Origin of the sequence: Ulvibacter antarcticus (assembly GCF_003688405.1) — a bacterium.
Taxonomy (GTDB): Bacteria; Bacteroidota; Bacteroidia; order Flavobacteriales; family Flavobacteriaceae; genus Ulvibacter; species Ulvibacter antarcticus.
Genome location: NZ_REFC01000013.1, coordinates 1 through 230,686 on the forward strand (window position 1 = coordinate 1; position 230,686 = coordinate 230,686).

Below are 230,686 nucleotides of genomic sequence, written 5' to 3' on the forward strand. Positions count from 1 at the left end.
GGAACCGATCAGTTTGTATATGAAGTATGTGATGATGGTGTGCCTCAGGCATGTGATCAGGCTACAGTATACATCAGTATCGATCCAAACGGTGGTGGAAACGAGATTCTAGCAATCGACGATATCAATGATACGTTTGTAAACTTAGCAGTAAGTGGTGATGTAGGTACCAACGATTTAAACCCTGACGGTCCAGCTGGAACGGAAGTGTTTACTTTAGTGACAGGACCTACCAATGGTACCCTGACATTAAACGCTGATGGTACGTATACCTATACTCCGAACCTTGATTATGTTGGTGAAGATCAGTTTGTATATCAAATATGTGATGCGGGGAACCCGATTGCATGTGATACGGCAACAGTGACTATCGAAATTATTGGAGATCCTGTTATAGGAAATGACCCTCCAATTGCTAATAACGATACGAACGTGACAGAGGTAGGTGTACCAATTGATGGGAACATACTTTCAAATGATTTTGATCCAGATGGAGATCCGATTACAGTAACGGCCAATACCCAACCTACTAATGGTACGGTGGTTATTGATCCTATAACTGGAGCATATACATATACTCCGAATCCAGGATATTCTGGTGAAGATACTTTCGAGTATACGATCTGTGATGATGGAACACCTCAGTTATGTGATACTGCAACGGTTTATATTCAAATTATTCCAGATCTAAGTAATATCACCGTCGCTAATGATGATGCATATTATGGTGAAGTGAATACAGATATTACTGGTAATCTATTGGAGAATGATTCAGATCCGGAAGGACAGTCTCAAACATTGGATGTAACAATTAGTCCAATAAGTGGTCCGACTAGTGGATCGGTAGTACTTCAACCAAATGGTGACTTTATTTACACACCAGGTTTAGACTTTACTGGAACAGATCAATTTGTATATGAAATCTTTGATGCTGGTTCTCCAGTAGCAACAGATCAGGCTACAGTTTATATAGTGATCAATCAAACACCTGCTCCTGCTATTGCCATTATTAAGGAAGGAACTTTCAACGATGAAGATGGCGATGGTTGTGCAGATGTTGATGAAACTATTACATATAACTTTACTGTTGTCAATACTGGAAATGTAACTCTAAACAATGTTAACGTTACAGATCCTCTAGTTGGACTTGTATTAGTAGGAGGCCCAATAATATTGGCTGCTGGTGATACCGATACTACTACATTTGTAGGTACGTATCCAATTACACAGGTAGACATTGATAATGGAAATGTAACGAATCAAGCAACTGCTGAAGGAACTGATGATGCTGGTACTATAGTAAATGACCTTTCCGATGATAATAGTTTGACGGAAGATGATCCAACTATAACTGTGCTTTGTCAGAATGCAAGTATCGCAGTGATTAAAGAAGGAACATTCAACGATGAGGATGGTGACGGTTGTGCAGATATTGACGAAACCATTACGTATAACTTTACAGTTGTAAATACTGGAAACGTTACTTTGACAAACGTGAACATTACTGATCCTTTAGTAGGTTTAGTTCTTGTGGGTGGTCCAATAACATTGGCTGCTGGTGATACGGATACTGCTACGTTCGTAGGAACATATCCAATTACTCAGGTAGATATTGATAACGGAAATGTAACGAATCAAGCAACTGCTGAAGGAACTGATCCAAATGCAGTAGTAGTAAGTGATCTTTCTGATGACAATAGTTTAACTGAAGATGATCCAACAGTTACTGAACTTTGTCAGAACGCGAGTATCGCAATTATAAAAGAAGGTACTTTCAACGATGAAGATGGTGACGGTTGTGCAGATGTAGATGAAACCATTACCTATAACTTCACAGTTGTAAATACTGGGAATGTCACGCTGACTAATGTGAATATTACTGATCCATTACCAGGAATGGTATTGGTAGGTGGTCCAATTACATTAGCTGCAGGTTCAACTGATACTGCTACGTTTGTTGGAACATATCCAATCACTCAAATAAATATTGATGAAGGAAATGTAACGAATCAGGCAACTGTTTTTGGAACTGATCCAAGTGCAATAGTAGTAAGTGATCTTTCAGATGATAATAGTTTAACTGAAGATGACCCAACAGTTACTGTACTTTGTCAGAATGCTAGTATTGCATTAATCAAAATGGGTGAACTACCTCCGAATCCTATTAAAGGAACAGGATGTCCAACACCAGGAGATATAATACAATACACATTTACAGTTGTGAATACTGGAAACGTTACATTGACAAATGTTAATATAACTGACCCACTACCTGGTATCGTTCTAGTTGGTGGTCCAATTTCACTGGATGCTGGAGAAACTGACACTACCACATTTACAGCATCTTATGCTGTAACTCAAGCTGATATAGATGCTGGACAGGTGGTAAATCAGGCAACTGGTCATGGTACACCGCTTACTGGTGGAGAAGTGACAGATCTTTCAGATGATGATGTATTAACTGAAGATGATCCAACAGTAGTTGTATTATGTCAAGCTCCGTTTATTGCACTTGTGAAAGAAGGAACTTTCAATGATACGAATGGTGACGGTTGTGCTAATGTAAATGAGACCATTACGTATACATTTACTGTATACAATCAAGGTAACGTTACCTTAGAGAACATTACAATCTCAGATCCAGGAGTTAATGTAGTGGGTGGTCCAATCACATTGGCGCCATTAACTACAGACGCAACTTCATTTACTGCGATTTATCCAATAACTCAAATCGACATTGATGCTGGGTTCAAGGAGAACCAAGCGATCGTATCTGGATTTACGTTGCTAGGTCAGCAAGTACTTGATCTATCTGATGACAATAGTCCGTTTGAAGACGATCCAACAATCACTGTCCTTTGTCAAGGAGCTGCAATTGCAGTAATTAAAACTGCGACTCCAACAGATGAGAATGGTGATGGTTGTATAGATGTTAATGAAACTATAGTATATAACTTCGTTGTGAAGAATGTTGGTAACGTTGAATTGACCAATATATATATCACAGATCCATTAGTAGCTGTAACAGGTGGTCCAATTATTTTGGCAGCTGGAGATTCTGATGCTAGTAGCTTCATGGCTATTTACACAGTTACTCAGGCAGATATTGATGCAGGTAATGTTACGAATCAGGCAACTGTGTTCGGAACACCACCGGTTGGTACTGAAGTTTCAGACTTGTCTGATGATAATAGCTTCTTCGAAGACGATCCTACTGTAGTTATTGCATGTAGTGGTGTTATGATGTCTGTAACGAAATCTGGAGTTATTGATCTAGGAGCAGATAATTTACCGCAAATTGGTGAACTAATATCGTACATATTTACAGTTACAAACACAGGTTCAGTAACACTTCACAATGTTATATTGGAAGATCCACTTCCTGGTTTGGTAATCGTAGGTGGACCAATTCCTGTATTATTACCTGGAGAAACAGATACTACTACATTTACGGCTACATATCCAATTACACAAGCGGATATTGATGCAGGACTTGTAATTAACCAAGCGCGAGGTACTGGTTTCGATATAAACGGAAATGTAATAGCGATGGATGACTCTGATGATCCTAATGATAATACTAACTTTGATAATAACGGAGATGGAGAACCAGATGATCCAACAATCACGATCATACCAAATGTTTTGGTTGGACAGTTCGAAATCTTCAATGGTATCACACCTGATGGAGATGGTCTAAATGACTACTTTGAAATTAGAGGTATCGAAGCGTTTGGACCTAATAACGTTCAAATCTTCAACAGATGGGGAGTATTAGTTTTTGAAACTGATAATTATGGTGGATCTAATGGAGAGGAAAATGTCTTTAGAGGAATTTCCGAAGGACGTGTAACTATACTTGAAAATAATGAGTTGCCAACAGGTACATATTACTATGTACTGCGATTCTCAGGCGATAATCCTGGAAAAGAGAGTTACGCAGGATACTTATATATTAATAGATAGAAAATCAAAAATTTCCGGGAGGATAACCTCCTCCCGGCTTTAAAATATGTAACTATGAAACACAGTTATTTCGCAATCATACTTTTGATTTTGCTAGGGACATTTTCAACTAATGCGCAGCAAGATCCCCAATATACTCAGTATATGTATAATACCGAAGTGGTCAATCCTGCTTATGCAGGCTCCAGAGATGCCTTGAGCATAGGTTTCTTGGGAAGAACACAATGGGTAAGTTTTGATGGAGCACCTAAGACAGGTACTATCACTCTTAACACACCTATTGGATCCATGGATAATATGGGGTTAGGTCTTGCAATAGTGCACGATCGAATAGGACCAGGAGATGAGTCTAATATTAACGTGGATTATTCATATTCTATCAATACGTCGGATGATTCTGAGCTTTCCTTCGGAATAAAGGCAGGGCTTGATATATTAAATGTGGATTATACACGCCTGAATATTGCAGATCAAAATGACCCTCGTTTTCAGAATTCAATAGATAATAAGTTACAACCACAAATAGGAGCTGGTATCTATTATAATACTCAAAAGTTTTATGCGGGATTGTCTGTGCCTAACTTTTTAACAACACAACATTTTGACGAAAGTAGTTTAACTAATACACAGAGTTCTGCAGTTGCAGCAGAGAGGTTACATTATTTTTTAATTGCAGGTTATGTGTTTGAAATTAGTGATAATCTAAAATTTAAGCCAGCAACTCTTGTAAAAGCAGTAAGCGGTTCTCCACTACAGTGGGATGCATCTGCCAACTTTTTGATAAATGATAAATTTACAGTAGGTGCTGCCTATAGATGGAGTGCGGCAATAAGCGCAATGTTAGGTTTTCAAGCATCTGATGAGTTTTTTATAGGATTTGGGTATGATTATCAATCTACTGATATTGAAAAGTACAGTGATGGTTCATACGAGCTTATGCTTCGTTACGAAGTATTCAAAAAACCAGAACGTGTCTTAACTCCAAGATTCTTTTAAAATTTGTACACTATGAATACATTACTCCGAAAAATATTATTAGTAACGCTGGTGTGCTTTATTACTGGCGTTTCATTTTCTCAAAAAAATCAGATTGCCAAAGCTAATAAGGAATTTGACAGGTTTTCATACATAGATGCCAGAGAGATTTATCTCAAGGTGGTAGAAGATGGTTATAAATCGGCCGAGATCTATCAAAAACTAGGCGATACTTACTATTGGAATAGTGATTATGATAATGCTGCGAAATGGTATTCAAAATTAATTACAGAGTTTCCTAATGAAGCGGAAGCGGAGTATTACTATAGAGCATCTCAATCTCTTAAGAGTCTGAAAAAATATGACGAAGCGGATAAGATGATGCTGGGATTTGCTGCGAAAGGTGGTAATGGTTTATTACTCAAGAATTTTGAAAAAGATCCAAATTATTTGAAGAGTATAGGATTGGTATCCAAAGCGTATATTCTTGAGAAAGTTTCAGTTAATACAGATTATTCAGATTTTGGTCCTTCGTTTTATGGCGATAATAAACTAGTTTACGCTACATCTTCAAATAAATCGGAAGGTTTCAGAATCTATGAATGGAATCAACAACCATTTTTAGATCTGTTTATGGCAGATATTGATGAAGAAGGAAAATTGTCTAATCCGCGTTCATTAAGTAAAGAAATTAATACAACGTATCATGAATCTTCAACGTCGTTTTCAAAAGATGGAAAGACAGTTTATTTCACACGAAATAATTTCATCAACGGAAAAAGCGGAAAAGATAAAGACAAAACGATACGTTTAAAATTATATAAAGCTACTAATAATGGTGATGGGAAATGGGGAGATATTGTTGAACTACCTTTTAATAGTAAAGAATATTCTGTAGCTCATCCAGCGTTAAGCCCCGATGAAAAGAGATTGTACTTTTCATCAGATATGCCCGGAACTATTGGTATGTCTGACCTTTGGTTTGTAGATATCATTGGAGATAATACTTATGGCGTGCCTGTTAATTTAGGAGATCAGATAAATACAGAGGCAAGGGAATCATTTCCTTATATTAGTAAGGAAGGAAACTTATATTATGCAACCGATGGATTAGCTGGTTTAGGTGGCTATGATATTTATGTTACAAAATTAAATGAAGACGGTACTACTGGTGATATTACCAATTTAGGCGAACCTATTAATAGTAATCAAGATGATTTCGGTTTTGTTTTAAATGAATCGAAGGGATTAGGATATCTATCTTCGAACAGAGATGGTGAAAAAGGTAGTATTGATGATGATATTTATAGAATTCAGGAAAAATGTGTTATTGAGTTAATTGGGACAGTTTTTGATGAAAATTCAAAAGAACTAATCCCTGGAGCGGAGGTGACATTATTGGATGAAAATAACAAAGTTATAAATACTATTATTGTGGGTGAAGATGCTGCTTACAATTTTACAGTAGAATGTTCTACCACCTATTCGGTTAGGGGTACTCATGAAGATTATAAACCAAATGAGAAAATTGTAACCACTCCGGACAAGACTGGACAAATCGTTGTTCCAATTCCTCTTCAACGTAAAGGCTGTCCTCCAAATGATCTGGGATGTATTTTATGTTTGCAGCCTATTTTCTTTGATTTTGATAGATATAATATTCGTCCGGATGCCGAAATAGAACTGGCCAAAATACTTGCCGCAATGGTTAAGTACCCGCAATTAATTATTGACATTGAGTCACATACGGATTCACGAGGTAGTTTCTCGTATAACGATGGCTTATCTGAAAAAAGAGCACAAGCATCTAGAAGCTGGCTTATTAGTAAGGGTATTGCTTCATCGCGCTTAACCGCTAAAGGTTATGGTGAAAGACAATTGTTAAATCGTTGTGTTATGTTTGGGGAGTGTGGTAATGAAATTGGTACTTACGACTGTACTCAAGAACAACTCAATAATATAAAATGTAGTGATGGAATAAAATGTTCGGAAGCAGAACATCAATTAAATCGAAGATCTATGTTTCTTATTCAAAACTAACTCAGTTAGATAGTTTTAAAAACGCCCAATGTTAGTTGGGCGTTTTTTTTTTGCATCAAAAATCGAACCATCCTACAAAGATTAACCCAATATTTACAGTTGTAGTCAATATATACGTAGTCCTACGTATATTGCTTCCTACAAGAGTTTGTGCATAAATCAATAAAAAATGCACTTAGCCGTTTAATACAAACCGTTAAACTAAAATTGATCTAATTGTAATAATTTTACGCATTTTCCTACGTATCTTTATCATAGATTGATGAAGTGTTAATTTTATCCAAAAGGAATTCTGAATATTTTAGAAACAAATTCTTTTCAGTTATCATAGAACACTATACTTACCTAAACCATCATTTACCTATCCCCGATTTTATTGAATAGTTTTCAGAATTGATACAAATTCATTTCTGTGAATAAAGTTAAATAATATTTGAAAAAATATTTTAATCGAATGCATATGTATCTCTTTACTAAATTCATTTCTTCTGAAAAGATTCAAATATTTATTTGCGTTTTTTTACTTGCGATATTCGGATCTTCTTATGCACAAACAATAAACACCACAACTCCTGCAGGTGGTTTTGAAATTGACGGCAATTTAGGTTCAAATACTCCAACAAATGGAGTTGGTGATTGGGTTGAAGGAGTAGCCGGAACCGGTGGTTTTGTACTTACTAGTACAGGCGATGGAGTGAACGTGAGTACATCTGCCTTAAAAAGAGATCAATTTAATTCACCTGGCGATAACATTTTTGCTGCTGGATTAACAAGTAATGATAACCCTGGAACATGGATATGGACAACTGGATCTATCCCTGGAAAATTAGATATCGGGAACACTATGTACCATATCACAAAAGATGGAAGCAATAATGAATGGATTTTCGTTTCCGGTGACAGACGGCTAGCTAATGGGGTGAGTTATCTGGATTTTGAATTTTTACAGAATACATTAACGTTGACGCCTACCTTTGGATTTACTTCTGCAGGTCCTGATAATGGAAGAACAGTAAATGATATATTAATGACTGTTGAATACGGAACTGGTGGCAATGTTGCTACTATTGACGTTTACCAATGGGAAGATATAGGTGGAGGGAATTTTGAGTATGTGTTACAAGCGGTAGCCCCGGCGAACGCAGTAGCAAAAACTAATGATGTTAATGTTGCCGTCCCATTTGGGGCATTTGGTGTTTTTAATTATACACCTGAAAGGTTTGTTGAAGCTGGCTTAAATATTACCAGCATCTTAGGGACTTTACCAGATCCTTGTGTAGGTGTGAGCTTTAAAACTCTATTTGTTCGTTCTAAGGAGGCATCATTACCTACTACTTCCCTTAAAGACTTTAGAGTGCCTATACAATTAGGACCAATTTTAGCTACGGCAAAAATTAGTTATGTGCCAAATGTAGTGTGTAATGATTCTGCTCCTATTCAAGTTACTCAAACCGGAGTAAGTGGAGGTGTTTATTCTGCAGTTCCTGCTGGACTTGACATAGATCCAGCAACTGGTGAAATAAATGTTCAGAATAGCGTCCCTGGAGTATTCACGATTACCTATACATATGGCAATATAGCTTGTCTACAAACTACGACAACCACGTTTACAATTTTAGCAAATCCAGATGCCCCTATAAGTGGTGGGGATCAATCAGAATGTGCAGAAGATCCTATTCAAACACTTACAGCAACTGCAACTGTGCCCGCTGGGCAAACCATTGTTTGGTACGATGCACCTGCTGGCGGAAATGTGGTAGCCAATCCTACACTAAATACAGTTGGCACAATTACATACTATGCAGAGGCCGTTATAAATTCTAGTAATTGCAAAAGTACATCACGAACTTCTGTAACACTAACGATTATAGCTTCTCCTAATGCTCCAATTAGTGGAGGGAATCAAACTGAATGTGAAGAGAATCCAATTCAAACACTAACTGCAACGGCTACAGTACCTGCTGGACAAACAATTACTTGGTATGATGCTCCAACTGGAGGAAATGTTGTAGCAAATCCTATTTTAAATACAGTTGGCACAATTACTTATTATGCCGAAGCGACACTAATTGCTGGAGGTTGTCAGAGTACGACAAGGACAGCGGTTATTTTAACTATCACGGCTGCTCCTAACGCTCCATTGAGTGGAGGAGATCAAACAGAATGTGCGCAGGATCCTATTCAAACATTAACTGCAACTGCTACGGTTCCGGGAGGACAAACCATTGTTTGGTACGATGCTGCAACTGGTGGCAATGTAGTTGCCAATCCAATTTTAAATACTATAGGAACTGTTACATATTATGCTGAAGCTGTTATCACCGTTGGTGGTTGTACTAGTTCAACAAGGACAGCTGTAACATTGACGATCACGGCTTCACCTGCAGCTCCAATTTCAGGAGGTGACCAAACAGAATGTGCAGAAAATCCTATTCAAACACTTACAGCAACTGCTACGGTCCCTGGCGGACAAACCATCGTTTGGTATGATGCTGCAATTGGTGGCAATGTAGTTGCCAATCCTATATTGAACGCAGTTGGTACTGTTACTTATTATGCTGAAGCATCTATTACAGCAACAGCTTGTTTAAGTTTAACTAGAACTGCCGTTATACTTACAATTTTAAATACTCCTGCTGCGCCTATTTCAGGAGGAGATCAAACAGAATGTGCGCAGGATCCTATTCAAACATTGACTGCAACTGCTACGGTTCCGGGAGGACAGACCATCGTTTGGTACGATGCTGCAACTGGTGGAAATGTAGTAGCGAATCCAATTTTGAATACAATTGGTACGATAACTTATTATGCTGAAGCTGTTATCACCGTTGGTGGTTGTACTAGTTCAACAAGGACAGCTGTAACATTGACGATCACGGCTTCACCTGCAGCTCCAATTTCAGGAGGTGACCAAACAGAATGTGCAGAAAATCCTATTCAAACTCTTACAGCAACGGCTACAGTACCTGCTGGACAAACCATCGTTTGGTATGATGCTGCAATTGGTGGCAATGTAGTTGCCAATCCTATATTGAACGCAGTTGGTACTGTTACTTATTATGCTGAAGCATCTATTACAGCAACAGCTTGTTTAAGTTTAACTAGAACTGCCGTTACACTTACAATTTTAAATACTCCTGCTGCGCCTATTTCAGGAGGAGATCAAACAGAATGTGAGGAAGATCCAATTCAGACACTAACTGCAACTGCTACGGTTCCGGGAGGACAAACCATCGTTTGGTACGATGCTGCAACTGGTGGAAATGTAGTAGCGAATCCAATTTTGAATACAATCGGTACGATAACTTATTATGCTGAAGCTGTTATCACAGTTGGTGGTTGTACTAGTCTAACAAGGACAGCTGTAACATTGACGATCACTGCTTCTCCTGCAGCTCCTATTTCAGGAGGTGACCAAACAGAATGTGCAGAAAATCCTATTCAAACTTTGACCGCAACGGCTACGGTACCTGCTGGACAAACCATCGTTTGGTATGATGCTGCAACTGGTGGCAATGTAGTTGCCAATCCTATATTAAACGCAGTTGGTACTGTTACTTATTATGCTGAAGCAACTATTACAGCAACAGCTTGTTTAAGTTTAACTAGAACTGCTGTTACACTTACAATTTTAAATACTCCTGCTGCTCCTATTTCAGGAGGAGATCAAACAGAATGTGCGCAGGATCCAATTCAGACATTAACTGCAACTGCTACGGTTCCGGGAGGACAAACCATCGTATGGTACGATGCTGCAACTGGAGGCAATGTAGTAGCCAATCCAATCTTGAATACTATAGGAACTGTTACATATTATGCTGAAGCTGTTATCACAGTTGGTGGTTGTACTAGTTTAACAAGAACAGCTGTAACATTGACGATCACCGCTTCTCCTGCAGCTCCTATTTCAGGAGGTGACCAAACAGAATGTACAGAAGATCCTATCCAAACACTTACAGCAACTGCTACAGTACCTGCTGGACAAACCATCGTTTGGTATGATGCCGCAACTGGTGGCAATGTAGTTGCCAATCCTATTTTAAATACAGTTGGTACTGTTACTTATTATGCTGAAGCATCTATTACAGCAACAGCTTGTTTAAGTTTAACTAGAACTGCTGTAACACTTACAATTTTAAATACTCCCGCTGCGCCTATTTCAGGAGGTGACCAAACAGAATGTGAGGAAGATCCAATTCAGACACTAACTGCAACTGCTACGGTCCCTGGAGGACAAACCATTGTTTGGTACGATGCTGCAACTGGTGGAAATGTAGTAGCGAATCCAATTTTGAATACAATCGGTACGATAACTTATTATGCTGAAGCTGTTATCACAGTTGGTGGTTGTACTAGTTTAACAAGGACAGCTGTAACATTGACAATCACGGCTTCTCCTAATGCTCCAATTAGTGGAGGTGACCAAACAGAATGTACAGAAGATCCTATCCAAACACTTACAGCAACTGCTACGGTCCCTGCTGGACAAACCATCGTTTGGTATGATGCTGCAACTGGTGGCAATGTAGTTGCCAATCCTATATTGAACGCAGTTGGTACTGTTACTTATTATGCTGAAGCATCTATTACAGCAACAGCTTGTTTAAGTTTAACTAGAACTGCCGTTACACTTACAATTTTAAATACTCCTGCTGCGCCTATTTCAGGAGGTGACCAAACAGAATGTGAGGAAGATCCAATTCAGACACTAACTGCAACTGCTACGGTACCTGGAGGACAAACCATTGTTTGGTACGATGCTGCAACTGGTGGAAATGTTGTTGCCAACCCAATTTTGAATACAATTGGTACGATAACTTATTATGCTGAAGCAGTGGTAACTATAGGAGGTTGTATCAGTTCAACAAGGACAGCCGTAACTTTGACAATCACAGCTGCAGCAAATGCTCCTATCTCGGGTGGAGATCAAACAGAATGTGCAGAAGATCCTATTCAAACGTTAACAGCAACGGCTACGGTCCCTGGTGGACAAACCATTGTTTGGTATGATGCTGCAACTGGGGGCAATGTTGTTGCGAATCCAGTTTTAAATGCTATAGGTACAGTAACATATTATGCGGAAGCAATTATCACAGCTAGTGGGTGTATTAGTCTAAGTAGAACAGCAGTGACTCTTACCATTACAGTGGCACCTGATGCTCCTATTTCGGGAGGTGATCAAATAGAATGTGAAGAAAATCCAATTCAAACGTTAACAGCAACGGCTACGGTACCTGGAGGACAAACCATTGTTTGGTACGATGCTCCAACCGGTGGAAATGTTGTTGCCAACCCAATTTTAAATACAGTTGGTACGATTACATATTATGCCGAAGCTGTAATTACAGCCGGAGGTTGTGTTAGTTTGACAAGAGTGGCTGTTACACTGACCATAACGGCAGCGCCAATTGCTCCAATAACTGGAGGAGATCAAACAGAATGTGCGCAGGATCCAATTCAGACACTAACTGCAACGGCTACGGTACCTGGAGGACAAACCATAGTGTGGTACGATGCTCCAACCGGTGGCAATGTAGTTGCCAATCCTATTTTAAATACAGTTGGTACGATTACATATTATGCTGAAGCAATTATAACAGCTGGCGGTTGTTCTAGTTTAACAAGGACAGCAGTAACATTGACAATAACTGCCGCACCAGATGCTCCTATATCGGGAGGTGATCAAACAGAATGTGAAGAAGATCCTATTCAAACTCTAACAGCAACGGCTACGGTTCCTGGCGGGCAAACCATTGTTTGGTATGATGCTGCAACTGGTGGAAACATTGTTGCTAATCCAACGTTAAATACAGTTGGTACAATTACATATTATGCGGAAGCTGTAATTACAGCCGGTGGTTGTATTAGTTTGACAAGAACTTCTGTAACCTTGACTATTACAGCCGCACCAGATGCTCCTATAACTGGAGGTGATCAATCTGAATGTGTAGAAAATCCAATACAAACCTTAACTGCTACTGCGACCGTTCCCGGGGGTCAAACCATTGTTTGGTACGACGCTCCAACTGGTGGAAACATTGTTGCCAATCCTATTTTAAATACAGTTGGTACAATAACATATTACGCTGAAGCAAATGTAACAGCTAGTGGTTGTGTTAGTTTGTCCAGAATTTCAGTAACATTAACATTATCAGCTGCTCCGGACGCTCCTATTTCTGGTGGCGATCAGACTGAATGTGCTGAAACTCCAATTCAAACATTGACCGCAACAGCAACTGTTCCTGGAGGACAGACAATTATATGGTATGATGCGCTTACCGGTGGAAATGTAGTCGCGAATCCAACATTAAACTCTATAGGTAGTATCACTTATTATGCTGAAGCATTAGATGGTTCTTCGAGTTGTATCAGTGGAGGAAGAACGGCTGTGACACTTACTCTAACAGATGCGCCTACGCTTCCTATAAGTGGTGGTAATCAAACTGAATGTGAGTTAGATCCAATCCAGACGCTCACAGCTATAGCTACAGTTCCTGGTGGACAGAGCGTGGTTTGGTACGACTCGGCTATTGGAGGTAGTATAGTTGCAAATCCAACCTTGAACGTGGTGGGGTCAGTGACTTATTATGCTGAAGCAGTTGTTACCATTGGTGGATGTACAAGTTCATCAAGAACTGCTGTTGTACTTACAATTAATAGTTGTTCTGTAAGCCTAAGTAAGTCTGGTGTGTTTGATGATAATAATGGTGATACAAGTTCTCAGGCTGGCGAAACCATTTCTTATATATTTTCACTTGACAATACAAGCACTTCGATTTTCTATAATGTTGTAATAAGCGATCCATTAATTGTTGGAGCTATTACCGGACCAGTTTCAGGTGATGATAATAATGACAACAATCTTGATCCTAATGAAATTTGGGTCTTTACAGCGACTTATGTCGTTACTCAGGCAGATGTTGATGACGGACAAGTAATAAATCAAGCTACTGTAAATGTGGAAGACATCGTTGGAAATGTTATATCCGACTTATCTGATGACCCTAATAATGATGATGATTTTGATGCAAATGGTGACCTCGAACCCGATGATCCAACGATTACTCTTTTACCTGGAGTAGCCGGTGTAACCTTCGTAATCTATAATGGAGTTACCCCTAACGGAGATAACGCACATGATTATTTCCAAATTTTAGGTATTGAAGATTTTCAGAATAATTCAATGCAAATTTTTAATAGATGGGGAGTTATAGTTTTTGAAACAGTGGGCTATGGTGGTTCTTCAGGAGATCAAAATGTTTTCCGAGGAATTTCTGAAGGAAGAGCTACTGTAAGTGGTGATAAAGAACTTCCAACAGGAACTTATTTTTATGTGTTAAAGTTTCCGGGTGAAAATCCTGGTAAAAATACTTATTCAGGTTATTTGTATCTGAATAGATAAAATTAAAAAGCTTCTTACGGTCTGATTCCGTTCAAGTTTAAATTATATAACTATGAAAAGCAGTTATTTTACAATTATAATTTTGGTTCTCTTCGGAATTTTTACCGGGAGTGCGCAACAGGATTCGCAATACACTCAATATATGTATAATACGCAAATCGTGAATCCGGCATACGCAGGTACTGGCGATGTATTGAGTTTTGGTTTGTTGTTGCGAACACAATGGGTAAGTCTTGAAGGTGCTCCAAAAACCGGGTCTTTTTCAATTAATTCACCATTGGGTTTAATGGATAATATGGGTATCGGATTATCCGTAGTTCATGATGAGTTGGGCCCATCGGTTGAATCGAATATAAACGTAGATTTTGCTTATGCTATAAGTACTTCCGATACAGGAGAAATTTCATTTGGTTTAAAGGCGGGACTCGATATACTGGATGTTGATTTTAGTAAGTTAAATCTTAATCCAAATACACCCGATTCACGTTTTGAGAACAACATTGATAATAAATTGCAACCTCAAATAGGTGCCGGAGTTTATTTTAACACCGAAAAATTCTACTTAGGTGCTTCTGTTCCTAATTTTTTAACGACCAAGCATTTCGATACAAATAGTCTAACAAATACACAGTCGAGTGCTATCGCGGCAGAGAGATTACATTACTTTTTAATTGCCGGCTATGTGTTCGATTTAAGTGACAATCTTAAATTTAAACCAGCGACTTTAGTGAAAGCTGTAAGTGGCGCACCGCTTCAATGGGACGCCTCAGCAAACTTCCTTATTAATGAAAAATTTACAGTAGGAGCTTCTTACAGATGGAGTGCAGCCGTAAGTGCTATGCTTGGATTTCAGGCTTCTAAAGGTATATTTATTGGTTTTGGATATGATTACCAAACAACCGACCTTGAGGAATTTAGCGATGGCTCCTATGAATTAATTTTACGTTATGATCTCTTTAACAAGGCCGAACGATTTGTAACTCCTAGATTCTTTTAAAAATACCTGCTATGAAAACTTTTATTCGCATTATTTTCTTGTCTTTAGTAATTGTGTTTAGCTCTGGGAATTTATTCGCACAAAAGAAACAACTCGAAAAAGCGAATCAGGAATTTGATAGGTTTTCATATATAGATGCTCGAGCTATTTATCTCAAAGTTATTGAAGACGGTTACACTTCCGCAGAAATATATCAAAAGCTTGGAGACACCTATTATTGGAATAGTGATTACGATAATGCAGCAAAATGGTATTCTAAACTCGCAAATGAATTTCCGAAGCAAACAACAGCACAATATTACTTTAGAGCTGCTCAATCGTTAAAAAGTATAAATATGCTTGATGAAGCCAATCATATGATGGCCCAATTTGAAGCTAATGGAGGAAATGGATTACTTCTGAAGGAATTTGACAATGATCCAAATTATTTACAGAGTATTGGATTAGTTACTAAGAATTTTGATCTGGAAAAAGTATCAATCAATTCTGAATCATCAGATTTCGGACCGTCATTTTACGGTGCCAATAAAGTGGTTTATGCTACTTCTTCGAACAAAAATGAAGGCTTTAAAATAGATGAGTGGAATCAACAACCATTTCTAGATCTTTTTGTAGCCGATATGGACGAGGAAGGAAACCTTTCAAATCCTAGATCCTTTAGTAGTAAAATAAATACCCCGTATCATGAATCCTCTGCGGTATTCACTAAGGATTTAAAAACAGTTTACTTCACAAGAAACAACTTTATCAACGGCAAAAAAGGAAAGGATAAGGAAAAAACAATACGGTTAAAACTTTATAAAGCAACCAGTTCGGGAGATGGCGATTGGGATAACATTGTGGAGCTTCCGTTTAATTCTAAAGAGTATTCTGTCGCCCATCCGGCTTTAAGTGTCAATGAACAACGACTTTATTTCTCTTCCGATATGCCCGGTACTCTTGGGATGTCCGATTTATGGTATGTTGATATAATTGGTGATAACAGTTATGGTACGCCTGTAAATCTGGGTGAAGCTATTAATACTGAAGCAAGGGAATCTTTCCCCTTTATTAGTGATGAAGGAAAACTTTACTATTCGAGTGATGGCCTTGACGGATTTGGAGGATTTGATGTTTATGTTACTACTCTTAATTCAAGTGGACTTACTGGTTCCATTACTGGTTTAGGTAAACCTGTAAATAGTAGCCAGGATGATTTCGGCTTTATAATTAATGAGGAAAAAGGACTTGGATACATATCATCTAATCGAGGAAGTGCCGTAGGTGGTAGTATTAATGATGAAATTTACCTCATAAAAGGTAAGTGCGAAATTTCAATAAAAGGTACTGTAATAGATGTAGATGATTTGTCTTTAATTGAAGGAGCTGAGGTAACACTTTTGGATGGTGATAACAATATAGTAGATACGTTTGTTGTGAAATCTGATGCGGCATTTAGTTTTATGGCAGATTGCGATTCAGATTATGCCTTACGTGCATCGAAAAATGGGTACCAGCCCAATGAAAAACTCATCTCAACGCCAGATAAATCCGGTGAAATTGTGGTGCCTATTGCACTGAAAAGTATGAGCCCTTGCCCGCCTAATGATTTGGGCTGTATATTGAGCTTACAACCTATTTATTTTGATTACGATAGGTTCAATATTAGACCTGACGCAGAAATAGAAATCGCAAAGGTTTTAGCCGCTATGAGGGAATATCCTGAATTGGTTATACACATAGAATCACATACAGATTCCCGCGCACCAAATAAGTACAATGAAAGACTTTCTGAAAATCGTGCACAGGCAACCTTAAGTTGGTTGGTTAAGAAAGGGATCAGTAAGAGCAGATTAACCGCCAAGGGTTATGGTGAAACTCAACTTACGAATAGATGTTCAGATGGAGTCGCGTGTTCTGAAGCGGAACATCAGTTGAATAGACGTTCGATGTTTATTATTCAGAATTAAAACCAATACTTCAGCCAAAGATTTCCGACATTTCACCTTGAATTAGGTGGGTAAGTATCCATAAACGACATATTTTGAGTATGTTATCGTGTATATCGGTATTTAGTCTAATTCCTACATTATTTTATTCCTACAAAAGAAATCTTTATTATCTTTACTGAAGTTAAGACTTATCTCCGAATTTGGTTATAAGTTATAATACTCTTCCCCACAGGTATTTTACATACTGGAATAAATTAGATAGTTAAATCAAAGGTTAATTGGTCATTATATATGGCAATTCGCCACAGGACTTTTATGCTTAAAAATCAAGTTCTGGAAAAGAAAAAGTTTAAGAATTTAAAGTGTATAGCTATGAAGAGGTATATAAAAAGTATTGCTTTAATTGTAATTACAATCCTTTGTAATCAGAATATTATTGCTCAAAATCAGAAGCTTAATAAGGCAGATCTGGAATATGATCAATACGACTTTATAGATGCACGAGACATTTATTTAAAAGTGGTTGAAAAGGGATATCATTCCGCAGAAATTTATAAAAAATTAGGAGATACTTACTACTATAATAGTGATTATAAAACTGCTTCGGATTGGTATGGTAAACTATTTGAAACTTATCCGGGTGATGTTGATATTGAATATTTTTACCGTGCTGCCCAGTCATACAAGAGCATAGATAGATATGAAGAATCCAATGAATTAATGGATACATATATCGCTATGGGAGGAGAAGAAAAAGTAATTCAAGCGTTTGAAAATGATCCCGAATACTTAAAAAGCCTTGGTATCGAAACATTCAAATATGTATTGAATAAAATCTCTGTCAACAGTAAATTTTCTGATTTTGGACCTTCTTATTATAAGAATAAAATTGTCTTTGCTTCTTCGACTAAAGATTTAGAAAACTTCAAAACGCATAACTGGAATAATTTACCTTATTTGGACCTTTATTCGGCCGATATAGACAAAGACGGTAACTATTCAAATCCGGAACCCTTATCCGGAGAAGTTAACACAGTTTATCACGAATCATCGACTGCATTTACGAAGGATGGAAAAACCATGTACTTTACCAGAAATAACTATACAAATGGTAAAAAGGGAAGTGATGACAGACGTACTATGCGTTTAAAACTATACAAGGCTACTAAGAATTTAATTGGAGAATGGGTAAATGTGGAGGAATTGCCTTTCAATTCTCCTCAATACAGTGTAGCGCATCCTGCCTTAAGCAAGGACGAAAAACGACTTTATTTTGCATCCGACATGCTCGGGACATATGGGAGATCTGATTTGTGGTATACTGAAATTTTGGAGAATAATATGTATGGTGAACCGGTAAACCTCGGTCCAAATATCAATACCAGATCACGTGAAACATTTCCTTATATCAGTGAATATAATAACCTTTATTTTTCCAGCGATGGATATGGAGGGTATGGAGGTCTTGATATTTTCATAACACCATTAGACGAGGAAGGAAACTATGGGAAAATTTCAAATTTTGGTGAACCAATTAATAGTAATCAGGATGATTTTGGTTTTATAACTAAAGAAAGTGAAGGAACAGGATATTTCTCTTCAAATATTGATGGAGGTCGAGGAAGTATAGACGATGAAATATTTAGGTTTGTAGAGGAATGTGTAATGACGATTACCACTACTGTTACTGATATCGACACCGGTGAATTAATACCGGGCGCCGAAGTCTCTCTTCTGGATTCCAACAATAAATTGATTGAAAAGGTAACAGTAGGAGATGATGCCAAATATACTTTTACCGGTCATTGCGAAACACAATATTCTGTGTTGGCAACAAAGAAAAAATTCTTCCCTAACGAAAAAATAATAGTAACGCCAAACGAAGGAGGTGTGATCGACTTAATTTTAGAGCTAAAACGAAAAGAAGATTGTTTGCCAAATGATCTCGGTTGTCGTCTTAATTTGCAGCCCATATACTTCGATTATGACAGAGCAGAAATACGAGATGATGCGGCAATCGAACTGGCAAAAATTCTGTCAGCCTTGCAATTATATCCGGAACTTGTAATACATATTGAGTCACATACAGATTCAAGAGGTCGAGATAGTTATAATGAAAAATTATCCGATCGTAGAGCAAAATCGACCATGAATTGGATAGCTGAAAGAGGAGTAGACCCTTTTAGATTAACGGCCAAAGGTTATGGCGAATCTCAGCTGGTAAATTATTGCTCAAACGATGTTGAATGCACAGAAGAAGAGCATCAATTAAACAGACGTTCCATGTTCTTAATACAAGATCACAATTCGACCGTGACTTCAAAATAGTCGTTACTAAGCATAATTGTTTTTAATTACCGTCTCCTATTTCGTACTTTTGAGGAAATAAAATTGTCCATGAAAGAAGAGCAAGTTATTCTTGTAAACGAGAAAGATGAGCAAGTTGGGCTAATGCCTAAACAGGAAGCGCATGAAAAGGCTTTGTTGCATCGTGCATTTTCAGTGTTTATTTTCAATGATAAAAATGAATTGATGCTGCAACAAAGAGCCGTGCATAAGTATCATTCGCCCGGTTTATGGACAAATACTTGTTGTAGCCATCAGCGGGATGGAGAAAGTTCCCTAAATGCCGGCAAACGCAGACTTATGGAGGAGATGGGATTTACCACCAAACTAAAAGAAACCACCTCATTTATTTATAAAGCCCCTTTTGATAATGGCCTTACAGAACATGAATTTGACCATATTCTGGTGGGAAAATACAATGCAATTCCATCAATAAATCCCGATGAGGTAGCATCCTGGAAATGGATAAGCATAGAGGCATTAGAAAAAGACTTAGTAGAAAATTCTGAAAGCTACACAGTCTGGTTTAAGATCATTTTCGATAAATTTCAAAAACATCTTGCGGTATGAGCCTCACAATCTTTCGTAAAGCGCATTTTAACGCAGCACATCGACTCTATAAAGCGAGTTGGGATGATGCTAAGAACCTCGAAGTTTTTGGAAAATGTAGTAATCCTAATTATCACGGTCATAATTATGAGCTTGAAGTAGGCTTAACCGGAAATATTGATCCGGAAACTGGTTATTTAATCGATCTTAAAGTATTAAAAGATATTATTAAATCTGAAGTTGAAGATGCTTTCGACCATAAAAATTTGAACCTCGAAGTAGAAGATTTTAAAGAGCTAAACCCCACGGTTGAGAATATAGCCATTGTTATATGGAAGCGATTGAGAAATCAACTGGATTCTAAGTATCGTATTACGGTGAAGCTATACGAAACACCTAGAAACTTTGTAATTTATACAGGAGAAGAATGAGTTTGAAAAAAGGACAAATGCTCCCGAAATTTTCACTGAAGGATCAAAATGGGAATTTATTTTCTTCGGAATCTATACGCACTAAGCAACCAATCGTGATTTTTTTCTATCCAAAAAACTTTACCCCCGGTTGTGTAAAAGAAGTTTGCAGCTTTCGCGATAATTATCAGGATTTTACAGATGCTGGCGCTGTAGTTATTGGTATTAGTGGTGATTCGGAAGGATCGCATAAAAAATTCGAAACTCGGTTTGATCTACCTTTTACGCTTTTAGCAGATACAGAAGCTAAGGTTCGTAAATTATTTGGTGTAAAAAGCAGCTTTTTAGGATTACTCCCCGGACGAGAAACATTTGTTTTCGATAGATCGGGAAAACTATTTTTCAGATTTCAATCTTTAAATGCTCAGCCTCATATCGATATGGCTTTAGAACAATTACAATTACAAATTGAAAAGTAAAACATCCTTATATCCGTTGCGATTTAGACCCATCTTAAAAGAAAAGGTCTGGGGCGGCACAAAATTGTCCGAGCTCTTCGGAAAAGATAAGGGTGATAAAATAGGTGAAAGCTGGGAATTATCGGGAGTTGAAAATAATATTTCAATAGTGCTCAATGGTTCTCTTTCGGGCAATTCGTTAGTTTCACTTATTGATGAGTATAAGGAGCAGTTGGTAGGAACGAAGGTTTACAAGCGCTTCGGAAGTAAGTTTCCTTTATTATTTAAGTTTATTGATGCTTCTGAAGATCTTTCGGTACAATTGCACCCGAACGATTCTCTTGCAAAATCCCGTCATAATTCCTTCGGAAAGACCGAAATGTGGTACATTTTACATACCGAAAAAGATGCTCGTCTTATTCTCGGTTTTAAGAATGACATAACGGAAGCAGAGTACTTAGAAAAGCTTTCAGAAAAAAAAATAACAGATATTTTACATCCTGAACCTGTTAAAGTAGGAGATGCATTCTTTATTGAACCCGGAACCGTTCATGCGATAGGCGCAGGAATTGTATTGGCAGAAATTCAGCAAACTTCAGATGTGACCTATCGAATTTACGATTGGGACAGACCTGATATCGACGGTGAACTAAGAGAATTGCATACCGATCTTGCCCGTGAAGCTATCGATTATAAGACAGCAGATGCTAAATTGAAGTATACTAATAAGTCAAATTCGGCTATACAGCTTTGCAGCACTGCTTATTTTGAAACGAATAAATTAGTTGTGACTCGCACTGTTGAACGCGATTACTCAAACCTAGATTCTTTTGTGGTATATATGTGTGTGGATGGAAAAGCGAATGTTGAAATTATGAACACTTCAGAAGAAATAAAAAAAGGAGAAACTATCTTAATCCCTGCCTGTGAAGACATGGTTAGGCTTACTTCCAGTAATGCAACTATTTTAGAAATTTATATCCCTTAATACACTCTAAAGTAGTATTTTTGCACAAAATTTAAAATTATGGCAAACGTACGCGACCTTAAAAAAGATATTAATTATGTGTTGGGAGATATCATTGAAGCGGTGTATATCTGGGAACTAACGAACCCTTCAAAGGACAATAAAAAGGCAGAATCGATCATCGATGAGGCTATTGTTACTTTCGATGAACTTATCGTAAAAGTGAACGATAAGAAGGTTGAAAATAAGAAAAAACATTTCAAAACGATTAATACCGAATTGGAAGAAAAAGGAAGAAAATTAATCGAAAAAATTAACGGATTAGGTTAATTTTCAGATTTTTTTCTATCACCAATAAAAGACTCTAATGCTTTACCGTATTTAGAGTCTTTTATTTTTGGAGTAAGTTTTTGATAAACGGTATCCAAATATTTAATGTTGGCATTAGGGATTTCCGAAAGAACTAAATAGGGGGAAAGTTCGCTTTCGAAATTATTCAAGGCATAATTTACGGTCATTAAATACTTGCTACTTTCCAAATTCTTACTTTTCTTCTCTAGCGATTTAAACAATGAATCGTTGCCTTCCTGATATGCGGCAAACTTTTCTTCTATATACTCCAGGTTTTTAGTGGTATAGCGTTGTTTTATCTTCTTGTAATCGTCGAATAATTTTTCGTTATTAGAGCCTGTAATCACTGCATCAATTGCAAAACTTTTAAGGGAGGTGTTGATTGTTATTTCTCCGGCTTCAGCAAAAAATGGTATTCTGTCATCAAGTAAAGTACCGTCCTTTAAGCGTAGATAGAGGTAATATACTTCCGGACTTTCAATTTCTTCGGAAAACTTAAAATTAGAGTCTCCGTTAATTTGAACTGAATCTACTGAAACCAATAAAGTGTCTTCGATCTTCTGAAGGAGAATAGTTCCTTTTTTAAGTCCTTTCACATATCCTGAAAGTTGCATTTCCTTATCACTTTTAGAACAACTAACAACTAAAACAAGTACTGCGAAAAGAGAAAAAACGTATTTCATGACACCATTATTTTAAGCGGGCAAAGATGTTACTTTTTTCAGAAACTCCAACCGAAATATTTTATTTTTGCTCCCAGCTCCCAGCTCCCAGCTCCCAGCTCCCAGCTCCCAGCTCCCAGCTCCCAGCTCCCAGCATTAACTTACCGATGCCAATTGCATTAATACTGTACAAGCCACAGCGCCAAGAGTTCCAATAGCATATCCAAAAACTGCCAATAACACTCCTACTGTAGCCAACGATGGATGGAAGGCCGATGCAACAATGGGAGCAGAGGCAGCCCCGCCCACGTTCGCCTGACTTCCAACAGCTAAAAAGAAATACGGAGCTTTAATAAGTTTGGCAACGAGAATTAATAGTCCGGCGTGAATCACCATCCAGACTAGCCCAATTACAATAAGCCATCCGTTCTCAAAAATTTGAGTGAGGTCCATTTTCATTCCAATACTGGCGACCAGAATATAGATAAATACACTTCCAAATTTACTAGCACCGGCACCTTCATAACTTCTTGCTTTTGTATAAGAAAGCAATATCCCAATAATGGTGGTTATGGTGATCATCCAAAAGAAACTCGAATCGAGAAATGTAAATATATTTCTGGTAAGTCCTTTAGGAAGTGTAGCTACAAACGATTCGAAAAAACTACTTAGATGACCAGCTCCAAAATGGGCAAAACTCACGGTACCAAAGGCGATTGCTGCAAGTATCATTAAATCGGTTAAGGATGGATTCCTGTCCACGGATGCTGAATACGCTGACATCTTATTTTTTAAACTTTCAATCGCTGAAGTATCTGCCCCCAACCATTTATCAATTTTTGCCGATTTTCCAATTCCGATAAGGATAATTGCCATCCAGATATTTGCGACAACTATATCTACGAATACCATTCCGCCGTATAATTTTTGGTTGTATCCGTAAATTTCCAACATCGCAGTTTGATTGGCTCCACCACCAATCCAGCTTCCTGCAAGAGTAGAAAGGCCTCTCCAAACTGCATCTGCACCTTCTCCGCCAACAGCTTCAGGGTGAATACTTCCAATCAATAAAACGGCGACAGGACCACCAATGATGATTCCTGCGGTACCTGCTAGAAACATGATCAATGCCTTCGGACCTAAATTAAAAACAGCTTTTAAGTCTATGCTTAAGGTCATTAGAACGAGTGCTGCAGGAAGTAAATATCTACTCGACATATAGTAAAGACTTGAACTATGTTGACTTACATCGCCACTTTCAGAAACTGTGGTCCAATCTGGTGCAATTAGGCCAAAGGTGGTAAACAATGCCGGAATGAAATACGCGACAAAAAGTGCAGGAACGATTTTGTAAAAGGAACTCCAAAATCCTGATTCTTTAGAGGAAGTAAAAAATATGAATCCTAAAGACAGCATAAGTACGCCAAAAACGATGGTGTCACTGGTAAAAAAGGGAGTGGTGTCTTTTATAACTTCTGAAACTATATCCTGCATAACGATGGTTTTGCTGCAAAATACTTTTTTTAATTCAGAAAGAAGAATTCTAAATTCAGAATTATGTACTCAACTTTTAATTTACGTGTAAAAGCTCAGAATTTATAAATTATTAAGTCAGTTTTACCCAACAATCCAACAATCCAACAATCCAACAATCCAAGAATCTATTTCCTTTTCGGATGTCTGCCTTCTTTTTTTAAAACTTCGTTAAGCATCCACTCGATTTGGCCATTGGTGCTGCGAAACTCGTCCGAAGCCCATTTTTCTATGGCTTTCATCATATCTTCATTAACCCGAAGTGCGAATGCTTTCTTTTTCGTCATAAATATTATTTCTTTATAAACGTGCTAATATTCTCGATGAGCTCGGGCATCACCGGAATCTTATACTCGTTGTACGATTTACTATTTTCAATATCATTGCCGTTTATCTCTTTCATAATATGATTCATTTGTGGAAAGATCTTATAATCGGCATCAGGTGCTGCATTATGTAGAATCTCAGCTTCACTAAGCTGTACTTGCAGATCTTTTTCACCGTTGATAATTAGAATCGGCGTATTTAATTTTCTGATTTCCACAGATGGATCGTATGCCATCCAGCTTCGTATAAACGGCTGAATGTCCTTTCTGAAAATTGACGCAAGGCCTGGGCTGTAATTTATTGCAACTCCATTTACTCTAAGGTCATCGAACGCAAGACGAGCGTTTTCTTCTAGTCCGGGAGCTTGATTGGCAAGTTGATCTACGATAACGTCATCAATCTGTTGTCCTGCACCTGCGATTGAAACAAATCCGTCTGCACGGTTTTGAGCTGCGACCATGCCAACTAAAGAACCCTGACCATGTCCGATGACATAAATTTTTGAGAATTCACCGCTTCGTTTAAAATAGTCAATAACTTTGACGGCGTCTTCTATAAAGTCATCAAAACGAATGTCTTTTTCTGAAATAGTACGATCCTTCATCTGCTTTACAATTCGCTTATCGTAACGAAAGCTTGCGATACCATTATTGTAAAGCCCTTCTGCCAAATATCGCAGGGAATTGTTTTCCATCATTTGCTGATTTCCGTTTCTGTCTGTTGGTCCGGAATCTGCGATAATTATTGCTAGTAGAGGTTTTTCAGGAGTATCCGGTAATAATAAGGTGCCGTCGATTAAGGAAGATACACTTAAATTTTTTGAGTTAAAATTCGAATTTTGAGCAGAGATAATTCCGAAGCAAAATAAAAAAAGAATAATGAGTTTAGTTTTCATGAGTGTTCTATTTTGTGACTGTAGGTTTTGAGCACCTTTTCGACCGTATCTTTTTGTTGGGTTCCAATAAGGAGCTTCTTACCGTCCTTTAACACAATTTGAATGCCAATATTGCCTTTTACATTCATCGCCCTGGGATTTTGACTAAATAACTTCGACCGATATCCCCAGCCACCGTATTCGGTAATCGGACTATACTTCCGAACATAGCACTGAGAAATATCACGCCATGGTATAAGTTTGAGATTGAGTTGAAAAGGCCAAAATCCGTATTGAATACCCTGTTCATCAATTCTTGTTTCTAGTTTCAAATAAAATAATACTAGCATAATTATTAAAACTCCTATTAAACTGAAACCAAGAGAGGAGATCATTGCCGTCATGTTGTCTTTGAAAGTAGGGAAGGTGTTCACCAATCCAACAATTATAACAACCAATACAACTAGCATAAGAGCGCGGAACCACCATTGATCGAAACCTTGAGTTTCAGAAAAGGATTTCATAATACTAAGTGTTTAATGTTCCTGCATTTACAATTGGCGTAGCATCTTTATCACTACAAAGGATAACCATTAAGTTGCTAACCATAGCCGCTTTCTTATCCTCATCCAGATCTACAATCTGTTTTCTACTTAATTCATGTAAGGCCATTTCTACCATACTGACAGCTCCTTCTACAATTTTATGACGAGCAGCGACAATTGCGGTGGCTTGCTGTCTTTTCAACATAGCGCTAGCGATTTCATTAGAATATGCTAAATACCCAATTCTCGATTCCAAAACTTCAATACCTGCGATAGCGAGGCGCTCTTCCAATTCTTTTTCGAGTGCTTCATTAACTTCGGTCATGCTCGATCTCAAGGTAATTTCTTCGTCCAAACCTTCGTCGGCAAAATTATCATAAGGATATTTACTCGCCAATTGTCTTACAGCTGCATCGGTCTGAATTCGCACAAAGTTTTCATAATTATCGACATCAAAGGCTGCCTTATGTGTGTCTCGAACTCGCCAAACCAAAATGGTGCTAATGATTATAGGGTTTCCTAATTTATCATTCACTTTTAAGCGTTCACTATCAAAGTTTCGTGCTCTCAATGAGATCTTCTTTTTTACGTACAATGGATTTACCCAAAAAAGACCATTGTTTCTTATGGTTCCAATGTACTTTCCGAATAATAACAATACTCTGGATCCATTAGGGTTAACCAGCACAAAACCCGGAATAAGCATGAAGGAAATAAAGAATAAGCCAACAAACCAAGGGTTTTTAGTAAGAAATAGGCCGGCAATACTCGTTGCGACCAATAAAAAGAATACAAAGAGCATTAAGTAGCCATTTGCCGGATGAAGTGTTTTTTCGTTAGTCATAGTGTTTGATTTATAATGATATCAAAATGATATTAAACAAATATAGCTTATTTATTTCCAATTTTCCTAATAAATTTCTCGATTACTCTATATCAAGATTGTTATCTTTGTGAAAATTGATCTCTTATGAAGAATTATATCAGCCTTTTATTCTTAATTGTATTTTCAGCACAAACCCTTACTGCTACTAATGATTGGGGGAAAACAGGACATAGAGTGACGGGTGAAATTGCTCAGAATTACCTGTCAAAAAAAGCACAAAAAAAGATCAGTAAATTATTAAATGGGGCCTCGCTTGCCTTTGTTTCAAATTATGGAGATGACATTAAAAGTGATGATGCCTATCGAAGTTATAGTCCATGGCATTATGTGAACTTTCCATTCGACTCCACATACGAAGCACATCCTAAAAGTGAAAAAGGAGATCTAATAGCTGGTATAAATACCTGTATTGAAGTTTTAAAAAACGAGACATCTTCAAATCAAGAGAAGGTTTTCCATTTAAAAATGCTGGTTCATTTTATTGGTGATCTACATCAGCCACTGCATATAGGTTTGGCAGAAGACAAAGGTGGTAATGATTTTCAGGTGCGATGGTTTAACGACGGTACAAATCTACATACCGTTTGGGACACAAAAATGATTGAAGATTTTAGTATGTCTTATACCGAATTGGCGAAAAACACGGATGTTCTTACAAAAAATGAACTGGAAAATATCCAATCGGGGAAGGTAATAGATTGGATGAATGAAAGTAGAGCTCTCTGCAAAGAGATTTATGCTTCGACGGAAATAGGTGATAAACTAAGCTACCGCTACATCTATGATCACATGAATACCGTACGATCTCAACTACAAAAAGGAGGTATTCGCCTTGCCGTCCTTCTCAACAATATTTTCGGATAGTACTCTTAATCGAATGGAAATCAAGCTTATTTAAGTTCTTTAAGAGTTTTATTCGGTCAATTTTAAGTCAATTGTCTATTCTAGCGGGTACTTGAACGAAAACCCTTTTTTTCTTCCTAAATTTTAGTATTCTGTTAAGTAAAAGCTGACTAAAGACCGTACTTTTGCCGCCTATTTAAAATCGCTTAAAAAATGCGTAAGGTGTTAAAAATGAATACGATAAAATCTAATTTAAGAAGTATTTCGGGAATTATTATTGGCGTTCACGGCTTGTTGCGGATTGTATTTTATTCTAGTTATATCGAATTTGTTCTAAATAACTTTTCAAATTTTATTTTTTCAGAAACAATTTTAGTGATAGGCGCAGCTCTTTTTCCATTTATTGAGTTCTTTACCGGTTTTCTGCTTTTCTTCAATGTAATAACAAAAAAGGCAATAATTTCAGGGATACTTATATCGGTTATAATGAGTGCTTTTATTATTGTGGGACATCTTTATTTGCGACTGATCTATCACGGGATCGTACTGGGGCTCTTAATAGCTGTCTATCTTAAAACGAAGTCTGAAAAGGAAACCGAATCATTTATTTAATACTTCTAAAGGTGAGGTTTATTCGAGGTTTTATAACTTTTTTAGACTTCGGAAGTTGATGTTGCCAGGTATGCTGAGTGGCTCCTTTCATTAACAACAAACTACCATTTTCCAAAATGAGCTTGTGTTTAACACTTTTGTCTTTTTTATTTCTAAAATGAAATATTCTATCGGCTCCCAGGCTCACAGAAGCAATCACAGGGTTTCTTCCTAATTCCTTTTCATCATCACTATGCCATCCATTACTGTCGTTGCCATCGCGATACAAATTGAGGAGTACGGTGGTGAAATTTTCTTCGGAAACAGTTTGTATTTTTCTCTGAATCTCTTTCAAAATATCAGTGTATGGCTTCGGAAACATGGTAATGCCCGAATAGGAGTAAGGTTTAGAATTTGTGGCGTATAATGAGGTTAATCGAGGCTGCGGATAGGTTTTTCCGAAGAGTGTAATATCATCTTGTTGCCAATTGGTCTGATGCGTAAGGGTTTCAAAGTAAGTAGTGGCCTCTTCCGAAGTAAAAAAAGAAGGACAATATACCACATCTGCATCAACTAAGGGTAGTTTGATGAAATTTCCATTTTTTTCCGAAGAAAATAAATCCATGTTATACGTACAAATATGCCCAGTACATTAATGCAAATTGCAGTGGAAGCCTGAGTATAAGCAACCATTTTGGCATTTTCATAGCCGCTTTTTCATTCTGAAGCATGTAAATATGCACCGGAATAAATATAATTAACATGGCGATAATTCCCCAACCAGCAGCCGATTGAGTATCAGGATTCATGATCATAAAACCAAGAATCATTTCGGCAAGACCGCTCAACATCACCATCGTTCCTTTTGCAGGAATGTAGGGAGGCATAATGCGTTCGTATATTTTAGGAACTCTAAAATGATTCGCTCCTGCGAGCACGAAGACGAGTCCGAATATGTATTGGTGCCATGGTAAATTCATATGATTAGTTTTGTTTAGGGGCCTCTACTTTTTTTGAATCTGAAGGAACCTTAAAATCTGCTTCGTCCATAAACATGAAGTTAGTTAAGCTTGCGTCTCCAATGCTGTCACCATAAAGTTCTTTTTCTTCACTCCAATTGTAAAATTCCCAGGAATCAGCAATCGCAACACCATCTAGAACTTTATAATTTGTGTAAACTATTGCGTGTGGTGCGGCCTCAGCTTTTTCTAATGTTTTACCATAGGTTACAATATAAGCGGCATAGCTAAGTAAGTTGGTGTCGGTATCGGCATACGTCATATACCAGTCATCTGCGGTGTCGCCCACATCATTTTTAAAAGAAAGTTTGGCTCTGGCAAACGCTTTACTGTTAATTGTTTTTTCCTCAAAACCATTCCATTGAGTTCCAGAGTCTGTTAATTTAAATGGCATTGCAGTGAAGTATGTCCACGTAAAAATATCGAAACGAGCTGAAGGATTTTCGGTATTGGTTGGAGTAAGGTAAACTTCATTTCCGTCGTAAATTATACTACTCCCATCTTTAAAATCCATTCTTAACTTTGATGAGTTGGTTAGCATCGTCACTTTGACATCCAATCTTTGTTTCCCATTAAAATTTAATAATAAGTCGTAAGAGATCGCTTTTTTTGAAGTATAAGCGTCTTTGTTATGTGATTCTTCCAGACGTTGCGCAAAAGAATCGGAAAGTGATGTTGCACCATCACCAATTCCTCCATCGGCTTCAACAGGCGTTAAATGTTGGTCTTTCTTATTTTCTTTACAAGCTGAAATGGCTACCAAGAGAACCATAATAAAGATAATTTTCTTCATCAATTGAGCATTATTTTTTAGCAATATGTAAGAGGTCAAAAGTAAATCTTTTAAATGAAAAACCCCTTCAATTCTGAGATTTCAGAAGAAGGGGTTTTAAGGGTTTTAAAGATTAATGTTTATTCTTTAAGCAATCGTAAATTCGCAACGGCATTGTCCGTAATAATTTGGACATTGTAAGTTGCGCTTGCCAGATTTGAAATATCTATGGATTTTTCAACTCCCATATTTCTAAGATCTATTGTGTCAATCTTTCTTCCACGCATATCATAGATGATGGCTTGATTAAGTTCGATCCCTTGAGGATTCGATAAGTAAACCACATCATTTGCAGGATTCGGATAAATTGAAACAGTATTAAGACTTAGTGCAACTTCATTCACTCCAAGAATACTTTCAATTGTTAATTGAAAGTCGCAAGTGCTAGTATTTCCATACTCATCTTCAGCTGTAAATGTTACAGTATAGATTCCGTCAGGCAATAATGTTCCTGCTGCAGGATCTTGTGTAAGAATAGTTACAGGATCTGTACAATTATCGATAGCAGTCGCTTCTCCGGTTGCAAAATAATCTGGTACTTCGTAGAATAAGTTTCCTACTCCAGGATCTTGTGATTGGTCTGCAGGACATGTTAATTCAGGAGCTAAAAGATCAATCACGGTTACTGTTGCAAAACAAGTTGCTAAGTTACCATTGTTATCTTGACTGAATACCTGAACAGTTACAGGAGTTCCAATATCACTACAATCGAAATTGGTGATATCTACCGCTGTGGTTAAAATTCCACAAGCATCATCGTTATTGGCGATCACATCAGCTGGCGTTATAGTAGCAGTACCATCAGCATTTAATTCTAAAGTGATGTCCATACATACTAAAACCGGTGAAGTATTGTCTTCAACAGTTACAACTGCATTACAAGTCGCTACGTTTCCATTAACATCCGTTACCGTTAAGATAACATCGTTAGTTCCTACGTTGCTACAATCGAATGTACTCATATCCAGTTCGTAACTTGCGATTCCACAAGCATCTGTTGAACCACCATCGACATCGGTACCAGTAATTGTTACCGTTCCTGAGGCATCTAGTTCCACAGTTATGTCTTGACAAACTACAACTGGTGCCGTTACTTCTTCAACTGTTACAACTGCGATACATGTTGCAGTATTTCCGTTTACATCTGTTACTGAAAGTGTAACGTCATTAGGACCTACATTGCTACAATCGAAAGTGTCAATATCGATACTGATCGAATCAATTCCGCAGTTATCGGTAGAACCACCATCTACATCTGCAGCAACAATCATTGCATTTCCATTAGCGTCAAGCTGAATAGTAATGTCCTGACAAACTGTTACAGGTGCTTCATTGTCTGTCACTGTAATTGTAAAGTCACAAATTGTCATGTTTCCATTTACATCGGTTGCTGTATATTCTACAACGCTAACACCTACAGGGAATAAACTTCCTGAAGGAAGACCTGCAGTTTGTATAACACTTGCCACACCACAATTATCTAACGCGATTGCATCCGGGAAGAAAACAACAGCACCACAGATCGTAGGATCTGTATTTGCTGCAAGATCTGCTGGACATGCAATGATTGGAGCTTCGTTGTCTTCAACAGTTATAACTGTTGTACAAGTAGCAGATTGACCATTTCCGTCATCCACTGTCCATACTACTATAGTATCTCCAGTTGGTAGAATTTCACCATCAATGGTTGCAGTTCCGTTTAAATCATTTGTTATGCTTCCATCAGCGCAATTATCTGTGAAAGTTGCATCGAATTCAGTTCCAACCACCGTGTATTCACATATACCCGGATCTGTATCTCGTGTATCATTAGCAATACAAGAAATAATAGGATCTTCGTTGTCTTCTACAGTGATTACAGTTGTACATGAAGCCATTTGACCGTTACCATCATCTACCGTCCAAACAACAGTTGTTACTCCTTTTGGAAGTACTTCACCATCGATTGTTGCGGTTCCATTTAAGTCATTAGTAATTGATCCGTCCGTACAGTTATCTGTGAAGGTTGCATCAAATTCAGTTCCAACTACAGTGTATTCACATACTCCAGGATTTGTATCACGAGTGTCATTTGCTGCACAAGTAATTACTGGATCTATGTTGTCTTCAACATTAACGATAACATCAATTATTCTTTCATTTCCTACAACATCGCTAGCTGTTAATTGAATCGTATTACTTCCAATATTTGAACAGTCGAAATCAGTTATACTTAATGTCTGCGTTACTGTGCTACAATTATCTACAGCCGTTAGTCCAAAATCTGCAGCTGTTATTGTCACGTTTCCTGATGCGTCAAGTTGCACTGTGATTGTGGTACTTCCAACGATGGAAGAAGGTGAAAGATCTCCTCTTACCCAAACACGATGAATTGTGCTAAAATTATTCAGACTAAAATCATCAACTTCCCAACGATTTCCTAAACCTCTAATTCCCCAGTGAGCCTGTCCAGCTCTCCAAAATGGAAAATTGGTCAAGGCAAAATCTCCTTCATTTGAAAAGAAGTCTGGAGCATTTTGTGGAATGGAAGAATTATGACTAGTTCCCAATGTATAGTTTGCAGGATTATTTATTCCGGCAAAACTTCCATTTCCTGTTTTTACATAGTTTGAAACTGCGGAATAGTCTGTAGTGAAATCAATTATATTATTTGGATCTCTTGAGGTTTGTGCATAGAAACGTACTTCTTCAAAATCGATATCGGCAGCCAATGCATTTCCAAAGTGTCCCCAAGAAGGTGAAGCCGCTTCACTGGTCCCTATTGTGGATGCACCTAATAGAGGAAGATCTGTATTTCTTACCTGAAGGTTTGAGTTATCTCCTGCTTGATGCACATAATTTAAGATCATTAACCATCCTCCGCCATCGGTATCGTTGTCCAATACTCCCTGGAAAGTACTTCCGTTAAAACTAAAGTAATAAGTCCCGGTCGCAACACTTCCAACTATTTCTGGCTGAATGGAAGTAAAAGGATTAGATAAAGTTCCATCTCCGTAAATGTCTGCAAAAACAGGAGCTTCCGTATCATTTATGGTCACGTCAAAACTACAAGTAGCTGTATTTCCTGAGGCATCTGTCACAACAAAAGTATTGGTTGTAGTTCCTACTGGGAACGTGCTTCCACTTGGTAAGCCTGCAGTTTGTACTGGACCTACTGGAAGTTGCAGTACATATTGTTTTGAAACGAAATTAGGATAGTCATTCCACCTTCCGTTATTTAGATCTATCTCCGTGTAATCTTCATTTCCTGAATTATTCGGTTCTCCCGGAGTCCAATTGGTATAACTAACAGGAGATCCATCCTGCCATTCAAATGATCCTTCCAAAGCAACATCGTTAAGCCCTAACATTGGGCTTATTCCAGAAGTTATTGCAGCAATCGCAGCACGTATAAATTCATTTTGTGCAGCATTGGCAATTGATGCTACAAAACCTCCTTTTGCAATAGCATCAGCGAAGGCATTTGGAGGTGTAAAAGGAGTGTCGGAAAGATAATAGTCATTTCCATTGTCTTGTCCTAAATATGTAAATCCGGCTGGTGTGGGATTCATTAAAGTACAATTATCTGTGGCAGTAACGCTATACGTCACAACGGCTCCACATTCACCAAGATCATTTTCTTGAGTTATATCACCAGGACATGAAATCACAGGATCTTCGTTGTCTTCTACAGTTATTGTGTCGGAAGCACTATTCGTACAGCTATTTCCATCCGTAAAAGTATATGTTAACGTATGTGTTCCATTGCCAGAAGCTCCTGAATCAAAAGTAAATGTCGTACCATTTCCATCATCAGTAACTCCAGCACCACTATAAACTCCTCCGACAGGTGATCCACCTCCAAGATTTGTTGTAGTCGAATTAGGACAAAAAGGACTCGCTGGTGCAGTGAAGGTTACGGTAGGTAATGCATTGACAGTTACACTCACATTTGAACTATTTGGACAAGTTCCAACAGTTGTATAAGTCACTGTATATGTTCCCGGTGTACTTGCTGAAACATCAACTGTTCCATTTGCTGCATTCATTGATAATCCCGCAGTTGAAGAGAATGTTCCGCCTGCTAATCCTGTAATTGTCGGAGTAGGGTCGGTGTCATCAGCGCAATAAGCTGCCGCGTCGTAATTAAATGAAGCGTCATCTAAAGCATTTACTGTTACACTCACATTTGAGCTATTTGGACAAGTTCCAGCGGTTGTATAAGTCACTGTATATGTTCCCGGTGTACTTGCAGAAACATCCACTGTTCCATTTGCAGCATTAATTGATAGTCCCGCAGTAGAAGAAAACGTTCCTCCAGCTAATCCTGTAATTGTCGGAGTAGGGTCGGTATCATAAGCGCAATAAGCTGCCGCGTCATAATTAAATGAAGCATCATCCAAGGCGTTTACTGTCACACTCACATTTGAGCTATTTGGACAAGTTCCAGCGGTTGTATAAGTAACTGTATACGTTCCCGGTGTACTTGCAGAAACATCCACTGTTCCATTTGCAGCATTGATTGATAATCCCGCAGTAGAAGAAAACGTTCCTCCAGCTAATCCTGTAATTGTCGGAGTAGGGTCGGTATCATCAACGCAATAAGCTGCCGCGTCATAATTAAATGAAGCGTCATCTAAAGCATTTACTGTTACACTCACATTTGAGCTATTTGGACAAGTTCCAGCGGTCGTGTAAGTCACTGTATATGTTCCTGGTGTACTCGCTGAAACATCAACTGTTCCATTTGCAGCATTAAGCGATAATCCGGCAGTTGAAGAAAACGTTCCTCCGGCTAATCCTGTAATTGTAGGAGTAGGGTCGGTATCATCAGCACAATAAGCTGCCGCAGCATAATTAAATGAAGCGTCATCTAAAGCATTTACTGTCACACTCACATTTGAGCTATTTGGACAAGTTCCAGCGGTCGTGTAAGTCACTGTATATGTTCCCGGTGTACTTGCTGAAACATCAACAGTTCCATTTGCAGCATTAATTGATAATCCCGCAGTTGAAGAGAATGTTCCGCCTGCTAATCCTGTAATTGTAGGAGTAGGGTCGGTATCATCAGCACAATAAGCTGCCGCAGCATAATTAAATGAAGCGTCATCTAAAGCGTTTACTGTCACACTCACATTTGAGCTATTTGGACAAGCTCCAGCGGTCGTGTAAGTAACTGTATATGTTCCTGGTGTACTTGCTGAAACATCCACTGTTCCATTTGCAGCATTAAGTGATAATCCCGCAGTTGAAGAGAATGTTCCACCAGCTAATCCTGTGATTGTTGGAGTAGGGTCGGTGTCATCAGCACAATAAGCTGCCGCATCGTAATTAAATGAAGCATCGTCTATTGCAGTTGTGTTAACAGTAACAGATCCACATGAACCTGGAGTTACACAGCCACCTTCACCTCTTACAAAATAAGTTGTAGACGCACCTGCAGGTGTTACTACAAAAGTTGATGTAGTCGTCGTTCCAACCAATGTTCCTCCGCAAGAACCTGTGTAAACAGACCATGCTGTGGCATCATTAAGTGTTCCTGAAATGTTTAATGTCGATGTACTTCCCGTACATACAGTTGAAGGAGTCGCTGTAATTGTTGGAACCGTAGGGCTTGTACAAGAACTGGTAACATTAATGGTTAAATTCCAATTAGTTCCTGTTGAAAAACCGGTACTAATAATATTATTGTAGGTTCCAGGCATTGTGAAGGATGGGTCTGAATTGATAGTTCCACCTGGAAAAGCGACACCAGCTCCAAATCCTCCAAAGGAATAGCTTCCGGTACCACCTCCACCAGTGGCAGAAAACACTATGCTTGTTATAGTTTGTCCTACGCCCAAAGTAGTCGAAAACGCATCTTGGCTGTCACTCGGAGTAGATACATTTCCACTATAAGTATTTGCACCGTTAGTCAAACTATAATTAGGTATAGGGCCGGGTGAAAGATTTGGAAAATCCGGCGGTTCGTTTTGTGCTGTTAGTAATAGTGACGTCATAAAAAATGACATCAACATCATTAGTAAAGTACTTTTTTTCATAATTAGGAATTTGATGTGTAAATAGATAGGGGTTAATTGATTATTAGGTATTAATTGTGTGCAAATTATTAAGCACGTATTAAATCTGAATTAGAGATCATGAATACGTATTATATAAAAAGTCGTTAAAGTGTAGTATTTTTAGGTGAATAGATCATTTTGGGGGCTTTGACCACAAATCTATGTTAAAATTTATTAATTTACCTACGTACTTATACGTATTTTATTACAAATCGATGTTTTTCAGCGTATTTATATGTTTATTAACGATATTAATAAGGGAATTCCTACAATATTGATCTCTATAAACAAAAAAACACCCTACATATTTCCGATTTCTCGAAATATATAGGGTGTCTAAAAATTTTATAGCTTGAAGAAGCTATTTCTCAATTCACTATTTTATCATCTCATAGCTACGCTTTATAAACGCAGTTAATTCTTCTCCCTTTAAAAGGTTTTTACTCAAGCGAGCAAGATCCAGTGCTTGACTAACCAACCGCTCTTTCTTCTTTTGAGTTTTGGTATTTAAAATCTCACCTACCAATTCGTGATTCGTATTTACAATTAGATTGTACATTTCCGGCATTTGTCCCATTCCGAACATACCACCGCCACCACCAGACTGCTGCATTTCCTTCATACGTCGCATGAATTCTGGCTCAGTAATGATAAACGGACTTGCATTGCTGTCCATTGCTTCCAACTGAACCGCGAACTTTTCCGAAGGTATTACTTCAGTCAAGAATGTTTTTAGCGTTTCTTTTTCTTCATCGGAAAGTTTTGAAATAGCAGTATCCTCTTTTTTAATAAGGTTATCGATATGATCTCCATCCACTCTCGCGAAAGAAACATTTTCTTCAGTTGATTCTAATTTCTGAATCAAATGCGACACAATTGGAGAGTCTAATAACAACACTTCATATCCTTTTTCTTTGGCAGATTCAATATACGAATGCTGCTCTTCCTTATTTGAAGCGTATAATATCACCAATTTATCATCCTTATCGGTCTGTGTGACTTTTATCTTTTCCTTCAATTCAGAAAAAGTGTAGAATTTTCCATCTACCGTAGGATACAATACGAAATCCTGTGCTTTTTCAAAGAATTTTTCTTCGGAAAGCATACCATATTCTATTACAATCTTTATATCGTTCCACTTCGATTCGAAGTCCTCACGGTTGCTATTAAACAAACTTTTCAATTTGTCTGCAACTTTACGCGTTATATAACTTGCGATTTTCTTTACAGCACCATCTGCCTGTAAATAACTTCTTGAAACATTTAATGGGATATCCGGCGAATCAATCACTCCTCTTAACATTGTTAAGAATTCGGGAACTATACCTTCCACGTTATCTGTTACAAACACCTGATTTTGATACAATTGTATCTTATCCTTTTGCATGTTCATATCATTGGTCATCTTCGGGAAATAAAGAATTCCTGTAAGATTAAACGGGTAATCTACATTCAAGTGGATATTAAATAAAGGTTCATCAAATTGCATTGGATACAACTCTCTGTAAAAGCTCTTGTAATCTTTATCTTCTAACTCTGTAGGTTGTTTTGTCCACGCCGGATTTGGATTGTTGATGATATTATCAACTTCCTTTGTAGGTGCTTTATCTTCTTCTTTAGCTCCTTCAGGTTTTGGTAATGTTTCTGTGATGGTTCCAAATTTAATTGGAATAGGCATAAACTTATTATACTTCACCAACAGTTCAGTGATTTTGCTCTTCTCCAAAAACTCGGTAGAATCTTCTGCGATATGCAAAATAATCTCTGTTCCTCTTTTGGTTTTCTTAGCTTTTGTGATCTTGTATTCAGGTGAACCGTCACACTCCCAGTGTACTGCCGGCTCATCTTTATAGCTCTTGGTGATGATCTCTACTTTTTCCGCCACCATAAAGGCAGAGTAAAAACCGAGACCGAAGTGTCCAATAATCCCGGCATCTTCACCTTTTTTGTCTTTGTATTTTTCAAGAAACTCTTCAGCTCCCGAAAATGCAATTTCATTAATATATTTTTCAACTTCATCTTGAGTCATCCCGATTCCCTGATCGATGATACGAAGCTGCTTTTTTTCCTTATCGATTTTCACCTCGATCATCGGATTACCGTACTCGACTTTCGCTTCTCCAATACTAGTTAAATGCTTTAGTTTTAAAGTTGCATCTGTTGCATTAGAAATTAATTCACGTAAAAAGATTTCGTGATCGCTGTATAAAAACTTTTTAATCAGCGGAAATATATTCTCTACCGCTACATTAATAGTGCCCTTGCTCATTATATTATTGTTTTGATTAATTTATTATTCTGAAGAGCTAATAGTCAAATAGAATACCATTTCAGTTATGGCTGACACCTTGTCACTAATTATAATAGTATGTGTGGTGATTTCCGAAGAAAATAGACGTTATAGAAAAAGCAGTATAAACTTTAACAAAATTTTGTTTAAAGGTTGCAGAAAGGGTTTAAACAATTTTCGTAATTTTATACCGAGATAATAAATAATAAAACTTGCTATGAAAAAGGTAAAATTATTCTATTATCTTATTGGTTAAGGTTGTTTAAAAGGGTGCATAAACTGCACCCTTTTTCCATTTAAAAACTTAAGAAGCTTGTTAGTTTTTTAATTCTGTAGTAGGCATAATGCTGTTCTCTTCCCTGTTCTTAACGTATGTATCTAACCATGTATCCTGTTCCCAAAGTAAGTGAAGGATACTCTCTTTAGCGCGATACCCGTGACTTTCTTTTGGAAGCATAACGAGTCTGGCAGGAGCTCCAAGACCTTTTAAAGCATTAAAATAACGCTCACTTTGCAGCGGATATGTCCCCGAATTGTTATCTGCTTCCCCATGAACTAGCAATAAAGGGGTTTTCATTTTATCGGCATGCATAAACGGTGACATAGTATAATAAGTTTCCGGCGAATCCCAATAACTACGTTCCTCACTTTGAAATCCGAAAGGTGTAAGGGTTCTGTTATAGGCGCCTGATCTAGCTATACCCGCGGCAAACAGATTACTATGACTCAATAAATTTGCGACCATAAATGCACCATAAGAATGACCGCCAACGCCTACACGATTACGATCTATGTATCCTAATTTATCAACGGCATCGATAGCGGCTTTGGCATTTCCCACCAATTGTTCTCTAAACGTATCGTTAGGTTGTTCGTCACCTTCACCAACGATTGGAAAAGCAGCGTCATCCAGAACCACATATCCCTGAGTCACCCAGTAGATAGGCGAACCATAATAAGGATAGATAAATTCATTGGGATTTGTGGTGTTTTGTGACGCACTGTTTTTATCCTTGAATTCTCGTGGGTATGCCCATAATATCAAAGGTTTTTTCTCTTTCTTATCCATATCATAGCCCACCGGTAAATATAGTGTGCCTTGCAGTTCCAGTCCGTCGTCACGCTTATATGAAATTACTTCTTTGTGAACATTAGCGAGGCTTTTATAAGGATTGTCGAATGACGTGACTGGAGTAAGGTCATTTTCTTTGTAGATATTTCTGAAAAAATAATTAGGGTATTCATTTTGCGATTCGATTCGCACTAGAATTTTACCTTTTTTCATGTCAATAGCGGTTCGAAGGTCTTCCAGTTTATCGGTAAATTTCGATTCGTAAATACGCTTTGTTTTATGAGTTTTAAGATTAAATTCATCTACAAAAGGAAACTGTCCTTTTTCAGAAAAACCATCTCCCATGGCGAATAATTTTCCATCTATAATTTCGAGGACCGATCGGTTAAATTTATTTTTCTTCTTTACGAAGCTTCCAGGATGACTATAACGATCCTGATAATTACGATCATGAATAATTTTGGGTGTTTCCGAAGCATTAGAAGGATTAAAAAGGTAGGTTTTGGTATTTCTGTCGTTCCACCAATAATCATAAGCCGTGGCTATATTATCATTACCCCAGCTAATAACTGAAAATCGATTTTTCGTTTTCAAAAGCATTGAAGGTTTACCATTAAACGGCGCGTTTAGTTGATATACAGCATCCCGGAATTCAACTTCTATTTCCGGATCTCCTCCATCGAGCGCCTCGGCCCAATAGAGAGTCGCAGGAGTATCGCTGCGCCAAGCCATATCGCGTTTCCCTTTTCGGGTTGCCATAAAACCTTTGGGTTGTACTTCATTTAGTGGTACGTCGTTTACAGTTGCCACAGCTTTTCCACTTGTATTGTAAACCACACTTGTGAAAGGAAACCTGTAATAAGGCACCAGATATGAAAACGGTCTTTTTAAATGACTGATCATTATATATGCCCCATCTGGCGAAAAATCTATATCGTCGTACATAGCAACCGGAAGAAAATCACTGATCTCACCCTTAAGGTTTACTTTTTTGATTTCTGAAAAGGCTAGTTGCTCAAAATTTAATTCGTCGTTAGGATTTTTCAGTAAATCCTGATAGGTTCTGTTTTGTGCCTTCTCTCCATCACTTACTGAAACAGTTGGGCCTTCAGGAACTGCTTCGGAAGTGTTGATTAATTCTTTTCTGTTCTTCGGAAGCATTTTTACAAGCAAGGCCGAATTATCACCAAACCAGCTAATCGGATTTCTCATATTAGCGTTTATAGTTCCTTCTGTTAATCGTTTGGCCGAAGCATTTTCAATATCCAGAATCCAAACTTCCGTTCCAGTAGCTGTAGTATTTAAAAATGCGATATACTTTTCATTAGGAGAGTAATTAAAATAGGAAAACCTTGCGTTTTCAGGCAATCCCGACACGGCTGAAGCATCTTTGATAAGGGCTTTTTTTACTTTAATATCATTGTAGAAATTGGTCCGACTCCCAATATTAGTTTTTGGGTTGATTCTCAAGCCTGCAAGTCTCATCTCAGTTTCGGATAATTCGGAAATAGACTTATAGGCATCACGATAAAGAAGGACGACATTTTCACCTTTATTGTCAATTAGTACAGATGGAGCTAATGGTGCATCGACCAGTTCAAGGATTTCGGCCGGGGGCTTTTGATATGTAAGTTTTTCTTGCGCTAATAAAGGAAGACAAACTAATAGAAACGAAATGAGTAAGCAAAGGTTTTTCATTGATCGAAATTTTCGAAAAAGATAGGCATTAAATAGGTATCTTACAATCTAATAACTATGCTCGCATAATATATAATTCTAAAAAGTTTCTCCCAATAAAGGGTAATACTTATCTTGCACTACCGATTTAACAAAGCACTTAATGTATACATCAAAAATCACCGGATTGGGCAGCTATGTGCCCGAAAATATAGTTACGAACGACGATCTGTCTAAATTAATGGATACGAACGATGCCTGGATACAGGAGCGCACAGGTATTGAGGAGCGCCATCACATTAAGAAAGGTGATGGTAATTCGACTTCAGTAATGGGTGTAAAAGCTTCAAAGATTGCCTTAGAAAGGGCCGGATTAAAACCCAAGGACATAGATATGATCGTATTTGCGACCTTAAGTCCGAATATGTATTTCCCAGGCGGTGGAGTAGAGGTGCAGGAAATGATGGGGATGCGAACGATTCCGGCATTGGATGTAAGGAATCAATGTAGTGGGTTTGTATATGCGATATCGGTTGCCGATCAGTTTATCAAGACTGGAATGTATAAAAACATATTGGTTATTGGAAGTGAGAATCACAGTGGCGGTCTTGATTTTTCAGATCGCAGCAGAAGTATATCCGTTATTTTCGGAGACGGAGCCGGTGCTGCAGTTTTATCTCGAAACGAAAGTGGGAAAGGTGGAATATTGTCTACACATCTTCACAGTGAAGGGAAACATAAAAATGAATTATCACTTCAAGGACCAAGTACTGAGTATTGGGTCCCTGAAATTATAGAAAAGAATCCTCAGGAAAATATTCCTTATTACCCGTATATGAATGGACAATTTGTGTTTAAACATGCCATTGTTCGGTTTTCAGAAGTAATAAACGAAGGGCTTAAAGCAAACAATTTGAAGGTAGAAGATATCGATATGTTGATTCCGCATCAAGCCAATTTGAGAATCTCTCAGTTTATACAAAAGAAAATGAAATTGCCGGATTCGAAAGTTTTTAATAACATTCAGAAGTATGGGAATACCACAGCTGCTTCAATCCCAATTGCATTAACAGAAGCATGGGAAGCCGGAAAAATTAAGGAAGACGATTTGGTTGTACTTGCGGCTTTCGGAAGTGGATTCACTTGGGGAAGCACGATTATTCGATGGTAGCTTCAGAAAAAACGAGAAAAGATATATTCAAAATTTGACAAAAAAATACCTTCCGAAGAAAACTTCAGAAGGTATGCAAATACCTAGAGTCAACAATTTTTTAAAGGCTAATTCAAATAAATTATAAACGTATAGGATACTAAATAGACTACGATTAATTTAAAATGTTACATTAATTTTCAAAATTATTCTTGAAATAACCGATTTTAACACATAAAATTGTGTTCCAAACAGTATCAAAAAAAAACAAACCCGAGATTAAAACCTCGGGTTTGCAACTTTACTGCTATTATTAACACTAACCATCAACGTAAAAATTTTCACAGTAAAGCAGAAATATTTCTATACTATAGACGTGACAAAACTTAATATGTTACATCCAAAAGTTAGATTTAACTTAGTTTTATGAATTTCGGCTGAACGGCGGAATAAAACATTTATACATTAAAATACTATGAAAAAAACACTTGTAATTGGAGCCAGTTTAAACCCGGGACGATACTCGAACTTGGCAATTGTAAATTTAGTTAACAATAAACAGGATGTAGTGGCTATTGGCTTAAAGAAAGGCATTGTGGCTGGAGTAGAAATAGAAACGGAAAATGTTCATTTTACAGATATAGATACAGTGACTTTGTATTTAAACCCTTCCCGTCAACAAGCTTTTTATGATTATATCATTTCTCTGAAACCCAAGCGTGTGATTTTTAATCCGGGTACCGAAAACCCTGAATTATTCACGCTACTCACAAAAAATAATATTGCATTCGAAAGCGCTTGTACCCTTGTTTTACTTAGTACGAATCAGTACTAGTCCGAGATATGTAAGGAATCCATTAAGAATCAAAATAAAGAATTGAAAATCGAACGCGAAATATTTCAAACAAAGAAAACTAATACTATAGCCTATAAATGGTGTCGCAATAGCGATATAGGGTACTAATTTATCTTTTACTTTCCATTTGGAAAACAACCCAAAAGCATAAAGCCCGAGCAAGGGACCATAGGTATAACCAGCAAAAGTAAACAGCTTAGCTATTACAGATGCATCTCCTATTATATAATTAAAAGATATAATGACCACGATTAACACTATTGACATAATAATGTGAATCTGCTTACGAACACGTTTTTGCTTTTGTTCATCGTATTTCTTTTCAATATCAAGAATATCTATACTAAATGAGGTTGTCAATGCAGTTAGAGCGCTATCTGCACTTGAGTAGGCTGCAGCAATCAACCCTAATAGGAAGAATATAGCAATTCCGGTGCCCATATTAGATTGTACCGCTATCGTTGAAAATAGTTGGTCTTTATGTGCATCGATTCCATTTTGCTCGGCATAAACAGTAAGTAATACTCCAAGTCCTAAGAAGATAAAATTCACTATTGTTAGTACAATGGTAAACCAAAACATATTTTTTTGTGCGTCTTTTAGATTGCGACACGTAAGATTTTTTTGCATCATATCCTGATCGAGTCCTGTCATTACTATCGCAATAAAAGCTCCGCTAATAAATTGTTTTACAAAATGATCTCCCGATTTCCAATCTTCGAAATAGAATATTTGAGACATATCACTCTCTGCAATAAAATTGAAGATTTGGTTCCCGGAGAGTCCAAGACCTGAAGCTACATAATAAACTGCAACACCAACCGCAATTAGCATAAACAGGGTTTGAAGAGTATCTGTCCAAACAATGGTTTTAATACCGCTTTTAAACGTGTATAACCAGATTAGTAGGATAGTGATGGTGACGGTGACCCAAAATGGTATTCCCATCGCATTGAACACTAATTCCTGAAGCACAATTGCTACAAGATATAATCTAAAACTCGCGCCTACGATTCTCGATAGTAAGAAAAAAGAGGCTCCTGTTTTATAAGAAGCAGTTCCAAAACGACCTTCAAGATATGAATAAATGGAAGTAAGGTTTAATCGATAATATAAAGGGAGTAACACAGTTCCTATCACAGCATAACCAACAGTGTAGCCTAATACCACTTGAAAATAGCTAAAATTTGAAGCTTCTACCCATCCCGGAACGGAAATAAAAGTGACACCACTTAGGGAGGCGCCTATCATTCCAAATGCAACCAAATACCAAGGTGATTGTTTTCCCGCCTTAAAGAAATCGTAATTACTTCCGCCTTTGTTTGTTAAGTAAGAGATAAAGAGTAAAATTCCGAAATAACCGGCAATTAATAACACAATATGTAATGGCTGCATAAATTTGTAGACTTAATGACAAGATTTCGATAAAAATACAAAGTTTATAAAAGCGAACACCTTATTTTTTTATTACTTTTGGATGCATTTGAAAATTAACTAATTACAAAAAAATTATGCGTTACTATTTATTATTATTTGTTGCAATTCTTGGGGGAATGGCAACAGTACAATCTCAAGAGTATTTAGGAATGATCGAACAAGGAACCTATTCGGTTCAGGAAATAGTCGATAATGCCGAGATTTATTTTGAAAACAAAGATAAAGGAAGAGGATCAGGTTATAAACAATTTAAACGTTGGGAATACAATGCCAAAAGATTGCAGAACGAAGATGGTTATCTTAGAAGTGTTTCTGAAGACCTTGCAGAATTAGAGCGATATAACGCTTATTTAAATAATACCGCCCATAATAGGGTTACGCTTACTGATAATTGGCAGGAACTCGGACCTCAAAATTGGAATGCAACGAGTAGTTGGAATCCAGGTGTTGGTAGAATAACCGGGATTGCAGTAGATAAAACCAATAGTGATCATATTATTGTTGGGGCAAATACAGGAGGGGTATGGAAGACTACTGATGCCGGACAGACCTGGACGCCACTCAACGATTATTTTACAAATTTGAAAGTATATTCGGTTGCCATTGACCCATCCAATTCAGACACTTATTATTTTGGTTCTACAGATGGTTTTTTGTTTCGTTCTACTGATGCCGGAGCAACTTGGACTCAAATTGCGGATCTAGGTTCTGCCGATGTAAATAAGATATTAATTCACCCTACCGATAGCGATATAATTTTTGCCTCAGGAGGTGGTGTATGGAGAACTGTGGATGGTGGAGCTAATTGGACACAACCTTTGTTTGGCGGTTACGATATAGAATTTAAGCCAGGAGATCCTTCTACAGTGTATGCGACAGGAAATAATTTCTTTAAATCTACCGATGGTGGTGCTAATTTCTCTGCCGGTTCTGGTTTTGGTACTGGTCCAAAAATGATGGGTGTTTCTCCAGCTGATCCAACTGTGGTTTATGTATTAGAAGCAAGTAGTGGTTCTTTTGGAGGTTTTTATAAATCTACAAATAGTGGTGATAGTTTTACAGAGTTAGACCATACGGGTAGAAATTACTTCGGTTATGATACTGCAGGTTTTTCATCTGGAGGACAAGCGCCACGCGATATGGATGTCGCAGTGAACCCTACAAACATTGACGAAGTTCACATTGCTGGTGTTTTAACCTGGAGATCATTAGATGGTGGTGTATCATTTACATGTACTGCAGATTGGATTCCGGGAAATGCTGCTTCAGCTGGAATTGGATACTGTCATGCCGATGTTGATATTTTAGAATTCGATGGTACCACTTTATTTGCAGGAACAGATGGAGGAATATTTAAGGCAGAAAACACCTTAACATTGGATGAGAATTATTATGAAGATATAACAACAGGAATGGGAATTCGCCAGTTTTATAAAATTGGGGTGTCTCAAACACCTAGTGTAGTGATCACAGGTGGTTCGCAGGATAACGGTTCATCATTTTACAATGAAACCAGTGGATGGAGAGATTGGATAGGAGCAGATGGTATGGAAGGAATGGTCGATAAAGATGCAGCGACTACCATGTACGGGATGATTCAGTTTGGAGGTTTATACAGATCTATGAATGGTGGGATTAGTGTTACTGGTCTTTCGGGACCGGGAGGTTCTGGAGATTGGGTTTCTCCTATGGAGCAAGATCCTTCAGTAACCAATACAATTTATGTGGGATATGATGCCGTACACAAATCGACCGATAGAGGAAATACATGGGCACAGATTTCGCAAATTTTTACAGGTGATCTTTCAAATTTGAAGATTGCTCCAAATAACAATCAGATCATGTATGCATCTCGAAGCGCCTTCATTTATAAAACAGAAGATGGCGGTGCAACGAACTGGACTCAGCTCGCAACTCCTGGTGGACTTATTAATTCGATAGCGATACATCCTACAAACCCAAATAAGATAGCGGTAGCGACTTCAGGAACTTTTAAAGTATACGTATCTAACGATGGTGGTGCTACTTGGGATAGTTATTTGCATAATTTACCTGCATTTAGTGCTCTTTCCGTAATATGGGATGATAACGGAGCTGATGCTTTATATCTCGGAATGGATTATGGTATCTATTATATCGACAATACATTCTCTGAATGGCAACCTTATAATAACAATATTCCTAATGTAATTATTAATGAGTTTGATATCAATCATACAACTGGAATGATCTATGCCGGGACTTACGGAAGAGGTCTTTGGGTTTCACCAGTTGGAAGACCAGGCCTGGGAATTTCAGATTTATTTTCTGAAAATGATTTAAAACTATATCCTAATCCTGCAGGAGATCAAATTTCAATTTCGCTTCCAAGAACAGTTGAAGCAGATATTCGTGTATTCTCGGTTTTGGGAAAATTAATGATTTATGAGGCGAATCAGACTGTATCAAATAATTATACACTTTCGCTTTCGTCATTAGCTTCCGGAATGTATTTTATTAGAATTAATTCTGAAAATGGAACGGTAACAAAACAGTTTATTAAAGAATAAAATATCATTTTACTCTTTGTACAATGCTTCAGAAAGGCTTACTTTTCTGAAGCATTTTTTTTATCTTGCGAGCTACAAGTATACTATGGAATTCTCTTCAAAATTATTGGAAAATGCAGTAAACGAAATGTCGCAATTACCCGGCATTGGGAAACGTACAGCTTTGAGATTGGTTTTGCATCTACTCAAACAGCCAAAAGAGCAAACCCATAGTCTATCTCGTCATCTGTTGCAGATGAGGGATAACATCAATTTTTGTGAAAATTGCCACAATATTAGTGATACTAAACGCTGTGAGATATGTGCTAACCCAAACCGTTTGGAACGCATAGTTTGTGTGGTAGAGGACATAAGAGATGTAATGGCAATAGAGAATACGAGTCAATACAGAGGACATTATCACGTATTGGGAGGAAAAATTTCACCAATGGATGGTATTGGCCCCGGCGAATTAACGATCAATTCCCTGGTGGAAAAAGTAAAATCCGGAGCTATAGACGAAATTATTTTTGCATTAAGCTCAACAATGGAGGGAGACACTACGAATTTTTATATTTTTAAACAGCTAGAAGGCTTGAATGTGATAACTACAACAATTGCCAGAGGGATTTCTGTGGGTGATGAATTGGAGTATGCAGATGAAGTAACTTTAGGCCGTAGTATACTAAACCGAATTCCGTTCGAAAATTCCTTAAAAAACTCCTGATTTGAAATTAACGGTTGTTATTCTAAATTACAATGTACGTTACTTTCTGGAACAGTGCATACAAAGTGTGCAATCTGCAATTAAAAATATTGACGCAGAAATTATTGTCATTGACAACGATTCTAAGGACGATAGTTGTGAGATGATGAAATCTAAATTTCCTCAAATACAATTAATCGAAAATAGAGAGAATGTTGGTTTTAGCAAGGCAAATAATCAGGCTGTAAAAGTAGCTAAAGGAGAGTATGTGTGTATTTTAAATCCGGATACTGCCGTTGCCGAGGATGCCTTTTTAAATAGTTTGAAATATGCCGAATCACTCGAAAAAATGGGTGCTTTAGGAGTTTATTTAATGGACGGGACTGGAAATTATCTTCCGGAAAGTAAACGGAATATACCTACACCAGCTATTTCTCTTCTGAAGTTATTAGGACGCGTGAAGTCTTACTACGCGAACCATCTCGGAGATAAAGAGAAGGGAGAGGTAGAAGTACTGGTTGGAGCATATATGCTTCTGAAACGATCCGTGTATAACGAAGTATCTGGATTTGATGAGGATTACTTTATGTATGGTGAGGATATAGATCTTTCCTATAAAATATTAAATGCAGGTTATAAAAACCATTACCTCGGAAGCCTAAATGTTTTACATTATAAAGGAGAAAGTACTCAAAAAAATGCGAAGTATTACGAACGCTTTTATGGGGCAATGCAGATTTTCTACAAAAAGCATTTCAAACCAAATCCTATTCTGAATTTTGCAGTAAACGCAGGAGTTTTTATTATGAAAAAGCTTCGGCATACTTCAGAAGGGAAAAATCAAGCCATGATATCTACAGAGCAGGCTTATGTTTTTACCGAGAATTTCTCTCTCTTTAAAAAGATTTCAGAAAAAATAGAAATTCCTGTAAAAAATGTTTCAAAATCAATGCTTGAAGATCAAATTATAAAAAACGCTATGCTAATTTTTGATGTGGATTATATGCCTTATTCCCAGATATTTTCAGTTATGGATCAACTCAAGAATAAAAACAACCAGTTTCGGATACGTCCTAAAAATTGTAATTTTATACTGGGCAGCGACACAAGTGATGAAAAAGGGCATGTGATGGTTTTTTAACAAAAATGAAACATAATCGGGCATTTTTTGACTAATTTTGCACCGTTAAAAAATGGTAAAGTTTCTAAATATGAGTCTATACCATTTCAAAAATACCTAACGAATTAATATCGAATAGCTTAAACCAGCGTTTATATTTAAAAAAGACGCTAACTTTAAAGGAGATTATGGCAAAATTTGAATTGAAACTTCCAAAAATGGGTGAAAGTGTTGCTGAAGCTACGCTGACAAATTGGCTCAAAGAAATTGGGGATACTATCGAAGCTGATGAAGCGGTACTAGAAATAGCAACCGATAAGGTGGACAGTGAAGTTCCTAGTGAAGTGGATGGCGTGTTAGTAGAGCGTTTGTTTGAGATTGACGATGTAATTCAAGTAGGACAAACCATTGCTATAATTGAAACAGAAGGAGGCGCTCCTGAAGCTCCTAAAGTTGAAGCAGTAAAAACAGCTACACCAACTAAAGATGCTATTGCTGCTGTGGAGGCACCTATAGTTGCAGCTTCGGAAACTACTACAATTGAGAGTAGCGGTGATCGTTTCTATTCGCCTTTAGTAAAAAATATAGCTGCTGCCGAAGGAATTTCTCAAAGCGAACTAGACAGTATTTCCGGAACTGGAAAAGACGGTCGCGTTACAAAGAACGATATTCTAAATTATGTAGAAAACAGATCGGCTCAGCCGGCAATAGCTGCAGCACCTGCTAAAGTTGAAACTGCACTTGCCGCTGTTAAAACGGAAAAAACAAAAGCACCAGTCTCTGTGAATGGTGGGGATGAGATTATTGAAATGACCAGAATGGGCAAGCTTATTGCGCACCATATGGTCGAGAGTGTACAGACTTCTGCTCACGTACAATCGTTTATAGAAGCCGATGTTACTAAAATTTGGAACTGGCGTAAAAAAGTGAAAGATGCTTTCGCAAAACGTGAAGGAGAAAATCTTACATTCACACCTATATTTATGGAAGCCGTGGCTAAAGCCTTGAAGGATTTTCCTATGATGAACATTGCCTTGGATGGCGATAGAATCATAAAACGAAAAAACATCAATTTGGGTATGGCAGCCGCATTAGGAGACGGTAATCTAATCGTTCCTGTTATCAAAAATGCCGACCAGTTAAACCTTGTCGGGATGAGTAAGGCCGTGAATGATTTGGCTGGAAGAGCGCGTGAAAACAAGTTGAAGCCGGACGAAATACAAGGTGGAACTTATACGGTGACCAATGTGGGTACTTTTGGAAGTATCATGGGAACACCAATTATAAATCAGCCGCAGGTGGGAATATTAGCACTTGGAGCTATTAGAAAGGTCCCTGCAGTTATTGAAACTCCGGAAGGTGATTTTATCGGTATTCGTTACAAAATGTTTTTGTCTCACAGCTATGACCATCGCGTTGTAAATGGAGCTTTGGGAGGACAGTTTGTAAAACAAGTGGCCGATTATCTGGAAGCTTGGGATTCTAATCGAGAGATTTAATAGTTTACAGTTTACAGTTCATAGTAATCAGTTAGCTTTTTGTTTATTAAACTTAATGCTTCAATTTTGAACACTGAACACTGAACATTGAACACTGAATTCTCATTTCTCAATTTCAATTAAGATCTCATCCAGTTTTTTATACCCAAAGATCGTGTGGTCTTTATTCCATATCACGGGAAACATGATGCGCATAACTTCCGAGTGATCCTTTTTTATGAAAGCCATAAATTGCCTATACAGTTCTTCATCCTTATGAATATTGAAGGTTCTGTGTGCAATATTCCGATCGTTAAGCGTATTTGAAAGTTGTTCGCATTTGTCGCAGTCATCTATGGTAAAGAGAACCAATTTGCCTTCAATCAATTTTTCAATATCCTTCACATCTTTTTTGATGGAGACATCCAAATTGTATTCCTTATCATTAACGACAAGTTCGTAACTATATGAAGACGGGATATCTGCCAATTCTATCAAGGTAATCATCGGAATTTTACTAAGCGGAGGTATGTTCTTTATTACCGGCCTGTCTGCACTTCTTCGATATCCTTCAGAAAGAACCATAAAAAATACATTCAGGCTGTCTTTGGTGGTATTCTCGGCAAAGAGAACTACTCGTTTTCCCGATTTTTTTTCAGAAATAACCACACCATCTTCCTGCGCGATTAAAACAGATGTAGCGAATAAAATAATAATAGTAAGTATAATTTTCCGAAGCATAACTTATAGCAAAAGTATTAAATAGTACCTTTGCAGCAATAATTAATCCAAATGGAATTAAAACTAAATAAACCCATCTGTTTTTTCGATCTTGAAACCACAGGAATCAACATTGCAAAAGATAGAATCGTAGAGATTTCAATACTCAAAGTGTTTCCTAATGGTAATAAGGAAAGTCATACATGGAGGGTAAATCCGCAGATGCCTATTCCGGCCGTAACTTCGGCTATACATGGAATTACAGACGAAATGGTTGCGAATGAGCCCACGTTTAATGAACTGTCAACTAAGGTATATGCCTTGATAAAGGATTGTGATCTTGGTGGCTTTAATTCAAATCGGTTTGATATTCCATTACTTGCTGAAGAACTGCTTCGCTCGGATATTGATTTCGACATGAAGAAAGCACTTTCGGTTGATGTTCAGACTATTTTTCATAAAAAAGAGAAACGTACTCTGGAGGCTGCTTATAAATTCTATTGTGATAGGACTTTAGAGAATGCACATAGTGCTGCTGCCGATACTGAAGCTACTTATGAAGTACTAAAAGCTCAATTATCGAGATACGAAGACCTTGAAAACGATATTTCTTTTCTAGCCACTTTTAGCTCGCATAAGAACTTCGCTGATTTTGCCGGATATATTGGTTACAATAAGAAAGGGGAAGAAATTTTTAGCTTCGGAAAGCACAAAGGTGCATTGGTAGACGATATTTTGGAGAAAGAACCAGGTTATTTTGGATGGCTGTTAAATGCCGATTTTCCGTTGTATACAAAAAAAGTGCTTACCGGAATTAAACTTCGGAAGCTGAATAATAAGTTTTAACCTCATTCCAATTTCCAAATTTCTAAAAATTAAATAAAGATGAAAATAATATGTGTAGGGCGTAATTACACAGACCATATCGCAGAATTAGATAACGTAAGACCAGAACATCCTATTCTGTTTTTAAAACCGGATACTGCCATCTTATTAAAAAAACAACCCTTTTTTATTCCTGAATTCTCCAATGATGTTCATCATGAAGTAGAGATTTTAGTGAAGATAAATAAGATTGGAAAGCATATCGACCGTAAGTTTGCACATAAGTATTACGATGAAATAGGCTTGGGGATCGATTTCACTGCTAGGGATCTTCAAATGGAGCTAAAATCCAAGGGGCTACCATGGGAAAAGGCTAAAAGTTTTGACGGAGCGGCTGTAGTCGGCAATTTCCTACCAAAAAGTGCGTTTGAAAATATTGATGCCATTGATTTCAGCTTGAAAAAGAACGATGAGATCGTACAAAAAGGCAATACTGGGTTGATGTTATGGAAAATCGATGCGTTAATCGAATATATTTCAAAATATTTTACATTAAAGATAGGAGACATTATCTTTACCGGGACACCTTCGGGCGTTGCCAAAGTTAATCCCAATGATGTCCTAAAAGGATATATTGAAGAGAAGGAAATGTTTTCAGTAAAAATAAAATAAATGAGCAAAAATTATTCTATTGATAGTCTAAAAGAAATAGCCGGAGGAGATACCGAATTTATGACGGTTGTTGCCCAAACTTTTTTAGACGAAATACCTCCGGATTTAGCATCTATGGAGGAGGCTGTAGCCAACGATAACAGAGAGCTAGCCTATCAATTTGCTCATAAAATGAAACCTAATCTGGAAATGTTTGGGATTGAATTACAAAAGGAAATTTCGTCCATAGAATCCTGGTCCAAAAGCTCAAAATCTAAGGAGGTTGTTTTGGAACAGCTCGAAAAAATAGTTGCTATATTGAAGCTTGTTTTTGCAGAGCTCAAATCAGATTTTAAATTATAAATGCTTGCTGAAATAATTACCATCGGTGACGAAATACTCATCGGGCAAATAGTCGATACAAATTCCGCTTATATTTCAAAGGAACTGAATAAAATTGGTGTTCAGGTCTATCAGATAACTTCCATTCAGGACGATAAAGAGCATATTTTAAAGGCTTTAGAGCTAGCAGAAAACAATGCCGATCTTATTATAATTACCGGTGGTCTGGGACCAACAAAAGATGATATTACCAAATCAACTATATGTGAGTTTTTCAATGATACTTTAGTAGAAAATAAAAAAGTTCTTGCTCATATATATCGTATTTTCTCTCAGTATATAGACAGTGATCCGCTCCCTTCCAATCTGCTGCAAGCAATGGTGCCATCTAAAGCTACAGTGCTTCAGAATAAGCATGGAACCGCTCCGGGAATGTGGCTGGAAAAGAATAAGACTGTGTTTGTATCCATGCCGGGTGTGCCTTACGAGATGAAGTATTTGATGCAGGATGAAGTACTTCCTCGGGTAATCAAAAAATTTAACCGACCCCATATTTACCACAAAACATTACTGACTTATGGGATGGGAGAAAGTGAAGTAGCAAATCGTTTAGAGGATTGGGAAAACGCTTTGCCAAAAGATATAAAACTTGCGTATTTGCCTTCATTGGGAAAAGTAAGACTTCGTTTGTCTTCAAAGGGAGTAAATGAAAAATTGCTTAAGGAAGCCGTAGATGATGAAATGAATACTTTGGAGGAGCTTCTAAAGGATATTGCGATTGGATATGAAGACGAAACCAGCATTGAACAGCGTATTGGGGAAATCTTAGTAAAAAAAGGACAAAGCATGAGCCTTGCGGAGAGTTGTACCGGCGGAGGAATTGCACAGAAAATAACTGAAAATGCAGGTGCTTCAGCCTATTTTAAAGGAGGGATCGTGCCTTACGAAACAGCACTAAAAACGGCTATTCTTGGAGTCGACGATCAACTTATAGCTGTAAATAATGTCGTGAGCATCCCTGTTTCCGAAGCTATGGCACTCCAGGCTAAAAAACTTTTTAAAAGTGATTATGCGATTGCGACTACCGGAATTGCAGGACCAACAATAGGGGATGGAGATGATGAGGTAGGAACAGTATGTATTGCAATTGCTACCCCAACAGGGGTTGTGTCGCAAAAATTTAGCTTTGGAAAAGCAAGGGAAAGAGTTATAGCAAAGGCAATTAACAAGGCTTTGGAAATGCTGCTAAAAGAAATTTTAAAAAACTAGATTCCTTTTGTTGTGCAAATAGATAAAATTAACTAAATTTGCACCCTGTTTTAAAATAACCAAAAATATTTTAACGAAATGTCGAGAGTTTGTGAGCTTACGGGCAAAAGAGCAATGGTAGGGAATAATGTTTCCCACGCCATGAATAAAACGAAACGCAAGTTCAATGTGAACCTTGCAAAGAAACGTTTTTACATTCCTGAAGAGGATAAGTGGATCACCTTAAGAGTGTCTACTTCAGTATTAAAAACAATCAATAAAAAAGGTATTTCTGCCGTTATCAAGGAAGCTCGTTCAAAAGGCTTTCTTACAAAATAACAGCAATAATTCATAAAGTCTATTATAATGGCTAAAAGAGGAAACAGAGTACAGGTAATTTTAGAATGTACAGAGCACAAGGATTCTGGGAAACCGGGAACTTCTCGTTACATCACAACCAAAAACAAAAAGAACACGCCAGATAGAGTGGAGTTGAAGAAATTCAACCCAATCTTGAAAAAAATGACGGTTCATAAAGAGATTAAATAACTAGGATTTTATAAGCTCGTATATTTCGGGTCAATAAATTTCCACTAAAGTACAGCGCCATGGCAAAGAAATCGGTAGCATCATTACAAACAGGATCTAAGCGTTTAACCAAAGCAATCAAGATGGTTAAGTCGCCAAAGACAGGAGCATACACTTTTACGGAGTCAATTATGGCGCCCGAATTAGTAAATGACTGGTTAAACAAAAGATAACCACAACGATATTTATAGTACAAAAGCCACTTTTTTAGTAAAGTGGCTTTTTCTATTTGTATCTTTGCCGTCGAAGAATTGTTGGGCGTTCCTAAAGTGAGCTTGGCTCTACTTTAGGGCGGGCTATCCGCTGTATCCCTGTAGTCACAATGAGGTAGAGCGAAGCTCACTACATGACTACTTCAGGGGATGCCGCTACTATCCCTAACGCACTATCAAAAAGTCACATCAACGAATAATCAAACTTAATGAGCTTCTTTAAAAAGATATTCACCAAAGAAAAAAAAGAGACCCTTGATAAAGGCCTTGAAAAAACTTCTACTTCTTTTTTAGACAAACTTGGAAAGGCCGTTGCCGGGAAAAGTAAGGTCGATGAAGATGTACTCGATAATCTCGAGGAGGTACTCGTATCGAGCGATGTGGGAGTAACTACAACCTTAAAAGTTATAGATCGCATAGAAGCCAGAGTAGCTAAGGATAAATACCTTGGCACAGATGAGCTCAATAAAATTCTTAGAGAAGAAATCGCAGGACTTTTAAGTGAAACCAATAGCGGTAATGCAACCGAATTCGAAATACCAAAACAAGATGCTCCTTATGTAATCATGGTTGTAGGCGTTAATGGTGTAGGGAAAACAACAACTATAGGAAAACTAGCACATCAGTTCAAAAGTGCCGGTAAAACCGTAGTTCTTGGTGCTGCAGATACGTTTCGTGCAGCGGCTATCGATCAACTACAAATCTGGGCAGATCGCACAGGTGTTCCCTTAGTACGTCAGGAAATGGGAAGTGATCCCGCAAGTGTTGCTTTCGATACCTTAGAAAGTGCAGTAACCAAAAATGCCGATGTAGTAATTATCGATACAGCCGGACGTTTACACAATAAAGTGAATTTAATGAATGAGCTTACAAAAGTAAAGCGCGTCATGCAAAAGGTAATCCCTGATGCACCTCACGAAGTGCTTTTAGTATTAGACGGTTCTACCGGACAAAACGCTTTTGAACAAGCAAAACAATTTACTGCTGCCACCGAAGTTACTTCACTAGCAGTTACCAAACTTGACGGTACCGCAAAGGGAGGCGTCGTGATTGGTATTTCAGATCAGTTTCAAATTCCCGTGAAATACATCGGAGTAGGAGAAGGCATCGAAGATCTTCAGGTGTTTAATAAAATTGAATTTGTAGATAGCTTTTTTAAATAAATTTAGGGTAGTATTATTCCTTTGGTTATATGAAATTTTTTAGTCGGCCGAGTATCTTGTATATTCAACGGCTAACCAATTAAATATAATCATGAAAAAACAACTTCTATTAGTAATAATTCTCATTATTTCAGTATCAGCTTGCAAAGAACAAACGAACAAAGATGTCGCCAGTGACCAAAATGAGAATTTTGACTCCTTTAAAGAAGAATTCTTACAAAATCTTTGGAAACAAAGTCCAGGTTGGGCATCTTGGGCTGGATTGCACGAGTACGATTCTATTTTGAATATCGATTCAGAAGAAAATAAACAAAAATATCTCAATTCGCTTAAGGAAATGGACGCTAAGCTCCAGCAGTTTGAGCTCGCCAATTTAGATGATAAAAATAAAATAGACTATCATCTTATAGAAAATTCACTGGAATCTAGCGTATGGTGGGTTAACGAATTTAAAGGTCATGAATGGGATGCATCTGGTTACAATATTGCAGGTCGCGTATGGACAATAGTAAATGGCGATTATGCAGATCTTGATACACGTTTAGAAATTCTGTCTGCATTGTTGAAAAACGTTCCCGCTTATTATGAAAGCGGAATAGAAAACCTTACAAGACCAACGATGGAGCATCTTGATCTTGGCTACAATCAAAACCAAGGAGCTTTGCATATTTTAGGAGAGCAACTTTTAGATTCTATATCAAGTTCAACGCTGAGCGATGCTACAAAAGAAACGTTGTTAGCAAGAGTACAATCATCAAAAGAAGCTGTTAGCAACTATATTGCTACACTTGAAAAACTTAAAGTTGAGCTTGCAGATGGCAAAGCTGAAAGCCCGAGAATTGGGAAAAAGCTTTATGATAAAAATTATGCTTTACAAGTTAACTCAGGGTATACAGCCGATGAGATTTATAACAAAGCACTAAAAGAAAAGAAGAAGATTCACGCAAAAATGATTGAAATTTCAGATTCAATTTGGGATAATCATCTAGCCGGTTTAAAAAAGCCTACAGATGAAATTGTGATGATTAAAATGCTCATCGATAAAATTGCCGAAAAGCATGTAGCCCGTGAAGATTTTGTTGACGAGATTAAACGACAGATGCCCATCCTCGCTTCATTTGTAACAGAGCACGACCTTTTAACACAAGATCCGTCTAAACCTTTAGTTGTGCGCGAAATGCCAGTACATATGCGTGGCGTTAGTGGTGCTTCTGTAAGCAGCCCTGGTCCCTACGAAAAAGGGAAGGACACCTATTATAATGTGACTCCTCTTGACGGTTATAGCGATGAAGAAGCCGAAAGTAATTTGAGAGAATACAATCACTATATCCTTCAAATCTTAAATATACACGAAGGAATCCCTGGACATTATACGCAACTCGTTTATGGTAATGAATCTCCAAGTATTATTAAGACTATCCTAGCGAATGGCGCAATGGTTGAAGGATGGGCAAATTATGCCGAAATTATGATGCTGGAGGAGGGTTATAACGAATCTCCAGAAATGTGGTTAATGTGGTACAAATGGCAGTTGAGATCTGTGACAAATACAATTCTGGATTACAGCTATCACGTGCTTGATCTCCAAAAAGAAGATGCGATGAAATTGATGATTGCAGAGGCCTTCCAGGAAAAAACGGAGGCGGAAGAAAAGTGGGTGAGAGTGACCTTAACTTCTGTGCAACTCACTTCCTATTTTACTGGCTTTTCTGAAATTTATGAATTGAGAGATGAGATGAAAACATTAAAAGGAGACGATTTCGATTTAAAAGAATTTCATGAGCAGTTTTTAAGCTATGGAAATGCTCCTGTTAAATATATTCGCGAGTTGATGATAAAATAAGTGCATGAAACTTCATAATACAAAGCATACAAAAAATAGGCGAATAAGTACTAAATTCAAGGTTTTGTGCTCGTATCAAACTTTGTGCTAAACCGAGTTCTGTGCTTCTAAATTGCCTACTTTCATATACTAAACGTTAGCCAAGAGCTGAAAAAAGCGAAATAACGATGACATTAGATAGAAAAGAACATTGGGAAAAGGTTTATAAGACTAAAAATCCAGACCAAGTAAGTTGGACGCAAGAAATACCAAAAACTTCGGTTGAATTTATAAATTCATTCGGATTAAAGAAAACTGCGAAAATAATAGATATTGGTGGCGGCGACAGTACCCTTGTGGATTTCTTACTAGAAGAAGGTTTTGAAAATGTTACTGTACTTGACATTTCCTCTAAATCACTTGAAAAAGCAAAAAATCGACTTGGAGAAAAAGCAACTAAGGTAAATTGGATTGTAAGCGACATTACAGAATTTGAACCAAATACAACTTATGATGTTTGGCACGACAGAGCTACCTTTCATTTTCTCACAACGACTGAACAAATAGAAAAATACCTAAAAATTGCTAGAAAGTCTGTGAGCGGTTTCTTAATAATTGGAACTTTTTCACAAAACGGACCTAAAAAATGTAGCGGGCTTGAAATAAAGCAATACAATGAAAAGGAATTAACTTCGGAATTGAACGATGGATTTCAGAAAATTAAGTGCGTAACAGAAGACCACTTAACACCATTTGATACAAAGCAGAATTTCTTGTTTTGTAGTTTTAAAAGACAATTGAACTTAATAACCATTAGTTAACCACGAATTCTCAATCTAGGCTTATTTAGAAATCGCATTTAAGTTCTTAATTTTTTAACGGAAGTAAATCCGATTGCTACTTAACAAATTAAAAAAAAACGCAAAATGTAAAAGTCCAAAGTATAGTACACTTTGGACTTTTACATTTTACATTTAAGATTTTACATTAACCTTTTAGGGCTGATTATCTCTAGGTAATCAATTCTAAAGCGTTTCCTTCAACCAATCAAAAAACTGTCGCTGCCACACCAAGGCATTCTGAGGTTGTAACACCCAATGATTCTCTCCCGGTAAGTACAACAGTTTACTTTTTATACCTTGTAATTGCGCTGCTTGAAATGCTTCCAATCCTTGTTCAATCGGGACTCTGTAATCTTTTCCGCCCTGTACAATTAAAATTGGTGTATCCCATTTATCCACAAAATTTATCGGATTAAATTCATTGAATGCCTTTTGCGCTTTTGCATTGTCCTTTTCCCAATAAGCTCCGCCCATGTCGTAGTTCACAAAAAATAACTCTTCGGTAGTGCCATACATACTTCTCATATCGAAAACACCATCGTGTGATATAAAACTTTTAAAACGCCCATTGTGATGTCCTGCTAAATAGAACACAGAATATCCTCCAAAGCTCGCGCCAACAGCGCCCAAACGGTCATTATCTACATAAGGTTCTTTAGCTATATCGTCAATAGCATCCAGGTAATCCTGCATAGCTTTTCCACCCCAATCTCCGCTAATCGCCTCATTCCATTCAACACCATGTCCCGGCATACCTCTTCGATTAGGAGCTACCACTATATATCCTTGTGATGCCATTAGCTGAAAATTCCAACGAAAAGAGTAAAATTGCGACAGCGCAGATTGCGGCCCACCTTGTGCATACATTAAGGTTGGATACTTTTTTGAAGCGTCAAAATTTGGAGGTAAGATCACCCACACAAGCATTTTCTTATTGTCTTTTGTGGTAACATATCTTTTCTCCACCTTCGGAAGTGTTAGCCCTTTATACAAATCATCATTTACATGAGTAAGCTGTTTAAAAGCCTTCGTTTTCAAATCAAACGAATATATTTCCGAAGCATGATTCATATCGGTTCGGGTTACAATGAGACTATTTTTCGTCTGACCAACAATACCGGTAATATTGAATTGTCCTTCGGAAAGCTGATCAACCACAGGTAATTTACGAGTCAGGCCTGGATAATCAACCTTAAAAATTTGAATCGTGCCATCAACAGGTGCTGTGAAATAAATATCCTTGTTATTATCGGCCCAAGTAAATCCATTTACGGTACCGTCCCACCGTGCCGTTAGATTCTGCTTAATACCATCCCTAAGTACTACTATGTCATTTTTATCGGCTTCATATCCGTCTGTTTGCATTTGCGTCCAAGCAAGCGAACCATCCTTCGAAAATGCCGGCTGAGTATCGTATCCCTTATTATCGGCTGTAACATTTACCGTCGTTTTATCCTTCAAATTGTATTTGTAAATATCTGTATTCGTACTTATAGCATAAGCCGTTCCTGCGACTTTTTTACTCACATAATAAATGTCATTGCTATCTGGCGACCAGATATAGTCTTCATCCCCGCCAAATGGAGCTTGAGGTGTATAAAATGGCTCTCCCGGCATTATATCTGTGTCTTCACCTGTTTTCATGTTCTTATAAAAAACATGGTTGTATGAACCATCGTTCCAAGAGTCCCAATGACGGTAATCTAGAGCTGTATATACATAAGCATCTGATTGTGGCAAATCACTGTATAAATCTTTTCCGGTAATTTTCTCGATTGCTACTGCTTTATGAAGTAACTGCCATCCATAATTTGGGGAAACATTCTTATCGGCAACCAATCCTGCCGCACTTTCGAGTGCTATGGCAGCACCTCCATCTAAAGGCATTTTATAAAACTTGGAATCGAATTTATTCTCAGCCATATTCGGACTCGAAACTTTGTAGACAAGACTTTGTCCGTCGGTCGAGATTCCCATCGGACTCACCTTCTTTACCTGCCAAAGCAGTTCGGGAGTCATTACGTTTTGGGCTTGTAGTAAGCCGCATCCAATAAAGGCCAGCAATAGTGTGAAGTATATTTTCATAGTTGAATTGTTTAAAAGAAAGTAAAGTTATGCAAATGATGATTATTTTAAAAGGGAATAGGTTCTACATTTAAAGAAGGCACGATTATTTATTGGCATTAAACTCCTACTTTAATCAGCTTGTAGTCTTAGTAATAAGCAGTATCTTTGCAGGCTTTTAAAATGTAAGTTATGCGTACCAAAACTCTGAAAAAGAATAAGATCAATGTAGTAACCCTTGGATGTTCCAAGAATGTATACGACAGTGAAGTATTGATGGGACAGTTACGCGCTAATAACAAAGAGGTAGTTCATGAAGAAGAGGGGAATATTGTTGTAATCAATACCTGCGGTTTTATTGCGAACGCGAAAGAAGAAAGTATCAACACCATTTTAGAGTACGTTAAGAAAAAAGAAGAGGGTAGTGTAGACAAGGTTTTCGTAACCGGATGTTTATCGGAACGCTATAAGCCGGATCTACAAAAAGAAATTCCATCTGTTGATCAATATTTTGGAACTACAGAACTTCCGGGACTGTTGAAAGCATTAGGTGCAGATTACAGACACGAATTAATTGGTGAGCGTTTAACAACAACTCCTAAGAATTACGCTTATCTTAAAATTGCAGAAGGCTGCGATCGCCCTTGTTCTTTCTGTGCCATCCCAATAATGCGCGGAAAACATAAAAGTACACCTATTGAAGAATTAGTAATCGAATCCGAAAAACTGGCTGCAAATGGTGTAAAAGAGCTAATCCTTATTGCCCAGGATCTTACGTATTACGGTTTAGATATCTACAAAAAAAGAAATCTAGGCGAGCTGCTTCAAGCACTTGTAAAAGTTGAAGGTATCGATTGGATTCGTCTGCATTATGCTTTTCCAACCGGTTTCCCAATGGATGTGCTGGAAATAATGCGCAATGAGCCTAAGATCTGTAATTATATCGATATTCCTTTGCAACACATTGCAGACCCTATTTTAAAGTCAATGCGTCGCGGAACTACAAAAGCTAAGACAACAAAATTATTGGAAGAGTTTAGAGCTGCAGTTCCCGAAATGGCAATTCGCACGACCCTTATTGTTGGTTATCCCGGAGAAACAGAAGAAGACTTCCAGACGCTTAAAAATTGGGTTGAGGAAATGCGTTTTGAACGTTTAGGTTGTTTTACCTATTCACACGAAGAAAACACCCACGCCTACAATCTGGAAGATGATGTGCCGGAAGATGTAAAAATGGATCGTGCCAACCAAATCATGGAAATACAATCTCAGATCTCCTGGGAGCTTAATCAGCAGAAAATTGGTAAGGAATTCAAAGTAGTGATCGACCGTAAGGAAGGTAGTTATTATGTGGGTCGTACCGAATTTGATAGCCCGGATGTCGACAATGAAGTCTTGATCAATGCCGTGGAAGGTTATTTAAGAACAGGAGAGTTTTTTACAGTTAAAATTACGGCTGCAGAAGACTTTGATCTCTATGCTGAGGTAGTTATGGATTAAATTAATATCTTCATACTATGAAGATCTCCTCACCATTTTCATTTGTTTGCTTCGGAATACTTTTCGTCTTTATATCATGTAAGAATGATGTGAAAAAGGAGGAAAATATCACTTCAGAAGAAAAAAAAATAGCACTACAATATTTTGCAAACCCGGTGACGGGAATTAGCGAGCTTCCTAATTTATTTTCAAACGGCAATGAACTATTTCTTTCATGGACCGAAGAAAAAGATTCACTTTCCATACTATACTTTTCTAAGTTTAAAAATGAAAAATGGAGCCCTTCCGAAGAAATCACTTCTGGTAAAGATTGGTTTGTAAATTGGGCCGATTTCCCTGCTATTGTTGAAAATAACGGAAATATTTTAACGAATATCCTTCAGAAATCATCACCAGATACATATTCATACGATGTTAAACTAAACCTATTTAATTCCGAAGAAAAAAAATGGAACAGCAATTTTATGCTTCATAATGACGGAACTAAGTCGGAACATGGATTCGTTTCTATGGTTCCTTACAACGATTCATTTTTTGTTACGTGGTTGGATGGGAGAAATACTGGTGGGGGACATGAGGGTCATGATCATAACGAATCTGCAGGGGCTATGACTTTAAGAGGTGCTGTAGTAGGGGTAGATGGGAGCATTACTTCCGAAAACGAATTAGATGCGAAAGTTTGTGATTGTTGTCAGACTTCAACTGCTCTTTCTTCTCAAGGTCCCGTAGTAGTTTACAGAGATAGGAGTGACAAAGAGATTCGTGATATTTCTATTGTGCGTTGGGCAGATAGTACTTGGTCCCAACCGAAAACCGTTGTTGCGGATAATTGGGACATTGAAGGTTGTCCGGTCAATGGTCCGGCAGTGGCGGCATTTGAGGATAATCTTGCTGTAGCTTGGTTTACCGGTAAAGATGAAAAACCTAAAGTTCAAATTACATTTTCGAATGATGGAGGCAAATCATTCGATACACCAATACGAGTAGATAGTAACACTACACTTGGTCGAGTGGATGTTGCGATGCTATCTCAAGAATCGGCAGTGATTAGTTGGATGGAAGTTGTTGATCAAGAAACCTTTATTCGATTAAAGAAAATATATGCCAACGGCTCAAAGGGTGAAGTAATCACCATATCCGGGACTAGTTCTGCGCGAGCGAGTGGTTTCCCAAAGATCGCAATCGTCAAAGATTTTGTATATATCGCCTGGACGCAAATAAATGGAAAGCAGTCTTCTATACAAACTGCACGCATATCGCTTGATAACTTATAAGTGGTTCAATCTTTTTTTTATCTTTATAGGCTAACAGCAACTCAAATTGAATTCAAAACAAGTAGATTTAGTAAATATCGGACTCATAGTGGTGTCTCTATGGATCGCCATTAAACTCCCTTTTGAACTTTTTTTATTTTCATATGCTGTCTTAGGGCCGCTTCATTATCTCACCGAAATCAATTGGTTGAAAGAGAAGAATTATTTTGTTAAACCTAATTCCCTTTGGATAACCATCTTCTTTATTTTCGCGGGCTTGCTTGCACTGTATCCTGTTGTGAAACTACTCGATGTAGGTATCAATGTTTCAGAAGAAAGTACCATTGGTTTTATTTCAACAAAGGGGAAAATGCTTTTACTCACCGGTTTCTTATTTGCCATTAGCTTAATTTTCTTTAAAAAAGCGAAGCATATGTTGCTTTCATTATTGGCGAGTTTCTTTATTTCGGTAAGCATGTATTTATATGTCCCAAGTTCGGTATATATCTTCGGACTTTTTCTGCCTACAATTTTGCATGTTTATTTATTCACTTTGCTATTTATGATATATGGAACCACGCGTTCCAAAAGTCGAAATGGGGTGTATGCTGCTGTATTATTGTTTTTGGTGCCAATAGCGATTATTTTCTTAAACGTTGATGAAACGGTCTATTCAGTTTCTACTCAGACAGCCGGAATCATGGATGAGAGCAATATGTTGGAAGTAAATTATATGATTGCTAAAATTTTTGGTGGAGTGGTGGAAGAAGGCAAATTTTACCACCTGTCCGCCTTAGGGATTAAAATACAAATTTTTATTGCCTTTGCGTATACCTACCATTATCTTAATTGGTTTTCGAAAACTACAGTTATCGGTTGGAAAAATTCGTTGACGAAAAAGAAGTCTGCCCTTATTTTATTTATCTGGATAAGCTCAATAGCGATTTATTATTACGATTATGCCACAGGTTTAGTAGCACTTTTCTTTCTAAGTTTCTTACATGTTTTTCTGGAGTTTCCGTTAAATGTTATTACGATCAAGGGGCTTTTTGATCTTCGTAAATCTAAGAAAGTCAGTAAGCCAGCTAAAGTAACAACCTGATTATCTAAATTTATTTTGAAGAAGTTACTCGTCATCGGTCATACGTTTCCCGAGCCATCAACTACGGCTGCCGGCGGACGAATGATGCAAATTTTATCGCTTTTTTCTGAAGATAAATTTAAAATCACTTTTGTTAGTACGGCAAGGGCTTCGGAAAGAACCGTGGATTTGAGTATGTTAGGAATACAAACTGAAAAGGTAGTACTAAATAGTGACAGCTTCGATGTGTTCGTTTCACAACTGAAGCCGACGGTAGTGCTATTCGACCGTTATATCACCGAGGAACAATTTGGTTGGCGGGTCGCTGAACACTGTCCAGATGCTTTGCGAATACTAGATACAGAAGACCTTCATTTTCTTCGGAAGGCAAGACAAGAAGCAATCAAGAATAACAAAGATGTTGCTGAGGCAAATTTGTTTTCAGAAACTGCCAAAAGAGAGCTCGCAAGTATTTTAAGGTCGGATTTATCTCTAATTATTTCAGAAGTTGAAATGGAACTGCTTCAAGATACCTTTAGAGTTCCTAAAGAAATTTTACACTATCTGCCGTTATGGGTCGAGACCTCTTCCGAAGAGAAAACACATAGAGAATTACCCTTCGAAGAACGACGCGACTTCTATACGATTGGTAATTTATTTCATGCCCCAAATGTAGATGCCGTGCTCTTTTTAAAAAAGGAAATCTGGCCACTTATAAGAAAACAACTTCCCGATGCTCAAATACATATTTATGGTGAATATGCGCCTCAGCGAATAAAAGAGCTGCATGCAGAGAAAGAGGGGTTTTTAATTAAAGGCTGGGTCGAAGATGCGTCGCAAGTAGTAAGCAATGCAAAAGTTTGCTTAGCACCACTGAGATTTGGAGCAGGTTTAAAAGGTAAATTACTACAGGCAATGACATACGGTACGCCTTCCGTTACGACTCCTATTGGTGCGGAAGGAATAAACGGACAATATCCTTATGGTGGCAGTATAGCAGAGAGTGTTCCCGACTTTGTGGAGGCTTCAGTTAGCTTATACATGCAGAAGGAAAATTGGTTAAAAGCGCAGCAAAATGGTTATGAAATTGTGCGACAAAGGTTTCAGAAAGAAAGTTTTTCCGAAGCATTTAAAGAAAAAATAAAATCACTTTTACTCACTATAAATCAGCACAGAAAAGCACATTTTTTAGGGCAAATATTAGTACATCAATCGTTGCAAAGCACTAAATACATGAGTAAATGGATTAGTTTAAAAGAGCAAATTAATACAGAGAAGCGAGGTTAATTGACAGTAATTCAGTAAGTTAATGCCTTTTGCAACAACTAAACAGCTGGACAAATACAAAGTTTCTTTCATTTTTTTTCATAAATTTATTACAAACCCATATTTAAAACTGACATACTATCAAAACAGTACAATCGGATATTGAATTAATTGAAATGATGAACGGGCCGGAGCGTGATCGTAACAAGGCATTAGGCATCGTTTACCGAACACACAAACAAATGGTGTGCAGTTATATTATGAAAAATAGTGGCTCCCCCGAAGAAGCAAAAGATGTCTATCAAGAAGCGATGATAGCGATGTACGAGAATGTTGGACAGGGAAAATTTAAAGGGGATAGCGCGATTGGGACTTACTTATATTCGATAGCTCGTTTTAAATGGCTCAATCAGATTAAGAAGAATAGTGTTCGAAGTTCCCATCACGAAAAGCTGGAAACACCCGAATTTCAAGAGAGTCCGATGACGGTTATCATTGAAAAGGAACATAAAAATGCCGTTTTGGAAGTTTTAACGGAGTTGGGAGATAGTTGCAAACGGCTCTTAGTAGATACCATGTACAACAATGCTTCGATGAAAGAAATTGTTTTAAAAGGGGAATTTAGCAGCGAACAGATTGCAAGGAATAAAAAATATAAATGCCTTCAGAAATTGAAGGAGCTCATTCAGAATAAACCTGGATTACTACAAAAATTAAAAGGAAATGAATAATTCATACGACATAGAAATAGAGCGTTTTATCTCGGGAGAGATGACTTCTGAAGAAAGCCGTGAATTCGAAACAAAGATGAAGGGCGATAAGGAACTTTCGGAAAACTATAAACTCACCTTGGCAGCACATCAACTTATTCAAGATGCCGGCCGACTCGAATTAAAAGCGAAGCTCGAACATTTTGAAAACGAAGATTCTACTCAAACATTTGATTCAGAAAACAGCAATTTAAAAGTTGTTACGCAAAAAGGAGTCTTGCCTTTATGGATAAAACGTGCGATTCCAATTGCCGCCATACTAGTATTATTTATTGCAATTTATCAATTTGGAATTTTTAATAGTAGCAGCACAGTTTCGGATGTGTATAGCGAACATTTTGAAGTGTATTCTCCTCCTGGAGTTACAAGGCATAACAATGAGACCGCACAGGTGAATTGGGAGGCGGCAACGGTGTTATATCGCAACAATGAATATGAGGAAGCAATAGAGCGTTTTTCGAATGCCGAAAATGGCGTTCCCGATTTTCAGGTTTTCTTTTATAAAGGGGTGAGTTATATGGCACAGAATCAACCTGATTATAATATGGCGATTCAGAACTTTGATTCGGTTTTAGCAACAGACAATGATTATCATCAACAAGCCCGATGGTATAAATCTTTAGCGCTTCTGAAATCCGGTAAGCAAAGTGAAGCTTATGCATTACTGGAAACCATCGTGGCGGGCAAATTCTACAAAAATGAGGAAGCTGAAAATATTCTAAATACGAAGATCAAAGAATAAACTTTAGTAGTTAATAGAAATAAATTATTTTCATCTAACATCTAACATCTAACATCTAACATCTAACATCTAACAATGTCTACATTTCTTCCCATTGAATACATCGTATTCCTGCAAAATTAGAAGGAAACGGAACAATAGCCGTAATATATAGCAAGTAGATTTTATCGTTATGGAGTTCAATTCCCCAAGCCCCTTGATTGTTATGTCGATCACCATAGGTTGAAACCAAGAAGGCATTAGCCGGATTTGCAACGTCCATAACCACCATTTCACTACCTCCCGACGATAAAAATATTAGTTGAGAAGCGGCATCATAAGCTATTTGATTTGTATGTCCGTCACTATTGAACCATGTATTGGCATTGGTCTCACATGCCCAAGGATTCACCCAGTCAAGTTGTATAGGATGGGTAGGATCTGAAATATCTACTATTTCCACCCCACAAAAATCGGTCGTAATATAAGCAACCGAACAGTTTATAATAATGTTGTTAAAGGCCTGCTGTTTATTAATACCTTCGTTAATATACCGACCAATTTCAATTGGATTTACTTTGTCGCTAACATCGATGATACGTAATCCACCAGCATCGTAGCACAAGTATAGAAGTTCATTTACGATTGCCATACCTCTGGCATTTGGCTCCTGAATACTTGTTGGATTAGGCATGGGAAAATCAACATCTGGGATATATTGTGAAATTTCCGTTATAGCGGACTTATTGGATACATCCAATATAAAAACACCTTGATTCATTGCGCCTAGATAAGCGAAATCACCTTCCACTTTGACAACTGCACTTCCTTTGACCTCTGTTGAAGTTGACCAATAATCGGTTATTTGAGGTGTTTCCGGATTGGAAACGTCAATGATAGCCATTCCTGCCTTTGCATTGCCACCAAAAAAATCACCGAGTGATACAAATAGATAATTGCCCTGTTGGGTGATATTCATTGCATGAAGATTATCAAAATTGGCAGTTGAGACCGATGTTATTGGGACTGGATTGTCAGCGCTATATATAGCGACTCCGCCCGATTTCATGACGACATAAAAATAGGGTCTATTCGCAACATCATAAATCATTGCCTGAGGTAATTGAGGCGTGGTGGCATTTTCCCAAAGAGTTGTAAATTCTATGTTTTCAGGATCCGGATTATCGTCTGCTGAACCATTGTCGTTATTACTGCAACTTTGTAGAAGTAAAAAGAAGCACAGAATATATAGTGAAGAGCTTTTCATAAAGCGAGGTTTAGTAACTTCTCTTTAAAACGCAATACACTGTGAATTAGTGTTTAGACTATGTTTTGATTTGTGGGATAGTTAGTAACGAAGAAGACCGTCAACTAATTGACGATCTTCTATTAATACTAAACGCAATATTTAAAGTTCTTGGTAATCATTCCACTAATAGCTGTTTTATCAAGCTCGAACTTTCGCTTGTAATCTGAACTATATAAAGTCCCGAGCTTAATCGTGATACATCGATGATCTGGTCCGTATCCATGTTAATGAGACTTGTTTCTGAAACCAATTTACCCAACATATCATAAATACGAATTTGATCTAATAGTAGTTGGCCTCTGTTCGTGATAGTCAACATACTATTAACTGGATTCGGATGAATGAGAATCGAATTCTCTAACGTATTCTGTCCAACTCCTAAGAAATGGGTCACGGTTAATTCAAATGTACATAATGAATCATTTCCATAATCATCTTCTGCTGTAACAGTTACAGTATAAGTGCCAATATCCAGCATTGTTCCAGCTGAAGGTGATTGCGAGGTAACTGTGATTGTAGTAGTACAATTATCAACGGCAACCGCTTCCCCTGTTAAAAAATAATCGGGTACTTCGTACAAATCACCTATATCTATTTCATGTTCCTGATCTAAGGGACAAGTAATATCCGGCCCTGTACTATCCTCTATTGTTACAGTGGCTGTACACGTATCTGAATTTCCACTTGAGTCTGCAACAGTTAAAGTAACGACAATCGGACTTCCAATATCGGTGCAACTAAAAGTATCCGGACTAACCGTCATACTATCAATTGCACAATTATCGGATGACCCAGAATCTACATCAGTAGGACTAATTGTAATACTTCCTGACGCATCTAGTGAAATCGTTGTGTCAGTACAACTTGCAACAGGTGGAATGTCGTCTTCTACTGTGACCAATGCTGTACACGTGGATGAATTTCCACTAGCATCTGTAGCAGTTAGCGTCACGGTTACTGGTGTGCCAATAGCACTACAATCGAAAGTGTCTGGGGAAGCATTCATAACATCAATTCCACAATTGTCTGTAGATCCTGCATCTATATCTGTTTCATCTATCGTTACCATTCCTGATGGTCCAAGCAAAACAGTTATGTCCATACAACTTACAGTTGGGGGAGTGGTGTCGGCGCCGGAAGGTATTACCACGAGATTCTCTGTCCAAGAAGTAATACATGCGGTAGAAGAGCTGTTTTCAGCAGTCACTTCGTATGAGTTCGATGCTAAGCCTACAAAAATGCCGTCATCGATTTGAGTTATCGAAGGCCCAGTCGGATCTGTCGGTGTTATTGTATATTTTATTGACGAACATAGATCACAACTCGCAGTTACCGTTAAAGTTGCATCGAGAGCACCCGGACATGTTGGAGCTGTAAAAACGACATCCGTAATTCGGACTGCTCCGTAAAGTGTTGTTTCCCATAGACCTCGACCTTTAGTTCCAGCTCGAAGCTTACAAGTAGCATAATTAATTTCCAAATCATAGATAGGGACATTTGGTAGACCCGAATTATACAAGGTCCATGCGGTTGAATCCGATTTATAATATACCCCGACTGCCATCCCTACGTAAAGAGCATCCGATGGACTGCCACCTGTATCTTGATATACAAGGCTTACAACAGGTGTGTTGGGTAAACTGCCTGATACATTAGTCCAAGTTGCCCCTGCGTCTGTAGATTCATAGACTTTTTCACCTGCCTCGTATTCGTTTAATCCAACCCAAACATTAGTTGCATCATCTGGATCAAGGACAATCTCGTTAATATGTTTACTTGTAGGCCACGGACCTGTAACTGTCGTCCAGGTAGCGCCTGTATCGGAGGAAGTAGTTATTACATTATCCTTAGCCGCATAAATTCTTGCCGGATCATCGACTCCTATCGCGATCGCATTTCTACCATCCGATTCTAAATTGGTCCAGCTCGAACCTTTGTCGGTACTTCGATAAACATCATCATATCCACCATAGATTATACTTGGGTCCGTAGCGTCCATTGCATAAGGAGTGACGAACTTTCCTGTGGCACCACCGGGTTTTATCATAGTAAATGAATCTCCTCCATTGGTAGATTTAAGCAAGTTTCCAAATTGAGTGCCATAATAGAGTGTTTCCTTATCGGTATAGTCTATCATACAGTCACCTCCATCTGCACCATAAATATGTTCCACACTCGTAGTCCCTGTATAGATGTTTGTGCCATTATCCTGAGTTCCGCCAATTATGAAATCAGGATCAGATTCTATCCCTGCAATTTTATAGAACTGCATGATTTCGAGTCCGTCCCAGATGTTTGTCCAAGTAACTCCATCGTCCGTACTTTTTGAAATTCCACCATCTGTACCACAATACAAAACATTGTTTAATGGGTTGTAAACCAATTCGTGGATATCTGCATGTACGTACTCAAAAGTCGTCGGTGTACTCCAATTTGTGATCGCAGTATGAGAAGCTCCTCCATCTGTTGATCGCCAAATATTTATTCCGCCTGTAATTATATTATCTTTATCTAAAGGGTTTACTGCCATCGCAAGATCATAACCTGATTGATCCACTACCCCAGTACCGTCTGTTTCATAGCTTAATATATTAGGAGTTGTTGACTTACTACTAAAGGAGTCTCCAGAATCGACTGAGAGATACAGCCCTTTGAAAGTTCCTGCCCCATCCGAACCTCCTGCTAAGTAATATACATGACTGCTGTCATGAGGACTTACAGCTATTGCAATTCTTTTTTCGCCGGCGGGGAGAACCGATGTAATTTCAGTCCAAGTTGCTCCAGTGTCTGTTGACTTGTAAAATTTTTCCTTCTCTACGGCATAAACAATAGAAGGGTCCCCTGGTTTGAATTCAATATCCCTGAAACTTCCTGGTTTCACTATTGCATGACTCGCCCAACCGTCGGTTGTTTTGAGTAAACCAGCATTGGTCACGACAAACATTATATCGCTGTCTGTTGGATGCATTAAGAGTTTGAAACCTCTAATTTTAGTAGTAACCGAAGCCGAAAGTCCTGTTGATGCCCAACTGGCACCGCTATCTGTGGATTTCATGACTCCAACAGAAAAAGTATCTCCTCCATCACCATCACCCGTAAGTACATAAATAGTTGAAGGTGTTGCATGATCAACGGCGATACCAGAAATACCTATACTCGCCAGGGCATCGGCTATGGGAGTCCAAGTTGCACCTCCATCGGTTGTTTTCCATAAACCTCCAGCTGGGGTTCCAATATAGATCGTGGAAGCATCTGTAGGATGAAATCCAATAACGTTAACCCTTCCAAGACCTCCATTATAGCCAAGAGCGCCATTAGTATAGGTTATAGGGCCTAAATTATCCCAATCGCTTGAAGCAACTTTACTTTGTGGGCTAGAAGCAATGACATCCTGATAAACGTCCCAATTCATTTTACTTAAATTTCGAATTTTTCGCTCGGAACTGGTATTTCGTTCCATGATATATTCCCAGCGTTTATATTGTTTATAACCACTGCCTTTACCTTTATCTCTATTGGCAAAGTAAAGTTCAGCACTATCCTGAATGTCTTGGAGTGTCGTATTTTCTACCGGATTGCTAATTAATTCCTGATATTCCTGCGCCTTTAGTTGGACGCTTCCAATTCCGAAGAGAAATAGAGCAATTAATAGCATTCTTTTTCCGAAGTAAAAATTGTTACTGCTCACAAAACTCAAATTTGTATTTCCTCTCGCCTGAATTCTTTCTTTGGCTTTCTGCTTAGTCTTGCGCTCTATTCGCGGGTTGCCGGTACTGTCGTCTACATGTCTCATAATAATCAAATTTTAAATTAACTAATAAATAAGGGGAGGAGTCACAACTATGTCAGTTGTCATATTTAAATTGTAACCTAGATTTGAATACTTTTTATAGCTTCGGAAGAATTTGTCTGGAAATATTAACTTTAATTTTCACGATACTCACTTCGGAAAATAACGTTGTTCATCCAGAATAATGCTAGTTCTGAAGCTTGAAAAAGCTAGTTTGATGGGTGTTTTCGGTTTCTGAAAGAGTATTAATACAATGACAATTTTAAGTTGATCGATATATTTAATGCTTTGAAGATGCATCAATCAGTTTGTGAGATCTTTTTTTTCTTCGGAAGAAAATAACACCTAGAATTATAGTAATCGCAGCAATTCCTGTAGCTACTATACCTGTATTCGACTTATGAGCAAGCGGCTCGGTATTTCCGGTGAGTTTGAAGCTACTCCAATAAAAAGGATGCAGATTTTCGGGTGTTGCAGTCTTGAGGTATTGTAATTTGGCGTTTTGTAAGGCAACATCTTTTGAATTTCCCTCCCGAATATTGGTTAAAAAATTCTTTGTGAGTTGCAAAGAAGCTTCATCATCTACAGTCCAAAGTGTGGATAAGAGTGCTTTGCTTCCGGCATATTGAAAAGCCCGCTCCAAACTAGCAATTCCCTCTCCCCGAATTAATTTCCCTGATGCAGAATTACAAGCGCTTAGAATGACCAATTGCGCTTTGATATTGAGGTTGTAAATTTCGTAAATATGAAGCATGCCATCATTTCCTTCGGAAGAATTGAAATATAATTTAGACAAAAGGGGATGCTCGTCTTCAATGGCACCGTGCATGGCGAGGTGCAAAATTCCAGCTTCCGAAGAAACATCCTTCAGAAGATCTTCAGTAACTAATTTCCCAATCTCACTTCTTCCTTTAAATAAGGAAGCTCCAGATTCTATTTCTTTCTTATTAAAATGAAGCAAGGATAAGGTTTTACTTGTTTGCTCGGCATCCATATATAACTGTCCCTCGTAATTTGGAGCGAAACCGAAATAAGCATCATTACTGTTTCTATCATTTTCAACCAATAGTTTAATGGAGGCAGATGGGCTATAGGAAATAGCATATTCTTTGAGCAAATACGATAATTCCCTATATCCTCTTGGTTTGTTTATAGGTGTTTCTTTTAATAGAATTTCAAAAGGAAGGTAGTAAAGTTTACCATCGGGAATTATGATTAGTTTCGAAAAATTGTGATTCGATAACTCAGGCTTCAGAAGTTTGTTGTAAAGTAAACTGGATGTTTCAGTGAAGCTTAAATATGTCTTCTGAGCCTCTGTTTGCACTAAATTTTGTGAACTTAGATTTGTAAATAATTCACTAACCTCTTTAAATAATTGTGGAGTATCTTCCAGCTTACGAATTGCAATTTCTTCCGAAGTGATTAAAAAAACGTAGCTATTCTCACTACCTGCAAAATAGCTAATCATGGCAGTATTTACATCCAGAATTTGATCCTGAATCACGGCTACGGTGGCGATAGGACTCTCGTATTTTAAATTATAATATTCAGGATGCTTTTCCTGGATGGTTTTTATTAAAATATCATATTCATTTTGTAAAGCATCCAGTTTTGTTACCCAAAGACTCAACATTTTTCCTCTGGTTTCGGCACATCTGCTTTCTTCCGACTGGATCTTTCCGGCGTAATCGTTGATTTCTGATTTTAATTTAATTTCTTCGGAAATAATAGCTTCGGAAACATTTGTAAAAGATCGAATTTCCTGATCGTAGAGTGAGGCTAATAATAATAAAGCTTTGCTTCTTTCAGAATAACTAAACGCCTTCGAAAGATAATCTTTGTTATTCGTTATTTGAAACAATTCCAAGGCTGTAGTAATGCTGCTTTCGATTATAATTAGCGTTCGTTGTGTCCAAAATTCTCTTGAAGCTTCAGAGAGCTGATTGCTTTTTTGGTTTTCTAGTAGCGTAATTGTTGCTTCATAGGTCTGTAGTGCCGCTTCCAGATCGCTTATCTCATTTGTTTTTAAGTAATATTCTTTAAGTAGATCGCCTTTTGCGATTAAAGATTCAAAGAGGTACTGCGATGATTGTACCTTCATTTGAGGACTCGGATTTTCATACCAGGATGTTTGAGAGATTTCCTCCAAACCTCGCATATCTGGAACTAGAATTTGAATCGCTTCCTGATAGGCGATTAATGCAGCTTCAGTATCTCCCGAAAACCGAAGCGCCCTTGCTACAAAATTTTTGCAAGCGCCAGTCTGAACATTATTTTTACCTAGTTCTTTTTCCCTCCACTTATACGCTTCATTGTAATAGTCGATTGCTGTAGCATAGTTTCCGGAATTAATAAGGCTATCTGCAATGCCAATTGTTTTGGTACTAAGGTCATTATTCACTTTTTTTTCGTCTTCGATCGAATAATTAAAATAAAGTAGCGCATTTTCAGGGTCTTCGAGTTCCCAATACATATCACCAATGGCCTCGTTGAGGTAGCGCATATATTTGTCCTGAGGCTTCATAGTATGTATCCAAACTTCCCTTGCCTGCAGGTAATAAGTGAGGGCTGATTCATATTCCATTTTCTCGTAGTACACACTTGCAATACGGTAGTTAAAGTAAGCGATTTCATAGTGATTGGAAGGATAATGTTTCAGAAGAAAGTCTCTTCCCTGAAAGTAATAATAATTTGATTTGTCAAAATCACCTGCATTTCGATACCTATTCCCTAAGTTTCCGAGGGTTTCATAATAATAATATACAGGAGGGTTCTCGAGTTTATCAAAAGCCTCAAGTGCGGCGAGTAAATGATTTATCGCCTCTGTGCGTAGCGAGGCTTCATTTATTTGTTGAAATATAGTCCGTTCAAGTCTTCCTTGGAGCTCGTAATTTGGTCCAAATGGTGAAGCAATGCTGTCAGTTACTTTTTTAATATGTTTTTTATATAATATCGGGTCGTTTGTTGCTGCGTAGTTTTCTGCTAATAATAAGTGAAGGTCAAAATCTGGAGTTAGATTATTTTTTATAAGTGTTTCTTTCGCGAAAAGAATAGCATTATTCGCTTCTTTAAATTCCCGATTGTTCCTGTAAGCTTGATATTCTCTTTTTAGTAGTGTAATAAGCTCCTTGGTGGAAAGGTCATTGCAGTCTTTAGCCGAGCTAGTTTTAATCAAAGCATTTTTAAAATCTCCATGTTTTATAAGTGCATCTATTTCTCGAATTTGTGTATTAAAATCGCAAAGTTGTGGCGTGACAAAAAGGGAACTAAAAATAAAGCTAAGAAGTAGTAACGATTTCACCCTAAATCATTGAATTTACACATATTACAAGATACGAATATTTATTTTTCCTTTTGAAAATGGGTCTTGTGCTATTTTCGTAAGATTCTTTAATCCGAAGTGGTAATTTATCGTGGAAAGAGATGTTTTTAACTGATTTACAGTTAATTAACTGTTAAGATTATGATTTTTTCCTTATTCCTGTTTAACTTTTACAAAGAATTAGGGATTGACAACGCAAGTTGTCGTCCAAACTATTTTCTTGTTTTCCTATATTGCTACTGTAGGAAATAAGGTTTAAAAAGCTCATTGCATGCAAATGGGCTTTTTTTTATGCTGTTTATCAGGATATTATATGAAATATACGTGTTTTTACGTATTGTTTTTACTGCGAATCATAATTACATTTACCTTGAGGTTACCCCAGTAATGCTACTTACTGGTTGAATATTAAATTCTTTGTTGCCATATTGCTACTTTGGTTAACAAGGACAATCATAAAGCTCGTTATTATAACGGGCTTTATTTGTTTTAAAAATTTCCAGATTTCATCAACATAAGAAAGTAGGCTTCTCTAATTATCGGCAATTTTCTTAATTTTAATGTTCAGAAGATAGCTTGTTGTTATTTTCTGAATTAATTTAAAATCGATTAATCATGAACCTTTGTACACAAATTGCGAGTCACTTAAATAATATCTATTTCGGCGGCAACTGGTCTGTGGCTAATTACAAAGAAGTACTTGAAGACATACCTTTGAAGCAGGCAAATAAGAAGCTTCCAACTTTCAATAGTATTACTGCGCTGGTTTATCACAGCAATTACTATATAAATGCTTTGTTAAAAGTACTTGAAGGGGGTTCGTTAGAAGCCAAAGATGCCCTGAGCTTCGATCACCTGGAAGTGAAGTCGGATAAAGACTGGCAGTCAATGAAAACGAAATCGCTTTCCGAAGCAAAAAAAGTTTCAGAATTAATTGCACAACTAGAAGAATCAAAACTTTGGGAGCCTTTTACTGATGAGAAATACGGGAATTATTACAGCAATATTCACGGTATTATTGAACATTGTCATTATCATTTGGGACAAATTGTTATTTTGAAAAAGATGCATTCACAGAAATAAAAAGGATTGCTTCAAAAACACTTAAACTTACAACCATTTGTAATTCGTATGTTTGTATGAACAACAACTAAACTAAATATCTCGACAATTATCGACTTCCAAAATGACCCGGAAAAAACACAGTAAAAAAAAGACCTCCCGGAAAGTTGGTAATTCCAGCAAAACTATAACCGAGGAAATCACCAAGACAAAGAAAACTGTCACTAAAAAAAACCTCCATTTAGAAGCAATGCGAGGTATATTGGCACTAATGGTATTGGTGAGTCATGTGGAATTAATCCGGTTGTATTTTGGACATTCAGATGACTATCTAAACCCAATTATTTACCATCTGGGAAGAGTTGCGGTCACAGGGTTTTTCGTACTAAGTGGCTATCTAATTACTATGAGTATTCTCAGGCGCATCGAGACAAACAGATGGAGTGTGGGTGATTTTTATATTGGAAGAATATTTCGAATTTGGCCACTTTATTTCTTCGTTATTATCCTGGCAATTTGGGTATTACCCCATGTCTCAATCTTAGAATTCAATGTTCCGGACTTTCTTATAGATGCACGTGAGAATTCCGATAATTACTGGTATTTCCTTTTCTTTCTTCCACAGATTCCTTTAATCCACAACAATATTCTTCCCTTCGCCGAACCTACCTGGTCCATTGGTGTTGAGGAGATTTTTTATATAATTATTCCGTGGGTTTTTGTGTTTCTTAAGAAACGATTTATCAAAGGTGTTTTTATCTTTTTTATTATCTTCTTGATTGCAAAGTATATTGCCATTTATGGTTACGAACTTCCTGTTGGTAATCGTTGGGCCTTGTATATTAATTTTTATAGATACGATTGCATTGCACTTGGTTGTCTCATGGGAGCCATGCATTTTAAGAAAAGCACATTATTCGAAAAGGTGAATCGTTGGCATCTTCTGCTAGCATTAGCCTCGTTCGCGTTATTATTTTTAATTATCGACGTGGAATCCTATGATTATTTTCCTTTTGCATTATGTTTTGGAGTTATGATCGCCTATTTGGTGAACAAAAATAGTACGCTAAGAAGCCCGAAATGGTTGGTGTATGTAGGTACTATTTCCTATAGTTTGTATCTAACTCACGAGATTGCCATTGTATTTTTTATTAATTTGGGGATCGATGGTAAATCGATGGTTGCCATGTATGCTCTTAGTATTTTAGGGGCGATTTTATTGGCCTCCGGAATCTATTATTTAATCGAAAAACCTTTTATGGACTTCGGAAACAATAAATTGAGGAATCATAAGGTGGTGGCCGTTCCAAAAGAGCAATCCGTTCAATAATCCAATTATTTTAATCATTATTCATGTCATTTAACATCGTATTAATAGAACCCGAAATTCCTAATAACACAGGTAATATTGGAAGGCTGTCGCTGGCGACCGGAAGTAAATTACATCTTGTAAAACCCTTCGGATTTGAGTTAAGCGATAAACGTGTTAAACGGGCAGGACTCGACTACTGGAAGCATCTGGATTTAGCGATCTATGAAAATCAGGAAGAATTCTTTGCGGTGCATGCCGATAAAAAAATGGCGTTTTTATCCAGTCATGGAACACAGAATTATTGGGATATCAATTTTGAAGATAACCTGTTTTTTATCTTCGGAAAGGAATCCGTTGGCCTTGATACGGGTCTAACCGATGCGAATCAGGATCGTTTGTTCAAGATCCCAATACACAGCGAACACATCCGAAGCATAAATCTTGCAAATGCTGTTAGCGTTGTGGTTTATGAAGGACTTCGGAATTTGAGATAGGCTTCATCTCGATACAATCCGCCTGTGGCGGACCGCTCGATGTGACAGTGCTATAAAATTTGATTCTTAGCGACAATTCCTATTAAAGAGTTCATCTGTCACTTCGAGTGATTTTAGGATGCGTAGCAATCTTAAAATAGTATCGAGAAGTTCTCGATATTATCAATAGAGTTATTATAATCACTTGAAGTAACATATTTTCACTAACAACTAACAACTAACAACTAACAACTAACAACTAACAACTAACCACTAAATCCCACATCTAAAATCTCATAACTGAAGCCCCACCCAACTTTTACACTATCTTTGCACAAATATCTTGTAAAAACCTATGCACTTTACCGAACTCGCTTTAAACAAACCAATCTTAAAAGCAATTTTTGAGAAGAACTACGATAGCCCAACTGAAGTTCAGAAACAGGCTATTCCTTTGGTTTTGGATAAAAAAGATTTAATTGCCTCAGCCCAAACAGGAACTGGAAAGACGGCTGCCTTTGCCTTACCAATATTGCAACTATTATTTCATCAACAAGATGCGACAAAGAAAAACAAAAGGATAAGGGCTTTAATTGTAAGTCCTACCCGGGAATTAGCAGTACAAATTGAAGCAGAATTTAAAGCCTACGGAAAGTATACAAATCTTAAAACAGCGGTAGTTTTTGGTGGTACGTCCATTGAGCCACAGAAAGACATCCTCAAAAAAGGAGTGGACATTTTAATTGCTACCCCAGGTCGATTGCTTGATCTTCGAAAGCAAGAATTTATTAATTTGGACAAGGTAGAAATACTGGTTTTAGACGAGGCCGATTTAATGTTGGACATGGGTTTTATTGATGATGTCTTAAAGATTGATCGTATGTGTCCGGAAGACAAGCAGACCCTTTTATTTTCGGCTACTATGCCAATAAAGGTGATTCAATTGGCAAAATCCATCTTGACCGATCCGGAAAGAATAGAAATTTCACCTACAGCGGCAGCGGCTGGCGGAGTGCTTCAGTTGTTGTACTACGTGCCAAAACCTTCCAAAATCGAGTTGTGTTTGCATTTACTTCGGAATGAAATAAAAGGCAACATCTTAGTTTTCCGAAGAACAAAAAATGGTGTAGACAAACTTGAACAAACATTGATTAAGAATGACTTTAAAGTAGATAGTCTCCATGGAGATAAGTCTCAGAGTGCGCGTCAATCTGCTTTGAACAAGTTTAAAAACGGTGAAGTAAATATTCTTATCGCCACCGATGTAGCATCTCGTGGTATTGATATTGAAGATCTTGATGCGGTAATTAATTTCGACTTGCCTAATATTCCGGAAACTTACATCCATCGAATTGGAAGAACTGGGCGTGCAGGAAAATCGGGGACATCGTACTCCTTGTGTGCTGCCGATGAAAAAAAGTATGTGAAGGAGATTCAGAAACTACTTCAGAAGCCCATCAAGGTTGTTGAAGATCACCTTTTTCCACTTGATCCTGAGGCAAAACCTCCTATTCATAAAAAGAAGAAAACAGGAAGCAAACATAAGTCAGGTAGAAAATCGGCTGCTTCAAAAAAGAATAAAAAGCGCTGGTATTAAGCTAAATAAAGTAGCTAGAACTTCCGTTTAACCATAATTCTTTTCATTTCCTCTAAAAAGTACGAAAAAGATTACGTAAGATTATCTCAAGTGTAAATGATTTCCTACATTTATCTTGCCCGTCAATCTACAATAGTCTTTTCTCTTTGCTATTTAAATGTAAAGAAGATGGAAAAAGAATTAAATTATCCGTTCAATAGGCGTTCAGAAAATTATTTTGATTGGCTATATCATGTTATCCGGTCTGAAAAATATTATCAAGCCGATGCAGTAATTGTTATGAATGATATAAATTCGATATATCTACCGAAGGATGATCGAGACTAAAGGAAGTTTACATATCCGACTTAATATCGTTCACAAAGAAAATCGCGTTGGCGATAAACAACTTTCCGTTCTCCCAAAAAGATCGGAACAGTACGTCGTCAACTAGATAAACAACACTTCCTTTTCCGATTCTATCTTCCCCAAAAACAAGTGAATTTTTAAGCCCGGCTTTGGCATCAATACCTGAAAAACCAGAGACACTCACGGCATCCTCATTGATATATCCCACATTATAACCATCCTCTAAAAAGGCATAAGAGCTCCCACCTTGTTTTAAGCTGAAGTAGCTACTGCCGTAGCCAAAAGCCAAAGGGTGTGAGGCATCGAGCGTTACCTTATAAATACTACCTGTAATAAAATCTTTTACACTTTCTCTTTCACGTTGATCGTAAGGAGTGAGTTTTCCTTTTTTAATAGCAACTGAATCTTTAGCTTTATCTTCGTTCTTTTTCAATCCGAAGCCATCTTTGTCTTTAAATGCACTCACAGCTCTTCCAATTGTAATGAGTTTTCCACCCTCCTTTATCCAATCTTTAACAATGCTTAAAGTAGAATCGTTTAGTACATCAGAATACCATCCTTCTGGCAGTATAAGTGTATTGAATTCTGAAAGGTCAATCTGCTTAAAATCGTCGGTATCTATATTCGTGACCGGATACTGTAATTGTGTTTCGAAAAAGTGCCATGCCGCACCGAAACTCAGGGATGAGACACCTTTGCCTTTTAACATTGCGATTTTTGGAGCGTTTATAATCTTTATATTAGCCGATCCAAAATCGATTCTGTTATCACTAAAACTACTTTTAGCAGCGTATAATTCCTTCTGATTCTCGTTCGCAATTTTTACAACTGTTTTATGAAAATCCTTGTTTGTCCTATTATCACTTTTGGTGATTACCAAACTACCTCTTCCGAAGCTTTGACCACCAAATTGCAGTTCCTTTTCGGAAAAACGGACTCTAATACCTTTTTGCAGCAGGGCAGCTAAGAAAGTTGCGTCACTAATATCATCCCAACCGGCAATATATCCGGCACCCGAAGGCAATTCAGTATTTAGTACCTGCCGTTTTATGATTTTATTGTCGGCTTTCACCAATGATGTACTCGCTACAGCGTCCAAACCATAAGCATATGGAATACTCCAGGCCGTAATATCGTAGGTTAACGGATCATCCAGTTTGGCTTCCGGCTCGAAAAGTACCTTTATCATTTTGCCTTTTGGCTGATTGGTACTTACTACTAAAGCGCCTTGGCTATTCATACTTCCGTTTTTGGCTTCGATAAAATTGAAGCCACTAACTGTTCCTCCACTTGAAAAACCATAAGTGATATCGTGTTTATCCAATAATTTGGTAAGCGAAAGGATTTTGTCCGGATTGCCATTCAGCACATAACTTTTGTACTTTAATCCATCATTTTTAAAGAACTTCTGAAATTCAGAATTTAAGCGTTTGGCATTTTTTGAAGCCATTTCGACCGTAGATAAACCGGTAGTGGTATGATGTGCAATTCGGTCTTCTAATGTAAGTACAAATCCTTCATCGGTGTTGATTCCTAATCCGGCACGCCCATGACCTGCTTGTTCGTAAGTCATTCCGATGGCACCCATAAACATCGGGTAGGTATCACCATAGCTTGGATATAATAGATCAAACAATTCGCCAGTGAAGAATAACCAGCCTTTATCATCGAAATAACGCGCGTGGTTTTTACCGATCTCAATTTGAAATTCTCGTTGAAATGGTGTTATAATTTCATGATAAGGTTCTGCAGCCGGCGCAAAATAATAAGGATCATTTATTCCTTGTTCGTGAAAATCTACGTGAATCTGTGGCATCCACTGATTGTATATTTTTAGCCGTTGTTGACTTTCAACCTGTGTTGCCCATGCCCAGTCACGATTAAGGTCGAACAAATAATGATTAGGACGTCCTCCCGGCCAAGGTTCACTGTGTTCTGTTGCAGATTGAAGGACATTATAAGGCGTAGATTTTACCTGATTGTACCAATTCGCATATCGATCGCGTCCGTCGGGATTAATACACGGGTCTATAATAACGACAGTATTTTTTAACCATTGTTGATTTTCAGTAATGAGCTTGTACAAGGTGATCATAGCCGCTTCGGTGCTGGAAGCTTCATTTCCATGTACATTATAACTAAGCCAAACGATGGCGGTTTCGGGATTAGCGGTCCCGGATTCAATACCCGTTTGCTTCAGATTGTCGGTACGAATTTTTTCGATGTTTTTTATGTTTTCTTCGGAAGAAATTATGGCATAACTCAAGGGGCGGCGTTCGTTCGTCTTTCCGTAGAAATCGTAATTCACCATATTGCTTTCAGAAGCTACATGCTCAAAATATCGTACCACGTCTGCATGTCGCGAAAATTCACTGCCAAGTTCGTACCCTAGAAATTCTGAAGGTGATTGTAGTTGAGCATTCGTAAGCGTAGTTATAAGTAAAAGTAGGAGGGTGATACCGCGAGTCATAGATTGTATTTTAATTCGTTAAATCTACTAAAGAATACGGGAATAGCCATAAAGAATTTTATAATCCGAAGCATCTTGTTTTTACTATTTTTTAGAGATCGCATTTTTGTTCTGTGTAAAATCTGAAATGGTTACTTTTTGGGTGAATTAACGTAACTTTAAAATTTTTACAATTTAAAGTAGCTATTTTTACAGCATTATTTCTGAATTACCCTATGACCAAACAATCCATTGCTTATAAAGATACCGGCTACTTCTCGAAACTAATGTGTGATTATTTAGATGAGGCGTCGTCGCTTCAGGAGTTCTACGGAAACTTCCCGAAATTGGCCAACTTTCAAAAGCAAATTGCATTAAAAAAGGAAAGCTTCTCTGCGGAATCTCGCGCTGTTTTGGTCGACTCACTTCAGAAGCAATACAAAAACATAACACTTTCCGAAGCCACTCAAAAGAATATTACTTCCCTTTCCGAAGAAAACACCTTTACCATTACAACCGGACATCAACTAAATCTGTTTACGGGTCCTCTTTATTTTTTGTACAAGATTTTTTCAGTTATTAATCTTAGCGAGCAATTAAAGAAGGCATATCCTGATTCGAATTTTGTGCCGGTTTACTGGATGGCAACCGAAGATCATGATTTTGAAGAAATTAATTATTTTAATCTCTTCGGAAAAAAGGTGCAGTGGAAACGGAAAGATGGCGGTGCTGTAGGAGAATTGTCAACCGAAGGACTAGCTGATGTCGCCGCTATTTTACTGAAGCAGTTTGGAGATTCTGAAAATGGCAAGGCGTTAAGTTCGCTATTTTCTGAAGCTTATCTAAAACATGATAATCTTGCTGAGGCAACTCGCGATTTAGGAAATGCCTTGTTCGCTAAATATGGACTTGTCATTGTTGACGGGAATGATACCGATTTAAAAAAAGCCTTCGTTCCATACGCTCATAAAGAAATTGAATCACAGCTTTCTTTTAATAAAATCACGAAAACTACTCAAAAATTAACGGCTTTGGGGTATCCGGAACAGGTGCATCCAAGGGAGATTAATTTATTCTATTTGGACAAGGGGATTCGGGAAAGAATCATCGAAAAAGACGGGCGGTTTTATATTAATGAAACCACCTTAGAATTTTCGAAGGATGAGTTGTTGGAATTAATAGAGGCTGCTCCTGAAAAGTTTTCACCGAATGCGCTACTTCGTCCTCTGTATCAGGAGGTGATCTTGCCTAATTTGTGTTATATAGGTGGTGGTGGAGAAGTGGCGTATTGGTTGCAGTTAAAAGATTATTTTGAAAGTGTGTCTGTTCCCTTTCCGGTATTGTTACTTCGGAATTCGGTGCTATTAATGCCAACCTATCTTTCAGAAAAGCTTAAAAAAATGGAAGTGCCTTTAGAGTCGCTTTTTCTGAAACAATCGGATCTTAGAACGAAACATACACATCAGATTTCGGAGGTAGCTATCGATTTTTCAACTCAGCGCACACATTTAGAACAACAATTTAAAGACCTGTACAACTTGGCTGAAAAAACAGATGCTTCCTTCAAAGGTGCTGTTGGAGCGCAGGAAAAGAAGCAGTTGAACGGTCTGGATCATCTCGAGAAGCGACTTTTAAAAGCACAGAAACGAAAATTGAAAGATGAGTTGGAACGCTTAACCGAGCTTCAGAACGAACTATTTCCAAATCAAGGTTTGCAGGAACGTACTTTAAATTTCTCTGAATTCTATTTGGAGTACGGAGACATACTGCTTTCAGAATTAAAAGAAAATCTGGACCCACTTCATCACGAATTCACGATATTAGAATTATAATACTACAGTGTCGCTAACCGGCTATTAAACAAGTAGTCTTCATAAACGTTATTATAATGCACCTTCTTCTCGATAGATTTGATCACTTCTGTGGCGAAGTCGGCATCGTACATTTGACCCATCACATTTAACCCTCCAGGACTAAAGACATTAATCTCCATTAATTTATCACCTACAATATCGATCCCAACCAGGAACATTCCATCCTGAACTAGTTTAGGACGAACAATCTCCGCCAAAGCTAAAATAGTATCGTTCATTTTTACTTTTTGAGGGCGGCCACCAGCATGAATGTTACTGCGAATATCGCCACTTGCATTTACGCGTTGCATTATTGCATATTTTCCATCTGGCGTTTTAAGTGGTTCACCATTCATTAAAAAGAGTCGTGTGTCACCATTTTTAGCTTCCGGAAGATATTCCTGTGCGATTACAAATCCGTCACGACAAATTGCATCGATGGTTTGAGTGAGATTATGTTCATTTTTTTTATCCATCATAAACACATTTGTTCCTCCTGAACCTTGTAAAGGTTTTAAAATCATCTTATTCTTTTGAGCCGCGAAAAATTCTTTAATCTCTGCATGGTCTCTTGAAATAATGGTTTTTGGCCTGAGAATTTCCGGGAAATGTTGGAAATACATCTTATTTACGGCACCGGCTAAACTACTTGGGTGATTTAAAACGATTACATTATCTCTTGTGGCGATTTCTCCAAAAATGAATGCGGCATTTTGAGCCCATTCTCTTTCGTTGATTTCATCGGAAGGATCATTTCGAAGAAATAAAACATCTAATTCTTTTGATGTGATTCGCGTAAATTCTTCTTTTTGAACTGCCTTGAAATAAGTTTCCTGTGTTTTAAAATTTTTACCACTTATAGTTTTGCATCTCGCTGAAAGATGACCATCACTAGCGTACGCCAGTTCGCCAACTCCAATGAAATAAACTTCATGTTCTCTTTTGTAGGCTGAAAATCCTAGTGCTGGTGTTGTAAAGTTTGGCTTTTCAGTTGCGTGGTCGTTTATTATAAATGCTATTTTCATTGTTTTTTAGTTTATAAGATCAATTAAGTTAATTCCATTCTTCAATTTTTCAATTCGCTTTTTTACATCATCCCGTTCCAAAAAGCGAGGTAATATTGGAGGCTTAAGCACACCTCTTTGTAATAATTCTTCTATCAGGATCACGTGATTTGTATTAAATTTCCCAGTGTAAAGTGTTTCAAGATTTCCACCTTCTTTAATATATTGTATCACATGAACCAATCCGGCTAAATAAACTGCATCCTTAGTTAACCCTCCACCTCGGTAAATACGCATCGTAATATAATAGGCAGTTCTATCGGAAAAATTATGTGAGCGATATAATAATTGAAATGTCTCGAGAAAGGTAGCCCCTGACGTCAAGCTATCGGCAGCTATCACTCTCCCGGCTAACAATCGAAGCCGATTCACGGTAAGTCCGCCAACCAGATATTCTGCGAGGACAGCCAATCCTTCCTGTAGCTGATCGTAACCGGCAAAACCGGCGTACATTTGTTTTATGGGTTGATTTTTACCATTGCAATACGTCAAGATATGGGTGGCTACCTCATGTTGGATGAGCGCATCGCACCTTCTGGCGTCCATAGAAAGTTGATCGCTAATAAATAGGTTTGTTTCCGAAACCATAATACCGGCGACATCCTTTCTTATTTCCAAACACAATTTCAAACGCGGAAATTTCTCTTGATAGTAGTCTAGTTCCTTCTGTGCATGGAAAGCAAATTCATGACAATCAAATTTTTGAGTATTTCCAACTGTGTCGGTCTCAGGATACGCTTTCAATATAGCGTATGCACTTTCTAATACTGATGGTTCTACCGCTCCATATAGACTTTCACCAATAAACCTAAAATTGTCGGTTCCTCTTTCCTCCAACATGGTGAGTTGTTTTTCGATTTCCAATCTTTTATCTCTCAATATAAATGCAAGTGTTGGATCGTCGACTTTGTCCAACGCAATATCATACAGTTTTCGTTTTTCCAGCTCAGGGTCGAGTGCTATTAAGCGATAATTAAAGGAAGGAATTTTGCTAAAATTATTTTCTTTGAATTTCTTCCATTGCTGTGTACTATTTACCGGTGTTGTTCGCAGAAGAAATGACATTCCTTCACTAATATCGGCCAATTGATCATCTGATTGGAGAGTTATTTTATCGATATTCGTTTTCCCCAACATTAAGTAATTACGGTACGGATTTGATGTCTGGACTCGAATAAACTCAAAAACTGTTCTTTTGATTATTTCGGAGAGACGGGAAGCAAACTTTCTGTAAAAGATGGAAAAAATTTCATTTTCTTCCGGTCTCTCATAGATTGTTGGAACTTGCAAACCAATAATCAGTGTTCCGGATTCTTTTGTTTCATCGATATCCAATAAGGGTTTCAGATGTTTTGGATAGCGATACTTTGTATCAGAAACAACGGCAGAAATTTCGGGATAAATTATTCGCATCTCATCAATTCCTTCCTTCAGAGCGTTTATGGTCGCGGGTGCTTTTCCTTCAGGGCAAGAAATATCAAATTCTGCCTGATGATCTTTTCTTACCGGCCACATTTCAATTATTAAAAAGGCATTTAATTTTTTTGAAATGGTTGTTGAAAGGCAATCGACTAAATTCGAAATATCCACAGCTTCTGGAACAATCAAATAGGATCCCTGTGTTTTTAAAAGTCCGGAAAACAATAGGTCTGTATTTTTATAGCGATAGATACAGATATAGGGAAGTAGTTTATCTATATGTAGAATGCCATTTTCTGGTAGTGATTCATTAATTGGAAGATTATCTTCCAAATCTTTACAAATTTGTGTTATTAAAACCTCATCGATCATAGATTTCTAAAGTTACTATAAATCGATTCTTCTTAACAGTGGCGAGGCCTACATTTAGGATAGATTTAACGGAAAAATCAGGTTTTATAACGTTTCATTTTGTTTTAATACTTCGTTGAAAAATATCTTAAATTTTTTGAAATTGGTTTTAGGCAACTTACTTTTTTAATTTACTTTTGCCTATGCAAAATAATGTCCTCATTTTAGATTTCGGATCGCAGTACACACAACTTATTGCAAGACGTGTTCGAGAACTCAATATTTACTGTGAAATCCACCCTTATAGTAAAATTCCGGAAAATTTAGAACCTTTTAAAGCCGTAATACTTTCAGGTAGTCCTTTATCGGTACGGGGCGATAATGCTGCTCATCCGGATTTATCAAATATTAAAGGGAAAATACCACTTTTAGGAGTGTGTTATGGAGCACAATATCTCGCACATTTTAACGGTGGATTGGTAGCGCCATCTGATATTAGGGAGTATGGACGTGCTAAATTGGAGACGATCTATGATCATCATGGTTTGTTTTCAGGAATCGATGAGGGAACTCATGTATGGATGAGTCATAGTGATACGATCGCAGAATTACCTAAAGATGGCGTACGATTAGCAAGTACCAATGATGTGATGAATGCGGCCTATCGCATTGAAGGGGAAGAAACCTTTGCAATCCAATTTCATCCTGAAGTATACCATACAACAGATGGGAAACAACTTCTTGAAAATTTCTTAGTACATATTGCCGGCGTGAAGCAATCATGGACTCCTGCAGCTTTTGTAGATACTACAGTTCAGGAACTAAAGAATAAGTTGGGTGATGACAAAGTGGTGCTCGGATTGAGTGGAGGAGTAGATTCGACTGTTGCTGCAATACTACTGAACAAAGCGATTGGAGAGAATCTGTATTGTATTTTTGTCAATAACGGTTTACTTCGGAAGAATGAATTCGATAGCGTTTTAGATCAGTATAAAGGCATGGGGCTTAACGTGAAAGGAGTCGATGCTTCGGCACACTTCTTGAAAGCTTTGAGTGGAAAAAGTGATCCTGAAGAAAAACGAAAAGCGATTGGAAATGCCTTTATTGAGATTTTCGACCAGGAAGCACATTTGGTTGAAGGTGTCCATTGGCTGGCTCAGGGAACCATTTATCCCGATGTTATTGAAAGCGTCTCAGTAAACGGACCTTCGGTAACGATTAAATCGCACCATAATGTAGGTGGATTACCGGATTTTATGAAGTTAAAAGTGGTAGAACCATTGCGAATGTTGTTTAAAGATGAGGTAAGACGTATTGGAAAAGAGATGGGTATAGCTTCGGAATTATTGGGAAGACATCCTTTTCCGGGTCCCGGACTGGCAATTAGAATCCTTGGAGATATAACAGCAGAAAAAGTTCGTATATTACAGGAGGTAGATGCAATCTTTATCAACGGACTAAGAAAATGGGATCTTTACGATAAAGTTTGGCAAGCGGGAGCAATTTTACTACCCGTGAATAGTGTTGGAGTTATGGGAGACGAGCGAACCTACGAAAAAGTAGTGGCCTTGCGAGCAGTAGAATCAACTGATGGAATGACCGCCGATTGGGTGAATCTACCATATGAGTTTTTACAGGAGACTTCAAATCATATAATAAACAGGGTAAAAGGCGTTAATAGAGTAGTGTATGACATAAGTTCTAAACCACCGGCTACCATAGAATGGGAATAACCATTTAAAGAAATTTAAACCTCATATTAGATGAAATTAGTAGTATATATCAGTTTTCTCTTCGTTTTTAGCGTAGGATGTGGATCTATCGCGCAGCAACAACAAGAGCAGTATAAAAGTCATTATGTAAAGAAAGGCGAGACAATTTTTAGCATCGCCAAACAATACGGAGTGACCACTGCCGATATTTATAAGTTGAACCCAGACGTGAAAGAAAGTGTAAAAACAAACGCACTATTGATCATTCCTAATGCTTCATCAGTAAGTCAGACTTCTGAAGATGTAAAATTTAAAAAGCATAAGGTTAGAAGAAAAGAAACTTTGTTCAGCATTTCGCAGTTGTACAATATCTCTGTGGATGATCTGAAGAAATACAATAAGGAGTTGTATTCACGACAGCTAAAAAAAGGGGAGAAGATTGAAATCCCAATTCGGGTGAAAAGTATAATTGGGACCGATCCTTCTAATGGAAACATAACGCCGGTTTCAGCTATCCATAAAGTGGAAGCAAAAGAAACCAAATATGGGATTGCAAGAAAGTACGGTATTACTATAGCCGAGCTTGAAGAATTAAATCCAACTATGGGTGAAAACCTTCAGATGGGTACCATTTTAAATGTGCCTGAAAAAGCAGTAATAGGCTCGGCAACCATAGATGACGACTATGATTTTTACGAGGTGCAACCTAAAGAAGGATTTTTCAGATTAAAAATAAAACTAGGTCTTTCCGAAGAAGAAATTGTAGCGCTAAACCCTTACACCAAAGATGGTTTGAAAGAAGGGATGATACTTAAAATTCCGAAGAAAAACATAGAGATGTTAACTTCAGAAAAAGCCGTTGTTGTAAATCTTGAGAATCGAATCACTAATTTGAAGAAGAAGAATCTGGCAATTTTGCTTCCTTTCGAATTGCAAAAAGTAGATGGTGATTCAGTTAGCTCTAATACCGAATTACTTAAAAAAGGCGGTTTACTCCGTGTAGCGCTGGATTTTTATAGTGGAGTGTTAATGGCCGCCGAATTTGCTAAAGACAAAGGGATATCTGTAAATCTCAATATTTATGATACTCAAGGTAGTGAAAGTAAAACTGCATCTATCTTATCAGGTAGCGGTTTTGGCAATGTTGATGCAGTAATAGGACCGCTACGCCAAAAAAATGTTGAAAAGGCAGCTGCTTTGTTGAGATCATCAAATACGCCTATTTTTTCCCCTCTTAGTAATCGTGAAATGCAAATGTCATCTAATTTCTTTCAGACATTGCCATCCGATGATATGTTAAGACGTTCGATGCTAAAATTTCTGAAAGAAAAAGGAACCGATAAAAATATATTGCTCATTTCGGATGTCAAAAGAAGTGCTCAAAAGGCTGCTATTGTAAAGGAATTACCGAATGCAAAAACGATGTCACCTAGAGATAAGGGTTTCTTGTATGCAGTAGATATTAACGCCAAACTAGTAAAAGGAGTTGAGAATTGGGTGATACTTGAATCCGGAGATCCGGTGATTATTAGTAATGTAGTAGGACTTCTAAATGGGATACCATCAGATTTTAAGCTGAGGTTGTTTACTTTGGACAAGAATGATGCCTACGATTATCACGATATATCGAATATGCATTTGGCGAAGTTGAACTTTACGTTTCCTTCGGTAAATAAGAGCTACGATTATAAAGATAAAGCTCCCTTTTTAGTGAGTTATAAGAACAAATATGGCGTATACCCTAATCGTTATGCAGTAAGGGGATTTGATATTACTTATGACGTCTTATTACGTTTGGCATCGGATGATGATATTTATATGGCATCGGAAGGAGATTATGAAACAGAATATGTTGAAAATAAATTCAGATACACGAAAAATAATAGCAATGGTTACCAAAACCTGGCTACATATATCATCAAGTATAAGAACAATCTGGATTTTGAAATCGTAGAATGAGCACTTCTAAAGTAACCTATCTCGGCGGACTTCGTACAGAGAACGAACACCTTAAATCGGGAAGCACTTTTATTACCGATGCACCAATAGACAACAATGGTAAAGGGGAAGCATTTTCACCAACCGATACTGTTGCCACTGGTCTAGCCAATTGCATGCTAACAATGATGGGGATTAAGGCAAGAGATTTAAAGGTCGATCTTCAGGGGAGTACGGCTATAGTGACAAAAACGATGGCAGCAAACCCAAGAAGGATCTCTCGTATTGAAGTAGTGATGCAGCTTCCGGAAAATATAGATGCTAAATCTAGAAAAATTCTTCAAAATACAGCGAATACTTGTCCTGTACACTACAGTTTACATCCAGATATAGAAAAGGAAGTGGTTTTTAATTGGGGAAACTAGGATTGAAGATTGCCTGCCAATAAATCACTAATTTCCTCGTTTATTTTAAATGAAAATACTCTCAATAATATTACTTATTCTTTTTTCTTATCCTTCGGAAAGCGATCCGGAAAAGATTAACTGGAGTAATTCACGAAAGTTAAGTTGGGCCGATTTTAAAGGCGTTCCCAATAAAGGAGCCGATTTTGTAGCAAGTACAAATTCGGGTATTTCTTTTTCGTATTCCTTCAAATATAAGAATGATGATATTACATATGATTTCTCGGTTGAAAGTTTTTTTTATCCGAAGGAATCCTGGTACAAACGTGGTTTGGTTTCACCATATATTCTGAAACACGAGCAGGCACATTTTGATATTTCAGAATTGCATGCTCGTAAATTACGTCGCCTTATTTCCGAAGCGACCTTTACTAAAAACATAAAGAAAGAAATAGAACCACTTTATAGAAAGGTTGAAGAAGATCGCAGAGAGATGCAAAATAAGTTCGATGCAGAATCGGAACATTCAAAGAACGAGGAAATGGAATATCAATGGGAGGCGTATATTGCAAAACAACTGAAGGCTTATGAGCACTGGAGATAACACATCGAATGCTTTTGGGCCTGATCCTAAACATCTGGCAGAATTAGCAAATTACCGAATGCCCTTTGGAAAGTACAAAGGAGAATTACTCCTAAAAATCCCCGAACCTTATTTTACATGGTTTAAACAAAAAGGATTCCCGCCCGGGAAATTGGGTGCCATGATGCAGGAAATGGACGAGATTAAAGTTAATGGTTTAGAGCATCTGCTCAAACCTTTAGTGGAGAAGAAACCACGCTACCTTGGAGACGATTAGAATTATTATTAAAAATAGTGATAATTAGTTTTTTCCGGAACTAGTCGATTATTGATAAATCTTTGTTTCCTTCTGCAATAATACTGTACCTTTGCATCCCGTATAGTTATTATAGTATTTGCATTCATGAACACTACAAAATACATCTTCGTTACGGGCGGAGTATCATCTTCATTAGGAAAAGGGATTATCGCGGCTTCATTGGCTAAATTGCTACAAGCCAGAGGGTATCGTGTGACAATCCAGAAATTGGACCCTTATATTAACGTAGATCCCGGAACTTTAAATCCATACGAGCATGGAGAGTGTTATGTTACCGACGATGGTGCAGAAACAGATCTCGATCTTGGTCATTATGAACGCTTTTTAAATGTCAAGACTTCACAGGCAAACAATGTCACTACCGGTAGAATTTACCAAAGTGTAATTGAGAAGGAACGCCGTGGAGAATTTCTAGGAAAGACTGTTCAGGTAATTCCGCATATCACAAACGAGATTAAAGAACGAATTCAGTTGCTCGGGAAAACCGGTGATTACGATATTATTATCACGGAAATTGGTGGAACAGTAGGTGATATTGAATCATTGCCTTACATAGAATCTGTGCGCCAGTTAAAATGGGAGATGGGAGATGAAAATGCCTTGGTAATTCATTTAACCTTAATACCTTATCTATCTGCTGCTGGAGAATTGAAGACCAAGCCTACACAGCACTCTGTAAAGACATTGATGGAAAGTGGAATACGGGCGGATATCTTGGTATGCCGCACCGAACATGAATTGTCTGATGAACTGAGAAGAAAATTAGCCTTATTTTGCAATGTGAAACTAGACGCAGTAATTCAGTCTATAGATGCTTCTACAATCTACGATGTTCCTAACATGATGCTCGAGGAAGGTCTGGATACGGTTACGCTTAAGAAACTAAAACTTGAAAAGGCGAATGAGCCTAATTTAGAGCGATGGAATCAGTTTTTACAGCGGCATAAAAATCCTAAAAGTGAAGTTACTATTGGGTTAATCGGTAAATATGTGGAGCTTCAGGACAGTTATAAATCTATTCTGGAATCTTTTATTCACGCCGGAGCAGCGAATGAGGTAAAAGTGAATGTAGAGTCTATTCATTCAGAATTTATCAATGACAAGAATATCCCTGAAAAATTTAAAAATCTGGATGCTGTATTAGTCGCGCCAGGATTTGGGGAACGCGGTATTGAAGGTAAAGTTGCTGCGGTTCGATACGCCAGGGAAAATAATATACCATTCTTAGGAATTTGCTTGGGAATGCAAATGGCAGTTATTGAATACGCAAGAAATGTGCTTCACATAAAGAATGCTAATTCTCTTGAGATGGATGAGAACACTAGTGATCCGGTGATCAACCTTATGGAAGAGCAAAAAACCATTACTAAAAAAGGTGGGACTATGCGATTAGGTTCTTGGAAATGTGAGTTAAAAGAAGGTAGTCTGGTAGCATCGATTTACAATAGTATGTTGATCAATGAAAGGCACAGACATCGTTATGAGTACAATAACACCTATAAGTCAAAACTGGAAGCAGCCGGCATGATGGCCACAGGTTTGAATCCTGAGACAGGCTTGGTGGAAATCATAGAAATTCCTGCGCATCCATGGTTCGTGGGAGTGCAATATCACCCGGAGTATAAGAGTACTGTTGCCAACCCGCATCCATTATTTGTAGCTTTTGTAAAAGCCGCGAGTGAATATGCTGCGAAAAAGTAACACGACAATTTGGCGTAATCTTGAAAGAGGCGTTATTGTTGCTAACAATTGATTGAATAATTTAAATAATGTCTTCTGAAATTTCTTCGGAAGAAAAAGTACTTACCAATACGGTAGTAAGATATGGAAGAAAAGAAATTTGACGTAAACTCACTGATAGGGTTTGTATTAATTGGAGCAATTTTAGTTTGGATGTTATATCTAAACAAACCTTCAGAAGAAGAAGTTCTAGCCGAAAAAGCACGTACTGAAGCAGCAGCTGCAGAAAAGGAAGCTTCCGAAGCAAATAAAACTACCGATATTTCAATCGATAAAGCTGTTGAGGAAATGGCAATCGCTACTCCAGGCGATTCTTTAGCCTTCGATAAACTTAAAAACAGATTAGGATCTTTTGCTTATTCTGGAACTTTGCCATCTGCTTCAGATGCCGTTACGGTGCTTGAAAATGATGTGCTATATCTTGAAGTAAGTAATAAAGGGGGCTACATTACAGAAGCGCGATTAAAGAATTTTGTGAAGTACGATTCTGTACCAATTTATATGATTCAGGACGGAAATGCTTCTTTAAATCTTCAGTTTTCGGCAGAGAACCGTTTACTAAATTCTGAAGAATTATTTTTCGAACCTTCACTTACTAAAAATGGTGAAAATAGTGTGTTGACCATGCGCCTTAAAACCGCTGCCAACTCCTATATCGAGTATCGTTATGAGTTAACGCCAGGGGAGTATATGCTTAATTTCGATGTAAAAACTGAAGGTCTTGATGGCGTGATCAATACTTCTCAACCTATATCATTAGATTGGAGATTAAAGGGGTATCGACATGCGAAAAGTATAAGCTATGAAAACAGATATTCTCGTCTAACATACGAGTATGAGGATGATAAACATTCGAAATTGGCGCCAAATGGGGAAGATGATGAGATAGAAAAAGATGTGACATGGATGAATTTTCGTCAGCATTTCTTTAGTTCGATGTTGTTAACTAATACACCGTTTAAAGAGGTATCACTTAGTTCAGTTGATCTTGTTGAGGATGAAGAGGTTGACACATTGTATACTAAGCAGTACGGTGCTAAGATGTTACTGGAGCCTAAAGGTGGCGGTATTTCCTATAATATGAATATGTATTATGGGCCTACAGACTATAAAATATTCAAAAAATACGATCGTAATTTGGATGAAGCAATGCCAATGGGTTGGGGAATATTTGGAATGATTAATAAGTATATTATCATCCCTTTATTCGGATTTTTAAGTGCATTCTTTCCTGCAGGTATTGCGATTATTGTACTTACTATTTTAATTAAATTGGCATTATCGCCGGTACAATACAAACAGTACTTATCTCAAGCAAAATTGAAGGTGTTAAAGCCAGAATTAGACGAAATTCGTGAGAAGTACAAGGATAATAAGATGAAGATTCAACAAGAAACGATGAAGCTTCAAAATGTCGCAGGCGCCAGTCCGTTAAAGGGATGCTTGCCGGCCTTGCTTCAAATTCCGGTATTCTACGCCTTGTTTACATTTTTCCCATCGGCCTTTGATCTTCGACAAAAGAGTTTCTTATGGGCAGAAGATCTTTCCAGTTACGATAAGATTGCCGAATTGCCGTTTCATATTCCATTTTATGGTGATCATGTGAGTTTATTCCCAATCCTTGCATCTATTGCCATTTTTATATACATGATGATGACTACAGGGCAAACAATGCAGGCACAGCAGCAACCTGGGATGCCAAATATGAAATTCATTATGTATTTGTCTCCACTCTTCATGTTGGTATTCTTTAACAACTACGCTAGTGGATTATCACTTTATTATTTTGTTTCCAACCTTATTACTATCGGAATTATGTTAGTGATTAAGAATTTTATTATTGATGATGAAAAAATTCATGCGAAGATTCAGGTAAAAAAGAAGTCACCTAAAAAGCAGAATAAGTTTCAGAAGAAAATGGCAGATATGATGGAGCAGGCAGAGCAGCAGAAAAACGCATCTAAGAAGAAGTAATTCAGATTACATAGCTGTTTGAGTAGAAAGGCATCTTTTTTGAGATAGTGTTCAATACTTTCTAAAATATTACGTTTAGAGAATACAATTAATAGTATATCTATGAGGCTTTTATTTATTTTTTTCTTCGGAATTATTTTTAGTTCCGCTCCACTAATTGCTCAGGCCGATATTAATCAGCTGGATGCCCAAGGCAATCGTCATGGTTTATGGAAGAAAATGCACCCCGGCAACAAGCAAATCCGATATGAAGGTACTTTCGATCATGGAAAAGAAGTAGGAACCTTTAAATTCTATTGTGAAGATTGCAAGAATCAGCCTATGGTGATTAAAGAGTTCAATACTCGTGATGCCGTGGCAGATGTTCAATATTTTACTGTAAAAGGAAAGCTGGTAAGCGAGGGTAAAATGGATGGAAAGAATCGTGTTGGTGAGTGGTTATATTATCAAAAGAAATCTAAAACGGTAATGACGCGGGAAAATTATAATAATGGAAATCTTGACGGTCAAAAAATCACCTATTATCCCGACGGAAAGATAACTGAAGAAATAACCTATGTAAATGGTTCTAAGGAAGGTCCCAATAATTATTATTCTCCAATAGGTGTTTTGCTGAAAAAACTTAATTACAAAAATGATGCGTTGCAAGGTGAAGCCATGTATTACGACTCAAGCGGAAATGTGACGATTGAAGGGCAGTACAAGAAAGGAAAGAAAGATGGGCTTTGGAAATATTATAAAAATGGAAAGGTAGAATTGGAAGAAACTTACCCAAAACCTCTAAATATCGTAGAGAATTAAGCAGCCGAAATACCAAAACATAAATCCCAAATTCCAAGGCAATTGTTTCGGAATTTGGGATTTGTTTTTTGCATGAGAATTAGCTTAGATATTTTGTAATTTTGCAGTATTAAGATGAAAAAGCAAAGAGTAGTAGTCGGATTGAGCGGTGGAGTAGATTCCAGTGTAGCAGCCTACCTTTTAAAGGAGCAAGGCTATGAAGTGATTGGCCTTTTTATGAAAAATTGGCATGATGACTCAGTAACTATATCTGACGAATGCCCATGGCTGGAAGACAGCAATGATGCAATGTTAGTGGCCGATAAACTTGGAATTCCCTTTCAAACGGTAGATCTTTCTGAACAGTACAAGGAGCGTATCGTGGATTATATGTTTCATGAATACAAAATGGGACGAACTCCAAACCCGGATGTACTTTGTAATAGAGAAATTAAGTTTGATGTCTTTATGAAAATCGCCCTTCAATTGGGAGCAGATTTTGTGGCTACGGGACATTATTGTAGAAAAGGAACGCTTCAGAAGGGTGGAAAAGAGATATATCAATTACTCTCCGGAAAAGATCCCAATAAGGATCAGTCGTATTTTTTATGTCAGTTATCACAACAGCAATTAGAGAAAACATTATTTCCAGTTGGAGAACTTCTGAAACCTGAGGTACGTAAAATAGCTTCAGAACAAGGATTGATCACTGCCGAGAAAAGAGATTCGCAAGGTCTTTGCTTTATTGGAAAAGTGAGACTTCCCGATTTCCTTCAGCAACAACTGGCACCTAAAGAAGGCGTTATCGTTGAAGTGCCTTCAGATTTTTCAGAATACAAAAAAGAAACACCCGATTTCACTTCCGAAGAAGATGAACTAAAATATTTGTCGGCCAAACCACATTACTCCTTGGACGATGGAAAAACAGTAGGAAAACATCAGGGAGCACATTATTTTACGAAAGGACAACGAAAAGGACTTGCAGTTGGCGGGACTCAGGAGCCTTTGTTTGTAATCGACACCGATGTAAAAGAAAATGTGATTTATACAGGACAGGGAAAGAATCACCCCGGATTGTATCGTCGTGGACTTTTTGTGAAACAAGATGAAGTACATTGGATTCGCGAAGATTTAAGGCTGGAAGAAAATGAAACCTTGGAGGTCTTGGCTCGAATACGTTATCGCCAGCCTTTGGAAAAAGCGACACTACACCAAACTTTCTCCGGACTTTATGTTATCTTTAATAATCCGCAATCGGCAATTACTGAAGGTCAGTTTGTTGCTTGGTATGTTAACGAAGAGTTGTTAGGTAGCGGTGTTATTGCTTAAAAAGTATAACATATGAAAAAAATACTACTACTAGTTGCATTGCTTATTAGTTCTTTAGTTTATTCGCAACCTTCAATTGCACTTATCAAAGTTGGTACTTTTAACGACGAAAATGGAAATGATGAAGCCGATGAAGGAGAAACCATCTCTTTTGCATTTTCTGTATTAAATAATGGGGATGAACCTTTAACAGAAGTAGGAGTTTTTGATCCTTTAATTACTGTCTTGGGTGGTCCAATAAATTTGGATCCAGGAGAAACAGATACAACTACCTTTACCGCAGCATTCGAACTCAGTCAGGCAGATATCGATCATGGTGAAGTTTTGAATCAGGCGGTTGCTTATGGAACACCTACTTCGGGCGATATTGTTATGGATTTATCTGATGGCGATAGTTATTTTGAGGATGATCCAACGGTCATAGTCCTTCGTGAACTGGGAATTGAAGATCAACTAAAGACGGTTCTAGTTAAAATGTACCCTAATCCTGTTCAAAATGAGATTCAATTTGAATTAGCTGCTGAGGTAGCAAACGCAACGGTAAATCTTTATAATATGGTTGGTGTGGAAATTATGAAACATGAAATTTCTTCAGAAAAAAATAGTGTTGACCTATCACATCTCGCATCTGGCACTTACATTGTGACAGTTCGTGGCGCACATAAATTATCAAGTTTTACCTTGATAAAGAACTAGATTCCAATCGAAATTGCTCATTTCTAGACTAGCCTTTAATAGACTTTATGTTATATTTGATTGGTCGCGATTCGCAAATACTGAGAATCAGTTTGTTGCGTATTCGCTATAATATCGTTGTTAGATATTGTTCTAATTGCTTAAATAAAATAGAATGAAAAAATTATTATTTTGCTTAACCTTATGTTCGTGCACTTTTGCATTTTCACAAGCTCAAATGGGGCTAGTTAAACAAGCTCAATTCAACGACGAGAATGATGATGGTTGTGCAAGTATTGGTGAGACTATTTCCTACTTTTTTCAAGTTTCTAATTATGGTACCGAACTAATTGAAAATATCATGGTGTCCGACATTCTTATTGATGTTACTGGAAGTCCAATTTCATTAAATCCGGGTGAGGTCGATACCACAACTTTCACTGGAGTATATGCACTTACTCAGGACGACTTAAATGAGGAGCATGTTATAAACCAAGCGGTTGCTGAAGGAATGACCACAGGTGGGGACACTATTTCAGATCTTTCTGATGATAGTAGTTTTGCAGAAGATGATCCAACAATTACAAATTTGTGTGTTCTTGGAGTTGAAGATCAATTAAAACCGGTGCTTGTTAAAATGTACCCTAATCCTGTTCAAGATGAGATTCAATTTGAATTAGCTGCTGAGGTTGGCAGTGCAACTGTAAATCTTTATAGTGTGATTGGTGTCGAAATCTTGAATCAAGAAATTTCTTCAGAAAATAAAAGAATCGACGTATCACATCTTGCATCTGGTACGTATTTTGTTACTGTCCTTGTAGCACATAAAGTATCGAGTTTTACCCTACTGAAAGACTAGATATTAGACTAGAATTTTCACCATTTAATATAAGACTTTGTGTTATATTTGGAATCCTATAAAAAAGTGCGATTATTTGTCGATACCATCTGCTTTTTGAATCAATCTTATTTAAAAAATATTATGAAAAAATTACTATTACTCTTAGCCGTTTTATCGGCTCCATTAATGAATGCGCAGGAAGACGCTCTGGTTTATTTTGCGGATAAAGAAAATGTAGCGGTTTCGATTGCAAATCCTATTTCGATTATGACGCAGGCTGCTATCGACCGTAAAACTTTACACGGTACGCCAATAGACGAGCGCGATGTACCTGTAAATGAAGATTATGTTACTCAGGTAAAAAATGCTTCTGGTGTTACTGTTTTGGCAAAATCAAAATGGTTAAATACAGTTTATGTACGTGGGTCTCAAACAAATATTCAAAACTTAGCAAATTTGTCTTTTGTAACTGAAATTGAGTTTATGGACGACAGTTTAAATTTTACTCCTATAGCAGGTAACCCGGAAGATAAATTTGGGATGGAAACACCTGTGAGTAATATTGTTTACAATTATGGTGCTGCATTAAATCAAACAACTATGCTGGCAGTCGATTATTTGCATGAAGAAGATTATACAGGTGAAGGAATCTTAGTTGCTGTTTTGGATAATGGATTTCCAGGTGTCATGACCAATCCTGCGTTTTCACATGTAATTAACGAAAACAGACTTTTAGGTACTTACGATTTTGTAGAGCGCGAGGTCAATGCAGATGGGACAGGATCTCATGGTTTGAATACTTCAAGTGACATTGCCGGACTTTTGGTAGGAGGTCCTTCGTTTGCTGGAACAGCGCCAAATGCTTCATTTTATTTATTCGTAACTGAAGATGGAAATAGCGAAACCCCTGCTGAAGAAGCGTACTGGGTTGAAGCTTTAGAACGTTCAGATAGCTTAGGTGTTCGTGTAGTAAATACTTCTTTAAGTTACAGAGATTTTGATAATTCAAGCTACGATTACACCTATGCAGATATGGATGGGCAAACAGCTTTAGGTTCTAGGGGTGGAAATCATGCATTCGATAAAGGAATGATTATGGTGAACTCGGCTGGAAATAATGGAAATAGCGGATCTTTTCCATGGATGGGAAGCCCTGCAGATTCTCCTGGAGTATTGACTATAGGAGCGGTAGATTCGAATGGTGATTACGTTGGATTTAGTGCGAAAGGACCAACAGCCGATGGAAGAGTTAAACCAGACGTTATGGCTCAAGGGTTGAGTGCTGCTGTGATTGAAACCAACGGTAGTGTAGGAAGCAGTAGTGGAACATCTTTTAGTTCTCCTATTATGGCAGGTGCTGTTGCAAGTCTTTGGCAATTACGTCCTGAGGTTCCTAATCATATGATTATGCAAGTGGTTAGAGAATCGGCACACCTTTATAATACTCCAAACAATAATATGGGGTATGGAATACCAAACTTTTTTGATGCATTCCAATTACTTCAGGTATTGGGAACTGAAGAGCAATTACTTAAAGAGCAGTTTGCAGTTTATCCGAATCCCGTTGTAGATAAGGTCAATATTTCTTTTCCGAAGAATGTAACAACAGCAAATTTTAGATTGTACAATGTTATAGGAAAGGAATTAATAAATACAACCGTTTCTTCGGAAAACAATTCGGTAGATGTTTCTCAGTTAACGAGTGGAATGTACATCGCATCAATTTCTTCAGAAGGGAAAACTAATAGCTTTAAATTGATTAAGCAGTAGTAGTGGAAAACAAAATTACCGAGCTTTTTGGAATAAAATATCCTCTTATACAAGCCGGCATGATCTGGAACAGTGGATGGCGTCTTGCCAGTGCTGTGAGTAATGCCGGTGGTTTAGGATTGTTAGGTGCTGGATCTATGTATCCGGAAATACTTCGTGAGCATATTGTGAAGTGTAAAAAAGCAACCGACAGACCTTTTGGGGTGAATGTTCCTATGTTGTACCCCAATATAGAGGAGATTATAAATATTATTATTTCTGAAGGAGTAAAAATTGTATTTACCTCTGCCGGAAACCCTAAAACACATACAGCAAGACTTAAGGAAAACGGGATTACCGTAGTTCATGTAGTTAGCAGTGTAAAATTTGCATTAAAAGCTGAAGCCGCCGGAGTAGATGCTGTTGTAGCTGAAGGTTTTGAAGCGGGAGGGCATAACGGACGTGAAGAGACTACAACATTCACGTTGATACCAATGGTGAAGGAACAATTAAAAGTTCCGCTAATAGCCGCTGGTGGTATTGCAACCGGTCGTGGAATGTTAGCAGCAATGGTATTAGGAGCAGATGCTGTACAGGTAGGTAGTCGTTTTGTAGCTTCGGAAGAATCTTCTTCTCATCGGGCGTTTAAAAAGTTGGTGGTAGATGCTAAAGAAGGCGCAACCTTACTAACCTTAAAAGAGCTGGCTCCCGTTCGAATGATGAAAAACAAATTCTTCGAAGAGGTGATGCAACTATATACTACAAACCCTTCCAAAGAACAATTAATAGAACTTTTAGGAAGAGCAAGAGCCAAAAAAGGAATGTTTGAAGGTGATCTCGAAAACGGAGAATTAGAAATTGGCCAAATCGCCGGACTTATCCATGATATTAGGCCTGCAGCACAAATTGTAGAAGATATGATTGCTGAATTTGAAATTGCTAAAAAAGAAGTCGCAAAATTATAGAAGTTTTAAAATTTGTTTTAAAAGTCTTATATTTAAGGAACTAACTGTGTTTCTGTACTCAGAAAACTAACCAAATATTTATGGCTACTGCAATTGAAAGTTATCAAATCACCTATTTGGGTGGGGGTAAAAGGAGCTCAAGCAGAGAAGAACGTCGCGCGATCATTCATTTATACGATAGTAAGAAAAACCGCATTGGGATTGCCCTTTTTTATATAGATAGCAGTACGATGCCTGACACTGATGAGTCTACAGCAGGTTTAACAAAAATTCACTATCCGAATGATAGTTATCATGCGATAGTCGATTTACTTCGTAATGAAGATCCAATTTTCCTTAATTACTATGAAGATATCCAATCTGGATCAATAGAGACTGTCCGAGAAGGTGTCGGAGAGCACGAATTACCTTAGTTGATTTTTGTGTTCATTTGGCCATTTCGTAAATTGATTCCGGTGTACAAATAAGCTTTTAAAGAACATATGAAATCGGTCCAGCCTTGCGTTTGTTGTAAGGCTTTTTTTATTTCCTCTTCCTTTGTTTGATACGGTTTCTCAGTGATATCGATTGTGGTAACATTTGCCGTATCAGAGCTTAGTCGTATTTCGACCAAAGCGATTTCTCCTGTGGCAGACCATTCAAAAGAAATGAATTCATTAATTATGACCTTCTTTACCTTTACTTGCAATGAAACATTATATTCTTTGAATTCCCATTTGATATCTTTCCCTTCAGAAATAGAATCACTTGCCGATGAAACGAAGTAACCGATGATTTTATCACGGTTCACAATGGCTTCAAACACTTCAGATGAAGATTTAAAAATGGTATCCTTTACATTAATCGGTATGTTCATCTATTATTTAGTCTTTTGACCTAAAATATACAAATAATCTCCAACATCACTTTCGTAGCTTTCCATGATTTTTTGAATCACACCATTATCAATATCTTTCCTTAATTTTTCTAAACCTGAAGTAACTTCGTCTCTGTTGGCAACTGCAGCAAATGAGGATATTCCACTTCTAATTTCAGGTCTAAAATAGATTTCGGGATCATATTTTCCGCATTGAAGAAACAAATCTTCAAGCTCGGAACTTACGCTATAATTTTCAATTCCTGCAAATTCAATCCCAGCCTTTTGCATCGCCGTTTTTATCACTTCGGAAGTGTGCATCAATTTCATTGAGTCTTTAAGCATCTTCGGAAAGTACTCGTTTAACCAATAGCCTTTCATCTGCTCCGGAGTGGAGTGGAAGATCACGAATTTACCGCCAGGCTTAAGGATACGCCCAATTTCCTGAAAACCTTTTTCTAGATCCGTCCAATGATGAATGGTAAGAAATGCCGTAACACCATCCATACAATCATCTGGCAAATTAATTTTTTCGGCTACTCCTAATTTGTAATCTATTATAGGGTTTTTAGATCTTGCCTTCTGAAGCATTTCAACAGAAGGGTCAATACCAATGATATTCGCACCTCGTTCATAAAGTGCGTTTGTATAGTTGCCACTTCCACATCCAATATCTAAATAATTACCATTACCAATTACATTTAAATGGCGGTACAATCTTTCGACTAAAAAAGGATCTGCCTTACGTGTTTGATTGTAGGTTTTACCAATAGTGTCGTATTTGGCCATAAAATATAATTTAAAGTGGCGCAGAAAGTCAGTAGAATTATTTTCTCTTCAACTCAAATAAGTCCAACCTTCTATCTCTTAAGTTTTTTACAGCACCAAACTGATTTAATTGTCTTAGTAGATCAATATCGACGTCGGCAATAAGTATCATTTCAGTATTTGGAGTTGCTTCTGCCTTTATTCCGGTGGCAGGAAAAGCAAAGTCACATGGAGTAAAAACCATCGATTGCGCATACTGCATATCCATATTTTCCACTTTAGGTAAATTCCCAACGCTTCCCGCGATTGCGACATAACATTCGTTCTCAATAGCACGCGCCTGAGAACAAAGGCGTACCCGCGAATAACCGTTTTGTGTATCGGTTAAGAAAGGGACAAATAAAATGTCCATACCTTCATCGGCGAGCAATCGACTTAGTTCCGGGAATTCGGAATCATAACAAATTAAAACACCAATTTTACCACAATCGGTATCAAAAACTTTGAGTGCACTTCCACCTTGTAATCCCCATACTTTAGCTTCATCTGGTGTAACGTGTAATTTTTCGTATCGTTCGGTTGAACCGTCTCTTCTACATAAATAACCTACATTGTATAGTTTCCCTTCTCTTACTTCAGGCATACTCCCGCAAATGATATTTATATTGTAAGACATTGCCAACTCTACAAATTTCTGAACTATGGCTTCTGAATGCTTTGCGAGTTCTCTAATCGCATCCGGTACCGCTAAATGATTATTTTCTGCCATTAAAGGCGCCATAAAAAATTCAGGAAATAAAGCGAAATCTGATCTGTATCCGGAAACAGCATCTACAAAAAATTCAACTTGCTGCATTAGCTCATCAAAATCTTTATATGGACGCATTTGCCATTGAATTAAACCAAGTCTCACCACCTTCTTAACAGTCGCTGCTTTTTTAGGTTTCTTTTCATAGTAGATATTGTCCCATTCTAATAGAACCGCATAATCATTAGAATCATGATCACCTTCCAAGTAATTTTTTAGAATTTTTGAAGGATGGAAGTCGTTTGAAATCTGAAAATTAAAAACAGGATCGTGAATTTCTTTACGCTTTACCTTATCGATATACTCCTTTGGTGATAATTTGTCTGAATATTTATGATAATTTGGAATTCTACCTCCAAAAGCAACACCTCTTAAATTTAGGCGTTCACAAAGTTCTTTACGATAATCATAAAGACGACGCCCTAATCTCAGTCCGCGAAACTCCGGTTTTATGAATACATCTATCCCGTAGAGCACATCCCCGTCATTAGTATGTGTACTAAAGGTATACTTTCCTGTAATTTCTTCATAGCTGTGATGCTCATCAAACTTATCATAATCCAAAATTATTGATAAGGCGCATCCTGCTAATTCGCCATTGATTTTTATTGTCACCTGGCCCTCTGGAAACTGGTCGATGAGCCGCTGAATTTGAAGCTCTGTCCAATGGGTGTTTTCCATATTAGAATAGGAAGCAATCATTGCCGTTTTTAATTCCTGGTAGTCATCTGTTGTTAAGAACTTTAGTTCTATATTTTCAATATCGTTCATCATAGTATATTGGTTCCAAGCTTATTAGTTGGATATGTAAAGTTAACATTTATCAACTAATTAGTTGTTTTATGGTATTTTTTAATTGTTTTTTTAAGTTTTCTGAGAATTTCAAGTCTTCTAGAAGGGATTGGTTTATTTCAAGTTCAATTCCAATATAGTTTTGTTTAAATTTTTTCCGAAGAAAGGTCGTAAAGCCGTCTGCATTACCACGGTATGGGTAATTATAACGAATTTTTAGTTGATCGTTTTCGGACAAAAGTCCCGATTTTAATTTACTTGAAAAATCTTTCTCAGCTTTGATTTTGGGATCATACAGTAGGCCAATATCATTGATTCGAACTTCCTTTTCTAATCGAGGTGTAAAGGAATGAAGTGAAATATGTAAAACTTGATCTCCATTCTTTAAAAGCAATTCAATTTCCTTTTCAATTGCCGTTCGATAAGGTAAATAGTAACTTTTTATCAATTGTTTTTTGGTTTCTGAAGTACAGCTTTTACTGATTTCTGAAAACAGATTAGGGTGATGTAAAGATCGATTACATTCAATAAGTAGTCTACTTATAGTATTGCTTTTTGAAAATACTGCGAGCTTCTGAAGGTATTTGAACAAATCTAAGGTGCCTGGATCATAACCACGATGTGAATTCAACAAACTTTGTTTTCCTTTAAATAAGCTATTATATTGCTCAGGAATTTCATTGCCTCCATGTTCACAACTTAAAATTAGTTGCATCCTATAAATAGTTTGTTTTGTTGCAGACAGTCACCTAACTGCTGATAAACCTTCAAAATAGCCTCAGGACTTTCGTCTCCGTTTGTGGCTTTCATTATTCTGGTAGATAGACTTCCTTGCTTCAAAATGATTTCAAGAGTAGATTGGTATTCCAACGATATATGATGCTTTATTTGATCATATAGTGAACGCCAAATTTGTGCTACCGTTGCTTCGTCTTCAATTTTAAAAAGGCTGAGATACGCTATGTTTTTAATCAATGTAGTCTCTCCGTCCTTTATAACATCGTTCAGGATGGCAAACAAGTCATTTTCATGCCATGACTTTTGATCATTTAAAGAGGTGTATTTGCCATATACAAGATATTTTAATGTTTCGATGATAAGTACTGCAATTGCAATATCTGCCTTTGGACATTCCTGAATATCCACGACCCTAATTTCTATAGCGTTTCTATCGAAACGGGCAATTGCTCCTCTGGAATTAAGGAAATGATGATCCAAAATATTCTCTGTATCGTATGGTTTTATTGCCTTATTGATAGGCTGGAAAATTTGATCAAAGTATTCTTGTTTGCTGAAAACTTGTTCTGGAATAACTTTCCCAGTCATTTCTGGAATCTCTTTCTGGTTTGTTTTATAAACCTCCATTCTAGCATCCTTAAATCCTGTATATTTTCCTTCGAAAATGGGAGAACTAGCACTTAAACCTGGTACTATAGGAAGTAAAACTCGAATGGCAGCATGTAGTTTTTCAAATTCTTCATCATTTGCAAATGGAAGATTTATATGCATGCTTTGCACATTCGACCATCCATGTCCGTTACAATCAAAGATTCGATTGTATAGCGCATATATTTCACTGTAACTATGTTTCCATAATTGCATTTCGGTTTTGGGGTCCATTAAGGGATGTGAAGCGGTAGGTAACAATTTTGCGTTAAATGAAGCTAAAAGAGAGTTCATTTCTACTACATTTTTATGAAATTCATCCGACAGGCCATTTAAATTGGACGTTGGACCATTGGTCTTCATTTCTACAACATGAGCAACAAGCTCATTACTCCATTCAACATCACCGTTGCTTACATCCGAAGTCAATGAGCCATGTTTTGCAGTTAAAAGTTGGTCAACAATAGGAAGTATCTTTAGTTTATCCAAACTCACAACCATATATTCGAGCTCAATACCAAAAACTTCAAAAAGATGATATTTCATATTATTTGTCGTCTAAACGTTTTAGTAATGCTTCGATTATTTTTGTGTACACCAGATCCCCATAAAAAGCGTCTTCAACGCCAGCATCAATATTTGGGTTGTCATTTATTTCAATAACCAATGGTTTCCCATTCACCACTTTAATATCAATTCCGTAGAGACCCAATCCCATAATTTTAGCGGTATTAAGCGCTGTTTCCAGGATTTCTTTCGGAACGTCCTCAATCGCTAAACAATCGGCATTTCCGTCCTGATCATCTTTCTTTTTTGCATCCCAATTATAGATTTGCCAATGACCTTTCGCCATATAATACCGACATGCATAAATTGCTTCGCCGTCTAAAATTCCAATTCGCCAATCATATTCTGAAGGGCAAAATTCTTGAGCAATTATAAGCTCAGATTCCTGAAGCATATTTTTTACAAGAGAGTAGAATTCTTCTTCAGTTTTTGCTTTTTTTACGCCAAAGGAGAAAGTCGAATCCGGCGCTTTCAATACACATGGAAGCTTTATTTTCTCCAATGTTTCCTTTACATTGTCCTGATGAACAATAATCGTTTTTGGTGCCAGAATACCCGCGTTCTCAAGGGCTTCTGCCATAAATACCTTGTTGCAGCATTTTAAAATAGCGTCAGGATAATCTACAATCGCAATATTTTCTTGTTGCGCCTTTCTTGCAAAAGCGTAAGCTTCATTATGCACTTCGGTACTTTGTCTAATGAGAAGAGCGTCGAAAGATGAAAGTCGCGATAATTCTTTTGGGCTTATTACTTCCACGTAGAAATTAAGCTTTTCAGCAATCTCAATAAATTTTTTAATTCCTTTCGGATTACTTGGCGGTGCCGGATCATTTTGTTGGACCAGAATTGCCAGATCGTAAATGGCCTTTGAAGGTTTAGGCGTATCGTATCTTTTCTTAGAAAAATACTGAAGAGCAAAGTCATTAGCACTTTCTTGATGTTCATCCGGAATTTCAGCCAGAGATATCGCCTTGATACTCTGAATCTTCCATCTCTTATTATGGATAAATTTTATACGTAAAAATGGGATCTGAAAGTGTTTGTGAAACATCGCACTAAGGTCTTTATATTTGAGTGCCACGTTCTGACCAAAATAGACGCTTAATACAAATTCTTTCGATTTTATACTTTTGAAGCTTTGCTGAATAAGATCGTCGAACTCTTCAGAAACTATCCGAACCAACTTCGGTGCTTTAAGATCCACAAGGTTTTTGATCGTGGGAATTGGTAAGTGACCTCGAGCTTCTGCCAAAAGTGAAACATAATACCCCTTAGATTGATAGGAATAATTTCGGCAAAGATTAAAAACTCTTGCGCTCTTAATTTTTGCAAAAATAGGATTTGTAAGATACTCTTGAGAAGAGATTACAGGAATATTTTTACCTAAAAAGTCCCAATTTTTAGGATTGTCTACGACAATAAATTTGTTCATTTAATGATTTAAGTATCATATCAAATGTATGCTATTTCTCGATTTCTTAAACAATATTAACAATTTATTAATTGCTAAGAGAACAAGGTGTAAAATTGAGAAAAATGGGCTTGTTAAAACTAATTATTTCAATTTGGCGCAAAAAAAAACATCCGCGAATAGCGGATGTTTTTACTTTTAAAAAAGTTAAAGCGTATTTTATAAAACTTTTACGTTTACTGCGTTCAATCCTTTTTTACCTTCTGTTAGATCAAATTCTACTTCATCACCTTCACGAATTTCATCGATTAATCCAGAGATGTGTACAAAATGTTCTTTGTTTGATCCTTCTTCTGTGATAAAACCAAATCCTTTGGTATCGTTGAAGAATTTTACTGTTCCTTTACTCATTACTAAAATTTAAATAATTATTATAAGATGCGAAGATAATACTATAATGTTATAATTCTTTACTTATTAGGGTTTTATTTTAAAATATTCAATATTCTGACATTATAAAGGAACGATAGTTTTTGTGAAGCAAGTTAAATTTTTGCCGAAAATAAAGACTTTGCTGTTTTTAGAATGTACCTTTGTAAGTAACTATGGGACTATCAAATAATGACGTGTTTAAGAAATTAAGAGTTGCTCACAAATTTCGGGATGAAGACATTGTGAAAATTTGCGAACTAGCAGATTTTAAGGTGTCTAAAAGCGAATTAGGTGCGTTTTTCAGAAACGAAAATCATCCCAAATATATGGAGTGTGGAGATCAGATACTTCGTAATTTTTTGAACGGTTTAGTCATTCATCTTAGAGGTCCCATGCCGGAGAAGAAACCTGGAGCTGGGCAAAATTCTAATGCTCCTAAGAGAAAAGAAAGTTTTAAAAAGGCACCACCTAAAAAGAGCTAGTAAGTTACTTTGTTCTATTTAAAAGATTCTTTTTTACGTCTTTTTGCCATTCATTTTTAAGTATACTCAATACTATACTGTCTCTTCTTCCAGTGAGAGCGGCGCAATTTTGCCTTAAAATACCCTCAACTTTACATCCTATGCTTTTCATGGCTGCGATACTACGTTCATTGGAAGCATCGGCACGGAATTCAACTCTTTCCACACCTAATTCATCAAACGCAAACTGAAGCATTAGTAACTTGCAATTTTTGTTAAGACCGGTTCCCTGAAATTTTTTACCATACCACGTATATCCTAATTGAACAGAATTATGTTGAAGTTGGTAATCATAAAATCGTGTGCTTCCGGCATATTCCTTCGTGCGTTTATCGAAAACTATAAACGGGTAAGAGTCATGCTCTTTTCGTTTTTGAAGCGCCAGGTTAAGATAGGATTTTAAGTTTTTCAATCCGTTAGCGGGCACTAACGAATAGTTCCAAAGCTCCGGTTCTGCTAATGAAAATTCACTTAAGTGTTTTAAATCATCCTCTATTAAAGGTCTTAGGATGACCATTTCATTTTCAAGAATGTATTCTTTGGAAAAATCCAGCTTCATAAGATTTTAGTTATTAGATATCGCTAGGTTAATGCAAAACTAAAGGTATAAAAAAACCGCCTTTGAAGGCGGAGTTTTTTATAGTTCTATAGAAATCTGATTTCTTGCAATATCCTCGAAATTTTCTCTTTTTCTAATAAGATGTGCTTTGTTTTTATACCAAAGAACTTCGGCAGGGCGGTAGCGGGAATTATAATTGCTCGCCATCGAAAAACAATAAGCTCCGGCATTGCTAAATGAAAGAATATCCCCTTCACTAATTTCAGCAATTCTTCTGTTATTTGCAAAGGTATCGGTCTCACAGATATAGCCTACCACACTGTAGAAACGTTCTCTGCCCTTCGGCTGTGAAATATTTTCAATTTCATGCTGTGAGCCATAAAGCATCGGACGAATAAGGTGATTAAAACCGCTGTCAACCTGAGCAAAAACCGTAGAAGTAGTTTGTTTAACCACATTCACTTTTACTAGAAACTTTCCAGATTCACTAACCAAGAATTTCCCCGGTTCGAAGGCCAAGGTAAGTTCCTTGCCATATTCTTTACAAAAAGAGTTGAATCGCGTGCTTAGTTTTTCCCCTAGTTCCTCAATGTTAGTTTCAATGTCTCCCTCTTTATAAGGCACCTTAAAGCCACTTCCGAAGTCAATAAACTCAAGGTTGTGGAAATTCTTAGCTGCTTCAAAAAGAATTTCGGAAGCATATAGAAATACATCAATGTCGAGAATATCACTACCAGTATGCATGTGAATACCGTTAATATTCATCTTGGTGTTTTCAACAATTCGTTTAAGATGTGGCATCTGGTGAATTGAAATTCCGAATTTACTATCGATATGACCCACCGATATATTGGTGTTACCTCCAGCCATTACGTGTGGATTGATACGAATACAAACAGGGACTTTGGGATGTTTCGTTCCAAACTGCTCCAAAATTGAAAGGTTGTCGATATTAATCTGAACTCCCAATCCAGCGGCTTTTTCAATTTCTTCCATCGAAACACCATTTGGCGTGTAAATAATTTTATCAGGAGAAACTCCGGCTTCCATTGCAAGACGCACTTCCTGGATGGATACAGTGTCCATACCACTACCCATGGCGCTTAGAAGCTTTAAGACTGAAATATTAGAAAGTGCTTTTACGGCATAGTTGATTTTTAGCTGTTTAACCTTCTTGAATGCCTTGTTTAGGCGTTTGTATTGTGCTTCAATTATTGCGGCATCATAAACATACACGGGGCTATCAAATTCGTCAACTACAGTTAAAAGGTCTTTTCTATTCATTGGTGTTTCAGTTAATTTTAAAGGGGGCTAAATTAATGTGTCTTAAAGGATTAAACACTAAATAAATTATAAAATAATATTAATTTTTTCTTCTGAAATTTTTTCCGAAGAACCTACAAAAAAAGATTAGTGCAATCGTTCAACATTTGCTATTTTTGCAGTTCTTAAATCGAATAACATTCCATTATGAATTTACACGAATATCAAGGAAAACAAATATTAAACAGTTTTGGTGTTGAAATACAACGTGGACTTGTAGCCTCTACTCCGGCTGAAGCAGTTGAAGCAGCTAAAAAACTAACGGAAGAAACAGGAACAGGATGGCACGTAATCAAAGCACAGGTTCACGCAGGTGGCCGTGGTAAAGGTGGTGGTGTAAAACTGGCGAAGAATATTCAAGAAGTTGAAAGGATCGCGGGTGAAATTATAGGAATGACTCTAATTACGCCTCAAACAAGTGCAGAAGGTAAAAAAGTACATCAGATACTAGTAGCCGAGGATGTGTATTATCCAGGTGATAATGAGCCGGAAGAATATTATATGAGTGTGTTGCTTAATAGAGCAACTGGTAGAAATATGATCATGTATTCTACTGAAGGTGGGATGGATATCGAACAGGTAGCAGAAGAAACTCCGCATCTGATCTTTCATGAAGAAATTGACCCTGCAGTTGGACTGTTAGGTTTTCAAGCTAGAAAAATTGCTTTTAATCTTGGTCTAAGTGGTAAAGCATTTAAGGAAATGACAAAATTTGTTAGTGCCTTGTACAAAGCATACGCGAACAGTGATTCTTCATTGTTCGAGATAAATCCGGTATTAAAAACTAGTGATGATCGTATTATCGCAGTTGATGCCAAAGTAAGTATCGATGATAATGCGTTGTTCCGTCATAAAGATTATTTGGCGATGCGTGACCTTCGTGAAGAAAACGCGATTGAAGTCGAAGCAGGTGAAGCAGGATTGAATTATGTGGATCTTGATGGTAATGTTGGATGTATGGTAAACGGTGCAGGATTGGCAATGGCTACCATGGATTTAATAAAGCAAGCGGGTGGAGAACCGGCAAACTTCCTTGATGTAGGTGGTACGGCAGACGCCGAGCGTGTTGAAATTGCATTTAAACTTATACTAAAAGACCCTAATGTAAAGGCAATTTTAGTGAATATTTTTGGTGGAATTGTACGTTGCGACCGAGTAGCACAAGGAATTGTAGATGCATATAAAAATATGGGGACTATCAATGTGCCTATTATAGTAAGACTACAAGGTACTAACGCAGATATCGCTAAAGAACTAATTGATAACAGTGGACTTGATGTGCAGAGCGCAATTGAGTTTCAGGAAGCTGCAGACAAAGTACAGAAAGTACTTGCCTAATAAGTTTTCTGGCTTTTGACATTATAAAAGTGAAGCCCCGAATTTTTTTTTCGGGGCTTTCTGTTTTTTGACTGGTTGCGTTAAGAAAGTGTTAAAATTTGATTTTAGAGTAACGTTCGTTGATGATATACAGTCTATTAAGTATATCAATCATTTAAATCGAACAATCATGAAAAAATTCAGTGTAATTTTAGTAGCCTTTGTGCTACTATTGGGAACCTCTTTATCAGCAACAACCTTAGATAAAGAAAAAGTAAAAAAGACTACAGCTCAAGAAATGGGGACGCTTCTAAAAAATCCCCATCTCACGCTTATAGAAGATCAAAATGTAAACGTGACCTTTATTGTGAATAAAGATCGTGAGATCGTTGTGTTGTCTGTAGGTACAGATAATGAGAGTATAGAAAGTTTCATTAAGAATCGTTTGAACTACGAAAAGCTAGACAACAAATTAACCGTTGGAAAAAAATATATTCAACCAGTTAAGATCTTGAAAAATAGTTAAGTACCTAAATTTTGTCTCAAATCCCGGCCTAATCAACCGGGATTTTCTTTGTCAAATTTTTAGGGCCAATTAGTATCGAAGTTTAATTTTTTATGCAGCGAACGAGGGTGTTCATTTTTAAAACTCAAAGATTTGACTTAGTATTGTTATATGGAAAGAGACACACATCTAGCTATGATTAGTGACTATATTGTCTTGGCGTTTGCCGATGATAAAGTCACTCAATCCGAGTTTGAATTCATTCTAAGATTAGCTGAGCGAATGAATGTTTCAGAAAAAGATGTTGTTGAGCTTTTCGAGAATCCTAAACCATCGAAACCTTTGTTTTCTGAATTGGAACGTATAACTCATTTTTACAAACTTGTCTTGCTAATGAATATAGACATGGAAGCCCACGAAAAGGAAATTATTGCGGTGAGAAATTTCGGACTTAAAATGGGAATTCGCCCTGGAGTGATAGATCAGGTTTTATTAAAAATGGATCAATTTAATGATAAAATTATCCCAAGTGAAGAGTTGATAAAGATTTTTCAAACCTATTACAACTAAAATTCACCGACTAGATTTTTTAAAATTGTTTTATCCTTTTCTGTAGTATAGGTGTTAAGAGCTTCTTTTACTAAGATTTCTACTTCTTCCTTTACGGCCACTTTGTACTGATCATTAAGCGCTGGTTGTATATACAGATGTTTTAGCATCCAAATCAGTTTTTGTACAATTATGGGGTCATGTTTACAGTAAGTGCGTATAGACGCCATCACATTATATAAAAGTTCACTAAATTTAATTGTCGCAATTTTCACATAAACAGTTTCATTTTGCATATAATATTCATCATCTCTTTTTTTCATTCGCAACGCGAAGATCTCTGTTAAATAATCAATAGCATTAATCGCGGTTCCCGGATCGTTCACTCCCGGAGACATTGCTTTTAGTATAATTTCAGTCATTTGTTTAAAGGCCAATATATAATTATCACTTATTAGTTCTCCTCTTGAAAAACTGATGCTGGAGTGTATCTCGGACAAGATTTCTTCATCCAATTCTTTTTCAGACTTTATTAATGAAACATTTTTCAATAAGTAGGAACCTCGGGGTTTCGTAATGTAAATTTTCGTTGAATTCTTTTCGCAAATTTCAGCAATTGCAGAGAGAGAGATATTCTGAAAGTACCCGTTATTCTTAGAGAAGTAAGTATTCCAATTGGAAGTATCAGGAAAATCATCTTTGATGTCGCATTCCTTTTCGATTTCAATAATGTGCTGAAGGCGATCTACAGATTCTTCATAAATTCGATCCAATATCGTATTAATTTGAATACTCTGGGACATATTGTGGATAAAATATATGAAGGCAATTAAACATATAATAGTGAAAATAATCGCAAGCAACACCGAAGTTCCGGGTAAGGAATATTTTTCACCGCCGGGTTCTATGGAAAAAAGAGTAAAGATGTTGTAAATGATTGTTCCTAAGTATATTCCTAGAATTACCTGATGTCTTTTATCTGAAATCAATCCAGGTAATAGGCGGGGAGAGAAATTACTAGAGGCCTGGCTCAATAACAGCATCACCATAGAGAAACTAAATACCATTAGTGAAATTAACCCACCCAAACAAGCACTTATAATTGTGAGTGCTGTATCTCCATTTTCAACAAGCAATTGTGGTACTCTATTCAGAAGTTCATTCGATAATCCCTTACTTTCGAGATATATCATTAAAAAAGCAAAATTAAATCCGCCAATCGCAAATAAAGCAGGGAAAAAAATTATGTTGCTTTTTATGAGGTTGTAAAAAGTGAGAAACTTAAAGTATATGTACTTCATAAGCTAAATTGAATCATATTTTCTTTTAAAGGTATGAATATTTTAAATGAAATTATTTTTGGAAACAATTAATAAAAGAAGATTTTACCAAATTTATGATCACTTTATAAACAGGTAAAATTTTAATAAACAGGTAGTTTTAAAATTAATTAGAGCGCGCAAATAGAATTAATGAAATTCAGCATTTGTATTTTCGTTAAAAAGCTTAACATTAAAGGTGAAATACCGAATTTATGTGTTAATTTTAATGTAACACACACGAACAAATCGGTAAAGTTTTCCGAATTTTGCTTTATAAAATATTACAAGTTTAATCTGCTTGAAGAGATATATCAATTCCCTGCATTAAGTTCTTCAGATTTATTGATTTATGCTATTTGAGTACAATCCCCAATAGCAGAGAAATATATTGAAGAGAATGGTTGAGAAATTTCATAATTGGAATTTAATTTGGTTAGTTAGTTGAAAATGGTCACGTGTTACTCAATCGGCACGTGATCTATTTTTTTATAAGGTTTTCCCAAAATAATCTTCTAGGGTCTGCGTCGGCGACCAGTAAATTTTAAATCCTTAACTGCCGCAGGAGCATTGTCTGAAGAAACCACCGAAGATCTTAATCCTTCCAGTTCCTTTATTGTTAAATCCCGCCATTTACCTACAGGAAGATCACCTAAAGAAACATTCATTATTCGAATTCTTTTGAGACTCACAACCTCGTATTCTAAATATTCACACATACGACGTATCTGCCGATTAAGACCTTGTACAAGTATAATTTTAAACACGAAACGACTTAATCGTTCTACTTCACATTTTTTAGTAGTGACTTCCAGTTCATTAAGAGGTACGCCATTACTCATCTTATAAATAAAATCATCAGTTATGGGACGATCTACTCTTACGATGTATTCTTTTTCATGTTTGTTTCCGGCGCGTAAAATCTTATTCACAATATCACCATCATTTGTCATTATCAAAAGCCCTTCACTGGGTTTATCTAATCGGCCCACATGGAAAATCCTTTCTTTATGACCAATGAAATCAACAACATTTCCATCGACCCTTTTATCGGTTGTGCAGGTGATTCCAACAGGTTTATTTAATGCAATATAAACCAGATTATTATTTTCGGTAATCAGTTTACCATCAACATGAATCTCATCTCCTGGCATCACACGATCTCCTAGTGTCTGAGGCACCCCATTCACGGTTACTTTGCCTTTTTCAATAAGAACGTCAGCCTGTCTACGCGAACAGTAACCACTGTCGCTAATTGCTTTATTTAATCGGGTAGAATCAGGATGATTTGTCATAGGCGACAAAGATACTATATGTTCTCCAACTTTAAAAAAGGTTAAACTTCCTTTAAAGTGCACACTATGGCTTACACAAATTTGTATTTTTAAGCTTAAAATTTTTTACATGGCGATATTAGGTACTATCATAAAAGCAGCTATTGATCTGCGCGACTCTTTAGTTTCAGAAACTTCCCCGGTGGAGGCACAAAAAGAAGTTCTTAAGGATTTATTGACTAAGGCTAAAGAGACTTCCTTCGGAAAGTATTACGGATTCAAAAAGATATTAGAAGCTGAAGATATGACAAAGGCTTTCTCCGATGCAATCCCTTATCACGATTATGATCTTATGAAGTCCGAATGGTGGGATAGAGTGATCGATGGTCATGAAGATATTACATGGCCGGGAAAACCCGCTTACTTCGCATTGAGTAGTGGAACTACTGGAAAAACAAGTAAACGAATTCCTGTAACCGAGGCTATGATCGATGCTATTCGGGCAGCTGGCATTAAGCAAGTTGGAGCCTTGACAAATTTTGATCTGCCAGCCGATTTTTTTGAAAAAGAGATCATGATGCTGGGAAGTTCAACAGACCTCACCGAACGAGGGGAATTTCTCGAAGGTGAGATAAGTGGAATATCTGCTAGCAATATTCCTTTCTGGTTCTCTGGTTATTACAAGCCCGGTACCGATGTTGCGAAGATAGATGATTGGGATGAACGTGTACAAACAATCGCAGAACGCGCTAAGAACTGGGATATTGGAGCTTTAAGTGGTATTCCCTCCTGGATGGAACTTATGATGAAAAAAGTAATTGCGCATCATAATTTAAAAACAATTCACGACATCTGGCCAAACTTACAAGTGTTTACCAGTGGTGGTGTTGCCTTCCAACCCTATGAAAAAAGTTTTAATCTGCTACTTTCAAAACCCATAACCGTAATTGATACCTATTTGGCTTCGGAAGGATTTATAGCCTTTCAATCGAGACCAGAAACTACAGCTATGAAGTTGGTTACCGATAATGGTATATATTTCGAATTCGTTCCTTTTAAACCTGAGTACATTAAAGAAGATGGTTCTTTAGATCAGGAAGCTCCGGTATTAACACTTTCCGAAGTAAAAAAAGATACAGATTATGTGCTTATTATTAGTACAGTTTCGGGAACCTGGCGTTACCTAATTGGAGATACTGTCGCATTTACCGATGTAGACAGAGCCGAAATCGTTATTACGGGTCGGACGAAATTTTTCTTAAATGTAGTTGGATCGCAGTTGTCTGTTAATAAAATGGACGTTGCGCTTAGAGAGTTAGAGCAGCAATTTGATATAGAAATTCCCGAATTTACAGTTGCCGCTGTGGAAATAGATAATGAGTTTTATCATAGTTGGTACTTAGGTACTGATGCAACTATTGAACCTAAAAAGCTTTCCGAAGCACTAGATAAAGCGCTACAAGAGGCAAATAAGAATTACAAAGTTGCTAGAAATAAAGCCTTAAAGGGAGTGATTGTTCATACGGTTGCAGCCGATGTTTTTTATGAATGGAATGCACGTAACAAAAAGAAAGGCGGACAGGTTAAAATGGCGCGAGTAATGAAAGAGGATAAATTTACCGAGTGGGAAGCCTTTGTGAAATCACTTTAATCCCCGGTAGATCCTTCATTAATTAAATGCATCACTTCTTCAGGCGACATATATAATCTTCTTAAACGTTCTTTGTATTTTTCTGAAATATGAGCGTGGTCTAAAATGAAATTCTTGGTTTGAAGTATATAATCTCCCATTCCATGAGCAATAGCGTATGTATCCGCAGCACGTTCTACTTCCTGAATATGGCTTCCGGAGTATAAATATTTAATGCCGAAAATTAGCATCCCTACGTTGGAACGGTCTCTATAGTCCATAACGTGACCCAGCTCGTGACCAAGCCACCCTATAAGTACATCGCCGGGAATATCTTCTATGGTAAAACTTTCACCATCTATCTGTATCTGCTGACTAATTAAAATGATATAACTTCTGTTCTTTCTTCCCTTAAAAAAACTAGTCCATGTTGGTTGAGCTTGCATGGTAGACTTTTTAATGTTTTCCTTAAATTTAAAAGAGATTTCAGCATCTTTTAATTCTGGATAAAAAGAAAGTGCGGTAATAGCTTCCTTGTAAATGTTTTCGGGAATGGATTTATTATTTAAGGAAATATCTTCTTGTGCAATCATACAAAATGGAAAGTACAAAATAGCAATAAGAAGCTGTGTTAAGGTCATTGTAAAGTTTGTTTTAATACCAAATTCAGGCTTCATAACGGTCTCACTTAAGGCTTATTGCTTAACTTCTTCCAACTGCTTTTGATAAATATGTATCTTATCACGTAATTTCGCAGCCATTAGGAAGTCAAGATCTTTTGCCGATTTTTCCATCGCCTTTCTTGTATCACGTATTTTCTTTTCAATTTGAGCCTTGGTTAAGTACTCTGCTTCATTTTCAGCTGCTAAGCTCTCCGCATTTTCAAACATATATGCTTCTTGCTTGGATTTTGTGAGTGCATTTTCAAAGGACTTCTTTATCGCTGTAGGGGTTATATTATTAGCCTCATTGTATTCCATTTGCTTCGATCGACGATAATCTGTTTTGTCCATCGTAATTTGCATACTTCTCGTAATCTTGTCCGCATACATAATCGCTTTTCCGTTTAGATTTCTCGCTGCCCTTCCTACTGTTTGCGTCAGTGATCTTTCACTTCTAAGAAAACCTTCTTTATCAGCATCGAGAATCGCGACCAGTGAAACTTCAGGAAGATCAAGACCTTCTCTTAATAAGTTTACTCCTACAAGTACATCGAAAAGCCCTAATCGTAGATCCTGCATAATTTCAACACGCTCCAGAGTATCCACATCACTGTGAATATAGCGACATCGCACTTGTACTCGTTCCAGATATTTAGTAAGTTCCTCTGCCATTCTTTTGGTTAAAGTAGTTACCAAAATACGTTCGTCTTTTTCAATTCTAAGATGTATTTCTTCTAAGAGGTCGTCTATCTGATTCAAACTTGGACGCACTTCGATGGGAGGATCCAAAAGGCCGGTAGGACGGATAACTTGCTCCACAAAAACGCCGTCACTTTTAGCAAGTTCATAATCGGCAGGAGTTGCACTAACATAGATCACCTGATTCTGAAGCGCCTCGAATTCTTCAAATTTTAAAGGTCGGTTGTCCATGGCAGCTGGTAATCGGAAGCCATACTCTACAAGATTTTCTTTTCGTGAACGGTCACCGCCGTACATCGCACTAACCTGCGGAATCGATACATGACTTTCATCCACGATCATTAAATAATCATCTGGAAAGAAGTCTAATAAACAGAATGGACGAGTGCCAGGTAATCTTTGATCCAGATATCTTGAATAGTTTTCGATGCCACTACAATATCCCAGCTCCCGAATCATTTCCAAATCAAAATTCGTGCGTTCATCAAGTCGCTTTGCTTCCAAATGCTTTCCAATGTCTTTGAAATATTCCAATTGTTTTACCAAATCATCCTGAATTTCCCGAATCGCACCTTGTAGCACGTCAGGAGAGGTAACAAACATATTCGCCGGATAGATATTAAGTCGGTCGTATTTCTCAATGACTTCGTTGTTCTGTGGATCAAAGGCTTCGATTTCTTCAATTTCATCTCCAAAAAAGTGTATTCTAAAGGCGTGATCTGCATATCCCGGAAATACATCGACGGTATCTCCTTTTATTCTGAAACGACCGTGACTAAACTCAGCTTCAGTTCTCGAATACAAACTTTGCACTAAGCGATGCAATAATTTTGTTCTTGAAAGTGTCTGTCCGGATCTTAAATCAATCACATTTTTTTGAAACTCCGCTGGATTCCCAATACCGTATAAACAGGAAACAGAAGAAACAACAATCACATCTCGTCTTCCGGATAGTAGGGAAGAGGTTGTACTCAATCGCATCACTTCAATCTCTTCATTAATAGAGAGATCTTTTTCTATATACGTTCCACTGGAAGGAATAAAGGCTTCCGGCTGATAATAATCGTAATAGGAAACAAAATATTCAACGGCATTTTCGGGGAATAAATTCTTGAATTCAGTGTATAATTGAGCTGCCAGAGTTTTGTTGTGAGCAAGCACCAAGGTAGGTTTTTGAACACTTTCTATTACATTGGCAACTGTAAATGTCTTTCCACTTCCGGTGACTCCAAGTAGCGTTTGGTATTTCTCTTCGGAATTAATTCCGTTTACCAGAGATTTTATGGCTTCCGGTTGATCGCCTGTAGGTGTAAAATCTGACTTTAATTTGAATTTCATTTCTTTCCGAAGCTAAAATCAAAAATACTTAAAAATCATGAAATAAGGTAGTCGAAATGAAGTAGGTATTCCTTCAGAATCAATTAATTCTATAGAAGAACTTGACTCCCAAAGTAGTGCTAACACCAAATCTTGAACCCTCTGTTCTACGTTCTGAAAACCAATCATGATCATCATAATCATTTTGAACACTAGGATTAACAACATCCTTATATGTAATATTCTTTAATCTTGGTCCAATTCCAATGTAGACATTCATACCAACCTTTTCACCAAAGGGAAACATCGCTCCGTATTTAAGATTAAAGCCAATTTTTTCTCTTATAAAATGTGCTTCATCAAAAAAAACTTGCTCGTCTCTTGCATCCAGGTGGTAATGAGTATTATAAAAATCCTCTTCATGATATATATAATAGAGCTCTCCAGATATATAATGATTTAAACGTTTGCTAGGGTTGAATATATGATAGATTTCAGACCGAATTTCGAAAAGACTGTAATTGTCCATTCTAGAGTTGCTGTTTGACGTATTAAATATAATATTTTCTTGTCCGTAACCCAGATCAACTCCAATTCGCCAATTTTTGTTAATGGACTGAATATAACCAAGACGGTATCTTGGTGCAAATGGGCTAACAATTGTCGTTAAATCGAAAGTTAGATATGCACTATTTTCATTCGGAAATGATTTGGATTTTTCTTCGGTTTGCGCATTTAGACAATAGGAGAGCAACAAAAGTAATAGGGGTAGAACTTTTTTCATTTAATTTTAGATTTTCTTAGCGAAACAAATCTAGCTAAAAAAATATCTAATTGGTCAAATTATTGATTAGCCCCCACATTTCATCATGAAACTCGATTGGAACTAAGTCATTATCAGGAGCTTCCCCCATTCTAATTACGACCATATTTTCTGAAGGGACCACATTTATAAATTGACCATTTTTCCCCATCGCAGCATACATATCGGAAGGTGCATTAAGTGACAAAGATGTATTGAAGGAAAGATTAAATCCTGGTAATCGAATTGAAGATTTGCCGTTCAGCCACGTTAGATAACCATAGGAAGGATTCAACGCTTGGGATGAGTTAGTCATTGCATCTACATAACTAGTGTCGGCTAAAACAGTAGTTTCGTCCCAAACCCCATTGTTTAGTAACAGCAAGCCGTATCGCGCAGCATCTCTTGGAGTACTCCAATACACGTTATTATAACCAAGCGTAACCCAACTTCCGGACATCCCGATTTTATTCTCAACCTTTTCATCAGTGAAATTATTGTAAGTCATACCAGAAGCATTACTCACGACTTGTTCCAGCAGTGTATACGGAGCATTATGGTAATACCATTGTTGGCCGGCATCGGTTCCATATTCAAGGCAGGACGAATCGGTACAATCGAGACTCGCCACATCATAATTAAGCCCGGTAGTCATTGTAAGTTGATGTTTTATTAAAATAAGTTCTTCTTTTTCTGAAGGCAGGCTGGTCCAGTTTAAACCAAGATAATCTGAAGTCTTATTATTTATGTTCAAAATACCTTCTTCTTGCGCGATTCCAACAAGTAAGGCAGTGAGGGTTTTGCCAGCTGAAGCCCAATACCAATTAGAGTCTTGAGTGAAAGGACTTGTATTTTGAATGTCATTTCCCCAGTATTTTTCTATAACAATTTTTCCATCCTTTAGAATAATGAACGCTCGTGTACCTCTGGTCTCCAAATAATCATATAAAGTATCAGCTTCGGAAATATTCCAATTAAGACTTTCCGGCGTTGTCGTTTCCCACACATTTCCGGAGAGAGGTGGAAAATACATTGAAGGCTGAGGTGGAGTTTCCTGAGCAGTGCCCTCTTCTTTATTGCAGCTTATAAAAAGGATAATTATTAAGATCAAACAATATCGTATCATGACAATTGGACTAGATTTCAGAAAGAAAGTTTAATATGATGACACTAGACCATAAACAACGCTGTAAATCTATTCGTGTTGTTTGGAAATTTTATGGCAGTTTTTGGACTTTAATTCTTTAATAATTCACATAAATAAAACCGGTAAATGGCTCAGGGAATTGAGGGTCATTTAGTATAAGCGCATAATAATAAGTTCCGACGGGCACTAAAGAATCGCGGTAAAGTAGCCCGGTATTTGGGATTGCATTCCAAAAACCATCTTCATTTCCACCTTTGTAAATTAAATTGCCGTCTCGGCTATAGATAAAAAGCTCGAAATTTTCATAAACGTCCAGCAATTGTTCAATTATAAAAACATCGTTACTACCATCGTTATTTGGCGAAACCCCATCGTAAATAATAGGCGGGCAATTTTCTGTTTTTAATAAAAATGAAGCTGTTGTGAAGCAAATCTCGTTTTCTAATCGGACAAAGATCGTTTGCGGGTTTGCGGTACTTTCAAAATGTTCAGGGTCTTGAATTTCATTCGAATTTCCTATTGCGTCTTCCAGCGTTGTAAAAAATGAAATGATATCACTGTTTTCTTCTGAAATTAGTTCTTCTAAAGCCGTGAGATCAAAGATAGAGGTTTGGTTCCCTTTATTACATTCCAGCAAATCTGGAAGTGACGGAATAGGAGGGATGGATCCAAAACTGGTGGTTATTTCGAAAGAATTATTCTCATCATTCAATTCGAAAATGATTCCTGTGCCGTTCCCTACATCGTCGGCCGTGGCTTTAATTGTAAATGTATCTGGTGTTGAGTCGGGGAGAATTAGTTCAATACTACCGCTTTCACTTCCACCAATCGGGATGTTATTCTGGGTATGAGATTGACCCAATAATAAATCTTCAACATAAAATGCCAGTGGCGTATTGGCTGGCAATATTGCGGTTCCATCTGTATTGTAAACTGTATATGGGACCGATAACGGCCGGCTTCTACAGGCGAACAAATTATCTTCGATTACAATGGTAGCATCGGGCAAGGCACATACAATTACCTCGATGGAATAACTATCTATCACAAAACAATCTGGATTTGAAACTCGTATCCATATCGTCTGCGGATTTGTTGTATTCTGAAATGATTGGGGATTCACAATAGGATTAAGATTGCTATTTGCATCAGCTTCTGAAAGATGGTAAGAAATAGCGTTTAGTGGATCGATTTGTGCGGTAGCTTCGGAAAGGTCGAAAAGTTCTATGCCGAGTACATCACAAAGCTCCAAATTCTGCAAGCCGATAATTTCCGGAAAGACCTTCAGATGGAATTCGATTTCAAAATCATTATTTGTTTCGTTGATTTCATTAACGCTTCCATTTCCGAAGCCATCATCATCCACCACAGCTTTCAGAAGGAAATCGGGAGAAACACCCAACGGAATATCAAGTACTATTGTGCCACTTTCGGAACCATCAATAGGTAATATAGCAGAAGTTGCTGATTGACCGACAAGTGTATTATTTGCATAGAACGCAATCGCAGTATTCCCGGGTAGTTCATCGGTCGCATTTATATTATAAACTGTGTAATCAACTTCAATTTCCCGGTTACCACATTCTGTTCCGCCAGCTACATTATCAATTTGGATAGTCGCATCTGGTAATTCGGTATTTAGTACCGTAATAATATTGTTAATCATCACAAAATCCTGACCAGACCTAAGCGTAATAACCGCCGAAGTATCCCCGGGATTAATATTGTTTTCGATGAAGTAGAAATCCATGTCCATATTGTAAAGTTCACTGCTATTGGTGAAGCTATTCGTGCCGTTAAAGGCATTATCGGCTGGATTTAGAGGCGGATTGCTAATAACATTCCCATTGAATAAAAGCGATTCGGATACTGCGATATTTTCATCCCCTTCCCAGGCTAGAAATCCAACTTTGGCTCCTGAATTATCCAAAACGTTTAAATTTTCGAGTATGATACTGATTTCATTTGTCGTGGAAGAGACATTTTCAAGTCCGTCGAAAATGGTGAGCTGATTGAGCGTGAGTGAAGCATCTTCGTAGACCACGTTAATTGCCCATCCTCCAAAATTAGTCCGATTTGAACAGTATGCCGATAAAATATCACTTAAATCTAAGTCCGAAAGTGTGTAGTTGGCGCTTCCAAAATTTGCAATAATGGAAGTCACATCCGCATAAGCAGCAAAATAACTTAAACCGCTAAAAGTGGTTGTAAAATTGCGCGTTGCGATTATATTAGTATCGTTGAGTTTAACTTCCAAGTCTCCATCTCCCACTCCGGCCCAATACAGATAAGCGGCTACAAGTGTCTGTCCGGGCAGTAGTGCTAATTCGGCGCTGCTTTCTGTTAGAATTTCGCAAGAAGTAGTACCTCCCGAATTTTCTACAAGATTGAGGGTGTTTCCGAAGGAAAGATAATCGTAGCGACCATTAAACTGCTGAAATAATTCAATTTCCTGTGCTAAGCTAAGAACAGGGGATAGGCAAAGTAGTAAGAGTAGAATTTTTCTTAAAAACAGCATCACAACCGATTGTAGGCTAAATATACACAATCTTAAGCTGCTGAATTTAGATGAATTTTAGAAAATTTGCGGCTTATAAATCTCGACGTTTTAAGATAACATACGACCAGTAAACAAACAGGGCGGTCCAAACTAGAGTGATAAGAATGGTGTGCCATTCGACATCATAGCTTTTAGTGAATCCTTCCCCCAACTGATTCGCGGCAGATTGTACGGCCCCCAAGCGTGAGAAAGGTTCTTTGATGAGGTTCGACATGGCTTCCAAAGGGAAAAACTGCGTAAGGTTGTCGGCAATATTAGTGCCTTTGAAAAGCTCCCATTTTAGCAGACCGTAAACTATCTTTTCGAAAATGAACCAGATGATTAAAAAGCCAAGTGCAAATGCCGATCTTTTTACTAACACCCCTAAGAACAAGCAAAAGGAGAAGAAGGCGACTAATTTGATAAAATAAGCCAACAGATACTCCATATCGCTAAAAATGATTCCTATTTCGGTATAATCTGAAAAACTTAATCCGAGGATCATTGAGACAATAAAAAGGAAAACGGTCGATATTACTGCAAATAATACGACGGTAAGAAATTTTGAGATAACAAATTCCTGCTTACTAAGTCCGTCAATTAAGTTTTGTTTTAAGGTGCGATAACTGTACTCATTAGACATCATGGATACAATCACAATAGCGAGAAATATTTTCAGGATTGCAGCCATAAAACTGTTGAAATGCCATATAAAAGGGAAATTAAAGATTCCCTGATCGGCCACTCTAAAGTTTACACTTCCGAAGCTAAACTCAATGGAGGCAATTAATGCGATAAAAGTAATTAGTACAAAATAAACGATCGAAATGACCTTTGCCGCTTTGTTATGCCGTATTTTTTGTAGTTCTATGTTGAGAAGTCGCAGCATTTTTTATTTATTTTTGGTAAGTTCAAGGAATTGTTCTTCAAGGCTTTCTTTCCGTTTTACAAGATGCGAGAGAAAGATTCCTTTGTCGGTTAGCATTTTATTCACTTCGGAAGCATCCATTGGCTCGTTCAAATAAACGATTAGCGAATCTCCTTCGGTTTTTATAGTGCCAAAAGCTTTGTTGCCTTCAAGAGCCCCCTTAAGCGCACTCATATCCTGGCTTCTCAATGTTAGAAAACCATGACTGGCATTCATTCCATCAACACTTCCCGTATATAAACTCTCTCCTTTCCGAAGAATAACCACATGAGTACATACTTTTTCAACTTCATCCAAGAGGTGAGAAGCGAGCAAGATTGTAGTTCCTTCTGAAGCAATTTTTTTAATGATCTCACGTATCTGATGAATTCCTTGCGGGTCAAGTCCGTTAGTAGGTTCATCGAGAATAAGAATTTCCGGATCGTTTAACAAAGCCGAAGCGATTGCCAAACGCTGCTTCATACCTAAAGAAAAAGTACTGAATTTGCTATCTTTTCTATCTAATAAACCAACAACATCTAGTTTCTCATGAACTTTATCTGACGCAACACCTTTTATTTTACAAACCAATTCCAAATTCTTGGCGGCGGTCATATATGGGTAGAAGTTCGGTCGTTCGATAATAGCACCTACTTTTTTCAATGCTTCGTGAGTAGTACCTGAGCCATCAAACCAGTGAAAATCACCGGAAGTTCTATTGACCACATTAAGCACAATTCCCAGAGTGGTAGATTTACCGCTTCCGTTAGGACCTAATATCCCATAAACATTGCCTTTTTCAATTGAAAAGGAAAGATTATTTACAGCGGTAATGGATCCGAATTTCTTTGTAAGATTGTTAATCGTGAGGATAGTGTTCACAAATTGGTTTTTTGGAGTTGAGTTGTAAGTATGACGAATCACTTAGGATTTTGTTACAAATCGTAATGAAATGGAGTGAAAATAAATGTAGCTTCAAAGTGGTAGAGTCTCAAAGTAGCAAAGTTTCAAAGTTGAAAAGCTAATCTTAAAATTTTATTTTTGCTCACTGCTCACTGCTCACTGCTCACTGCTCACTGCTCACTGCTCACTGCTCACTGCTCACTGCTCACTGCTCACTGCTCACTGCTCACCGTCTCTTCTCGATATTATTTCAAAACTCCTTTCAGTCCTTTTAAAATCACTCGAAGTGACAAAAAGCAAACTTATTTTAGTAATTACTGAATACTAAGATTTCTCCTCCTTATTGAAATACACCAAATAGTAATACATCTGTTTTTCTTCATCCCAACCTTTTTCTACGAAGCGTTCGGCACTTTCAGGATTGATAAAGTCTAATTTGATTTGAATGTGAGTATCCAGATTAATAACGTTCTTTATTTTTTTTCTGGCTGCGGTTACCGCGGTATTTGCAATTGGGAAGGTGGTAAGGTCTTCAATGCTATATTTTGGAGCCTTTTCACTCTTGTAATTCCTAAATTCAGGGATGAGGTCCGGATTGTCGATGACATCATTTACAAAAGCAGTTTCCTCGAAATTATCATTCTTGGCAAAGTGGTTTACTGCCCTGTTCATAAATAATACCTCTTGTTTTTTGTCTTCAGCAGGAAGAACAACATCCTTGGCGAAATCCTGACAAAACTTAAGATATTTTTTTGTTTTAAAATTGTCGTCTTCACATGGATCAACACCCAAAAAGCTCTCTATCCAGTAACGAGTGTCGTATCTATTGCTATCTACAGATAATATTTTATATCCTTCTTCTTTTTTAACATCAAAGATCAAACAGCCTTTATCTAGTTTATTTAGGTTAACACCTTGTTGTAAATAGGCTTCTAACTGATTCTCCTTTTCAGAAAACTTGAGGAAATCCTGTTTTAATTCCGATTTGAAGATCCCTATTCCATTTACTTTTTCGTTGTCCAATTGAAGGCCTTCAAAATAGGCAACATATACCTCACCACTTTTTATATGAGGGTGCATGGATTGGTCGTAAAGATATTTAGTGATCTTTTTACTTTGTTCGTGAATGCTCTCCGGATTTGCAAATATTTCGGAAGAAATCTTGTAAATCTCATTAAACTCTACATCCACCTCGTTTGCAAATTGAAAGTAATTTTCTTCCTTATCTCTAAAAGGTTTCAGAAAGAATTCCTTCAACAAAGGAGTTATCTCATCGTCTGTTTTATAGGTTTCTTCGGAAAGTAATACAGGTTCATTTTTGCTTTTATTTCCAACGCGATGAATGGATAAGGATGCAATGTGAGCAGAATATAAGTTGATCATTTGAGGGGTATAAGATTGTTGGATTATTAGTATTTTGGATTATTAGATTTTTGCTTACAGCCTCTTCTCGATACTATTTTAAACTCCTGTTAGTCTTTTAAAATCACTCGAAGTGACAGTAGTACTATTTTACCGCCGATAGTTAATTCCAGTTTTCATCGAAATCGAGATTATCGTAATCTTCAGCATCTAGTCCGAAATCATCATTGAAAGGATCGTCGTCATCGTCATCGTCGAACTCATCTTTGTCAGCAACAAATTCTTTATGAGGTGTATCATGTGGAATCAATCCATGTGCAAACATCAAATTAGGATAGGTCATGCCAGTTTCATAGTCTGCGATCTCCGCGAGTTCTACTAAAAAGGTCCACATGGTAAGAAAATCGTATATATAAATGAGTCTGGTTTCGTCTTTTGAAACTACATCTTCAATGCGGGTGCTGTCCATAATTCGTTGAGAACCGGGCTTTTCACTCATATCAAAAAGTGCGATCTCCTCATCCTGCTCCCACATCTCATTACTGGTGTAAAAAGAAGCCATTTCCTGACCTTCAAATCCAAAGGCCTGTATAATGACATTGTGAAACTCCTCAAGGGTAGCTGTTTGTTCAATTTCTATGTCGCGAATAACGTCTTCCTGGGCATCCAGAATTACTCTAAAACGGTAAATCATCTAATAAAATTTAAGGGTACAAAGATATTGTTTTTGGTTTATAAGAAACTACAATTTCTAAAGGGAATAGTTAAAAAATGGCATATACTCAATGTTCAATTTTCAACTATCAATTTTCAATGTCGTCATTTCAAACGGATCTGGATTTAAAGTATTTGCATGAATTTTAAATTCTAATAAGGTTTTACTTACTAAATCTATGCAATGTGAAAGTCATTGCTGCTAATAAAAAGAAGGCCACGACTTGGTGTAATACTCCCAAGACTACCGGGACCTGTAAAACAAGGGTAAAAACGCCCAAAATAAATTGAACTAACACCAAAACCAAAAGTACATTTATCCCGTTTTTCTGCGGAATGGTAAGCGTTAATTTTCTCGCCTTGTACCAAATAAGTCCTATGATTGCTACTACAACGTAAGCCATATAGCGATGAACGAATTGAACCCCGCTCTTGCCTTCTACAAAGTTTTTCCAGACGGGGCTTTGTTCTATTGTTACGGTTTCATGAATTAATTTTCCATCGTTCATTAAAGGCCAATGATTATGAATCCATCCGGCATCTAAGCCAGCGACAAAAGCTCCCCAAATAATCTGAAGGATTAAAAGGGCCAGTCCTATTCTTATTAGATTTCGAAAGCCAATATTGATTTCTTTTTTCTTCGGAAACCAGAGATCCAACGCTACCCATAGAGTATAAGCAAAGGTGATAAAGGCTGTGGTTAAATGCATTGCCAGGCGATAATGGCTTACATCCGGGTTATCAACCAGGCCGCTTTTTACCATATACCATCCTAGAAAACCCTGAAATCCACCAAGAAATAATAGTAGCAGACATTTCTTAACTGTTTCTTTTGAAAGCTGCTTTTTCAGAAGAAAATAAAGGAAAGGAATAAAAAATACCAAGCCGATAAAACGCCCAATCACACGGTGTATCCATTCCCAAAAATATATGTCTTTAAAATCTGCTAAGTTGAAATGATTATTGAGTTTCTGATATTCAGGGTACTGTTTGTAAAGATCGAATGCCTCATTCCATTCCACATCATTCATGGGTGGAATCGTACCGGATAAAAGTTTGTAATTAGAAATCGATAATCCCGAATGCGTTAATCTAGTGATGCCTCCAACGACCACCATAATAAAGATAAGGGCGCATCCTGTTAAAAGCCAGTAAATTACTTTTTTGTTCTGTCGCATGTTCAATGTCTGGTCGAGCGCAGTCGAGACCTCCTCATTTTAGTACTATTGACCTCTCGACTGCGCTCGAGGGGACATCTTGATGCTTTGTAACTCTCTTACTTTGATCCTTCCTTCAATCCCAAAGATTTACCTTTCTTCAACATAAATACCTTCGCCGCCTCATATTCGTTAGGAATTTCTCCTTCAAGAATAGCTTCTTTAATCGCATCTTTTATAAGTCCGATTTCACGAGAAGGCTTTAAATCAAATGTTTTCATGATTTCTTCACCACTTACCGGAGGCTGAAAATTACGAACATGATCCCGCTCTTCTACTTCTACAATCTTGTCGCGTACTAGTTGAAAGTTATTATGGTATTTTTTAAACTTCTTCGGATTCTTAGTCGTGATATCCGCTTCACACAGCGTCATAAGGTCCTCTACATTTTCTCCTGCATCGAAAACCAACCTTCGAACCGCGCTGTCGGTTACTTCCGAAGCTAAAACAATAGGACGGGAGCTCATCAATACCATTTTCTGTACGAACTTCATCTTTTCATTAAGTGGCATTTTGAGACGTTTAAATAGCTTGTACACCATTTTGGAGCCTACGAATTCATGTCCGTGAAATGTCCATCCAATTTTTTTATCAAATCGCTTAGTTGGAGCTTTCCCAATATCGTGTAATAAAGCGGCCCAACGAAGCCAAAGGTCGTTGGTCATTTGGGAAATGTTGTCTACCACTTCCAAAGTATGCCAAAAATTGTCTTTGTGTCGCTGACCATCTTTCTCATCTATTCCTTGCAAGGCGATCAATTCGGGTAAGATAAACGGCAGTAACCCTGTTTTATGGAGGAGTCCAAATCCTTTTGAAGGTATTTCTGAAGCTAGAATCTTATGCAGTTCATCAACTATTCGTTCTTTCGAAATGATTTTGATACGATCCGCATTTTTGGTGATAGCTTCCAAAGATTCCTTTTCTATCGTAAAATCAAGTTGAGAGGCAAATCTAATAGCCCTCATCATGCGCAAGGGGTCATCGCTATAAGTGATATCAGGATCTAATGGAGTACGAATGATCTTGTTTTCAATATCCTTTAAACCATCGAAGGGATCGAGTAGGTCGCCAAAAGTGGCGTCATTAACACTAATAGCAAGCGCATTAATTGTAAAATCACGTCGATTTTGGTCGTCTTCCAGGGTTCCATTTTCAACGGCTGGATTCCTACTGTCTTCGGTATAGGATTCTTTGCGGGCGCCAACAAATTCGAGCTCAACTCCTGCCGTTTTTAGCATAGCTGTGCCATAATTTTTAAAAACGGATACTTTTGGTTTGGCGGGTAATAAATTTGAAACTTCCTCTGCCAAAGCTATACCACTGCCAACGGCAACTATATCTATGTCCTTTGCATCACCTCTTTTTAAAATATAATCACGAACAAAACCACCAATAACGTAGCTTTCTAATTGTAAATTGGAAGTGGCTTTAGAAATGGTATTAAAGACGGGATGCTGTAAGGCGTTTTTTAAGTTGTGCTTTGGCATTATTTTGTATGCTATTTTTTTAAATTTAAAACGCTAAATAATAAATGTAAAATGTATAAGACATTCTTGTAGTCTACTTTAATATTTTACATTTTTCGGTTTTGCATTTAATATTCTTTTTTCAAACTGAAATACGCGACATATATTGGTTTTTATTCCCGTATCACCTTCACTGTTCCATCATTTTTGATTTTGATGATAGTTGAAGGTTTTGAGGCTTTTTTATCGCGCTGCAAATTTACGACATAGTCCACGCCATCCAAAATCTCTTGACTAATTTCTTCAAAGTTTTGAGGTGTTTTTTCGCCGCTGATATTTGCTGAAGTCGATACAATAGGTCTATGAAGTTTTCGTATTAATTTTTGGCAAAACTGGTCTTCCACAATTCTAATGGCAAGGGAATTATCGGCAGCAATCAAGGTTTCTGAAATACGAATGGGATCGTCGTATACGATGGTTGTAGGATAATCCGAGAATTTTAGTACATCGTAGGCGGCTTTTGGCACCTTTTCTACATGCTCTTCTAACATATTCAAGTCGCTAACCAAACAGATTAGAGATTTATCGTTGATGCGTTTTTTTAAGGCATACACTTTTTCAATCGCTCCCGGATGCGTGGCATCACAGCCTATTCCCCAAACGGTGTCGGTTGGATATAGAATAATTCCGCCTCTTTTTAATACGGTTAGTGCGTTTTCAATTTCAGTTCGCATGTAGAGTTCTAATTTGTTGTTTATGTTTTAGAGATGCTTCGGAAGGGTTTGGTTTCAGAAGTACCGAAAGCAAATACCATTTCTTTGGTTTCAGAAGGATTACTAAGACCAGATAAACTCGTATAAGCAGATATTTGAAATAACTATGGTTTTTCCGAAGCACATATAAATAAGAAATATAAGCTTCTTTATCGATAGGCTTTGAAGAACCAATACTCACGCCCTGATAGTGTAAGATTTTAGCTTCAGGAACTAACACACTGCTATAACCATGCTCCCTTAGGCGATGGCATAGATCCATTTCCTCCCAATACAGAAAGATATTTGTGTCGAATCCGCCTATTTTTTCGAAAGCTTCACTCTTAAAAAAAAGAAAAGCTCCATTCACCCAATTTACCTCCAACGGATTAGCATATTCATGTTTTCGTTTTGGATATTTTTTAGAATCACGATTTTCGAGAAAACTCCTTCCGAAGAGTAATCGTCTTAGACCTTTATTATGGTCGAAAGATGGGACCAATTCGTTGTGTTCGTTGTAATTCTGCGCGGTACTCACTCCAACACCCGGTTTATCCTCCATAAAGCTGTACAAAATGGAAAGACAATCGTTTTGCAACATTGCGTCGTTGTTGAGGAAAAGGCAGTATTTGGCATTTGCAAACTGAGCACCAAACATGTTTCCACCACCAAACCCGGTGTTGAGGTCACTGCGATAAAGACTTATGTTTCCTGCTTCCGGAAAGTTTTCTTTAAGATTTTTATAGTCTGAAAGCTCCGAGTTATTATCAACCACGATGATCTCGTACGAAATGTCTTCCGAAGTCATTTCCACCACAGTAGAAACACATTCCAACGTGAATTTTGAGGTGTTATAGTTGATAAGGATAACGGCGACATCCTTCATAAATACGAAAATTACACTAAGGCTTTTTTACTTACTTTTGCCAAAGATACAATAACAATTATGGGCTTAAGATCGAAATTCAAAAAATATAAACTACATAAAAATCTTCCAATAGAAACCTATGTTCCATCGAACAAGGTTAAACCTGAAATGATGCTTGAGGTAGTAACAGCTTGGGCAGGCTTGGAGTTGATTATTGAAGATATTTTGAAGCGATTCAATATTGGCCGCGATAGTTGTATTGAGTTTGGGGTGGAATTTGGATATTCCTCGGTCGTTTTTTCTAATTACTTTAAGAAAGTAACAGGCGTTGATATTTTTATGGGTGATGAGCATACCGATCATAAAGGAGATCATTACGAAAAGACAAAAGCGTCCTTGTCGCAGTATACCAACATTGAGTTGTATAAGTCAGATTACAAAGATTGGATAAAGAAAGACAATACCCAATATGATTTTTCACATGTAGATATAGTCCATAATTACAAAGAAACATACGAATGTGGACTTTGGGCTGCTCAACACAGTAAATGCACTATTTTTCACGATACTGAAAGTTTTCCTGAAGTGAGAAGAGCAGTCATTGATATTGCCAAAGCCGCCGGTAAGAATGTGTACAATTATCCTTATCACAACGGTTTAGGAATCATTGTGTAATAGCGCTATGGCTTCAAAAAAAATATGCATCATCGCTCCCTATGCTTTTGGTTATACATCGCATATTCAAACGACCTTGGATGAGTTCGAGCATGTTGAAGCTACTATTATTTACCTTGATCTGCCTTCTTTTTCATATAAGAATGGACTTCATAAAGCACAAAATTTTTTCTCAAAGTTTCTCTTCGGAAAAAACCTGAAAAAGACATTTGTATTTAGCCGAATTAGATCTGAAATATATAATCTTGGTAAGCAGGATACAATTTTTATTATTCGTCCAGACCTTTTAGATAATGCGACATTAGAATATTTAAAAAAATATACCGATCGGTTTATTTCTTATTATTACGACAGTACTCGAAGGTTTCCACGAAAGGCTGAGATCATTCCGTTTTTTGATACAGTTTATAGTTACGATAGGGAAGATGTTGCCAAATACAATCTAAAATTTCTCACCAATTATGTTTTTGAAGAAAGTAGAGAATCTAATACCTCTTATCAGTTTTTCAATATTTCCACCAATGATTACCGCTTTCCATTGCTCGAAAAACTAGCCGCATATTTGAAGCAGAAGGGATGGAGCTACAAAATACTCGTTTTTAATGGTAGTGAGATGCCTTCAGAACATGTAGAGATTATAACCACCCAGCAATCAATTGCGGAAGTTTCAGAATTGATTAAAAAAAGTGAGATCATCGTCGAAATTCAACGAACAGAACAAATCGGACTCTCTTTCCGTATTTTTGAAGCTCTGGGACATCGTAAAAAACTCATAACTACAAATAAAGATATTGTGAATTACGATTTTTATCATCCGCAAAATATTTTGGTGGTAGATGAGGAGGATATAGAAATTCCGGAGAGCTTTGTTACTTCTCCTTATGTAGAAATTGCACCGGAGATTTTATCCAAATACAAGATTGAGAATTGGGTGAAACCGGTTTTTAGTATCTAGTTCTCGATACTATTCCATGTCGTTAGCACTCCATGCAATCACTCGAACTGACAGTGTTTACGATATTGATAAATACTAAGAATTTAAATTTAGGACTCGATTGTCAGTTCGAGTGATTTTAAAATGCGTAGCGATTTTAAAATAGTATCGAGGTACTCGATAAAATTCTATTTCGTTGCAATTCATAGAATCACTCAAACTGACACAGATTGATTTTTGATTAATACTCCGAGGGTTAATTAGTAATTAATATGTCACTTCGAGTGATTTTAAAATGCATAGCAATTTTAAAATAGTATCGAGAAGTCACTTGAACTGCAGCAGCAGTTATATCTCTAGCAGCTTCCTATACACCTCCAAATACTCCTTCGCAGTCTTCTCCCAACTAAAACTTTTAGCGCGATCTACATACCATTTTTCATAAAAATCCTGAGCATTACGGAAACGTGCCATTCCTAGTTTTAAAGTGTCGGCCATATATTGAGGTTCATAATGATCCCAGTAGAAACTATGTTCTCCACCAATTTCGGGTAATGAGGTGTTATTCGAAATAAAAACCGGTTTTCCAAAGCGCATGGCCTCAATAGGAGGGATGCCAAAACCTTCACGATGCGATGGAAATACAAAGGCGGTGCAGTGTTGCAAGTAAAACTGTTTTTCCAGATCTTTTATTTTTCCGGTTTGAAACACGCGATTTTTCAAACCGTTGTTTTTTACAAAGGCTGTGAGTTTATCAGCATATAGGGAGTTATTATCGCCGGCAAGGATGAGATCGTAGTCCGGCAGAAATTGCATCATTTCTACCAAACTTAGAAAGTTCTTACGCTCGCTAAAGTCGCCAATTGAAAAAAGATATGGTCTGTCAGTTGTAATTTCAGGTTTATAGTCTTTCGGAATGTTGATGTCTGTAATTGTGTTTCCGTTGTAAATTACATACTCAGGAATATCCGGCACATCGAAATGCTCATGAGTGTCTTTTTTGGCAAATTCTGAAATATATACAATGGCATTCGCTCGCCTTAACTTCTCACTGAATTTCGTTTTCAAAGTTTGTCGTAGCATTGGCGTGCCTTCGGTCACAAAATGTATGTCATGGACAGTCAGTAAATAAGGAATGTCGTAAAAGGGTTCAATTTTAATATTCTGATTCAGGCAATGCCATAAATTGTACTTGGTTTTTATTCTGAAAGGCTTATGTCGCGTGATCGAACGGTATTTTTTGTACTTAAAGGTAGATCCGAATTCCGTTTTAAGTTCTTTCACATTTTTGGCATGTAGCGTAATTTTAAAGCCTTTAATAGGGTTATTAGCTATCGCCTTAATAAGATGATAATTAAACTGCCCGAAGCCTGTAAACTTGTTCTTTAAATTGTGAGATTCTAAAAACACTTTCTTCATATCCTAGTCAATTTTACGATATAACATCCACAAATTTACATAGCGCTTAAAAGTCGCAAATGCACTCGTATAAGCCAATATAAAGCCTTCTTTCCCATCAAGAATCCCCAATCGGATGAGGTATTGATGCCAAAAACGATACCAAGGCCTAAACAAAAAATGATACCAATTAGGCTTCTTTTTCTTCTCATAAAGCATTTTCGCCTGCAACGCGCTGTACTTATGAAGCTTTTGAGTGTAATCGTCTAAAGATTTGTAGGTATGATGCGGTAAATGCTGCTTCAACTTAGCTGTTTCGCCTACAACTTCTAGGGCTTCATGAACCAGATTATTGTTATAACGACAGTGATTTTTGTTAAAAACCCGGATCACAAAATCATTTTGCATGCCGCTGTATTTAATTCTCTTTTTCATAAAGTGAAAATCACGCTTCACGAAATAAGCATTGGCTTTCGGATTTTTAAGCGTTTTTATGATCTCTTCGGAAAGAGTCGTAGTAATTTCTTCATCAAGATCAAAAAAAACAACCCAGTCGTTCGCAGCTTTTGAAAGGGCAAAATTCTTTTGTGCCGAAAAATTATCGAAGCTTCGTTGATAAACTGTTACTTTTTCGTGAGCTGAAGCTATTGCTACGGTAGCGTCACTACTAAAGGAGTCGACAATAATAATTTCATCGGCAAACCACAGGCTTTTTAGGTAGCCTTCCATCGCTTTTTCTTCATTTAAGGTGATGGCAATCGCAGAGATTTTAACCGACTTTTCCAATAGTTGCTTGTAGTTTGCGTAAAAGTAATAATTTTACAACTATAAATCCTGAAACTCCAGTGAGCAAACTAGCTGTTTTAATGTACCATGACGTGTCGACTGTTACAAGTGAGGCACTTACTATTTCGGTTGAAAAACTCGAAGAACAATTCGCATGGTTAGTAGAAAAAGGCTATAAAAGCTACCATTGTAAAGAGTTAATGGAGCTTCAAAAATTGCCGGCTAAGAAGAATATACTGATTACTTTCGACGATGGCTATGTGAGTCAGATGGAGTTGGCAGTTCCTTTGCTCGAGAAATATAATTTGAAGGCTACCTTCTTTGTCCCCTTGAATTACCTCGGAAAGACAGACCAGTGGAATACTTCGGCTTTATCAATAATGACTTCGGAAGATCTACTGTCTTTAAACCCGCAGACTATAGAATTGGCGTTTCATTCGTACTATCACAAAAAGTATAACGAATTAACTGAAGTCGAAATCGAAGCAGACACGCAGTTGTGTTTTAATACGGTTTCAGAAAAAAAACTTCCCTTTTCGGCAGCAGTGGCGTATCCTTATGGTAAGTATCCGAGGGAAACTTCAGAAAAGAAAAAATTCTTTCAGCAATTAAAAAAACAGCAATTCCACTTCGGATTCAGAATTGGAAACAGATTAAATGACTTTCCGTTTAAAAATCCATTTGAAATACAACGAATTGATGTAAAAGGAGAATTCAGTTTATCGAAGTTTAAAAGGAAAGTAAAGTTTGGGAAGATATTTTAAGAAAGATTCAAAGTTTCAGAGTTTCAAAGGTTGAGAGTGTCCATTTTTTCAACCAACACTTCTCGATATTATTTAAAAACTCCTTATAGTCGTGTTTAAATCACTCGAAGTGACAATCTTGAACTTCCAACTTCCAACTTCCAGCTCCCAGCTCCCAGCTTCCAGCACCCAACACCCAGCTCCCAACACCCAGCTCCTTACTTCATCCCACGATTAAGCAGAATAAGTTTGGCATAACGCGAAAAGACTCCATACGAATCGATAGCGGCGAGTGTTAATCCAGGGACACCATTTCTAAAACCTCCTTTTTTGATATAAGAATCGAAGAAGCGATAAGTGGGTTTAAAGAATAGTTGGAAGTAGGTAGTTTTCTTATTCTTTTCAAATCGCTGCTCAGCTTGAAACCAGGCATATTTTTCTTTTTTTGTAATGTAGTGGTGTAATCCTTTATACGTATAATGGATCATTTTCTGCCTGAGCTTACCCACACTACCGTTACAATGCAGTTTTTCATGTACCAGACCAGTAAAATTTGCCCCTTCTCGCTTTACAAGGCGTAACACATCATTACTTTGGAAGTACAAAAAACGATTCATAAAAAAATGTGGAAAGTTGATTTTGTAGCCACTGTGCTTTGGATTAATGAGCACCGATTTAATTTCTGCCTCCAAAGATCGTGTAACCCGTTCATCTGCGTCAATAAACAACACCCAATCACCAGTGGCATGTTCTAGGGCGTAATTTTTTTGAGCAGAGAAGTCATCGAATTTCCGCTCAAGCACCTTTGTAGCTAAAGATTGCGCAATGGTTTTAGTGTCATCACTACTGTAAGAATCTACCACAATTATCTCATCGGCAAATGCCACCGATTGCAGCGCATCTTCGATATAATCTGCTTCGTTAAAGGTTGGAATGATAACTGATAGTGTGGACATAGGATTCATTCTGAAAATGGTTTCAAAGCTTCAAAGTTACAGAGTTTATCTGTTACAAGACATATACTTGTTCTTTAAAGATAAAGTATTCGGCAATCGATAAATTGAAAATAAACCCGTCTACCTTTAGTACCTCCAGACCCCTCCGCCTTCGGCACCTCCCCTTTAAATAAGGGGAGGAAATTTTTACGACAATTTTTCAAACATATTTTACTTAAGATCTATTATGAAGCTCTTTCTACTTACAAAATAACTTTATCTTTGCCCGAATGAAAATCGATACTTCTATTATTATAAGTACATATAATTCTCCTACTTGGTTAGAAAAGGTATTGTATGGCTATAATAATCAGACCTATCGAATGTTTGAAGTTGTAATTGCCGATGATGGTTCTACTTCAGAGACAGCCGAATTATTAGCGAGGCTTCAGAAGGAGGTTTTCTTTCCTATTGTGCATGTTTGGCATGAAGACGATGGTTTTCAGAAGACAAAAATATTGAACCAAGCCATTTTAAAATGTGAGGCACCCTATATCATTATGACTGACGGAGATTGCGTTCCGAGGAAAGATTTTGTGGAAGTGCATGTAAAATACAGAGTGGAAGGCAGTTTCCTTTCGGGAGGATATTTTAAGCTTCCAATGAACATTTCAGAAGATATTACAAAAGAAGACATCTATACCGAGCGTTGTTTTGATGTAAAATGGCTTAAAAAGAAGGGGTTAAAATCCTCTTTTAAAAATAGTAAACTTACTTCCGGACCATTAAAAGCAGGAATTCTAAATGCGGTGACGCCTACAACAGCCACATGGAACGGACATAATTCTTCGGGTTGGAAAAGTGATATACTCGCAGTAAATGGTTTTGATGAACGCATGCAATACGGTGGAGAAGACAGGGAGTTAGGAGAGCGCATGATGAATAATCAAATAAAAGCGATTCAAGTGAGATATAGCGCTATCACGGTACATTTAGATCATCCGAGAGGTTATGTGAAGGAAGAAATGCTCTTCAAAAACCGAGAGATTCGAGATAAAGTGAAACTCGAAAAGATGGTTTGGACAGATTACGGAATAGTGTAGAAAATTTGATTTGTTTTTTGCTTTATTCGGCAAAGAATTGATAACTTCTACTGACTACTGACCACTTTTTTATACGCCCCAATTTTCCAATACTGCAACTCTTCATCAGTTGTAATAGTTGTGAAATCCAATTCTTTTAGCTTCTTATTCTCTTTAAAATATTCCCAACAACCAATACCTTCACGATAAATGGAGGTGATAATAAGTCCGTTGTCGTTAAGGTGATTCATCATTCGATCGAGAACTATAGTTTTTTCACTTTCATGGATGTAATAAAATGCTTCGTTAAAAACGATAACATCAAATTTTCTACTAGGCGTAAATGTGTGGACATCTTCTGAGATAAATTCTGCCTTTGGAAACTGCTTTTTCTTTGCTTGTTCTATAGATACTTTGGAGTAATCTAATCCTAAAAAGTAGCTGAATTCAAGATCCTGCATTCGGTCATTTAAAACACCATCACCACATCCGATGTCAAGGATTGAAGGATTGGCCGTACCGTGTTTACGTAGATAATCTATAATTTGAAAATAGCGTTTTGCTTCTTTTTCACTTTTCAGATTATCCCACTTGCCTTCTTTATACTGTTTATCCCAACGTCGTCTGCGCCTCCAATTATGAAATTTATCCAGGATATTCATATTATTTTTTTGCGTTTTTAAGATGGTTTGCTAAAAATGGTTTCAGCTTAGAAAGAATCATTTTAGGGGTGAGTTCCCGATAGAGTTGTTCAGGGTTCTCTTCAATGACCTTTCGCGATTCCCGTGTAAACTCCTCAAAAAGCTGAGGTTTTTCTTCCAACAAATGTACAGAATCATGCTCAATCCCATCTTCGAAACTATTCCAATCACCTTTTTCAATATATGGTGAATAAATAGTAAAAGTTGGCTTGCCGAGCGCCTTGGTGATATGTACAGTGCCACCTTCATTCGCTATTAACAGATCACATTGGTACATTAATTTAATAAAACCTCGAATTGAGTCCTCATAAATATCAAGGTTGATTTGCTCTTTATTTTTACAAAACTCATAAATCTTTAACGCATCCTCTTTCTGATGTGGTGCATAATTAAAAAGAATTGTCGCTGAATAATTATCAGTGATATAGTCAATTAACTCGGCAACATAATCAAACGGCATCGACTTCGGTAGTGTGCTTCCCAGCACGGTAAACATTATAACTGGTTTTTTAAGATGTACAATGCTGTTATAATTCTTTTCGGCTTCTGTTAAGTGAATTTTGGGACGATCGTCCGGGTTTTCCAATGGAAATACCGAATTGATGATATTCAATCTATCTTCGATTGCCTTGCCACAAAACTGTGATTTATCATCCAAGAAATTAACCGGATGGGTGTAAAATGGAAATTTTAGTTCCTTATGAGCACGTTTGAATCCGATGCGGTATTTCGCTCCCGAAAACAGACATAGCAATCTGCTCTGAAACTTGGCATAGGAGTCGAAAATTATATCATACTCTTCTTTTTTTACCGCTGCAATCGTTTTTAATAGCTTCGGAAACTTTTTTAGTTCCTTGTCATTGGCGGTAATAATGCGATCTATATTTGGGTTGTTTTCGATAACTCCAGTAGTGTAATCGTACACAAAATAAGTGACGTGAGAATCGGGGAAGATTTTTTTAATATTATTTGCAATGACCGAACTTATAAGCACGTCACCAATTCTTTTGTTCTGTATTACTAGTATTTTGGTCATAAAGATTACCTTCGCAAAGTACTTATTTTTTGAAGTTAATAAAATAAAAAATGCACTCAACTTTCGTTGTACATCCTAAATTCGAATCCTCAAAACCACAGTTGGAAGAGGTGTTAGCACATTTTTCGGAAAAAGGGGAATATGTGACTATGGGAGAGCGCAATGTTATTAAAAAAGTCATTGTTAATGGAACGGTCTTCAATTTAAAGAAGTTTAAAACACCCAATATATTTCAAGGCTTTGTATATCGTTTTCTTCGGAAGACTAAGGCAAAACGTTCGTATGAGTATGCCAATAGATTAATTGAGAATCACATAAAAACCCCTTTTCCGGTGGGTTATTCTGAAAGCTTTTCCGAAGTACTGAAACAGAGCTTTTATATAAGTGAACACGTTGATTACGACTTCGATTTCAGAGTACTTATCCACAATCCGAAGTATCCGAACAGAGAAGAAATTTTACGGCAGTTTACGCAATTCAGTTATAAATTACATCAAAATAATGTCAATTTTTTAGATCACTCTCCCGGGAACACCCTTGTTCAGGATAATGGTGACGGAACTTACGAATTTTACCTTATTGACTTAAATCGTATGAAATTCGAACCCATGAGTCTCGATCGCCGCATGCATAATTTAAGGCGGTTGTGGTTGTCGAAAGCAATGATAAAGATTATAGCTTCAGAGTACGCAAAATTAAGTGGATCGACTTATGAAGAAGTCCACGGACTATTATCGAAACATAGCCGTGCCTTTCAGAAAAAAGTAAATTCTAAAAAGTTACGGAAGAAAAGGAAATAAGTTTCAAAGTTTCGATTTTTTCAACTAACAGCTTCCAGCTTCCAGCACCTCAAAATCTACCACTAAACCGCTACATTATACTCACGCAAAGCATCATTCAATGAAGTCTTTTTATTAGTGCTCTCTTTTCGAGTTCCAATAATCAAGGCACAAGGCACATTGAACTCACCTGCAGGAAATTTTTTGACATAGCTTCCAGGTATTACAACCGATCTCGCCGGCACAAGTCCTTTGCGTTCTACGGGAGTATCACCGGTAACATCGATAATTTTAGTAGAAGCTGTAAGCACGACATTGGCCCCAAGAACGGCTTCTTTTTCGACTCGCACGCCTTCAACTACGATACAGCGGGATCCAATAAAGCAATTGTCTTCAATAATTACAGGAGCTGCTTGCAAAGGTTCCAGAACACCACCAATTCCAACACCACCACTTAAGTGTACATTTTTTCCTATTTGAGCACAACTACCTACGGTGGCCCATGTATCCACCATGGTTCCTTCATCTACATAAGCGCCAATATTCACATAGCTGGGCATTAAAATAACCCCCTTGGAGATATAAGCACCATGTCTCGCCACGGCATGAGGAACAACACGAATTCCCTTTGCTTCGTATCCTCGTTTCAACGGAATCTTGTCATGATACTCGAAAATTCCAGCTTCCATTGTTTCCATTTTTTGGATTGGAAAATACAAAACAATGCCTTTTTTTACCCACTCATTCACTTGCCATCCGTCTTGAACTGGTTCAGCACATCGAAGGCTTCCTTCGTCACAAAGACGAACCACCTCTCTTATTGCAGCAATGGTTTCAGGATTGGTTAACAGGGAGCGGTCGTCCCAGGCTTTTTCAATTAATTTTTGTAAGTTATCCATAGTGTAAAAAGAAAATTTACTGTATTTTTTTTGAATCGAATACAAATATAAACCCTGTGCTTCAATATCGCCTACATTTTTAGCATAGTATTTAGTAAAGACCTATTTTTGCGTCGAAAATGGGAAGAATTTTAGCCATAGACTACGGAACGAAAAGAACGGGTATCGCAATTACTGACGAACTTCAGATGATTGCATCCGGACTTACCACTGTTGCTACAAAGGAATTATTCATATTTTTAGAGAATTATTTTGCTTCCGAAAAAGTAGTTCTTATTTTAGTGGGGGAGCCAAAGCAGAAGGATGGTACACACTCTGATGTAGAAGTAGAAATTCAGAAGTTTCTGAAGCAATTCAGAAAAAAATATCCAGAAATGGAAATCAAAAGAGTCGATGAGCGTTATACCAGTAAGATGGCTTTTCAAACCATGATTGACAGTGGTTTGAAAAAAAAGCAGAGACGAAATAAAGCATTAATTGACGAAATTAGTGCCACAATCATATTACAGGAATATCTTTATAATAAGTAAGTAGTAAATAGTAAGAATAAAGAATAAAGAAGAAAGACTGTCACTTCGAGTGGTTTTTGATGACCAATAGGGAATTAAAAAGTGTATCGAGAAGAAGAAGAAAGAAGAAAGTGAGATAGACTGTAATGGTTATTAAACATTAAAAATTTAACATGATATTACCCATTGTCGCTTATGGCGATCCAGTATTAAGAAAGAAAGGCGAAGCGATTTCCAAGGATTATCCGAAATTCGATGCGTTGTTGGAGAATATGTTCGAGACTATGTACGCTGCAAAAGGAGTTGGACTAGCGGCTCCACAAATTGGGCTTCCTATTCGGATGTTTTTGGTAGATGCATCTCCGTTTGCTGATGATGAAGAGCTTTCAGAAATAGAACAGAAGGAACTTGAAAACTTTAAGAAAGTATTTATCAATGCTCAAATAGTAGAAGAAACAGGTGACGAATGGGCTTTCAACGAAGGCTGTCTAAGTATTCCGGATGTGCGGGAAGATGTGTTTAGAGGGCCGGATATCGTTATTGAATATGAAGATGAAAACTTCAAAAAGCATAAAGAAAAGTTTAGTGGTCTCGCAGCTCGAATTATACAACATGAGTACGACCATATTGAGGGTATTCTGTTCACAGATAAACTTTCGCCATTAAAAAAACGTTTAATAAAGGGTAAGTTGGCTAACATATCTAAAGGAAAGGTAAATGTGGATTATCGCATGCGCTTTCCTAATGCAAAAAAGAAACGTTAACACGCTTGGTTATCTCACACAAACCAAAGATATTTGCCACCGTCTTAAGTAAAATTAATAATTGAATAGCATTATATGAGTTTAGATAAAGTATTATCAATTTCAGGAAAACCAGGTCTTTACAAACTTACTACTCAAACTAGATCAGGCTTTCTAGCTGAATCCTTGCTCGACGGTAAAAAAATAAACGTGAGCGGAAGGCACAACGTTAGTTTGCTTTCGGAAATAGCAATTTATACACTGACTGAGGAGTTACCCTTGAGAGAGGTCTTTGTTAAGATTTTTGAAAAGGAAAATGGTGCTGAAACAATTGGGCATAAATCATCCAAAGATGAACTGGAAGAGTATTTCTTTTCAATTTTACCAGATTATGATGAGGACCGTGTCTATGTAAGTGACATTAAAAAGGTACTTCAATGGTATAATCTTTTAGTTAAAAACGGCATGACCGATTTTACAGTAGAAGAGGATGCTGATGAAGCTGAAGAAGGATCGTCAAAGACAAAGAAGGCACCGATCGCTGGCGCTGCGAATACTGTAGCTCCTAAGGCGAATACGCCAAAAGCTACATCTTCCAGAAAAGGTGGTGGTGCTAAAAATACAGCGGCGAGAAAAAAATAAAAATTTTATATATCCTTAATAAATGCCTCCCGGGAACGTGAGGCATTTTTTTATGTGATGAACATAAAAAAGTAATACTTGAAATGTTGATGTTTTTTTATAACTCCTTTGATTCTATCGAAGGTTTTGCTTTAGTTTTGTTAGATACTGTTATTTGCTAACCCATGAATTCCAGACCAGACCAATTAAAATCTTTCGATCGGTTATTAACCATTATGGACGAGTTACGAGCTCAATGTCCTTGGGATAAGAAACAAACCATGGAAACGCTTCGACATCTAACCATCGAGGAGACCTATGAATTAGGCGATGCAATCTTAGAAAATGACCTGAATGAGGTAAAAAATGAACTTGGAGATGTGTTATTACATATTGTTTTTTATGCAAAAATAGGAAGTGAAACCAATGACTTCGATATCGCCGATGTTTGCAATGATATCTGTGAAAAATTAATTTCCAGACATCCTCACATTTACGGTGACGTGGTTGTTGCGGATGAGGAGGAAGTAAAAAGGAATTGGGAAAATCTCAAGCTAAAAGAGGGCAAATCGAGTGTGTTGGAGGGTGTGCCAAAATCGCTTCCGGCGTTAGTGAAGGCAAATCGCATACAGGATAAAGTTGCCGGAGTGGGATTCGATTGGGAAGAACCCCAACAAGTGTTTGAAAAGCTTAAAGAAGAGCTGGAAGAGTTGCAACATGAAGTAGCAGCCAATGATAAGCAAAAGATGGAGGCTGAATTTGGAGATGTATTGTTCTCAATGATCAATTACGCCAGATTTTTGAAGATCGATCCCGAAAACGCATTGGAACGCACTAACAAGAAATTCATCAAACGATTTCAGTATTTGGAAACTAAGGCTGCTTCATTAGGTAAATCAATGAAGGATATGACGCTCGCCGAAATGGATGTCTATTGGGAAGAGGCGAAGAAAGTTTGAGTATTCTTCTACGCTCTACGCTCTACGCTCTACTCTCAATGATCAAAGTTCTCCAAGATGATAGGGAAGTCAATCAGTCAAAACACCGAGGAGGTTATTAATCATTTTCCTCTATTTTTCTGAATACTGAATACTAAATACTGCCTACTAATTACCCCTCAAATACGATCAAGTCTTTTTGTATTATTACTTCAGAAAAACCAAATTCCTTCTTAATCCACATTAAATTTTCTTCAGAATAAAAGGCTACGTGAGTGTTATCATTTTTATACCACCATGTTTCAAATTGTGATCGCTTCGGAAGAAATTGGGTTTTACAATACAAGTTTCCTTGAGGTTTCAATAGTTTCCGAAGTAAAGAAAATTCCTTCGCGGGATGATGAAAATGCTCCATTACCTCACAACAAATAATAAAGTCAAAAGTAGTATCCAGTACCGATTTGTCCGGATAGAAAAAGGGATCGTACAATGAAATTTCATAGCCTTGGTCTTGCAATAATTTGGTAATTACAGGGCCAGTGCCTGCGCCAAAATCCAAACCTTTATGATTTTTAGGCTCTGCTTCTGCAATGCGATTTACAATAGGGGAAACGAACTTTTGAAAATTTAGATCATTCACATCGTTTTCATGGAGCAAGTATCTTTCCTTTTCTGCTTTTTCAGTGGGAAAATGTTGAATATTCTTAAACACCAGAAGGCAGTGTTCGCATTGTATGTAAAGAATTTCTGCCCAATTTGCATACTCTTTAGTTCTTTCCGAGTTACAAAGTGGGCAGTTCATACTTTTTAATCCTGACGTGCTGATCGTACTTTAGAAAGTTTTGCTTTCCAAACATCCAGTTGTTCCTTATGACGTGCTATATTATCATGAACTTCCTTGACCAATGGGTTGTTAGAATCAACATGCTGAAAGAAACCTAAGTTGTTTTCCAGTTGTCGGATTTCATTTTTACTTTCTTCTATCTTTTTGGAAATGTAAAATTGCTCGTTTTGTAATTTTCTCTCATCCTCCTGAGAAACCATAGAACTTAACTTGTTCTCAAACTTAATGAGTTCAGTTTCATTCTTTCCGAGATCCAATTTGCCAAAAAGTCCGTCGAGCACTTTATTAAAGTCTTGCTCCACATTTCTTTTATTATAAGGGACTCTTCCAAGTTTTTTCCAATCTCCGATTTTAGATTTTATCGTTTTTAGATCTTCCTTATGGTCTCCGCTAAGATCGATAGATTTAAGTCCGTTAAGGAACTCTTTCTTATGTTCGTAATTTTCAAGTTCTTCCTTATTGGCCTCGTTTTTAAGTGCATGAAGTCTGTCAAAATAGTAATTACAGGCTCCTTTAAATTGCTTCCATATCTTGTCACTCTCTTTTCTTGGAACATGCCCAATCGTCCTCCAGTCACTTTGAATTTTCTTCATTAACGAAGTCACTGCTTCATGATCGTCGCTATCTTTGTTCTCTTCAGCAATCTTAATCAATTCCCGTTTCTTTTCTAAATTGGTATATTGATCTTTTTTGAGATTCTTGTAGAAATTATTCTTTTCGCGATTAAAATTTCTCGTAGTTTCTTTGAATTCGTTCCAAATCTCCTTGTTTTTGGTTCGGGGAACCTTTCCGGAAGCGAAATAAGTATCTCGCAAGGTCTGAACTTTTTTAATTGCATTTTGCCAGCCTTGATGACTAGGTTTTACATTCGAAATCGCCTCTTCAATCTGTGCGATGATTTGTTTTTTAGATTCGAAATTATCTATAAAAGATGCTTCCAACTCCTTTTGGCTCTCAAAACGTTTATCGTGAATTACCTTGGTAGCTTCACTAAATTTATCCCAAACGTCATCCCTGTATTCTTTCGCCACAGGTCCTATTTCTTCCTTCCACATTTTGTGAAGCATCTGTAATTCCCGGAATGCTTTGTTGATGTCAGTTTCCTGAGTAAGTTCCTGAGCGCGAATAATAAGCTTCAGTTTTTGATCGAGATTGTGTTTAAAATCCAAATCACGGAATTCTCTATTCAGATGAAGAAAATCATAGAAATTCTCTACATGATGGTGATACGTATTCCAAACTGTATTGTATTTGTCGCGAGGAATAGGCCCGGCAACATGCCATTTTGCTTGTATTTCTTTAAAATGCTTATAGGTAGTGTTGATGTTTTCCTCTGCACTTAGAAGCCCCTTCAATTCTTCGACAAGCTCATTTCGCTTATTGAGATTTTCCTGAAGATCTCTTTTAAGATTTTTATAATAACTGTTTCGCCTTTCTTTAAAATCAAAGTAGAGCGAATTAAATTCTTTCTTTTCGGGAGTGGAGTAGTGGAAGTCAATAATATTACCACCTCCAGCTAAAAATTCTTCCTTTTTATGCTCTAATTCATCCTGAAACTTTGCGTTGAATTCGGTCCGAATTTCTTCTACATCATGTTTAAGTTCCTGTACAGATTTCGATTTAAGCAAGGACTCTAATTCCGAAATTAATTCCTTGGCAGAAAGTGTATGATAATCTTTTTGTGCTTTTTCTTCTACATCCTCATCTTCGTCTTCCTCTTCATCAGATGACGAAACTTCTTCTTCATCTTCTTCGGTTTCTATATTTTCGTCTTCTGAAACTTCAGTTTTATCAGTCTCCTTCTTAACGACTTTTTCTATAGTATCTTCGGAAGGTTTTTCTTCTGTTTTAATTTCTTCTGAAATGTCTTTAGCTTCTGAAGCTTCTTCATCTTCAATTTTGCTTTCTACAGAAGATTTTTCTGCTACTACCTCTTCACCTTTGTTTGCGGTTTCTTTTGAAGAATTTTCTACTGCGGCATTTTCACCTTCGTTAGTGGTTTCTTCTGAAGCATCTTCTACTACGGCATCTTCCGGTAAGCGCTGTTCTTCAGCCTTTAATTCAATTTCTTTTTCCGTCGGAATTTTTGCTTTTTCGTCTGACATATATTTCAATGTTAAAGTTCGTATTAATAAGGGTTCAAGATACTAACTACTGTGGAATTAGCAAAGCTAGGAGAGTTTTTTAAGGGTATTTTATGATTTCCAGATCGACCATGCCTTTTTTGCCTGATATTCGAGCATTTTCATTCCGTTGGTAACCCTTGCCCCTTTGGCATATCCTCGCTTAAGAAATTCGGTTTCACGAGGGTTATAAATCAGGTCAAAAAGTAGATGATCACTAGTTAAGAACTGATACGGAATCTGTGGATATTCATGCACTCTTGGAAATGTGCCAAGAGGGGTGCAATTAATTATGAGGAAATGGTTATTTAGTATATCACGATTCAGCTCATCATAGCTTAAAGAATCCTTCGATTTTTTTCTGGAAACAAAACGGAATGTAAATCCCATGGCATTGAGGACATAAGCAACCGCTTTGGAAGCGCCACCTGTACCAAGGATTAATGCGGTCTTTTCTTTGAATGGAAAATAATTGGAGAGGGCTTTTGCAAAACCATAATGGTCGGTGTTATAACCCACCAGCCTTCCATCTTTTAAAATTTTTATCGTATTAACAGCACCAATTTCCTTGGCAACTTTATCAACTTTATTCAGCAATGGAATCACCTCTTCTTTATAGGGGATGGTGATATTCAGGCCTTTTAATTCAGTTTCAGATTTTACAATTTGCAGAAGTTGAGAAATATTGTCCACATCGTAATTACGATAGGTATCCGGTCTTTTTTCCTGTTCAAATTTCAACGTAAAAAACGTCTTGGAGAATGAATAGCCTATGTCTTTACCAATTAATCCGTATTTAGCCATTTTGGGGCGATTTCATTTTTTGGTACCAATCTAAGCTCAGTACAATGATTATCCCTACGAAAATAAAGAAAATCGCAACAAAGGTCTCGAAGGAAAATTCTGATGGTAAGTATCGATCATATCCATAAATAATTTCTCTTCCATTGGCGTCCAAAATGCTGTTTCCTTGACTATCCAACTTTAGCAATTTCGCTTTCCATGGCCAAACGACGCCTAAAGAACCCGCTATAAACCCTATAATTACAGCATAAGTTGCCTTTTTATAATGTTTCAATACGTATCCTAATAAGTGTGAAAGTGATACCAAGCCGGTTAAAGAGCCTAATGAGAAAACTGTTAGGACTTTTAAAAGTTCTATTCTTTCTGTGTTATTTATAAAACTAAAATCGGCTTGAACTAAATCTGCAAAAGTATCGAACAGTGCATTTACTGAATCAACAAGTAACAATACGTAATTACCTAGAAGTATTAGGATAAATGATCCAGATAGACCTGGAAGTGTCATTCCGGAAACACCTATCATTCCACAGAAAAAAACAAAGATTAGATTGCTATTTTCCTTGGCTGGTTCGAGAAAGCTTATGCTTACTCCAGCAATAATTCCGAAGAGCAGATAGGCAACATATTTCCGGTTCCATTCTCCAAAATCTTTGGCAATAAAGTAGATAGAGCCTATAATCATTCCGAAGAAAGCACTCCAAACATACAATTCGTAATTATCAATAAGGAAATCGAGAATCTTAGAAACACTAAAATAACTAATAATCATTCCCAGAATGAGCATTCCTAAAAACTGACCATTAATATAATTGTAGAAACTCTTAAAGCGACCATTAAAAAGCAATTTAAAGGCTTTTCGATTGATCTTTTGAAGCGAATAAATAAACTCCTCATAAAAACCGGCTACAAAAGCTACGACCCCACCAGAAACTCCAGGCACCTTATTCGCGGCACCCATCCCAAGGCCTTTTAAAACAAGCCAAAGCTTATCGGAAATGCTTCGCTCTTCACGCATCTAAATGTCTTTTTTATTTACAGCAAGCCGCTCCAAAAGAAAAATAGTAGCGAAGCCAATTACTGTAAAAATAAGGGCGTATAGCAATTGAGGATCGGCATCATAGTTAGACGGTAGTATACTTCGCTCTAAAAATGGAACTTTTTCTCCCGAATGATTAAGCCTATATTCCAATACTTCTTTCCATGGCCATATCTTATTTAAAGCCCCAATCATAAAGCCAGTTAGTACAGCAAGCGTAAGGTTTTTATGATGCTTGAACATCCAATTTAATACTTTCGAAAAAACTTTTAAACCTGTAATAGCACCTGCCAGGAAGATTAGAATTTTAATCAAAGCATCCGAAAATAGTGCCCAATCCAAGGTAGAAATTCCATCACTTAGTTGTGTAATGGTTCCAATAACAGATTTATATGCTCCAAGAAGTAATAGTATAAAGGCCCCCGATATTCCCGGCAATATCATTGCGATAATAGCCACAAAACCGGCTAAGAACAAAAACCAACTACCATCAGTATCACTAATAGGCTTAGCTAAAGTGATCGCATAAGAAATTCCTGCAGCTATAATAAGCGCAACAATTGTTACCGCTTTGCGATCTTCAATTTGTTTTCCAACATAAACGATACTAGCCAAAACAAGTCCGAAAAAGAAAGACCAGACCAAAATAGGGTGTTCGGCAAGTAACAAGGTAATAATTTTCGCCAACGATAATATGCTTATCGCGACTCCACTAAATAAGGCTAAAAGAAAATTGAGATTATATGATTTCCAGGCTGCTTTAAATCCATCTTTTTTCCAGATTTTGAAAAACCCCAGATCCAACTTGTGAATAGTTTCTATTAGTTCTTCATAGATTCCGGAGATAAAAGCAATGGTTCCGCCAGACACTCCCGGGACTACATCGGCAGCACCCATAGCAAGGCCTTTGGCAGTTATAACAAGGTACTGGAGAAAATTACGGGATGGCATATTCTATTTGTCTAATCCCAAAAATACACAAATTAAAGTGAAGGTTTTTTGTGTTTCTTAATAATTTCTTTAACACTTTTCGACATAAAAACTTCTGGGAATAACTCCTCCAGGATCATAATGAACTCATGCTCGAAACAAAGGCCATTTTTTAAGTGATATTCACCTTTAATAGGCTCTGAAAGATTGTAATATACTCCGGCTAAACGGAATTCTATTTCAGCACATTCTGGATAAAATTCGGCTGCCTGAAATAAATTATTTATGGCTGCTTCAAATTCTCCTAGTTTTATTAATATGTCACAGCGGGTCAGCCACGTGTCTAATTCATAGTTGCCAAGTTCGAGGGCGCGTCTAAAACCTACTTCTGCTTCTTCAAAGAAACTAAGTTTGTTATTAATCTTAGCATATCGCTTCCAGTACAATACGTTCTCACTATCAATATTGATAGCCTTATCAATATAATAAAGCGCTTTTTGGTAGTCTTTAGATTTGCAATAGAAGTCGGTAATGGCGATCCAACCCTTATCCAATAAAGAGTCTTCCTCTACACATTTGGTGTAAAACTGAAGCGCAAGTTCGCTTTTCCCCAGCTTCTCATAACATTTCCCAATACGCAGTAGAGCGAAGGAAGTAGGATCATCGAGACCTAAGGTGATGGTATAACTCTCGATCGCATCTTCAAACCTTTTAAGTTTTTCTAAAACTTTTCCTTTTTCAAGGTATGCACCTATAAAACTGTCATCACTAATGATGGCAAAATCGAAAGCAGCTAATGCCTTTTTAAAGTCTTTTAAAATATGATATTGTTTGCCAACTTGATGCCAGGCTACCTCACAATATGGATTTTTGTTTAGAAAATCATTTAGATAATCAATGGCTTCTTGATTCTGGTCTAAAAATTCGAAACAGTAAATAATGTTGTATAAAGCCGAATAATCTCCTTCTTCGGCTTCAATACACTTCATAAAACTGTTTTTGGCGTTCTCGTAATCTTCCAAAAACAGGTATTCCATTCCTATTAATGACAAAACATCTGTTGGATCACTTGTCAATTCCAATGCTTTCTCTAACAACTGAATGGCATTTTCATGCGAATCTCTTCTGGAAAGTATATTGGCTTTTTGAATATAAATTTCTTCATTGGACTGCTCTATTAAATAAAGCTCGTCTAATAAATTGTCGGCAACGTCCAACTTGTTTTCAAAGATGTACATTTCAACCTGAAACAATCGTAAATTAGTCGAAGTGGGATGCTGCTCCAGTCCAAGTTTTGTCGCTTTCTTAGCTAGTGAGATTTTCCCATTTTCAAGATAATGATGTATGATTTCTTCGAACTCATCGGAGTCGAAAAATAGCACACTATTAGTCTTAAGCATGGATTCAAAACGGGTAAGGGAGAAATTGTTATGCTCGTTAGGGCTCAATTGCATACGCAGCGGTTTAACTGTTTCTTCTAAAATAAAGATACTAATGTGAGGAGAAGTTCAATAGTTGTGCCGCTTTTGTTGTTAACACCTTTATCAACAAGGGTTTTATTCAATCAAACTATTGACTGTCAGTACATTTAACGGGCTTTCCGATTTTCAATTTCATTTAGAACTTCCGTCACAATGGCACATCCTTCTATAATTTCTTCTTCGGAAATGGTTAAGGGAGGGGTAATTCGTACAGCACGAGCTTCAAAAAGTAGCCAAAATAGTACTAATCCACGCTTTTTACAGCTTAGAATTACTTCAGAAGCTATTTCTGATGAGTCAAAAAGTACCGCCAACATAAGGCCTCGACCTCTAATTTCCTTGATTAACGGATGCTTCAGTTGTTTTCTGAACAATTTTTCCTTCGGGAGTGTCTGAGGTATCAAATCTGTTTCCGTGATTTCCTGAAGCGTCGCCAAAGCTGCAGAAGCGATCACCGGATTCCCACCAAAAGTGGTAATATGTCCTAACTTCGGATTATCCTGTAATAGCGACATCAATGCTTCCGAAGCTGTAAAAGCTCCAATAGGCATACCACCTCCCATACCTTTTCCCATTACGAGTATATCGGGGACAATTCCGAAGTGCTCAAAACTGAAAAGCTTGCCGGTTCTGCCAAAGCCCGGCTGAATTTCGTCCAGAATTAGCAAGGCACCCATTTCTTCACATCGTGATTTTACTCGTTTTAGATAATCGTTTTCCGGTTCAATAAATCCCGCGCCTCCTTGAATTGTTTCTAAAATGACAGCGGCGGTTTTATTGGTGATCTTATCTAAATTAGATACCTCGTTAAACTGAATAGGATAGCAATCGGGGAGTAAAGGTTCAAAAGCCTTTTTGCGTTCTTCAAATCCCATCACACTCATGGCACCCATGGTATTTCCATGATAGGCGTTCTGTGCATACAAAATCTCAGTTCTTCCGGTAGCCCTGCGCGCTAACTTCAGCGATCCTTCAATTGCTTCAGTGCCACTATTCACCAAATAGGTTGTTTTTAAAGGTTCCGGGAGCTGTTGTGCCAATAATTTTGCGAGTTCAACCGCAGGCTGCTGAATGTATTCGCCATACACCATAACATGTAAATAACGATCTAATTGTTTTTTAACAGCTCCAACGACTCTAGGATGACAATGCCCTAAACTACAGGCAGAAACACCTGCCACAAAGTCTAAATGTTTGTTTCCTTTTGTATCATAAATATAAGAGCCTTTCGCATGCGATATCTCCATCGCCAGTGGGTGAGGGGTAGTCTGTGCCTGATAGGTAAAAAAATCTTTTTTCATGATACTATTGGTAAAAGATTCACCGATGTTTCAAAGTGAAAGATATTTAATTTTTATTTTCCTGCGTGTCGATAGGGTTGTCTTCGGAAGAATCCTGCTTCGGAGTTAAATCGCTTTCCGTTTCAACTTCATTTTCCCGCGTCATAGGTTTGGGGTCGTCCGGATTAGTCTGAAGGTTTTTCGGAAGCAATTTGGAGGCTTCAGGAATGTTCATTTCGTCTTCAGGGACATCTTCAAAAAATTCACCTTCATCTTCCGGTAATGGAATACCTGTTATTTTCGGTAATATCGGAGGGGGTTTATCCTTAAAAAGATCTTCCTTCCGAAGTAAACGTTCTTCGCCTCTCCATTTAAACCCAGAAAGTTGTCGCGCATTTTCAGGAAATTGAGAGGGCGGATATACCTTCCCATTGGCTTTCTTTATAAACCGGATTCCCGCAATTTTTTGCTCCTCCAAATACATTTGAATGGAACTCGACAAGGTGTTATTTATCCCAACCAGCTCCTGATCTTCATTCCTCGAATAAAAAATCACCTCTGCGTTTTTGTTGATATTTACAGTATCCAATTCGTTATTATGAAAGAGTCCAATGAGCCGTTCACCCTTCACCTGATTGTAACCGGCACTGTCTTTCTGAACTAAGAAAGCATTGTTAAATACCTTCAATGTGTCGAGTTTCTCGGTCACTTTATTCGAAAGCAAGTGAATCGTGTCTCCCGTCATCTGATTTTCGCCACTCCACAATACCGGATTCCGAAGTAATTTGGTGATACCTGTTTTTTGATGCACGAAGATGGAATCGCACTTCCCACTGGTAGGATCTTCACCCGGTGCTCCGGGTTTAAACAAGCGTGCGCGATAAAATCCTTTTACAATCCTGTTGTCAGGTTTCCCTGTAACCTGTAAAGTATCGGCATGCACATAGACCGAATCTCTATCCTGAAGACTAACAGCAACTGCTCTTTTGGTGATAAAAACTGAATCTTTTTCGCGATACACCTCTGCATAATGACCACGGATAATACTTTCATTCACAGTGTCCAAGACCTTGATATTGTTGGTTGCGGAAGCGAAACTTCTGGTTCGGTCAAAGTAAATACTATCCCCATAAAGAATGCGGTTTTCGTAATCTACTCGTGAATTCTTCACAAAATAGCCGTTATCATTACGGGTATCGTAATAACCTCGCTCACAATAGACGGTGCTGGCATCGCTTACAATCGTAGATTCTCCATACAGATATGCACCTCCAGTGTCGGAATAGAAGTCTAATTGCTCAGAATTTACGGTGTATTTGGGATTATTAATTACAACTTTAGATAGGAATTGATACTTTTTAGTTTCAGCATAATACCTGCCAATCCTACTGGTAAGTGTGCTTGCGGTGTCCTTTACAATTCCTCCGGTGCGATAATATGCTTGTTGTTTAATCCTATCGAAGTATAGTGTATCGGTTCGTAAGGTGGTTTTAGGTTCAGTTAATATTACATCACCACTTGCGAAGGCAAATTTTGTATTTCCATTATACTCTGCATAGCGACTATTCATGGTCACTGTATCACCTTGTGTAATCTTTACAGATCCATAGGCTTTTACAAAATTGTCTTTAAGATATACAAAGGCCTGATCGCACCACATCTCGACACCTTCGTGCACAATATATACTTGTCCTTCGGAATCTTTGGTGTAAATAACCGCATCGGGTAATTCAGGTTTAATTTCCAGATAGCCAGATTGTATATCTACTTTTTGCTTCGGAGGAGCTGTCTGCGCCTGAAGCACGCTTCCGAAGAGTAAAAATATAAGGAATACGTAGGTTGAGACTTTCAAAAAGCTTTTGTTTAATTGAATTAACACCAACTACCTAATAAATATTGTCTACCGATGTATAGTTTGTGTTCTATCAGGACCTACTGAAACCACTTTAATTGGAATTTCAAGTTCTTTTTCCAGAAATGCGATATATTCGTTTAATTCCTTCGGAAATTGATCCGGACTCCTCATTTTAGTAAGGTCTTCTTTCCAGCAATCGAAAGTTGTATAAATAGGAGTTACATTTTCAGGCTCGATATTATAAGGTAAGTGTTTGATTGTCTCTCCTTTATATTTATAAGCAGTACAGATCTTAAGATTAGCAAATCCGGAAAGTACATCGCCTTTCATCATCATTAATTGTGTCACGCCATTTACCTCACAAGTGTATTTTAAAGCGACTAGATCCAACCAGCCACAGCGTCTTGGGCGACCGGTAACGGCACCAAATTCGTGACCTACCTTAGCCATTTTTGTTCCAACGGCATCAAAAAGTTCAGTTGGGAAAGGCCCTGATCCCACTCGGGTGGTATAGGCTTTAAAAATTCCGAAAACCTCTTTTACCTTGTTGGGAGCAATCCCTAATCCGGTACAAGCCCCGGCAGCAGTGGTATTTGAGGAGGTTACAAAGGGATAGGTTCCAAAGTCGATATCTAATAACGAACCTTGAGCACCTTCAGCAAGAATAGTCTTTCCTGATTTTATGGCCTGATTTAAATATTCTTCACTATCAATAAATGTAAGCTCCATTAATGTTTTAACAGCAGTGAAAAATTCTTCTTCCATTTCATCCAGATCGTATTGCACATCTACATTATAGAAGGCGATCATGGCTTCATGCTTATTGGCTAATGCTCGATATTTGTCTTTCCAATCTTTCAATTCCAGATCCCCAACACGAATACCGTTTCTACCGGTTTTATCCATATATGTTGGGCCAATTCCTTTAAGAGTGGATCCAATTTTTGCTTTCCCTTTGGAAGCTTCGGAAGCTGCGTCGAGAAGGCGATGTGTTGGTAAAATAAGATGCGCTTTTCTGGAAATAATCAACTTCTTTTTATAGTCGATATTGAATTGATCGAGACCTTCTAATTCTTTTACGAACACAACAGGGTCAATTACCACTCCGTTTCCAATAACATTTATAGATTTCTCATGAAAAATTCCAGAAGGAATCGTTCTAAGAACATGCTTTATGCCGTCGAATTCGAGGGTGTGACCAGCATTAGGACCTCCCTGAAAACGGGCAATGATATCGTAGTTTTTGGTGAGAACATCAACAATTTTTCCTTTTCCTTCATCTCCCCACTGTAATCCAAGTAGTAAGTCTACTGCCATAATGTATTAAGAATTTTCCTGTTTGGTTTCGGTTGTTTTTCTGTTTCCGTAGAAATAAAGAGAGTGTTTAGTGATTTCAATATCAAACACTTCTTCGATTGTTTTTTTGATTGTCTGAATTCGAGGGTCACAAAATTCGATTACTTCTCCATTCGATAGGATAACATGATCGTGCTGACGGTCGAAATACGATTTTTCGTAATGCGCCTGATTTTGTCCGAACTGATGTTTGCGAACCAGATGAGATTCTAAAAGTAATTCGATAGTGTTGTAAAGCGTTGCACGACTAACACGGTAGTTTTTGTTCTTCATACTGATGTACAAAGATTCGATGTCGAAATGATCATCGAGGTCATAAATCTCCTGAAGAATAGCGTAGCGTTCGGGTGTTTTTCGGTGTCCTTTTTCCTCTAAGAAACCTGTAAAAACAGTCTTAACAACAGCTTGATTATTTATGTTGGTTTTCGAACTCATAATAAAGCGCAAAGTTACTCATTTAAACCCTTGTAACTTTATCAATTCCGTTTATTTTTTTGATGTTTTGAACCAAGTTATCAAGAATGGTTTTGTTTTTTACTACAACCACAATTTTTCCAGTAAATACCCCATCGTTGCTATCGAAGTGAACGCTTTTCATATCGATAAGCAGGTTATTTGAAATCTCTTTAGTAACATCATTTACCAAACCTACTGCATCGATACCCGATATCTTCAACTCTGCTTTAAACTCTCGTTGTGTAGAGTCGATCCACTTAGCCGACATGATGCGATAACTGTAATTACTCTGTAATTGTAATGCGTTTGGACAATTTTGTTTATGTATCTTAATGCCTTCATTTACGGTTACAAATCCGAAGACATCGTCCCCGGGAATAGGATTACAGCAATTAGACATCTTATAATCCAATTTGTCCTCCTCTTTTCCGAAGACCAACTGATCATATTTCTCTGTAATCTCGTCTTTATTGACCTCGTCCGGATTCGCAGGCTTCCGAATTTTACTTTTAATAAAACTCATAAGAGCATTGCTTCGTTGGGCAGCGAACTCTTTAAGTTTAGGGTTGTCAATAATCCCGGCACCCACTCTATAGAAAAGGTCCAAGCTTGTTTTTACCTTGAAGTAAACCACTAACTGATTTATGGTCCGCTCATCTAGAGAGAGCTTCAAAGACTTTAATTTTCGGACCAGAATTTCTTTACCATCGGCGGCAATCTGTTTTTTCTCATCTTTCAAAGATGATTTAATCTTAGAGCGTGCCCGTCCGGTGGTGGCATAATCGAGCCAGTTCGCGGAAGGTTTGGCTTTTTCCGAAGTCATCACTTCAACTTGATCCCCACTTTTTAATTCATGACTTAGAGGCACCAACTTACCATTTACACGGGTTCCGCGGGTATGTAAACCGACTTCTGTATGTATACTAAAAGCAAAGTCTAAAGCTGTAGCTCCTTTTGGTACGGAATACAAATCTCCTTTTGGAGTGAAAATAAAAATCTCCTTAGCATAGAGATTAAGTTTGAATTCTTCCACAAAATCTACAGCACTAATGTCCGAATTCTCCAGTGTGTCTTGTAATTTGTTCAGCCAGTCTTCTAATCCGCCGTCATCCTTCTCTTTGTTTTTGTATTTATAATGCGCAGCGAAGCCTTTCTCAGCAATTTCGTTCATTCGCTCACTACGAATCTGCACTTCTACCCATCTTCCTTTTGGCCCCATTACAGTGATGTGAAGGGCTTCATAACCAGTGGATTTAGGAGAAGAGATCCAATCTCGCAAACGGATTGGATTAGGTCTAAAATGATCGGTCACTATGGAATAGATCTTCCAGGCGAGGAATTTTTCATTCTCGCGATCCCCTTTGTAAATAATCCGAACGGCAAATTTATCATAGACTTCATCGAAGCTCACGTTTTGTGCGAGCATCTTTCTGCGAATTGAAAATATGGACTTAGGTCTTCCTTTAATCGTATAGCTTAGTTTTTCGGCATCAAGTGTGTCGCGAATAGTCTTTGAAAAAGCTTCGATATAAGCATCCTGTTCTTCCTTACTATCTTTTATCTTACTAAGTATATCGTGATATACTTCAGGTTCTGTGTATTTTAATCCGAAGTCTTCTAGTTCCGATTTAATATTGTAAAGCCCAATTCTATGCGCCATAGGAGCATAGATATAAAGCGTTTCTGAAGCGATTTTCACCTGCTTCTGCGACGGCATGGAATCCATGGTTTGCATATTGTGAAGGCGATCGGCAATTTTGATAATGATAACACGAATGTCCTCATTTAACGTAAGCAGCATCTTTCTGAAATTCTCTGCCTGCAAAGAAACATCGCCATCATAAGGCATTTTTGAGATCTTCGTAAGGCCATCGACGATTCGAGCTACATTTTCACCAAACATTCGTTCGATATCAGTGAGCGTATAAGTGGTGTCTTCAACGACGTCATGAAGTAGGGCAGCAGCAATAGAAGTTGCGTCCAAACCAATTTCCGAAGCAACAATTTTTGCTACAGCAATGGGATGGAAAATATAGGCTTCGCCAGATTTTCGACGCTGATCTTTGTGAGCATCAACGGCGATATCGAAAGCAGAACGAATGAGTTTTTTATCTTCCGCAGTAAGCGTCCGATAACTTATTTTAAGCAGCTGCTTGTATTGCTTGGCGATTTCCTTTTTCTCCTTTTCTAAAACTTCCTCTGTCATAAATCTAAAGTACTACTTCGTGTAAGAATACACAACAAAATTTAGTGTACAGTTGGATGTTTTAATTAGTTAGCAGTTTTCTACTAAGGTTAGCAGTCTCAGTTCTCAGTTGCAGTATTCAGTTGGCAGTCGCAGTTTGCAGTCTCAGTCGTGGTGGTCTCAGTCTCAGTTTCAGTTGCAGTATTCAGTCGCAGTCTCAGTTGCAGTATTCAATCGCAGTTTAAAGTTGAATTTTATATATTTCTAATAAGGAAAACTGACCACTGACCACTGCGACTAAACACTTAACTCATTTCATTAAATTTTGAAATCGCTCCAATAGGGTTGGATGTGAATAATGCATAAAAACGTAAGCAGGATGCGGAGTCAGATTACTAAGACTATTTTTCGTTAATTTCTTAAGTGCTGAAATCAATGGTAAACCCGAGAAGGTTGTTTTCGCATAGTTATCTGCCTGGTATTCAAATTTTCTGGAGAGATAATTCATAAGTAAACCGGTTATTTCAGAAATCGGACTATATAAAACACCAAATGCTATAAGTCCGATGTGGAAAGAGGGTTGATTTACGTTTAGTGCTTCGGAAAGCATTTCGTTCCCAACAAAGAGTGAAAGCACCCAAAGGGTGAATCCCGTTGTTGCTACTGAAGCAACCAAATTAAAGATAATGTGATTCTTTTTGTAATGTCCCACTTCATGTGCCAACACGGCCACAATTTCATCTTCTTCAAGATCATTGATGAGGGTGTCGTATAAAGTCACTCTTTTTTCACTTCCGAAGCCAGAAAAATAAGCATTGGCTTTAGTACTTCTTTTGGAGCCGTCAATCACAAAAATTTTATCCAAATTGAAACCTACTTTTGATGCGTATGTCTCGATCTTAGTACGCAAACTACCATCTTCTAAAGGTGTTTGCTTATTAAACAACGGAACAATTAAGCGAGCATAGAATAGATTTATAAAGACCGTAAACACCGTCACTAAGCCCCATGCATAGAGCCAGAATTGTGATCCGGTGGTCTGATAAAACCAAACAATTGCGCTCAATAATAAACCACCTACAACGATCATCATTACCCATCCTTTGATTTTATCGAATATAAAGGTCTTCAAAGTAGTTTTATTGAAACCGTATTTTTCTTCAATGACGAAGGTTTTGTAATAACTAAATGGCGTGCTTAAAATATCACTGGCAAGCATAATAAGACCAAAGAAAATAAGTGTGATTACAATTTCATTACTAGAAAATGATCTGGCAAGCCCATCCACATAAGCAAATCCGTCCAGAAAGAAGAAGGCTAAAGTAGCAATTATGGAAATTGTGGAAACAAGAATTCCAAACCGATAATTTTCCTTTTTATAACGTTGAGATTTGTTGTATTCATCAAGATCGAACACATCAGTTAACGCTTCAGGAATGGGATCATCGAAGTGTTTAGCGTTTAAGTGATCCAACACCTTATCAATAATGAAATTGATTACGATTATACCGATAATGATGTAAAATAATGTTTCTGAAGTCATATTTTATAAATTCCAAATTCCAAATTCCAAATTCCAAATTCCAAAGTTTGAATTATTCTAGTAAAAGATGCCGTTTTTGGGATTTTGTTATTTGTGATTTTTTATTTTGTGAAATTTCTAAGAGAAATTTCGTTGTCTTTTCGCTTCAAATATAAGGATTCCCGCGGCTACCGAAACGTTCATGGAATCGATTTCGCCTTGCATAGGAATTATAATATTTTGGGTGCTGTTCTTTCGCCATTCATCTGAGAGACCATGGGCTTCGGTACCAACTACAATCGCTGAACTCTTAGTGTAATCGCAACTATGATAGGGAACCGCTTCTTGCAAAATGGCACTATAAATAGCAATATTATTGAATTTTAAATAATCAATTATTTCTGAAGTAGTTCCGGTCGCGATTTTATTGGTAAATACACCACCTACACTACTGCGAATGATGTTAGGATTGTAAATATCTGTCTTCGGATTGGCAATTATAATTGCATCGACTCCTGCAGCATCGGCGGTACGTAACAAAGCACCTATGTTTCCAGGTTTTTCCGGGGCTTCAGCGATAAGCAACAATGGATCCTTAGCAGTAATATTGAGCTGTTCGAGTGATAATTCTTTTGCTTCAGCTATAGCAATCATGCCTTCGGTAGTGCTTCTGTAGGCTATTTTTTGATATACTTCGGAAGTGATTTCGATAAAATCGGCTTCCGTATTTGCCTGCTCTTTGATAACAAAAACATCCTCTTCCGAAGCAATTTCAGAACAGAACAACACGGTCTTCAGAAAATAACCACCTTTTAAAGCCAACTGTATTTCACGCTGACCCTCAATAATAAAGAGACCTGTTTTCTTACGTTCCCGAGATTTTTCAGAAAGTACGATACATTGCTTGATCAACGGATTTTGAAGGCTCGTAATTTGTTTGTGCATACTGTAAAGGTAGGAAAATGATGATTTAATTAATTCGTGAAATATAAAAAAAAACGCCATCCGAATCAACGAATGGCGTTTTTAATACATTATGTAATACTATTTAAAACATCTCTCTTCCGGCGAAGTGAAATGCGCCTTCGATAGCTGCATTTTCGTCACTATCACTTCCGTGAACAGCGTTCTCACCAATAGAGGCTGCATATAACTTACGGATGGTTCCTTCGGCTGCATCGGCAGGATTGGTAGCACCAATCAAGGTACGGAAATCATCAACTGCATTGTCCTTTTCAAGAATGGCAGCAACGATTGGTCCGCGGGTCATATACTCAACTAATTCACCATAGAAAGGACGCTCACTGTGTACAGCGTAAAATTCTTTAGCATCGGCTGTAGTCATTTGCGTTAATTTCATTGCTACGATTCTAAAACCTGAAGCATTTATTTTTTCTAGAATGGCTCCAACATGTCCTTTTTCAACACTATCGGGCTTTAACATTGTAAACGTTCTATCTGTTCTCATTGTATTTTTAAATTTTGTGCAAAAATAGACATTTGTGTTTCAAAAACAAGGGCTTAACGATAGTTTAATATTGCTGAAAATAATATTCGCGCAGCTGGTTATTTAGACCTCGTATTTCCATGAGTACTTTTTTATTCAAAAAGTCGATTTTTATAATGCCAAAATTAAGGTCTTTGATAAGTTCGCCTTTTCGATATCGGTTGGGTCCATCCGGATTTTCTGGCCATGTATGTGTTAAGCCGCTGGTTGTAAAGTCTACAAGTGGATAGGTTAGTTTGGTTTCAGTGTTAACCGAAAATTCTGCTAAATGCCTGTCACCGCTAAGAAAGATGATGTTTTTGGCCTTCGCGTTTTCTAAAGTGGTCTGCATTTTTTTCACTTCTGAAGGGAAATTCGCCCATTTTTCCCAACCGTGTTCATCGGCTAGAAACTGGATACTACTCACAATGATATTAAAATCGGAAGTTTCGTCTTCCAGTTCCTTCTGAAGCCATTTCCATTGAGTGGTTCCCAATACCGTCCTCGATTTGCCATCATCCCATGCTTCAAAACGCCAATCCGGGTTTTTACTTTTTCTCAAAGAATCACGAAAGGTTCTAGTATCTAACAAGATTATTTTTAGCCTACCTTTTTTAGTATTGTAAATTTTAGTGTAATAAATGCCTTCCTGTGTTCGGAGTGGATCGTTTTCGGGTGTTTTTAGAAAATCCAGAAAGAGTCGTTGTGCTTCCTTTTTATGCTCCCATTCGGAACCTGCGTCATTTTTACCATAATCGTGGTCGTCCCATGTACCAATGATCGGCACTGAGGCGGCCAAGGTTTTATACTCAGGATTTGCCCATACTTTATCATAATCGGCTTTCATTTTTTGCATGTCAGCTGTATCGGCATAAATATTATCCCCACCCCAAATAAAAAGGTTGGGTTTGGTTTCTAGAATTGGTTTCCATAGCGGTTGATCTCTATTCTGGTCGTTACAACTGGCAAATACTATGGTAAAATCTGATTGTACTTGTTGTGCTGCTGGAATTTCTTTAGCAATGTCTAAAACGGCTTGCTGAGCATTTGAATTATTTTTGTTTAGGTCTTGGTGTTTACAGGAAATAATAAGCGCTAATAGTAGAGCGAGTTGAAAAAGCTTCATGTTTCAAGATTTTTTCTGTTAAAGAATCAAAACTAAGGTAATGGTTTTACGTGATAAATTCTCAATTTTTTAAAGTGACCATATAATGATTTCAGTGTCATATAATTATAACACTCTAACATTAAATTTAAAACAATGAAAAAGTTTCTATTAGTTGCTGCAGTACTGCTTATAGGTGGTACTATGCTTGGACAGGAAAAACCTGAAAAGAGAACTAAAACCGTGGTTGCACGCTACGACGGGAATTCTAATGATACTTATTTTTTCACTAATGATGTAAATAACGTAGAAATAAGAATTAATGAAGTGGATGAAGAGCTTTTGTCTATCTACGATCTTGACTCTGACGATTATCTAGGAATGTACTTTAGAATGATTTACACTATTGATTATGTCGAAAATGCAGAAAAAACGAAGGATGGTAAGCTTACCGCAACCAAAAATCCTTACAACAAGGAGCTAAAAATTATCGATATGGAAGAATTGAAAGATTATAAACAAGAATAATGAGAATCTTTGTGAAACGAATTTGGATTCACTTCCATGATCCAGATTCGTTATTTTGATTGGTTGAAAAGTCGGAAAGAAAATTCCGACTTTTTTTATCTAAACCTTAAAACACAATCTTTGATTCGAAGGGAGCAGACCATTTGGATGCTCTTTCAATAGCTGGAATAAGAGTTGCAAATACGTCTAGTTTTCTTGAATAGGAAGAAGAAGACTTCGTCTGGTTACCTAATCTTAGTGCTAAGGAAGCACGCACCTCTTTTTGTGTTTCATCCGCCTTTACAATCACGGTTGTCTTTCCCATAAAATCGTCTTTTCGGTCATGAGAAATGCGTTGAATATGACTTTCATCCCAGTTAGCGATGATAATAGGAATATCTATCTGGCCATGTATATCATAAACAAAGAGATTGAGGCAGTATTCCATTTCGAATTTCAAATCGAGAGGATGAAATTTTATCACAGTAAGAACTGTAATGTCACTAAATTTATCATTTACATGTATTTCTTTAGGTATGGATTCTAAAGTAACGGATTCAATTTTTGCCATTTTTATTTTCTTAGTTGTGTTATTTTATCTTCGTAAGTGTGCCAGTATTCTGTTATGAGTTGATGAGCTGCTGAAAAATCATTATTCAATATATCCAATATCTTTTCGAGATCTTTATCGGGTGCATTAAATAGATCGACCTGTAAATGACCAACCTTTTCAACCAGGCTTTCACAGGTATTTAAGATGTCTCCCAGTTTTCTGAAGTTTTCTTCTTTTTGTTCCAAATTTGATTGTTCCATGGCTAATAATGTCTTTATTATTAAGACACAGATTAGCTAAGGAAGTCACTTTATTCGGACATGTCTTGAGCAGTAGGTGCCTTCCATGTGGTAGCTCCCACTTTCCGACTATTAGCAATTTTCACATTTTTAGAAGCTCTTTGCTTATCGTAGATCATAGCGGCCGTCATTATAAGGCTGGTTCCAATGATTACGAAGAGTAATATACCTGGCTCAAAAGTGGCTACGGTAGCTTCCGCAGGGATAGCATAAAAAAGCAATACAGTGATGAGTCCACGAGGTGCAACAAATAGCTGTGGGATTATATCAGGACCTAAGAATATTCGGAGAATCACAAACCTAATCGCATAAATTGATAAGATGATAAGAGAGCTTATAATAGCGACATCTAAACTAAATAGTGAGGTTACTACGATTGTTAGTCCAAAAATTACAAAGAAAAAAGTACGAACTACAAAAGCGGTTTCGGCTGTGATGGTATGTAATTCATGATAAATATGATGGGCTTTTTCGTAATGTAAATATTTGGAAATTCGACCTCCAAAAAACAGTTTCATATTCGCAATGACCAAGCCGAAGATTAAAATGATTATTAGAGATGATAAATGCATTTTCTTGCCCAAACCGTATAATAACAATAGGACGGCGATTAATAAGAATAATTTTACCTGACTTTTTATTTTCTGAAAGATTAGAATTATCAAATAACTGGCGACTAACGAGATGACTATTGTGATAAGTAAATTTCCTGTAAACCCTATAAAACCTGAATCTTCGGCAGGATCTAGTTTTCCGGTAAGGAAATAGAACATCATGATTCCTAGTATATCTGAAAAGGTACTTTCATAAATGTGGAATTCCTTTTTGCTTTTCCGAAGTCCGGCAACACTAGGAATAATAATGGCACTCGATAAAATGGAAAGAGGCGTTGCGTAAATCCATGCCGATTGCATGCTCATTTCAGGGATAAAGTTATACAAGATCAAGGCGGCAACCCAGGCCGAAACAAGGAGTCCAACTAATGCAATGAGCATTGATTTAAGGATAGGAACCAGCTTGTCCTTTTTTAATTCAAGCTCTAGTGCCGCTTCAAGTACAATCATAATTAAACCTACAATCCCTAAAACTTCAAGGAAGGGGAAAAAGTTAGGTATGTCGTCTGTAAACGAGCCTAGTAAATATTGTAAACCAACCCCAAGTACGATTAACATCAAAACAGAAGGGATGTTAGTACGTTTTGAAACTCCATTAAATAGAAAGGAGAGTATAATTATTAATGAAGCGGCGATGATTATATTATAGGATGATAGAATTTCCATTAAAGTGCTTTTTGTTTTGAGATGGTTTCAATATTGTTGCGCTCGAAGTAAGCGATGAGGTCTTTCGTTTTAGCCCCATTTTCTAAAGTAAATTGTAGGCGTTGCAAATTCTCGCCGGCTACTTTTTTGAGGGTTGGTGGTTTAGAAAAATTTACCATTGGATTGTCGAACATCAGGTCTAGAATTTCTTTTTCTGAAACAGCTTCAGAAATATAAATTGATTTTAAAATAGCATCGTCTTCTTTGTAAAGAATACTAAATCCGTGTTGTTGTATTTCAGAATAATTCACAAAATGTTTTCCTTTAGGAACCTTAAGAATTGCGCCAAGCGCCAATAATTCAGTGATTTCACCTTTAAAATCACCCGTAGATATCTGCGTTCCGGTTTCAATTAATGGATTGAGCTTTATTAGAATTCCATTTAGGTAGTTTCGAATATAAGGGAAGCCAATTATTCCTGCCGCGAGAAAAATGATTCCGTGAACGATATAATCAATCCTTATAAAAGAGATAATCAATAATAATACTGCAAGTGGTATATATAGGGTCAAAAAATGCGTCGATATTTTACGAATCAGTTTTTTAGTACTTGATTTACGGGAAAGTTTTACAAATACTTCCGTTAGAAATTTAAATATCCAGTACAATGCAAAAAGTCCAATTAAGACTTCTCCAAAATATTTCCATGTAAAATCTGTCTCCATATTTTAATTTTCTAAGTACATTTTCTTTGAGAGTAAGCGCGAAACATCCTGCCCCACCACTTGGTTGATCGATAGATTCCCTTTTTGATCTCTCAACAAAACTTTTGAATTGATTAATCTTCGAACCGCCGATTTATAATGCGCATCATAACCGGAAGCCGTTACTCGCTTAAGTCCGACCTCACTAATATTCTTAAAAAGCAGGGCTTGCTTTAAAATTATTAGTTCTTCTTGAGTAAAGAAATCTAAAAACTCATGCTCTTTTGATTTAAAAAGAACTTCTTCTCCATTCTGAATAAAGGTGTTATAGGTCCATGACTGAAGTACTTCTCCAATATTATGGTAGTGTTTTCTAATTAATAGTGCAATGGTTTTTTCAATCTTCTTCTTTGAAACTGTAAGTCCATTTTCGGTAACCAAGGTTCTATGAGCAGCTCCATGACGTAACAACAAGGCTGCCTGAATCTCGTCTGAGTCCATCTCACTCACATTAATGAGCGTATTGAAAACATTCGAAAAATCAACTCGGTGATCCAGATGCCCTTTCATTGCGTTGGTAGTAGTCGCCATTACAAAAGCATCGTCAGATTCCTTTTCAACAAAACTGATCAACGCTCTGGTGTTCTCGAGTAGGCTATATTCTGAATCGCACCATAATTCCAAATCGTCTATAAGTATCGCCGGACGAGTACTTTTACTATTATTGTTCTTCACATACTCTAAGGCTTCCGCTAAATTAAAAGTTGTTGTAAATTTTCGGCCATCAATGGTCGCCAGACTATTTGGTTTTAAGTTAACGATGTCATTTCCGAAGAAATTTTTTGCCGTATTATTTAAAAAAGTACTGCGACCACTTAGTCTGTCACCATAAATAAGTACAGCCTTGTTAAAACCCGAATTCCATAAAGTAACGGCCTCTTTTAATTTTTCTTCCTGAAGATCTCTTGACACCAGGAATAGATCTCCAATAAAATTCCTGTTCAGAAAGAGCACATCATAATGTTCATTATCCTCTTTAAACATACGATGAGCAATACTCTTGGTCGTAACTTCTATCTCAGAAAAGGATTCGAGATAGACCGATTGTTCATAGCGTGTATTGAAAAACGAAATCAACTTTTCGCTTTTCTTTCTAAGCCGCTTGTAAATGTTGTTTTTACTTAAAGTTAGAGAAGAGGTAATTGTGGTATTAATAGGAATTTCGAGAAATGGTTCCGAATTTACAAAACGAGTTAACTTAAGCTCATTATTGGCTTTTTGGTAAATCTGTTCTGAAAGTTCTGTCCCTGTATTTTTGTGTAATTTCAGATCCGTTTCTAGTTTTTCGACCGCTCTAATAAAAGTGTCCTTCTCTTCAAATTGTTCTGAAGATTTAGACATTAGCAGACTATTTTTAAGATTAATCAATGTAATCCTAATCTTAGCCTTTACAGTTTTTTCATGAGCCATGAGGTCGAAAAGATCGGGAAGTATTTTATAGTCAAACCATTTTTGAACCGCTTTGGACATAGAGATTTCTCTACGCTGTAAAACACCATCTTTAGCCGAAACAAAGCACTCACAAAATTCTAAGTCTCTAATGGTATCTTGCAATTTTTCCGTGAATATTTCTGTATTATTTCCTAATTCATCTAATTGTTCCATAATGTCATCAATCCTTGTAAATAATGCCTGAGGATTGCTTTTCGATGACAATGCTTCCTTGATATAACGACAATCGGCTTCCAGAGTGTTGTAAAGCAGCGTATTATCGATTTTTACCCTTTCCACTATTTCTGTTAAGTTGGCTAATTGTGGAATGGTTTGGAAAAGTTTAATTTTAGAATTATCTATTTTAATGAATTGATCGAGCAATGCTTCAAGTTGTGCCTTGTATACAGGCCAAGGATTGGTATGTAATTTTAGATTACGGGACATTTTTTTTACTGAATTTTTATCCCTAGACAATTTACTAAGCTCATTGTCAATAAACGAAACAAGCTGATTACTGGCATTTGCCAATACCTCTTTTGAAGCTAAAAAATGACGTTCGGTAGTTGAAATATCAATCTCGTTCTCCTTATTTAATAGTGCCGTCTTCTGAAGTTCGAGCAATACATTTCTATGTAAAATAGTAAGATCTTTTATCTCTTCCGGAAGTTGATAATTAATAAAATATATTTCAATAGCTTCGGAAGTATTGCTGTTTTCAAATGAAGCTTTTAGAGCCTCATCGGCAATTTCTATGAATCCGGTTACGATTGAAGCACTATCTTTCAGTATAAAACTTGTTAAAGATTCTGAAGTGTTTATAGCTTTCAGGGCTTTGATGTACGCTAATAAATATTCTTGAAATTTTTTTATCATTTAATATATTAATGTTTACACTAATGCATTTTCAGTTGTGCTGTCCATACAGAAGATGGCTGAGGTCCTGCTTTGATTGACGACCTTAATTAGTTCTTCAATTTTACTATCGGAAGGTAGTGACAATATATTTAAATCGGTACTATTCTTACCAAAGTATTCAGCTTTTGCCTCAGTTGTAAAGCTCTCGATATTAGAACCTACCGGAAAACGAATCAAATCGTTCAATATGGAAATATCTGATTGAGTTATTATTCCTTCTTCATCTAAAGCTACTTTTGCATTTAACTCTCCTTTCCAGTTTTTGGCTAATAAAAGAGACGTTAATATTGCAAGATCATTATTACCTAAATCGTAATCATTTCTCCAATTCTTCGGAAAATTACTTAGCCATAGCGATAGGTTTTTTTCCAATGAGAGTCCTACGTTTTCAAAAGGAACATATAAAATAACACCATAATTATTCATACTTGCAATCTTTATCAATTCCTCGTACGATTGGTGAAACTGTTCATTGCCGTTCACAGTGAAGAATAGGGAATTTGGCTTAAAAAAGGCAGCATTTAGAGCCTGCATGCTAATCTTGAGACTGGTAGAAAGATCTTCTCCGCTAATATACGTATGGCTTGTGGCAATATTCTTCGATTTTAGTCTCGAGATTACCTCAGGCAGAAAGTTTTGAAGTTTGTCATTAATATCTTTATCCAAATGTTTTACAGCTAGAAATTTAACAGACCCTTTTGGAGCCACGATACTTTCAATCAATTTAAAAGAGCTGCGTATTTCTTTGGGCGCCGTCACTGGAATTAACAAATCTGGTCTCCAGGAACGCACTTCTCTTGTCGGACTTAATTGCGTCGTTTTCTTAGTGGACCATTCGGCGAGCGCCGTAAATAGACCACTTCTCGAATCACCAGCTTCCGATTTTAATTTTTTCTTTACAAGGTAGAAATAAAAGAAAACGATTAGTACTAAAGAGGCCAGGGCGACAGCAGCATTGATAATAAACATCACTGTTAGTGAGCCAAAAGCACCAATTAAAGGCACTATAATAGGGATCTTTAAAGTAGGTCTAAAACTCGGTAAGGATAAAGATTGCTCAATCAGGGCAACTATATTCACCATTGCATAGGTAATCATAAAGAACATGGTAATAAGTGGAGCAATGGTATTGAGGTCTCGAAGTGAGAGTCCGATAACAACAATTACAGCTGTAACCAACATCGCATTAAAAGGCTCACCTTTTTTATTAGTTTTAGATAAGAGATCACTTTTTGGTAAAATTCTCTTTTCTCCCAGCGCTAAAAGTATCCTTGGCGCACCAACGAAAGAACCTAAGGCAGAGGATAGGGTAGCGCCTAATAGTCCGGCTAGTACAATAGGTGCGTAGTAAGCTTTGTCAATAAATACGTTATAGTTTTCAAGTAATTCGGTAGGAGTAGCGAGTAAAGCGGCAACGAAGATCATTCCCATATAAACTATAGTTGTAATGATAACCGCGCTTATTGTACCGGTTGGAATACTTTTGCGTGGGTTTTTTAAATCACCAGACATATTTGCGCCTGCCATAACACCGGTTACAGCTGGGAAAAAGACAGCAAACACCAACCAGAAGGAGGTGCCGCTAAAGTTATTTTCAATAGAACCTTCGTAATTTCCGAACCAGACGAAATCGTAATTTAGTTCATTAACAAAGAGTCCCCCAAGGATCGAAAAGATCGATAGAATAATGATTACCATGATCACGTATTGTATTTTAAAGGCAAAGCTGGTGCTAATAAAGGCAATCGCCATGACCAAAGCGAATACCATAATATCTAATATCACCGGGCTCATTTCGGGTAATAGTGATTGTAAACCCTCCCTGAAGCCAAAAATGTACATAGCTACAGCGATCGCTTGAGAAAAGAAGAATGGGATTCCAATTGCGCCACCAATTTCCAAGCCTAATGATTGCGATATAAGTGAAAAGGCACCACCCGATCCTATTCGTATGTTAGTGGTGATACTGGAGAGTGATAGAGCCGTTGAAAAGGTAATGGAAACGGCAACTATAATAATGAGAAAAGTTCCTACAATTCCGGCATTACCCACTACCCAAGGATGGCGGATATACATAATAACCCCAAGTATTGTTAAAAAAGTTGGGGTGAAAACACCTGCCATCATTCCAAACTTCTTGACAGGCTTCGAAGGGGTAGTCTCCATATTTGATTGGTTTACTTATATTATTTGACCCCACTTTTCATATTAAGTCACATAATTTTTATTTTTTTTTAGCTTCTGAAGTGTTTCGAGCTTAGTTTATTGATATGAATCCTTCAAAAGTGACGGATGCTAAAAGTGTATAAAGTGATGAGTACTGCATTGTTTAATTAATTGAAATGATCCGGTATTACAAGTGTTTCCGAAGAAAAAAAGATAAGAATTAGGAAGGTAATTCAGAATAATGTGCAAGTTTGTAGCCTTTTAAAATGATTTCAGAATAATTGAGAAATACTTTTAAATACCCTTGTCGAATATAAATACCCTGTGGCAGTATTGATTCGATGTAACCTTGATAAACTCCGCAGCTAAATTCGACTCCGACTTTAAATTTTGGATTTTCTTTAAGTCGTAATCCGATGAGGTAACTTTTTAAATAATTGATTAAAATATATCCAATAAAAAGGATCAATAATAGCTGTACAATTGGGGCTGCTTTGAAGAATCCAAGTGCTATAATCACCGCCGAAAAAACTTTATACGCAAATAAAAAATGATTCATATCGCGTTTTATTTCGAAGTACAATCCCGGTTTAGATACGCTTCGTAACACCAGCATACCAAGTAGTTTTGCAATATAGTACACCGCGATTAGGACGATAAATACTTTAAATAAGCCGTTCCAGCTAAATAGAATTTCCATGATTTTTTCAAGTGAAAAGAAGGGGATTATGATCTGAAATCCCTCTATTATTTGGACACGTTAAACTCAGGAAGTCACAAAAAAAATGCTTCCGTTTGGGAAGCATTTTAAAAAGTAGCTATTGAAAAAGCTTTAAGTGTTATATGCTTACTACTTTTTAATAATTTGGGATTTATCGTTAAGGCCTTCCACTTTTATCTCTGGGTTTCCATATACATATACATAGCTTTTTCCCTGAGCGTATAATTTTAATTCCTTGCTGGCAAACACATATATGTCGGAAGTATTTGAAGCAATTAGATCTGCAAAAACAGATTTTAGCTTCTTTGCTTTTATATCTGTTGACCCCGTTGCAGTGATTTTAAGGTTGGTTACGTCACCGGCTAGATTTATATCTGCTCGTTTGTTTATTTCTACATCGAGATACTCCATTTGCATTTCTGCGTCGAGATAAGCATTTTCGTTTAAAATCATTTTAGCCTTATTTCCTCTCATCAATAGTTCGCCATTAGTACTCTTGTTTAATACAAAAGTAGCATCATCGGCATCCATGTCTAATTTGTATGATGCGTTGTTATAAGCTGTAAAATCAAGAGTTTTGAACGAAAGTCTATTCATAGACTCGAGTACAGAGTCATCTCTTAAGATAATTTCGTCCACGCCATCAATGGTGAGATTGATTTCAAGTTTTTTAGATGATGTAATTCGATTGATGGTATAAATTTTTAGGCTACCATTTACGATTTCAAATTTCACGATAGCCACAAGATTTTCGTCTGTTTTAATGTGATAACCATTGCTTTCTGTCTGTGTTATCGTTACCTCCAGGTCATCACTTATCTCGATACTATCGAAATCCTCTAGGGTGTTATACACATCAACAACAATTTTGTTTCCTTGTATTTTTGGTTTCTTTTGTGCGTAACATATACTCACCAATAAGGTGAAACATACAATAAATATTTTTTTCATGATTTTTTTATTTAGTAGTGTAAACAGAATTATAAAGTTTTTAATTCATCCGAAATCGCATTGAAAACTTGAGTATAGGCCAAATTTATGCAGCTGTAGTTTCTGTCTTCGATATCGAGAAAACGCTCCATGGCTTCAGACGTTTTAAGCAGGTTTTCAAAATTGAGTGCGTAGGCATTATCCCATTACGAAACAAATTGAAAAGTGCTTTTGTTGCCCTCCATCAATGTAAATTTTTCAGGAAACGTAAACTGGATGTATTCCAAAATTTCGGTATAACTCTGTGTGTATTTTATTTTAGAAACTAACTGTCTCATAATTCAACGTGATTGTTTATTTATATGACACAGTAAAATTGGATTGGTCACAAACATTGTGATTTTTTATGATAACTGGTTTCTAATAATAAAAAAAGCCCTGCAAACGAGTTGTGGGCTTTTTAAAATGAATTAGCAGTTTAAATTATTCGATGATTCGTATTTGGTTCTCTACCACGTCTTTAATAGGGATAACAATTTTTCCTGTCGCTGTTTTTAGCGTCATTGAAATATTGTCGATAGATTCAATAGTACCGGAAACATCATTAAATTCAATAGATTGTCCTACTTCATAGTTTTTACGAGTGTAGAACGTTCTTAACAAATCACTTATAATGTCTTTAGAGCCAATTCCAAATCCGAGTGCCATTGCTGCTAAAAATGCGCCTAAAATGATGGTTAAATTGTTAGTGATGATATTGGTGTCGATTCCTGCCTGATTTAAAGCTGTGACCGTGATTATAATCGCAATCACATAAAAAACCAGACTACTTATAATTTTTGCGCCATTTAAATCGAAAGATTCGAAGAGTCCACGAATCGCTTTTTTAAGAAAGCTGGCGATGTACAAACCAACCATAAATAAGGCGATAGCACTAAATAATTTAGGAAGGTAACGTAAAAGTTTCCCTATTTCTAGAGAAACGATTTCCCAGTTCATAATATCGGAAGCCACAATAAGAAAAACAAGAAAGAGGACCCACTTTACAAAGCCTACGATCACCGAGGTGACATTGAATTTTAAATCGGTCTCACCAAATAGATTCTTCTCATTTATAAGCTCTGTAAGTTTGTCTGCCTTAGCGATTCGCAAGATTCTCTTTAATAGAAAAACGATTATTTTTGTAATGATCCATCCAATGATGAGTATGAGAATGGCACCTAAAATATTAGGTATGGCATTCATAATTGAGATGCCCATTTCGTTAAGTGAATTGAAGGTAAGTTCCCTCCATTGGTCTATTCTTTCCATGGTCGTTGTTTAATTGGTTATATTATTTTTTGTTTTTATGCTCGTTTTTTTTGAAAAATGCCTCAGCGGCCTTTGCATAATTGAAAGAAAACAGACTTCCTAATTCAACAAATAATTTAAATGCCGAAATATCATTCATAACATGCTTTTTCATTTCTGGTGGTGCCTCTTTAGGAGGATGTACCAGTTTTTTAAACGGATTTTCCATCGATCTTACATTTTTTCATTACACAATTCTACTACTCTTGCTTTTGCTCTTTTCAAGCGCATTTTAACTGCACTTTCACCAATTTCCAAAATCGATGAAAGCTCCTTAATCGATAAGTCGTCTTGATACTTTAACAGTAATATCATCCTATCCTCGTTAGGAATTATTTCCAGCGCTTTCTTTAATTTATTTACTTGGATCTGAAATAAATTGTAGTCATCTATTTCAATCAGGAGGTGATCATATTCTTCAACAGGCACTGATTTCTTTTCAATTTTCTTAGCAGTGGATCGCGTCACATAGTTTGCACATAGATTATAAGTAAAAGCATACAACCAGGTTGAAAACTTCGATCTCCCTTGAAAGCTATCTAACTTAATGAAAAGCTTTAAAAACACGTCCTGACTGAGATCCTTTGCCTCGTCTTCATTATTAACGAAACTAAAACATTTGTTATAAACAACATGACAGTATCTATCGTACAGAACTTCGAACATCAATGTGTTTCGGGTTTTTACTATTTGTTGTACAAGTTCCTCATCGGTTAAACTTTGGAACGAAACATGGGTTTTCAAGGGTTAGATCAATTGGTTATAATAATTTAGACACCGTCTTCTTAAATAAGTCACTTAAATTTACAATAATCTTTTTTAAGCTTTTCTTCGGAAGGATTTTAAAGTTTAGGCCGCTACTTGTGTATTTCTTATTCTGAAGCTATATCGGCTTCGCTAAGCGAATTTGATTCTTTGATATTCTGTTAGTGATTACCCTAAAAATTGTATCTTCGCGCTCTATGAATTCTGAAACAACCTCAACAATTAAGAAGCTTTTAGAGACTTCAAAAAAGATCGTGATCGTAGGTCATAGAAACCCCGATGGAGATGCACTAGGATCCAGTTTGGGGCTCTATTTTTTTCTGAAGCATCTAGGACATCATGTTAGTGTGGTAATGCCTAATGAGTTTCCCGACTTCTTAAAGTGGATGCCAGGAAGTGATGCTGTACTAATTTATGAGAAGGAGATAGAAAAAACCACTGCAGTTATAAATGAAGCAACTGTGATCTTTGTGTTGGATTTTAATTCATTAGGAAGGGTAGGGGATCTTAAGAAACCTTTGGAGGAAAGTGAAGCCGATTTTATAATGATCGATCATCATCAACAACCCGATGAATTTGCTGTTGCTACCTATAGTGATACCAATATGAGTTCTACCGCCGAAATGGTGTATCATTGTATCGCTGCTCTGGATGGAACAGAAACAATTACGGCCGATATAGCTACCAACTTATATGCAGGAATTATGACCGATACCGGCTCGTTTCGTTTTCCGTCGACCTCTGCTGAAACGCATAGAGTGATTGCAAATCTCATTGATAAAGGAGCTAATAATGCCCTAATTCATCAAAATATTTTTGATACTAATAGTCCGGACCGAATGAGACTATTGGGAGTTGCTCTTAAAAACCTTCATATCCTTCCAGAATACAATACGGCATATATCACTTTAAGTCAGGAAGAACTTGATGCAAATAACTTTAAGAAAGGAGATACCGAAGGTTTTGTAAATTATGCTTTGTCGGTTGAAGGTGTTGTATTTGCAATTATATTTATTGAAAATAAGCAAGATAGCATCATTAAAATGTCATTAAGAAGTAAAGGAGATTTTTCAGTGAACGAATTTTCACGGGCTCATTACCATGGTGGCGGACATACAAACGCTGCTGGAGGAAGAAGTTCACATAGTCTTAACAATACTATTACTGAATTTATTAGTATCTTGCCAGACTATAAAAATGCGCTTACCCGTAATGATTCGTAATTTAATTGTTATACTAATATGCTGTCTGGGAGTTGTCGCTTGTAAAAGCCCTGAAGCCAGAAAACCAGTACAATCAAAGTCTGGCTCTTTTATACAGGAGTCGGCAGTGCGGAACAAGCGTATCTACGAAATGGAAAAGGCTATCATCGAAAAAATGATGAAAGTTAATTCTGAAAATGACTATTTAGCTTCAGATAGCGGATTTTGGTACTACTATAATACAAAGATCGATACTTTGAACGGAGACTCTCCAAGTTATGGTGATCATATCACATTTTCCTACGATATTAAAGACTTGAGTGGTAACGAGATCCTTTCCGAAGAAGAAATAGGACTACAAAATTATAAGATAGACCAAACGAATCAGGATCTTATCTCCGGATTACGTGATGGTCTTAAATTAATGAAAGAAGGGGAGACTGTAACTTTCCTGTTTCCATCGTATAAAGCTTATGGCTATTACGGTATTGTAAACAAACTTGGCACCAATATTCCGGTGCAAAGCAAAGTAACCTTAAAATCAATTGAACAAACACAAGAAAATTAATTTATTTATGAAAAAACTAACATTTTTATTATTATTCCTTACGCTGGCATTCGCGTCTTGCCAGAATAAATATCCCGATTTAGAGGATGGTGTTTATGCAGAATTTGTAACCAACAAAGGTACATTTGTCGCAAAATTATATAACAAACAAACGCCACTTACCGTTGCGAATTTTGTAAGTCTTGCAGAAGGAACAAATACAATGGTAGACTCTGCATACAAAGGAAAAAAATTCTACGATGGACTTACATTCCACAGAATTATTAAAGATTTTATGATTCAAGGTGGAGATCCTAAAGGTGATGGCTCTGGAAATCCTGGGTACCGTTTTCCTGATGAGTTTAATGACACATTGAGAATGGACAGAAAAGGAGTTTTAGCAATGGCGAATTCAGGTCCTGGCACAAACGGGAGTCAGTTTTTTGTTACTCTAAAAGAAACGCCATGGCTAAATGGAAGACATACTGTTTTCGGAGAGATTGTAGTTGGACAGGAAGTTATTGACTCAATAGGAACTATGGCTACTACAAAACCAGGTGACACTCCAGTAGAACCGGTAATTATTCAAACAGTAAATATTTTGAATACTGCTAATGCTAAAATGGCTTCTTTTACTGAAGAAATGGAAGCATTAGAGAATAAAAAGAAAGAAGTTGAGGCCCGTGCTCTTAAGACTGGGGAAGAAACTATCGCAGGACTTAATGCTGTGAAGGCAGATGCAGAAACTTTAGCTTCAGGAGTACAGATCTACAAGAATGTAGATGGTGGTGGTGAGCAACCTAAAGAAGGAGATAAAGTACTTATCAATTATGAAGGTTATCTTTCTAATGGTAAACTTTTCGATTCGAATGTACAGTCTGTAGAAGAGAAGTACGAAATGCTTAATCCGGAAAAACTGGCTAAGGGTGGATACGCTCCAATGCCGGCAGATTATGGGAAGGAAGCAAAACTTATACCAGGCTTTAGAGAAGGTTTGTTAAGCATGAAAGTGGGTGACAAATCAACTATCTTTATTCCTAGTGCGTTGGCTTACGGAGAGCAAGGAGCGGGACAAATTATTCCACCAAACTCTGATCTGATATTTGTGATTGAACTTGTTGAAATCGTTAAAAAATAACAGTTTAATATTATACTAAAAATCCCCGTCCAAATTAATGGACGGGGATTTTTTTATGTGCTAAAATTAGTTTAATCTAAGGCAGGAATACGTAACACCTGTCCTGGATAAATTTTGTCAGGATGTGTTAACATTGGTTTATTCGCTTCAAATATCACAGGATATTTCATGGCATTGCCATACACTTTTTTTGCAATTTTACTAAGTGTATCACCTCTTTCAACCGTATGAAAGGTAGCAACAGGTTCTTCAATTTTTACATCCATATTGTCTTCAACTCCCGCAATTCCAGCAGAGTTGCCAACTACTAAAATAACTTTTTCACGAGTTTCCTGATTCGCCGCTGTTCCTGATAAGGTTGCAACATCTCCATCAATAGAAATACATAGGTTTTCTACTTTAAAGCCTAAATTATTGATCATGTTCTCCATTTGGGCAACGGCCCGCTTGTTTTCAGCCGCTTCAATTGCTGCTTTATCTGCTGCTGCTTCTGCTTTTTCTTCAGCAGTGGTTTTTCCAATTCCGAATACTTTTGCTCCGGCGTCTTTAATAAATGAAAATAATCCCATATTGTTTTTTGTTTAAATTTAAATGATTTTTAAAGCTACGATTTTCTAAATAAATTCCTTTCCTTACGAATGCGAATTTGTTGTTAAATAGCAACAGGTTTTAGCTTTTCTTCGGAATGTTCTTTAAGATCTCTAACACAAATTCCCAGTATTTTTTAGCCGACGAGATGCTCGCTCGTTCATCTGGAGAGTGTGCTCCTTTAATTGTTGGTCCGAAAGAGATCATATCCATTTCAGGGTAATTCTGACCTAAAATTCCACATTCCAATCCAGCATGGCACGCTGCTACATGTGCTTTTTCACCATTTATTTTTTCATACAATCTATCTAGTACTTTAAGAATATCACTATCCATATTTGGTGCCCATCCCGGATATTCTCCGCTGGCTTTTACTTCAAATCCCGCTAATTCGAAGCCTGAACGTAGTGAATTGACGAGATCATCAATTGAAGACTTCACAGATGAACGCGAAAGGCATTCAATTTTTACGTTGCCGTTCTTGATAGTTACTTTGGCAATATTATTTGAAGTTTCCACCAGATCTTCAATTGCCGGACTCATACGATAAACGCCATTATGAGCGGTTGATAAGGCATTTAAAATGGCAGTTTGATCTTCTTTTTTCATCACTTTTGAAGGTAATGAACTGTTTTTTTCAATACTTATAGATAATTTTTCCTCCAGTGTTTTATATTCTGAAAGTATTGCATCTTTAATTCTGTTTAATTCGGAAGGTACTTTCTTTGAATTAGCTTCAGAAATAACGATAACAGCCGAGCTTTCGCGGGGAATTGCATTCCGAAGACTTCCTCCTTGTACTTCTGAAACTGATACCATATCATTCACAGCATAGAGTAAGCGAGTCATCATTTTGTTAGCATTCCCAAGACCTTTAATAATGTCCATTCCGCTGTGACCACCATTAAGCCCTTTTACTTGAATCGTATATGCCTGTGAATTTGGAATTGGGTCAACTTCAGAATAACTTCTTAAAGCAGTAACGTCAATACCTCCTGCACAACCAACACCTATTTCATCATCTTCTTCGGTATCGAGGTTTAAAAGAATATTTCCTTTTAGGATTCCTCCTTTTAAGCCCATGGCACCCGTCATTCCTGTTTCCTCATCGATAGTAAATAAGGCCTCAATCGCAGGATGTGCAATGGTATCACTTTCTAGAATCGCCATAATCGTGGCCACTCCCAGACCATTATCGGCACCTAGCGTAGTTCCTTTAGCACGTACCCAATCACCATCCACATGCATCTCAATTCCCTGAGTATCAAAATCGAAAACTGTATCGCTATTTTTTTGATGTACCATATCCAAATGTGATTGCATAACAATAGGAGTGCGGTCTTCCATGCCAGAACTGGCTGGTTTACGGATGATTACATTTCCAACTTCATCTTCGATGGTTTCTAAATTGAGATTTTTTCCAAAATCCTTCATAAAGGCAATAACTCTTTCTTCTTTTTTTGAAGGACGTGGTACTGCGTTTAGGTCGGAAAATTTATTCCAAAGTGCTTTGGGTTCGAGGTTTCTTATGGCTTCGTTCATAACATTCCCTGCAAAGGCAAGGATCTTTTTAAGATTAATCTAAATTATACTAAAATCATTTCAGAAGAAATTATAACATTCCTGAAACATTAACTACAAAATTACGGTTTTAGCATTGCTTTAAAAATTATGAAGTAAAAGATTTCTTTGTATGTTTGGCAGATGCGAAAAAACACCAAATTAATACTTGCAATTCTATTACCTCTACAGGTTATTTTATTACATATATTGAAGAATTTTCCGCAGTTTGTAGAAACCTATTATAGTTTGGGCTTTTTTCCGTTTATATCTAAACTTTCCCGATATCTATTTGGATGGATTCCCTTTTCAATAGGAGATGTATTTTACTTATTAATGACAATTATTGCGATACGATGGCTTTATAAAAATGTGCGAAGGCTCACTAAAGAACCACTACACTTTTTTCTGGATATAGTAGCAACGCTTTCGATCGTATATTTTGTTTTCAATTTACTCTGGGGTCTAAATTATTATAGAGTACCGCTACATAAATCGCTCGTATTAAAAACGGATTACACCAACGAACAGTTGATCAAAACTACAGAGCGTCTTATTGCCAAATCGAATGAAATGCACCGTATGTTAGGGTTTGCAGATAGCCTTAAAGTAGAGATTCCATATACGCAGAAAGAGATTTTTGACAAGTCTGTTAATGGTTATCAAAATCTTGAAAAGGAATATCCAAGTCTTGCCTATGCTCCAAAAAGCATCAAAAAAAGTGGATGGAGCCTCGGACTTACCTATATGGGCTACAGCGGATATTACAATCCTTTTTCGGGAGAAGCGCAGGTGAATAATCTAATTAAGACCTATAAGTTTCCGGTAGTGGCATGTCATGAGCAAGCACATCAATTGGGTTATGCTGCCGAGAATGAAGCCAATTTTATAGCAACGCTAGCCACATTAAACAATGAAGATCCTGTGATTCAGTATACAGGATATATTTTTGCACTGCGTTATTGCATAAATGAAATTGCACGTAGGGATATGGACGCTTATAACGAGATTATTACTACTGTTAACCCTGGAATTCTAGCAAGTTATAAAGAGATGAGGGATTTTTGGGCGAGTTATCAAAATCCATTTGAAACCTTTTCGAAATTATTCTGGGACCAGTTTTTAAAAGCAAATAACCAATCTCAGGGGATTATGAGCTATAGCTATATGGTGGCGCTGGTAGTGAACCATTTTGAGGATAAAGAGTTTTAAAGGAGTTCACATCGGTCGTATAGTCTCAGCAACATTTCAATAAAAAAAGCAGCCCACTGGCTGCTTTTTTTATTTCATCACAAACTATTTGATGCTAAAACCGAAACATGAGCATCGGGATCGACTTTATAGATCAGATTTTCTAAAGATGCTAGTTTGGTATTGTTTTTAGTAATCAAAATTAATTTGTCATTCGCATCGTGATGTATCAATTTTAAGATGTTATCTGTACTTTGCTGGTTTTTAAGTAGTTCTTCTTGAATAAGAAGGTTCTTATTGGAAAATACAAGCACGGTCCTGTTTTGCATTGCCTTCTTTATATAGTAATCAATGGTTTTACTAATCGCGATAATTGCCATTATACTGTAGGCGGCCATAGTAAAATCTTCAAACACGAAAATCCCGATTAGAATTACAATTCCGTCGATAATGAGAATTAACTGACTAAAAGGAAGTTTTACTTTAGTTGCTATTATTCGTACCAAAATATCATTTCCACCGGTTGTAGCACCTGCGTTCATTACAATCGCCACAGATACTCCTATGATCACCCCTCCAAAAAGCACGGACACCAAGACATCGTCCACATATGCTTTCCCTTCGGTAAGAATAGTGATCAAGTCGATGAAGAATGAAACAAGCACCATCGAAAATGCTGTTTTTATCCCAACTTTTCTACCTAAAACCTTTGTTCCCCATAATAATAAGGGAATATTGATACATAAGGCCGCGACCCCAACAGTTAGGGGTGTTAGGTCATTGGCAATTATACTTAACCCCATAATTCCACCAGGCACAATGGCATGAGGAATGATGAATAACGCATAGGATATTGCCATTAATAAAGATCCTGTAAAAACCCAAGCATAACTTATAAACTCGGTTCGTAAGTGTTCTTTGTTCAATTTGAGTGTTAGTATATTCTTCATAACGTAAAAAAAAATCCCTTTGATTTATAATGATCAAAGGGATTAATAAAATTATTTATTAAAATTTTGTTATTCCCTGCGATATATGATAGCATTACGTAAATGCTTACACATACGTTTGCTAATACTACAGATGGACTTATATTGTTTCATAACTACTATTAATAAAGCAAAAAAGCGTTCTACTTTTTGGTAGAACGCTTTTCAGAATTTATATATCTTATGCGTTCTAACCTTTGGATTTTATCCAATTCAACTTACAAATACTCTCTTTACGCGTTTTTGTCATAATTAAGATGCAAATTTAGAACATATTATTTGATTGATAATTATGTTCAAGTTTTTTTTAACGAATTTTTCTGATTTCATTCTGAAACCTACACAATTTACAATCCTGCAATAAGATCGCTGGGCAAATAATGTATCTTCGCAACGAAAGTATGTAAATTTATGGATGATAAGCGGAAAGAGAAAGAACAACGTGAGAGTCAGGCAAACAACCCCATGCATGGAGTTAAATTAGCCGATATACTTGAGTTTTTGGTTGAGAAGCACGGTTGGGAGACCTTGGGATCGAAAATCAACATACGTTGTTTTACTACAGATCCATCTATCAAATCAAGTCTCAAATTCCTTCGGAAAACCCCCTGGGCCAGAGAAAAAGTAGAAACTTTATATCTGCGTTCTATAAAATAAATAGTAAGGACAATCCTTAATTAGACTATCTTCAGAAGACAAAAAATTAAACTGTCTTAGGCCTTGGGCACAATTACAGCATCCTTAGGTTTTGCAAATACAGAAGGCTCCAATTGAGTTTCAGTAGCAGTAACCTTCGAAAATTTCCTGCTTTTTTTCTTAGCATCCGGCTTTCCGTCTTTAGTACTGTACCAAATCAATTCAGAAGGTAAAAGCAAGCCATTTACATCTTCCCATTTATCATATTTAATAAAATGCCAATCATTGCTTTTTGAATCATCACCATAGGTCACAGTATATCCCAGCCATTCCATCGTGTTGCTTTCGGGATTAAGATAAATGATATATTCATCGTCCGGGGAATCACCAATACCGTGTTCATAACCAACTTTTACTGCTTTATACGATTTACCTTTTAGCTCGGTGTCTTCCAACTGAGTGTAGATAATTCCGTCATCACCTAAAACAAATGGCATGGCATAGAAATAAAACATTAGGTTGTGATAAAAGCGCGCTTTCCCTTTATATGCATCAGGCTTGTTGTTAAGTAACCACACATCTTTACCATCGTAACCAATAGTCCAATCCTTTGCTTCGATCTTGGCCTTTCTGTTTTTTAGAGAAACAGAATGAGTTTCTTCGCCCTTATCAACTTCCATTTCGAAACAGAGATTGTTCATATGGTTCCAAGTATCAATTCCACCATGCGCTTGAAAAACAGCAGCTATATTGTTTGGATATTCTTTTTTCTGAATGGTTTCTGAAACTGTTTTAATGACTTCAACCGTTTCCTCCGATTCTTTTTTTTCGTTTTTACAAGAAATTAAAACGACGGATAGTAATAAAACTGAAAGAAGACTCTTCATAATGAGGTTTTTAGATGCGGGATTAAAAGTAGTAAAGCAAAGTGCACTCTGAAACTTTTTTTGAATACTTTATGATATTAAGAAGAAAGAAGAAAGAAGAAAGAAGAAAGAAGGAAGAAGGAAGAAGGAAGAAGGAAGAAGTGTGACATAAGATATTAGATAAAACAAGTATGAATTAACAAATTAAATCTCAAATCTCAAATCTTATGTCTAACGTCTCACATCTCAAATCTATCTACTGCTCAACCACTTCGATCTTAAACATCTTATCCCAGTTCTTTCCGGTGATGTATAAGGTGTTTTTTTCTCCGTTATAGGCAATCCCATTAAGCACGTTGAGTTCGGCATGCTGAGTAACCTTAGCTTTTAGGCCTGTAAGATCGATAACGCCTTCTACCGCTCCGTTTGTAGGATCGACAATGGCGATGGCGTCTTTTTCATAAATATTGGCGTAGATCTTTCCATCGATCCATTCCAGCTCATTCACCTTCGGAATTTTACTGGTATTGGTGTACAATTGGATGTAGTCAATTTCTGAAAGATTATTGGGATTTAGTGTCCAGATCTTTTCGGTTCCGTCACTTTTATAAATCATTTTACCGTCATTGGCAAGTCCCCAGCCTTCTTTACTCTTTCCGTAAACAAAGGTTCCTGTTTTTTTAAGATCAGATAAATTATAAATAAAACCTGTATTTTCTCTCCAGGTAAGCTGATAAATTTTATTATTTAAAATAGTAAGACCCTCTCCGAAATAAGCATCGGCCATGGTTACCTTTTGTAACACAGCGCCTGTTTTATAATCGGTTTTTCTCAAAGATGATGCTTTGTATTGTCCGGTGCTCTCATATAAGGTGTCATTTTTAAATTCCAGTCCCTGCGTATATGCTTCAATATCGTGTGGATATGTTTCCAGAATCTTATACGTATATAAGGTAGGTTTTATAGACGATAGTATTATGATATCTTTTTTGACTTCAAACGTGTCTCCTTCCGAATAGATTGTCGCCCGAACAGCTCGTATCCCTAACTTTTGACCCTTTAGTGAAATTTTCGTTTCCTTGTTTTCTTCCGAAGAGACCATCCTTTCAGAATCCATAAAGTACACAATTGAATCGATCGTCTTATTTTTCTTATTGTTTATTTCTACATCAACTACTTCTGAAGCTGTATATCCTTTCTTATGATCCTTGATGGTGACAGAAAAAAGATCATTATCGGACTTAGAATCGTTTCCGCAGCTAGCGAAAAAAGCTACTAAAACAGTAACTACTAATAATTTATAAATATTCATGATGATCGCTAAATTTTTGGGAAAGATATTTATTATAATTGATAACAAAAAATTCTTGTAGAACGTCTAAAATGCCTTATCTTTGCACCGGCAAGTCCTACACAACCAGCTCCTGTGGAATCCCCCAGGGCGGGAACGCAGCAAGGGTAAATGGTCGTAGCGGTGTGATGTAGGTAGCTTGCCATTTTTTGTACCCTAAACTTTCCTCTTTTAAATCACCTCCACCAAAGTATTTTAACGTTTCTATTTGGATATCTAAGTCGGGAACTGCATCTTTGCTTTCTAACAAGAATAGATGTCTAAAGTAGTATTGATAACGGGTGGTTCTTCAGGAATAGGTAAAGCCATTGGTGAGTATCTTTCCAGCAAAGGTTATAAAGTATACGGCACCAGTAGAAATCCAGACCGAATTAAAGAGAAATTCAATTTCCCTATTGTCGCTTTAGATGTTACGAAACCAGAATCCATAGATAAGGCTATTTCAGAAATCGTCGCACTAGAAGGTCACATAGATGTTCTTGTAAATAATGCTGGTATTGGTATTACCGGACCCGTTGAAGAAACGCCAACCGATGAAATTCGAAATGCCTTCGAAACCAATTTTTATGGTCCAATACATGTTATGAAATCGGTACTTCCTTATATGCGCAAGCAAGGAAGTGGAAAAATCATAAATATCACTTCAATTGCTGGATATATGGGATTGCCTTACAGAGGTATTTACTCGGCGACTAAGGCCGCTTTGGAAATTACAACTGAGGCATTTCGTATGGAAACGAGACAATTCGGTATTGAAATGACCAATATTGCACCTGGTGATTTTGCTACCAATATCGTGGCGGGACGCTATCATGCACCAGTTCTAGCAAATTCTCCATATAAAGATGCCTATGGAAGGACATTGGCGATGATGAACGAACATGTAGATGCAGGGGAGAACCCGGTAAAAATGGCGAAGGCGGTTTGCAAAATTATTGAAACAACTAATCCTAAAATTCACTACAAAGTGGGAGCGCCACTTCAAAAGTTTTCTATCGTGTTAAAGCGCATTCTTCCAGATAAAATGTACGAACGAATGCTACTCAATCATTACAAATTGAAATAGTTTAGCATATTTTGAGCCAACATATAATTGATAATAACTTTTTGCTTTTACCTTTTTAACCACAGTCAATCTTGTGTATTTTTACCGTAAATAAACTTCGAAAAACTAGCTTATGAAATTCTTTATTGATACCGCAAACTTAGATCAGATACGTGAAGCCCAGGATCTTGGGGTTTTAGATGGCGTTACCACCAACCCATCACTGATGGCTAAGGAAGGTATTACTGGACGAAATAATATCTTAAAGCATTATGTAGATATTTGTAATATCGTGGATGGAGATGTGTCTGCCGAAGTAATTGCTACCGATTTGAAAGGAATGATCAAGGAAGGGGAGGAGTTGGCCGAATTACATGAGCAAATCGTGGTGAAAATTCCTATGATCAAAGAAGGAATCAAAGCTATTAAATATTTTAGTGACCATGGAATTCGTACTAATTGTACACTTGTGTTTTCTGCAGGACAAGCGCTTCTAGCTGCAAAGGCGGGAGCCACTTATGTTTCACCTTTTATAGGTCGTTTAGACGATATTTCTACAGATGGGCTTAATCTAATCTCAGAAATCAGACTTATATACGATAACTATGGCTTCGATACCCAAATATTGGCTGCTTCGATTCGTCATACTATGCATGTATTGGAATGTGCGAAAATAGGTTCGGATGTAATGACTGGGCCACTTTCGTCTATTGAAGGATTACTTAAACATCCGCTTACGGACATGGGATTGGCTAAATTTCTTGAAGATTATAAAAAAGGGAACTAGTGTTAAACTGTCAGAGGGCAGGGAACTAGGAGTTCTATAATTGGATTAATTTTTAGCAATCGTAGTTTCTGTCTCAACTTTTTCTTTACTCTGATTTTTAAGGAAGCGTCTAATTTTCTTTTTCAGCTCCTTATCATTGGTGTATAGAACGATGCCAGATCGCATTCCGGATGAATAACTATAGATATCATTGTCATACCGCTCTTTTACTTTGATTTGTTCGATGTTTTCTGAATTAAATTCCAATAAGAGTATCTCCAGATTAGGATAGGTCTGAGGATCAAGCACCATTCCTTTGTTTTTTCCGTAGATAAGTCCGAAGCGTATGGAGCAATCTGTTGTACAGGGAAGCGTTCCAAAAATGCGTTTGTCGTTTGTATCTTCAATTTCTGGATGAGTGATAAAATAATGATTGTCTGCCAGTACCTTATCAATTACAAGGTCAACTTGTTGAGAAACATCTTCAATCGCTTTGATTACAGATAACCAAGCTTCATTTTCAGATTGTAACGTACAGAATTGTGTCTCTGTGTGTTGACTAAAACAAGTCATAACAGAGAGTAGTATTAAGATGAAAGATAATTTTTGCAAGGCCATATGGTTTGTTTCTCTCGTGCCGTCTATTTAAGATCAGACTCGAAATTAACATAGCTGTAATGCAAATTCATTGTAGATTGGGTTTTATAAATATATTAAAATTATGTCAAGTGTGAGGATATTCCTTCAAATGTTGGTGTAAGAATTTTCTGATAGTCAAGTATTTAGAGTTGTTCAGTCGTCTTTATTAGAAGCTGTTTTTTTTACTTTTACTTCGGAAGTAGTAGCGATTATGGTACCTTAATATATCTGAAGAAGGGTACAATAGCTTTTTTGCTATAAAAGAATGCAACTAGTTGAGTTAATATTCTTTTCAGAAGAAAGCGAAAAAGAATTAAAAACGATTCATTAGTTAAAAGGACTCCTTAAACTATTGAGATTTAGACGTTGATTTATTTAACTGACCTAACAATATGGTTTCGATAGCGGGATTGAAGAGGCTAGTATTGCCGGATACAATATTACCATTGCGATCTATTATCATGGCTTTATTTGCCGAACTTATAATAAGTTTTTTTGTAGCGTCATCTATATCGTCGAATTGAAATTCTAGCGTAGAATCGTACTTTGAGTTTAATACAATGCTTCTCCATTTTTTGAAATGAGTATCTGTATTTAAGCCTATAAAATCGTATTCTGGATATTTTGCTTTCAACTCGGCTGCCTTGATATGTATATTCTGGAAATGTTTTATAGAATGAGAAGACCAGAAATATAAGACTGATGGTTTTCTAATAATACTATGAAGATCCTTCATTGTATTTTCAGCATTCAATACAAGGACATTCGGAATTTTATTACCTACAGTAAGTTTGTTAGTTGCTTGATACAATTTTTGGACTTCGAATACATACTCTTCATTGTTGCATAATTCTTTGTAAGTAGACACCAACTCGCCGGCTTTATCCGTATCCTGACCACGCACCAAAAAAACACTTACAACAGATTTTAGCATATTGTTTTTAAGTGAATCATTGGTAATTAGACTGTCAAGAAATTTTATCTTATAATAATTATGTACAAAGGAATTTCGATCGATCGATTTCGTATTGAAGTACTTTTCATAAGCAAGATTATCTGCATATCTATCTATAAATCGATAATATGGATAATATGACTGTAAACTCTTATTTCCATGATTTATCTTGTCACGATACTTAAAGAAATCTTTTGGGTAATGTTTCTCGTCGTTTTGAAATTTTTTGAAATTGGTCGTGATATACAATTCCTTGTTTAAATTATTAGCATAATCTATACTTGCACTGGCTATTTCTTTAAATTCCTTACTGGGTTTATAATTGGTAACAAATTCATTATAAGCTTCTTTCCGATTATTTTTTAACGAATCTAGTTTATCATTATACGCTGCGGGAGATAAATCGTACCAATTAGAAATAATTTGTCTTTCCTTTTCATTCGATAAAAACAACTCCATTAGAAGGTTATTCTTCTCGGCGCCTCTACCAGTATAGCTAAGGGATTCGTCAAACTCCATGGTATTAACTCTTAGTAATAAGCTATCACCAGGTTCGCCGTAAAAGATTTGATATTCAAGATGACGAAAGGAATATAAACTCTTCTTGGCATTCTCCACTTTAAACATGAAAAAGTTATTCTTGTCTAATGCAACAGTATCTAATATCGAATTATCTCTGAAAAGAAGTACGTAGTCTAACTTCGGATTAACGATTTCACCTCCAATCCACATAACCTTTGATGATTCATTCTTCGGATTACATGATATTAGACCAATAAAAAAAAGGAGAAGAAGTGATTTGTAAATCAATACATAAAGGTTTTAGTCTAACAAAAATAGCTTAGAAGTAATCTATTTCTTGTTAATACCTAGTTAAAAGGGATTTTAAAAAGTTAATGTTTCTTCAATCCCGCTTAAATGGCTATTTTTGCGCCAAATTTAATAAAAACACAAATTTAGCATATGCTTTCAGTTTCTAATTTATCGGTTCAGTTTGGTAAACGTATTTTGTTCGACGAAGTAAATACACAATTCGTTGAGGGAAATTGCTACGGAATTATCGGCGCAAATGGTGCCGGAAAATCTACATTTCTAAAGATCATTTCTGGAAAGCAGGATCCCACCTCGGGTCATGTTCACTTGGAGCCTGGAAAAAGGATGTCCGTTTTAGAACAAAATCACAATGCCTGTGATGAATTCATGGTATTGGAAACTGTAGTAAGAGGTAACAAAGAGCTTTTCGCCATTAAAACGGAGATCGATGCACTTTATGCAGATTACACAGATGAGAATGCTGAAAAAATAGGGGAGCTTCAGGTTGTCTTTGAAGAAATGAATGGTTGGAATGCTGATAGTGAAGCTGCTGCCTTACTTTCTAATCTAGGAATAGATTCAAGCCTTCATTTCACAATGATGAGTGATCTGGATGGGACACAAAAAGTACGTGTACTTTTAGCACAGGCATTGTTTGGAAATCCTGACGTTCTTGTTATGGATGAGCCTACCAACGACCTGGATTATGAAACAATCTCTTGGCTTGAGCATTTCCTTGCAAATTATGACAAATGTGTGATCGTAGTATCGCATGACCGTCACTTTTTAGATTCGGTTTGTACACATATTTCGGATATCGATTTTAGTAAAATAAATCATTATAGTGGTAACTATACGTTCTGGTATGAGAGTAGCCAATTAGCTGCGCGTCAAAGAGCACAACAAAATAAAAAGGCTGAAGAGAAGAAGAAAGAACTGGAAGAGTTTATCAGACGTTTCTCTGCCAACGTTGCCAAATCGAAACAGGCTACAAGTAGAAAGAAAATGATCGAAAAACTAAATGTTTCAGATATCAGACCTTCCAGTCGACGTTATCCGGCCATTATTTTTGAACGTGAACGTGAGGCGGGTGATCAGATTTTAAATATCGAGAATTTATCAGCATCTATAGACGGTGAGGCACTGTTTAGAAAGGTGGATATCAATCTGGTAAAAGGTGATAAAGTGGTGATTTATTCTAGAGATCCGAGAGCTGCTACTGCTTTTTATGAGATTCTCAATAACAACCTAAAGGCAGATAGTGGAACTTTCGATTGGGGAATTACTACTAACCAAAGTTACTTGCCTTTGGATAATCATAGTTTTTTCGAAAATGACAATACCTTGGTCGACTGGCTACGTCAATGGGCGAAGACGGAAGAAGAACGCGAGGAAGTACATATTCGTGGTTTCCTCGGAAAAATGATCTTTAGTGGAGAAGAAGCACTTAAAAAATGTAATGTACTATCAGGAGGAGAAAAAGTGCGTTGTATGCTTAGCCGAATGATGATGATGAGAGCAAATGTTTTAATGCTCGATGAACCAACTAATCACCTGGATTTGGAATCCATTACTGCTTTTAACAACTCACTAAAGAATTTTAAAGGGACTGTTTTGTTTACAACACATGATCACGAATTCGCGCAAACCCTTGCGAACAGGGTGATTGAGTTAACACCAAACGGTGTAATTGATCGCTATTCGACCTTCGACGATTATATGAACGATAAGAAAATTAAGGAATTACGCGATAAAATGTATTCGGTAAACGCATAGTTGTCGAAGTGCTATTCGCCAATCTCTTTAAGATATTCATCTATAATTGATTGGGCTTTAATCAATTCATCTTTTCGGATATAAAGCATTATCTGCCCGGGAACTCCTATGGTGAATCCGGCCTGAATACTGCTGGCATTGTCGTTTCGTTCAATCGGACTAATGCCTAATTCGTTCAGTCTGGCTTTAAGTCCGTTGGCTAGCATCGCAGGACCTGTGTATATTCGGGTGGTTTCTTCAAGATTTTTACTCATGTTTTTAATTTTTTATAACAATTTATTTATTTGTAATCGATTCTAAGCATTATAAAATTTACTATCCCATATTGCGGTGTTGAAATTCTTTCCTTTTGCGAAGCCGTAAAACAACACGGTACCACCCACTCCTTTAAAAACAAATAGAAACAGTAATAGATATTCCTGTGTCGAAGGAGCACTAGAAAATAAACTAATGGGAGTAATTATGGTAAGTAAAATACTTACTATAAATATAGTAAAAACCAGATTCTCAAAGCTTTTGTAGGGCCACATCATAAGTTTTCTAAACGGATGTAAATCATTTCCCCATTTGTGAATTAAATAATAAAAATCATCGCCCATTGGTGCAAACAATAGAGGGTCATCGGCATTTTCAAGTTTTAGAAGTTTTGCCGGAGCCATCACTTTTAAGTTTTGTAACTTAATGCCATGCACATTTTCCAGCCTTCGTATTTCTGAAATAGCTTCTTCCGGATATTCTGCCTTAAAAAAACGAGAATCCAGGAACCGAAGTCTGTAATCAAAACACATGGTTTTTATGTCGTCTACATGAAAAATCCTATCGGAATCAAGAATTTTACTGTCAAAAAGATTTTTAGAATTGACATCTTTTGAAGCCAATTGAGCCCTTATGGCCTCGCGTTCCACTTCATTTTGAGAAAGAATATTTTCCACTTCATGAAGCACCGATTTTCCCGAGAGTCGTCTCGCGCGTTTTCTACGTAATACCAACTCTATATCTGTTTTCTCAAACATAGCTCGAATTTTGAATTAAAGTTACACACGGAAATATTCCAAAACAACAATTTAACATAATTATACCCAATTTAATGGTTTGAACTTGCGTTGTGTTAACTGTGGTATATATTTTGCTAATTACTTACTTTTGCCATTCAAATTGGAACTCATGAAAATAAAGGAACTCTTTTTAATCTTACTTATAACTACAATTTCAGGGACTGTATCGGCTCAGAAATATGCTTCAAAATCTAATTCTGAGGTTAAAACTTCTTGGGAAGGCGCTGCGTTTTCCTCCAATTTAACAATTAAAGAAAATATTGCTGAGGTTCCTTCTTTTTCTATTCTGAATGAAATTCTGAACGATACTGCAATTACAACTGCTCTCGGAAATAAAGAGATGGTAACGGTATTCCTTCCTTTAGACGAAGCATTTCTGAAGCTTTCAAAAAAAGAACGAAAAGCATTGTTAGCAGATAAAAAGACTTTAGAAGCTACGATGAAATTATTCGCAGTACCGGGTCGATTAGACAGTCATTCTATTAAAAAAGCCATCGAAAAAAACAATGGCTTAGCCCATTTTAGTACCTTAAGCGGAGAGCTTTTAGGAGCAAAAATAGTAAAAGGTGATATCGTACTTTTCGATTCTGAAAATAATATGGCTACCTTAAAAGCCACAGACTTCTATCATAAGAACGGATTCTTTCACATCGTTGATGGTTTGGTATATACTGCAAGTACTTCCAAATAGCTAAAAATCTTTGTGGATTTTACTTAGATTAGATAAGTTAAATATCTTTCGACTATCTTAAACTTGCACCAAAATCACTTTCAAATCTTTTTTGAAGTTTTCCCATGATTTTGTCGATTTGTTTATCGGTAAGGGTTTTGTTTTCATCTTGCAGGGTAAAACTCATAGCGTATGATTTTTTGCCCTTCGGAAGTTTATTTCCAGTATAGACATCGAATAAGTTCACATCCTTTAACACCTTTTGTTCCGTTTGAAGTGCCGCCAATTGCAGTGCTTCAAAACTAACGGTATCATCAAGTAATAATGCAAAATCACGTTTTACCTTTGGAAATTTCGAGATGGGTTGAAACTGCTTGTTTTCGGCAGTAAGTTCCTCCAATATTAAATCCCAATTAAAATCGGCATAGAGAGTTTCGGCTGTAATATCGAATTTCTTAGCGATTCCCTTTTTTACAATTCCGAAGTCGAGCAAAGTCTTTTTATCTTTTACAAAGGCAAGACCTTCAGATAATAGGTCGCTTTTGGTAACTTTTTCAGAATAGTTTACAATTCCAAGGCGATCTAAAATAGCGGAGACGATTCCTTTTCCGAAGAAAAAACCACTTTTATCCTGACCATGAGTCCAGGTTTCGGGTGTTTTGTCCCCAGAGATAAGCAATGACAAATGTTTCTTTTCGTCCCTTCCTTGTGAATAGTTGTGGTAAGTCTTTCCGAATTCAAAAAGCTTTACATTAGACATACGTCGGTTCGTATTATACGATAAAGCTTCAAGTGCCCCGAACAGCATGGATTGGCGCATTACAGAAAGATCCTGACTCAATGGATTGAGCATTACTACATTGTGTTCGTCTTTCAAAGATTCCGTTAAAGAAATGTGTTTTGGTGATGTAAGCGAGTTACACAGCATCTCATGAAAGCCCAGCGCAGCAAGTTGTGAGCCGATTTTCCCCTGCACCTGATAGTCTTCAATTTTCTTAGTAGCTGCAATCGAAGCGTTTAATTTCTCTGTGAATTTAATATTGTTATACCCATAAACCCGAAGAACTTCTTCGATCACGTCGGCTTCACGAGTTACATCATTTCGGTAGGCAGGAATGGTCATTCCAATGCCCGATTCGGTTACATTGTTAATTTTAATCTCAAGGGAAGTAAGTATTTGTTTAATTTTTTCCCTCGGAATTTCTTCTCCAATCAATGAGTCGGCCTGATCGAAATTTAAAAATACCTGATGGTCTTCAATTTTTTTAGGATACTTGTCGGTTACCTCGCTGGTAATAATACCTCCTGTAAGTTGTGTGATAAGTATAGCCGCATGTAGAAGCGCATATTCAGTAATATTTGGGTCGATACCTCGTTCAAAACGAAAAGAGGCATCAGTGTTTAAGGCATGTCTTTTTGCTGTTTTTCTAATGCTTATTGGATTAAAATAGGCGCTTTCCAGAAATATACTGGTGGTGGCTTCAGAAACTCCGCTGTTTAATCCGCCAAAAACGCCTGCAATACACATAGGCTTCTCGTCATCACAAATCATTAAATCTTCTTCGTGCAGTTCTCGTTCAACTCCGTCTAAAGTGACAAATTTAGTGCCTGTTGGAAGTGTTTTTACATTTATTGTATTTCCGGAAATTTTTACTGCGTCAAAAGCATGAAGAGGTTGTCCAAGTCCATGAAGCACATAATTTGTACAATCAACCACATTATTGATCGGTGCTAAGCCAATTGCTTTAAGTCGGTTCTGCAACCATTTGGGTGATTCTGCCACCTTCATTCCACTAATAGTGACTCCGCAGTAGCGAGGTGCTAGCGTGCTGTTTTCAACGTTTACATCTATCTTAAGCGTTCTATTTTCTATTTTAAAATTACTTGTTGAAGGAGTGATTAGCTCTATAGAAAGGTTATTCTGAATTAATCCCGCTCTCAGATCTCTTGCAACACCCCAATGACTCATAGCATCAGCACGATTTGGCGTAAGTCCGATCTCGAAAACTTCATCATTTTCTACCTCAAGTATTTCTGAAACTGCCGTTCCCGGTTTAAGATCTTCATCAAGAACCATAATTCCGTCGTGACTGTTTCCTAATCCAAGTTCATCTTCGGCACAAATCATTCCTTCACTTACTTCGCCTCTAATTTTACCTTTTTTGATTACCCAAGGATTTCCATCGGCGTCATAAAGAGTGGTTCCAATAATAGCAACCGGTACTTTTTGCCCTTTGGTGACATTGGGAGCACCGCAAACAATTTGAAGGGGAGCCTCATAACCAACATCAACCAAGGTCAATTTTAATTTGTCAGCGTTCGGGTGTTTTACACATTCAAGAACATGACCAACTACGATTCCTTTTAATCCGCCTTTTACCGAAGAGAATGATTCAATTCCTTCGATTTCAAGCCCTAGATCTGTAAGCAATTCCCCCGTTTTTGCAGCTTCCCAATCCAGATTTGTAAATTGCTTGAGCCAGTTGTATGAAATCTTCATTTACCATTGAAATTTAAGGATACAAAGATAAAATATTGAAGTTAGCATTCAAACATTGGGTTATAATTTGTAATTTTAAATATTGTTAAACTAAACCGTAACTAATGAAAGTAATTTTTAAACTAAGTATTGTGGTATTACTGCTGGGCATGGTCTCTTGCAGAGATACAAAGAAAGAAGATGCAGAATCTCAGGCCGTAGTCGAGAAGATTGAAACTATGGAAACCGAAGTAGAAGAAATTTCGGATAATCTGGAAGCGGAAGAGAAAGAGTTAGAAGAAGCCTTAAAAGAACTGGATAGTATTTAAAAATTAGATTATGAAAAATATAAAAAAGAATGTTTACGCATTATTTGTACTGCTTATGATGGGTAGTTTTGTAGTTAATAGTCAAAATGATGCTGATAGAAAGACTCAAGACACACGTGAGGTACTTACAAACAAAACAAAGGTAAAAAAAGAACAGACTAAGGAGGAGCTTAAAGAAATCGAAGCGGCAGCAAAGCAACAAAAATCTGATGCTAAGCATCAAGTAAGTGGGATAGAAAATGAGATCGATCATCTTAAAATGAAAATTAAAAACACAACTGATCCAAAAGAGAAGGCTGCACTGGAAAACGAGATCAAACAAATGCAAGCCGGTAAGAAAAATGTAAAATCTACAGTGAAAGAGGCGATTAAAGATCAAAAGAACAATGCGGGACATGAGGTTATTGAAGCTTCTGAGGACAAGCGAAAAGAACTTAAAGAAAATGCTTCCTCTGAGACGGCAAAGATTAAAAAGAACGCAAATGATAAAGTGAAGAAAGAAGTTCCGGCCGATTTAAAATGGCAAGAATATAGAGTCGAAAAGACTGCTGATGCGAAAGAGCTAATAAAGGTGAAAAAAGAAGAACTTAGTGATCGCGGGGCTTATATCGAACGAAGTAAAACACAAATCGCAGCTGCAAAAAAGGGGCTTCAGGCAAGAATTGATGCCGGTTCAATAACTCCAGAGCAGGTTAGCATGTATAAAACAAGAATTGCTAATGCTGAAAAAAGATTGAACGACTACGAGAATAATGTTGAAGATAGTAAGAAGAAATTGGATGTTTACAGTAATCAGGTGTCTGATATGGACGTAAAAAATTAATTATTAAAATAAGTTGTTGGAAAGGCGTTCGTTTTATAGCGCCTTTTTTTTATCTCATTGTGTCATCTTAACAATATCAAATTAATTTATGCTACGAAGTTTTTATCTGTTCTTAATCACGATATTTCTACTTTCCTGCCAAAAAGAAATTAACACCCCAAAGGAAGGCAATTGGAGAGCAGTGTTGCAATTAAATGAAGGAAAGGAAATTCCTTTTTTATTTCAATATAATGCAGACAACTCCTTGATTATAAAAAATGCTGAAGAAGAGATTGTTGTCAATGATGTAAGTATAGTGGGGGATTCTATTTTTATTGAAATGCCTGTTTACGAAGGTTTTTTTAAAGGAGTGTTTTCTAAAGATAGTATCTATGGAGATTTCGTGAAACCTAGTCTAAATCGGATAGTTCCATTTCTGATGAAGCGCACCAAAGATCCTAGATTTCCTTACCCCGTGGCACCTGATTCAGAGATTACCGGAAATTGGGAAGCTGTATTCAGTCCTAATTCCGAAGCAAACAAATACATAGCAAAGGGTATATTTAAGCAAGTTGGAAATAAGGTTACAGGAACAATTAGAACGACCACCGGCGATTACCGATATCTGGATGGAGTTCTTGTGGCAGATACCTTGAAAATGTCCACCTTCGATGGAGCGCATGCCTTTTTATTCGAAGCCATTGTGAAAGATAGCGTGATACAAGGGCAATTTTATAGTGGGAACCATTTTAAAGAAAATTTTATCGCAAAAAGGAATAACGCTTACGAACTCCCGGAGCCGGATTCATTAACTTATCTTAAAGAAGGTTCTGATCGTATCGAGTTTTCGTTCCCAGATGTGGAGGGTGCCGTAGTATCGCTCGATGATGAACGCTTTAAAAACAAAATTGTAATCGTTCAGATTATGGGAACCTGGTGTCCTAATTGCCTGGATGAGACAAAATTCTTGTCTAAATTCTATGAAGGTGAAAAAAGGGAAGATCTGGAAATTGTCGCTTTAGCTTTCGAGTATGCTCCAACCAAAGAAAAGGCTATAGCTTCAATAAATAAGCTTGTTGATGAAGTAGGAGTTCCTTATCCTGTGTTATTGGCGCAGTTTGGAACTAGCGATAAAAAAATTGCCAATAAGAAATTACCAATGCTCAACCATATACTTTCGTATCCAACGACAATTTTTATTGATAGGAGTGGAGCAGTGAGAAGAATTCATACAGGGTTCAACGGACCAGCAACAGAAGAAAAATACGATGAATTTGTTGCTGATTTCGAGGCATTTGTCGACAAACTAATAGATGAACAATCTACGCCTTAAAGGCTTTGCATTACTTGAGTTAACCGTTCCATTTCTTTTTTAGCCTGTCTAATCCCCATAAGACCTCCAGAAAGTTCCGGAGTAGCATCCCTCATATCTAAACTGCAGTTATTGTCGGCTCGTTTTGCGACGACAAAGCGTATTTTAAAGTATTTCACAAAGGCTCCGAAAAGTATACGCATTGTTTTATCGCCTTTAAAATAAACCCCATCACCCATACTACCACTTTCCAATTTGTAGCCTTGGTTTGTGAGCAATTCGTCCACTTTTATTGCAAGTTCTTCGGAAGAAATTCCGGAGTAAACAAAAAGTGTGTTGTATTTATTAGTGGTCTCAATCTCTTTAAAATGTGTCATTTCCAATTTGTTTATAATATCATATTGGGTGGATTAAAGTTAAGCGTTTTTAAAAATATGCCACACCCCAAAGTGGAAAACGGCAGATATTATCATTTATTTAACGAAATATTAACCTGGTTTGAAGCTAAATGTCAGGTAGCTAACATATTGATAATGTTATGGTTTATTACTTTGAGTTTTAATTTAAAACCTTACAAATATGAAAAATTTTAAAATTGCAATTGTCGGAATGGCATTTAGCTTAATTGCCTTTTCGTGTTCAAATGATGAACTTGTACCCGAGGAACAAAATGTCGTTTCGTTAGAGACACCTATAATTAACAAATCGCTTATTACAGACGAAAATGTGCTTTTCGAGGTCTTAGGATTAAACGCCAATCAGGGTACTAACAATCTTAATCACGTAGGAAACGTTTATACCATTAGTAATGGAGCAGGAGGAAATGAGGTTATTGTTTTTAATTCCTTTGCGGATGGTTCAATTGCCGAAAGTGGTCGTTATAGTACTGGTGGCACCGGAACTGATACGGGCTTAGGAAATCAAGGTGCTTTGGCATTGTCCGCTTCCGGACGGTTATTGTTTACTGTGAATCCGGGTAGCAATGATTTTAGCTGTTTCTATGTACAAAGTAATGGGGATCTTGTTTTATTGGATAGTATCTCGTCTGGAGGTGAAACGCCTATCAGTGTAACAACCAGTAGAAATTTAATTTATGTTCTAAACGCAGGTGGCGATGGCAATATTTCCGGATTTGGCTTCAATCTTCAAGGACAGCTCACTGCGATTTCTAATTCCACCCGTCCACTAAGTACCAATGCTTCAGGACCAGCTCAAATTGGTTTTAGTGGCTTCGGAAAGGCATTAGTCGTGACCGAAAAGGCAACAAATACAATCTCATCCTACAATGTGAATCCCGACGGAAGCCCCGGAAGTATCAATACTTTTGCATCTGCAGGTGTTACTCCTTTCGGTTTTTCTTTTGGAAGAAGAGATGTATTTTATGTTTCTGAAGCAGCCGGTGGTGCAGCAAATGCAAGTACAGTTTCTGCCTACAAAGTGGATAATTCCGGGAATGTTTCATTGGTGTCGGGTCCATTTGCAACAAACGGTTCGGCTGCTTGTTGGGTAGTGGCTACGCGCAATGGAAGAGATTTATTTGCAACTAATACAGGAGGCGGAGACATTTCTTCTATCAAAGTTGATTTTGGAGATCAATTAAGCCTGTCCAATAACGGAATTGCAACTCCTACTGAAGCGGGACCATTAGATGCAGCATTAGATCGCAGATCAAGATATTTGTATGTATTGTCCGGTGGCAGTGATGGTATTGTATCTTATAGTATAGGAGCTAATGGACAGCTTACTCAAATTGATTTAGATCTTGGCTTACCAGATAGAGCCAGTGGATTGGTAACTCGTTAGAATGATAAAAAAAATATTAGACAATCGTTTTGGAGATCCATATCTCTAAAACGGTTGTTTTACTCCAATAATAATTTAAGAATTTTCATTTTCCATTTAGAATATGGTGTGTATTTTATGGGTGCTTCAAACCAAGATGACTTGTGTAAAACACTTTTATAATGCGAAAACGACTTAAATCCAGCCTCACCATGATAATTCCCCATACCGCTTAATCCAACACCTCCAAAAGGTAATTCCCCATTGGTAAGATGCATTATCGCATCGTTGACAGCTCCGCCTCCAAACGAAACCTCCTTAAATAATTTGTTTATTTTCTTTTTATTCTTTGTAAAAACGTAAAAGGAAAGTGGCTTGGACATTTGCTTTATCTGTCTTATCGCTACATCTAGGTCTGTGAATGAAATAACCGGTAGTATAGGCCCAAAAATCTCTTCTTCCATTACCTTGTCGCTAAAAGTGACGTCTTTTAATACCGTAGGGCTTATAAATCTGTTTTTAGCGTTCGTTTCACCGCCAAGGAAGATTTTATCAGTATCCAATAAGCTTTTCAGTCGGTCGAAATTCTTATCGTTAATAATTCTAAGATAATTATCGGAAATATCATTCCTCATCGGATAATTTTCGGTTATTTCTTTTTTTACTTCGGAAAGGAACTCGTTCTCAATGGATTTTTCAACCAGAATATAATCAGGGGCTACACAGGTTTGTCCGGCATTTAAATATTTTGCCCAAACAATTCTCTTGGCGGTCATTTTTATATTGCAATCTGCCAGTACTATAGTAGGGCTTTTTCCGCCAAGTTCGAGTGTTACAGGAGTGAGATGTTCGGCAGCGGCTTTGTAGATTATTTTACCTACTTGACTGCTTCCGGTGAAAAAGATCTTGTCGAATTTATGCTTTAAGAGTTCAGTAGTTTGCTCCACACCGCCTTCAAGTACATGAAAATAAGATTTCGGAAAGTTCTCATTGATAATTTTAGCCATAACCGAAGCAGACTCATTGGGAAGTTCACTTGGTTTTAAAATAACGGTATTGCCGGCAGCCAAGGCAGAGATTGCAGGAACTAATGATAAATAGTAAGGGTAGTTCCATGCTCCAATTACTAAAACGCTTCCAAGTGGCTCGGGAATAATGTAACTTCTCGAAGGAAAATTAGCAAGATTAGTTGGAACACTTTCTCTGCGACTCCATTGTTTCAGATGTTTAATAAAGGTGTTAATCTCTTGATAGGTTAATATCAGTTCTGAGAGATAAGTTTCAAAGCGTGATTTTCCGAAGTCTTTATAAATAGCATCATAGAGCGCATCTTCATTGTCTTTAAGTAATTGCTTCAGCTTTTTTAAATTGGCAATTCTGAAATCTGTGTTTTTACTTTCGTTGGTGTTAAAAAAATCGCGCTGTTCTTGAATTATATCGAGCATTATTGGGTGTTTGAGACTTTTATATCCATTAGATTAATACTTAAATCTAAATATAAAGAATCTCGCCACTTTTAATCTATCAATTAACTTTTGTTAAGGAAAATTTTCTTTTTTCAGTTAAAACAGTTCGATGAGAAATACAAAACACATAATCACCGCAATAGTTATTAAAATCAATGAATTACACATTGTTATTCAATCACAATCTTTTTAGTGACTTTTTGATTTTGGTACATTAATGTTGCAAGATAAATACCCTTGCTTAGATGACCGAGACTAATAGTATTGGATTGTGTAGTTAGAGACACGCTTTTAATAAGCTTTCCTTGAGCGTCAATTATAGTTAGTACGGATGCTTCAGTTAAATCGGATTTAAAATTCACATGGATAATATCGTCTGTTGGGTTGGGGAACATTTCGATGTTTGCAGATAATAAGTGTTCCTCAGAATTTAAAAGACCCACGCCAACAGCAAAATGCAAGGCTGCTCCCATCGATCCTTTCACCACTTGATGCAAATAAGAGATATCCATATTACTAATCACATCGTTAGGAGAGTGAGTATAAGGCGATTCTTTTTCTTCATACAAACCGGTGATAATCTCTCCATTGTCTTCAAAAGGGACGTAATCGGACCCGTAGGCGAATGAAATTTCTGTAAGTAAATCAGAGTACAATCCAATACAGTTCGCTAATTCGGTCGTAGCCTGAGCGGATGCTGCATTGTTTGAGCTAGGGGAGTTGCTTTCATCTCTTTCACAAATAATTGTATCATTATTCAGGCCATTCACACCACCAACCTGGTCGATGTTAAAGACTAGTTTGATATCTAAATTTTGAGGAATTACCACAGTATTTACATAGTATTCACTTCCAATTAAACCAGCTTCTTCACCACTAAAGTGAATAAACTTAATAGAATATTCGGTATCTACATTTTGTAAAATTCTGGCTAACTCCAACAATAGCGCTGTTCCGCTTCCATTATCATTGGCGCCAACACCATTAACGGTGTCGTAATGTCCGTCTATTATTAAAAACGTATTTGGATAGACGCTTCCGGTCTTTGTGATTATAATATTACTGGTTGTTTGTCCTCCAACATTAAAGGGTTGCTCTTCAATATCGGTATAGCCGAGATCCAAATAACGAGTAACAATCCAATCCTGTGCGTTACTAATTGCCGTAGTTCCCGGTTCCTTTACACCAAAGCCTGTAAAAGTGATTAAATCTGACTGAATGTTCGAATATGAAACAGTCTGTACTAAATCATCATAGAATGGATTAAACACTTGGGCATAAGTGCTTACATTAACAATTAGAAAAAGAATCGCAGCAAATTGAAAATTGGATCTCATTGAATTTTAATTTCGGTGAAAATAGTGATTTTTTTGGTTATGATTGAATTTCTTGGAATGATGTGATAAATCACCACTCAATTAATGTCTAGTTCGTTGCACAGCAATTCGGTAACACCCGTGTCAGAGGCGAAATTTATAAAAACATTACGATATATAATTCCAGATATTCCTATACTTTGTTAATTGTGCAAATGTTCTTTTTACAGGTATATTTTCTTCAGAAGCGAGGTTAGGATCGGCTTTTAACACCTGAATAGCATAGCTTCTGGCGATTTTCAATATTTCTGAATCTTTTATAATGTCTGCAATTCGTAGGTTTAAAACGCCACTCTGTTGTGTTCCCATAAGGTCTCCCGGGCCTCGGAGCTTAAGATCTACTTCCGCAATTTCAAATCCATCGCTGGTTCGCGTCATAGTTTCAAGGCGTGTTTTTGCATCTGCCGAAAGTTTATGACTCGTCATTAAGATGCAATAGCTTTGTTCTGCACCTCTTCCAACACGGCCACGAAGTTGGTGCAGCTGCGATAATCCGAAGCGTTCGGCACTTTCAACAATCATAACACTTGCGTTCGGAACATTTACGCCTACCTCAATAACTGTAGTCGCAACCATAATTTGAGTTTCTCCTTTAATAAAACGATTCATTTCGTATTCCTTATCGGCCGGTTTCATCTTACCGTGAACAATTGAAATCTGATAAGTTGGCTCAGGTCCGTCGGGTGGAAATTCCCGCACAATACTTTCATAGCCATCCATTAAATCTTTGTAATCTAAGACTTCACTTTCCTGTATTAATGGGTACACAATATAGACCTGTCTACCCTTCGAAATTTCGTCTCTAATAAACCTAAAAACCTTGAGCCGATTCGAGTCAAATCGATGCACTGTTTTGATGTCTTTTCTACCCGGAGGAAGTTCATCAATAACACTAATATCCAGGTCGCCATAAACGCTCATTGCGAGGGTACGTGGAATAGGGGTAGCGGTCATCACCAAGACATGTGGGGGGAACTCATTTTTGTGCCATAATTTGCTTCTTTGCGCTACCCCAAAACGATGTTGTTCATCTATAATTGCAAGGCCTAAATTTGAAAATTTTACCTTATCTTCGAGCAGTGCGTGTGTGCCAATTAGTATGTTTAAGGAGCCATTTTCAAGATTTTCATGAATTTTTCGTCTTTTTGAAGTTTTAGTTGAACCTGTTAATAGTGAAATACTGAGTTTGAGTTCATTACATAATTCAACTAAGCTGTTGTAGTGTTGGACTGACAAAATTTCAGTCGGAGCCATTAAACAAGCTTGAAATCCGTTGTCAAGTGCTATTAACATTGATAGTAACGCCACTATGGTCTTTCCACTTCCCACGTCACCTTGCAGCAAACGATTCATCTGTGCGTTACTGCCAAGATCATTCCTAATTTCCTTGATGACTCGCTTTTGTGCGTTCGTTAATTCGAAGGGTAAATGATCATTGTAAAAGCTGTTAAAGTTCTCCCCTATTTTTTCGAAGGGATACCCCTTTATTTTTGATTTATGGACCAGATTCTTCCGTACTAATTGCAGTTGAATATAGAATAATTCTTCAAACTTTAAACGGTATTGAGCCCTTGCTAAAAGCTGCTGACTTTTAGGAAAATGAACATTCAAAAGTGCCTCGTTTTTTGAGACTAATTTTAGCTGTTCCAATAGCGGTTTTGGGAGGCTCTCTGAGAAGCCTTTTTTGGCCTCCAGAAAGAGCTGTTGCATGAGTCCATTTACCACCCGATTTGTGATGCCACTATTCGATAATTTCTCGGTCGATGGATACACTGGTTGCATCGCAGATCGAATACTTTTTTCGTGTGCATCTAACAATTCCATTTCCGGATGAGGCATCGAAAAAGTGCCATTGAACCAATTTGTCTTTCCGAAGATGACATAGGGAACATTTATTTTTAGATTTTCACGGATCCATTTCTGACCTCTAAACCAAACCAGTTCCATTTTTCCGGTTTCGTCAACAAAAGTAGCAACCAGGCGTTTCCCTCTTTTTTGATCAATCGTTTTAATATGAGTGATTTTCCCAATTATTTGTACTTCGGAACTAGTTTGCAACAAACTACCAATTTTATAATATTGAGTTCTGTCGAGATATCGATTGGGAAAAAGATTTAATAAATCCTGAAATGTGTGTATTTCCAACTCCTTCTTTAAAAGAGATGCCCTGTTAGGACCAACTCCTTTTAGATAATCGATGGGCGTTTGCAGGAAAGTGGAGCTCATAAAAATGTCTGGAACAGTAGACTGTAGGAATTGTTCATCCTGAATTGCCTAAACTGTTTTAAATGATATATTTGTTACATTAATCAGCTAATTTAAACATTAATACTATGAAAAAAATATACTTTCTGTTTGTTTTGCTTATCAGCTTGCAACTTATGGCTTCGGAACTTACAACGCTCACAGCTCCGGAAGTTAGTACAAGACTAACTGAAGCTTACCCAATCGCAATGACTTCTTTGAAGGCATATCCGATTTATATAAATGCTACGGTTGAATTACCGGACACCATGCAGGAGGTAAATGTTACCATTAATGGAGATACTTTCACAGCAGAAGCAGGCACCGATTTTTATTATTATTTGTGGACTCCGGATTCATTCGGAAACCACGAAATAAATATAACTGCAGTGGCTAACAGTGGGGATGAAACGACTATTACTAGAAATGTTAATGTTGTAAATTCGGCAGCTTCTCAAACAGTTACAAGTCTTCAGGACGTTGTGATAGAGTTTAACGGTGTGAATAGTCGATGGTATTATGGAACCTATACTTTTCCACAGTTTGTAGGAGCCTACAGTACTATTAATTCTTTTTTAGAAGTTGAATGCCCGAGTATAACAGGCGGTTGCGACGACTGGGATCGTTGGGCACATATCGACGTAAAAGGTCCAGACGGGAATTGGATTCAGCTTATTCGTTATATAACACCTTATGGGGTAGCATGTAGTCATGAATTAGACCTAACAGATTATATGTCATTGTTGCAAGGAGAAGTCGAATTGCGAGTATTTATCGATACCTGGGGAACCGGTGGCTGGCAATTGACTTTGGACATGGAATATTTAGCAGGCGCACCCGATTATGATTATAGTAATGTCGTTGAGGTTTGGGATGCAGGCTATAGCTTTGGAGACCCGGCAAATTTACAACCTGTTGAAACTTTTACAGCTACTATTCCAACGGCTGTGGAGGAATCTCATTTACGTATTCTCAATACAGGACATGGATGGGGAGCTAATAACACTTCAAATGCTGCAGAGTTTTTTAATGCTATGCATTTTATAGATATCGATGGTTCAGAGACATTTTCACAGCATCTTTTTACCGATTGTAACCCCAATCCGGATAATTGTACCGGACAACAAGGAACTTGGCAGTATAGCCGTGCAGGCTGGTGTCCAGGTGCGATTTCCCAGCCTTACAATTACGATTTAAATGCTCAGATTGGCGCTAGTTTCGAACTGGATTATCGTTTCCATCCTTCATATGTCGATAATTGCCATCCAAATAATCCGAACTGTATTTCCGGAACTACCTGCCCGGATTGTAATGATGGATATAATCCTATCTATTACGTAGATACGCATATTATAAATAAAAGTAATACGCCCATTTTCTATGGAGATGTATTAGGCGTTCATTCTGTTGATAACAGCGAAATTTATGATGTACATGTCTATCCAAATCCTTCTGAAGGAGTGTTTAGAGTTCAAACTTCATTCGCCGAAACGAATACTAAATTGTCTATCCACACCATAGACGGGAAATTTGTTAAGTCCTATTATTTTGATTCTGTAACAGATTTAAATGCGAATACCTTCGATCTTAGCAATGTGGCTAAAGGGATTTACTTTGTAAATATTCAAAACAATCGAGGTACAGGTGTAAAACGTATTGTGATTGAATAAGAATTGAAACTTTACACAGTTTAAAAAAGGTTATTTTTGATATTCAGAAATAACCTTTTTTGTTTTTATGCTTCAGATTAAATTGTTTTGTGTTTTAGTTCGTTCACTTCGGAAAAGTGCGCTACCAGATAGAATACTACTGTTAATATGTTTGTTTGCTTTTCACTTCGGAAATGCCCAGCAAACGGAGGTCGTTGATTTTCTGAAGGTAACAGCTACTGTAGAACCGGATGCTTCCGAAGAAAAAATTAGAGGAAACGTTCAATACACCTTTAAAATACTAAAAGCTACAGATTCGGTTTATCTCGACGCACATAAGATGAAAATAATTGATGTTGCGCTCGAGGGTGTTCGCGTAAAGAGTGATGAAAACAAGATCTGGCTGGTCGATACTTTTGAAGCCGGGCGAGAATATCATGCATCTTTTGTATACGAGGCCTTTCCGAAGCAAACTGTATATTTTACGGGCGATCAGATTTGGACTCAAGGACAAGGAAAATATACTTCACATTGGTTGCCGAGCATTGATGATATGAATGATAAGCTAGAGTTTGATCTTACTATCATTTCACCTTCGGAAAAGACCGCAATTGCAAATGGACAATTAGAATCTGTAATTGAAGTCAAAGGAAAAAAGTTCTGGAAATACGATATGAAACAACCAATGTCAAGCTATTTGGCGGCCTTTGCAATTGGTAATTTTAGTAAAGAACAGAGATCATCCGAATCTGGAATAGCCCTAGAAATGTATTTTAACCCGGAAGATTCTGTACAGTTCGAGCCTACCTATCGCTTTACCAAGGAGATTTTCGATTTTTTGGAAAATGAAATAGGTGTGTCATATCCATGGCAGAATTACAAACAGGTACCCGTTCGGGATTTTTTGTATGCAGGTATGGAAAATACGACGCTCACCTTATTTTCAGAAGCATTTTTGGTAGACAATATAGGTTATAACGATCGCAATTATGTGAATGTCAATGCTCACGAACTGGCGCATCAATGGTTTGGGAATCTTGTCACCGAAACTGAAGGAACTCATCACTGGTTGCAGGAGGGTTTTGCTACTTATTATGCATTATTGGCAGAAAAAGAACTTTTTGGGGAAGAATACTATTATTGGAAGTTGTTCCAATCGGCTGAGCAATTAAAGGCTATGAGCGATGAAGGAAAAGGGGAGGCATTACTAAATCCTAAGGCGAGTTCCCTCACTTTTTATGAAAAAGGTGCCTGGGCACTACACATTTTAAAAGAAGAAATTGGTGAGGAAGCTTTTCGACAAGCCGTTAAAAATTATTTACAAAAATATAGTTTCAAAAATGTAAAAACTGAAGATTTTTTAACCGAAGCGCGAGCCGCTTCAGGAAAAGATCTTAAACAATTTGAAACCGATTGGCTGCTACAAGCTGCTTTTAAAGCCGAACAGGCCTATACTTCGTTAATGAAGCTTCCTTTTATTGAAAAATACTTCGAAGTTGCAGCGTTAAAGACATTGCCTCTGGCAGATAAAAATTTTCAGCTGAAAACGGCGCTTACTTTTCCTAACGATTATATGGGGCAGGAGGCGATTTATCAATTGTTGGATGAACCTATGTCAGAAACCATTCCTTTGTATAAACTAGGTTTTGAAAGCAATAATTTATATGTACGTCAAGCCATCGCGTTAACATTACAAACCGTTCCGAAGGAATTACAAAAGGAGTACGAATCATTGTTGGACGACGCTTCTTACGTTACTATGGAGGCAGCATTGTATGCACTTTGGGTCAGCTTTCCGGAAAATCGTGAACGGTATTTAGACAAAATGCGGGAGATGGTTGGTTTTCAGAATAAAAATGTACGGGAATTGTGGTTGGTTCTGGCTTTAATAGATCCAAATTACGAAACTGACCAAAAAACGGAATATGTCAAAGAATTGAGGTCTTATACGTCATCAGATTTCAGTTTTGAGGTCCGTCAAAATGCTTTTGAATATGTCGCTGAACTTGAATTATATGATGAAGACGTCCTAAAGAATCTAATGAATGCTACGGTTCACCATAACTGGCGATTTAAAAGTTATGCTAGAAATTTATTGAAAGAAGTTATCAAGAAAGAAGAATACAGGAATCTTATCGAAAACCTTTCATCGGGTTTTTCCAAACGCGAAGTTTTATATCTCAAAGAGCTAGGCTTTTAATTGCAATATGAAAACTATAGCCGAAATAACTGTATATTTAAGTAATAATAAACCTTAATTTATGCGTACTTCGATATTGTTATTCGTTTTTTTTACGGTTTTATTCTCTTACGGTCAGGAAACTAAAAGAGTTCTTTTTATAGGCAATAGTTATACATATTACAATAACATCCCTTATATGTTATCTGAATCTGCTTTATCTACAGGAGATGAAATAATTTTTGATAAAAGTGTACCTGGAGGTTCTACATTCGAATATCACGCTAGTTTCGCTGCTACCCGTGACAAGATTATGCAAGGCGACTGGGATTATGTTGTTTTACAAGAACAGAGTCAAAGGCCTGCGCTAGATGAAACTTTTGTTGCGACCTATGTATATCCCTATGCAAATCAACTTAACAATCTTATTGAAGCATATAATCCTTGTGGAGAAACCTTGTTTTATATGACCTGGGGTCGAAAAAACGGAGATGCAACCTATTGTGATACATGGCCTCCTGTCTGTACCTATGAGGGGATGGACGACTTGCTTAGACAGCGTTATATGATAATGGCTGAAAATTATGAAGCCGAAGTATCTCCTGTCGGTGCGGTTTGGAGATATGTGAGGGAGCATCACCCTGAAATTGAATTATATTTTCCCGACGAAAGCCATCCTTACTTAGCGGGAAGTTATATTGGTGCGATAACATTTTATACGGCTATATTCCGAAAAGATCCCACTTTAGTTACTTTCAATTCAGGTTTGTCAATTTCAGATGCCACCATTCTTAAAAATGCTGTTAAAACAGTTGTCTTTGAAAATATGTCTGAATGGTTTATTGGCGCTTACGATCCAGTTGCATCTTTTGAAGCTACAAACCATGGGAATTTGGAATACTCTTTCAACAACACATCTCAAAACACGACCTATTATTTTTGGGAATTTGGTGATGGTAATAATTCGATAGAAGAAAACCCGTCACATACCTATGCCCAAGAAGGAAGCTATGAGGTAACATTAACGGCTGGTTTTTGCGGAAATTCATCGCAGACGGTACAAACGATTTCTGTTACCCTCGGCATAGAAGATAATCTATTGTCTGAAGCTGCCTTTATATATCCTAACCCTTCAAATGAAAAATTGAATGTTCATTTTCCAACATTTAGTAAGGAGAATATATCATGGACTATCCTTTCAATTCTTGGGAAAGAAGTGCTATCCAATCAAAAAGATATCCAACAAAATGAGCTAATTCTGGATATAAGTCAGTTGAATTCCGGAATTTACTTTCTAGTTATATCACAAGAAGGCAAAAGACTTCAGACCATGAAGTTTATAAAAAAATAAGCTCATAACTCAAGTACAGCAAATTAATGAGAGCATTGGTGATTTCGGGAGGTGGAAGTAAGGGCGCATTTGCAGGAGGTGTAGCCCAATATCTCATTGATGAAATGCATATCAAATATGATATTTTTGTAGGGACTTCGACTGGAAGTCTTTTGATATCACATCTTGCTATGGATAAAATTGATGTGATTAGGGAAATCTACACTTCGGTAAATCAGTTTAGTATTTTTAACATTTGCCCTTTCGTAGTTAAAAAGATGAAATACGGTGGCAAGGAAATTGGCATTGATCATTTAGCTGTTCTTCGGAATTTTATACGAGGCAGCAAGACATTTGGGGAGAGCTTAAACCTTAAGAAACTGATAAAAAATACGATAAGCGAAAAAGACTTCGAACAACTGAAAGCCACTAAAAGAGACGTTGTTGTAACCGTTTCAAATCTTTCTTTGAATCAGGTGGAGTATAAATCAATTAACGACTTCGATTACAACGATTTTTGTGATTGGATTTGGATCTCATGTAACTATATCCCCTTTATGAGTCTGGTTAAAAAAAACGGTTGTGAGTATGCGGACGGCGGTTTTGGGAGTATGGTGCCAATTGAAGAAGCTATAAATAGAGGAGCCACCACGGTGGATGTTATTATTCTTGAAACAGAGGTAACTTATTACAATAAGCTACCCTCTAAAAATGTGTTTTCCCTTTTAACCAATATGCACAGTTTTATGCTCGATAGAGTTGAAAAACAAAATATTAGAATCGGGAAGTTTGTTGCGGGAAACCAAGACGCGATTATAAATTTGTACTATACGCCAACTGTGCTTACCACCAACTCGCTTATTTTTGATAAAAAGCTAATGACAGATTGGTGGGAAAGTGGTTTTAATTATGCTAAACTTAAAAATATTGAGCTCAATGAAATAAAGGATGATGTTCAATAAAACCTTTCTAACCATTATAAAAAAAAGATAAGAGGGTAACAAAAGTGTTTGTGTTTTGATATAGAAGTATATAAACATTAAAACTTTTGATTATGAAAACTCTTAGACTTTTATTCGTGGCTTTATTAGCCTTTAATTTTTTTATAACATCATGCTCTAAAGCAGATGATTTTGGTCATGATGATGGAATCCAAATGGGGGATGATGATCCTGGCGATAATTCGGGAAATCTTGAACAGAATTTTGGTAGTACAATAAGCCGTGATTTCTTCGGACAAGTAGTAGATGAAAATGGTGACGGTTTGCAAGGAGCTACAGTAAAAATAGGAGCTCAAAATGTTGCAACAGATGAAAACGGAATTTTCTTCATTGAAAATGCCTCTGTAAAAGAGCGTTTTGCTTATTTAAAAGTATCTAAACAAGGATATGTGAGCGGTGGTAGAGCTGTTCATCCAACCGATGGTACGAATCGTGTAAAAATAATGTTACTTACAGCAGATGTTACTGCGACAGTTTCCAGTGGAACTCCAGAAACAGTGAGCCTTGGAAATGGAACTTCTGTGAATCTCCCGGGAGCATATATCGATGAAAATGGCAATCCATACAACGGTACTGTAAAAGTAATTCTTAATTATTTAGACCCTGCTGCTTCTAGTATTTTCGATGTGATGCCTGGTATGTTATTTGCAGAAGATGAAAATGGTGATGAAGCTTATTTAGAAACCTACGGAATGATCTCTGTAGAATTGAGAGATTTGGGCGGTAACGAATTAAATATCGACCCAAATAATCCAGCCGAACTAAAGTTTCCTTTAGATGCAAATCTTATGGGAGTAGCACCGTCTACTATCCCGCTTTGGAGCTTTAATGAAGATAAAGGATATTGGATCGAGGATGGAACTGCCCAATTACAAGGTAATATGTATGTTGGTGAGGTTACTCACTTTTCATTCTGGAATTGTGATGCTCCATTTCCTGTAGTTGATTTTTGTACGACTGTTTTAGACAATAATGGAAATCCACTTTCTAATACTGTTGTTTTAATCTCGACACCAACAACTCCTTATTCGAGTACAGGTATTACAGATCAAAACGGACAAGTATGTGGAAAAGTTGCTTCAGGTGTAGTGATGACAATTGAAGTGAAGGATTTATGTGGAAACCCAGTGTTTTCAACATCCATGGGACCTTTTGCGGCTGCTACGACATACGGACCTATTATAGTGCCACCGGGAAGTTCTACTTCAGAGCAAGTAATTGGTAATTTTAATGAATGTACTAATGTTCCGGTAACGAATGGTTATGTAATTCTGGAATATGGAGGATCTACTTTTTTCGAAAATGTAACAAGTGGAACATTCAATGTGAACTTAATAAGCTGTCCTGCTAGCAATGTCTTTACGGTAGAGGCTGTAGATACTAGCAATTTGCAATCCAGCGGTATAGTTAATTATACTTTTACATCACCGGTAACTAATTTGGGAACTATAACTGCCTGTAATGCGGTTACAGAATATATTGAATACACGATTGCAGGAAATCCGCAAAAAGTATTCGTGTCGAATATAAACGTGGAGCAGTATGGAACAGGATTTTCAGTGTACTCGCAAGTTGGGGGAGACTTTTTCTATCTTGGAAGCTCAGATGCAACTTTAGGAACCTATACACATGGTTACGCTGGTCCAATGGAAATGAACCTTCAAGAAGTGCTTGACATTGACACTGGCTTACCGGTAAATATCACTTTTCAGTTAAACGCTTATGGTCCTGTTGGGGGATATGTAGATCTTACTTTTAGTGGTACATACACCGATTACAGTACAAATACACTAGAAACAGTAAGCGGAAGTTTACATGTAATCCGTGATTTTTAATAAGATTAATTTTAATAAAAAACTCCTGCTGGATTCAGCAGGAGTTTTTTATTTGTAAGGATGTCGTTAAAACAACTCGCCTACTTCTTTTTTAACATAAGCCAGTGCTTTTTGAGAAGGCGTTACGTCTTCCATGAAATTTCGCAACAGCCACTCCCGCATTGAATCGGAAGTTCCGTCTTTTTCATGCATAGCGCCTTGACGGATAATATGTATGGTTGCATTTTTAGCAGCATTTACAAGATTCCAACATTCCTGAGTGAGGTAAATTTGTTGGGTAAGATTATGATCGAATTCCTGCTCGATATTTCTAATAAGGAGTTCTTCATACTTAGGTATCTCATCTGAAAAAGGTTTAACTCGAATTAATAGTTTTAGAGGATCAATGCGTTCAAGAAATAAAGTAATTCGTTCGTAGGCTTGAAGACGCATAGGTAAGATCTTGTTTTGCGCTTCCTTTTGAATTAGGTATCGTCTTCGACCCTCCTCGTTGGCTGTATGACCTTTAAAAAAATGCCAAGCGACAATACCTACTACAATAGCAGGTAATAAATAGGCGAAATAGTTTACAATTTGGGTTACATCTTCCATAGAATTCAGATTTGGAACACAAACTTAGTATAATTTAAGTTTCGAACAAATATGAGGGTATTTAAATAGCAAATTTCTCTGTCTGTTCGAGCGCAGTCGAGAACTATAGGTGCGGACTATTAATTAGGTTTCGGCCTCAGATTAACTAAACGTAGTCGAATTGCTCAAGCAGACAAACCGATCGATTTTTTACTTTATAGACACCCTCATGTCTTGATGGATGGCAAAACAATGCAGCGATTTTTCATAAATAATTCTGAAAAGCACGCTAATATTTTGTGAATAGGGGTAACAATTTCCTAGGGATGTTGATATGATAATGAGAAGGTGTTTTAGTCGCTTCCGAAGTAATTAAAACCCTATAAAAATTAATAAACATTAAAATCAAATTATCATGAAAACAAAACTACTTTTTCAAATCAGCTTACTTTTAGTTTCAATCACAATGTTATCGCAATCTTTTCAGGAGAGCATTTCAGTAAGCAACAAAAATTATCATGACCTTAATATGGAACCGACAGAAGATGGATCCAACGACTTTATTGTAGCCGGAAATCAGTTTGATGCAGGGATGATCAATGAAGAAATTGTACTAAAAAGAGTAAAGGACGACGGAAGTATAACCTGGGTACAGCGGTATTCGAACACACCTCTAGACAAGGCCAGACTTTTCGACATTGTTGTTGAACTTAACGAAATATATCTTACCGGATCTGTCGATGTGGGAGGGATGAAAACCACATTTATTGCCGTTGTAAATGCAACCACCGGTGCAATGTTGGGCTTTAATCAATACACTGTTATTTCTCCTAATTTTAATTCCAGAGGACTTAAGATCATTAAAACAAATAGTGATGTAAATGGAGATTCAGTTCCAGACCCAGGATTTGTAGTAGGAGGTTTTATAAGTGATTGTTATAATTTGGATACAACTTGTAACTTCAACAATATTGGTTATGTGATGCGTGTAGATAGTGCATTGAACCTTATTTGGACTATCGAAATCGACGGGTTTAACTCTGTAAACAATCTGGATTATGATTTTGTAAATGGTATCACAGAAACTAACGATGGTTTCTTTATCACAGGAAGTGCTTCTGGTACTGTTACCAATTTCGCCCAACAAGCTGTTTTAGCGCACAAAGTGGATTTTGCCGGTGCTGTGCAATGGGATTCTAGTTATATCTTCGGAAACTCCCGCGATATGAGTGTAGACGCATATTACGATGCTGCTACCGATGAAATTTATATGTTGAGCAATTATTCTGTATCGCATTTCTTCGGAATCACTGTACTTGACAATCTAACCGGAACCATAGATTTTAGCAAGTCTTGGTATGCTACAGGAAATAATTACGATAAGTATGCTTTCAAATTAATGGAATCTTACTCCGGAAGCAATAGCCTAATCATTACAGGTTACGATCGTGACGAGAACTGGGTAGATGTAAATAGTAATCCGCAATTCGCGAATTCTAGTGTATTTGTATACGAATTCGACAAGAATACCGGGAATCAGGTTGGAAATAGCTATCAGTTTCTAGTGCCTCACGTAGAGCCAGTAACGGATGAGTTCAATTTTTGGAACGGACAATTACCTATCATTTACTTTCCGGATATCAGTTTTTCAATGATCGATACTGCTGGAAACGTAAACTATCAGCACGTTGGATATAGAACCGACAGCGGATTTACAAGTGTAGAATTGTTTAAAACAGATATCAATAAGAGAAATGAATGTGAGAATATGGATCTTTTTATAACTCCAGCTCCTATTTCTATTAATCCGGTATCAGTAATTTCGGGTCCAACACCGAACACAAAGATTCCAGCTTCAATTGGAAGCAACGGATTTAACTATACAGTGCAACCATGTTCATCTTTTCTTGGTGTAGAAGACAATGAAATAGAGCAAGGGTCAGTTTATCCTAATCCTGCGGGTGATTTTGTGAATATCTCACTTCAGAATTTAAAATCATATATTTTAATCGATGCATTAGGAAGAACAGTGATGAATGGTGAGTTAACGAACGAAGCGAGAATTTATGTAGGAGACTTAAACAGCGGATTATACTTTATTAAAGTATCCGGACATGATAACAAGTCCCAAACTTACAAGTTTATGAAAGAGTAGAATATTTAGTTTATGCAACCTTAAACCTCGATAAAACAACTGTTTTATCGGGGTTTTTTCTGAAGTAATAAATCTTGAAGCAATATTTTTACTTAAACGGTAGCTTCGGAAGAACAGCTAAACATACAAGGTTTTTTAGTTTGACAATTCCTTCCGAAGAAATATAAAAGAACGATAATTCTGAAGCTGTAACACATTGTTTTAAAAAGAGTTGCTGTCTTTTTAACACTTTTCACTATCTTTAGTACTGTAGCATCCCTTCCAATTTTAATTCAAGTACAAATCTGGTGTCAACTCTATCTTCCCCGGCACTACACATCTTTTATTCATTATTAACCAAAATCTTTTTATTATGAAAAATGTATTTTTCTGCGCCATCGCGCTACTGAGCGGAGTTTTTATGTCTGCACAAATTGTGAATGTTAATCAGTCAAACAATTCAAACTTTGCCAATGTGGTACAATCCGGCGGGACCACTTTAGCTCCTAATCAGTCGGATATTGACCAATTTGGAAATTTTAACAATGCAAATTCTTTTCAAAATGGTATAGGTAATTTCTCAAAGATAGTTCAGGGTTCTACTTTTATTCTAGGTGATTTAAATTATAGTGATTTAATTCAGATTGGAGATTTCAATTACTCATGTGTTGAGCAGCATGGAGATGAAAATGAGAGTGATGTTACTCAAATAGGAAATAATAATCTTGTAGATGGATGGCAAGAGGGAGATTTAAACGATAGTGATGTTGATCAAACGGGAGATGCTAATGTATCAGACTTTTTTGTAGTTGGGAACCGCAATGATTCGGATATCGCTCAAACGGGAGACGCGAATTATTCTGAAGTTAGACAGTTTTTAAATAGAAACCAATCGGATATTAATCAGTTGGGAGATTCGAATGCAAGTTTCGTGGTTCAAGATGGAAATCGCAACCGCGCGGATGTAGATCAGATAGGAGATAATAATCATTCGTTTTCTGAGCAAAATGGGAATCGTAATTTTACAGATGCTTATCAGCTAGGAAATGCAAATGCAACCGAGCTTTACCAGAATGGAAATCGCAACCGATCGAATGTAACTCAAATAGGAGATTCTAACCTTGCAGATGCTGAGCAAACTGGAAATAGAAATCGCAATACAACCTATCAGGCGGGGGATTCAAATTTAAATGAAGTGCTTCAACAAGGAAACCGTAATTTAAGTGAAGTAGAGCAATTAGGAGATTTTAATAAAAATGAAACCGAGCAGTATAGTAATGATAATGTAGCAAAATTGTATCAGAATGGAAGTTTCAATTGTTCAAAAATTTATCAGTTGAGCACAGGAGGACCACACGCAGTAACTGTAAACCAGGCCGGAAACTTTAATAATGTATGTATTTTAATGCAGTAGGCGTTATTTAAGTCTAATTGCAATTAGTTTTTTGATTTCGTTTTCAGAAGCGGTTCTCGATACTATCCGCCTATGGCGGATCACTCGAACTGACATTTAGAATAAGTTTAAGATAAGTTGTAATAGCGAAAAAAGCCCTTCAGATTGATTTCTGAAGGGCTTTTTTATGCGTCATATTTTGGTAATTGAATGAAACTGACCGTTCAATCCATCAAACTTGTAGTTGGCTATATGCTTCTTTCTGAAGGAGATAAAGGAATCTACCTTTAATTCAATTAATCAAACTAATAATCATTTAAATCTTACAATTATGAAATATTTAGTATTAGGCGCAATGGCGCTACTGGCAACCACAGCAATGTTTGGACAAACACAAACGGGAAATGGGAATGGTTTAGCAGTATTAACGAGCTTCAGTAATGTATGGCTCACTGATCAAACAGGGAATTTTAATGACATCGATATCCTACAAATTGGAACTGGAAATGACGGTAAAGTTATTCAAGGTAATGTAGGAGCACCAAGTCACTTTAATAATAGTGATCTAACACAAATTGGAGATTACAACTTTTCCTGTGTTGAGCAAATTGGAGATGACAATGATAGTGATGTAAGTCAAATAGGAAATGACAACTGGAATGACGGGTATCAAAATGGAAATGATAACGATCTCGACGTAAGTCAAATTGGAGATTACAATTTATCAGCATCTCGTCAAGTTGGGAATAGAAATGAGGCAGATGCGAATCAGATAGGTGATGATAACTTATCGGAAATCGCACAAAATGGGAATCAGAATCATGCAGATGTTGATCAGTTAGGAGATAACAATTTATCGGTTGTAGAACAAACCGGCAACAAAAACAGATCTGATGTGTACCAATTGGGAGATAATAATTTAGCGCATAACGTCCAAACAGGAAATCAAAACATGTCGGACATCGATCAAAGAGGGGATGATAACTTAACTACGGTATTTCAGATTGGCAACAAGAATAAGAACTTAACAATTCAAGAAGGTAATCGCAACTATAATGAGATTTTACAACAAGGGAATAATAACAAAGTGGATGTTCAACAATATGGAGATGATAATAAAAATATTACCCATCAATTGAAAAACTGGGGGGATGTTACAGTACTTCAAAACGGGAATCTTAACTGCTCAAAGGTATTTCAAACCCTTACCAATGGTTCAACAGCAACCGTTACTCAATTAGGAAATAACAATACCTCTTGTATTTATCAGTAGATAAATGATTCGTGCAAATTAATAAAATCAAATATAAATTAGTAATCAATTAAATATAATAATTATGAAAAATTTACTCTTAGGCGCAATGGCGCTACTAGCAACTACAACCATGTTTGGACAAAACAACACTTCGACAATAAATCAGGTAGGAGTCGGCAATTTTGCAAATTTGGTTGTTAAAGGATCCAACAATATCGCAGATATTAGTCAGAATGGAAATGACAACGAGGCGGATATTGAACAATGCGGTGACGGGAATTTTGGAAAAATTGAGCAAGAAGGGGATGGTAATGAAAGTTATCTTACTCAAACAGGCAACGAAAATTTTTCATGCGTGGTTCAGGTGGGAGATGAGAACTGGAGTGATGTAGATCAAACGGGTAATGGTAATTTTAATGATGGGTATCAATTTGGAAATGAAAATAAAAGTGATGTAGATCAATTGGGGAATGATAATCAATCAGAATTCGACCAACAAGGGAATGAAAATAGATCCCGATTACTTCAGGTTGGTGATGAAAATGAGGGATATGTCTCACAAACAGGAAATAAAAACAAATCTAAAATCAAACAAAAAGGTGATCGTAATCTTTCCTCTATTGATCAAAACGGAAAAAACAACAAGAATAAAAGTGTTCAAATCGGTGATGATAACGAAAATATCGTAGCTCAGGCTGGTAAAAGAAACCGAGTAGATGTACGGCAGAAAGGCAATGATAATGAATCAGATATTAATCAGATAGGTAAGGATAATGAATCTTTTTTATTTCAAAAGGGAAATGACAATGACAATTATTCCTTTCAATTTGGAGATAGAAATTATAATGATATCACTCAGGTAGGAAATGATAATTTAAGCGTGGCAACACAAATTGGAGATGATCATAAAAATTTGACTCTTCAAAGAGGAAATGAAAATAAATCGTATGTTACACAAAGAGGAAACCCGCAATGTGCAATAACTTTTCAGCTTGGGCATAACAATACTTCTATTATCGATCAGAGAGGAGCTAGTCTTACCGCCACTACTATTCAAACAGGAGATAATAACTTTGGATTTATTATTCAAACAGGGGCAGCAACCTTTAGTGATGTCTTAATTCAGACAGGAAGCGGTAATTTTGGCTACATTGATAACGTGATTTATCCATAGTTTAAATTAAGGATAATCAGTAATCAATTCATGAAAAACACCAATCAGTTTGGGAAATCTGAAAGGTGTTTTTCTTTTTTAAAATTTTCTAAATAGATCCAAAATCAAGCTCATTGAATGAAACTAACAACTCTATAGATCAAACTAACTCTTGAATATATGCCCTAGTGAAAAAAGAATTAAGGACCATACCTTTATGTTAGCTTAATAGATGTGGCCACAACGAAAACAAACCTTAAGTGAAATTTTAGTTTACGCTTACTAATTTTGAAAAACACCGATCAGGTTGGGGAAGCTGAAAGGTGTTTTTCTTTTATAATATTTTGCTAAATCGATTTAAAAACTAACTCATCGAATGAAACAAATAGTTTGTCAAATAAAACTAACTATTGGAAATATGGCGAATTGAAATACTAACATCTGCTTATACTTTTATGTTAGTTAATCAAACTAGTATTCATTTAAATCTTACAATTATGAAAAATTTAATTTTAAGCGCGATAGCGCTACTGGCAACAACGGTGATGTTTGGACAGATCACTACTTGGCAATCGGGAATCGGGAATACTGCTCAAGGTACTCAACTTAATGGAACAGTGCCGAATCCAAATGTATCCAATATGGATCAATGGGGGAATTTTAATTTTGTAGATACCTATCAAGATGGTGAAGGTAATTTTTCAGATACGGATCAAGGCAACTCGGTCGATCTAAGTAATAACAATACTATTGATGTCGATCAACTTGGTGACCACAACAAATCTTATGTTGAACAAATTGGTGATGACAACGATAGTTTTGTACTTCAGGAGGGAGATTACAATTTTTCAGATGTATATCAAAAGGGCGATGCGAATACAGCTTATCTCGATCAGTGGGGAGATAGAAATTCAAATAATCAAAATCAATTAGGCGATTCTAATAGTGCAGAAGCATATCAGTATGGTGACAAAAATAGCTCACAACTAGATCAGCAGGGCGACGATCATTCATCTTACACAAATCAAGAAGGAAATAAAAACAAAGCAGCTACAATTCAACTTGGAGATAGTAATTTGGCGGATTTGAATCAAGAGGGTAATCAAAATGAAGGTGACATCTTTCAATCCGGAGATAGTAATTCGGCAGACTTACTACAACTAGGAAATAAAAATAAGGGATCCATAAGTCAAAATGGTGATGCAAATGCTGCTTATTCCCATCAAGAAGGAAATAAGAACAAAGCGAAAATGAACCAAACAGGAGACTCTAATGCGGCATCGTTAGGACAATTTGGCAACAATAACAACAGTGTGCTTTCACAAAGCGGAAATGCTAATTCGGCAGTATCGCTTCAGACTGGAAACACTAACAATTCTATCATTAATCAAAGTGGCAACAATAATTATGTATTATCAACTCAATCGAACAATAATAATAGATCAGAAATCGATCAGACTGGAAATCTTAATAGTGCGAGTCTGATGCAGAATGGGAAACAAAATGTTTCGGATATAGATCAGATTGGTGATTTCAATTATGTGGATGTAAAACAAACCGGCATTAAAAATACAAACTTAAGTTATCAACAAGGAGATTTCAATTCAAATGGTGTTACTCAAACTGGAAACAAGAACGATAACTTTGTCGTTCAATTTGGTGATGCTAACTCAAATACTATTACGCAGGCAGGAAAAAATAATGACAATACTTCATTACAAATAGGCGATTTCAATTTTAATCAAATAACTCAAACGGGTAATAAAAACGATAGTGATGTTTTGCAACTAGGAGATTCCAATAAAAATAAAACCCAGCAATTAGGAAACAAAAACGTATCTGACGTGAGACAGTTTGGTGACTTAAATTGTTCAGATGTTTATCAGTTAGGAAATAAAAATAATGCTATCGTTGATCAAACAGGAAATAGTAATACAGCTACCATAGATCAAAGAGGAAATAATTTTACAGCTACAATAATTCAAACCCCAGGAGCTTTTAATAACACAGCAACAATTGAACAAGGTTCATTTTTTGGCCCTGTAGGACCTATTACAAGTACAATAATCCAGAATGGAAGCAGCAATCTAGCTGTCGTTAAAACAAACCAATTATAAGTAAAATTTTAATTTACGCTTGCTAGTTTTGAAAAACACCGATCAATTTGGGAGAGATGAGAGGTGTTTTTCTTTTTTAGTTTTTTGCTTCATCGGCTCAAAGTGTCCGTTCATTGAATGTAACTCACTGTTAGTTAGATGTTACCTTGAAATTTAAAGAAGTGCGCTTACATTTGGATTATCAATAAAAAATCAATTATTAATATTTAAAACCTCTTCCAAATGAAAAATTCAATCTTATGCGCAGCAGCGCTTTTAATCGGAACCGCGGGAATCGCACAATTAAACATAGCCAACATAGTACAAACTGGCTTGAACAATAACTCCAACAATGTTCAGAATGGAGTTTATAATGAAATTAAAGTGATTCAAAACGGAAATTCAAATAACAGTTTAATCGCTCAGAACGGAACCAATAACTTTTCTTGTGTAGAGCAAGATGGCGATTGGAACTATAGCGAAGTCGATCAAACAGGTAATTACAATTCGAACGTAGGACTTCAACAAGGAGATTTAAACTTTTCAGATGTTGATCAGGATGGTGATAACAATAATGCAGATTTCGACCAACTAGGAAATCAGAATGCAAACGCTCAGAATCAATTAGGAGACAATAACGATTCTCAAGTTTATAGCGATGGCAATATGAATGCAACAGCTACAGATCAACAAGGAGATAGTAATTCTGCTTTTGTCTACCAGGATGGTAATCAAAATGTTGGTGACATCGCCCAGAGCGGAGATAGTAATCTCGGTTATATTTATCAGGATGGTAATAAAAATTCTGGGGATATAGAACAATCAGGAGACTCTAACCAAGCTGAAATACTACAATTTGGAAATAGAAATGCTTCTGCTGTAACTCAAACAGGTGATGCTAATTTTGCTGTAACAATTCAGACTGATAGAAGAAATGTATCAAATGTAGAGCAAACAGGAGATGGTAATTTTGCCTTCGTCCAACAAGATGGTAGACGAAACAGCTCAGATATTAATCAAACAGGTGATGGCAATTATTCTACTGTTTCTCAAACGGGAAGAAAAAATGTCAACTATAATTCTCAGCAAGGAAATTATAACTCGAATGATATCACACAAATTGGAAGACGTAATGACAGTTATGTATTACAATTAGGAGATTACAACAAAAATACTACTGTACAAGATGGAATCAACAACGATTCAGATGTATATCAAATTGGAGATGGAAATTGTTCAGATGTATTCCAGGATGGGAATAACAATGTAGGCTTAACAGTACAAGTAGGAAATAATCACATTGCAAATATTCATCAAACAGGAAATGGAAATAATGCAACCATTGGTCAGCTAGGAGGAACACCTTTCAATACAACCATTACTCAAACCGGCGGAGGGAATCTAACCAAGATCAACCAAAACGGAAGCTTTTAATAAATTTAGTTACTTATTGTTTTAATTCAGAAAAAACCTTTCAGTATTCCACACTACTGAAAGGTTTTTCTAAGTAATAAAAAAGCCATATAATATCATAATTCAACTGCGATAAAGAGTTAATAATGAAGTTTATAGCGTAAAAGCTGAATTAGGTCGAATAGTTACTGTAAAGAATTCAGATTTGATTACCTTATTAAAATTGTAAATGATTTTTATGTTATGAAATCACAATTACTCATCCTGTCCATCTTCCTTTCAGTGTTCATTTCGTACGCTCAAGTAGGAATTAATACAGTCTCGCCCAATGCAACCTTGCAGATAAATGCGACAAATAGTTCCTCACCCGGTCGTAGCGACGGGATACTTATTCCAAGAGTGGATAATTTTTCTGTTATAGAGCCTTTACCCGCCCAGGATGGTATGTTGATTTTTGTTTCCGGAGATGGAACCCCCGAAAAAGGATTTTACTATTGGGATTCAAATCAGTCGACATGGATTCCCCTTAATCGCAAACGACATTATGTGGGTGAATTATATGAAGGCGGAATTGTTTATCACGTAGACGAAGACGGACAGCACGGATTAATCGCTAGTTTAAACGACCTGGGAAGTAGTGTTTCCTGGGGACTTTCAGGAGTTGACGTGAACAATTGTGAAGATTTTATCGACGGAGCGACAAACACAGCTTCTATTATTTCGGCGGGCGGACCTGCTGGTTCGGCTGCTGGTCTATGTAATGCATACGCTGCCGGAGGATTTACAGACTGGTACCTACCAGCCTTGATAGAATTAAAACAAATGGCAGATGCACTCGTTACCATAAATCCAATACTGATAAATGATGGGAACCCTTTAACCGTTCCTGTTGACGTAGGTGGAACTGCATCTACAAGTGGCTTTTATTGGTCTTCGACCGAAGGAAATGCAACTTTTGCGAGAAATTACACCTTTACATATTTTGATGCAAATTCAAGTCAGAAGTGGCAAACAGTCAATCGAGTTCGAGCAATCCGGTCTTTTTAAAACGGGTAATAAATTGGTATTATAAAATTCGTACATTGCATGAAAGTAAACTTTTGTTGCACGAAACATACTATTTCGTAAATTAGTGTTTTAAACAAATCTTATCCTTAGTAGTTTTACTTCTGAAGTTCCCTATTGAAGTGTAACTATTGGCAGAAAGGAAATTCAGCAGTAATCCCCTTTTTAATCATTTTTAGTAAGTGTTTGGTCTTTCAGAATATATGAAAGTTCATCGCTATTAAAATTTTTCAAAAAAAACAATGAAAAATTAATTCATTAAAAAGAAGTGGAACTATAAATTTTAAAATTATGAGAAGTATTACACTAAGCGCATTAGCGCTGATTACGGGAATTTCAATGTTTGGACAAGCTAACACAAGTTCGGTGGTACAAATAGGAATTGGTAATATCGCTGCGATTAATCAAATTGGAACTAATCATGAATCTTACATTGAGCAATATGGAGATAATAATGATGCGGATGTATATCAGGAAGGCGACAACAATTTTAGCGAGGTCATTCAGGAAGGAGATGAGAATATTAGTGATACTGATCAGGTCGGTAATAATAATACTAGTTTGGTCTCTATTGTAGATAATATAAACCCAGGTGCTACAAATAGTAATTATACCGAAGTCACTCAAATTGGGAATGATAATTTTGCACAGGTAGATCAAAATTGCGCATTTAATGAAGCTTTTGTATTCCAATGTGGAGATGATAACTATGTGAAAACAGTTCAAACCCATGGAGACACTAATTATCTATGGATTTATATAAAGGGTGATAGTAACAAAGTCTTTGTTTGGCAGGAGGGTGAACCCGGAACCGATAGAAATATATCATTTAGTACGGCAGTAGGCAATTTTAACTGTCAAGACATTTATCAATTTGGGCATCAAAACTATTCCTCAATAAATCAACAAGGAAATTTTAATACAACATTGTCCAGTCAAATAGGACAATTTCATAATTCTATTGTAGACCAGATAGGAGATTTTAATTTGACTGTTGTCAATCAAACAAACTAATAACCAAATATGTCTTGCTCTAATAAATTCCCATCGTCATGAACTTAAAACACTACATATCGACTTTACTTTTAGGCCTGATCTGTAGTTTTTGCTTTTCTCAGAATTATATTAATTATTCCGAGAAAGATGGCCTGGCAAGTAATAAAGTGTATAGAATTACCCAAGATCATAAAGGCTTTATTTGGTTTATCACAGACAAAGGAATTAGTAAGTTCGATGGTACCACTTTTAAAAACTTTACAAGAAACGAAGGGTTGCCGTTAAATGAGATCATCCGATTTAGAATTACACCCAACAACAGATTTTGGTATTTTTCCAGAAGCAAGGAGCTTGGTTATATCGAAAATGATAAAATTTATCACTTTGATGCAGACGATGGTATTACGATGCGTCCGGACCAAGGGATTAATCAATCTGGAAACGATATTTCATTTTTAGGGGAATATCAAAATTATCATTTTGACAAAACTACTTGGAGATCTGAGGATCAAAATAATGAAAATTTCAAACTTTTAAACAGAGAAGTTTTTTATATAAAAGATAAAAAAAGTGCGCGCTTAGAAGATTCTATCGGAAACAAATTGCATACGTTTGATACTATTCCCGCTATCCGACAGGCTTATCAGTTAAATGATTCGCTCTTTGGGGTTCTTACCAATAAACGTTACGAATTGTTTAATTTAAACACAAAACAGCTTACTACAGGAGAGTTCTCTCCCTCGCAGAATCCTACATTTGTTTCACTGGACTTTCATTGGGTCAACAACCGACTTCAACTTGTAGTTGGTGGATATCTTTATTGTTTTAATGAGAATTTGGAAGTGGCAGCGGTTCAAAACAGCCCACCTCAGTTGAAAACTACTTTTAGTTTTAAAGACAGAGATGGATTTACCTGGTGTGCCACAACAGAGCATGGAGTTTTTAAGCTTCCGAAGGAATACAACAATATGTCTTCTTTTTTTAATGGAAAGTCAATATCAAAAATCACAAAAGCTAAGAACACAATCTATGTTGGAGTGAAGGGAGATGGCGTGTATAAATTTGATACTAATATTCCCAATTTATGGGTTAAGGAACCAAAACCATTATACAATGTAAATGAAATTAATAACACAATTTATTATAGCTTCGGAAGTCATTACGTTGCAGAAAGCAAAGGGCGTACTAAGTCAAAAGTAGACGACAAAGATTATTATGCTGCGGGTATGTTGAAGTACAATGATATCTATTTTTCTGAAGGATGTTCAATGGTCTTTCGAATGAGCGATGATCTTTCAAGTAGAAAAAGATTTAAAGGTCATAAATTCTATCAAGGGTTATTTAAAGATAGGGACTCTCTCTTCACTTTTAGCTATAATAATATGTTGTATTATGACAATGCGAAGAAGCTTTTTGTGCCCTATCGTAGTGAACAAATTGGGAGAAGATTAATGAGTCATTCAGCCATAGAAAACACCACTTTTATTGGTACAGAAGGAGATGGGCTCTACGGATTTAAGAACGGAAAACTTTTCAAATTAGTCAAAAATGACTTGGCTGTAGTGTCAAGTATCGGAATTGAAAATGAAAACTCTATTTGGGTAGTTTCCGAAGGTGTATTACTGCATTATTATAAAACCGAAGCGAACGAATTCGCTAAAAAAGAACATCACTATTTAAGCGGTTATCCCACCAATAATTTAACTCAGGTCTTTTTCGATAAGGAGAAATTATACTTGGGTTCGACATTAGGATTGACAGTAATTGACAAAAAAGATATAGAAGAATCTATTGATTTTGAAGTGTATTTGAAGGATGTTCAACTTAATGGTGAAAAACAGTTCAAAGATTCGTTAGAATATGTGTACGCAGCCGACATGAGTTTAAACCTTAAGTTTTGGTCGATGAATTATTACGATACAAAAAACACAACCTATCAATATCGTTTGGCACCTATTCAAAATAATTGGACCAGTACCGCATCTGGAGAGGTTAATCTTTTCGACTTACAACCCGATTCCTATACCTTGCAACTCAAGGTCGATCAAAGCGACACAAGTAAGACTTTGTCTATTCCAATAAAGGTTATTCCAAGATGGTGGCAAACTAGTATGTTTTTAGTATTAGCCTTTTTATCAGGAGCATGTTTGGTTGGATTTGTTATTTGGAATATAGTTAAATACGAACGTGCAATAAAATTAAAAAAATTAATACGAGAAAAGCAATTAGCACAAATACAATTGAAAGCACTTAGATCGCAAATGAATCCACACTTTGTGTTTAATTCCCTTGCAGCCATACAGTACTATATCAATGAGAATGATTTTAGATCTTCTGAAAAGTATTTGGTAAAGTTCTCTAGATTAATTCGCACTTTTTTCGAAATGTCAAAGGAAAACGAGATAAGCATAGAAAGTGAAGTATCCTTGCTAGCAAATTATTTGGACGTAGAGAAACTTCGTTTTAGAAATAAATTTGACTATATAATTGACATTGACCCAAATCTAGATAAATGGAAAAATAAAATTCCTACTATGTTACTTCAGCCTATTGTTGAAAACGCAGTCAACCATGGTGTTTTTAATATGGAAGACAAAGGTCTTATTGCTATAAAATTCAGAAAATTATCACAAGATCAATTAGACGTTTCTATTTCTGATGATGGAGTAGGATTCAAGAAAACAGAGAAATTAGAAAATATAGGGAGAACCAAATCTTCAAATGTATTGAGAGATAGATTGTATTATTTGAATAAGAGTAGATTTTGGAGAATCGAATATAGCACCAAGGAAGCATTTCCGGAGCGTGAGAATAAAGGCAATGTTTCAACTTTTACCTTAAGAACTCTATAATGAATTCAAAAACAGCGATATTAGTCGATGACGAATTTACTGCATTGAAGGGGCTTCAGCAGAAAGTTGAACAAATTTTCCCGGAAATAACCATTGTAGGTGCTTTTCAGAAGCCAAAAGAGGCACTCAAAGTAATAAAACAAAAGAATCCTGACATCTTATTTCTGGATATACAAATGCCCGGAATGACTGGATTTGAGTTGCTTTCAGAGTTAGACGATCTTCACTTTCAAGTGATTTTTGTCACAGCCTACAACGAATACGCGTTAAAGGCTTTTAAACATTCGGCTGTCGATTATATTCTTAAGCCAGTTGATAATGACGAGTTAATACATGCAGTTTCCAAAGCGCTTGAAGTAATCAATCTAAAACAACAAAGTGAAAGCAATGCAAAATTGGTTCATATTTTGTCGGAAACCTTCACAGATACCAATAAAATAATAGTTCCTACAGGGAAAGGACTTTCGTTTATTCCACAGCAGGAGGTCTTTCATATTGAAGGTTATGAGGGGTATACCAAATTTCATCTCACAAACAAGAGTGAAATTCTAAGTTCTTATAACTTGGGAAAATTCGAGAGATCGCTGAGTAAGATTTTCTTTAAATGTCACAAATCACATATCATC

The 230,686-nt window shown here is 37.0% G+C and carries 191 protein-coding genes and 1 other RNA gene (1 of these 192 cut by a window edge); 100 read left to right on the plus strand and 92 right to left on the minus strand.

Annotation, left to right across the window (positions count from 1 at the left end):
- From BXY75_RS08935 to BXY75_RS08990, 12 genes are all read left to right on the plus strand, one after another.
- A partial coding sequence (locus BXY75_RS08935) for a DUF7507 domain-containing protein (protein WP_121907408.1) occupies positions 1 to 3,966 on the plus strand: 3,966 nt, incomplete at its 5' end.
- 54 nt (positions 3,967 to 4,020) lie between these two features.
- Positions 4,021 to 4,962, plus strand: a complete 942-nt coding sequence (locus tag BXY75_RS08940; protein WP_121907409.1) for a PorP/SprF family type IX secretion system membrane protein — start codon at positions 4,021 to 4,023, stop codon at positions 4,960 to 4,962.
- A 12-nt stretch (positions 4,963 to 4,974) separates the two neighbouring features.
- Positions 4,975 to 6,981, plus strand: a complete 2,007-nt coding sequence (locus tag BXY75_RS08945) for an OmpA family protein (RefSeq protein ID WP_121907410.1) — start codon at positions 4,975 to 4,977, stop codon at positions 6,979 to 6,981.
- 460 nt (positions 6,982 to 7,441) lie between these two features.
- Positions 7,442 to 14,383 (plus strand): gliding motility-associated C-terminal domain-containing protein, encoded by a 6,942-nt coding sequence (locus tag BXY75_RS08950; protein WP_170152876.1) that lies wholly within the window; start codon positions 7,442 to 7,444, stop codon positions 14,381 to 14,383.
- Positions 14,384 to 14,435: 52 nt separating this feature from the next.
- Positions 14,436 to 15,380 (plus strand): PorP/SprF family type IX secretion system membrane protein, encoded by a 945-nt coding sequence (locus tag BXY75_RS08955; protein WP_121907412.1) that lies wholly within the window; start codon positions 14,436 to 14,438, stop codon positions 15,378 to 15,380.
- 11 nt (positions 15,381 to 15,391) lie between these two features.
- Positions 15,392 to 17,329, plus strand: coding sequence for an OmpA family protein (locus BXY75_RS08960; RefSeq protein ID WP_121907413.1), 1,938 nt, complete (start codon positions 15,392 to 15,394; stop codon positions 17,327 to 17,329).
- Between the two features lie 354 nt (positions 17,330 to 17,683).
- Complete coding sequence (locus BXY75_RS08965) at positions 17,684 to 19,639, plus strand: OmpA family protein (protein ID WP_121907945.1); 1,956 nt, start codon at positions 17,684 to 17,686, stop codon at positions 19,637 to 19,639.
- A gap of 69 nt (positions 19,640 to 19,708) precedes the next feature.
- The gene (gene idi / locus BXY75_RS08970) at positions 19,709 to 20,227 is read left to right on the plus strand and encodes an isopentenyl-diphosphate Delta-isomerase (RefSeq protein WP_121907414.1); all 519 of its coding nucleotides are present in this window, start codon (positions 19,709 to 19,711) and stop codon (positions 20,225 to 20,227) included.
- Complete coding sequence (locus BXY75_RS08975) at positions 20,224 to 20,637, plus strand: 6-pyruvoyl trahydropterin synthase family protein (RefSeq protein ID WP_121907415.1); 414 nt, start codon at positions 20,224 to 20,226, stop codon at positions 20,635 to 20,637. Before idi ends, BXY75_RS08975 begins: the two co-directional genes overlap by 4 nt.
- Positions 20,634 to 21,095 (plus strand): peroxiredoxin, encoded by a 462-nt coding sequence (locus tag BXY75_RS08980; protein WP_121907416.1) that lies wholly within the window; start codon positions 20,634 to 20,636, stop codon positions 21,093 to 21,095. Before BXY75_RS08975 ends, BXY75_RS08980 begins: the two co-directional genes overlap by 4 nt.
- Complete coding sequence (locus BXY75_RS08985; RefSeq protein WP_121907417.1) at positions 21,085 to 22,062, plus strand: type I phosphomannose isomerase catalytic subunit; 978 nt, start codon at positions 21,085 to 21,087, stop codon at positions 22,060 to 22,062. Before BXY75_RS08980 ends, BXY75_RS08985 begins: the two co-directional genes overlap by 11 nt.
- 39 nt (positions 22,063 to 22,101) lie before the next feature.
- The gene (locus tag BXY75_RS08990; RefSeq protein ID WP_121907418.1) at positions 22,102 to 22,371 is read left to right on the plus strand and encodes a hypothetical protein; all 270 of its coding nucleotides are present in this window, start codon (positions 22,102 to 22,104) and stop codon (positions 22,369 to 22,371) included.
- On the opposite strand, the gene BXY75_RS08995 is transcribed toward BXY75_RS08990, so the two are convergent.
- The 6 genes from BXY75_RS08995 to BXY75_RS09020 form a co-directional block, all read right to left on the minus strand.
- Entirely contained in the window at positions 22,368 to 23,075 is a 708-nt protein-coding gene (locus BXY75_RS08995) for a DUF4369 domain-containing protein (RefSeq protein ID WP_121907419.1), read from the minus strand. The two genes, BXY75_RS08990 and BXY75_RS08995, sit on opposite strands and share 4 nt — an antisense overlap.
- Positions 23,076 to 23,210: 135 nt before the next feature.
- The gene (locus BXY75_RS09000) at positions 23,211 to 24,548 is read right to left on the minus strand and encodes a DUF819 family protein (protein ID WP_211331814.1); all 1,338 of its coding nucleotides are present in this window, start codon (positions 24,546 to 24,548) and stop codon (positions 23,211 to 23,213) included.
- A gap of 167 nt (positions 24,549 to 24,715) precedes the next feature.
- On the minus strand, positions 24,716 to 24,874 hold the full coding sequence (locus BXY75_RS09005) for an Arc family DNA-binding protein (protein ID WP_121907421.1): 159 nt from the start codon (positions 24,872 to 24,874) through the stop codon (positions 24,716 to 24,718).
- Between the two features lie 5 nt (positions 24,875 to 24,879).
- Positions 24,880 to 25,809: an alpha/beta hydrolase family protein gene (locus BXY75_RS09010; protein WP_121907422.1), complete on the minus strand. Its 930-nt coding sequence runs from the start codon at positions 25,807 to 25,809 to the stop codon at positions 24,880 to 24,882.
- Positions 25,806 to 26,312: a hypothetical protein gene (locus BXY75_RS17280; RefSeq protein ID WP_245962951.1), complete on the minus strand. Its 507-nt coding sequence runs from the start codon at positions 26,310 to 26,312 to the stop codon at positions 25,806 to 25,808. Before BXY75_RS17280 ends, BXY75_RS09010 begins: the two co-directional genes overlap by 4 nt.
- Positions 26,313 to 26,316: 4 nt before the next feature.
- Entirely contained in the window at positions 26,317 to 27,177 is an 861-nt protein-coding gene (locus tag BXY75_RS09020) for an SPFH domain-containing protein (protein WP_121907423.1), read from the minus strand.
- A gap of 126 nt (positions 27,178 to 27,303) precedes the next feature.
- Here BXY75_RS09020 and BXY75_RS09025 point away from each other — a divergent pair, with 126 nt between their 5' ends.
- Together BXY75_RS09025 and BXY75_RS09030 are read left to right on the plus strand one after the other, a co-directional pair.
- Positions 27,304 to 28,083 carry a S1/P1 nuclease gene (locus BXY75_RS09025; protein ID WP_121907424.1) on the plus strand — a complete coding sequence of 260 codons (780 nt, stop codon included), beginning with the start codon at positions 27,304 to 27,306 and terminating at the stop codon, positions 28,081 to 28,083.
- Between the two features lie 210 nt (positions 28,084 to 28,293).
- Positions 28,294 to 28,674 carry a hypothetical protein gene (locus tag BXY75_RS09030; protein WP_147437259.1) on the plus strand — a complete coding sequence of 127 codons (381 nt, stop codon included), beginning with the start codon at positions 28,294 to 28,296 and terminating at the stop codon, positions 28,672 to 28,674.
- Here BXY75_RS09030 and BXY75_RS09035 read toward each other — a convergent pair.
- From BXY75_RS09035 to BXY75_RS09060, 6 genes are all read right to left on the minus strand, one after another.
- On the minus strand, positions 28,667 to 29,278 hold the full coding sequence (locus BXY75_RS09035) for an alpha-ketoglutarate-dependent dioxygenase AlkB family protein (protein ID WP_121907426.1): 612 nt from the start codon (positions 29,276 to 29,278) through the stop codon (positions 28,667 to 28,669). The genes BXY75_RS09030 and BXY75_RS09035 overlap by 8 nt on opposite strands.
- Position 29,279: 1 nt before the next feature.
- Positions 29,280 to 29,633 carry a DoxX family protein gene (locus BXY75_RS09040; protein ID WP_121907427.1) on the minus strand — a complete coding sequence of 118 codons (354 nt, stop codon included), beginning with the start codon at positions 29,631 to 29,633 and terminating at the stop codon, positions 29,280 to 29,282.
- Positions 29,634 to 29,637: 4 nt separating this feature from the next.
- On the minus strand, positions 29,638 to 30,465 hold the full coding sequence (locus tag BXY75_RS09045; RefSeq protein WP_121907428.1) for a DUF6503 family protein: 828 nt from the start codon (positions 30,463 to 30,465) through the stop codon (positions 29,638 to 29,640).
- A 119-nt stretch (positions 30,466 to 30,584) separates the two neighbouring features.
- Positions 30,585 to 36,524: an HYR domain-containing protein gene (locus BXY75_RS09050; protein ID WP_121907429.1), complete on the minus strand. Its 5,940-nt coding sequence runs from the start codon at positions 36,522 to 36,524 to the stop codon at positions 30,585 to 30,587.
- A gap of 397 nt (positions 36,525 to 36,921) precedes the next feature.
- Positions 36,922 to 38,814, minus strand: a complete 1,893-nt coding sequence (htpG, locus tag BXY75_RS09055) for a molecular chaperone HtpG (protein WP_121907430.1) — start codon at positions 38,812 to 38,814, stop codon at positions 36,922 to 36,924.
- 337 nt (positions 38,815 to 39,151) lie between these two features.
- Positions 39,152 to 41,605: an alpha/beta hydrolase family protein gene (locus tag BXY75_RS09060; RefSeq protein WP_121907431.1), complete on the minus strand. Its 2,454-nt coding sequence runs from the start codon at positions 41,603 to 41,605 to the stop codon at positions 39,152 to 39,154.
- A 142-nt stretch (positions 41,606 to 41,747) separates the two neighbouring features.
- On the opposite strand from BXY75_RS09060, the gene BXY75_RS09065 reads away from it, so the two are divergent.
- Both BXY75_RS09065 and BXY75_RS09070 read left to right on the plus strand, forming a co-directional pair.
- Complete coding sequence (locus BXY75_RS09065; protein WP_121907432.1) at positions 41,748 to 42,755, plus strand: 3-oxoacyl-ACP synthase III family protein; 1,008 nt, start codon at positions 41,748 to 41,750, stop codon at positions 42,753 to 42,755.
- A 454-nt stretch (positions 42,756 to 43,209) separates the two neighbouring features.
- A complete protein-coding gene (locus BXY75_RS09070) occupies positions 43,210 to 43,569 on the plus strand; it encodes a CoA-binding protein (protein ID WP_121907433.1) in 360 nt (119 codons plus the stop codon).
- Here the strand turns inward: BXY75_RS09070 and BXY75_RS09075 are convergent.
- A complete protein-coding gene (locus BXY75_RS09075) occupies positions 43,546 to 44,985 on the minus strand; it encodes a sodium:solute symporter (RefSeq protein ID WP_121907434.1) in 1,440 nt (479 codons plus the stop codon). The two genes, BXY75_RS09070 and BXY75_RS09075, sit on opposite strands and share 24 nt — an antisense overlap.
- A gap of 116 nt (positions 44,986 to 45,101) precedes the next feature.
- Here BXY75_RS09075 and BXY75_RS09080 point away from each other — a divergent pair, with 116 nt between their 5' ends.
- The 4 genes from BXY75_RS09080 to BXY75_RS09095 all read left to right on the plus strand — a co-directional run bounded on the left by BXY75_RS09080 (position 45,102) and on the right by BXY75_RS09095 (position 50,880).
- The gene (locus tag BXY75_RS09080) at positions 45,102 to 47,576 is read left to right on the plus strand and encodes a T9SS type A sorting domain-containing protein (RefSeq protein ID WP_121907435.1); all 2,475 of its coding nucleotides are present in this window, start codon (positions 45,102 to 45,104) and stop codon (positions 47,574 to 47,576) included.
- Between the two features lie 85 nt (positions 47,577 to 47,661).
- Entirely contained in the window at positions 47,662 to 48,282 is a 621-nt protein-coding gene (recR, locus tag BXY75_RS09085) for a recombination mediator RecR (protein WP_121907436.1), read from the plus strand.
- Between the two features lies 1 nt (position 48,283).
- Positions 48,284 to 49,402 carry a glycosyltransferase family 2 protein gene (locus tag BXY75_RS09090; protein ID WP_121907437.1) on the plus strand — a complete coding sequence of 373 codons (1,119 nt, stop codon included), beginning with the start codon at positions 48,284 to 48,286 and terminating at the stop codon, positions 49,400 to 49,402.
- A gap of 167 nt (positions 49,403 to 49,569) precedes the next feature.
- Positions 49,570 to 50,880, plus strand: a complete 1,311-nt coding sequence (locus tag BXY75_RS09095) for a dihydrolipoamide acetyltransferase family protein (protein WP_121907438.1) — start codon at positions 49,570 to 49,572, stop codon at positions 50,878 to 50,880.
- A gap of 102 nt (positions 50,881 to 50,982) precedes the next feature.
- On the opposite strand, the gene BXY75_RS09100 is transcribed toward BXY75_RS09095, so the two are convergent.
- On the minus strand, positions 50,983 to 51,600 hold the full coding sequence (locus tag BXY75_RS09100) for a thioredoxin domain-containing protein (RefSeq protein ID WP_121907439.1): 618 nt from the start codon (positions 51,598 to 51,600) through the stop codon (positions 50,983 to 50,985).
- A gap of 51 nt (positions 51,601 to 51,651) precedes the next feature.
- Between BXY75_RS09100 and BXY75_RS09105 the strand changes: the two genes are divergently transcribed.
- The 10 genes from BXY75_RS09105 (at position 51,652) to BXY75_RS09150 (ending at position 59,251) form a co-directional block, all read left to right on the plus strand.
- Entirely contained in the window at positions 51,652 to 52,425 is a 774-nt protein-coding gene (locus tag BXY75_RS09105; RefSeq protein ID WP_121907440.1) for a 3'-5' exonuclease, read from the plus strand.
- 39 nt (positions 52,426 to 52,464) lie between these two features.
- Complete coding sequence (locus BXY75_RS09110) at positions 52,465 to 53,076, plus strand: fumarylacetoacetate hydrolase family protein (RefSeq protein ID WP_121907441.1); 612 nt, start codon at positions 52,465 to 52,467, stop codon at positions 53,074 to 53,076.
- Entirely contained in the window at positions 53,077 to 53,418 is a 342-nt protein-coding gene (locus tag BXY75_RS09115; RefSeq protein ID WP_121907442.1) for an Hpt domain-containing protein, read from the plus strand.
- Complete coding sequence (locus tag BXY75_RS09120) at positions 53,419 to 54,666, plus strand: competence/damage-inducible protein A (protein WP_121907443.1); 1,248 nt, start codon at positions 53,419 to 53,421, stop codon at positions 54,664 to 54,666. It begins immediately after the preceding gene.
- A gap of 78 nt (positions 54,667 to 54,744) precedes the next feature.
- On the plus strand, positions 54,745 to 54,984 hold the full coding sequence (gene rpmB, locus BXY75_RS09125) for a 50S ribosomal protein L28 (RefSeq protein WP_121907444.1): 240 nt from the start codon (positions 54,745 to 54,747) through the stop codon (positions 54,982 to 54,984).
- 27 nt (positions 54,985 to 55,011) lie between these two features.
- Positions 55,012 to 55,194: a 50S ribosomal protein L33 gene (gene rpmG / locus BXY75_RS09130; protein ID WP_121907445.1), complete on the plus strand. Its 183-nt coding sequence runs from the start codon at positions 55,012 to 55,014 to the stop codon at positions 55,192 to 55,194.
- 59 nt (positions 55,195 to 55,253) lie between these two features.
- Positions 55,254 to 55,406 carry a DUF4295 domain-containing protein gene (locus BXY75_RS09135; protein WP_121907446.1) on the plus strand — a complete coding sequence of 51 codons (153 nt, stop codon included), beginning with the start codon at positions 55,254 to 55,256 and terminating at the stop codon, positions 55,404 to 55,406.
- Between the two features lie 248 nt (positions 55,407 to 55,654).
- Positions 55,655 to 56,608 carry a signal recognition particle-docking protein FtsY gene (gene ftsY, locus BXY75_RS09140; RefSeq protein ID WP_121907447.1) on the plus strand — a complete coding sequence of 318 codons (954 nt, stop codon included), beginning with the start codon at positions 55,655 to 55,657 and terminating at the stop codon, positions 56,606 to 56,608.
- Positions 56,609 to 56,699: 91 nt separating this feature from the next.
- Positions 56,700 to 58,451 carry a DUF885 domain-containing protein gene (locus BXY75_RS09145; protein ID WP_121907448.1) on the plus strand — a complete coding sequence of 584 codons (1,752 nt, stop codon included), beginning with the start codon at positions 56,700 to 56,702 and terminating at the stop codon, positions 58,449 to 58,451.
- 167 nt (positions 58,452 to 58,618) lie between these two features.
- Positions 58,619 to 59,251 carry a class I SAM-dependent methyltransferase gene (locus BXY75_RS09150; RefSeq protein ID WP_121907449.1) on the plus strand — a complete coding sequence of 211 codons (633 nt, stop codon included), beginning with the start codon at positions 58,619 to 58,621 and terminating at the stop codon, positions 59,249 to 59,251.
- Positions 59,252 to 59,455: 204 nt separating this feature from the next.
- On the opposite strand, the gene BXY75_RS09155 is transcribed toward BXY75_RS09150, so the two are convergent.
- Positions 59,456 to 61,357 (minus strand): S9 family peptidase, encoded by a 1,902-nt coding sequence (locus tag BXY75_RS09155; RefSeq protein WP_121907450.1) that lies wholly within the window; start codon positions 61,355 to 61,357, stop codon positions 59,456 to 59,458.
- A 171-nt stretch (positions 61,358 to 61,528) separates the two neighbouring features.
- Between BXY75_RS09155 and rimO the strand changes: the two genes are divergently transcribed.
- From rimO to BXY75_RS09185, 6 genes are all read left to right on the plus strand, one after another.
- A complete protein-coding gene (gene rimO, locus BXY75_RS09160; protein WP_121907451.1) occupies positions 61,529 to 62,836 on the plus strand; it encodes a 30S ribosomal protein S12 methylthiotransferase RimO in 1,308 nt (435 codons plus the stop codon).
- Between the two features lie 17 nt (positions 62,837 to 62,853).
- Positions 62,854 to 64,110, plus strand: a complete 1,257-nt coding sequence (locus BXY75_RS09165) for a hypothetical protein (protein WP_121907452.1) — start codon at positions 62,854 to 62,856, stop codon at positions 64,108 to 64,110.
- Positions 64,111 to 64,156: 46 nt separating this feature from the next.
- Positions 64,157 to 65,191: a hypothetical protein gene (locus BXY75_RS09170; RefSeq protein WP_121907453.1), complete on the plus strand. Its 1,035-nt coding sequence runs from the start codon at positions 64,157 to 64,159 to the stop codon at positions 65,189 to 65,191.
- Between the two features lie 15 nt (positions 65,192 to 65,206).
- Entirely contained in the window at positions 65,207 to 66,457 is a 1,251-nt protein-coding gene (locus BXY75_RS09175; protein ID WP_121907454.1) for a glycosyltransferase, read from the plus strand.
- A gap of 155 nt (positions 66,458 to 66,612) precedes the next feature.
- The gene (locus BXY75_RS09180) at positions 66,613 to 67,167 is read left to right on the plus strand and encodes an RNA polymerase sigma factor (RefSeq protein WP_121907455.1); all 555 of its coding nucleotides are present in this window, start codon (positions 66,613 to 66,615) and stop codon (positions 67,165 to 67,167) included.
- Positions 67,160 to 67,948 carry a tetratricopeptide repeat protein gene (locus BXY75_RS09185; RefSeq protein WP_121907456.1) on the plus strand — a complete coding sequence of 263 codons (789 nt, stop codon included), beginning with the start codon at positions 67,160 to 67,162 and terminating at the stop codon, positions 67,946 to 67,948. Before BXY75_RS09180 ends, BXY75_RS09185 begins: the two co-directional genes overlap by 8 nt.
- Positions 67,949 to 68,027: 79 nt before the next feature.
- On the opposite strand, the gene BXY75_RS09190 is transcribed toward BXY75_RS09185, so the two are convergent.
- From BXY75_RS09190 to BXY75_RS09200, 3 genes are all read right to left on the minus strand, one after another.
- Positions 68,028 to 69,194 (minus strand): LVIVD repeat-containing protein, encoded by a 1,167-nt coding sequence (locus BXY75_RS09190; protein WP_121907457.1) that lies wholly within the window; start codon positions 69,192 to 69,194, stop codon positions 68,028 to 68,030.
- A 157-nt stretch (positions 69,195 to 69,351) separates the two neighbouring features.
- Complete coding sequence (locus tag BXY75_RS09195; protein WP_121907458.1) at positions 69,352 to 73,029, minus strand: VPS10 domain-containing protein; 3,678 nt, start codon at positions 73,027 to 73,029, stop codon at positions 69,352 to 69,354.
- Between the two features lie 277 nt (positions 73,030 to 73,306).
- On the minus strand, positions 73,307 to 76,327 hold the full coding sequence (locus BXY75_RS09200) for a CHAT domain-containing protein (RefSeq protein ID WP_121907459.1): 3,021 nt from the start codon (positions 76,325 to 76,327) through the stop codon (positions 73,307 to 73,309).
- Between the two features lie 636 nt (positions 76,328 to 76,963).
- Here BXY75_RS09200 and BXY75_RS09205 point away from each other — a divergent pair.
- From BXY75_RS09205 to BXY75_RS17015, 5 genes are all read left to right on the plus strand, one after another.
- Positions 76,964 to 77,431 carry a DinB family protein gene (locus BXY75_RS09205; protein WP_121907460.1) on the plus strand — a complete coding sequence of 156 codons (468 nt, stop codon included), beginning with the start codon at positions 76,964 to 76,966 and terminating at the stop codon, positions 77,429 to 77,431.
- Between the two features lie 103 nt (positions 77,432 to 77,534).
- Positions 77,535 to 78,740, plus strand: coding sequence for an acyltransferase family protein (locus BXY75_RS09210; RefSeq protein ID WP_121907461.1), 1,206 nt, complete (start codon positions 77,535 to 77,537; stop codon positions 78,738 to 78,740).
- A 23-nt stretch (positions 78,741 to 78,763) separates the two neighbouring features.
- Positions 78,764 to 79,216 (plus strand): tRNA (cytidine(34)-2'-O)-methyltransferase, encoded by a 453-nt coding sequence (locus BXY75_RS09215; RefSeq protein WP_121907462.1) that lies wholly within the window; start codon positions 78,764 to 78,766, stop codon positions 79,214 to 79,216.
- Between the two features lie 334 nt (positions 79,217 to 79,550).
- Entirely contained in the window at positions 79,551 to 80,792 is a 1,242-nt protein-coding gene (locus tag BXY75_RS09220; protein ID WP_121907463.1) for a DEAD/DEAH box helicase, read from the plus strand.
- Between the two features lie 96 nt (positions 80,793 to 80,888).
- Positions 80,889 to 81,119, plus strand: a complete 231-nt coding sequence (locus BXY75_RS17015) for a hypothetical protein (RefSeq protein WP_147437260.1) — start codon at positions 80,889 to 80,891, stop codon at positions 81,117 to 81,119.
- Between the two features lie 7 nt (positions 81,120 to 81,126).
- Here the strand turns inward: BXY75_RS17015 and BXY75_RS09225 are convergent, their stop codons facing one another.
- Entirely contained in the window at positions 81,127 to 83,610 is a 2,484-nt protein-coding gene (locus BXY75_RS09225) for a M14 metallopeptidase family protein (RefSeq protein WP_121907464.1), read from the minus strand.
- Positions 83,611 to 83,825: 215 nt separating this feature from the next.
- On the opposite strand from BXY75_RS09225, the gene bshC reads away from it, so the two are divergent.
- Positions 83,826 to 85,421 carry a bacillithiol biosynthesis cysteine-adding enzyme BshC gene (bshC, locus tag BXY75_RS09230; RefSeq protein WP_121907465.1) on the plus strand — a complete coding sequence of 532 codons (1,596 nt, stop codon included), beginning with the start codon at positions 83,826 to 83,828 and terminating at the stop codon, positions 85,419 to 85,421.
- Positions 85,422 to 85,423: 2 nt separating this feature from the next.
- Here bshC and BXY75_RS09235 read toward each other — a convergent pair whose 3' ends face one another.
- The gene (locus tag BXY75_RS09235; RefSeq protein ID WP_121907466.1) at positions 85,424 to 86,467 is read right to left on the minus strand and encodes a glutathione synthetase; all 1,044 of its coding nucleotides are present in this window, start codon (positions 86,465 to 86,467) and stop codon (positions 85,424 to 85,426) included.
- Positions 86,468 to 86,473: 6 nt separating this feature from the next.
- Positions 86,474 to 88,297: a flavohemoglobin expression-modulating QEGLA motif protein gene (locus tag BXY75_RS09240; protein ID WP_121907467.1), complete on the minus strand. Its 1,824-nt coding sequence runs from the start codon at positions 88,295 to 88,297 to the stop codon at positions 86,474 to 86,476.
- A gap of 182 nt (positions 88,298 to 88,479) precedes the next feature.
- On the opposite strand from BXY75_RS09240, the gene guaA reads away from it, so the two are divergent.
- The 14 genes from guaA (at position 88,480) to BXY75_RS09310 (ending at position 103,698) form a co-directional block, all read left to right on the plus strand.
- Positions 88,480 to 90,009 (plus strand): glutamine-hydrolyzing GMP synthase, encoded by a 1,530-nt coding sequence (gene guaA, locus BXY75_RS09245; RefSeq protein WP_121907468.1) that lies wholly within the window; start codon positions 88,480 to 88,482, stop codon positions 90,007 to 90,009.
- Between the two features lie 30 nt (positions 90,010 to 90,039).
- On the plus strand, positions 90,040 to 91,947 hold the full coding sequence (locus BXY75_RS09250) for a LysM peptidoglycan-binding domain-containing protein (RefSeq protein ID WP_121907469.1): 1,908 nt from the start codon (positions 90,040 to 90,042) through the stop codon (positions 91,945 to 91,947).
- Complete coding sequence (locus tag BXY75_RS09255) at positions 91,944 to 92,351, plus strand: OsmC family protein (protein ID WP_121907470.1); 408 nt, start codon at positions 91,944 to 91,946, stop codon at positions 92,349 to 92,351. Before BXY75_RS09250 ends, BXY75_RS09255 begins: the two co-directional genes overlap by 4 nt.
- Positions 92,352 to 92,400: 49 nt before the next feature.
- Positions 92,401 to 92,934, plus strand: coding sequence for a DUF922 domain-containing protein (locus BXY75_RS09260; protein WP_121907471.1), 534 nt, complete (start codon positions 92,401 to 92,403; stop codon positions 92,932 to 92,934).
- The gene (locus BXY75_RS09265; protein WP_121907472.1) at positions 92,918 to 93,190 is read left to right on the plus strand and encodes a DUF3820 family protein; all 273 of its coding nucleotides are present in this window, start codon (positions 92,918 to 92,920) and stop codon (positions 93,188 to 93,190) included. Before BXY75_RS09260 ends, BXY75_RS09265 begins: the two co-directional genes overlap by 17 nt.
- 126 nt (positions 93,191 to 93,316) lie before the next feature.
- Complete coding sequence (locus tag BXY75_RS09270) at positions 93,317 to 94,933, plus strand: CTP synthase (RefSeq protein ID WP_121907473.1); 1,617 nt, start codon at positions 93,317 to 93,319, stop codon at positions 94,931 to 94,933.
- 123 nt (positions 94,934 to 95,056) lie between these two features.
- Positions 95,057 to 96,946, plus strand: coding sequence for a membrane protein insertase YidC (yidC, locus tag BXY75_RS09275; RefSeq protein WP_121907474.1), 1,890 nt, complete (start codon positions 95,057 to 95,059; stop codon positions 96,944 to 96,946).
- Positions 96,947 to 97,048: 102 nt separating this feature from the next.
- A complete protein-coding gene (locus BXY75_RS09280; RefSeq protein WP_121907475.1) occupies positions 97,049 to 97,747 on the plus strand; it encodes a toxin-antitoxin system YwqK family antitoxin in 699 nt (232 codons plus the stop codon).
- Positions 97,748 to 97,861: 114 nt separating this feature from the next.
- Entirely contained in the window at positions 97,862 to 99,055 is a 1,194-nt protein-coding gene (gene mnmA, locus BXY75_RS09285) for a tRNA 2-thiouridine(34) synthase MnmA (RefSeq protein ID WP_121907476.1), read from the plus strand.
- Between the two features lie 12 nt (positions 99,056 to 99,067).
- Positions 99,068 to 99,751 carry a T9SS type A sorting domain-containing protein gene (locus tag BXY75_RS09290; RefSeq protein ID WP_121907477.1) on the plus strand — a complete coding sequence of 228 codons (684 nt, stop codon included), beginning with the start codon at positions 99,068 to 99,070 and terminating at the stop codon, positions 99,749 to 99,751.
- Positions 99,752 to 99,905: 154 nt separating this feature from the next.
- Positions 99,906 to 100,589, plus strand: a complete 684-nt coding sequence (locus BXY75_RS09295) for a T9SS type A sorting domain-containing protein (RefSeq protein WP_121907478.1) — start codon at positions 99,906 to 99,908, stop codon at positions 100,587 to 100,589.
- 123 nt (positions 100,590 to 100,712) lie between these two features.
- A complete protein-coding gene (locus BXY75_RS09300; protein ID WP_121907479.1) occupies positions 100,713 to 102,341 on the plus strand; it encodes a S8 family peptidase in 1,629 nt (542 codons plus the stop codon).
- A gap of 2 nt (positions 102,342 to 102,343) precedes the next feature.
- On the plus strand, positions 102,344 to 103,285 hold the full coding sequence (locus BXY75_RS09305) for an NAD(P)H-dependent flavin oxidoreductase (protein WP_121907480.1): 942 nt from the start codon (positions 102,344 to 102,346) through the stop codon (positions 103,283 to 103,285).
- 80 nt (positions 103,286 to 103,365) lie between these two features.
- Positions 103,366 to 103,698: a hypothetical protein gene (locus BXY75_RS09310; RefSeq protein ID WP_121907481.1), complete on the plus strand. Its 333-nt coding sequence runs from the start codon at positions 103,366 to 103,368 to the stop codon at positions 103,696 to 103,698.
- On the opposite strand, the gene BXY75_RS09315 is transcribed toward BXY75_RS09310, so the two are convergent.
- From BXY75_RS09315 to BXY75_RS09345, 7 genes are all read right to left on the minus strand, one after another.
- Entirely contained in the window at positions 103,695 to 104,141 is a 447-nt protein-coding gene (locus BXY75_RS09315) for an SRPBCC domain-containing protein (protein WP_121907482.1), read from the minus strand. The two genes, BXY75_RS09310 and BXY75_RS09315, sit on opposite strands and share 4 nt — an antisense overlap.
- Positions 104,142 to 104,144: 3 nt before the next feature.
- Complete coding sequence (locus BXY75_RS09320; RefSeq protein WP_121907483.1) at positions 104,145 to 104,930, minus strand: class I SAM-dependent methyltransferase; 786 nt, start codon at positions 104,928 to 104,930, stop codon at positions 104,145 to 104,147.
- A gap of 37 nt (positions 104,931 to 104,967) precedes the next feature.
- On the minus strand, positions 104,968 to 106,491 hold the full coding sequence (locus tag BXY75_RS09325; RefSeq protein ID WP_121907484.1) for a carbon-nitrogen hydrolase family protein: 1,524 nt from the start codon (positions 106,489 to 106,491) through the stop codon (positions 104,968 to 104,970).
- Between the two features lie 49 nt (positions 106,492 to 106,540).
- A complete protein-coding gene (locus BXY75_RS09330; protein ID WP_121907485.1) occupies positions 106,541 to 107,224 on the minus strand; it encodes an N-formylglutamate amidohydrolase in 684 nt (227 codons plus the stop codon).
- Positions 107,215 to 108,441: a carboxylate-amine ligase gene (locus tag BXY75_RS09335; protein WP_121907486.1), complete on the minus strand. Its 1,227-nt coding sequence runs from the start codon at positions 108,439 to 108,441 to the stop codon at positions 107,215 to 107,217. Before BXY75_RS09335 ends, BXY75_RS09330 begins: the two co-directional genes overlap by 10 nt.
- A 1-nt stretch (position 108,442) precedes the next feature.
- Complete coding sequence (locus BXY75_RS09340) at positions 108,443 to 109,894, minus strand: RimK family protein (protein WP_121907487.1); 1,452 nt, start codon at positions 109,892 to 109,894, stop codon at positions 108,443 to 108,445.
- Positions 109,895 to 110,092: 198 nt separating this feature from the next.
- Positions 110,093 to 110,284, minus strand: coding sequence for a cold-shock protein (locus BXY75_RS09345; RefSeq protein WP_121907488.1), 192 nt, complete (start codon positions 110,282 to 110,284; stop codon positions 110,093 to 110,095).
- Positions 110,285 to 110,478: 194 nt separating this feature from the next.
- Between BXY75_RS09345 and BXY75_RS09350 the strand changes: the two genes are divergently transcribed.
- Entirely contained in the window at positions 110,479 to 110,787 is a 309-nt protein-coding gene (locus BXY75_RS09350) for a DUF1456 family protein (RefSeq protein ID WP_121907489.1), read from the plus strand.
- 4 nt (positions 110,788 to 110,791) lie between these two features.
- On the opposite strand, the gene BXY75_RS09355 is transcribed toward BXY75_RS09350, so the two are convergent.
- Positions 110,792 to 111,385: a GNAT family N-acetyltransferase gene (locus BXY75_RS09355; RefSeq protein WP_121907490.1), complete on the minus strand. Its 594-nt coding sequence runs from the start codon at positions 111,383 to 111,385 to the stop codon at positions 110,792 to 110,794.
- A gap of 78 nt (positions 111,386 to 111,463) precedes the next feature.
- Positions 111,464 to 112,669, minus strand: a complete 1,206-nt coding sequence (gene lysA / locus BXY75_RS09360) for a diaminopimelate decarboxylase (protein ID WP_121907491.1) — start codon at positions 112,667 to 112,669, stop codon at positions 111,464 to 111,466.
- A 186-nt stretch (positions 112,670 to 112,855) separates the two neighbouring features.
- Here lysA and sucC point away from each other — a divergent pair, with 186 nt between their 5' ends.
- The 3 genes from sucC (at position 112,856) to BXY75_RS09375 (ending at position 115,100) form a co-directional block, all read left to right on the plus strand.
- Positions 112,856 to 114,046 (plus strand): ADP-forming succinate--CoA ligase subunit beta, encoded by a 1,191-nt coding sequence (sucC, locus tag BXY75_RS09365; protein ID WP_121907492.1) that lies wholly within the window; start codon positions 112,856 to 112,858, stop codon positions 114,044 to 114,046.
- Between the two features lie 169 nt (positions 114,047 to 114,215).
- Positions 114,216 to 114,551: a hypothetical protein gene (locus tag BXY75_RS09370; RefSeq protein WP_121907493.1), complete on the plus strand. Its 336-nt coding sequence runs from the start codon at positions 114,216 to 114,218 to the stop codon at positions 114,549 to 114,551.
- Between the two features lie 150 nt (positions 114,552 to 114,701).
- The gene (locus BXY75_RS09375; RefSeq protein WP_121907494.1) at positions 114,702 to 115,100 is read left to right on the plus strand and encodes a TerB family tellurite resistance protein; all 399 of its coding nucleotides are present in this window, start codon (positions 114,702 to 114,704) and stop codon (positions 115,098 to 115,100) included.
- Here the strand turns inward: BXY75_RS09375 and BXY75_RS09380 are convergent.
- Positions 115,097 to 116,380 carry a DUF2254 domain-containing protein gene (locus BXY75_RS09380; protein WP_121907495.1) on the minus strand — a complete coding sequence of 428 codons (1,284 nt, stop codon included), beginning with the start codon at positions 116,378 to 116,380 and terminating at the stop codon, positions 115,097 to 115,099. The genes BXY75_RS09375 and BXY75_RS09380 overlap by 4 nt on opposite strands.
- A gap of 533 nt (positions 116,381 to 116,913) precedes the next feature.
- Positions 116,914 to 117,693 (minus strand): 23S rRNA pseudouridine(2604) synthase RluF, encoded by a 780-nt coding sequence (gene rluF / locus BXY75_RS09390; protein WP_121907497.1) that lies wholly within the window; start codon positions 117,691 to 117,693, stop codon positions 116,914 to 116,916.
- Between the two features lie 109 nt (positions 117,694 to 117,802).
- On the opposite strand from rluF, the gene BXY75_RS09395 reads away from it, so the two are divergent.
- Complete coding sequence (locus BXY75_RS09395; RefSeq protein ID WP_121907498.1) at positions 117,803 to 119,323, plus strand: GH3 family domain-containing protein; 1,521 nt, start codon at positions 117,803 to 117,805, stop codon at positions 119,321 to 119,323.
- Here the strand turns inward: BXY75_RS09395 and BXY75_RS09400 are convergent.
- The 13 genes from BXY75_RS09400 to BXY75_RS09460 all read right to left on the minus strand — a co-directional run bounded on the left by BXY75_RS09400 (position 119,320) and on the right by BXY75_RS09460 (position 134,675).
- Positions 119,320 to 119,979, minus strand: coding sequence for a hypothetical protein (locus tag BXY75_RS09400; protein WP_317125245.1), 660 nt, complete (start codon positions 119,977 to 119,979; stop codon positions 119,320 to 119,322). The genes BXY75_RS09395 and BXY75_RS09400 overlap by 4 nt on opposite strands.
- Before the next feature lie 18 nt (positions 119,980 to 119,997).
- A complete protein-coding gene (uvrB, locus tag BXY75_RS09405; RefSeq protein ID WP_121907499.1) occupies positions 119,998 to 122,001 on the minus strand; it encodes an excinuclease ABC subunit UvrB in 2,004 nt (667 codons plus the stop codon).
- 79 nt (positions 122,002 to 122,080) lie between these two features.
- A complete protein-coding gene (locus tag BXY75_RS09410) occupies positions 122,081 to 122,764 on the minus strand; it encodes a hypothetical protein (RefSeq protein ID WP_121907500.1) in 684 nt (227 codons plus the stop codon).
- Between the two features lie 46 nt (positions 122,765 to 122,810).
- Complete coding sequence (locus BXY75_RS09415) at positions 122,811 to 123,908, minus strand: serine hydrolase domain-containing protein (protein WP_121907501.1); 1,098 nt, start codon at positions 123,906 to 123,908, stop codon at positions 122,811 to 122,813.
- Positions 123,909 to 124,026: 118 nt separating this feature from the next.
- Positions 124,027 to 126,447 carry a T9SS type B sorting domain-containing protein gene (locus tag BXY75_RS09420; RefSeq protein WP_121907502.1) on the minus strand — a complete coding sequence of 807 codons (2,421 nt, stop codon included), beginning with the start codon at positions 126,445 to 126,447 and terminating at the stop codon, positions 124,027 to 124,029.
- Positions 126,448 to 126,520: 73 nt separating this feature from the next.
- Positions 126,521 to 127,357: an ABC transporter permease gene (locus BXY75_RS09425; protein ID WP_121907503.1), complete on the minus strand. Its 837-nt coding sequence runs from the start codon at positions 127,355 to 127,357 to the stop codon at positions 126,521 to 126,523.
- A 3-nt stretch (positions 127,358 to 127,360) separates the two neighbouring features.
- The gene (locus BXY75_RS09430) at positions 127,361 to 128,257 is read right to left on the minus strand and encodes an ABC transporter ATP-binding protein (RefSeq protein WP_121907948.1); all 897 of its coding nucleotides are present in this window, start codon (positions 128,255 to 128,257) and stop codon (positions 127,361 to 127,363) included.
- A gap of 345 nt (positions 128,258 to 128,602) precedes the next feature.
- The gene (locus BXY75_RS09435; protein ID WP_121907504.1) at positions 128,603 to 129,661 is read right to left on the minus strand and encodes a nucleoid-associated protein; all 1,059 of its coding nucleotides are present in this window, start codon (positions 129,659 to 129,661) and stop codon (positions 128,603 to 128,605) included.
- A gap of 142 nt (positions 129,662 to 129,803) precedes the next feature.
- Positions 129,804 to 130,334, minus strand: a complete 531-nt coding sequence (locus tag BXY75_RS09440) for an IS1096 element passenger TnpR family protein (protein ID WP_121907505.1) — start codon at positions 130,332 to 130,334, stop codon at positions 129,804 to 129,806.
- A 184-nt stretch (positions 130,335 to 130,518) separates the two neighbouring features.
- Positions 130,519 to 131,532 (minus strand): COX15/CtaA family protein, encoded by a 1,014-nt coding sequence (locus BXY75_RS09445; protein WP_121907506.1) that lies wholly within the window; start codon positions 131,530 to 131,532, stop codon positions 130,519 to 130,521.
- 98 nt (positions 131,533 to 131,630) lie between these two features.
- A complete protein-coding gene (locus BXY75_RS09450; protein ID WP_121907507.1) occupies positions 131,631 to 133,058 on the minus strand; it encodes a CCA tRNA nucleotidyltransferase in 1,428 nt (475 codons plus the stop codon).
- Between the two features lie 152 nt (positions 133,059 to 133,210).
- The gene (locus tag BXY75_RS09455) at positions 133,211 to 133,771 is read right to left on the minus strand and encodes an L-threonylcarbamoyladenylate synthase (protein ID WP_121907508.1); all 561 of its coding nucleotides are present in this window, start codon (positions 133,769 to 133,771) and stop codon (positions 133,211 to 133,213) included.
- Positions 133,761 to 134,675 carry a glycosyltransferase family 2 protein gene (locus BXY75_RS09460; protein ID WP_121907509.1) on the minus strand — a complete coding sequence of 305 codons (915 nt, stop codon included), beginning with the start codon at positions 134,673 to 134,675 and terminating at the stop codon, positions 133,761 to 133,763. Before BXY75_RS09460 ends, BXY75_RS09455 begins: the two co-directional genes overlap by 11 nt.
- A 60-nt stretch (positions 134,676 to 134,735) precedes the next feature.
- On the opposite strand from BXY75_RS09460, the gene BXY75_RS09465 reads away from it, so the two are divergent.
- Positions 134,736 to 135,332, plus strand: a complete 597-nt coding sequence (locus BXY75_RS09465; protein ID WP_121907510.1) for a class I SAM-dependent methyltransferase — start codon at positions 134,736 to 134,738, stop codon at positions 135,330 to 135,332.
- Between the two features lie 7 nt (positions 135,333 to 135,339).
- Positions 135,340 to 136,287: a hypothetical protein gene (locus BXY75_RS09470; RefSeq protein WP_121907511.1), complete on the plus strand. Its 948-nt coding sequence runs from the start codon at positions 135,340 to 135,342 to the stop codon at positions 136,285 to 136,287.
- 327 nt (positions 136,288 to 136,614) lie between these two features.
- Here BXY75_RS09470 and BXY75_RS09475 read toward each other — a convergent pair whose 3' ends face one another.
- Both BXY75_RS09475 and BXY75_RS09480 read right to left on the minus strand, forming a co-directional pair.
- A complete protein-coding gene (locus BXY75_RS09475; RefSeq protein WP_121907512.1) occupies positions 136,615 to 137,685 on the minus strand; it encodes a glycosyltransferase family 4 protein in 1,071 nt (356 codons plus the stop codon).
- Between the two features lie 3 nt (positions 137,686 to 137,688).
- The gene (locus tag BXY75_RS09480) at positions 137,689 to 138,450 is read right to left on the minus strand and encodes a glycosyltransferase family 2 protein (protein WP_121907513.1); all 762 of its coding nucleotides are present in this window, start codon (positions 138,448 to 138,450) and stop codon (positions 137,689 to 137,691) included.
- A 14-nt stretch (positions 138,451 to 138,464) separates the two neighbouring features.
- Here BXY75_RS09480 and BXY75_RS09485 point away from each other — a divergent pair, with 14 nt between their 5' ends.
- Positions 138,465 to 139,214 (plus strand): polysaccharide deacetylase family protein, encoded by a 750-nt coding sequence (locus tag BXY75_RS09485; RefSeq protein ID WP_121907514.1) that lies wholly within the window; start codon positions 138,465 to 138,467, stop codon positions 139,212 to 139,214.
- 197 nt (positions 139,215 to 139,411) lie between these two features.
- Here BXY75_RS09485 and BXY75_RS09490 read toward each other — a convergent pair whose 3' ends face one another.
- Positions 139,412 to 140,149: a glycosyltransferase family 2 protein gene (locus BXY75_RS09490; RefSeq protein WP_121907949.1), complete on the minus strand. Its 738-nt coding sequence runs from the start codon at positions 140,147 to 140,149 to the stop codon at positions 139,412 to 139,414.
- 269 nt (positions 140,150 to 140,418) lie between these two features.
- Between BXY75_RS09490 and BXY75_RS09495 the strand changes: the two genes are divergently transcribed.
- Entirely contained in the window at positions 140,419 to 141,231 is an 813-nt protein-coding gene (locus BXY75_RS09495; RefSeq protein ID WP_121907515.1) for a glycosyltransferase family 2 protein, read from the plus strand.
- Between the two features lie 47 nt (positions 141,232 to 141,278).
- Here the strand turns inward: BXY75_RS09495 and BXY75_RS09500 are convergent, their stop codons facing one another.
- Both BXY75_RS09500 and BXY75_RS09505 read right to left on the minus strand, forming a co-directional pair.
- A complete protein-coding gene (locus BXY75_RS09500) occupies positions 141,279 to 141,872 on the minus strand; it encodes a class I SAM-dependent methyltransferase (protein ID WP_121907516.1) in 594 nt (197 codons plus the stop codon).
- 1 nt (position 141,873) lies between these two features.
- Positions 141,874 to 142,947: a glycosyltransferase family 9 protein gene (locus tag BXY75_RS09505; protein ID WP_121907517.1), complete on the minus strand. Its 1,074-nt coding sequence runs from the start codon at positions 142,945 to 142,947 to the stop codon at positions 141,874 to 141,876.
- Positions 142,948 to 142,997: 50 nt separating this feature from the next.
- Here BXY75_RS09505 and BXY75_RS09510 point away from each other — a divergent pair, with 50 nt between their 5' ends.
- Positions 142,998 to 143,747, plus strand: coding sequence for a lipopolysaccharide kinase InaA family protein (locus BXY75_RS09510; protein WP_121907518.1), 750 nt, complete (start codon positions 142,998 to 143,000; stop codon positions 143,745 to 143,747).
- Between the two features lie 62 nt (positions 143,748 to 143,809).
- On the opposite strand, the gene BXY75_RS09515 is transcribed toward BXY75_RS09510, so the two are convergent.
- Entirely contained in the window at positions 143,810 to 144,625 is an 816-nt protein-coding gene (locus tag BXY75_RS09515; protein ID WP_121907519.1) for a 2,3,4,5-tetrahydropyridine-2,6-dicarboxylate N-succinyltransferase, read from the minus strand.
- Between the two features lie 119 nt (positions 144,626 to 144,744).
- Between BXY75_RS09515 and ruvX the strand changes: the two genes are divergently transcribed.
- From ruvX to mazG, 4 genes are all read left to right on the plus strand, one after another.
- Positions 144,745 to 145,155: a Holliday junction resolvase RuvX gene (ruvX, locus tag BXY75_RS09520; protein WP_121907520.1), complete on the plus strand. Its 411-nt coding sequence runs from the start codon at positions 144,745 to 144,747 to the stop codon at positions 145,153 to 145,155.
- A 152-nt stretch (positions 145,156 to 145,307) separates the two neighbouring features.
- Positions 145,308 to 145,898, plus strand: coding sequence for a peptide deformylase (gene def / locus BXY75_RS09525; protein ID WP_121907521.1), 591 nt, complete (start codon positions 145,308 to 145,310; stop codon positions 145,896 to 145,898).
- 75 nt (positions 145,899 to 145,973) lie between these two features.
- Positions 145,974 to 146,519, plus strand: coding sequence for a DUF5606 family protein (locus BXY75_RS09530; RefSeq protein ID WP_121907522.1), 546 nt, complete (start codon positions 145,974 to 145,976; stop codon positions 146,517 to 146,519).
- 164 nt (positions 146,520 to 146,683) lie between these two features.
- Positions 146,684 to 147,457: a nucleoside triphosphate pyrophosphohydrolase gene (gene mazG / locus BXY75_RS09535; protein ID WP_121907523.1), complete on the plus strand. Its 774-nt coding sequence runs from the start codon at positions 146,684 to 146,686 to the stop codon at positions 147,455 to 147,457.
- Positions 147,458 to 147,608: 151 nt separating this feature from the next.
- Here the strand turns inward: mazG and BXY75_RS09540 are convergent, their stop codons facing one another.
- The 15 genes from BXY75_RS09540 to BXY75_RS09610 all read right to left on the minus strand — a co-directional run bounded on the left by BXY75_RS09540 (position 147,609) and on the right by BXY75_RS09610 (position 165,920).
- Positions 147,609 to 148,238: a class I SAM-dependent methyltransferase gene (locus tag BXY75_RS09540; protein ID WP_121907524.1), complete on the minus strand. Its 630-nt coding sequence runs from the start codon at positions 148,236 to 148,238 to the stop codon at positions 147,609 to 147,611.
- 5 nt (positions 148,239 to 148,243) lie between these two features.
- On the minus strand, positions 148,244 to 150,385 hold the full coding sequence (locus BXY75_RS09545; RefSeq protein WP_121907525.1) for a DUF349 domain-containing protein: 2,142 nt from the start codon (positions 150,383 to 150,385) through the stop codon (positions 148,244 to 148,246).
- 90 nt (positions 150,386 to 150,475) lie between these two features.
- Complete coding sequence (locus BXY75_RS09550; RefSeq protein ID WP_121907526.1) at positions 150,476 to 151,207, minus strand: shikimate dehydrogenase family protein; 732 nt, start codon at positions 151,205 to 151,207, stop codon at positions 150,476 to 150,478.
- On the minus strand, positions 151,200 to 152,222 hold the full coding sequence (locus BXY75_RS09555; RefSeq protein WP_121907527.1) for a DUF368 domain-containing protein: 1,023 nt from the start codon (positions 152,220 to 152,222) through the stop codon (positions 151,200 to 151,202). The genes BXY75_RS09550 and BXY75_RS09555 overlap by 8 nt, the downstream gene beginning before the upstream one ends.
- Complete coding sequence (locus BXY75_RS09560) at positions 152,223 to 153,194, minus strand: DUF368 domain-containing protein (RefSeq protein ID WP_121907528.1); 972 nt, start codon at positions 153,192 to 153,194, stop codon at positions 152,223 to 152,225. It abuts the gene before it with no gap.
- Positions 153,195 to 153,226: 32 nt separating this feature from the next.
- Positions 153,227 to 154,627: a tetratricopeptide repeat protein gene (locus BXY75_RS09565; RefSeq protein WP_121907529.1), complete on the minus strand. Its 1,401-nt coding sequence runs from the start codon at positions 154,625 to 154,627 to the stop codon at positions 153,227 to 153,229.
- Positions 154,628 to 154,761: 134 nt separating this feature from the next.
- Complete coding sequence (locus BXY75_RS09570) at positions 154,762 to 155,955, minus strand: aspartate aminotransferase family protein (protein ID WP_121907530.1); 1,194 nt, start codon at positions 155,953 to 155,955, stop codon at positions 154,762 to 154,764.
- Between the two features lie 46 nt (positions 155,956 to 156,001).
- Complete coding sequence (locus BXY75_RS09575; protein WP_121907950.1) at positions 156,002 to 157,786, minus strand: OstA-like protein; 1,785 nt, start codon at positions 157,784 to 157,786, stop codon at positions 156,002 to 156,004.
- A 48-nt stretch (positions 157,787 to 157,834) separates the two neighbouring features.
- Positions 157,835 to 159,106, minus strand: a complete 1,272-nt coding sequence (locus BXY75_RS09580; RefSeq protein ID WP_121907531.1) for an adenylosuccinate synthase — start codon at positions 159,104 to 159,106, stop codon at positions 157,835 to 157,837.
- Positions 159,107 to 159,112: 6 nt separating this feature from the next.
- Complete coding sequence (locus BXY75_RS09585) at positions 159,113 to 159,580, minus strand: Fur family transcriptional regulator (RefSeq protein WP_121907532.1); 468 nt, start codon at positions 159,578 to 159,580, stop codon at positions 159,113 to 159,115.
- 22 nt (positions 159,581 to 159,602) lie between these two features.
- Positions 159,603 to 161,807: a RelA/SpoT family protein gene (locus tag BXY75_RS09590; RefSeq protein ID WP_121907533.1), complete on the minus strand. Its 2,205-nt coding sequence runs from the start codon at positions 161,805 to 161,807 to the stop codon at positions 159,603 to 159,605.
- 289 nt (positions 161,808 to 162,096) lie between these two features.
- The gene (locus BXY75_RS09595; protein ID WP_121907534.1) at positions 162,097 to 163,329 is read right to left on the minus strand and encodes a M48 family metallopeptidase; all 1,233 of its coding nucleotides are present in this window, start codon (positions 163,327 to 163,329) and stop codon (positions 162,097 to 162,099) included.
- Positions 163,330 to 163,446: 117 nt separating this feature from the next.
- Positions 163,447 to 164,253 (minus strand): TrmH family RNA methyltransferase, encoded by an 807-nt coding sequence (locus tag BXY75_RS09600; protein ID WP_121907535.1) that lies wholly within the window; start codon positions 164,251 to 164,253, stop codon positions 163,447 to 163,449.
- Between the two features lie 103 nt (positions 164,254 to 164,356).
- Positions 164,357 to 164,776, minus strand: coding sequence for a nucleoside-diphosphate kinase (locus BXY75_RS09605; RefSeq protein ID WP_121907536.1), 420 nt, complete (start codon positions 164,774 to 164,776; stop codon positions 164,357 to 164,359).
- A gap of 64 nt (positions 164,777 to 164,840) precedes the next feature.
- Entirely contained in the window at positions 164,841 to 165,920 is a 1,080-nt protein-coding gene (locus BXY75_RS09610) for an alkaline phosphatase D family protein (RefSeq protein ID WP_121907537.1), read from the minus strand.
- Positions 165,921 to 166,055: 135 nt separating this feature from the next.
- Between BXY75_RS09610 and BXY75_RS09615 the strand changes: the two genes are divergently transcribed.
- Positions 166,056 to 166,427, plus strand: coding sequence for a hypothetical protein (locus BXY75_RS09615; RefSeq protein ID WP_121907538.1), 372 nt, complete (start codon positions 166,056 to 166,058; stop codon positions 166,425 to 166,427).
- Between the two features lie 106 nt (positions 166,428 to 166,533).
- Here the strand turns inward: BXY75_RS09615 and BXY75_RS09620 are convergent, their stop codons facing one another.
- From BXY75_RS09620 to BXY75_RS09670, 11 genes are all read right to left on the minus strand, one after another.
- The gene (locus BXY75_RS09620; RefSeq protein WP_121907539.1) at positions 166,534 to 166,977 is read right to left on the minus strand and encodes a hypothetical protein; all 444 of its coding nucleotides are present in this window, start codon (positions 166,975 to 166,977) and stop codon (positions 166,534 to 166,536) included.
- Between the two features lie 2 nt (positions 166,978 to 166,979).
- Positions 166,980 to 167,219 carry a hypothetical protein gene (locus tag BXY75_RS09625; protein ID WP_121907540.1) on the minus strand — a complete coding sequence of 80 codons (240 nt, stop codon included), beginning with the start codon at positions 167,217 to 167,219 and terminating at the stop codon, positions 166,980 to 166,982.
- Between the two features lie 50 nt (positions 167,220 to 167,269).
- A complete protein-coding gene (locus BXY75_RS09630; RefSeq protein ID WP_121907541.1) occupies positions 167,270 to 168,538 on the minus strand; it encodes a cation:proton antiporter domain-containing protein in 1,269 nt (422 codons plus the stop codon).
- On the minus strand, positions 168,538 to 169,242 hold the full coding sequence (locus BXY75_RS09635; protein ID WP_121907542.1) for a hypothetical protein: 705 nt from the start codon (positions 169,240 to 169,242) through the stop codon (positions 168,538 to 168,540). The genes BXY75_RS09630 and BXY75_RS09635 overlap by 1 nt, the downstream gene beginning before the upstream one ends.
- A 3-nt stretch (positions 169,243 to 169,245) precedes the next feature.
- Positions 169,246 to 171,588, minus strand: a complete 2,343-nt coding sequence (locus tag BXY75_RS09640) for a hypothetical protein (protein ID WP_121907543.1) — start codon at positions 171,586 to 171,588, stop codon at positions 169,246 to 169,248.
- A 15-nt stretch (positions 171,589 to 171,603) separates the two neighbouring features.
- A complete protein-coding gene (locus BXY75_RS09645) occupies positions 171,604 to 173,796 on the minus strand; it encodes an amino acid permease (protein WP_121907544.1) in 2,193 nt (730 codons plus the stop codon).
- Positions 173,797 to 174,016: 220 nt separating this feature from the next.
- Positions 174,017 to 174,496, minus strand: coding sequence for a hypothetical protein (locus BXY75_RS09650; RefSeq protein WP_121907545.1), 480 nt, complete (start codon positions 174,494 to 174,496; stop codon positions 174,017 to 174,019).
- A gap of 150 nt (positions 174,497 to 174,646) precedes the next feature.
- Positions 174,647 to 175,468, minus strand: a complete 822-nt coding sequence (locus BXY75_RS09655) for a GIN domain-containing protein (protein WP_121907546.1) — start codon at positions 175,466 to 175,468, stop codon at positions 174,647 to 174,649.
- Positions 175,469 to 175,930: 462 nt separating this feature from the next.
- Entirely contained in the window at positions 175,931 to 176,758 is an 828-nt protein-coding gene (locus BXY75_RS09660; RefSeq protein WP_121907547.1) for a mechanosensitive ion channel family protein, read from the minus strand.
- Between the two features lie 22 nt (positions 176,759 to 176,780).
- Positions 176,781 to 176,966 (minus strand): hypothetical protein, encoded by a 186-nt coding sequence (locus BXY75_RS09665; protein WP_121907548.1) that lies wholly within the window; start codon positions 176,964 to 176,966, stop codon positions 176,781 to 176,783.
- A gap of 5 nt (positions 176,967 to 176,971) precedes the next feature.
- The gene (locus tag BXY75_RS09670; protein WP_245962952.1) at positions 176,972 to 177,541 is read right to left on the minus strand and encodes an RNA polymerase sigma factor; all 570 of its coding nucleotides are present in this window, start codon (positions 177,539 to 177,541) and stop codon (positions 176,972 to 176,974) included.
- A 218-nt stretch (positions 177,542 to 177,759) separates the two neighbouring features.
- Between BXY75_RS09670 and BXY75_RS09675 the strand changes: the two genes are divergently transcribed.
- The 3 genes from BXY75_RS09675 to BXY75_RS09685 are packed head-to-tail and all read left to right on the plus strand — an operon-like array spanning position 177,760 to position 180,449.
- The gene (locus tag BXY75_RS09675) at positions 177,760 to 178,785 is read left to right on the plus strand and encodes a DHH family phosphoesterase (RefSeq protein ID WP_121907549.1); all 1,026 of its coding nucleotides are present in this window, start codon (positions 177,760 to 177,762) and stop codon (positions 178,783 to 178,785) included.
- Complete coding sequence (gene gldI / locus BXY75_RS09680) at positions 178,775 to 179,332, plus strand: gliding motility-associated peptidyl-prolyl isomerase GldI (RefSeq protein WP_121907550.1); 558 nt, start codon at positions 178,775 to 178,777, stop codon at positions 179,330 to 179,332. Before BXY75_RS09675 ends, gldI begins: the two co-directional genes overlap by 11 nt.
- A gap of 7 nt (positions 179,333 to 179,339) precedes the next feature.
- On the plus strand, positions 179,340 to 180,449 hold the full coding sequence (locus BXY75_RS09685) for a peptidylprolyl isomerase (protein ID WP_121907551.1): 1,110 nt from the start codon (positions 179,340 to 179,342) through the stop codon (positions 180,447 to 180,449).
- A gap of 71 nt (positions 180,450 to 180,520) precedes the next feature.
- On the opposite strand, the gene lysM is transcribed toward BXY75_RS09685, so the two are convergent.
- The gene (gene lysM / locus BXY75_RS09690) at positions 180,521 to 181,018 is read right to left on the minus strand and encodes a peptidoglycan-binding protein LysM (RefSeq protein ID WP_121907552.1); all 498 of its coding nucleotides are present in this window, start codon (positions 181,016 to 181,018) and stop codon (positions 180,521 to 180,523) included.
- A gap of 100 nt (positions 181,019 to 181,118) precedes the next feature.
- Complete coding sequence (locus BXY75_RS09695; RefSeq protein ID WP_121907553.1) at positions 181,119 to 182,579, minus strand: aminoacyl-histidine dipeptidase; 1,461 nt, start codon at positions 182,577 to 182,579, stop codon at positions 181,119 to 181,121.
- Between the two features lie 162 nt (positions 182,580 to 182,741).
- Here BXY75_RS09695 and BXY75_RS09700 point away from each other — a divergent pair, with 162 nt between their 5' ends.
- Positions 182,742 to 183,809, plus strand: coding sequence for a DUF3810 domain-containing protein (locus BXY75_RS09700; protein WP_121907554.1), 1,068 nt, complete (start codon positions 182,742 to 182,744; stop codon positions 183,807 to 183,809).
- A gap of 77 nt (positions 183,810 to 183,886) precedes the next feature.
- On the opposite strand, the gene BXY75_RS09705 is transcribed toward BXY75_RS09700, so the two are convergent.
- Complete coding sequence (locus BXY75_RS09705) at positions 183,887 to 184,738, minus strand: YitT family protein (protein ID WP_121907555.1); 852 nt, start codon at positions 184,736 to 184,738, stop codon at positions 183,887 to 183,889.
- A 450-nt stretch (positions 184,739 to 185,188) separates the two neighbouring features.
- Here BXY75_RS09705 and BXY75_RS09710 point away from each other — a divergent pair, with 450 nt between their 5' ends.
- Positions 185,189 to 185,434 (plus strand): VF530 family protein, encoded by a 246-nt coding sequence (locus BXY75_RS09710; RefSeq protein WP_121907556.1) that lies wholly within the window; start codon positions 185,189 to 185,191, stop codon positions 185,432 to 185,434.
- A 56-nt stretch (positions 185,435 to 185,490) separates the two neighbouring features.
- Here the strand turns inward: BXY75_RS09710 and BXY75_RS09715 are convergent, their stop codons facing one another.
- Both BXY75_RS09715 and BXY75_RS09720 read right to left on the minus strand, forming a co-directional pair.
- Positions 185,491 to 186,300: a DUF6503 family protein gene (locus BXY75_RS09715; protein ID WP_121907557.1), complete on the minus strand. Its 810-nt coding sequence runs from the start codon at positions 186,298 to 186,300 to the stop codon at positions 185,491 to 185,493.
- A gap of 235 nt (positions 186,301 to 186,535) precedes the next feature.
- Positions 186,536 to 187,591, minus strand: coding sequence for a glutaminyl-peptide cyclotransferase (locus BXY75_RS09720; protein WP_121907558.1), 1,056 nt, complete (start codon positions 187,589 to 187,591; stop codon positions 186,536 to 186,538).
- 88 nt (positions 187,592 to 187,679) lie between these two features.
- On the opposite strand from BXY75_RS09720, the gene ffs reads away from it, so the two are divergent.
- The 3 genes from ffs to fsa all read left to right on the plus strand — a co-directional run bounded on the left by ffs (position 187,680) and on the right by fsa (position 189,462).
- An RNA gene (gene ffs / locus BXY75_RS09725) (signal recognition particle sRNA small type) lies at positions 187,680 to 187,778 on the plus strand.
- 108 nt (positions 187,779 to 187,886) lie between these two features.
- Positions 187,887 to 188,696, plus strand: coding sequence for an SDR family oxidoreductase (locus BXY75_RS09730; protein WP_121907559.1), 810 nt, complete (start codon positions 187,887 to 187,889; stop codon positions 188,694 to 188,696).
- 112 nt (positions 188,697 to 188,808) lie between these two features.
- Complete coding sequence (fsa, locus tag BXY75_RS09735) at positions 188,809 to 189,462, plus strand: fructose-6-phosphate aldolase (RefSeq protein ID WP_121907560.1); 654 nt, start codon at positions 188,809 to 188,811, stop codon at positions 189,460 to 189,462.
- A gap of 45 nt (positions 189,463 to 189,507) precedes the next feature.
- Here the strand turns inward: fsa and BXY75_RS09740 are convergent, their stop codons facing one another.
- Positions 189,508 to 190,014 (minus strand): hypothetical protein, encoded by a 507-nt coding sequence (locus tag BXY75_RS09740; protein ID WP_121907561.1) that lies wholly within the window; start codon positions 190,012 to 190,014, stop codon positions 189,508 to 189,510.
- A 415-nt stretch (positions 190,015 to 190,429) separates the two neighbouring features.
- The gene (locus BXY75_RS09745; protein WP_121907562.1) at positions 190,430 to 191,845 is read right to left on the minus strand and encodes a TlpA family protein disulfide reductase; all 1,416 of its coding nucleotides are present in this window, start codon (positions 191,843 to 191,845) and stop codon (positions 190,430 to 190,432) included.
- A 153-nt stretch (positions 191,846 to 191,998) separates the two neighbouring features.
- Here BXY75_RS09745 and BXY75_RS09750 point away from each other — a divergent pair, with 153 nt between their 5' ends.
- Entirely contained in the window at positions 191,999 to 193,624 is a 1,626-nt protein-coding gene (locus BXY75_RS09750) for an ABC-F family ATP-binding cassette domain-containing protein (protein ID WP_121907563.1), read from the plus strand.
- An 11-nt stretch (positions 193,625 to 193,635) separates the two neighbouring features.
- On the opposite strand, the gene BXY75_RS09755 is transcribed toward BXY75_RS09750, so the two are convergent.
- Positions 193,636 to 193,878: a DUF2007 domain-containing protein gene (locus BXY75_RS09755; RefSeq protein ID WP_121907564.1), complete on the minus strand. Its 243-nt coding sequence runs from the start codon at positions 193,876 to 193,878 to the stop codon at positions 193,636 to 193,638.
- A 42-nt stretch (positions 193,879 to 193,920) separates the two neighbouring features.
- The gene (locus BXY75_RS09760; protein WP_121907565.1) at positions 193,921 to 194,637 is read right to left on the minus strand and encodes a hypothetical protein; all 717 of its coding nucleotides are present in this window, start codon (positions 194,635 to 194,637) and stop codon (positions 193,921 to 193,923) included.
- A gap of 151 nt (positions 194,638 to 194,788) precedes the next feature.
- On the opposite strand from BXY75_RS09760, the gene BXY75_RS09765 reads away from it, so the two are divergent.
- Positions 194,789 to 195,370: a fasciclin domain-containing protein gene (locus BXY75_RS09765; RefSeq protein WP_121907566.1), complete on the plus strand. Its 582-nt coding sequence runs from the start codon at positions 194,789 to 194,791 to the stop codon at positions 195,368 to 195,370.
- Positions 195,371 to 195,422: 52 nt separating this feature from the next.
- Here BXY75_RS09765 and pheT read toward each other — a convergent pair whose 3' ends face one another.
- The gene (gene pheT / locus BXY75_RS09770) at positions 195,423 to 197,849 is read right to left on the minus strand and encodes a phenylalanine--tRNA ligase subunit beta (RefSeq protein WP_121907567.1); all 2,427 of its coding nucleotides are present in this window, start codon (positions 197,847 to 197,849) and stop codon (positions 195,423 to 195,425) included.
- A 104-nt stretch (positions 197,850 to 197,953) separates the two neighbouring features.
- Here pheT and BXY75_RS09775 point away from each other — a divergent pair, with 104 nt between their 5' ends.
- From BXY75_RS09775 to BXY75_RS09785, 3 genes are all read left to right on the plus strand, one after another.
- A complete protein-coding gene (locus BXY75_RS09775) occupies positions 197,954 to 198,157 on the plus strand; it encodes a hypothetical protein (protein ID WP_121907568.1) in 204 nt (67 codons plus the stop codon).
- 10 nt (positions 198,158 to 198,167) lie between these two features.
- Positions 198,168 to 198,980, plus strand: coding sequence for a V-type ATP synthase subunit I domain-containing protein (locus BXY75_RS09780; protein WP_121907569.1), 813 nt, complete (start codon positions 198,168 to 198,170; stop codon positions 198,978 to 198,980).
- 88 nt (positions 198,981 to 199,068) lie between these two features.
- On the plus strand, positions 199,069 to 200,292 hold the full coding sequence (locus BXY75_RS09785; RefSeq protein WP_121907570.1) for a TlpA disulfide reductase family protein: 1,224 nt from the start codon (positions 199,069 to 199,071) through the stop codon (positions 200,290 to 200,292).
- On the opposite strand, the gene BXY75_RS09790 is transcribed toward BXY75_RS09785, so the two are convergent.
- Positions 200,289 to 200,648: a hypothetical protein gene (locus tag BXY75_RS09790; RefSeq protein ID WP_121907571.1), complete on the minus strand. Its 360-nt coding sequence runs from the start codon at positions 200,646 to 200,648 to the stop codon at positions 200,289 to 200,291. The two genes, BXY75_RS09785 and BXY75_RS09790, sit on opposite strands and share 4 nt — an antisense overlap.
- Positions 200,649 to 200,850: 202 nt before the next feature.
- Between BXY75_RS09790 and BXY75_RS09800 the strand changes: the two genes are divergently transcribed.
- On the plus strand, positions 200,851 to 202,074 hold the full coding sequence (locus BXY75_RS09800) for a lactonase family protein (RefSeq protein ID WP_121907573.1): 1,224 nt from the start codon (positions 200,851 to 200,853) through the stop codon (positions 202,072 to 202,074).
- 59 nt (positions 202,075 to 202,133) lie between these two features.
- Here the strand turns inward: BXY75_RS09800 and BXY75_RS09805 are convergent, their stop codons facing one another.
- The 3 genes from BXY75_RS09805 to recG form a co-directional block, all read right to left on the minus strand.
- Positions 202,134 to 203,498, minus strand: a complete 1,365-nt coding sequence (locus BXY75_RS09805) for an aldehyde dehydrogenase (RefSeq protein WP_121907574.1) — start codon at positions 203,496 to 203,498, stop codon at positions 202,134 to 202,136.
- Positions 203,499 to 203,689: 191 nt separating this feature from the next.
- The gene (locus BXY75_RS09810) at positions 203,690 to 204,856 is read right to left on the minus strand and encodes a M28 family peptidase (RefSeq protein ID WP_121907575.1); all 1,167 of its coding nucleotides are present in this window, start codon (positions 204,854 to 204,856) and stop codon (positions 203,690 to 203,692) included.
- Positions 204,857 to 205,003: 147 nt separating this feature from the next.
- Positions 205,004 to 207,121, minus strand: coding sequence for an ATP-dependent DNA helicase RecG (recG, locus tag BXY75_RS09815; protein ID WP_121907576.1), 2,118 nt, complete (start codon positions 207,119 to 207,121; stop codon positions 205,004 to 205,006).
- Positions 207,122 to 207,228: 107 nt separating this feature from the next.
- On the opposite strand from recG, the gene BXY75_RS09820 reads away from it, so the two are divergent.
- The 5 genes from BXY75_RS09820 (at position 207,229) to BXY75_RS09840 (ending at position 215,133) form a co-directional block, all read left to right on the plus strand.
- A complete protein-coding gene (locus BXY75_RS09820) occupies positions 207,229 to 208,809 on the plus strand; it encodes a T9SS type A sorting domain-containing protein (RefSeq protein WP_121907577.1) in 1,581 nt (526 codons plus the stop codon).
- A 67-nt stretch (positions 208,810 to 208,876) separates the two neighbouring features.
- Positions 208,877 to 210,988, plus strand: a complete 2,112-nt coding sequence (locus BXY75_RS09825) for a M1 family metallopeptidase (protein WP_121907578.1) — start codon at positions 208,877 to 208,879, stop codon at positions 210,986 to 210,988.
- A gap of 61 nt (positions 210,989 to 211,049) precedes the next feature.
- Positions 211,050 to 212,318 carry a T9SS type A sorting domain-containing protein gene (locus BXY75_RS09830; protein WP_121907579.1) on the plus strand — a complete coding sequence of 423 codons (1,269 nt, stop codon included), beginning with the start codon at positions 211,050 to 211,052 and terminating at the stop codon, positions 212,316 to 212,318.
- A gap of 26 nt (positions 212,319 to 212,344) precedes the next feature.
- Entirely contained in the window at positions 212,345 to 213,259 is a 915-nt protein-coding gene (locus tag BXY75_RS09835) for a patatin-like phospholipase family protein (RefSeq protein ID WP_121907580.1), read from the plus strand.
- Positions 213,260 to 213,351: 92 nt separating this feature from the next.
- The gene (locus BXY75_RS09840; protein WP_121907581.1) at positions 213,352 to 215,133 is read left to right on the plus strand and encodes a hypothetical protein; all 1,782 of its coding nucleotides are present in this window, start codon (positions 213,352 to 213,354) and stop codon (positions 215,131 to 215,133) included.
- 66 nt (positions 215,134 to 215,199) lie between these two features.
- On the opposite strand, the gene BXY75_RS09845 is transcribed toward BXY75_RS09840, so the two are convergent.
- Positions 215,200 to 215,724, minus strand: a complete 525-nt coding sequence (locus BXY75_RS09845; protein ID WP_121907582.1) for a DUF7935 family protein — start codon at positions 215,722 to 215,724, stop codon at positions 215,200 to 215,202.
- 394 nt (positions 215,725 to 216,118) lie between these two features.
- Here BXY75_RS09845 and BXY75_RS09850 point away from each other — a divergent pair, with 394 nt between their 5' ends.
- The 10 genes from BXY75_RS09850 to BXY75_RS09895 form a co-directional block, all read left to right on the plus strand.
- Positions 216,119 to 217,858, plus strand: a complete 1,740-nt coding sequence (locus BXY75_RS09850) for a T9SS type A sorting domain-containing protein (RefSeq protein ID WP_121907583.1) — start codon at positions 216,119 to 216,121, stop codon at positions 217,856 to 217,858.
- Between the two features lie 352 nt (positions 217,859 to 218,210).
- A complete protein-coding gene (locus BXY75_RS09855; RefSeq protein ID WP_121907584.1) occupies positions 218,211 to 219,251 on the plus strand; it encodes a hypothetical protein in 1,041 nt (346 codons plus the stop codon).
- Positions 219,252 to 219,561: 310 nt separating this feature from the next.
- Complete coding sequence (locus tag BXY75_RS09860) at positions 219,562 to 220,503, plus strand: hypothetical protein (protein WP_121907585.1); 942 nt, start codon at positions 219,562 to 219,564, stop codon at positions 220,501 to 220,503.
- 64 nt (positions 220,504 to 220,567) lie between these two features.
- Positions 220,568 to 221,659, plus strand: a complete 1,092-nt coding sequence (locus BXY75_RS09865; RefSeq protein ID WP_121907586.1) for a hypothetical protein — start codon at positions 220,568 to 220,570, stop codon at positions 221,657 to 221,659.
- A gap of 476 nt (positions 221,660 to 222,135) precedes the next feature.
- On the plus strand, positions 222,136 to 223,755 hold the full coding sequence (locus tag BXY75_RS09870) for a hypothetical protein (RefSeq protein ID WP_170152877.1): 1,620 nt from the start codon (positions 222,136 to 222,138) through the stop codon (positions 223,753 to 223,755).
- 222 nt (positions 223,756 to 223,977) lie between these two features.
- The gene (locus tag BXY75_RS09875) at positions 223,978 to 225,168 is read left to right on the plus strand and encodes a hypothetical protein (RefSeq protein ID WP_121907588.1); all 1,191 of its coding nucleotides are present in this window, start codon (positions 223,978 to 223,980) and stop codon (positions 225,166 to 225,168) included.
- Positions 225,169 to 225,390: 222 nt separating this feature from the next.
- Positions 225,391 to 226,194 (plus strand): hypothetical protein, encoded by an 804-nt coding sequence (locus tag BXY75_RS09880; RefSeq protein ID WP_121907589.1) that lies wholly within the window; start codon positions 225,391 to 225,393, stop codon positions 226,192 to 226,194.
- Between the two features lie 309 nt (positions 226,195 to 226,503).
- Positions 226,504 to 227,226, plus strand: a complete 723-nt coding sequence (locus tag BXY75_RS09885) for a hypothetical protein (protein WP_121907590.1) — start codon at positions 226,504 to 226,506, stop codon at positions 227,224 to 227,226.
- Positions 227,227 to 227,264: 38 nt separating this feature from the next.
- Positions 227,265 to 230,060, plus strand: a complete 2,796-nt coding sequence (locus BXY75_RS09890) for a sensor histidine kinase (protein ID WP_121907591.1) — start codon at positions 227,265 to 227,267, stop codon at positions 230,058 to 230,060.
- Positions 230,060 to 230,686: the 5' portion of a LytR/AlgR family response regulator transcription factor gene (locus BXY75_RS09895; RefSeq protein WP_121907592.1), read on the plus strand. 114 nt of this gene lie beyond the right edge of the window; 627 of the gene's 741 nt are visible here — the first part of the coding sequence; it begins with the start codon at positions 230,060 to 230,062; the stop codon falls past the right edge of the window. Before BXY75_RS09890 ends, BXY75_RS09895 begins: the two co-directional genes overlap by 1 nt.

Excerpts from the sequence above, each read along its gene's own strand:
- BXY75_RS09050 (WP_121907429.1), bottom strand. The coding sequence starts at position 36,524 with ATGAAAAAAAGTACTTTACTAATGATGTTGATGTCATTTTTTATGACG.
- BXY75_RS09010 (WP_121907422.1), bottom strand. The coding sequence starts at position 25,809 with ATGAAAACTAAACTCATTATTCTTTTTTTATTTTGCTTCGGAATTATC.
- BXY75_RS09445 (WP_121907506.1), bottom strand. The coding sequence starts at position 131,532 with ATGCGACAGAACAAAAAAGTAATTTACTGGCTTTTAACAGGATGCGCC.
- BXY75_RS09070 (WP_121907433.1), top strand. The coding sequence starts at position 43,210 with ATGAAAAAAACACTTGTAATTGGAGCCAGTTTAAACCCGGGACGATAC.
- BXY75_RS09565 (WP_121907529.1), bottom strand. The coding sequence starts at position 154,627 with ATGCAATTGAGCCCTAACGAGCATAACAATTTCTCCCTTACCCGTTTT.
- BXY75_RS09100 (WP_121907439.1), bottom strand. The coding sequence starts at position 51,600 with ATGCTTCGGAAAATTATACTTACTATTATTATTTTATTCGCTACATCT.
- BXY75_RS09045 (WP_121907428.1), bottom strand. The coding sequence starts at position 30,465 with ATGAAGAAAATTATCTTTATTATGGTTCTCTTGGTAGCCATTTCAGCT.
- BXY75_RS09375 (WP_121907494.1), top strand. The coding sequence starts at position 114,702 with ATGGAAAGAGACACACATCTAGCTATGATTAGTGACTATATTGTCTTG.
- BXY75_RS09235 (WP_121907466.1), bottom strand. The coding sequence starts at position 86,467 with ATGAAAATAGCATTTATAATAAACGACCACGCAACTGAAAAGCCAAAC.
- recR (WP_121907436.1), top strand. The coding sequence starts at position 47,662 with ATGGAATTCTCTTCAAAATTATTGGAAAATGCAGTAAACGAAATGTCG.
- BXY75_RS09610 (WP_121907537.1), bottom strand. The coding sequence starts at position 165,920 with ATGAAGCTTTTTCAACTCGCTCTACTATTAGCGCTTATTATTTCCTGT.
- BXY75_RS09600 (WP_121907535.1), bottom strand. The coding sequence starts at position 164,253 with ATGCACAAACAAATTACGAGCCTTCAAAATCCGTTGATCAAGCAATGT.
- BXY75_RS09685 (WP_121907551.1), top strand. The coding sequence starts at position 179,340 with ATGAAAAAACTAACATTTTTATTATTATTCCTTACGCTGGCATTCGCG.
- BXY75_RS09825 (WP_121907578.1), top strand. The coding sequence starts at position 208,877 with ATGCTTCAGATTAAATTGTTTTGTGTTTTAGTTCGTTCACTTCGGAAA.
- BXY75_RS09660 (WP_121907547.1), bottom strand. The coding sequence starts at position 176,758 with ATGGAAAGAATAGACCAATGGAGGGAACTTACCTTCAATTCACTTAAC.
- BXY75_RS09590 (WP_121907533.1), bottom strand. The coding sequence starts at position 161,807 with ATGACAGAGGAAGTTTTAGAAAAGGAGAAAAAGGAAATCGCCAAGCAA.
- ruvX (WP_121907520.1), top strand. The coding sequence starts at position 144,745 with ATGGGAAGAATTTTAGCCATAGACTACGGAACGAAAAGAACGGGTATC.
- BXY75_RS09420 (WP_121907502.1), bottom strand. The coding sequence starts at position 126,447 with ATGCTGTTTTTAAGAAAAATTCTACTCTTACTACTTTGCCTATCCCCT.
- BXY75_RS09020 (WP_121907423.1), bottom strand. The coding sequence starts at position 27,177 with ATGACTAACGAAAAAACACTTCATCCGGCAAATGGCTACTTAATGCTC.
- htpG (WP_121907430.1), bottom strand. The coding sequence starts at position 38,814 with ATGAGCAAGGGCACTATTAATGTAGCGGTAGAGAATATATTTCCGCTG.
- BXY75_RS09515 (WP_121907519.1), bottom strand. The coding sequence starts at position 144,625 with ATGGATAACTTACAAAAATTAATTGAAAAAGCCTGGGACGACCGCTCC.
- BXY75_RS09840 (WP_121907581.1), top strand. The coding sequence starts at position 213,352 with ATGAAAACTCTTAGACTTTTATTCGTGGCTTTATTAGCCTTTAATTTT.
- BXY75_RS08955 (WP_121907412.1), top strand. The coding sequence starts at position 14,436 with ATGAAAAGCAGTTATTTTACAATTATAATTTTGGTTCTCTTCGGAATT.
- BXY75_RS09885 (WP_121907590.1), top strand. The coding sequence starts at position 226,504 with ATGAGAAGTATTACACTAAGCGCATTAGCGCTGATTACGGGAATTTCA.
- BXY75_RS09875 (WP_121907588.1), top strand. The coding sequence starts at position 223,978 with ATGAAAAATTCAATCTTATGCGCAGCAGCGCTTTTAATCGGAACCGCG.
- BXY75_RS09570 (WP_121907530.1), bottom strand. The coding sequence starts at position 155,955 with ATGAAAAAAGATTTTTTTACCTATCAGGCACAGACTACCCCTCACCCA.
- BXY75_RS09095 (WP_121907438.1), top strand. The coding sequence starts at position 49,570 with ATGGCAAAATTTGAATTGAAACTTCCAAAAATGGGTGAAAGTGTTGCT.
- BXY75_RS09755 (WP_121907564.1), bottom strand. The coding sequence starts at position 193,878 with ATGAGTAAAAATCTTGAAGAAACCACCCGAATATACACAGGTCCTGCG.
- BXY75_RS09450 (WP_121907507.1), bottom strand. The coding sequence starts at position 133,058 with ATGCCAAAGCACAACTTAAAAAACGCCTTACAGCATCCCGTCTTTAAT.
- BXY75_RS09665 (WP_121907548.1), bottom strand. The coding sequence starts at position 176,966 with ATGGAAAATCCGTTTAAAAAACTGGTACATCCTCCTAAAGAGGCACCA.
- BXY75_RS09555 (WP_121907527.1), bottom strand. The coding sequence starts at position 152,222 with ATGCGTGAAGAGCGAAGCATTTCCGATAAGCTTTGGCTTGTTTTAAAA.
- ftsY (WP_121907447.1), top strand. The coding sequence starts at position 55,655 with ATGAGCTTCTTTAAAAAGATATTCACCAAAGAAAAAAAAGAGACCCTT.
- BXY75_RS09440 (WP_121907505.1), bottom strand. The coding sequence starts at position 130,334 with ATGATTTACCGTTTTAGAGTAATTCTGGATGCCCAGGAAGACGTTATT.
- recG (WP_121907576.1), bottom strand. The coding sequence starts at position 207,121 with ATGAGCTCCACTTTCCTGCAAACGCCCATCGATTATCTAAAAGGAGTT.
- BXY75_RS09855 (WP_121907584.1), top strand. The coding sequence starts at position 218,211 with ATGAAAAATGTATTTTTCTGCGCCATCGCGCTACTGAGCGGAGTTTTT.
- BXY75_RS08995 (WP_121907419.1), bottom strand. The coding sequence starts at position 23,075 with ATGAAATACGTTTTTTCTCTTTTCGCAGTACTTGTTTTAGTTGTTAGT.
- BXY75_RS09030 (WP_147437259.1), top strand. The coding sequence starts at position 28,294 with ATGAATACGATAAAATCTAATTTAAGAAGTATTTCGGGAATTATTATT.
- BXY75_RS09805 (WP_121907574.1), bottom strand. The coding sequence starts at position 203,498 with ATGCTCGATATAATTCAAGAACAGCGCGATTTTTTTAACACCAACGAA.
- rluF (WP_121907497.1), bottom strand. The coding sequence starts at position 117,693 with ATGACAAATCATCCTGATTCTACCCGATTAAATAAAGCAATTAGCGAC.
- BXY75_RS09350 (WP_121907489.1), top strand. The coding sequence starts at position 110,479 with ATGGGACTATCAAATAATGACGTGTTTAAGAAATTAAGAGTTGCTCAC.
- BXY75_RS09835 (WP_121907580.1), top strand. The coding sequence starts at position 212,345 with ATGAGAGCATTGGTGATTTCGGGAGGTGGAAGTAAGGGCGCATTTGCA.
- BXY75_RS09310 (WP_121907481.1), top strand. The coding sequence starts at position 103,366 with ATGGCTACTGCAATTGAAAGTTATCAAATCACCTATTTGGGTGGGGGT.
- BXY75_RS09465 (WP_121907510.1), top strand. The coding sequence starts at position 134,736 with ATGGGCTTAAGATCGAAATTCAAAAAATATAAACTACATAAAAATCTT.
- BXY75_RS09490 (WP_121907949.1), bottom strand. The coding sequence starts at position 140,149 with ATGTCCACACTATCAGTTATCATTCCAACCTTTAACGAAGCAGATTAT.
- BXY75_RS09115 (WP_121907442.1), top strand. The coding sequence starts at position 53,077 with ATGAGCAAAAATTATTCTATTGATAGTCTAAAAGAAATAGCCGGAGGA.
- rimO (WP_121907451.1), top strand. The coding sequence starts at position 61,529 with ATGCGTACCAAAACTCTGAAAAAGAATAAGATCAATGTAGTAACCCTT.
- BXY75_RS09380 (WP_121907495.1), bottom strand. The coding sequence starts at position 116,380 with ATGAAGTACATATACTTTAAGTTTCTCACTTTTTACAACCTCATAAAA.
- gldI (WP_121907550.1), top strand. The coding sequence starts at position 178,775 with ATGATTCGTAATTTAATTGTTATACTAATATGCTGTCTGGGAGTTGTC.
- BXY75_RS09060 (WP_121907431.1), bottom strand. The coding sequence starts at position 41,605 with ATGAAAAACCTTTGCTTACTCATTTCGTTTCTATTAGTTTGTCTTCCT.
- BXY75_RS09410 (WP_121907500.1), bottom strand. The coding sequence starts at position 122,764 with ATGAAAAAAGTTCTACCCCTATTACTTTTGTTGCTCTCCTATTGTCTA.
- rpmB (WP_121907444.1), top strand. The coding sequence starts at position 54,745 with ATGTCGAGAGTTTGTGAGCTTACGGGCAAAAGAGCAATGGTAGGGAAT.
- BXY75_RS09810 (WP_121907575.1), bottom strand. The coding sequence starts at position 204,856 with ATGAGATCCAATTTTCAATTTGCTGCGATTCTTTTTCTAATTGTTAAT.
- BXY75_RS09730 (WP_121907559.1), top strand. The coding sequence starts at position 187,887 with ATGTCTAAAGTAGTATTGATAACGGGTGGTTCTTCAGGAATAGGTAAA.
- BXY75_RS08990 (WP_121907418.1), top strand. The coding sequence starts at position 22,102 with ATGGCAAACGTACGCGACCTTAAAAAAGATATTAATTATGTGTTGGGA.
- BXY75_RS09105 (WP_121907440.1), top strand. The coding sequence starts at position 51,652 with ATGGAATTAAAACTAAATAAACCCATCTGTTTTTTCGATCTTGAAACC.
- yidC (WP_121907474.1), top strand. The coding sequence starts at position 95,057 with ATGGAAGAAAAGAAATTTGACGTAAACTCACTGATAGGGTTTGTATTA.
- BXY75_RS09620 (WP_121907539.1), bottom strand. The coding sequence starts at position 166,977 with ATGGCAAAAATTGAATCCGTTACTTTAGAATCCATACCTAAAGAAATA.
- BXY75_RS09790 (WP_121907571.1), bottom strand. The coding sequence starts at position 200,648 with ATGACACATTTTAAAGAGATTGAGACCACTAATAAATACAACACACTT.
- BXY75_RS09455 (WP_121907508.1), bottom strand. The coding sequence starts at position 133,771 with ATGCGAACTGAAATTGAAAACGCACTAACCGTATTAAAAAGAGGCGGA.
- BXY75_RS09880 (WP_121907589.1), top strand. The coding sequence starts at position 225,391 with ATGAAATCACAATTACTCATCCTGTCCATCTTCCTTTCAGTGTTCATT.
- BXY75_RS09185 (WP_121907456.1), top strand. The coding sequence starts at position 67,160 with ATGAATAATTCATACGACATAGAAATAGAGCGTTTTATCTCGGGAGAG.
- BXY75_RS09395 (WP_121907498.1), top strand. The coding sequence starts at position 117,803 with ATGGCGATATTAGGTACTATCATAAAAGCAGCTATTGATCTGCGCGAC.
- BXY75_RS09530 (WP_121907522.1), top strand. The coding sequence starts at position 145,974 with ATGAGTTTAGATAAAGTATTATCAATTTCAGGAAAACCAGGTCTTTAC.
- BXY75_RS09280 (WP_121907475.1), top strand. The coding sequence starts at position 97,049 with ATGAGGCTTTTATTTATTTTTTTCTTCGGAATTATTTTTAGTTCCGCT.
- BXY75_RS09005 (WP_121907421.1), bottom strand. The coding sequence starts at position 24,874 with ATGACGAAAAAGAAAGCATTCGCACTTCGGGTTAATGAAGATATGATG.
- def (WP_121907521.1), top strand. The coding sequence starts at position 145,308 with ATGATATTACCCATTGTCGCTTATGGCGATCCAGTATTAAGAAAGAAA.
- BXY75_RS09225 (WP_121907464.1), bottom strand. The coding sequence starts at position 83,610 with ATGACTCGCGGTATCACCCTCCTACTTTTACTTATAACTACGCTTACG.
- BXY75_RS09145 (WP_121907448.1), top strand. The coding sequence starts at position 56,700 with ATGAAAAAACAACTTCTATTAGTAATAATTCTCATTATTTCAGTATCA.
- BXY75_RS09630 (WP_121907541.1), bottom strand. The coding sequence starts at position 168,538 with ATGGAAATTCTATCATCCTATAATATAATCATCGCCGCTTCATTAATA.
- BXY75_RS09775 (WP_121907568.1), top strand. The coding sequence starts at position 197,954 with ATGAAAGTAATTTTTAAACTAAGTATTGTGGTATTACTGCTGGGCATG.
- BXY75_RS09595 (WP_121907534.1), bottom strand. The coding sequence starts at position 163,329 with ATGACTTCAGAAACATTATTTTACATCATTATCGGTATAATCGTAATC.
- BXY75_RS09210 (WP_121907461.1), top strand. The coding sequence starts at position 77,535 with ATGACCCGGAAAAAACACAGTAAAAAAAAGACCTCCCGGAAAGTTGGT.
- uvrB (WP_121907499.1), bottom strand. The coding sequence starts at position 122,001 with ATGAAATTCAAATTAAAGTCAGATTTTACACCTACAGGCGATCAACCG.
- BXY75_RS09000 (WP_211331814.1), bottom strand. The coding sequence starts at position 24,548 with ATGCAGGATATAGTTTCAGAAGTTATAAAAGACACCACTCCCTTTTTT.
- BXY75_RS09700 (WP_121907554.1), top strand. The coding sequence starts at position 182,742 with ATGCGAAAAAACACCAAATTAATACTTGCAATTCTATTACCTCTACAG.
- idi (WP_121907414.1), top strand. The coding sequence starts at position 19,709 with ATGAAAGAAGAGCAAGTTATTCTTGTAAACGAGAAAGATGAGCAAGTT.
- BXY75_RS09065 (WP_121907432.1), top strand. The coding sequence starts at position 41,748 with ATGTATACATCAAAAATCACCGGATTGGGCAGCTATGTGCCCGAAAAT.
- BXY75_RS09195 (WP_121907458.1), bottom strand. The coding sequence starts at position 73,029 with ATGAGACATGTAGACGACAGTACCGGCAACCCGCGAATAGAGCGCAAG.
- BXY75_RS09400 (WP_317125245.1), bottom strand. The coding sequence starts at position 119,979 with ATGAAGCCTGAATTTGGTATTAAAACAAACTTTACAATGACCTTAACA.
- BXY75_RS09325 (WP_121907484.1), bottom strand. The coding sequence starts at position 106,491 with ATGATGAACGATATTGAAAATATAGAACTAAAGTTCTTAACAACAGAT.
- BXY75_RS09710 (WP_121907556.1), top strand. The coding sequence starts at position 185,189 with ATGGATGATAAGCGGAAAGAGAAAGAACAACGTGAGAGTCAGGCAAAC.
- BXY75_RS09035 (WP_121907426.1), bottom strand. The coding sequence starts at position 29,278 with ATGGATTTATTTTCTTCGGAAAAAAATGGAAATTTCATCAAACTACCC.
- BXY75_RS08945 (WP_121907410.1), top strand. The coding sequence starts at position 4,975 with ATGAATACATTACTCCGAAAAATATTATTAGTAACGCTGGTGTGCTTT.
- BXY75_RS08965 (WP_121907945.1), top strand. The coding sequence starts at position 17,684 with ATGAAGAGGTATATAAAAAGTATTGCTTTAATTGTAATTACAATCCTT.
- BXY75_RS09295 (WP_121907478.1), top strand. The coding sequence starts at position 99,906 with ATGAAAAAATTATTATTTTGCTTAACCTTATGTTCGTGCACTTTTGCA.
- guaA (WP_121907468.1), top strand. The coding sequence starts at position 88,480 with ATGCAAAATAATGTCCTCATTTTAGATTTCGGATCGCAGTACACACAA.
- BXY75_RS09290 (WP_121907477.1), top strand. The coding sequence starts at position 99,068 with ATGAAAAAAATACTACTACTAGTTGCATTGCTTATTAGTTCTTTAGTT.
- BXY75_RS09865 (WP_121907586.1), top strand. The coding sequence starts at position 220,568 with ATGAAAAATTTACTCTTAGGCGCAATGGCGCTACTAGCAACTACAACC.
- BXY75_RS17015 (WP_147437260.1), top strand. The coding sequence starts at position 80,889 with ATGATTTCCTACATTTATCTTGCCCGTCAATCTACAATAGTCTTTTCT.
- BXY75_RS09040 (WP_121907427.1), bottom strand. The coding sequence starts at position 29,633 with ATGAATTTACCATGGCACCAATACATATTCGGACTCGTCTTCGTGCTC.
- lysM (WP_121907552.1), bottom strand. The coding sequence starts at position 181,018 with ATGGGATTATTTTCATTTATTAAAGACGCCGGAGCAAAAGTATTCGGA.
- BXY75_RS09425 (WP_121907503.1), bottom strand. The coding sequence starts at position 127,357 with ATGCTGCGACTTCTCAACATAGAACTACAAAAAATACGGCATAACAAA.
- BXY75_RS09340 (WP_121907487.1), bottom strand. The coding sequence starts at position 109,894 with ATGAACAAATTTATTGTCGTAGACAATCCTAAAAATTGGGACTTTTTA.
- sucC (WP_121907492.1), top strand. The coding sequence starts at position 112,856 with ATGAATTTACACGAATATCAAGGAAAACAAATATTAAACAGTTTTGGT.
- BXY75_RS09650 (WP_121907545.1), bottom strand. The coding sequence starts at position 174,496 with ATGGAAATTCTATTTAGCTGGAACGGCTTATTTAAAGTATTTATCGTC.
- mnmA (WP_121907476.1), top strand. The coding sequence starts at position 97,862 with ATGAAAAAGCAAAGAGTAGTAGTCGGATTGAGCGGTGGAGTAGATTCC.
- BXY75_RS09075 (WP_121907434.1), bottom strand. The coding sequence starts at position 44,985 with ATGCAGCCATTACATATTGTGTTATTAATTGCCGGTTATTTCGGAATT.
- BXY75_RS09205 (WP_121907460.1), top strand. The coding sequence starts at position 76,964 with ATGAACCTTTGTACACAAATTGCGAGTCACTTAAATAATATCTATTTC.
- BXY75_RS09255 (WP_121907470.1), top strand. The coding sequence starts at position 91,944 with ATGAGCACTTCTAAAGTAACCTATCTCGGCGGACTTCGTACAGAGAAC.
- BXY75_RS09890 (WP_121907591.1), top strand. The coding sequence starts at position 227,265 with ATGAACTTAAAACACTACATATCGACTTTACTTTTAGGCCTGATCTGT.
- BXY75_RS09740 (WP_121907561.1), bottom strand. The coding sequence starts at position 190,014 with ATGACTTGTTTTAGTCAACACACAGAGACACAATTCTGTACGTTACAA.
- BXY75_RS09560 (WP_121907528.1), bottom strand. The coding sequence starts at position 153,194 with ATGCCATCCCGTAATTTTCTCCAGTACCTTGTTATAACTGCCAAAGGC.
- BXY75_RS09215 (WP_121907462.1), top strand. The coding sequence starts at position 78,764 with ATGTCATTTAACATCGTATTAATAGAACCCGAAATTCCTAATAACACA.
- BXY75_RS08975 (WP_121907415.1), top strand. The coding sequence starts at position 20,224 with ATGAGCCTCACAATCTTTCGTAAAGCGCATTTTAACGCAGCACATCGA.
- BXY75_RS09110 (WP_121907441.1), top strand. The coding sequence starts at position 52,465 with ATGAAAATAATATGTGTAGGGCGTAATTACACAGACCATATCGCAGAA.
- BXY75_RS09615 (WP_121907538.1), top strand. The coding sequence starts at position 166,056 with ATGAAAAAGTTTCTATTAGTTGCTGCAGTACTGCTTATAGGTGGTACT.
- BXY75_RS09635 (WP_121907542.1), bottom strand. The coding sequence starts at position 169,242 with ATGGAGACAGATTTTACATGGAAATATTTTGGAGAAGTCTTAATTGGA.
- BXY75_RS09025 (WP_121907424.1), top strand. The coding sequence starts at position 27,304 with ATGAAGAATTATATCAGCCTTTTATTCTTAATTGTATTTTCAGCACAA.
- BXY75_RS09265 (WP_121907472.1), top strand. The coding sequence starts at position 92,918 with ATGAGCACTGGAGATAACACATCGAATGCTTTTGGGCCTGATCCTAAA.
- BXY75_RS09655 (WP_121907546.1), bottom strand. The coding sequence starts at position 175,468 with ATGAAAAAAATATTTATTGTATGTTTCACCTTATTGGTGAGTATATGT.
- fsa (WP_121907560.1), top strand. The coding sequence starts at position 188,809 with ATGAAATTCTTTATTGATACCGCAAACTTAGATCAGATACGTGAAGCC.
- BXY75_RS09760 (WP_121907565.1), bottom strand. The coding sequence starts at position 194,637 with ATGTTTGAGAAAACAGATATAGAGTTGGTATTACGTAGAAAACGCGCG.
- BXY75_RS09330 (WP_121907485.1), bottom strand. The coding sequence starts at position 107,224 with ATGCAACTAATTTTAAGTTGTGAACATGGAGGCAATGAAATTCCTGAG.
- BXY75_RS08950 (WP_170152876.1), top strand. The coding sequence starts at position 7,442 with ATGTATCTCTTTACTAAATTCATTTCTTCTGAAAAGATTCAAATATTT.
- BXY75_RS09470 (WP_121907511.1), top strand. The coding sequence starts at position 135,340 with ATGGCTTCAAAAAAAATATGCATCATCGCTCCCTATGCTTTTGGTTAT.
- BXY75_RS09370 (WP_121907493.1), top strand. The coding sequence starts at position 114,216 with ATGAAAAAATTCAGTGTAATTTTAGTAGCCTTTGTGCTACTATTGGGA.
- BXY75_RS09720 (WP_121907558.1), bottom strand. The coding sequence starts at position 187,591 with ATGAATATTTATAAATTATTAGTAGTTACTGTTTTAGTAGCTTTTTTC.
- BXY75_RS09785 (WP_121907570.1), top strand. The coding sequence starts at position 199,069 with ATGCTACGAAGTTTTTATCTGTTCTTAATCACGATATTTCTACTTTCC.
- BXY75_RS08980 (WP_121907416.1), top strand. The coding sequence starts at position 20,634 with ATGAGTTTGAAAAAAGGACAAATGCTCCCGAAATTTTCACTGAAGGAT.
- BXY75_RS09475 (WP_121907512.1), bottom strand. The coding sequence starts at position 137,685 with ATGAAGAAAGTGTTTTTAGAATCTCACAATTTAAAGAACAAGTTTACA.
- BXY75_RS09780 (WP_121907569.1), top strand. The coding sequence starts at position 198,168 with ATGAAAAATATAAAAAAGAATGTTTACGCATTATTTGTACTGCTTATG.
- BXY75_RS09585 (WP_121907532.1), bottom strand. The coding sequence starts at position 159,580 with ATGAGTTCGAAAACCAACATAAATAATCAAGCTGTTGTTAAGACTGTT.
- BXY75_RS09830 (WP_121907579.1), top strand. The coding sequence starts at position 211,050 with ATGCGTACTTCGATATTGTTATTCGTTTTTTTTACGGTTTTATTCTCT.
- BXY75_RS09345 (WP_121907488.1), bottom strand. The coding sequence starts at position 110,284 with ATGAGTAAAGGAACAGTAAAATTCTTCAACGATACCAAAGGATTTGGT.
- BXY75_RS09495 (WP_121907515.1), top strand. The coding sequence starts at position 140,419 with ATGAAAATCGATACTTCTATTATTATAAGTACATATAATTCTCCTACT.
- BXY75_RS09750 (WP_121907563.1), top strand. The coding sequence starts at position 191,999 with ATGCTTTCAGTTTCTAATTTATCGGTTCAGTTTGGTAAACGTATTTTG.
- BXY75_RS09715 (WP_121907557.1), bottom strand. The coding sequence starts at position 186,300 with ATGAAGAGTCTTCTTTCAGTTTTATTACTATCCGTCGTTTTAATTTCT.
- BXY75_RS09640 (WP_121907543.1), bottom strand. The coding sequence starts at position 171,588 with ATGATAAAAAAATTTCAAGAATATTTATTAGCGTACATCAAAGCCCTG.
- BXY75_RS09505 (WP_121907517.1), bottom strand. The coding sequence starts at position 142,947 with ATGACCAAAATACTAGTAATACAGAACAAAAGAATTGGTGACGTGCTT.
- BXY75_RS09435 (WP_121907504.1), bottom strand. The coding sequence starts at position 129,661 with ATGATCAACTTATATTCTGCTCACATTGCATCCTTATCCATTCATCGC.
- BXY75_RS09550 (WP_121907526.1), bottom strand. The coding sequence starts at position 151,207 with ATGGCTAAATACGGATTAATTGGTAAAGACATAGGCTATTCATTCTCC.
- BXY75_RS09850 (WP_121907583.1), top strand. The coding sequence starts at position 216,119 with ATGAAAACAAAACTACTTTTTCAAATCAGCTTACTTTTAGTTTCAATC.
- BXY75_RS09180 (WP_121907455.1), top strand. The coding sequence starts at position 66,613 with ATGATGAACGGGCCGGAGCGTGATCGTAACAAGGCATTAGGCATCGTT.
- BXY75_RS08940 (WP_121907409.1), top strand. The coding sequence starts at position 4,021 with ATGAAACACAGTTATTTCGCAATCATACTTTTGATTTTGCTAGGGACA.
- pheT (WP_121907567.1), bottom strand. The coding sequence starts at position 197,849 with ATGAAGATTTCATACAACTGGCTCAAGCAATTTACAAATCTGGATTGG.
- BXY75_RS09860 (WP_121907585.1), top strand. The coding sequence starts at position 219,562 with ATGAAATATTTAGTATTAGGCGCAATGGCGCTACTGGCAACCACAGCA.
- BXY75_RS09845 (WP_121907582.1), bottom strand. The coding sequence starts at position 215,724 with ATGGAAGATGTAACCCAAATTGTAAACTATTTCGCCTATTTATTACCT.
- BXY75_RS09460 (WP_121907509.1), bottom strand. The coding sequence starts at position 134,675 with ATGAAGGATGTCGCCGTTATCCTTATCAACTATAACACCTCAAAATTC.
- BXY75_RS08960 (WP_121907413.1), top strand. The coding sequence starts at position 15,392 with ATGAAAACTTTTATTCGCATTATTTTCTTGTCTTTAGTAATTGTGTTT.
- mazG (WP_121907523.1), top strand. The coding sequence starts at position 146,684 with ATGAATTCCAGACCAGACCAATTAAAATCTTTCGATCGGTTATTAACC.
- BXY75_RS09645 (WP_121907544.1), bottom strand. The coding sequence starts at position 173,796 with ATGGAGACTACCCCTTCGAAGCCTGTCAAGAAGTTTGGAATGATGGCA.
- BXY75_RS09820 (WP_121907577.1), top strand. The coding sequence starts at position 207,229 with ATGAAAAAAATATACTTTCTGTTTGTTTTGCTTATCAGCTTGCAACTT.
- BXY75_RS09190 (WP_121907457.1), bottom strand. The coding sequence starts at position 69,194 with ATGAAAAGCTCTTCACTATATATTCTGTGCTTCTTTTTACTTCTACAA.
- BXY75_RS09270 (WP_121907473.1), top strand. The coding sequence starts at position 93,317 with ATGAACACTACAAAATACATCTTCGTTACGGGCGGAGTATCATCTTCA.
- BXY75_RS09415 (WP_121907501.1), bottom strand. The coding sequence starts at position 123,908 with ATGATACGATATTGTTTGATCTTAATAATTATCCTTTTTATAAGCTGC.
- BXY75_RS09155 (WP_121907450.1), bottom strand. The coding sequence starts at position 61,357 with ATGAAAATATACTTCACACTATTGCTGGCCTTTATTGGATGCGGCTTA.
- BXY75_RS09150 (WP_121907449.1), top strand. The coding sequence starts at position 58,619 with ATGACATTAGATAGAAAAGAACATTGGGAAAAGGTTTATAAGACTAAA.
- BXY75_RS09605 (WP_121907536.1), bottom strand. The coding sequence starts at position 164,776 with ATGAGAACAGATAGAACGTTTACAATGTTAAAGCCCGATAGTGTTGAA.
- BXY75_RS09220 (WP_121907463.1), top strand. The coding sequence starts at position 79,551 with ATGCACTTTACCGAACTCGCTTTAAACAAACCAATCTTAAAAGCAATT.
- bshC (WP_121907465.1), top strand. The coding sequence starts at position 83,826 with ATGACCAAACAATCCATTGCTTATAAAGATACCGGCTACTTCTCGAAA.
- BXY75_RS09500 (WP_121907516.1), bottom strand. The coding sequence starts at position 141,872 with ATGAATATCCTGGATAAATTTCATAATTGGAGGCGCAGACGACGTTGG.
- BXY75_RS09240 (WP_121907467.1), bottom strand. The coding sequence starts at position 88,297 with ATGATCGATGAGGTTTTAATAACACAAATTTGTAAAGATTTGGAAGAT.
- BXY75_RS09355 (WP_121907490.1), bottom strand. The coding sequence starts at position 111,385 with ATGAAGCTGGATTTTTCCAAAGAATACATTCTTGAAAATGAAATGGTC.
- BXY75_RS09315 (WP_121907482.1), bottom strand. The coding sequence starts at position 104,141 with ATGAACATACCGATTAATGTAAAGGATACCATTTTTAAATCTTCATCT.
- BXY75_RS09300 (WP_121907479.1), top strand. The coding sequence starts at position 100,713 with ATGAAAAAATTACTATTACTCTTAGCCGTTTTATCGGCTCCATTAATG.
- BXY75_RS09540 (WP_121907524.1), bottom strand. The coding sequence starts at position 148,238 with ATGAACTGCCCACTTTGTAACTCGGAAAGAACTAAAGAGTATGCAAAT.
- BXY75_RS09120 (WP_121907443.1), top strand. The coding sequence starts at position 53,419 with ATGCTTGCTGAAATAATTACCATCGGTGACGAAATACTCATCGGGCAA.
- rpmG (WP_121907445.1), top strand. The coding sequence starts at position 55,012 with ATGGCTAAAAGAGGAAACAGAGTACAGGTAATTTTAGAATGTACAGAG.
- BXY75_RS09545 (WP_121907525.1), bottom strand. The coding sequence starts at position 150,385 with ATGTCAGACGAAAAAGCAAAAATTCCGACGGAAAAAGAAATTGAATTA.
- BXY75_RS09260 (WP_121907471.1), top strand. The coding sequence starts at position 92,401 with ATGAAAATACTCTCAATAATATTACTTATTCTTTTTTCTTATCCTTCG.
- BXY75_RS09165 (WP_121907452.1), top strand. The coding sequence starts at position 62,854 with ATGAAGATCTCCTCACCATTTTCATTTGTTTGCTTCGGAATACTTTTC.
- BXY75_RS09335 (WP_121907486.1), bottom strand. The coding sequence starts at position 108,441 with ATGAAATATCATCTTTTTGAAGTTTTTGGTATTGAGCTCGAATATATG.
- BXY75_RS09695 (WP_121907553.1), bottom strand. The coding sequence starts at position 182,579 with ATGAACGAAGCCATAAGAAACCTCGAACCCAAAGCACTTTGGAATAAA.
- BXY75_RS09510 (WP_121907518.1), top strand. The coding sequence starts at position 142,998 with ATGCACTCAACTTTCGTTGTACATCCTAAATTCGAATCCTCAAAACCA.
- BXY75_RS09675 (WP_121907549.1), top strand. The coding sequence starts at position 177,760 with ATGAATTCTGAAACAACCTCAACAATTAAGAAGCTTTTAGAGACTTCA.
- BXY75_RS09135 (WP_121907446.1), top strand. The coding sequence starts at position 55,254 with ATGGCAAAGAAATCGGTAGCATCATTACAAACAGGATCTAAGCGTTTA.
- BXY75_RS09705 (WP_121907555.1), bottom strand. The coding sequence starts at position 184,738 with ATGAAGAATATACTAACACTCAAATTGAACAAAGAACACTTACGAACC.
- BXY75_RS17280 (WP_245962951.1), bottom strand. The coding sequence starts at position 26,312 with ATGAAATCCTTTTCTGAAACTCAAGGTTTCGATCAATGGTGGTTCCGC.
- BXY75_RS09625 (WP_121907540.1), bottom strand. The coding sequence starts at position 167,219 with ATGGAACAATCAAATTTGGAACAAAAAGAAGAAAACTTCAGAAAACTG.
- lysA (WP_121907491.1), bottom strand. The coding sequence starts at position 112,669 with ATGAATAGAAAAGACCTTTTAACTGTAGTTGACGAATTTGATAGCCCC.
- BXY75_RS09580 (WP_121907531.1), bottom strand. The coding sequence starts at position 159,106 with ATGGCAGTAGACTTACTACTTGGATTACAGTGGGGAGATGAAGGAAAA.
- BXY75_RS09080 (WP_121907435.1), top strand. The coding sequence starts at position 45,102 with ATGCGTTACTATTTATTATTATTTGTTGCAATTCTTGGGGGAATGGCA.
- BXY75_RS09765 (WP_121907566.1), top strand. The coding sequence starts at position 194,789 with ATGAAAATAAAGGAACTCTTTTTAATCTTACTTATAACTACAATTTCA.
- BXY75_RS09870 (WP_170152877.1), top strand. The coding sequence starts at position 222,136 with ATGAAAAATTTAATTTTAAGCGCGATAGCGCTACTGGCAACAACGGTG.
- BXY75_RS09800 (WP_121907573.1), top strand. The coding sequence starts at position 200,851 with ATGAAAAATTTTAAAATTGCAATTGTCGGAATGGCATTTAGCTTAATT.
- BXY75_RS09320 (WP_121907483.1), bottom strand. The coding sequence starts at position 104,930 with ATGGCCAAATACGACACTATTGGTAAAACCTACAATCAAACACGTAAG.
- BXY75_RS09250 (WP_121907469.1), top strand. The coding sequence starts at position 90,040 with ATGAAATTAGTAGTATATATCAGTTTTCTCTTCGTTTTTAGCGTAGGA.